The organism is Variovorax nivicola (genome assembly GCF_051216475.1).
In the GTDB taxonomy this organism is placed as follows: domain Bacteria; phylum Pseudomonadota; class Gammaproteobacteria; order Burkholderiales; family Burkholderiaceae_C; genus Variovorax.
On sequence record NZ_JBPJZK010000007.1, the window covers coordinates 169997 to 334012 of the forward strand.

General features: G+C 66.5%; 157 protein-coding genes and 1 tRNA gene (1 of these 158 running past the window's edge). 96 read left to right on the top strand and 62 right to left on the bottom strand.

What is annotated here, in order from left to right:
* Nucleotides 1-669 carry the end of a TonB-dependent receptor domain-containing protein gene (locus ACSFBF_RS26060; protein WP_435472104.1) on the top strand. The gene continues 1470 nt to the left of window position 1, outside the view, so 669 of the gene's 2139 nt are visible here — the last part of the coding sequence; the start codon falls outside the window, past its left edge; its stop codon occupies nucleotides 667-669.
* 21 nt (nucleotides 670-690) lie between these two features.
* Here ACSFBF_RS26060 and metK read toward each other — a convergent pair whose 3' ends face one another.
* The gene (gene metK, locus ACSFBF_RS26065; RefSeq protein WP_435472106.1) at nucleotides 691-1875 is read right to left on the bottom strand and encodes a methionine adenosyltransferase; all 1185 of its coding nucleotides are present in this window, start codon (nucleotides 1873-1875) and stop codon (nucleotides 691-693) included.
* A 214-nt stretch (nucleotides 1876-2089) separates the two neighbouring features.
* Here metK and ACSFBF_RS26070 point away from each other — a divergent pair, with 214 nt between their 5' ends.
* Together ACSFBF_RS26070 and ACSFBF_RS26075 are read left to right on the top strand one after the other, a co-directional pair.
* The gene (locus tag ACSFBF_RS26070) at nucleotides 2090-2980 is read left to right on the top strand and encodes a lysophospholipid acyltransferase family protein (RefSeq protein ID WP_435472108.1); all 891 of its coding nucleotides are present in this window, start codon (nucleotides 2090-2092) and stop codon (nucleotides 2978-2980) included.
* The gene (locus ACSFBF_RS26075) at nucleotides 2977-3861 is read left to right on the top strand and encodes an LpxL/LpxP family acyltransferase (protein ID WP_435472110.1); all 885 of its coding nucleotides are present in this window, start codon (nucleotides 2977-2979) and stop codon (nucleotides 3859-3861) included. The genes ACSFBF_RS26070 and ACSFBF_RS26075 overlap by 4 nt, the downstream gene beginning before the upstream one ends.
* On the opposite strand, the gene ACSFBF_RS26080 is transcribed toward ACSFBF_RS26075, so the two are convergent.
* Together ACSFBF_RS26080 and yihA are read right to left on the bottom strand one after the other, a co-directional pair.
* Nucleotides 3855-4769, bottom strand: coding sequence for an alpha/beta fold hydrolase (locus ACSFBF_RS26080; RefSeq protein ID WP_435472112.1), 915 nt, complete (start codon nucleotides 4767-4769; stop codon nucleotides 3855-3857). The genes ACSFBF_RS26075 and ACSFBF_RS26080 overlap by 7 nt on opposite strands.
* Nucleotides 4770-4854: 85 nt before the next feature.
* The gene (gene yihA / locus ACSFBF_RS26085) at nucleotides 4855-5604 is read right to left on the bottom strand and encodes a ribosome biogenesis GTP-binding protein YihA/YsxC (RefSeq protein WP_435472114.1); all 750 of its coding nucleotides are present in this window, start codon (nucleotides 5602-5604) and stop codon (nucleotides 4855-4857) included.
* A 72-nt stretch (nucleotides 5605-5676) separates the two neighbouring features.
* Between yihA and ACSFBF_RS26090 the strand changes: the two genes are divergently transcribed.
* From ACSFBF_RS26090 to ACSFBF_RS26110, 5 genes are all read left to right on the top strand, one after another.
* Nucleotides 5677-6357: a c-type cytochrome gene (locus ACSFBF_RS26090; protein ID WP_435472116.1), complete on the top strand. Its 681-nt coding sequence runs from the start codon at nucleotides 5677-5679 to the stop codon at nucleotides 6355-6357.
* Nucleotides 6358-6476: 119 nt separating this feature from the next.
* On the top strand, nucleotides 6477-8657 hold the full coding sequence (locus tag ACSFBF_RS26095) for a cytochrome c biogenesis protein ResB (protein ID WP_435472118.1): 2181 nt from the start codon (nucleotides 6477-6479) through the stop codon (nucleotides 8655-8657).
* Entirely contained in the window at nucleotides 8654-9970 is a 1317-nt protein-coding gene (gene ccsB, locus ACSFBF_RS26100; RefSeq protein ID WP_435472120.1) for a c-type cytochrome biogenesis protein CcsB, read from the top strand. The genes ACSFBF_RS26095 and ccsB overlap by 4 nt, the downstream gene beginning before the upstream one ends.
* Before the next feature lie 116 nt (nucleotides 9971-10086).
* The gene (gene msrP, locus ACSFBF_RS26105) at nucleotides 10087-11115 is read left to right on the top strand and encodes a protein-methionine-sulfoxide reductase catalytic subunit MsrP (RefSeq protein ID WP_435472122.1); all 1029 of its coding nucleotides are present in this window, start codon (nucleotides 10087-10089) and stop codon (nucleotides 11113-11115) included.
* A 28-nt stretch (nucleotides 11116-11143) separates the two neighbouring features.
* The gene (locus tag ACSFBF_RS26110; protein WP_435472124.1) at nucleotides 11144-11809 is read left to right on the top strand and encodes a protein-methionine-sulfoxide reductase heme-binding subunit MsrQ; all 666 of its coding nucleotides are present in this window, start codon (nucleotides 11144-11146) and stop codon (nucleotides 11807-11809) included.
* Nucleotides 11810-11819: 10 nt separating this feature from the next.
* Here the strand turns inward: ACSFBF_RS26110 and lysA are convergent, their stop codons facing one another.
* Both lysA and lptM read right to left on the bottom strand, forming a co-directional pair.
* Complete coding sequence (gene lysA / locus ACSFBF_RS26115; protein WP_435472373.1) at nucleotides 11820-13094, bottom strand: diaminopimelate decarboxylase; 1275 nt, start codon at nucleotides 13092-13094, stop codon at nucleotides 11820-11822.
* An 8-nt stretch (nucleotides 13095-13102) separates the two neighbouring features.
* On the bottom strand, nucleotides 13103-13366 hold the full coding sequence (lptM, locus tag ACSFBF_RS26120) for an LPS translocon maturation chaperone LptM (RefSeq protein ID WP_435459015.1): 264 nt from the start codon (nucleotides 13364-13366) through the stop codon (nucleotides 13103-13105).
* A 36-nt stretch (nucleotides 13367-13402) separates the two neighbouring features.
* Here lptM and cyaY point away from each other — a divergent pair, with 36 nt between their 5' ends.
* Nucleotides 13403-13735 (top strand): iron donor protein CyaY, encoded by a 333-nt coding sequence (cyaY, locus tag ACSFBF_RS26125; protein WP_435472126.1) that lies wholly within the window; start codon nucleotides 13403-13405, stop codon nucleotides 13733-13735.
* Nucleotides 13736-13751: 16 nt separating this feature from the next.
* Here the strand turns inward: cyaY and ACSFBF_RS26130 are convergent, their stop codons facing one another.
* On the bottom strand, nucleotides 13752-16160 hold the full coding sequence (locus ACSFBF_RS26130) for a penicillin-binding protein 1A (RefSeq protein WP_435472128.1): 2409 nt from the start codon (nucleotides 16158-16160) through the stop codon (nucleotides 13752-13754).
* 239 nt (nucleotides 16161-16399) lie between these two features.
* Here ACSFBF_RS26130 and ACSFBF_RS26135 point away from each other — a divergent pair, with 239 nt between their 5' ends.
* The 33 genes from ACSFBF_RS26135 to ACSFBF_RS26295 all read left to right on the top strand — a co-directional run bounded on the left by ACSFBF_RS26135 (nucleotide 16400) and on the right by ACSFBF_RS26295 (nucleotide 49231).
* The gene (locus ACSFBF_RS26135) at nucleotides 16400-17479 is read left to right on the top strand and encodes a pilus assembly protein PilM (RefSeq protein ID WP_435472375.1); all 1080 of its coding nucleotides are present in this window, start codon (nucleotides 16400-16402) and stop codon (nucleotides 17477-17479) included.
* Entirely contained in the window at nucleotides 17476-18096 is a 621-nt protein-coding gene (locus ACSFBF_RS26140; protein ID WP_258350982.1) for a PilN domain-containing protein, read from the top strand. The genes ACSFBF_RS26135 and ACSFBF_RS26140 overlap by 4 nt, the downstream gene beginning before the upstream one ends.
* A 6-nt stretch (nucleotides 18097-18102) precedes the next feature.
* On the top strand, nucleotides 18103-18780 hold the full coding sequence (locus tag ACSFBF_RS26145; protein ID WP_435472130.1) for a type IV pilus inner membrane component PilO: 678 nt from the start codon (nucleotides 18103-18105) through the stop codon (nucleotides 18778-18780).
* On the top strand, nucleotides 18777-19316 hold the full coding sequence (locus ACSFBF_RS26150) for a pilus assembly protein PilP (RefSeq protein WP_435472132.1): 540 nt from the start codon (nucleotides 18777-18779) through the stop codon (nucleotides 19314-19316). The genes ACSFBF_RS26145 and ACSFBF_RS26150 overlap by 4 nt, the downstream gene beginning before the upstream one ends.
* Nucleotides 19313-21460 carry a type IV pilus secretin PilQ gene (locus ACSFBF_RS26155; RefSeq protein ID WP_435472134.1) on the top strand — a complete coding sequence of 716 codons (2148 nt, stop codon included), beginning with the start codon at nucleotides 19313-19315 and terminating at the stop codon, nucleotides 21458-21460. Before ACSFBF_RS26150 ends, ACSFBF_RS26155 begins: the two co-directional genes overlap by 4 nt.
* Before the next feature lie 23 nt (nucleotides 21461-21483).
* Nucleotides 21484-22032 carry a shikimate kinase gene (locus ACSFBF_RS26160; protein ID WP_435472136.1) on the top strand — a complete coding sequence of 183 codons (549 nt, stop codon included), beginning with the start codon at nucleotides 21484-21486 and terminating at the stop codon, nucleotides 22030-22032.
* 35 nt (nucleotides 22033-22067) lie between these two features.
* The gene (gene aroB, locus ACSFBF_RS26165) at nucleotides 22068-23177 is read left to right on the top strand and encodes a 3-dehydroquinate synthase (protein ID WP_435472138.1); all 1110 of its coding nucleotides are present in this window, start codon (nucleotides 22068-22070) and stop codon (nucleotides 23175-23177) included.
* Entirely contained in the window at nucleotides 23174-24304 is a 1131-nt protein-coding gene (locus ACSFBF_RS26170; RefSeq protein WP_435472377.1) for a deoxyguanosinetriphosphate triphosphohydrolase, read from the top strand. Before aroB ends, ACSFBF_RS26170 begins: the two co-directional genes overlap by 4 nt.
* Nucleotides 24301-25560 carry an MFS transporter gene (locus ACSFBF_RS26175; protein WP_435472140.1) on the top strand — a complete coding sequence of 420 codons (1260 nt, stop codon included), beginning with the start codon at nucleotides 24301-24303 and terminating at the stop codon, nucleotides 25558-25560. Before ACSFBF_RS26170 ends, ACSFBF_RS26175 begins: the two co-directional genes overlap by 4 nt.
* Nucleotides 25557-26132, top strand: a complete 576-nt coding sequence (locus ACSFBF_RS26180) for a DUF1415 domain-containing protein (protein WP_435472142.1) — start codon at nucleotides 25557-25559, stop codon at nucleotides 26130-26132. Before ACSFBF_RS26175 ends, ACSFBF_RS26180 begins: the two co-directional genes overlap by 4 nt.
* Nucleotides 26129-27022, top strand: coding sequence for a class I SAM-dependent methyltransferase (locus tag ACSFBF_RS26185; RefSeq protein ID WP_435472144.1), 894 nt, complete (start codon nucleotides 26129-26131; stop codon nucleotides 27020-27022). The genes ACSFBF_RS26180 and ACSFBF_RS26185 overlap by 4 nt, the downstream gene beginning before the upstream one ends.
* Before the next feature lie 32 nt (nucleotides 27023-27054).
* Nucleotides 27055-27750 carry a transposase gene (locus tag ACSFBF_RS26190; RefSeq protein WP_435472146.1) on the top strand — a complete coding sequence of 232 codons (696 nt, stop codon included), beginning with the start codon at nucleotides 27055-27057 and terminating at the stop codon, nucleotides 27748-27750.
* Nucleotides 27751-27936: 186 nt separating this feature from the next.
* Entirely contained in the window at nucleotides 27937-32691 is a 4755-nt protein-coding gene (locus ACSFBF_RS26195) for a glutamate synthase-related protein (protein WP_435472148.1), read from the top strand.
* 34 nt (nucleotides 32692-32725) lie between these two features.
* Nucleotides 32726-34204, top strand: a complete 1479-nt coding sequence (locus ACSFBF_RS26200) for a glutamate synthase subunit beta (protein WP_435472150.1) — start codon at nucleotides 32726-32728, stop codon at nucleotides 34202-34204.
* Between the two features lie 100 nt (nucleotides 34205-34304).
* Nucleotides 34305-35135: an ABC transporter ATP-binding protein gene (locus ACSFBF_RS26205; protein WP_435472152.1), complete on the top strand. Its 831-nt coding sequence runs from the start codon at nucleotides 34305-34307 to the stop codon at nucleotides 35133-35135.
* Nucleotides 35132-35914 (top strand): lipid asymmetry maintenance ABC transporter permease subunit MlaE, encoded by a 783-nt coding sequence (mlaE, locus tag ACSFBF_RS26210; protein WP_093048571.1) that lies wholly within the window; start codon nucleotides 35132-35134, stop codon nucleotides 35912-35914. The genes ACSFBF_RS26205 and mlaE overlap by 4 nt, the downstream gene beginning before the upstream one ends.
* Nucleotides 35915-35954: 40 nt before the next feature.
* Nucleotides 35955-36443, top strand: coding sequence for an outer membrane lipid asymmetry maintenance protein MlaD (gene mlaD, locus ACSFBF_RS26215; protein WP_093048574.1), 489 nt, complete (start codon nucleotides 35955-35957; stop codon nucleotides 36441-36443).
* Between the two features lie 26 nt (nucleotides 36444-36469).
* Nucleotides 36470-37204: an MlaA family lipoprotein gene (locus ACSFBF_RS26220; protein WP_435472154.1), complete on the top strand. Its 735-nt coding sequence runs from the start codon at nucleotides 36470-36472 to the stop codon at nucleotides 37202-37204.
* Between the two features lie 154 nt (nucleotides 37205-37358).
* Nucleotides 37359-38015, top strand: a complete 657-nt coding sequence (locus ACSFBF_RS26225; protein ID WP_435472156.1) for an MlaC/ttg2D family ABC transporter substrate-binding protein — start codon at nucleotides 37359-37361, stop codon at nucleotides 38013-38015.
* A gap of 13 nt (nucleotides 38016-38028) precedes the next feature.
* Nucleotides 38029-38304 (top strand): STAS domain-containing protein, encoded by a 276-nt coding sequence (locus ACSFBF_RS26230; protein WP_093048583.1) that lies wholly within the window; start codon nucleotides 38029-38031, stop codon nucleotides 38302-38304.
* A gap of 33 nt (nucleotides 38305-38337) precedes the next feature.
* A complete protein-coding gene (locus tag ACSFBF_RS26235) occupies nucleotides 38338-39285 on the top strand; it encodes an ABC transporter ATP-binding protein (RefSeq protein ID WP_093048586.1) in 948 nt (315 codons plus the stop codon).
* Nucleotides 39286-39290: 5 nt separating this feature from the next.
* A complete protein-coding gene (locus ACSFBF_RS26240) occupies nucleotides 39291-40046 on the top strand; it encodes an ABC transporter permease (protein ID WP_435472379.1) in 756 nt (251 codons plus the stop codon).
* Between the two features lie 22 nt (nucleotides 40047-40068).
* Nucleotides 40069-40311, top strand: a complete 243-nt coding sequence (locus tag ACSFBF_RS26245; RefSeq protein ID WP_093048598.1) for a BolA family protein — start codon at nucleotides 40069-40071, stop codon at nucleotides 40309-40311.
* 41 nt (nucleotides 40312-40352) lie between these two features.
* Nucleotides 40353-41645, top strand: a complete 1293-nt coding sequence (gene murA / locus ACSFBF_RS26250; protein WP_435472158.1) for a UDP-N-acetylglucosamine 1-carboxyvinyltransferase — start codon at nucleotides 40353-40355, stop codon at nucleotides 41643-41645.
* Nucleotides 41642-42283, top strand: coding sequence for an ATP phosphoribosyltransferase (gene hisG / locus ACSFBF_RS26255; RefSeq protein ID WP_125947516.1), 642 nt, complete (start codon nucleotides 41642-41644; stop codon nucleotides 42281-42283). Before murA ends, hisG begins: the two co-directional genes overlap by 4 nt.
* Nucleotides 42284-42309: 26 nt before the next feature.
* On the top strand, nucleotides 42310-43632 hold the full coding sequence (gene hisD / locus ACSFBF_RS26260; protein WP_435472161.1) for a histidinol dehydrogenase: 1323 nt from the start codon (nucleotides 42310-42312) through the stop codon (nucleotides 43630-43632).
* Nucleotides 43633-43667: 35 nt separating this feature from the next.
* Entirely contained in the window at nucleotides 43668-44498 is an 831-nt protein-coding gene (locus ACSFBF_RS26265) for a hypothetical protein (protein WP_435472163.1), read from the top strand.
* A gap of 5 nt (nucleotides 44499-44503) precedes the next feature.
* Complete coding sequence (locus tag ACSFBF_RS26270; RefSeq protein WP_435472165.1) at nucleotides 44504-44851, top strand: hypothetical protein; 348 nt, start codon at nucleotides 44504-44506, stop codon at nucleotides 44849-44851.
* Complete coding sequence (hisC, locus tag ACSFBF_RS26275) at nucleotides 44848-45942, top strand: histidinol-phosphate transaminase (protein ID WP_435472167.1); 1095 nt, start codon at nucleotides 44848-44850, stop codon at nucleotides 45940-45942. Before ACSFBF_RS26270 ends, hisC begins: the two co-directional genes overlap by 4 nt.
* Nucleotides 45939-46556, top strand: coding sequence for an imidazoleglycerol-phosphate dehydratase HisB (gene hisB, locus ACSFBF_RS26280; protein ID WP_093048619.1), 618 nt, complete (start codon nucleotides 45939-45941; stop codon nucleotides 46554-46556). Before hisC ends, hisB begins: the two co-directional genes overlap by 4 nt.
* A gap of 19 nt (nucleotides 46557-46575) precedes the next feature.
* Nucleotides 46576-47232, top strand: coding sequence for an imidazole glycerol phosphate synthase subunit HisH (gene hisH / locus ACSFBF_RS26285; protein ID WP_435472169.1), 657 nt, complete (start codon nucleotides 46576-46578; stop codon nucleotides 47230-47232).
* Between the two features lie 63 nt (nucleotides 47233-47295).
* The gene (gene hisA, locus ACSFBF_RS26290) at nucleotides 47296-48039 is read left to right on the top strand and encodes a 1-(5-phosphoribosyl)-5-[(5-phosphoribosylamino)methylideneamino]imidazole-4-carboxamide isomerase (RefSeq protein ID WP_435472171.1); all 744 of its coding nucleotides are present in this window, start codon (nucleotides 47296-47298) and stop codon (nucleotides 48037-48039) included.
* Nucleotides 48040-48058: 19 nt separating this feature from the next.
* Entirely contained in the window at nucleotides 48059-49231 is a 1173-nt protein-coding gene (locus ACSFBF_RS26295) for an AAA family ATPase (RefSeq protein WP_435472173.1), read from the top strand.
* A 15-nt stretch (nucleotides 49232-49246) separates the two neighbouring features.
* On the opposite strand, the gene ACSFBF_RS26300 is transcribed toward ACSFBF_RS26295, so the two are convergent.
* On the bottom strand, nucleotides 49247-50161 hold the full coding sequence (locus ACSFBF_RS26300) for an amino acid ABC transporter substrate-binding protein (protein ID WP_435472381.1): 915 nt from the start codon (nucleotides 50159-50161) through the stop codon (nucleotides 49247-49249).
* Nucleotides 50162-50172: 11 nt separating this feature from the next.
* Nucleotides 50173-51477 (bottom strand): dicarboxylate/amino acid:cation symporter, encoded by a 1305-nt coding sequence (locus ACSFBF_RS26305; RefSeq protein ID WP_093075860.1) that lies wholly within the window; start codon nucleotides 51475-51477, stop codon nucleotides 50173-50175.
* Between the two features lie 167 nt (nucleotides 51478-51644).
* On the opposite strand from ACSFBF_RS26305, the gene ACSFBF_RS26310 reads away from it, so the two are divergent.
* From ACSFBF_RS26310 to tatC, 9 genes are all read left to right on the top strand, one after another.
* On the top strand, nucleotides 51645-52478 hold the full coding sequence (locus tag ACSFBF_RS26310; RefSeq protein WP_435472175.1) for a D-hexose-6-phosphate mutarotase: 834 nt from the start codon (nucleotides 51645-51647) through the stop codon (nucleotides 52476-52478).
* A gap of 22 nt (nucleotides 52479-52500) precedes the next feature.
* Entirely contained in the window at nucleotides 52501-53286 is a 786-nt protein-coding gene (hisF, locus tag ACSFBF_RS26315; RefSeq protein WP_093048640.1) for an imidazole glycerol phosphate synthase subunit HisF, read from the top strand.
* A 42-nt stretch (nucleotides 53287-53328) separates the two neighbouring features.
* Nucleotides 53329-53718 carry a phosphoribosyl-AMP cyclohydrolase gene (gene hisI, locus ACSFBF_RS26320; RefSeq protein WP_013539725.1) on the top strand — a complete coding sequence of 130 codons (390 nt, stop codon included), beginning with the start codon at nucleotides 53329-53331 and terminating at the stop codon, nucleotides 53716-53718.
* Entirely contained in the window at nucleotides 53715-54125 is a 411-nt protein-coding gene (locus tag ACSFBF_RS26325) for a phosphoribosyl-ATP diphosphatase (RefSeq protein ID WP_093075857.1), read from the top strand. The genes hisI and ACSFBF_RS26325 overlap by 4 nt, the downstream gene beginning before the upstream one ends.
* Nucleotides 54122-54490 carry a DUF4870 family protein gene (locus ACSFBF_RS26330; protein ID WP_435472178.1) on the top strand — a complete coding sequence of 123 codons (369 nt, stop codon included), beginning with the start codon at nucleotides 54122-54124 and terminating at the stop codon, nucleotides 54488-54490. Before ACSFBF_RS26325 ends, ACSFBF_RS26330 begins: the two co-directional genes overlap by 4 nt.
* A gap of 12 nt (nucleotides 54491-54502) precedes the next feature.
* Nucleotides 54503-54862 carry a histidine triad nucleotide-binding protein gene (locus ACSFBF_RS26335; RefSeq protein WP_435472180.1) on the top strand — a complete coding sequence of 120 codons (360 nt, stop codon included), beginning with the start codon at nucleotides 54503-54505 and terminating at the stop codon, nucleotides 54860-54862.
* A gap of 65 nt (nucleotides 54863-54927) precedes the next feature.
* Nucleotides 54928-55176 carry a Sec-independent protein translocase subunit TatA gene (tatA, locus tag ACSFBF_RS26340; protein WP_258350952.1) on the top strand — a complete coding sequence of 83 codons (249 nt, stop codon included), beginning with the start codon at nucleotides 54928-54930 and terminating at the stop codon, nucleotides 55174-55176.
* A gap of 13 nt (nucleotides 55177-55189) precedes the next feature.
* Nucleotides 55190-55657, top strand: coding sequence for a Sec-independent protein translocase protein TatB (gene tatB, locus ACSFBF_RS26345; RefSeq protein WP_007835284.1), 468 nt, complete (start codon nucleotides 55190-55192; stop codon nucleotides 55655-55657).
* A 66-nt stretch (nucleotides 55658-55723) separates the two neighbouring features.
* Nucleotides 55724-56533, top strand: a complete 810-nt coding sequence (gene tatC / locus ACSFBF_RS26350; protein WP_435472182.1) for a twin-arginine translocase subunit TatC — start codon at nucleotides 55724-55726, stop codon at nucleotides 56531-56533.
* 20 nt (nucleotides 56534-56553) lie between these two features.
* On the opposite strand, the gene ACSFBF_RS26355 is transcribed toward tatC, so the two are convergent.
* Complete coding sequence (locus ACSFBF_RS26355; RefSeq protein ID WP_435472184.1) at nucleotides 56554-57717, bottom strand: trypsin-like peptidase domain-containing protein; 1164 nt, start codon at nucleotides 57715-57717, stop codon at nucleotides 56554-56556.
* 296 nt (nucleotides 57718-58013) lie between these two features.
* Here ACSFBF_RS26355 and ACSFBF_RS26360 point away from each other — a divergent pair, with 296 nt between their 5' ends.
* Genes ACSFBF_RS26360 through pdxA form a run of 3 tightly spaced genes read left to right on the top strand, consistent with a single transcriptional unit; the run spans nucleotide 58014 to nucleotide 61173 of the window.
* Entirely contained in the window at nucleotides 58014-59366 is a 1353-nt protein-coding gene (locus tag ACSFBF_RS26360) for an MFS transporter (RefSeq protein WP_435472186.1), read from the top strand.
* Complete coding sequence (locus ACSFBF_RS26365; protein WP_435472188.1) at nucleotides 59363-60136, top strand: Nif3-like dinuclear metal center hexameric protein; 774 nt, start codon at nucleotides 59363-59365, stop codon at nucleotides 60134-60136. Before ACSFBF_RS26360 ends, ACSFBF_RS26365 begins: the two co-directional genes overlap by 4 nt.
* A complete protein-coding gene (pdxA, locus tag ACSFBF_RS26370; protein ID WP_435472190.1) occupies nucleotides 60133-61173 on the top strand; it encodes a 4-hydroxythreonine-4-phosphate dehydrogenase PdxA in 1041 nt (346 codons plus the stop codon). Before ACSFBF_RS26365 ends, pdxA begins: the two co-directional genes overlap by 4 nt.
* Here the strand turns inward: pdxA and mscL are convergent, their stop codons facing one another.
* From mscL to ACSFBF_RS26385, 3 genes are all read right to left on the bottom strand, one after another.
* The gene (gene mscL / locus ACSFBF_RS26375; RefSeq protein WP_435472192.1) at nucleotides 61174-61605 is read right to left on the bottom strand and encodes a large conductance mechanosensitive channel protein MscL; all 432 of its coding nucleotides are present in this window, start codon (nucleotides 61603-61605) and stop codon (nucleotides 61174-61176) included.
* Between the two features lie 59 nt (nucleotides 61606-61664).
* Nucleotides 61665-64154 carry a tetratricopeptide repeat protein gene (locus ACSFBF_RS26380; RefSeq protein WP_435472194.1) on the bottom strand — a complete coding sequence of 830 codons (2490 nt, stop codon included), beginning with the start codon at nucleotides 64152-64154 and terminating at the stop codon, nucleotides 61665-61667.
* Between the two features lie 159 nt (nucleotides 64155-64313).
* A complete protein-coding gene (locus ACSFBF_RS26385; protein WP_435472196.1) occupies nucleotides 64314-66521 on the bottom strand; it encodes a YadA-like family protein in 2208 nt (735 codons plus the stop codon).
* Nucleotides 66522-67251: 730 nt separating this feature from the next.
* On the opposite strand from ACSFBF_RS26385, the gene ACSFBF_RS26390 reads away from it, so the two are divergent.
* From ACSFBF_RS26390 to ACSFBF_RS26420, 7 genes are all read left to right on the top strand, one after another.
* Entirely contained in the window at nucleotides 67252-68031 is a 780-nt protein-coding gene (locus ACSFBF_RS26390; RefSeq protein WP_435472198.1) for a LuxR C-terminal-related transcriptional regulator, read from the top strand.
* 168 nt (nucleotides 68032-68199) lie between these two features.
* Nucleotides 68200-68817: a ubiquinol-cytochrome c reductase iron-sulfur subunit gene (gene petA, locus ACSFBF_RS26395; RefSeq protein WP_435472200.1), complete on the top strand. Its 618-nt coding sequence runs from the start codon at nucleotides 68200-68202 to the stop codon at nucleotides 68815-68817.
* Between the two features lie 14 nt (nucleotides 68818-68831).
* Entirely contained in the window at nucleotides 68832-70268 is a 1437-nt protein-coding gene (locus ACSFBF_RS26400; RefSeq protein WP_435472202.1) for a cytochrome b, read from the top strand.
* A gap of 34 nt (nucleotides 70269-70302) precedes the next feature.
* The gene (locus ACSFBF_RS26405; protein ID WP_093048682.1) at nucleotides 70303-71076 is read left to right on the top strand and encodes a cytochrome c1; all 774 of its coding nucleotides are present in this window, start codon (nucleotides 70303-70305) and stop codon (nucleotides 71074-71076) included.
* A gap of 96 nt (nucleotides 71077-71172) precedes the next feature.
* Nucleotides 71173-71784 (top strand): glutathione S-transferase N-terminal domain-containing protein, encoded by a 612-nt coding sequence (locus ACSFBF_RS26410; protein ID WP_007835362.1) that lies wholly within the window; start codon nucleotides 71173-71175, stop codon nucleotides 71782-71784.
* A 41-nt stretch (nucleotides 71785-71825) separates the two neighbouring features.
* Nucleotides 71826-72401 carry a ClpXP protease specificity-enhancing factor gene (locus ACSFBF_RS26415; RefSeq protein WP_435472205.1) on the top strand — a complete coding sequence of 192 codons (576 nt, stop codon included), beginning with the start codon at nucleotides 71826-71828 and terminating at the stop codon, nucleotides 72399-72401.
* A gap of 65 nt (nucleotides 72402-72466) precedes the next feature.
* Nucleotides 72467-72542 (top strand) — tRNA-Thr (locus ACSFBF_RS26420).
* Nucleotides 72543-72583: 41 nt separating this feature from the next.
* On the opposite strand, the gene ACSFBF_RS26425 is transcribed toward ACSFBF_RS26420, so the two are convergent.
* From ACSFBF_RS26425 to ACSFBF_RS26465, 9 genes are all read right to left on the bottom strand, one after another.
* Entirely contained in the window at nucleotides 72584-74737 is a 2154-nt protein-coding gene (locus ACSFBF_RS26425; protein ID WP_435472207.1) for an SWIM zinc finger family protein, read from the bottom strand.
* Nucleotides 74734-75858, bottom strand: a complete 1125-nt coding sequence (locus ACSFBF_RS26430) for a VWA domain-containing protein (RefSeq protein ID WP_435472209.1) — start codon at nucleotides 75856-75858, stop codon at nucleotides 74734-74736. Before ACSFBF_RS26430 ends, ACSFBF_RS26425 begins: the two co-directional genes overlap by 4 nt.
* Complete coding sequence (locus tag ACSFBF_RS26435; protein ID WP_435472211.1) at nucleotides 75855-78308, bottom strand: DUF5682 family protein; 2454 nt, start codon at nucleotides 78306-78308, stop codon at nucleotides 75855-75857. Before ACSFBF_RS26435 ends, ACSFBF_RS26430 begins: the two co-directional genes overlap by 4 nt.
* A gap of 10 nt (nucleotides 78309-78318) precedes the next feature.
* Complete coding sequence (locus ACSFBF_RS26440; RefSeq protein ID WP_435472213.1) at nucleotides 78319-79455, bottom strand: ATP-binding protein; 1137 nt, start codon at nucleotides 79453-79455, stop codon at nucleotides 78319-78321.
* 17 nt (nucleotides 79456-79472) lie between these two features.
* Nucleotides 79473-79892: a hypothetical protein gene (locus ACSFBF_RS26445; protein WP_435472215.1), complete on the bottom strand. Its 420-nt coding sequence runs from the start codon at nucleotides 79890-79892 to the stop codon at nucleotides 79473-79475.
* Nucleotides 79889-84067, bottom strand: a complete 4179-nt coding sequence (locus ACSFBF_RS26450) for a DUF4132 domain-containing protein (protein ID WP_435472217.1) — start codon at nucleotides 84065-84067, stop codon at nucleotides 79889-79891. The genes ACSFBF_RS26445 and ACSFBF_RS26450 overlap by 4 nt, the downstream gene beginning before the upstream one ends.
* Nucleotides 84068-84178: 111 nt before the next feature.
* Nucleotides 84179-85336, bottom strand: coding sequence for a GGDEF domain-containing protein (locus ACSFBF_RS26455; protein ID WP_435472219.1), 1158 nt, complete (start codon nucleotides 85334-85336; stop codon nucleotides 84179-84181).
* Nucleotides 85337-85344: 8 nt separating this feature from the next.
* Nucleotides 85345-87066 (bottom strand): single-stranded-DNA-specific exonuclease RecJ, encoded by a 1722-nt coding sequence (recJ, locus tag ACSFBF_RS26460; RefSeq protein WP_435472221.1) that lies wholly within the window; start codon nucleotides 87064-87066, stop codon nucleotides 85345-85347.
* A complete protein-coding gene (locus tag ACSFBF_RS26465) occupies nucleotides 87063-88025 on the bottom strand; it encodes a hypothetical protein (RefSeq protein WP_435472223.1) in 963 nt (320 codons plus the stop codon). Before ACSFBF_RS26465 ends, recJ begins: the two co-directional genes overlap by 4 nt.
* Nucleotides 88026-88080: 55 nt before the next feature.
* Here ACSFBF_RS26465 and ACSFBF_RS26470 point away from each other — a divergent pair, with 55 nt between their 5' ends.
* Both ACSFBF_RS26470 and lolD read left to right on the top strand, forming a co-directional pair.
* Entirely contained in the window at nucleotides 88081-89337 is a 1257-nt protein-coding gene (locus ACSFBF_RS26470) for a lipoprotein-releasing ABC transporter permease subunit (RefSeq protein WP_435472225.1), read from the top strand.
* Complete coding sequence (gene lolD, locus ACSFBF_RS26475; RefSeq protein ID WP_435472227.1) at nucleotides 89330-90007, top strand: lipoprotein-releasing ABC transporter ATP-binding protein LolD; 678 nt, start codon at nucleotides 89330-89332, stop codon at nucleotides 90005-90007. Before ACSFBF_RS26470 ends, lolD begins: the two co-directional genes overlap by 8 nt.
* Here lolD and ACSFBF_RS26480 read toward each other — a convergent pair.
* Nucleotides 90004-90771, bottom strand: a complete 768-nt coding sequence (locus ACSFBF_RS26480) for a sigma-70 family RNA polymerase sigma factor (RefSeq protein WP_435472229.1) — start codon at nucleotides 90769-90771, stop codon at nucleotides 90004-90006. The two genes, lolD and ACSFBF_RS26480, sit on opposite strands and share 4 nt — an antisense overlap.
* An 81-nt stretch (nucleotides 90772-90852) precedes the next feature.
* On the opposite strand from ACSFBF_RS26480, the gene ACSFBF_RS26485 reads away from it, so the two are divergent.
* Nucleotides 90853-91467 carry an ATP-dependent Clp protease proteolytic subunit gene (locus ACSFBF_RS26485; RefSeq protein ID WP_435472231.1) on the top strand — a complete coding sequence of 205 codons (615 nt, stop codon included), beginning with the start codon at nucleotides 90853-90855 and terminating at the stop codon, nucleotides 91465-91467.
* Here ACSFBF_RS26485 and ACSFBF_RS26490 read toward each other — a convergent pair whose 3' ends face one another.
* Nucleotides 91468-91857, bottom strand: coding sequence for a RidA family protein (locus tag ACSFBF_RS26490; RefSeq protein ID WP_093048728.1), 390 nt, complete (start codon nucleotides 91855-91857; stop codon nucleotides 91468-91470). It lies immediately after the preceding gene.
* A 190-nt stretch (nucleotides 91858-92047) separates the two neighbouring features.
* Between ACSFBF_RS26490 and ACSFBF_RS26495 the strand changes: the two genes are divergently transcribed.
* Genes ACSFBF_RS26495 through ACSFBF_RS26535 form a run of 9 tightly spaced genes read left to right on the top strand, consistent with a single transcriptional unit; the run spans nucleotide 92048 to nucleotide 102424 of the window.
* Nucleotides 92048-93622: an ABC transporter substrate-binding protein gene (locus tag ACSFBF_RS26495; RefSeq protein WP_435472233.1), complete on the top strand. Its 1575-nt coding sequence runs from the start codon at nucleotides 92048-92050 to the stop codon at nucleotides 93620-93622.
* Between the two features lie 21 nt (nucleotides 93623-93643).
* On the top strand, nucleotides 93644-94915 hold the full coding sequence (locus ACSFBF_RS26500; RefSeq protein ID WP_435472235.1) for a lactonase family protein: 1272 nt from the start codon (nucleotides 93644-93646) through the stop codon (nucleotides 94913-94915).
* An 11-nt stretch (nucleotides 94916-94926) separates the two neighbouring features.
* On the top strand, nucleotides 94927-95868 hold the full coding sequence (locus tag ACSFBF_RS26505) for an ABC transporter permease (protein ID WP_435472383.1): 942 nt from the start codon (nucleotides 94927-94929) through the stop codon (nucleotides 95866-95868).
* Between the two features lie 3 nt (nucleotides 95869-95871).
* A complete protein-coding gene (locus ACSFBF_RS26510) occupies nucleotides 95872-96711 on the top strand; it encodes an ABC transporter permease (RefSeq protein WP_093048736.1) in 840 nt (279 codons plus the stop codon).
* Entirely contained in the window at nucleotides 96711-97748 is a 1038-nt protein-coding gene (locus tag ACSFBF_RS26515; protein WP_435472238.1) for an ABC transporter ATP-binding protein, read from the top strand. The genes ACSFBF_RS26510 and ACSFBF_RS26515 overlap by 1 nt, the downstream gene beginning before the upstream one ends.
* Nucleotides 97745-98728: an ABC transporter ATP-binding protein gene (locus tag ACSFBF_RS26520; RefSeq protein WP_435472240.1), complete on the top strand. Its 984-nt coding sequence runs from the start codon at nucleotides 97745-97747 to the stop codon at nucleotides 98726-98728. The genes ACSFBF_RS26515 and ACSFBF_RS26520 overlap by 4 nt, the downstream gene beginning before the upstream one ends.
* Nucleotides 98729-98731: 3 nt before the next feature.
* On the top strand, nucleotides 98732-100027 hold the full coding sequence (locus ACSFBF_RS26525; protein WP_435472242.1) for an amino acid deaminase: 1296 nt from the start codon (nucleotides 98732-98734) through the stop codon (nucleotides 100025-100027).
* A gap of 10 nt (nucleotides 100028-100037) precedes the next feature.
* Complete coding sequence (locus ACSFBF_RS26530; protein WP_435472244.1) at nucleotides 100038-100952, top strand: MurR/RpiR family transcriptional regulator; 915 nt, start codon at nucleotides 100038-100040, stop codon at nucleotides 100950-100952.
* Entirely contained in the window at nucleotides 100949-102424 is a 1476-nt protein-coding gene (locus tag ACSFBF_RS26535) for an N-acyl-D-amino-acid deacylase family protein (RefSeq protein ID WP_435472246.1), read from the top strand. Before ACSFBF_RS26530 ends, ACSFBF_RS26535 begins: the two co-directional genes overlap by 4 nt.
* Here ACSFBF_RS26535 and ACSFBF_RS26540 read toward each other — a convergent pair whose 3' ends face one another.
* Nucleotides 102425-103657: a lactonase family protein gene (locus ACSFBF_RS26540; RefSeq protein WP_435472248.1), complete on the bottom strand. Its 1233-nt coding sequence runs from the start codon at nucleotides 103655-103657 to the stop codon at nucleotides 102425-102427. It abuts the gene before it with no gap.
* A gap of 305 nt (nucleotides 103658-103962) precedes the next feature.
* Nucleotides 103963-105492, bottom strand: coding sequence for an FAD-binding oxidoreductase (locus ACSFBF_RS26545; RefSeq protein ID WP_435472250.1), 1530 nt, complete (start codon nucleotides 105490-105492; stop codon nucleotides 103963-103965).
* Between the two features lie 321 nt (nucleotides 105493-105813).
* On the opposite strand from ACSFBF_RS26545, the gene ACSFBF_RS26550 reads away from it, so the two are divergent.
* Nucleotides 105814-105999 (top strand): hypothetical protein, encoded by a 186-nt coding sequence (locus tag ACSFBF_RS26550; protein ID WP_435472252.1) that lies wholly within the window; start codon nucleotides 105814-105816, stop codon nucleotides 105997-105999.
* A gap of 73 nt (nucleotides 106000-106072) precedes the next feature.
* Nucleotides 106073-106495, top strand: a complete 423-nt coding sequence (locus ACSFBF_RS26555; RefSeq protein WP_435472254.1) for a styrene oxide isomerase — start codon at nucleotides 106073-106075, stop codon at nucleotides 106493-106495.
* Nucleotides 106496-106525: 30 nt separating this feature from the next.
* Here the strand turns inward: ACSFBF_RS26555 and ACSFBF_RS26560 are convergent, their stop codons facing one another.
* Nucleotides 106526-107452, bottom strand: coding sequence for a LysR family transcriptional regulator (locus ACSFBF_RS26560; RefSeq protein ID WP_435472256.1), 927 nt, complete (start codon nucleotides 107450-107452; stop codon nucleotides 106526-106528).
* Between the two features lie 129 nt (nucleotides 107453-107581).
* Between ACSFBF_RS26560 and ACSFBF_RS26565 the strand changes: the two genes are divergently transcribed.
* The 6 genes from ACSFBF_RS26565 (at nucleotide 107582) to ACSFBF_RS26590 (ending at nucleotide 114471) form a co-directional block, all read left to right on the top strand.
* Nucleotides 107582-108478 carry a transporter substrate-binding domain-containing protein gene (locus ACSFBF_RS26565; protein WP_435472258.1) on the top strand — a complete coding sequence of 299 codons (897 nt, stop codon included), beginning with the start codon at nucleotides 107582-107584 and terminating at the stop codon, nucleotides 108476-108478.
* A 3-nt stretch (nucleotides 108479-108481) separates the two neighbouring features.
* Nucleotides 108482-109783 (top strand): aminotransferase class V-fold PLP-dependent enzyme, encoded by a 1302-nt coding sequence (locus tag ACSFBF_RS26570; RefSeq protein WP_435472260.1) that lies wholly within the window; start codon nucleotides 108482-108484, stop codon nucleotides 109781-109783.
* Nucleotides 109784-109848: 65 nt separating this feature from the next.
* On the top strand, nucleotides 109849-110973 hold the full coding sequence (locus tag ACSFBF_RS26575; protein ID WP_435472262.1) for a hypothetical protein: 1125 nt from the start codon (nucleotides 109849-109851) through the stop codon (nucleotides 110971-110973).
* A 32-nt stretch (nucleotides 110974-111005) separates the two neighbouring features.
* A complete protein-coding gene (locus tag ACSFBF_RS26580; RefSeq protein WP_435472264.1) occupies nucleotides 111006-112256 on the top strand; it encodes a toxic anion resistance protein in 1251 nt (416 codons plus the stop codon).
* Nucleotides 112253-113842 (top strand): vWA domain-containing protein, encoded by a 1590-nt coding sequence (locus ACSFBF_RS26585; RefSeq protein WP_435472266.1) that lies wholly within the window; start codon nucleotides 112253-112255, stop codon nucleotides 113840-113842. The genes ACSFBF_RS26580 and ACSFBF_RS26585 overlap by 4 nt, the downstream gene beginning before the upstream one ends.
* A complete protein-coding gene (locus ACSFBF_RS26590; RefSeq protein ID WP_435472268.1) occupies nucleotides 113842-114471 on the top strand; it encodes a hypothetical protein in 630 nt (209 codons plus the stop codon). The genes ACSFBF_RS26585 and ACSFBF_RS26590 overlap by 1 nt, the downstream gene beginning before the upstream one ends.
* Nucleotides 114472-114481: 10 nt before the next feature.
* Here ACSFBF_RS26590 and ACSFBF_RS26595 read toward each other — a convergent pair whose 3' ends face one another.
* The 6 genes from ACSFBF_RS26595 to ACSFBF_RS26620 are packed head-to-tail and all read right to left on the bottom strand — an operon-like array spanning nucleotide 114482 to nucleotide 120443.
* The gene (locus ACSFBF_RS26595) at nucleotides 114482-115933 is read right to left on the bottom strand and encodes an aldehyde dehydrogenase (RefSeq protein WP_435472270.1); all 1452 of its coding nucleotides are present in this window, start codon (nucleotides 115931-115933) and stop codon (nucleotides 114482-114484) included.
* Between the two features lie 34 nt (nucleotides 115934-115967).
* Nucleotides 115968-116678, bottom strand: coding sequence for an ABC transporter ATP-binding protein (locus ACSFBF_RS26600; RefSeq protein WP_435472272.1), 711 nt, complete (start codon nucleotides 116676-116678; stop codon nucleotides 115968-115970).
* Nucleotides 116675-117430: an ABC transporter ATP-binding protein gene (locus tag ACSFBF_RS26605; protein WP_435472274.1), complete on the bottom strand. Its 756-nt coding sequence runs from the start codon at nucleotides 117428-117430 to the stop codon at nucleotides 116675-116677. Before ACSFBF_RS26605 ends, ACSFBF_RS26600 begins: the two co-directional genes overlap by 4 nt.
* Nucleotides 117423-118361, bottom strand: a complete 939-nt coding sequence (locus ACSFBF_RS26610; RefSeq protein WP_435472276.1) for a branched-chain amino acid ABC transporter permease — start codon at nucleotides 118359-118361, stop codon at nucleotides 117423-117425. Before ACSFBF_RS26610 ends, ACSFBF_RS26605 begins: the two co-directional genes overlap by 8 nt.
* A complete protein-coding gene (locus ACSFBF_RS26615; protein ID WP_435472278.1) occupies nucleotides 118358-119236 on the bottom strand; it encodes a branched-chain amino acid ABC transporter permease in 879 nt (292 codons plus the stop codon). Before ACSFBF_RS26615 ends, ACSFBF_RS26610 begins: the two co-directional genes overlap by 4 nt.
* A gap of 4 nt (nucleotides 119237-119240) precedes the next feature.
* Nucleotides 119241-120443, bottom strand: coding sequence for an amino acid ABC transporter substrate-binding protein (locus tag ACSFBF_RS26620; protein WP_435472280.1), 1203 nt, complete (start codon nucleotides 120441-120443; stop codon nucleotides 119241-119243).
* Nucleotides 120444-120658: 215 nt separating this feature from the next.
* Between ACSFBF_RS26620 and ACSFBF_RS26625 the strand changes: the two genes are divergently transcribed.
* Nucleotides 120659-121615: an AraC-like ligand-binding domain-containing protein gene (locus tag ACSFBF_RS26625; RefSeq protein WP_435472282.1), complete on the top strand. Its 957-nt coding sequence runs from the start codon at nucleotides 120659-120661 to the stop codon at nucleotides 121613-121615.
* Here the strand turns inward: ACSFBF_RS26625 and ACSFBF_RS26630 are convergent.
* Nucleotides 121590-123257 (bottom strand): SulP family inorganic anion transporter, encoded by a 1668-nt coding sequence (locus ACSFBF_RS26630; protein WP_435472284.1) that lies wholly within the window; start codon nucleotides 123255-123257, stop codon nucleotides 121590-121592. The two genes, ACSFBF_RS26625 and ACSFBF_RS26630, sit on opposite strands and share 26 nt — an antisense overlap.
* A 131-nt stretch (nucleotides 123258-123388) precedes the next feature.
* On the opposite strand from ACSFBF_RS26630, the gene ACSFBF_RS26635 reads away from it, so the two are divergent.
* Entirely contained in the window at nucleotides 123389-124009 is a 621-nt protein-coding gene (locus tag ACSFBF_RS26635; RefSeq protein ID WP_435472286.1) for a DUF4337 domain-containing protein, read from the top strand.
* Here the strand turns inward: ACSFBF_RS26635 and ACSFBF_RS26640 are convergent.
* Both ACSFBF_RS26640 and ACSFBF_RS26645 read right to left on the bottom strand, forming a co-directional pair.
* On the bottom strand, nucleotides 124006-124320 hold the full coding sequence (locus tag ACSFBF_RS26640) for a hypothetical protein (RefSeq protein WP_435472288.1): 315 nt from the start codon (nucleotides 124318-124320) through the stop codon (nucleotides 124006-124008). The two genes, ACSFBF_RS26635 and ACSFBF_RS26640, sit on opposite strands and share 4 nt — an antisense overlap.
* Before the next feature lie 335 nt (nucleotides 124321-124655).
* Nucleotides 124656-126314 carry an aminotransferase-like domain-containing protein gene (locus ACSFBF_RS26645; RefSeq protein ID WP_435472290.1) on the bottom strand — a complete coding sequence of 553 codons (1659 nt, stop codon included), beginning with the start codon at nucleotides 126312-126314 and terminating at the stop codon, nucleotides 124656-124658.
* Between ACSFBF_RS26645 and ACSFBF_RS26650 the strand changes: the two genes are divergently transcribed.
* From ACSFBF_RS26650 to ACSFBF_RS26660, 3 genes are read left to right on the top strand one after another with little or no spacing between them, the layout of a single operon-like run.
* Nucleotides 126257-127456, top strand: coding sequence for a pyridoxal phosphate-dependent aminotransferase (locus ACSFBF_RS26650; protein WP_435472292.1), 1200 nt, complete (start codon nucleotides 126257-126259; stop codon nucleotides 127454-127456). The two genes, ACSFBF_RS26645 and ACSFBF_RS26650, sit on opposite strands and share 58 nt — an antisense overlap.
* Nucleotides 127457-127502: 46 nt before the next feature.
* Nucleotides 127503-128225: a transporter substrate-binding domain-containing protein gene (locus tag ACSFBF_RS26655; RefSeq protein WP_435472294.1), complete on the top strand. Its 723-nt coding sequence runs from the start codon at nucleotides 127503-127505 to the stop codon at nucleotides 128223-128225.
* Between the two features lie 11 nt (nucleotides 128226-128236).
* Nucleotides 128237-129106 (top strand): PhzF family phenazine biosynthesis protein, encoded by an 870-nt coding sequence (locus ACSFBF_RS26660; protein WP_435472296.1) that lies wholly within the window; start codon nucleotides 128237-128239, stop codon nucleotides 129104-129106.
* Nucleotides 129107-129113: 7 nt separating this feature from the next.
* On the opposite strand, the gene ACSFBF_RS26665 is transcribed toward ACSFBF_RS26660, so the two are convergent.
* Both ACSFBF_RS26665 and ACSFBF_RS26670 read right to left on the bottom strand, forming a co-directional pair.
* On the bottom strand, nucleotides 129114-129686 hold the full coding sequence (locus ACSFBF_RS26665; protein ID WP_435472298.1) for a DUF6985 domain-containing protein: 573 nt from the start codon (nucleotides 129684-129686) through the stop codon (nucleotides 129114-129116).
* A complete protein-coding gene (locus ACSFBF_RS26670) occupies nucleotides 129683-130138 on the bottom strand; it encodes a hypothetical protein (protein WP_435472300.1) in 456 nt (151 codons plus the stop codon). The genes ACSFBF_RS26665 and ACSFBF_RS26670 overlap by 4 nt, the downstream gene beginning before the upstream one ends.
* A 185-nt stretch (nucleotides 130139-130323) precedes the next feature.
* On the opposite strand from ACSFBF_RS26670, the gene ACSFBF_RS26675 reads away from it, so the two are divergent.
* A complete protein-coding gene (locus ACSFBF_RS26675; RefSeq protein WP_435472302.1) occupies nucleotides 130324-130932 on the top strand; it encodes a flavin reductase family protein in 609 nt (202 codons plus the stop codon).
* Between the two features lie 7 nt (nucleotides 130933-130939).
* On the opposite strand, the gene ACSFBF_RS26680 is transcribed toward ACSFBF_RS26675, so the two are convergent.
* From ACSFBF_RS26680 to ACSFBF_RS26780, 21 genes are all read right to left on the bottom strand, one after another.
* Nucleotides 130940-131743: a CPBP family intramembrane glutamic endopeptidase gene (locus ACSFBF_RS26680; RefSeq protein WP_435472304.1), complete on the bottom strand. Its 804-nt coding sequence runs from the start codon at nucleotides 131741-131743 to the stop codon at nucleotides 130940-130942.
* A 49-nt stretch (nucleotides 131744-131792) separates the two neighbouring features.
* Nucleotides 131793-132620, bottom strand: a complete 828-nt coding sequence (locus ACSFBF_RS26685; protein WP_435472306.1) for a ChbG/HpnK family deacetylase — start codon at nucleotides 132618-132620, stop codon at nucleotides 131793-131795.
* Entirely contained in the window at nucleotides 132613-134193 is a 1581-nt protein-coding gene (locus ACSFBF_RS26690; RefSeq protein WP_435472308.1) for an ArnT family glycosyltransferase, read from the bottom strand. The genes ACSFBF_RS26685 and ACSFBF_RS26690 overlap by 8 nt, the downstream gene beginning before the upstream one ends.
* Nucleotides 134190-135242, bottom strand: a complete 1053-nt coding sequence (locus tag ACSFBF_RS26695) for a glycosyltransferase family 2 protein (RefSeq protein WP_435472310.1) — start codon at nucleotides 135240-135242, stop codon at nucleotides 134190-134192. Before ACSFBF_RS26695 ends, ACSFBF_RS26690 begins: the two co-directional genes overlap by 4 nt.
* Nucleotides 135239-135835 carry a phosphatase PAP2 family protein gene (locus ACSFBF_RS26700; RefSeq protein WP_435472312.1) on the bottom strand — a complete coding sequence of 199 codons (597 nt, stop codon included), beginning with the start codon at nucleotides 135833-135835 and terminating at the stop codon, nucleotides 135239-135241. Before ACSFBF_RS26700 ends, ACSFBF_RS26695 begins: the two co-directional genes overlap by 4 nt.
* Nucleotides 135836-135994: 159 nt before the next feature.
* Nucleotides 135995-136444 carry a hypothetical protein gene (locus tag ACSFBF_RS26705; protein ID WP_435472314.1) on the bottom strand — a complete coding sequence of 150 codons (450 nt, stop codon included), beginning with the start codon at nucleotides 136442-136444 and terminating at the stop codon, nucleotides 135995-135997.
* 89 nt (nucleotides 136445-136533) lie between these two features.
* Nucleotides 136534-137094, bottom strand: coding sequence for a methyltransferase family protein (locus tag ACSFBF_RS26710; protein WP_435472316.1), 561 nt, complete (start codon nucleotides 137092-137094; stop codon nucleotides 136534-136536).
* Between the two features lie 29 nt (nucleotides 137095-137123).
* Nucleotides 137124-137882, bottom strand: coding sequence for an SDR family NAD(P)-dependent oxidoreductase (locus tag ACSFBF_RS26715; protein WP_435472318.1), 759 nt, complete (start codon nucleotides 137880-137882; stop codon nucleotides 137124-137126).
* Complete coding sequence (gene paaZ, locus ACSFBF_RS26720) at nucleotides 137882-139954, bottom strand: phenylacetic acid degradation bifunctional protein PaaZ (RefSeq protein WP_435472320.1); 2073 nt, start codon at nucleotides 139952-139954, stop codon at nucleotides 137882-137884. The genes ACSFBF_RS26715 and paaZ overlap by 1 nt, the downstream gene beginning before the upstream one ends.
* 42 nt (nucleotides 139955-139996) lie before the next feature.
* A complete protein-coding gene (locus ACSFBF_RS26725) occupies nucleotides 139997-140728 on the bottom strand; it encodes an ABC transporter ATP-binding protein (RefSeq protein WP_435458943.1) in 732 nt (243 codons plus the stop codon).
* Nucleotides 140725-142641: a branched-chain amino acid ABC transporter ATP-binding protein/permease gene (locus ACSFBF_RS26730; protein WP_435472322.1), complete on the bottom strand. Its 1917-nt coding sequence runs from the start codon at nucleotides 142639-142641 to the stop codon at nucleotides 140725-140727. The genes ACSFBF_RS26725 and ACSFBF_RS26730 overlap by 4 nt, the downstream gene beginning before the upstream one ends.
* Nucleotides 142638-143666 (bottom strand): branched-chain amino acid ABC transporter permease, encoded by a 1029-nt coding sequence (locus ACSFBF_RS26735; protein WP_435472324.1) that lies wholly within the window; start codon nucleotides 143664-143666, stop codon nucleotides 142638-142640. The genes ACSFBF_RS26730 and ACSFBF_RS26735 overlap by 4 nt, the downstream gene beginning before the upstream one ends.
* A gap of 69 nt (nucleotides 143667-143735) precedes the next feature.
* Nucleotides 143736-144884, bottom strand: coding sequence for an ABC transporter substrate-binding protein (locus tag ACSFBF_RS26740; protein ID WP_435472326.1), 1149 nt, complete (start codon nucleotides 144882-144884; stop codon nucleotides 143736-143738).
* Nucleotides 144885-144921: 37 nt separating this feature from the next.
* Entirely contained in the window at nucleotides 144922-146007 is a 1086-nt protein-coding gene (gene paaE, locus ACSFBF_RS26745; RefSeq protein ID WP_435472328.1) for a 1,2-phenylacetyl-CoA epoxidase subunit PaaE, read from the bottom strand.
* A 16-nt stretch (nucleotides 146008-146023) separates the two neighbouring features.
* Nucleotides 146024-146542, bottom strand: a complete 519-nt coding sequence (gene paaD / locus ACSFBF_RS26750; RefSeq protein WP_435472330.1) for a 1,2-phenylacetyl-CoA epoxidase subunit PaaD — start codon at nucleotides 146540-146542, stop codon at nucleotides 146024-146026.
* A gap of 14 nt (nucleotides 146543-146556) precedes the next feature.
* Nucleotides 146557-147336, bottom strand: a complete 780-nt coding sequence (gene paaC / locus ACSFBF_RS26755) for a 1,2-phenylacetyl-CoA epoxidase subunit PaaC (protein ID WP_435472332.1) — start codon at nucleotides 147334-147336, stop codon at nucleotides 146557-146559.
* A 14-nt stretch (nucleotides 147337-147350) separates the two neighbouring features.
* On the bottom strand, nucleotides 147351-147659 hold the full coding sequence (gene paaB / locus ACSFBF_RS26760; RefSeq protein ID WP_435472334.1) for a 1,2-phenylacetyl-CoA epoxidase subunit PaaB: 309 nt from the start codon (nucleotides 147657-147659) through the stop codon (nucleotides 147351-147353).
* A complete protein-coding gene (paaA, locus tag ACSFBF_RS26765; protein WP_435472336.1) occupies nucleotides 147656-148666 on the bottom strand; it encodes a 1,2-phenylacetyl-CoA epoxidase subunit PaaA in 1011 nt (336 codons plus the stop codon). The genes paaB and paaA overlap by 4 nt, the downstream gene beginning before the upstream one ends.
* Nucleotides 148667-148700: 34 nt before the next feature.
* Nucleotides 148701-150011: a phenylacetate--CoA ligase PaaK gene (paaK, locus tag ACSFBF_RS26770; RefSeq protein ID WP_435472338.1), complete on the bottom strand. Its 1311-nt coding sequence runs from the start codon at nucleotides 150009-150011 to the stop codon at nucleotides 148701-148703.
* A 13-nt stretch (nucleotides 150012-150024) separates the two neighbouring features.
* Nucleotides 150025-150480 carry a hydroxyphenylacetyl-CoA thioesterase PaaI gene (gene paaI / locus ACSFBF_RS26775; RefSeq protein WP_435472340.1) on the bottom strand — a complete coding sequence of 152 codons (456 nt, stop codon included), beginning with the start codon at nucleotides 150478-150480 and terminating at the stop codon, nucleotides 150025-150027.
* Nucleotides 150481-150483: 3 nt separating this feature from the next.
* Entirely contained in the window at nucleotides 150484-151287 is an 804-nt protein-coding gene (locus tag ACSFBF_RS26780; RefSeq protein ID WP_435472342.1) for an enoyl-CoA hydratase-related protein, read from the bottom strand.
* Nucleotides 151288-151438: 151 nt separating this feature from the next.
* On the opposite strand from ACSFBF_RS26780, the gene ACSFBF_RS26785 reads away from it, so the two are divergent.
* The gene (locus ACSFBF_RS26785; protein ID WP_435472344.1) at nucleotides 151439-152041 is read left to right on the top strand and encodes a phenylacetic acid degradation protein PaaY; all 603 of its coding nucleotides are present in this window, start codon (nucleotides 151439-151441) and stop codon (nucleotides 152039-152041) included.
* Between the two features lie 73 nt (nucleotides 152042-152114).
* Nucleotides 152115-152759 carry a TetR/AcrR family transcriptional regulator gene (locus ACSFBF_RS26790; RefSeq protein WP_097199909.1) on the top strand — a complete coding sequence of 215 codons (645 nt, stop codon included), beginning with the start codon at nucleotides 152115-152117 and terminating at the stop codon, nucleotides 152757-152759.
* Here ACSFBF_RS26790 and ACSFBF_RS26795 read toward each other — a convergent pair.
* The 4 genes from ACSFBF_RS26795 to ACSFBF_RS26810 are packed head-to-tail and all read right to left on the bottom strand — an operon-like array spanning nucleotide 152743 to nucleotide 156803.
* Entirely contained in the window at nucleotides 152743-153780 is a 1038-nt protein-coding gene (locus tag ACSFBF_RS26795) for a VWA domain-containing protein (RefSeq protein WP_435472346.1), read from the bottom strand. The genes ACSFBF_RS26790 and ACSFBF_RS26795 overlap by 17 nt on opposite strands.
* The gene (locus tag ACSFBF_RS26800; protein ID WP_435472348.1) at nucleotides 153777-154769 is read right to left on the bottom strand and encodes a DUF58 domain-containing protein; all 993 of its coding nucleotides are present in this window, start codon (nucleotides 154767-154769) and stop codon (nucleotides 153777-153779) included. Before ACSFBF_RS26800 ends, ACSFBF_RS26795 begins: the two co-directional genes overlap by 4 nt.
* Nucleotides 154750-155766 carry an AAA family ATPase gene (locus ACSFBF_RS26805; protein ID WP_435472350.1) on the bottom strand — a complete coding sequence of 339 codons (1017 nt, stop codon included), beginning with the start codon at nucleotides 155764-155766 and terminating at the stop codon, nucleotides 154750-154752. Before ACSFBF_RS26805 ends, ACSFBF_RS26800 begins: the two co-directional genes overlap by 20 nt.
* Before the next feature lie 26 nt (nucleotides 155767-155792).
* Nucleotides 155793-156803: a S1C family serine protease gene (locus ACSFBF_RS26810; protein ID WP_435472352.1), complete on the bottom strand. Its 1011-nt coding sequence runs from the start codon at nucleotides 156801-156803 to the stop codon at nucleotides 155793-155795.
* A gap of 88 nt (nucleotides 156804-156891) precedes the next feature.
* On the opposite strand from ACSFBF_RS26810, the gene ACSFBF_RS26815 reads away from it, so the two are divergent.
* From ACSFBF_RS26815 to ACSFBF_RS26845, 7 genes are all read left to right on the top strand, one after another.
* Complete coding sequence (locus tag ACSFBF_RS26815; protein ID WP_435472354.1) at nucleotides 156892-157752, top strand: TatD family hydrolase; 861 nt, start codon at nucleotides 156892-156894, stop codon at nucleotides 157750-157752.
* Between the two features lie 129 nt (nucleotides 157753-157881).
* On the top strand, nucleotides 157882-158289 hold the full coding sequence (locus tag ACSFBF_RS26820) for a hypothetical protein (protein WP_435472356.1): 408 nt from the start codon (nucleotides 157882-157884) through the stop codon (nucleotides 158287-158289).
* 100 nt (nucleotides 158290-158389) lie between these two features.
* The gene (locus tag ACSFBF_RS26825) at nucleotides 158390-158920 is read left to right on the top strand and encodes a DNA-deoxyinosine glycosylase (protein ID WP_093048874.1); all 531 of its coding nucleotides are present in this window, start codon (nucleotides 158390-158392) and stop codon (nucleotides 158918-158920) included.
* Nucleotides 158921-158928: 8 nt separating this feature from the next.
* The gene (locus ACSFBF_RS26830) at nucleotides 158929-159714 is read left to right on the top strand and encodes a class I SAM-dependent methyltransferase (RefSeq protein WP_435472358.1); all 786 of its coding nucleotides are present in this window, start codon (nucleotides 158929-158931) and stop codon (nucleotides 159712-159714) included.
* On the top strand, nucleotides 159711-161507 hold the full coding sequence (gene tfpB, locus ACSFBF_RS26835; protein WP_435472360.1) for a type IV pilus assembly ATPase TfpB: 1797 nt from the start codon (nucleotides 159711-159713) through the stop codon (nucleotides 161505-161507). The genes ACSFBF_RS26830 and tfpB overlap by 4 nt, the downstream gene beginning before the upstream one ends.
* 136 nt (nucleotides 161508-161643) lie before the next feature.
* Nucleotides 161644-162132, top strand: coding sequence for a tripartite tricarboxylate transporter TctB family protein (locus tag ACSFBF_RS26840; RefSeq protein ID WP_435472362.1), 489 nt, complete (start codon nucleotides 161644-161646; stop codon nucleotides 162130-162132).
* A 19-nt stretch (nucleotides 162133-162151) separates the two neighbouring features.
* Nucleotides 162152-163663, top strand: coding sequence for a tripartite tricarboxylate transporter permease (locus ACSFBF_RS26845; RefSeq protein WP_093048886.1), 1512 nt, complete (start codon nucleotides 162152-162154; stop codon nucleotides 163661-163663).
* Nucleotides 163664-164016 lie beyond the last annotated feature (353 nt).

Genomic DNA, 164016 nt, shown 5'->3' on the forward strand with positions numbered 1-164016 from the left:
GGTGCGAGCGGGCTCAACTTCGCGCTGCGGCCTTCGGTGAACGACAGCATCGAGGTCGGCGCCAAGGCGCGGCTTGCCGGCGGCCTGCTGACGGCGGCGCTGTTCCAGACCCGCACGCGCGACGAGATCGTCACGGACACCAACGTCGGCGGGCGCGCCACCTTCCAGAACGCGGGGCGCACGAAGCGCAACGGCTTCGAGCTGGGCTGGCAGCACGAGACCGCGAATCACTGGCGCACGCAACTGGCCTACACGTGGCTGGATGCGACGTACCGCGATGCCTTCTGTTCGCCGTCTCCGTGTGCGACTGCGAACACCGTGGCGGCGGGCAATCGCATTCCGGGTATTGCACGGCAATCGCTGTTTGCATCGCTGGGGTGGGTGCCGCCCGAGGGCTGGCGCGCTGGCGTCGAGATGCGCGCGCTGGGCCGCATGCAGGCCAACGACGTCAACACCGCGAGCGCGCCGGGCTATGCCGTCGCGGCGGTGTATGCGGGCTACTTGAAGAAATGGGAGCGTTGGGAGTTCAACGCCTTCGCGCGTGTCGACAACCTGTTCGACCGGCGCTACGTGGGCTCGGTCATCGTCAACGAGGGCAATGCGCGCTATTACGAGCCCGCGCCGGGCCGTAACTGGACGGTGGGCTTGAGCGGCGCTTACCGCTTCTGACGACCCACCGTCTTTTCTTGCTTACTTGAGGCCGGCAGCCGCGCGCAGGGTGGGCGCCAGCGTCGTCGCTTCCCAGGTGAACTCCGGCTCTTCGCGGCCGAAGTGGCCGTAGGCGGCGGTCTTCTGGTAGATCGGGCGCAGCAGGTCGAGCATCTGGATGATGCCCTTCGGACGCAGGTCGAAGTGCTCGCGCACGAGTTCGGCGATCTTGTCGTCGGGGATCACGCCGGTGCCTTCGGTGTAGACCGTGATGTTCATCGGCTCGGCCACGCCGATCGCGTAGGCCACCTGGATCTGGCACTGGCGCGCAATGCCGGCGGCCACGATGTTCTTGGCCACGTAGCGCGCGGCGTAGGCAGCCGAGCGGTCGACCTTCGACGGGTCCTTGCCGGAGAACGCGCCACCGCCGTGCGGGCAGGCGCCGCCGTAGGTGTCGACGATGATCTTGCGGCCGGTGAGGCCGCAGTCGCCCTGCGGGCCGCCGATGACGAAACGGCCGGTCGGGTTGATCAGGTAGCGCGTGTCTTTGAGCCACTCCTTGGGCAGCACGGGCTTGATGATCTCCTCGATGATGGCTTCGTTGAACGAGGCCTTCATCTTGGTCGAGGTTTCGCTCTGGTCGGGGCTGTGCTGGGTGGAGAGCACCACGGTGTCGATGCTGTGCGGCTTGCCGTCAACGTAGCGCATCGTGACCTGGCTCTTGGCGTCGGGGCGCAGGAAGGGCAGACGGCCGTCCTTGCGCAGCTGGGCCTGGCGCTCGACGAGGCGGTGCGCGTAGTAGATGGGCGCGGGCATCAGCTCGGGCGTTTCGTCGCAGGCGTAGCCGAACATCAGGCCCTGGTCGCCGGCACCGGTGTTCAGGTGGTCGTCGCTCGCGTGATCCACGCCCTGGGCGATGTCGTTGGACTGCTTGTCGTAGCAGACCATCACGGCGCAACCCTTGTAGTCGATGCCGTACTCGGTGTTGTCGTAGCCGATGCGCTTGATGGTGTCGCGCGCGACCTGGATGTAGTCGACGTGCGCGTTGGTCGTGATTTCGCCGGCTAGCACGACCAGGCCGGTGTTGGTCAGCGTCTCGGCGGCCACGCGGCTGCGGGGGTCCTGCTCGAAGATCGCGTCCAGGATGGCATCCGAGATCTGGTCGGCTACCTTGTCGGGGTGGCCTTCGGAGACGGATTCGGAAGTGAAGAGGAAATCGTTCGCCATTTGTTCAAACTCCTTGAAGTGGTTGGCGCGTTGCCAACTCTGCGGAGCCCTGGCGAACGCTTTAGCAGATGCCGATGAATCGGCCGGGGCACAATCGCTTCGCGCTTGTGTTTGTCGCCCTGCAAGTTGTTCCGTAACTCGGCGACAATTTGCATTCTATTCGAGCCGCGCAATACCATGCGCGCGCGTCCGTTTTTTGACCCCCCCGTTTTCAATGATCACCCTGTTCCGCCTGCTTGCCCGCGTGCCGATGCCGTTGATGCATCGACTCGGCGCCATGCTGGGCTGGCTGGTCTGGTGGAGCGCGCCGGACTACCGCCGCCGCTTCAAGGCCAACGCCGAGAGCGCGGGCTTCGCCCCCGACCAGTACCGTCCCGCCATTGCCGCCGCCGGCAAGATGGCTTCCGAGCTGCCCTGGCTCTGGCTGCGCCCGCAGGGCCAGACCGTGCTGCACCGCGTGGTGCGCTGGGAGGGTGTCGAGGCCTTCGAGACGGCCATGCAGGCCAAGAAGGGCGTGATCCTGGTGGCGCCGCACCTCGGTAGCTGGGAGATGTGCGGCCAGGCCATCGGCGAGCGCTTTCTTGCGGCCTACGGGCCGATCACGGCGCTGTTTCGCCCCGCGCGCAAGAAATGGATGGCCGACCTGATCGCCGCCGGCTCGCGCGACCGGCCCGGCCTGCAGACGCTGCCCACCAACAACAGCGGCGTGCGCGGCCTGATCCGCACGCTGCGCGGCGGGGGCTACACCGGCATCCTGCCCGACCAGGTGCCGCCGCTGGGGCAGGGCGTGTGGGCCCCGTTTCTGGGGCGCCCGGCGTACACCATGACCCTGCTTCCCCGCCTTGCGCAACAGACCGGCGCGGCCTGCTTCCTCAGCGTGTGCGAGCGCCTGCCGAACGGCGCGGGCTACGTGATCCGCTTCGAACCCATCGTCGGCACGGCGCTGACCGACCCGTCGGCCTCCATCGAGGACGCGTCGGCCGCCATGAACGACGCCATCGGCCGGCTGATCCACGGCCTGCCGGGCCAGTACGTGTGGGACTACGCCCGCTACAAGGAGCCGCGCGCCGAGCGCGTGGCCGCCACTGCCGGGGAGGCGGCATGAGCCTCGGTTCCCGACTCGGCATCGGCTTCATGCGCGTGATTGCGCCGCTGCCGTTGCCGCTCGTGCGCGGCTTCGGCGCGTTTCTCGGCCGCATCCTTCATACCGTCGCCGTACCGCGGCGGCGCGTGGTCGACACCAATCTGGCGGTGTGTTTCCCCGAGAAATCGGAGGCCGAGCGCCGCGCCATCGCGCGCCAGACCTTCGTCTACGTGGCGCAGTCCTGGCTGGACCGCAGCTGGCTCTGGCATGCGCCCGAGAAGGTGGTGGCGAGCCGGCTCAAGGTGGTTGGGGCCGCTTCGGAGATCCGCGAGATCGCCGACGGCGACGAGCCGATGATCCTGTTCGCGCCGCATTTCTACGGCCTCGACGCCGCGGCCACCGCCCTGACCATGCACACAGCGCGCCCCTCGGCCACCATCTACACGACCCAGCGCGACCCGATGGTCGACGCCTGGATTCGCGAAGGCCGCACCCGCTTCGGCGACGTGGCGGCGCTCAACCGGGTGGACGGCATCAAGCCGGTGCTGCAGGGCCTGCGCAAGGGCGGCCTGCTGTACCTGCTGCCCGACATGGACTTCGGGCGCGACCAGACCATCTTCGTGCCGTTCTATGGCGTGCAGGCAGCCACCGTGCCCTCGCTGTCGCGATTCGCGCGGCTGGGCAAGGCCAAGGTGGTGCCGGTGGTGTCGAAGCTCACGCCCGGGGGCTATGAGATCGAGATCTTGCCGACCTGGCAGAACTTTCCGACCGACGACGTCGAGGCCGACACGACGCTCATGAACACGCGGCTGCAGGGTTACATCGACACGATGCCTGCCCAGTACTACTGGGTGCATCGACGGTTCAAGACCCGCCCGGAGGGCGAGGCTCCTATTTACTGAGCGCGCTGCAGGAAGCCTTCGATCTCGCGGGCGACCAGTTGTGGTTGCTCGTGCACGATCCAGTGGGTCGCGTTCGGCACCTTCTTCACCTCGAGCTTCGGCACGTAGTCTTCCAGCCCTTCGAGCAGGCCGGGCAGCAGCGCCGCGTCGTCGAGTGCCCAGAACACGAAGGTCGGCACATCCACCGTGAGCCGTTCGCGTGGCAGCACGGGAATGCTGTCGATGGTCTGGCCCGGCAGCGGCGGCTTCATCGGTGTCACGCGATAGAGGTTGCAGGCGCCCGTGAGGCCCGCGCCCCAGACCTCGCGGTACTTCTGCTTCACTTCTTCGGTGAGCCAGCCGAAGCCGTCGGGGCCGGCCTTCATCAGCAGGAAGAAGGGCCACATGCGCTTGAAGTCGTCGGCCGCGAGCAGCGCCTCGGCATCGGGGCGCGCGAGGAAGTTCATGTAGGCGCTCGCTTGCTGCTGTTCCGGGCTGTTGCGCAGTTCGCGGGTGAAGGTGCCCGGGTGCGGCGAATTGATGATGACCAGCTTGCCGACCTGCTGCGGGAATGCGTTGGCATAGCCCCAGGCAAAGGCGCCGCCCCAGTCGTGGGCCACCAGCGCTGCCATGGTGCCGTCGGCGCTTTCGGTCGCGACGAGCTGCTGGATGTCCTGGATCAGCAGGTGGGCCTTGTAGGCTGCCACTTCCGTCGGCGCGCTCGACTTTTCGAAGCCGCGCAGGTTGGGCGCCACGCAGCGGTAGCCGCCGTGGGCGGGGTCCGCGAAGTAGTCGAGCAGTTCGTCCCAGATGAACGCGGCCTCGGGGAAGCCGTGGAGGAACACCATCAGCGGCTGGCCCGGCTTGCCGACGGCGCGGCAGCTCAGGGTGGTGCCGTTGGGCAGGCTGCGTTGGAAGGTCTCGATCATGCTTCTTGTCTCCTTGGGTTGACTGTCGCTATTGTTTTGATAGTGAACTGCGCAGATGGGACGGTCGGTACAGCCTGTTTTTTGATCAGGCCTCTTCTGGCTCAGCCGGCGGCTCCGGCGGCGTTGCCGGTGCGGCAGCCCCATCCGGATGCACCCAGCGCCACAGCAGTTCGGCTGCTTCGCCAACGCCCTGCTTCTTCAAAGCCGAGAACAGTTTCACCTCGCCGCCGCCGGCGTTCAGTCGCGTAATGGACAGCACCTTGGCGGCTTCGCTGCGCGTGAGCTTGTCGGATTTGGTCAGCAGCACGAGGAACTTGAGGCCCTGTTCCACGCGCGGGCGGATCACGTCGAGCAGGATCTCGTCGAGTTCGGTCAGGCCGTGGCGCGGATCGCACATGAGCACCACGCCGCGCAGGCTTTCGCGCGTCATCAGGTAGTTGCCCATCACGCGCTGCCAGCGCAGCTTGGCTTCGCGCGGCACGGCCGCATAGCCGTAGCCGGGCAGGTCGGCCAGCACTGCGTCGTCGACCTTCTGCTTGCCTATGCCGAACAGGTTGATGTGCTGCGTGCGGCCCGGCGTCTTGGAGGCGAAGGCCAGGCGTGTCTGTTGCGTGAGGGTGTTGATGGCGGTCGACTTGCCTGCGTTGGAGCGGCCGACGAAGGCAATCTCGGGCAGGTCGACAGGGGGCAGATGCTCCAGCTGGGGGGCGCTGGTGAGGAAGTGGGCGGTGTGCAACCAGCCGAGCGCAACGCGCTCGCGTTCAGCGACCTGGGGGTCCGCGGCGGGGGCCGCGCGGGGAGGATAGGCAGCGGGCTTGGCGCGCGGGGAGGGCATCTACGGACTTTCGAAACAAGACCCACATTGTAGAATCGTGAGGTTTTGCGCCATAAATTCGAAGCCCCCGATATGAAGTTGTTTGCCAATATTCTGCTTGCAGCCCTCGTGGGCATCGCAGCCAGCGCGAGTTTTGCAGCCGATGAACACGCGGCTGCTCCGGCCGCGGCGCCTGCAAAACCGGCCAAGCCGGACCCCGCCAAGGGGGACACGCTGTTCAATGCGAGCACTCCAACGGTCCAGAGTTGCGCCTCGTGCCACAACGCCGACGGCAACTCGACCATCGCGGCCAATCCCAAGCTGGCGCAACAGCACCCCGAATACATCCTCAAGCAGCTGGAAGACTTCAAGTCCGGCAAGCGCAAGAACAGCGTCATGAGCCCCATGGCCTCGAACCTCAGCGACCAGGACATGCGCGACATCGCCTGGTTCGTGGCCTCGAAGAAGGTCAAGACCGGCTTCTCGAAGAGCAAGGACACCGTGGCCCTGGGCGAGAAGATCTACCGCGGCGGTATCGGTGAGCGCTCCATCCCCGCCTGCGCCGGCTGCCACAGCCCCAACGGCGCCGGCTTGCCCGCTCAATACCCGCGCCTGGGCGGCCAGAACGCCGACTACACCGTGGCCCAGCTCAAGGCCTTCCGCGGCGACGGCACCCCCGTGCGCACCAACAGCGGCCCCATGACCGGCGTTGCTGCCAAGCTCAACGACCGCGAAATTGCCGCCGTGGCGGACTACATCGCCGGCTTGCGCTGATGTCGATGCGCTCCAGAGCGTGAACTAACCGCCGACAACAACCCCAAACAAAGGGCGGGCCGATCCAGCAGGATGGCCCGCCTTTTTGCTTTTTTCCCTTCTTCCCTTACCTTCGCCCGATGTCCGTCTCCACCCATGGCCTTCGCGTTCATCGCGGCCCGCAGATGCTTCGCGCTGCGGTGGAGCTGTTTTCGTCGATGCGCTTCGCGATCGCGCTGCTCACCATCATCTGCATTGCGTCGATCATCGGCACCGTGCTCAAGCAGCACGAACCGATCAACAACTACATCAACCAGTTCGGGCCGTTCTGGGCCGAGCTGTTCCGCGCAGCGCGGCTCGACTCCATTTACAGCGCCTGGTGGTTCCTGCTGATCCTGCTGTTCCTCGTGATCAGCACCACGCTGTGCATCGCGCGCAACACGCCGCGCATTTTGGTCGACCTCAAGACCTTCAAGGAAGACATCCGTGCGCAGAGCCTGAAGGCGTTTGGCCAGCGCGCGGAAAATCGGCTCGGCGAAACGCCCGAAGCAGCGGCCAACCGCATCGGGCAACTGCTGGTGAGCGGCGGCTGGAAGGTCAAGCTGCAACAGCGCGAGGCCGTCGACGGCAGCCGGCCGACTTCCGCGGGCTGGATGGTCGCAGCGCGCGCCGGCGGCGCCCACAAGCTCGGCTACATCGCGGCCCACAGCGCGATCGTGCTGGTGTGCATCGGCGGCCTGCTCGACGGCGACCTCGTGGTGCGTGCGCAGACCTGGTTCAACGGCAAGAGCGTGTTCACCGGCGGTGGCATGATCGCCGACGTGGCGCCGGAGCACCGACTGTCCGCCAGCAACCCGACCTTCCGCGGCAACATCCTCGTGCCCGAAGGCGGGCAGGGCAGCGTGGCCATCCTGAACCAGTCCGATGGCGTGCTGCTGCAGGAACTGCCGTTCTCCATCGAGCTGAAGAAGTTCATCGTCGACTACTACTCGACCGGCATGCCCAAGCTCTTTGCGAGCGAGGTGGTGCTGCACGACCGCGAGACAGGCGAGCAGGTGCCCGCGCGCATCGAGGTCAACCACCCGGCCAGCTACAAGGGCGTGGAGATCTACCAGTCGAGCTTCGACGACGGCGGCTCCAAGGTGAAGCTCAAGGCAGTGCCGATGGCCGCCGCTGCCAAGTCCTTCGAGGTGGAAGGCATCATCGGTGGCCCGAGCACCGAGATCACCAACGGCAAGGACAAGCTCACGCTCGAGTATGCAGCGCTGCGCGTGATCAACGTCGAGAACTTCGCCGACGCCGGTGCCATGAGCAGCGGCGCCGATGTGCGCAAGGTCGACCTGCGCCACGACATCGAATCGCGCCTGGGCGCCGCCAACAAGACCAACAAGCCGAAGGTGCTGCGCAACATCGGCCCGAGCATCGGCTACAAGCTGCGCGACGCTGCCGGCCAGGCGCGCGAGTACCAGAACTACATGGTGCCGGTCGACACCGGCGACGGCCAGCCGGTGTTCCTGCTCGGCATGCGCGAGAAGCCCGAAGACCCGTTCCGATACCTGCGCGTGCCGGCCGACGAGCAGGGTTCCATGGACGGTTTCGTGCGCATGCGCGCCGCACTCGGCGACGCCGACACCCGCGCGCGTGCCATCGAGCGCTACATCGCCAAGGCCTCCGACCCCAAGCGCCCCGAAATGGCCGAGCAGCTGCGCGTGTCGGCCGCGCGCGCGCTGGCGCTGTTCGCAGGCAGCGAGCGCGCCAAGGCCGACGCCGCCACGGTGGGTGGCTGGCAGGCGATTGCCGAGTTCATGGAAGTCAACGTGCCCGAGGCCGAGCGCGAGCGCGCCGGCGGCGTGCTGGTGCGCATCCTGAACGACGTGCTGTTCGAAGTGCTCAACCTGAGCCGCGAAGGCGCCGGCCTGGCCGCGCTGCCGAACGACGAGAAGTCGCAGGCCTACCTGACGCAGGCCGTGCTGGCCATCAGCGACGCACACTTCTACCCGGCCCCGGTCGCGATGATGATGACCGACTTCACCCAGGTGCAGGCCAGCGTGTTCCAGGTGGCGCGCGCCCCTGGCAAGAACGTCGTCTATCTGGGCTGTCTGTTGCTGATCATCGGGATTTTTGCCATGCTGTACGTGCGTGAGCGGCGCCTCTGGGTGTGGCTGACGCCCGATGGCAACGGGACCGACGGCGACAAATTGGAGACAGCCGCCACGATGGCGTTCTCGGTCAATCGCAAGACCATGGACAGCGACCGCGAATTCGAGCATCTCAAGCACAAGCTGCTCGCCCTGAACAAGACAGAACCCGAGACACCATGAACACCACGACCCTCACGCTCAATGAAAGCTGGCTCTCGCGCCGCAACCTGTTCGACTGGGTGTTCGCGGCGCTGGTGCTGGCCGGCGGCTTGTTCGCCTTCGCGCGCTATGCGGAGTCGATGGACTACTACGAGAAGCCGATCCTCGCCGCCGCGGTGATAGCGATGATCTCCATCGGCTGGTTCTGGCGGCCGCTGCGCGTGCTGGCCATCGTGGTGGCCGCGGCGTCGCTGCTGGCCATTGCGTCGTACCAGGGCGACCTGGCGCGTGCCGACACGGTGTTCTGGCTCAAGTACTTTTTGTCGAGCCAATCGGCCATCCTCTGGATGAGCGTGTTGTTCTTCATGGGCACTCTGTTCTACTGGCTCGGCTTCTTCGGCGGCAAGCAGTCGGACACCTTCGATGCGATCGGCTCACGCCTGACCTGGGCGGCCGTGACGATGGCGCTGATTGGCACCATGGTGCGCTGGTACGAAAGCCACCTGCTCGGCCCGGACATCGGCCACATTCCGGTCAGCAACCTGTACGAAGTGTTCGTGCTGTTCTGCTGGCTGACGGCCGCGTTCTACCTCTACTTCGAAGAGCGCTACAACACACGCGCGCTCGGCGCCTTCGTGATGCTGGTCGTCAGCGCGGCGGTGGGCTTCCTGCTCTGGTACACGATCGTGCGCGAGGCGCATGAAATCCAGCCGCTGGTGCCTGCGCTGCAGAGCTGGTGGATGAAGCTGCACGTGCCGGCCAACTTCATCGGCTATGGCACTTTCGCGTTGTCGGCCATGGTCGCCTTCGCGTATCTCATCAAGGAGCAGGCCAACGAGACGCGCTGGTACAAGCTCACGCCGATCTGGCTGCTGGGCGTGGCGCTGTGCTTCGTGCCGGTGGCGTTCCGCCAGCGCGTGCAGGAAGCTGGCGGCAGCTATTGGGTGGTCTATGCGGGCATCTCGGCGCTGATTGCGGCGGGCATCCTGCTGGGGCGCAAGCGCATCGCGGCGCGCCTGCCGGCCAACGACGTGCTCGACGACGTCATGTACAAGTCGATCACCGTCGGCTTCGCCTTCTTCACCATCGCCACCGTGCTCGGAGCCCTGTGGGCCGCCGATGCCTGGGGCGGCTACTGGAGCTGGGACCCGAAGGAAACCTGGGCGCTGATCGTCTGGCTCAACTACGCGGCCTGGCTGCACATGCGGCTCGTGAAGGGCCTGCGCGGCACCGTGGCAGCGTGGTGGGCGCTGGGCGGGCTGGCGGTCACCACTTTTGCCTTTCTCGGCGTGAACATGTTCCTGAGCGGACTGCACAGCTACGGCACGCTGTAGACGCAGGCTTGCGGTCTTTCGCGAAGAATTGAAACCGCGCGCCTCGATGGCGCGTAACCAAATCAGGGTTGCTCACGAACTACCCTGAGCACAACGATTCACGCGAAAGGCCTGTCATGTCGTTCCATTCCCGCCCGATCCGTCGCAACAGCAGCAGCCAAGGCGACAACGGCTTCACCCACCCGCTGTCGAGCGAGATCACGCCGCGCGCCGCCTACGAAAGCCGGCGCGACCTGCTGAAGCTCATGGCCGGCGGCGTAGCGGGGGCGGCGCTGGCCGGTTTTGCCGCGCGCGAAGCCTGGGCACAGGCCGATCGCCCCAACAAGCTCGCGCCGCTGCCGGGAGCCAAGTCGGCGGTGCCAGGCGCCATGTCGATGGAAAAGCTCACCGACTACAAGGACGCGTCGACCTACAACAACTACTACGAGTTCGGCACCGACAAGGCCGATCCGGCCAAGAACGCCGGCACGCTGAAGACGCGGCCGTGGACCGTGGAGGTCGAAGGGCTGGTCAAGAAGCCGGGCAAGTACGGCATTGAAGACCTGCTCAAGCTCAGCGCCCAGGAAGAGCGCATCTACCGCCTGCGCTGTGTCGAAGGCTGGTCGATGGTCATTCCGTGGGTTGGCTATTCGCTGGCCGAGCTGATCAAGAAGGTCGAGCCGCAGGGCAATGCCAAGTTCGTCGAGTTCGTGACGCTGGCCGACCCCAAGACCATGCCCTTCGTGGGCTCGCGCGTGCTCGACTGGCCCTATACCGAAGGCCTGCGCATGGACGAGGCGATGCACCCGCTCACGCTGCTTGCCTTCGGCATGTACGGCGAGGTGCTGCCCAACCAGAACGGCGCGCCGGTGCGCCTGGTGGTGCCGTGGAAGTATGGCTTCAAGTCGGCCAAGTCCATCGTGAAGATCCGCTTCGTCGAGAAGGAGCCGAGCACTGCCTGGAACAAGGCCGCGGCCAACGAATACGGCTTCTATTCGAACGTGAACCCCAACGTCGACCATCCGCGCTGGAGCCAGGCCACCGAGCGCCGCATCGGCGACGGCGGCGGCCTGTTCGCCAAGCGGCGCAAGACGGAGATGTTCAACGGCTACGAAGCCCAGGTCGGCCAGCTCTATGCGGGCATGGACCTGAAGAAGAACTACTGAGCCTGCTTCTGCACACGGCCATCGCTCCATGAACAAGCTGCTCATGCATCCGGCGACCAAGCCGGTCATCTTCCTGCTGTGCCTGCTGCCGTTCGCGCGGCTGACGTACGGTGCGTTCACGGACGGGCTCGGCGCCAACCCCGCCGAGTTCCTGATTCGCGCCACGGGCGACTGGACGCTGCGCTTCATCTGCATCGTGCTGGCGGTAACGCCGCTGCGCGTGATCAGCAAATGGAACGCGCTGGCGCGCTACCGCCGCATGCTGGGCCTGTTCGCGTATTTCTACGTGGTGCTGCACCTGCTGTGCTACAGCTGGTTCGACATGGGCTTCGAGTGGGTCGACATCGCCAAGGACATCGCGAAGCGGCCGTTCATCCTGGTGGGCTTCTCGGCCTTCGTGCTGCTGACGCCGCTGGCGGCCACGTCGTTCAATCGCGCGATCAAGGCGATGGGCGCGAAGCGCTGGCAGATGCTGCACAAGCTGGTCTACGTGATCTCGGGTCTGGGCCTGCTGCACTTCTTCTGGATGCGCGCTGGCAAGAACAACTTCGCCGAAGTGTTCATCTACGTTGCGATCATCGGGGTGCTGCTTGCGTGGCGCGTGTGGAATTTTGCGAGCAAGCGCAAGGCGAAGCCGGCAGCAGGGGCAACAGGCGCGGTGCGCAACAGCGAGAAGCCGCTGCGCACCAACTGACGGACGGCAATCAGCCGTCGATCTCGCTGCGCAGCTGGTCTTCCATCGTCTCGCGACGGCGGATCAGCTTGGCGCCGGCGCCGCTCACCAGCACCTCGGCAGCGCGGCCGCGCGTGTTGTAGTTGCTGGACATGCTCATGCAGTACGCACCCGCCGAGAGCACGGCCAGCAGGTCGCCCGCCACCACGTTGAGTGCGCGGTCGCGGCCGATCCAGTCGCCGCTTTCACAAACAGGGCCGACCACGTCGTAGGTCGGTGCGTCGCCGGCGCGCGTGCGAACCGGCACGATGCGCTGGAAGGCCTGGTACATCGCGGGGCGCGGCAAGTCGTTCATGGCCGCGTCGACGATGCAGAAGTTCTTGTCTTCGCCCGGCTTGGTGTAGAGCACCTCGGTCACGCACACGCCGGCATTGCCAACCAGCGAGCGGCCGGGCTCGATCACCAGCTTGCGCTGGCCGAAGCCGCGCGCGTCGAGCTTGGCGAGCAGCTGCTGCCACAGTGCATCGGCCTTGGGCGGCACTTCGCCGTTGTAGTCGATGCCCAAGCCGCCGCCGAAGTCCAGGTGGTAGACCGGCACGCCGGCCGCTTCGATGGCCTCGACCAGATCGAGCACGCGATCGCAGGCGTCGAGGTAGGGCGAGGCTTCGGTGATCTGCGAGCCGATGTGGCAGTCGATACCGACCACTTCCAGGCCCGGTAGCCTTGCAGCATGCCGGTAGGCTTCGACCGCGCGATCGTGCGCGATGCCGAACTTGTTGCCCTTGAGGCCGGTGGAGATGTACGGATGCGTCTTGGGGTCGACGTTCGGATTGATGCGAATGCTGATGGGCGCGCGCTTGCCTTCGGCCACCGCCACTTCGTTGAGCACGTCGAGCTCGGCTTCGCTCTCGATGTTGAAGCAGGCGATGCCGGCGGCGAGCGCCTCGCGCATTTCCGCGCGGGTCTTGCCGACGCCCGAGAAGATGATCTTCTTCGGATCTGCGCCGACGGCCAGCACGCGAGCCAGTTCGCCGCCGGAGACGATGTCGAAGCCGCAGCCGGCTTCCGCGAACACGCGCAGTACGCCGAGCGACGAGTTGGCCTTCATTGCGTAGCAGATGAGGGCGTCACGGCCTTCGAAGCCGCGCTGGTACGCGGCAAGGGCGTCCAGCATCCACTGCTTCGAGTAGACGAAAAGAGGGGTGCCGTGCTCGCGGGCCAGCGCGTCGAGCGCAACGCCTTCGACGTGCAGCGCGCCGTCGCGTTCCGCGATGTGCGGCTGGCCGGGCAGAACGGGGGATGTGATACCGGAGCTCACTTGCGCGGTTCCGTGCTGTTGCTGGCCGGTGCGCTGGCAGCGGCGGCCGGCGCACTGGCGGCAGCCGCTGGTGCGGGCGCCGCCTCGCTGGAGGACGATGATCGCAAGCTTTCGGGCGTCATCAGCTGCGGCAACGTGGCTCGTCCGGCAGCGGCAGGATCGGTCGGCAGGTACAGCGCACCGCGCTGTCCGCAAGCAACCAGACCGGCGGCGCCTGCGACGAGGCAGACCATGAGCGCAGCGCGGGCGCGGGTGCTCACTAGAATTTGGCGAACGTTCAACATAGCGAAATTGTAATGACCGACACCGAGTACATGGACCGCGCCGAAGTCGCGCTCGCCGCCATCGAGCAGGGCTGCGACCGCATCAACGATGCGACTGACGCCGATATCGACAACCAGAGGGTGGGCGGGATGATCACGATTTCATTCCGCAACGGCAGTCAGTTGATCGTGAATCTGCAAAAGCCCCTGCAGGAAATCTGGCTTGCCGCGCGCTCTGGCGGCTACCACTATCGGCACAACGGCCAAGTCTGGGTCGATACCAAGACCGGGGAAGAATTCTTCGGCAACCTGTCGCGCGAAGCGACCCAGCAGGCGGGCCAGCCGCTGGCATTCGCGGCCGCCTGAGTTTTCGTCTCCGTCGTCAGTTGCGGAAAAGATCGAGGATGCGGTTGCGCTCCTCGGGCGGGGCCGGCGGGCTCACCGGGGCGCCGGTCAGAGCTTCCGCTGGCGCCGCAGGCGTGGACTCCACGCCCAGGCTTGCCACGCCGCGTCCCGGCGCGTAGTCGTCGTAGTACCACTCGCCGCCGACGCTCACGATGCCTGAAGGCGGGTTGGCCGACAGCTCGGTCACCGGCACACCCTTGATGGCGGTTTCCATGTAGGTGATCCAGATCGGCAGGCTCAGGCCGCCGCCGGTTTCGCGGTCGCCCAGGTTGCGCGGTGTGTCGTAGCCGATCCAGGAGATGGCTGTCATGGTCGGCTGGAAGCCGGCGAACCAGGCATCGAGCGAGTCGTTGGTGGTGCCGGTCTTGCCGTAGAGGTCGGGCCGCTTGAGCATGGCCTGCGCCTTGGCAGCGGTGCCGGCGCGGGCCACGGAATTCAGCAGCGTGTCCATGATGAAGGCGTTGCGCTGGGGAATGGCGCGCAGCGACTCGTTGAGCAGCGGCGGTTGCTTGTCGACCAGCACCTTGTCCTTGTGGTCGGTGATGCGGGTCACGAGGTACGGATTGACGCGGTAGCCGCCGTTGGCGAACACCGAGTAGCCCACTGCCATCTGCATCGGCGTGACCGAGCCCGCGCCGAGCGCCATCGGCAGATAGGCCGGGTGCTTGTCCTTGTCGAAGCCGAAGTTGGTGATCCACTCCTGCGCGTAGCGCGTGCCGATGGACTGCAGGATGCGGATCGACACAAGGTTCTTCGACTTCATCAGCGCGGTGCGCATCGACATCGGACCGTCGTAGCCGCCGCCGTAGTTCTTGGGCTCCCAGGGCTGGCCGCCGGTGGTGCCGGCATCGAAGAAGAGCGGGCCGTCGTTGATGACGGTGGCAGGGGTGAAGCCCTTTTCGAGCGCCGCGGAGTAGATGAAAGGCTTGAAGCTTGAGCCCGGCTGGCGCCAGGCCTGCGTCACGTGGTTGAACTTGTTCTTGCCGAAATCGAAGCCGCCGACCAGCGCCTTGATGGCGCCATCGCGCGGATCCATGGCGACGAAGGCGCCTTCCACCTCGGGCAGTTGCGTGATTTCCCAGGTGTTCTTGAGGGTCTTCACCACACGGATGACTGCGCCGCGGCGGATCTTGATGTTGGGTGGAGCCTTGTCGGAGAGGCCGGACTGCGCGGGCTTGAGGCCGTCGCCGGTGATCTGTACAGGGTCGCCGTTGCCGCGCACGGCGTCGATCTGCTTGGGCGTGGCCTTGAGCACGACCGCCGCCATCACGTCACCGTTGTCGGGGTGGTCGCTGAGCGCGTCGTCGACTGCTTCGTCGAGTTCCTTGGCGTCGTTCGGCAGATCGACGAACTTCTCGGGGCCGCGATAGATCTGGCGGCGCTCGTAGTCCATGATGCCCTTGCGCAGCGCCTTGTAGGCAGCCGCCTGGTCGGCCGCGACCAGCGAGGTGTAGACCTTCAGGCCGCGCGTATAGGTGCTGTCGCCGTACTGGGCGTACATCAGCTGGCGCACGGTTTCCGCGACGTACTCTGCATGCAGGCGGTTCGGGTCGGCGGCATCGCGCAGATGCAGTTCTTCCTTCTTGGCTTCGGAGGCCTGTTCGGCGGTGATGAAGCCGGCTTCCTGCATGCGGTCGATCACATAGAACTGGCGGCCGCGCGCACGCTGCGGGTTGTTGACCGGGTTGTTCGCGCCCGGCGCCTTCGGCAGGCCGGCCAGCATGGCGGCCTGTGCGATCGTGAGTTCTTGCAGCGGCTTGCCGAAATATGCCTCGGAGGCGGCGGCGAAGCCGTAGGCGCGGTTGCCGAGATAGATCTGGTTCAGGTAGATCTCGAAGATCTGATCCTTGGTGAGCAGGTGCTCCAGCTTGAAGGTCAGCAGCACCTCGTAGATCTTGCGGGTGAGCGTCTTCTCCGAGCTCAGGTAGACGTTGCGCGCCACCTGCATCGTGATGGTCGACGCGCCTTGGCTCTTCACGCGGTTCATGTTGGCCAGACCCGCGCGCACCATGCCCTTGTAGTCGACGCCGCCGTGGTCGTAGAAGCGTGCATCTTCGGCCGCGAGCACAGCGTCTTTCACGACCTTGGGAATGGCCGAAATCGGGGTGAGATTGCGGCGTTCTTCGCCGAATTCGCCGATCAGGATGCCTTCAGCCGAAAACACCCGCAGCGGCAGCTTGGGCCGGTAGTCAGAGAGTTCGCTGATGTCCGGCAGGTTCGGATACGCGACGGCAAGAGCCACCGCCACCACGCAAAGCACCGCCAGCACACCGGCCGCGGCAATGCCGAACCCCCAGAAGAAAAAGCGCAAAAGCCATTTCAGCCAGGTCGGGCGCTTGGAGGAAGGGGTCTTGGCTGGCCCTTTGGGGCTTGAAGTTTCTTGCATGAGGGGCCGGAGAGTCACCGGACATTATAAAAAGCCGTCCCCTTTTCACGATCCGATCTTTGCTGCCCTTGCATCGCCCTAATTCAAAAGTTACAAAATGCGGATTTGACGTCAGGTTTTGACAACGCTTCAGGGTTTTGCCCCCCGGAGCTGCTTGGTTGCCGCTACGCCTGCTGCTAGCATGCAACCGAACGCACATTTTTCTATTGGTTACAAATACAGGGGGAGAGGGACCTAACTTGGCTGCTCTTGGATCATTGTTTCGTCGTCAGAACGCTCCCCTGCTTGGGCTGGATGTCAGTTCGTCCAGCGTCAAGCTGGTTGAGCTCGGCCGTGAGGCCAGCGGCAAGCTGGTTCTGGAACGCTGTGCCATCGAGCCCCTGGAACGTGGCTGGATCACTGACGGCAACGTCGAGAAGTTCGACGAGGTGGCGGAAGCCGTCCGGCGCGTTGTCCGCAAGAGCGGCACGCGCACCCGCAATGTGGCGCTTGCACTGCCGCCATCGGCCGTGATCACCAAGAAGATCATTCTTCCGGGCGGCATGAGCGAGCAGGAGCTCGAGATTCAAGTCGAGTCCGAAGCCAACCAGTACATCCCGTTCTCGCTGGACGAAGTCAGTCTCGACTTCTGCGTTACGGGGCCGAGCGCCTCGTCCGCCGGCGACGTGGAGGTACTGATTGCCGCGTCCCGCAAGGAAAAGGTCCAGGATCGCGAAGGTCTGGCGGAAGCCGCCGGCCTGAAGGCGATGATCCTCGATGTCGAGTCTTATGCGTCGCGCTTGGCAACCGCTCGCCTGATCGAGCAACTGCCTGGCAAGGGCGTGGATTCGATCGTGGCGCTCTTCGAAGTGGGCGCCTTCACCACCAGCATGCAGGTGCTGCGCAATCAGGAAGTGCTGTATGACCGCGACCAGGCATTCGGCGGCGCCCAGCTTACGCAACTGATCGTGCGCCAGTACGGTTTTTCCGCCGAAGAAGCCGAAGCCAAGAAGCGCAGCGGCGACTTGCCCGACGACTACGGCTCCGGCGTGCTCAAGCCTTTCGTGGAAAGCATCGCGCAGGAAATCGCGCGTGCGCTCCAGTTCTTCTTCACGAGCACGCCGCACAACCGTGTCGACTACGTGTTGCTTGCGGGTGGATCGGCGTCGCTGCCGGGCCTGACCAACGCCGTGACGCGACAGACCTCGTTCGCCTGCTCGCTCCTGAACCCCTTTGACGGTATGGACTTCAGCTCGAACATCCGCGAGAAGAAGGTTCGCCGCGAGGCGCCGTCCTATCTGACCTCTTGCGGGTTGGCCATGCGGAGGTTCCTGCAGTGATCCTCATCAATCTGCTTCCGCACCGCGAAGCTGCACGCAAGCGGCGGCGCGAGGCTTTCTTTGGCACCTTGGGCGCCGCAGCGGTGCTCGGTCTTCTGATTGCTGGCCTGGGCTATCTCTGGTTCGAGGCCCAGATCGCAGGGCAGCGATCGAAGAACAGCTTCCTCTCGGCCGAGATCAAGAAGCTCGAAGTCGAGATCAAGGAAATCTCGACGTTGCAGGAAGAAATCGCGGCGCTGCGCGCACGCCAGCAGGCTGTCGAAGACCTGCAGGGCGACCGCAACCTGCCTGTGCACCTGCTCAACGAACTGGTCCGGCAACTGCCTGACGGCGTCTACCTGACCAGCATGAAGCAGGACAACCAGACGGTCACGCTGCAAGGCATGGCCCAGTCGAACGAGCGTGTCTCGGAACTGCTGCGCAATCTGGGCAACAACAGCCCCTGGCTCGTGAAGCCGGAGCTGGTCGAAATCACTTCGGCAAACGTGAACCTGAATCCGCGCGACCAGCGCCGTGTTGCGAACTTCACGATGCGCATTGGCCTGAAACGCCCCACCGATGCTCAAAAGGCCGCCGCCGAAAAGGCCCTGGCCGCAACGGCGCAATCCAAGGGGTAACCGATCATGGCAAGCAATCGCCCCTCCCAAAAAATAGATGTCGGCGCTGCGCTGCAGCGTTTCGGCGAACAGTTCCGCGGGCTCAACCCGAACGATCCGTCGATGTGGCCGCCGGTGCCGCGGTATGCACTCTGCCTGGCAGTCACCGCGCTGGTACTGGTTGCCTTGTGGTTCGTCTGGCTGACCAATTCGAACGACGAACTCGAAGGCGAGCGTTCCAAGGAAGTCGCGCTCAAGGCCGATTACCAGAAAAAGGTGGCTCAGGCGGCTAACCTCGAACTGCTGAAGAAGCAGCGCGAACAGGTCCAGCAGTACGTGACCCTGCTCGAGAAGCAGTTGCCCAGCAAGGCTGAAATGGACGCTCTGCTGTCGGACATCAACCAGGCAGGCCTTGGCCGCAGCCTTCAGTTCGAGCTGTTCCGTCCGGGACAGGTGTCGGTCAAGGACTACTACGCCGAGCTTCCGATCGCTGTTCGCGTGACCGGGCGGTACCACGACATGGGTGCCTTCGCAGCCGACGTCGCCGGCCTCTCGCGCATCGTGACGCTGAACAACATCACCGTCACCCCGCAAAAGGACAAGGACGTGCTGACGATGGATGCCACCGCGCGCACCTTCCGCTACCTCGATGATGACGAGCGGGCTGCGCAGAAGCGCGCCGCGGCGCCGAAGGCGAAGAAATGAAGATCGCCGCCAAAGCACTGTGGCTGACGCTGGCCGCGCTGGGGCTGAGCGCCTGCGATTCGGGCCAGGACGACTTGCAACTCTGGATGGCCGAACAGCGCGCCCAGGTGAAGCCCTCGGTGCCGCCCATTTCGGAGCCCAAGAAGTTCACGCCGCAGGCCTACACCGAAGCCTCGTCGTTCGAGCCTTTCAACATCCTGAAGCTGACGCAGGCGCTGCGCCGCGACTCGAACCAGCCGAGCACGTCCGAGTTGATCGCGCCCGAACTGGCGCGCCGCAAGGAGGCGCTCGAAGCCTTCCCGCTCGACTCGATGGCGATGGTCGGCAGCATGAACCGCAACGGCCAGCCAGTGGCGCTGGTCCGTGTCGACAAGCTGCTCTACAAGGTGCGCGTCGGCGAATACCTGGGACTCAACTACGGGCGCATTACCCGTATCAACGAAACCGAAGTCGCCTTGCGTGAAATCGTGCAAGACGCCGCCGGTGAATGGATCGAACGCGTCGCGACGCTGCAGCTGCAAGAGAGTGCGAAATGAACCAAAACAAATCAACGATGGCACAGTGGCTGCGCGCTGCCGGCCTGGGTCTGCTGGCCTTCGGTGCATTGGCCGTGGCCCATGCGCAAAACGCCATCGAGGCCGTGACCAGCTCGACCCAGTCCGGCGCGGAAGTGATCCGCATCGACCTTGCGCAGCCGCTCACCGCGGTGCCCGCCGGGTTTGCCGTGCAAACGCCGGCTCGCATTGCACTCGATTTTCCGGGTGTCACGAACGCCATCGGCCGCTCCGCCATCGAAGTGAACCAGGGCAACCTGCGCTCGGTGAATGTGGTTCAGGCCGGTGAACGCAGCCGGGTGGTGCTGAACCTGAAGCAGGCGACTGCGTACAAGGCCGAGATCCAGGGCAAATCGCTGCTGGTCATTCTCGAGCCGGTGGCCGGTTCGGCGCTTGTCACATCTGCCGCCACGACTTTCGCTGAAAACCGCAACCGGGACATGCTGCCGTTGCGCGACGTCGATTTCCGCCTCGGTGCCGACAGCACAGGTCGCGTCATCGTCGATCTTCCGAACAACCAGGTTGGTGTCGACGTCAAGCAGCAGGGCAAGAACCTCGTCGTGGAGTTCACCAAGTCGACGCTGCCCGAGGGCCTGCGCCGTCGCCTCGATGTGGCCGACTTCGGAACGCCGGTCCAGCTGATCACCTCGCAGCAATCGGGCGACCGCGTCCGCATGACGATCGAGGCCAAGGGCGACTGGGAGCACAGCGCCTACCAGAGCGAGAACCAGTTCGTGGTTGAAGTCCGCGCCCGCAAGGTCGATCCGACCAAGCTGACGCAAGGCGTCGGCTACAACGGCGAGAAGCTGTCGCTCAACTTCCAGAACATTGAAATTCGTTCGCTGTTGCAGGTGATTGCCGACTTCACGAACTTCAACATCGTGACCTCGGACTCGGTGACTGGCGCACTGACGTTGCGGCTGAAGGATGTACCCTGGGACCAAGCTCTCGACATCATCATGCAGGCGAAGAACCTGGGCATGCGCAAGAACGGCAGCGTGCTGTGGATCGCGCCCAAGGATGAAATCAACGCCAAGGAAAAGCTCGAGTTCGAGGCTAAGGCCACGATCGAGAACCTGGAGCCGCTGCGCACCCAGTCGTTCCAGCTCAACTACACCAAGGCGATTGCCATTGCGCAGGGTTTGACGGGCACGGGTGCTTCATCGGGCGGCGGCGGCGGCGGTACGACGACACGTATCCTGAGCCCCCGCGGCAGCGTCATCGCCGAGTCGCGCACCAATCAGCTCTTCGTGTCGGACATCCCGTCGCGCCTGGCCCAGGTGACCGAGCTGATCCAGAAGCTGGACATTCCGGTTCGCCAAGTGCTGATCGAAGCCCGGATCGTCGAAGCGTCCGACACCTTCGGCAAGTCGCTCGGTGTGCGCTTGGGCGGCGGTATCTCCGGTGAGCGTTTTGCATCGTCCGCCGGCAATCGGGCCTACGGCAACGTCGGCGTAATGCCCATCGTCACGGCGGGCGCCAGTGGCGCTGCCAGCACGGCCACCAGCACCTTTACCAATTCCAACTTCATCAACCTCCCGGCAGGCGATGCAGGCGGCACCGGCAACGCGGCAGGCACTTTTGCGATCTCGCTCTTCAATTCGAGCTTCTCGCGCATGCTGAACCTCGAAATCTCGGCGCTCGAAGCTGACGGCAAGGGCAAGCTGGTGTCCAGCCCCCGAGTCATCACGGCCGACCAGACCAAGGCGCTGATCGAGCAGGGTGAAGAAATCCCGTACCAGCAGGCCACGTCCAGCGGCGCCACCTCGATCTCGTTCCGCAAGGCGGTGCTCAAGCTCGAGGTCACGCCGCAGATCACGCCGGAAGGCAACATCATCCTGACGCTGGATGTGAGCAAGGACGCCCGGGGCGTGAATACCTCGGCGGGTCCGGCGATCAACACCAAGCACGTGCAGACCGAGGTGCTGGTGGAGAACGGCGGCACGGTCGTCATCGGTGGTATCTTCGAGCTCACCGAAACCAATGACGAATCGCGCGTGCCGGTGCTGGGTGAAGTGCCCTACCTGGGGGCACTGTTCCGCAAGCGCGAACGCGTTGCCAACAAGACTGAAATGCTCGTCTTTATCACCCCGAAGATGATTACCGACCGCAACGCCGCGCGCTGACGCGCGGGCGTAGCAGCCACCGCGTGGCGGTCGCACTCGTCGGCTTGCCCGGCGCCGGAAAATCCGCAGTGGGCCGGCGTCTGGGGATGCGGCTGGATCTTGCATTCATCGACACCGATCACGTAATCGAGCAGCGCATAGGCTGCTCGATCCGCGATTACTTCGAGCGCGAAGGCGAGGTGGCCTTCCGGGACCTCGAACAAACCGTGATCGCCGACCTGGCGGCCAACGCCCAGGGCGTTCTGGCGACCGGAGGCGGCGCGGTGCTGCGGGAGGCCAACCGCACCCAGTTGCGCGATCACTTCCACGTGATCTACCTGCGCTCTTCTCCCGAAGACCTGTTCCGACGCTTGCGACACGACGTCAAGCGACCCCTGCTGCAGGTGGCCGACCCGCTGGGTCGGCTGCGCGAGTTGCACGATGCGCGCGATCCGTTCTATCGGGAAACCGCCCACGACGTGGTCGATACAGGTCGCCCGTCGATTGCCATGCTGGTGAACATTATCGTGATGCAGCTGGAGCTGGCGGGCGTCGTCGAGCCGGGCGCCCACCCTGAAGAGCCCCCCGCCTGAGCCTGCCTGGGCCGCAGCGCCTAAACTCGCTGCCCATGTCCCTGTCCGTACTTTCCGCCTCGCCAGAACGCGTCGACATCCAGCTCGGCGACCGCAGCTACCCGATCCTGATCGGTGCCGGCCTGCTGGACGACCCCCGGAGCTTTGCCGTCACGCCCGCCGCGGCCACGGCCCTGATCGTCAGCAACACCACGGTGGCGCCGCTTTACGCCAAGGCACTGCAGGCCGCCCTGGCGGGCCGGTTCCGCACGGTTCACCTGCTCGAGCTGCCCGACGGCGAGGTGCACAAGAATCTGCAGACCCTGAACCTGATCTTCGACGACCTGCTGGGCCACGGAAGCGACCGCAAGACCGTGCTGTTCGCCCTGGGCGGCGGCGTGGTGGGCGACATGACCGGCTTCGCCGCCGCCAGCTACATGCGCGGCGTGCCTTTCGTGCAGGTACCGACCACGCTGTTGGCGCAGGTCGATTCCTCGGTCGGCGGCAAGACGGCCATCAATCACCCGCTCGGCAAGAACATGATCGGCGCGTTCTACCAGCCGCAGCTCGTCGTGTGCGATCTGTCCACGCTGCAGACGCTGCCTCCGCGCGAACTGAGCGCTGGCCTGGCCGAAGTCATCAAGTACGGCCCGATCCACGACATGGCATTTTTCGACTGGATCGAGGCGAACATCGACGTCCTCGTTGCAAGAGACCCGGCCGCACTGGCTTACGCCGTCAAGCGCAGCTGCGAGATCAAGGCGCTGGTGGTCGGCCAGGACGAGCGCGAAACCGGCCTGCGCGCGATCCTCAATTTCGGCCACACCTTCGGCCACGCGATCGAATCGGGCCTCGGCTATGGCGAATGGCTGCACGGCGAGGCCGTCGGCTGCGGCATGGTCATGGCGGCGCACCTGTCGCAGCGGCTCGGCGGCGTCGATGTTGCATTCGTCGAGCGGCTCACGCGCCTGATTGAGCGTGCCGGCTTGCCGATCGTCGGCCCTGCGCTGGGCGCCGAACGCTATCTGGAGCTGATGCGCGTCGACAAGAAATCGGAAGCCGGCGAGATCCGCTTCGTGGTGATCGACCGGCCCGGCTCCGCCGTGGTTCGCAGCGCGCCCGACGCGCTGGTGCGCGAAGTGCTCGCGCAGTGCTGCGCGGGATGAGCCTCGCGGCCTATGCCTGCCAGCCCGCGCAGTCGCGCGGCCGTCGGCATGCCGAGCCGCCCGCGCCCACGCGCGATGCCTTCCAGCGCGACCGTGACCGCATCGTGCATTCCACGGCTTTTCGCCGGCTGGTCTACAAGACTCAGGTGTTCCTGAACCACGAGGGCGACCTGTTTCGCACCCGGCTCACGCACTCGCTGGAAGTCGCCCAACTGGGCCGTTCGATTGCCCGGGCCCTGCGCATCAACGAAGACCTGGTCGAGGCGATTGCCCTGGCGCACGACCTGGGCCACACACCCTTCGGCCATGCGGGCCAGGACGCGCTCAACGACTGCATGGCCGGGCACGGCGGCTTCGAACACAACCTGCAGAGCCTGCGCGTGGTCGATGCGCTGGAGCATCGTTATCCGCAGTACGACGGCCTGAATCTCAGCTTCGAGACTCGCGAGGGCATCCTCAAGCATTGCTCGCGCGCGAATGCCGAGCGTCTGGAGGCGGCCGAGCCCAATGGCGTGGCCCGGCGCTTTCTCGACCGCACACAGCCGGGGCTGGAAGCACAGCTGTGCAACCTCGCCGATGCCATCGCCTACAACGCCCACGACATCGACGACGGCGTGCGCTCGGGGCTTATCAGCGTCGAGCAGCTGTCCGAGGTCGAGCTGTTCGAACGCTACCGCCGTGAGGCGCTCGCCGAACATCCGCAGTTGCAGGGCCGCCGTGTGCTCTACGAAACAATCCGGCGCATGCTGAGCGCGCAGGTCTACGACGTGATCGACGCGACGCGCGCGGCGCTCGAAGTCCTTGCGCCAGCCGATGCCGACGCGGTGCGCAAGGCCCCGCCCGTTGTCGCGTTCAGCGGCACCATGCAGGCCCAATCGGAAGACCTGAAGCGCTTTCTCTTCCACAACCTTTACCGGCATCCGCAGGTCACGCAGACCACCGATCAGGCGCGCAACGTGGTGCGGGAGTTGTTCGAGGCCTATCTGGAGCGCAGCGCCGAAATGCCAACGTCCTTCGCCGAGCGCGGCGACAGGCACCGAGCCGTGGCCGACTACATCGCCGGCATGACCGACCGTTTCGCCGTGCGCGAGCACGAGCGGCTCACCGGCCGCCGGGGGATCGCGTGAGTTCCGTCGCAGCACGTCCACGCGTTCCCGCCGCCGCCTTCGCCGTCTTGTTGGGCGGCGTCAGCGGGGCCTTGCATCTGGGCAAGTTGCCGCCCGCAGTGCCGGCGCTGCAGGCATCGCTCGGCATCGGCCTGGTCGAGGCGGGATTCCTGTTGTCGCTTGTGCAGGTTGCGAGCATGACGCTGGGGCTGCTGGTTGGGCTTGCGGCCGACACCATCGGCCTGCGCCGCAGCATGCTGACGGGGCTGATCGTCCTGACGGTCGCGAGCCTGCTGGGTGGCCTGGTCGGCACCGGCGCAGACGGTGGCGCGCACGCCGTGCAATGGCTGCTTCTGCTGCGCGGCATCGAAGGCATCGGCTTCCTGCTGGCGGTCATGCCGGGACCGGGGTTGATTCGCGCCTTGACCCCGCCGGGCGCGGACAAGGCGGCGCTGGGCCTCTGGGGCGCCTACATGCCGCTCGGCGTGGCCCTTGCGCTGCTGCTCGGGCCCGCCCTGATCGCCTGGGGAGGTTGGACGGGCTGGTGGTGGGCGCTGTCGCTCGTTTCGGCCGGCGCGGCGCTCTGGCTGTGGACGGTTGTGCCTGCTGATCGAACCCGCCAAGCAGTGGCAGGTCAGCCCAGCGAGGGCTGGTCGTCGCGCCTGCGCGCCACTGTCGGCGCACGCGCGCCCTGGCTGATCGCGCTTACTTTCGCCGTGTACTCGTCGCAGTGGATGGCCGTGATCGGCTTCCTGCCCGCCATCTATGCCGGCGCGGGCGTGCCGGCTGGCTGGAACGCGGTGCTCACCGCGCTCGCGGCCGCCATGAACATCGTCGGCAATATCGCCGGCGGGCGCTGGCTGCAACGCGGCGTGGCGCCCGAGCGCTTGCTGCAACTCGGTTTCCTGACGATGGCGCTGGGTGGCGTGGCCGCCTTCGCGCAAACAGGGCAGGGCGCCGACGCCCTGGGTCTGCCGCCCGCGCTGCGCTACATCGCCGTCTGCGCGTTCTCGCTGGGCGGCGGTATGGTGCCGGCCACGCTGTTCCTGCTGGGGGTGCGGCTGGCGCCCGGACCCACCACCGTGTCGACGACCGTCGGCCTCATGCAGCAGGCGTCCTCGCTCGGCCAGTTTCTGGCTCCGCCCGCAGTGGCGTGGCTTGCCCATCGCGTCGGCGGCTGGCATTGGACCTGGACGGCCACGCTGGCCTGTTCGCTGGTCGGCATGGCGATCGCGCGGCGACTGGGGCGGATTCGCCCTGCGGCGGAGATGGCATGACCCATCCGACGACAATTGCAGCCTCCCAGGCCGAAGCCGACACGCGGCGCTGGCTTGAGCGCGCAGTGATCGGCCTCAACCTGTGCCCCTTCGCAAAGGCCGTGCATGTGAAGGCGCAGATCCACTACGCCGTGTACGAGCCCGCCGAAGAGGCCGACCTGATGGACGCGCTGCTTGCCGAAGCCAAAGACCTCGCGGCGCTCGACGCCGCCGTGCGCGACACCACACTTCTGATTGCACCGAACACCTTGGCCGACTTCCTGGACTTCAACGACTTCACGGCGCGTGCCGAACGCCGGCTTGCGCGCGCCGGTTTCGACGGCGTGTTCCAGCTGGCGAGCTTTCATCCGCAGTTCCAGTTCGCCGGCACCGAAGCCGACGACATCGGCAACGCCACCAACCGCGCGCCTTACCCCACGCTGCATCTGCTGCGCGAGGACAGCGTGAGCCGCGCGGTCGAGGCGTTCCCCGAGGCCGAGGCCATCTTCGAGCGCAACATCGACACGCTCGAGGCGCTGGGGTCCGATGGCTGGGCGGCGCTCGACGTCGGCCCCGGGAGTGCCAGGCCATGAACACGAAAGCCGCATCGAAACCGGTGACTAAGACGAACAAGGCCGCCAAGGCCGACGCGGAGCTGGCCGAAGCCCTGCGCCCTGGCCAGTCCGTCGAGTTGCTCAAGGAACTGCACATCCTCACCCGCGAGGGCCGGCTCAACCAGGACTCGCGGCGCAAGCTCAAGCAGGTCTACCACCTGTTCCAGTTCATCGAGCAACTGCTGCGCGAGTTGCCGGAAGAGGGCGCAGGCGCCACGCTGGCCGACCATGGCGCGGGCAAGTCGTACCTCGGCTTCATCATCTACGACCTGTTCTTCCGGGCGCGGCAGGGCAGCAGCGGGCATGTCTACGGCATCGAGACGCGCGGCGAACTGGTCGAGCGTTCGCGCGCGCTGGCGCGGCGGCTGGGCTTCGACCGCATGTCGTTCCTGAATCTCACCGTGGCCGAATCGGCGCAGGCGAGCGAACTGCCGGAGCAGATCGACGTGGTCACTGCGCTGCACGCCTGCGACACCGCCACCGATGACGCCATCGCCTTCGGACTGGCCAAGAAGGCGCGCTGCATGGTGCTCGTGCCCTGCTGCCAGGCCGAAGTGGCGGCCTGCCTGCGCGAAACCAAGGCGCTGGCGCTCTCGCGTACACCGCTGGCAGAGCTGTGGCGCCATCCGCTGCATACGCGCGAAATCGGCAGTCAGCTCACCAACGTGCTGCGCTGCCTGTATCTCGAAGCCAACGGTTACAGCGTCACGGTGACCGAACTGGTCGGCTGGGAGCACAGCATGAAGAACGAACTGATCCTGGCGCGCTACACCGGGCAGCGCAAAGCGAGTGCGGCGACTCGGCTGCGCGAGCTGCTGGCGCAGTTCGGGCTCGACACGCTGGGCGACACGCGCTTCCGTCTCGCCTGAACGCCGGCGCGCAACTCGCGTCCGCATACCCCATGGCCCGCCTTCCCCGCCTCACGCTGGCCGACATGCCGCACCACGTGATCCAGCGCGGCAACAACCGTCAGCCGATCTTCGTGGACCGCGCAGACCACGAGAAGCTGCTCGCGCTGCTGGCCGAGAACGCCACGCGCTTCGGCATCGCGCTGCACGCCTATGTGCTGATGGACAACCACTTCCACCTGCTGGCCACGCCCAACAGCACCACCGGCCTGCCCCAGTTCATGCAGTCGGTGGGCCGCAGCTACGTGCGCTATTTCAACGATCGCCATGGCCGCAGCGGCACGCTGTGGGAGGGGCGCTACCGGTCGACGCTGATCCAGACCGACCGCTACCTGCTGACATGCATGGCCTACATCGACCTCAACCCAGTGCGGGCGGGCATGGTGGCCGATGCGCGCGACTTTCCGTGGTCCAGCCACGGCCACTACGCCGGCCTGCGGCACGACCGGCTGCTGACGCCGCATCCGCTGTATTGGGAGCTCGGCAACACGCCGTTCGCGCGGGAGGCCGCGTATGTCGAGTTGGTGCGCGCAGGGGTACGCGCCGCTGACCAGAGCGCGCTGACCGAGGCCACCTTGCGGGGCTGGGCTGCAGGCGACGACGATTTTCTCGATGACCTGCAGAAGTCCACCGACCGCCGCGTGGTCAAAGCCAAGGCCGGCCGGCCGCCCTCGAACAGTTCATCCTGAACTGAAAAGCGGCGCCAATTCATCGCACCGGTTGGCCTTTGTGCTCCTGTTTTTGATATGTCCCCAATTTAATTCCGATAAGAAAACTCAACATTTAATAAGAATCTGACCCCTATTAAAGTGTTTGGCATTCTTTGTGCATCGCAATATGCTCCCTTTCCCTGCGAAAACTGAAGGAGCGCGCCCATGACGACGGCTGCCGAGATTCAACATCTCCAAGAACACGGTCTGTATTCCGGTGCCGACGAGCACGACGCCTGCGGCGTTGGCTTCGTTGCACACATCAAGGGCGAAAAGAGCCATGCCATCGTGCTGCAGGGCTTGAAGATCCTCGAAAACCTCGACCATCGCGGCGCAGTGGGCGCTGACAAGCTGATGGGCGACGGCGCTGGCATCCTGATCCAGCTGCCCGACCACCTGTACCGCGAGGAAATGGCCAAGCAGGGCGTCACGCTGCCCCCGCCGGGCGAATACGGCGTCGGCATGATCTTCCTGCCGAAGGAACACGCCTCGCGCGAAGCCTGCGAACAAGAGATGGAACGCGCCATCAAGGCCGAAGGCCAGGTGCTGCTCGGCTGGCGCGACGTGCCGGTCAACCGCGACATGCCCATGTCGCCCACCGTGCGCGAAAAAGAACCGCTGCTGCGCCAGGTCTTCATCGGCCGCGGCAACGACGTGATCGTGCAGGACGCGCTGGAACGCAAGCTCTACGTGATCCGCAAGACCGCCAGCGCCAACATCCAGCGCCTGAAGCTCAAGCACAGCAAGGAATACTACGTTCCCAGCATGTCGAGCCGCACGGTGGTCTACAAGGGCCTGCTGCTGGCCGATCAGGTCGGCACCTACTACCTCGACCTGCAGGACAAGCGCTGCGTCTCGGCCCTGGGCCTGGTGCACCAGCGCTTCTCGACCAACACCTTCCCCGAGTGGCCACTGGCCCACCCGTACCGCTACGTTGCCCACAACGGCGAAATCAACACGGTCAAGGGCAACTACAACTGGATGAAGGCGCGCGAAGGCGTGATGTCGTCGCCGGTTCTGGGCGCTGACCTGCAAAAGCTCTACCCCATCAGCTTCGCCGGCCAGTCCGACACCGCCACCTTCGACAACTGCCTCGAGCTGCTGACGATGGCCGGCTACCCCATCAGCCAGGCCGTGATGATGATGATTCCCGAGCCTTGGGAACAGCACGCCACCATGGACCCGCGCCGCCGCGCGTTCTATGAATACCACGCCGCCATGCTCGAGCCGTGGGACGGCCCGGCCTCCATCGTGTTCACCGACGGCCGCCAGATCGGTGCCACGCTCGACCGCAACGGCCTGCGCCCCTCGCGCTACTGCGTGACCGACGACGACCTGGTCATCATGGCGTCGGAATCGGGCGTGCTGCCCGTGCCCGAGCAGAAGATCGTGCGTAAGTGGCGCCTGCAGCCCGGCAAGATGTTCCTCATCGACCTGGAGCAGGGCCGCCTGATCGACGACGAGGAGGTCAAGTCCAACCTCGCCAACAGCAAGCCCTACAAGCAGTGGATCGAGAACCTGCGCATCAAGCTCGACAGCGTCAAGGCCGAGCCGGTCTCCGCTCCGCTTTCGCAAGTCGCGCTGCTCGATCGCCAGCAGGCCTTCGGCTACACCCAGGAAGACATCAAGTTCCTGATGAGCCCGATGGCCCAGGCCGGCGAAGAGGGCATCGGCTCCATGGGCAACGACAGCCCGTTGGCCGTGCTCTCCAGCAAGAACAAGCCGCTGTACAACTACTTCAAGCAGCTGTTCGCGCAGGTGACGAATCCGCCGATCGACCCGATCCGCGAAGCCATCGTGATGTCGCTGGTGTCCTTCATCGGCCCCAAGCCCAACCTGCTGGACATCAACCAGGTCAACCCGCCGATGCGGCTCGAAGTGAGCCAGCCGATCCTCGACTTCGCCGACATGGCGAAGCTGCGCGACATCGGCAAGTACACGCAGGGCAAGTTCAAGAGCTACGCGCTCGACATCACCTATCCGCTCGCCTGGGGCGACGAAGGCGTCGAAGCCAAGCTGGCCTCGCTGTGCGCCGAAGCGGTGGACGCCATCAAGGGCGGCCACAACATCCTGATCATCAGCGACCGCGGCGTGAGCCCGACGCAGGTGGCCATTCCGGCTGTGCTGGCCCTGTCGGCCGTGCACCAGTACCTCGTGCGCGAAGGCCTGCGCACCACGGCCGGCCTGGTGGTCGAGACCGGCTCGGCCCGCGAAGTGCATCACTTCGGCGTGCTGGCGGGCTACGGCGCGGAAGCCGTGCACCCCTACCTCGCCATGGAAACGCTGGCGGCCATGCACGCCGACCTGCCGGGCGACCTGAGCGCCGACAAGGCGGTCTACAACTACGTCAAGGCTATCGGCAAGGGTCTGTCGAAGATCATGTCGAAGATGGGTGTCAGCACCTACATGAGCTATTGCGGCGCGCAGCTGTTCGAAGCCATCGGCCTGAACAGCGAGACGGTGAACAAGTACTTCACCGGCACCGCCAGCCGCGTGGAAGGCATCGGCGTCTTCGAGATCGCCGAGGAAGCCATCCGCATGCACAAGGCCGCTTTCGGCGACGACCCGGTGCTCTCCAACATGCTCGACGCCGGCGGTGAATACGCCTGGCGCACGCGCGGCGAAGAGCACATGTGGACGCCCGACGCCATCGCCAAGCTGCAGCACAGCACGCGCTCCAACAACTGGAACACGTACAAGGAATACGCGCAGCTCATCAACGACCAGAACCGCCGCCACCTCACGCTGCGCGGCCTGTTCGAGTTCAAGATCGATCCGGCCAAGGCCATTCCGGTGGACGAAGTCGAATCCGCCGCCGATATCGTCAAGCGCTTCGCCACCGGCGCGATGTCGCTCGGCTCGATCAGCACCGAGGCGCACTCCACGCTCGCCATTGCCATGAACCGCATCGGCGGCAAGAGCAACACCGGCGAAGGCGGCGAAGACCCGGCGCGCTACCGCAACGAGCTCAAGGGCATCCCGATCAAGCTGGGCGACACGCTCAAGAGCGTGATCGGTGCCGAGAACGTCGAGGTCGACCTGCCGCTGAAGGACGGCGACTCGCTGCGTTCGCGCATCAAGCAGGTTGCGTCGGGCCGCTTCGGTGTCACTGCCGAGTACCTGCATTCGGCCGACCAGATCCAGATCAAGATGGCGCAGGGCGCCAAGCCGGGCGAGGGCGGCCAGCTGCCGGGCGGCAAGGTCACCGAGTACATCGGCAAGCAGCGCTACGCCGTGCCGGGCGTGGGCCTGATCTCGCCGCCGCCGCACCACGACATCTACTCGATCGAAGACTTGGCCCAGCTCATTCACGACCTGAAGAACACCGCGCCGCATGCCAGCATCAGCGTCAAGCTGGTGAGCGAGATCGGCGTCGGCACCATCGCGGCCGGCGTGGCCAAGTGCAAGAGCGACCACGTCGTGATTGCCGGCCATGACGGCGGCACGGGCGCCTCGCCCTGGTCGTCGATCAAGCATGCGGGCAGCCCGTGGGAAATCGGCCTGGCCGAAACGCAGCAGACGCTGGTGCTCAACCGCCTGCGCAGCCGCATCCGCGTGCAGGCCGACGGCCAGATGAAGACCGGCCGCGACGTCGCCATCGGCGCGCTGCTGGGCGCCGACGAGTTCGGCTTTGCGACCGCACCGCTGGTGGTCGAGGGCTGCATCATGATGCGCAAGTGCCACCTGAACACCTGCCCGGTGGGCGTGGCCACGCAAGACCCGGTGCTGCGCAAGAAGTTCTCGGGCAAGCCCGAGCACGTCGTCAACTACTTCTTCTTCGTTGCGGAAGAAGTGCGCCAGATCATGGCCCAGCTCGGCATCCGCAAGTTCGACGACCTGATCGGCCGCGCTGACCTGCTCGACATGCGCAAGGGCATCGAGCACTGGAAGGCATCGGGCCTCGACTTCAGCCGCCTGTTCGCGCTGCCGAACGTGCCGGCCGACGTGCCGCGCTTCCATGTCGAGAACCAGGACCACGGCCTGGACAAGGCGCTGGACGTGAAGCTCATCGAGAAGTCGCGTCCCGCCATCGACAAGGGCGAGAAGGTGCAGTTCATCGAGGTGGCGCGCAACGTCAACCGCTCGGTGGGCGCAATGCTCTCGGGCGCGCTGACCAAGGTGCATCCGCAGGGCCTGCCCGACGACTCGATCCGCATCCAGCTCGAAGGCACGGGCGGCCAGTCGTTCGGCGCTTTCCTGGCACGCGGCATCACGCTGTACCTGATCGGCGACGCCAACGACTACACCGGCAAGGGCCTTTCGGGCGGCCGCGTGGTGGTGCGCCCGAGCCTCGACTTCCGCGGCGAAGCGGTGCGCAACACCATCGTCGGCAACACCGCGCTGTATGGCGCGACCACCGGCGAGGCCTACCTGTGCGGCGTGGCCGGCGAGCGCTTTGCGGTGCGCCTGTCGGGCGCCACGGCGGTCATCGAAGGCACCGGCGACCACGGTTGCGAATACATGACCGGCGGCACGGTGGCCGTGCTCGGCAAGACGGGCCGCAACTTCGCGGCCGGCATGAGCGGCGGCGTCGCTTTCGTCTACGACGAAGACGGCCAGTTCGCCACGCGCTGCAACCTCTCGATGGTGTCTCTCGACAAGGTGCTGACCTCGGCCGAGCAGACCGCCAGCGTGCATCGCAAGATCTGGCACGGCGGCCTCACCGACGAAGCGCAGCTGAAGAAGCTGCTCGAAGAGCATCACCGCTGGACCGGCAGCAAGCGCGCACGCGAGCTGCTCGACAACTGGGCCGTGTCGCGCACGAAGTTCGTGAAGGTGTTCCCGAACGAATACAAGCGCGCGCTGGCCGAGCTGCACGACCGCAAGGTCGAGCTCACCAGCAGCGGCAACAACGCGCACATCGGCCTCGAGCCGCACGCGCTGGCTCCCGCACCGCAAACGGCCCCGGCTTCGGTCTGAGCGCTCACGAGTACAGAGAACAAAGGAAAGCACGATGGGAAAGATCACCGGCTTCATGGAGCATGAGCGTGTCGAAGAGGGCTACAAGCCCATCGAAGAGCGCGTCAAGCACTACAAGGAATTCGTCGTCGGCCTGGACACCGAACAGGCCAAGGTGCAGGGCGCGCGCTGCATGGACTGCGGCACGCCGTTCTGCAACAGCGGCTGCCCGGTCAACAACATCATTCCGGACTTCAACGACCTCGTGTACCGCAACGACTGGCAGAACGCCTTCGCGGTGCTCGACTCGACCAACAACTTCCCCGAGTTCACCGGCCGCATCTGCCCCGCGCCCTGCGAGGCAGCCTGCGTGCTCAACGTGAACGACGACGCGGTCGGCATCAAGTCGCTGGAGCACGCGATCATCGACCGCGCCTGGGACGAAGGCTGGGTGGCGCCGCGCGTCGCCAAGCACAAGACCGGCAAGAAGGTGGCGGTGGTGGGTTCGGGCCCGGCCGGCATGGCGGCTGCGCAGCAACTCGCGCGCGCCGGTCATGACGTGACGCTGTTCGAGAAGAACGACCGCGTCGGCGGCCTGCTGCGCTACGGCATCCCCGACTTCAAGATGGAGAAGTCGCACATCGACCGCCGCGTCGAGCAGATGAAGGCCGAGGGCGTGACCTTCCGTACCGGCGTGATGGTCGGCGCCGCGAAGGACCCGCTGGGCAAGGGCTCCAAGGTCACGAATCTGGCCAAGGAAACCGTCACGCCCGAGCAACTGCAGAAAGAGTTTGACGCCGTGCTGCTCACGGGCGGCGCCGAACAGTCGCGCGACCTGCCGGTGCCCGGCCGCGACCTTGACGGCATTCATTTCGCAATGGAGTTCCTGCCGCAGCAGAACCGCATCAACGCGGGCGACAAGGTCAAGGGCCAACTGCGTGCCGACGGCAAGCACGTGATCGTCATTGGCGGTGGCGACACCGGTTCCGACTGCGTGGGCACCAGCAACCGTCATGGCGCGGTCAGCGTCACGCAGTTCGAGCTGATGCCGCAGCCGCCCGAGGAAGAAAACCGCCCGCTGACCTGGCCGTACTGGCCGATCAAGCTGCGCACCAGCTCCAGCCATGAAGAGGGCTGCGAGCGCGAGTTCGCGATTTCCACCAAGGAATTCATCGGCGAAAAGGGCAAGGTCACCGGCCTGAAGACTGTTCGCGTCGAATGGAAGGACGGCAAGATGCAGGAAGTGGCCGGCAGCGAGCAGATCCTCAAGGCCGACCTGGTGCTGCTCGCGATGGGCTTCATCAGCCCCGTGGCCACCGTGCTCGACGCCTTCGGCGTGGAGAAGGATGCCCGCGGCAACGCCAAGGCCACGGTCGACTTCATCGGCGGCTATGTCACCAACATTCCGAAGGTTTTTGCCGCCGGCGACATCCGCCGCGGACAGTCGCTGGTGGTGTGGGCCATTCGTGAAGGCCGACAGGCCGCGCGTTCGGTGGATGAGTTCCTGATGGGGTTCAGCGACCTGCCGCGCTGAATTTTGTTTCAATTTCGCGGGGCCGGCCACGGCCCCGTTATCATCCGCGTCAAACCGCATGCCGGGATGCTTGAAAAAGCGCCCCGGCTTTTTTATTGAGATGGACCCAGCCGCACCACTGCCACATCCCTTCGTAGAGTTCCGCGACGTCACGTTCGGCTATGGCGCACGCGCCATCCTCGACGGCGTTTCGTTCTCCGTGCCGCGAGGCAAGGTAACGGCTCTGATGGGGGCATCGGGCGGTGGCAAGACCACCGTGCTGCGCTTGATCGGCGGGCAGCAGAAGGCCCAGCGCGGCGAGGTGCTCTTCGACGGCCACGATGTCGGCAAGTTCGATGCAACCGCGCTCTACGCAGCGCGGCGCCGCATGGGCATGCTGTTCCAGTTCGGCGCGCTGTTCACCGACATGACTGTGTTCGACAACGTGGCGTTTCCGCTGCGCGAGCACACACAATTGTCCGAGGCGCTGGTGCGCGACGTGGTGCTCATGAAGCTCGATGCCGTCGGCCTGCGCGGTGCGCGCGACCTGATGCCCAGCGAGGTGTCGGGCGGCATGGCGCGGCGCGTGGCGCTGGCGCGCGCCATTGCGCTCGACCCCGACCTCGTGATGTACGACGAACCTTTCGCCGGGCTCGACCCGATCTCGCTCGGCACCGCCGCGCGCCTGATCCGCCAGCTCAACGACACGCTCGGGCTCACCGGCATCATCGTGTCGCACGATCTCGAAGAAACCTTCCGTATCGCCGACCACGTGATCATCCTGGCCAACGGCGGCATCGCCGCACAGGGCACGCCCGACGAAGTGCGCCACAGCGCCGATCCGCTGGTTCATCAGTTCGTCAATGCACTGCCCGACGGGCCGGTGCGTTTCCACTACCCCGGCGTCAGCATCGAGGACGACTTCGGCAATGTCGAAGGAGGGCGCTCATGAGCTGGTGGAAGCCTGCCGACGTCGGCTTCGGCGTGCGCCGCCATCTGGCCAACCTGGGCTATGGCGCGAAGCTGTTCATGCGCCTGGTCGGCCCGGGCGCGCAGATCATGCGTCGCTTCGGGCTGGTGCGTGACCAGATCCATTTTTTGGGCAACTACTCGCTCGCGATCATCGGCGTGTCGGGGTTGTTCGTGGGCTTCGTGCTCGGGCTGCAGATGTATTACGCGCTGCAGCGCTACGGCTCTTCCGAAGCGCTCGGCCTGCTGGTCACGCTGAGCCTGGTGCGCGAACTCGGGCCTGTGGTGGCCGCCTTGTTGTTCACCGGGCGCGCAGGCACGTCGCTCACTGCGGAGATCGGTCTCATGAAGGCCGACGAGCAACTGAGCGCCATGGAGATGATGGCGGTCGACCCGGTGCAGCGCATCCTCGCGCCACGTTTCTGGGCGGGCGTCATCACCATGCCGCTGCTGGCGGCGGTGTTCAGCGCGGTCGGCATCATGGGCGGCTACGTGGTGGGCGTGCTGATGCTGGGCGTGGACCCGGGTGCGTTCTGGGGCCAGATGCAGGGCGGCGTCGATGTGTGGCGCGACGTCGGCAACGGCGTCATCAAGAGCATCGTCTTCGGCTTCACCGTGACCTTCATCGCGCTGCTGCAGGGCTACGAAGCCCAGCCCACGCCCGAAGGCGTGTCGCGCGCGACCACGCGCACGGTGGTGTCGGCATCGCTGGCGGTGCTGGGGCTGGACTTCCTCCTGACCGCCATGATGTTCAGTATCTAAAGAGGCTCGGCCTCCATCGTTCTAGACAGAGAGTCAAACCATGCAACGTTCCAACAACGACATCTGGGTCGGCCTGTTCGTCCTGATCGGCGCGGCGGCGCTGCTGTTTCTCGCGCTGCAGTCGGCCAATCTGCTGAGCCTGAATTTCCAGAAGACCTATTCGGTGACCGCTCGCTTCGACAACATTGGCGGACTCAAGCCGCAAACCGCTGTGAAGAGCGCGGGGGTCGTGGTCGGCCGTGTGGAGTCCATCTCCTTCAACGACAAGTCCTTTCAGGCCGACGTCACGCTGGCTTTGCAAAACCGCTACAGTTTTCCCAAGGACAGCTCGCTCAAGATCCTGACCAGTGGCCTGCTCGGCGAGCAGTACATCGGGATCGAGGCGGGCGCCGAAGACAAGAACTTGCAGGCCGGCGACACCATCACCTCGACCCAATCGGCCGTGGTGCTGGAAAACCTGATCAGCCAGTTCCTGTACAGCAAGGCGGCCGAAGGCAATTCGACGCCTGGAACAGCCAACAAGAAATGAAAACACGATCTTTTTTGTCTTTCGCTATGAATAACGTAGCAATTCGCGCCCGTTGGGTGGGCGCCGCAGCCTTTCTTGCACTGATGGCCGGTTGCGCCACCGGACCCAACGCCAATCCGGCCGACCCCCTCGAGCCGTTCAACCGCGGGGTCTCGCGCTTCAACGACACTGTTGACGACGCAGTGCTCGTTCCCGTGGCCACGGCCTACCAGAAGGCGCTGCCTTCGATGGTGCGCACCGGCGTGAACAACTTCTTCGGCAACATCGGCGATGTCTGGAGCCTGGCCAACAACGTGGCCCAGCTCAAGCTGCAGAACAGCGCCGAGACCTTCATGCGCCTGAACGTCAATACCTTCTTCGGGCTTGGCGGCCTGCTGGACGTTGCGACCGAGGCCGGCATTCCCCGCCACGAGGAAGACTTCGGCCAGACCCTGGGCTACTGGGGCGTAGGCCCGGGCCCCTACGTCGTGCTGCCGCTGCTGGGCTCCTCGACGCTGCGCGACACCGCGGCCAAGCCGGTTGACATGTACGGCGACCCGCTGGGCTATGTGGAAGACATCCCCTGGCGCAATTCGCTGACGGTGCTGCGCATCGTCGACACACGCTCGCAATACCTGCGCGCGAGCCGCCTGCTCGGCGATGCGGCGCTCGACAAGTATTCGTTTACGCGCGATGCGTTCCTGCAGCGCCGCCGCAGCCAGGTCTATGACGGCAATCCGCCGGACGATGGCGGTGGTAGCGACGGTGGCGGCGATAAGTAAGCCGCAAGAGGAGGGGGCTGCTTGCATCCGGTTGCAAGGCTTCACCTCCCGGACAGGAACCCGGTCGGCCCCAGGGGGCTCGAATCCGTTCCTGTCTCAGCATCCGGTTTTTCCGGATGCCTGCAGATTTTCAAACTTGAATGAGGGACCCTTCATGAACAACAAGACCTTGCAACGTCGCGATCTCGGCCGCCTGGTGCTGGCCGGTGCCCTGCTGTTCGGTGCGGCTGTCGCCTTCGTCCAGCCCGCCCGTGCCGCCGACGAAGCGCCCGACGCGCTCGTCAAGCGCCTCTCGACCGACGTGCTCGAAACGATCAAGGCCGACTCATCCATCAAGTCGGGCGACGTCAACAAGATCATGCTGCTGGTCGACAGCAAGATCATGCCCAACGTCAACTTCCAGCGCATGACGGCCTCAGCTGTCGGCCCGGCCTGGCGCACTGCAACGCCCGAACAGCAAAAACGCCTGCAGGACGAGTTCAAGGCCCTGCTGGTGCGCACTTATGCCGGCGCGCTCGACCAGGTGACCGACCAGACCGTCGTCATCCGCCCGTTCCGCGGCTCGCCCGACGACAAGGACGTGCTGGTGCGCACCGAGGTCCAGGGCCGTGGTGATCCGGTCCAGCTCGACTACCGCCTCGAAAAGACCCCCGGCCAGGGCGCCGGCTGGAAGGTCTACAACCTGAATGTGCTGGGCGTGTGGCTGGTCGATACCTACCGCACCCAGTTCGCGCAGGAAATCAACAAGAGCGGCATCGACGGCCTGATCGCCGCGCTGGCCGCGCGCAACAAGGGCAACAGCAAGGGCTGACCGGGCGCGCGCGATGCTGGTCCTGCCCACCCGACTCACCCACGACGAGGCCCCCGCCTGCATGCGTATGCTGCAGCAGGGGCTGAAAGGCCAGGCCGACTCGTCGTCGACCGTGGTCGACGCAACCGCGCTGGCCCAGTTCGATTCTTCGGCTCTGGCCGTGCTGCTCGAATGCCGGCGCGAGTCGAGCGCGCTGGGCCGCGGCTTCTCCGTCAAGGGCCTGTCGCCTCGCTTGCGCGAACTCGCGGCGCTGTATGGCATTGCGGGCCTTTTGCCCGCCGCGCCCTGAAAAAGTAACGGCCCCTTAAAATCGCGGGCTCCCATGCCCGCGATTTCATTTCAATCGGTCTCCAAGACCTATCCCCCCTCCAGACAGCAAAAAGCCCAGGGCAAGCCAGGGCTCAAGGCTGTCGACGAGGTCAGCTTCCAGATCGAACCGGGCGAATTCTTCGGCCTGCTCGGCCCGAACGGCGCGGGCAAGACCACGCTGATCAGCATGCTCGCGGGCCTGTCGCGGCCCACGGCCGGCGCCATCAGCGTCCATGGCTTCGACGTGCAGCGCGACTTTGCGCAGGCGCGCCGCCAGCTCGGCATCGTGCCGCAGGAGCTGGTGTTCGACCCCTTCTTCAACGTGCGCGAATCGCTGCGCATCCAGTCGGGCTACTTCGGCATCAAGAACAACGAGGCCTGGATCGACGAGCTGCTGCAAAGCCTGGGCCTCGCCGACAAGGCCACAGCCAACATGCGCCAGCTCTCGGGCGGCATGAAGCGCCGGGTGCTGGTGGCGCAGGCACTGGTGCACAAGCCGCCGGTGATCGTGCTCGACGAGCCCACGGCCGGCGTCGACGTCGAACTGCGCCAGACGCTCTGGCAGTTCGTCGCCCGGCTCAACAAACAGGGCAGCACCGTGCTGCTCACCACCCACTACCTCGAAGAGGCCGAGGCGCTGTGCAGCCGCATCGCGATGCTCAAGCAGGGCCGCGTGATCGCGCTTGACCGCACCAGCGAGCTGCTGAAATCGGCCGCGAGCAACGTGCTGCGCTTCAAGACCGACGCCATGCTGCCCTGGGCCATTGCCCAGCACGCGCGCATCACCGGGCGCATCGTGCAGCTGCCGGCGCAGAACGCCCATGAAGTCGAACAACTGCTGGCCGCGATCCGCGAAGCCGGCGTCGCGGTGGAAGACGTGGAAATGCGCAAGGCCGACCTGGAAGACGTGTTCATCGACCTGATGGCAGGTGAGCAGACCCCGCTGGAGGTGGCGCGATGATGGCCGTGACCGGTTGGCGCGCACTGCTCTACAAGGAAACGCTGCGCTTCTGGAAGGTCGGCTTCCAGACCGTGGGCGCGCCGGTGCTCACCGCGCTGCTGTACCTGATGGTGTTCGGCCACGTGCTCGAAGACCACGTGAAGGTCTACGGCACAGTCGGCTACACGGCCTTCCTGGTGCCCGGCCTCGTGATGATGAGCGTGCTGCAGAACGCCTTTGCCAACAGCTCGTCGTCGATCATCCAGAGCAAGATCATGGGCAACCTGGTCTTCGTGCTGCTCACGCCGCTGTCGCACTGGGGCTGGTTCTTCGCTTACGTGGGCTCGTCGATCATCCGCGGGCTGGCCGTAGGGCTCGGCGTGTTCGTCGTGACGGTGCTGTTCGCGCAGCCGAGTTTCGTCGCGCCGGTCTGGATCCTGGTGTTTGCGCTGCTGGGCTCGGCCATGCTGGGCACGCTGGGCCTCATCGCCGGTCTCTGGGCCGAGAAGTTCGACCAGATGGCGGTGTTCCAGAACTTCCTGATCATGCCCATGACCTTCCTGTCGGGCGTGTTCTATTCGATCGGCTCGCTGCCGCCGTTCTGGCAGAGCGTGAGCCACCTGAACCCGTTCTTCTACATGATCGATGGCTTTCGCTACGGCTTCTTCGGCGTGAGCGACGCCTCGCCTTGGCTCAGCCTGGGCATCGTCGGCACCGCCTGGCTGGTGGTGAGCGCGATTGCCGTCCATCTCCTGCGCATCGGCTACAAAATCCGGGGCTGAACAAAGCCTCTTCCCACACCCCATGACCGCCGAACAACTCCAGGCCCTGATCCAGTCCCATCTCCCGTGCGAGCACATCACGCTCGAGGGCGATGGCCGACATTGGTACGCCACCATCGTCTCGGCCGAATTCGAGGGCAAGCGCTCGATCCAGCGCCATCAGCGGGTCTACGCCACCCTCGGTGCGAAAATGCACACCGACGAGGTGCACGCGCTTTCGATGAAGACCTACACGCCGGCCGAATGGGCGGCAGTGGAAAAATAACTCCCGGCCCCTCGTGGCCTCCTGACTTCGCTGGAACTTCGATGGACAAACTTCTGATTCGCGGCGGGCGAGAGCTCCGCGGCGAAGTACTCATTTCCGGCGCCAAGAACGCCGCGCTGCCCGAGCTGTGCGCGGCGCTGCTGACCGACCAGCCCGTGACGCTGCACAACGTGCCGCGCCTGCAGGACGTGTCGACCATGCTCAAGCTGGTGCGCAACATGGGCGTGACGGCCGAGCGGGACGACAACGGCACCGTCCGCCTGAATGCCGGCGACCTCGGCAACCCCGAGGCGCCCTACGAGCTGGTCAAGACCATGCGCGCCTCCGTGCTGGCCCTGGGCCCGCTGCTGGCGCGCTTCGGCCATGCCAGGGTGTCGCTGCCCGGCGGCTGCGCCATCGGCTCGCGGCCGGTCGACCAGCACATCAAGGGCCTGCAGGCCATGGGCGCAGAGATCGTGGTCGAGCACGGCTACATGGTCGCGCGCCTGCCTGCCGGCCGCACCCGCCTGAAGGGCGCGCGCATCCTGACCGACATGGTCACCGTCACCGGCACCGAGAACTTCCTCATGGCAGCCGCGCTGGCCGAGGGCGAAACGCTGCTCGAAAACGCCGCGCAGGAGCCCGAGATCGTCGATCTGGCCGAAATGCTGATCCGCATGGGCGCGAAGATCGAAGGCCACGGCACCAGCCACATCCGCATCCAGGGCGTCGAGAAGCTGCACGGCTGCGAACACGCCGTGGTGGCCGACCGCATCGAGGCCGGCACCTTCCTGTGCGCCGTCGCGGCCACGGGCGGCGAGGCCTTCCTGCGTCACGCGCGCGGCGACCACCTCGACGCCGTGATCGACAAGTTGCGCGACGCGGGCTGCACCGTCGCCTCCGAGAAGGACGGCGTGCGCATCAGTTCGAAGGGGCCCGCCTACGAGCACCTGAAGGCGCAGAGCTTCAGCACCACCGAGTACCCGGGCTTCCCGACCGACATGCAGGCCCAGTTCATGGCCCTGAACGTGATCGCGCGTGGCGCCTCGATGGTCACCGAGACCATCTTCGAGAACCGTTTCATGCACGTGAACGAGATGGTGCGCTTGGGCGCACGCATCCACGTCGAGGGCAAGGTGGCGATGGTCGAGGGCGTGCAGCAGCTCTCGGGCGCCACCGTGATGGCCACCGACCTGCGCGCCTCGGCCAGCCTGGTCATCGCCGGCCTCGTGGCCGAGGGCGAGACGCTGGTCGATCGCATCTACCACCTCGACCGTGGCTACGACCGCATGGAGTCGAAGCTGCGCGGCCTTGGCGCCGACATCGAACGACTGACCGGAGCTGCCGCCGCATGATCACCTTGGCTCTTTCCAAAGGCCGCATCTTCGAAGAGACGATGCCCCTGCTGGCCGCCGCCGGCATCGAGGTCACCGAAGACCCCGAGAAGTCGCGCAAGCTGATTCTCGAAACAACCCGCCCCGACGTGCGCGTGGTGCTGGTGCGTGCCTCCGACGTGCCCACCTACGTGCAGTACGGCGGCGCCGACCTCGGCGTGACGGGCCTCGACGTGCTGCTCGAGCACGGCAACCAGGGCCTGTACCAGCCGCTCGATCTGCGTATTGCGGCCTGCCGCCTCAGCGTGGCCGTGCGCGCCGACTACGACTACGCCTCGGCCGTCAAGCAGGGCTCGCGCCTGCGCGTGGCGACCAAGTACGTGGGCCTTGCGCGCGACTTCTTCGCCAGCAAGGGCGTGCACGTCGACCTGATCAAGCTCTACGGCAGCATGGAGCTGGCGCCGCTCACGGGCCTGGCCGACGCCATCGTCGACCTGGTCTCGACCGGCAACACGCTCAAGGCCAACCACCTCGTCGAGGTCGAACGCATCATGGACATCAGCGCGCGCCTCGTGGTGAACCAGGCCGCGCTCAAGCTCAAGCGCGAGCCTATCCGCCGCATCGTCGACGCGTTTGCGTCAGCCATTCCTTCCGCCTGAATCCCAACCACCCACGCACCACGCACATGACTCTGAAAGCAGCCCCCGCCCGTCTGTCCACGACTTCAGCCAGCTTCGACGCTGAATTCAAGGCGCGGCTGCATTGGTCCGCGGACGACGACGCGGCCATCGAGAAGGTGGTGGCGGACATCCTCGCCGACGTGCAGAAGCGCGGTGATGAGGCGGTGCTCGAATACACGAATCGCTTCGACAAGCTCGACGCGAAGACGCTGCCGGAACTCGAGCTGACGCAGGCCGAGCTCAAGGCCGCCTTCGAGGCGCTGCCGGCCGCTCAGCGCGACGCGCTCGAAGCCGCTGCGCGCCGAGTGCGCAGCTATCACGAGGCCCAGAAGAAGGCCAGCGGCGAAAGCTGGAGCTACCGCGATGCCGACGGCACGCTGCTCGGCCAGAAGGTCACGCCGCTGGACCGCGTCGGCATCTACGTGCCGGGCGGCAAGGCCGCCTATCCGTCGAGCGTGCTGATGAACGCGATTCCGGCGCACGTGGCGGGCGTGGGCGAAATCATCATGGTGGTGCCGACGCCGAAGGGTGAAAAGAACCAGCTCGTGCTCGCCGCCGCCTACGTGGCCGGCGTGACGCGCGGCTTCACCATCGGCGGCGCCCAGGCTGTGGCCGCGCTGGCCTATGGCACCGCCACCATCCCCGCCGTCGACAAGATCACCGGCCCCGGCAACGCCTACGTGGCAGCCGCCAAGCGCCGCGTGTTCGGCACCGTGGGCATCGACATGATCGCCGGCCCGAGCGAAATTTTGGTGCTGGCCGACGGCACCACGCCGCCCGAGTGGGTGGCCATGGACTTGTTCAGCCAGGCCGAGCACGACGAGCTGGCCCAGAGCATCCTGCTGTGCCCCGACGCCGCCTACATCGACCGCGTGCAGGCCGAGATCGATCGCCTGCTGCCCGCCATGCCGCGCGCAGAAATCATCGCCGCCTCGCTCAACGGCCGCGGCGCGCTGATCCACACCAAGAGCATGGAAGAGGCCTGCGAGATCAGCAATCGCATCGCCCCCGAGCATCTGGAAGTCAGCAGCAGCGAACCGAACCGCTGGGAGCCGCTGCTGCGCCACGCCGGCGCGATCTTCCTCGGTGCCTTCACCAGCGAAAGCCTGGGCGACTACTGCGCCGGCCCGAACCACGTGCTGCCCACCAGCGGCACGGCGCGCTTCTCCAGCCCGCTGGGCGTGTACGACTTCCAGAAGCGCTCCAGCCTGATCGAGGTCAGCGAGGCCGGCGCCCAGGTGCTGGGCCCGATCGCCGTGACGCTGGCCGAGGGCGAGGGCCTGCAGGCGCACGCCGAAGCCGCCCGCATGCGGCTGCGTAAGATCTGAGCTCAAACAACCGGTCACCGGGAGGAGCAAGCAAGATGATCGATCGTCTCCGTCTTTCGCGTCTTTTTCGATTCGCCACGGGCCTCGTCGCGGGCGCCGCGCTGCTGGCCGCCTGCAGCCAGATGCCGCAGGCACCGCGTCAGTCTGTCGCCGTCAGCGCCACGCCCAGTGCCGCTCCGGCAGCGCCCGCGCCGCAACTCGGCACGCAGTGGGGCGAGGGCCTCGAGTCGAAGACCCGCACGGTCGTCGCCAAGCGCCTGTCCGACCAGCCGGACGACGTGGCCTCGCTGGGCTACAACGAAGCATCCGCCGTGCGCCGTGCCGTCGGTGGCAATCCTGAGAGCCGCTTGAGCCTGATGCTGGCCGACGGCGACATCGAATGGTCGGTGCTCGGCGAAGACAGCCGCCCGCTGCCGCTGCAGCGCGCCCGCCGAGGCAGTGGTGGCGAAGACATGTTCCGCCTTGCCGGCGTGCAGGGCTCGCGCTACACGCTGCGCTTTCGCAATCTCAGCGAGCGCAGCTACGAGGTGATCGCCACGGTCGACGGCCTCGACGTGCTCAACGGCAAGCCCGGCAGCCTGCGCAACGGCGGCTACGTGCTGCGTCCGCTGCAGGCGCTGACCATCGAAGGCTTCCGCAAGAGCGAGAACGAGGTCGCGGCCTTCCGATTTTCCGCGCCCAGCCGTGCCTACGCAGCGAACACCGAAGCTGGCGACGTGCGCAACATCGGCGTGATCGGCGCTGCGCTGTTCGAACTCGAGGAGCGCGACGCACCGCGCCGCCAGCGCCGCGACGCAGCTCCGGTGCAGCCAAGCGCCTTCCCGGCCGACGGCACCTACGCGCCGCCGCCGCGCTACCGCCAGTGATGCCGATGAAGCGTGCCGCCTTCCTGCTGCTCGCGCTGGCGGCCGCCACCGGCGCGCAGGCCATGAGCATCCGCGAACTGCGCACGCTCGAAGCCGGCGAGAAAGACGGCAAGGCCTACGCCAGCTATTACCTGGTCGGTGTGCTCGAAGGCCTGCGCGAAGGCGTCGAATCGTCGCAGCGCAACGGGCAGAAGCCCGTGTTCTGCGTCGAGGGCCGCCGCCTCGAACCCTCCATGGCGCGTTCGCTCTACCAGACCGAGTTGACCCGCAACGCCGACAGTTACGAAGCCGACATGCCAGTGCAACTGGTCATGGCCGGCGCCCTGAAAAACAGCTACCGCTGCACCCGATGACCGCTGCTCCCGAATCCATCCGCCCGCCGCTCGAACGCATCCGCAACGACGTGCGGTCCATGCATGCCTACGCGGTGCAGGACGCGCGCGGCTTCGTCAAGCTCGACGCCATGGAAAACCCCTTCGGCCTGCCGCCCGCGCTGCAGGCCGAACTCGGCGCGCGCCTGGGCGCGCTGGCGCTCAACCGCTACCCGGGCGAGCGCGGCGCCGACCTGCAGCGCGCGCTGGCCGCGCACGCGCAGATGCCCGAGGGCTTCAGGCTGATGCTGGGCAACGGCTCGGACGAGTTGATCTCCCTACTGGCCATTGCCTGCGACCTGCCCGGCGCCACCGTGCTGGCGCCCGTGCCCGGCTTCGTCATGTACGCCATGAGCGCGAAGCTGCAGGGCCTGAAGTTCGTCGGCGTGCCGCTCACGGCCGACTTCGAGCTCGACGAGGCCGCCATGCTGGCCGCCATTGCGAGCGAGAAGCCCGCCATCGTCTACCTCGCGTACCCGAACAACCCGACGGCCAACCTCTGGGACGACGCCGTCGTCGAGAAGATCGTCGAAGCCCAGGGCGCGCAGGGCGGCCTGGTGGTGATCGACGAGGCCTACCAGCCCTTCGCCGCCCGCAGCTACATCGACCGGCTGGCGAAGCACGGCCACGTGCTGCTGATGCGCACGCTCAGCAAGTTCGGCCTGGCCGGCATCCGCCTGGGCTATCTCATGGGCCCGGCCGCGCTGGTCGCCGAGATCGACAAGGTGCGCCCGCCCTACAACATCAGCGTGCTCAACTGCGAGTGCGCGCTGTTCGCGCTGGAGCACGCCGAGGTGTTCGAGGCGCAGGCCCGGCAGATCCGCGAGGAGCGCGAGCGCCTGATGATGGGGCTCGGCCGCCTGCCCGGCGTGAAGACCTGGCCCAGCGACGCCAACATGATCCTGCTGCGCGTGCCCGATGCCGCCAAGACCTTCGAGGGTATGAAGGCACACGGGGTTCTGGTCAAGAACGTTTCTAAAATGCACGAACTGCTCGCAAACTGCCTGCGCCTCACCGTCGGAACGGCCGACGAGAATGCGCGGATGCTCGCGGCACTCGAAGCCTCACTATGACCACCCCCACCAACCCGGGCAGCGCCGATCGCACAGCGACGGTCACCCGCAACACTGCCGAGACGAAGATCACCGTCAGCGTCAACCTCGACGGCACCGGCAAGGCCAAGCTTGCTACCGGTATCGGCTTCTTCGACCACATGCTCGACCAGATCGCCCGCCATGGGCTGATCGACCTCGACATTGACTGCCAGGGCGACCTGCACATCGACGGCCACCACACGGTGGAAGACGTCGGCATCACGCTGGGCCAGGCCGTGGCCAAGGCCATCGGCGACAAGAAGGGCATCCGCCGCTACGGCCACGCATACGTGCCGCTCGACGAGGCGCTGAGCCGCGTGGTCATCGACTTCTCGGGCCGTCCCGGCCTCGTGATGCACGTGCCGTTCACCAGCGGGATGATCGGCACCTTCGACAGCCAGCTCACCTACGAGTTCTTCCAGGGCTTCGTGAACCACGCCTTCGTCACGCTGCACATCGACAACCTCAAGGGCGTCAATGCGCACCACCAGTGCGAGACGGTGTTCAAGGCCTTCGCGCGCGCCATGCGCGGCGCGCTCGAACTCGACCCGCGTTCCGTCGGCGTCATTCCCTCGACGAAGGGCTCGCTCTGAACGCGTTCGTCCATCAGCTATGAAATCTGTAGCAAATACCGTTGCCGTGGTCGACTACGGCATGGGCAACCTGCACTCCGTGTCGCAGGCCGTGCGCCATGCGGCCGACCAGGTCGGCGTGGAGGTGTTCGTCACCTCCGACCCCGACGTGGTCCGCAAGGCGACCCGCGTGGTGTTGCCGGGGCAGGGCGCCATGCCCGACTGCATGCGCGAGCTGCGCGACTCCGGCCTGCAGGAGTCCGTGCTCGAAGCCGCGGCGAGCAAGCCGCTGTTCGGCGTGTGCGTGGGCATGCAGATGATGCTGTCGCGCAGCGACGAGGGCCCGACCGACGGCCTGGGCCTCATTCCGGGCGAGGTCGTCAAGTTCGACCTGGTTGGCCGCCTGCAGCCCGACGGCAGCCGCTTCAAGGTGCCGCAGATGGGCTGGAACCAGGTGCGCCAGGCCCAGCCGCACGCAGTGTGGGCAGGTGTGCCCGACCAGAGCTACTTCTACTTCGTGCACAGCTTCTATGCCCGCCCGGCCGACCCCAAACACAGTGTGGGTGAAGCGGAATATGGCGCGAGCTTTACCGCAGCCATCGCACGCGATAACATTTTTGCCACCCAGTTCCACCCGGAGAAGAGTGCGGACCACGGGCTGCAGCTCTATCGCAACTTCCTCCACTGGAATCCCTGAACCTATTTTTCCGACCGGGCCGAACCTCTCACAGCCCGGATTCCGCACACTCGCGTCACTTCCATGCTCCTCATTCCCGCCATTGATCTCAAAGACGGCCACTGCGTTCGCCTCAAGCAGGGCGACATGGACCAGTCCACCATCTTCAGCGAAGACCCCGCTGCCATGGCCCGCAAGTGGGTCGAGGCCGGCGCGCGCCGGCTGCACCTGGTCGATCTGAATGGCGCCTTCGCCGGCAAGCCGCAGAACCACGCGGCCATCAAGGCGATCCTGAAAGAGGTGGGCGACGACATTCCGGTGCAGCTCGGCGGCGGTATCCGCGACCTCGACACCATCGAGCGCTACATCGACGACGGCCTGCGCTACGTGATCATCGGCACCGCCGCGGTCAAGAACCCCGGGTTCCTGAAGGACGCTTGCAGCGCCTTCGGCGGCCACATCATCGTGGGCCTGGACGCCAAGGACGGCAAGGTCGCCACCGACGGCTGGAGCAAGCTCACGGGCCACGAGGTGGCCGACCTGGGCAAGAAGTTCGAAGACTACGGCGTCGAGTCGATCATCTACACCGACATCGGCCGCGACGGCATGCTCTCGGGCATCAACATCGAAGCCACCGTCAAGCTCGCGCAGGCGCTGACCATTCCGGTGATCGCCTCGGGCGGCCTGTCGAACATGGCGGACATCGAAAAACTCTGCGCGGTCGAGTCCGACGGCGTCGAGGGCGTGATCTGCGGCCGCGCCATCTATTCGGGCGACCTCGACTTCGCCGCCGCGCAGGCCCGCGCGGACGAACTGGCCGGCGCCTGACGCCTTAACTGCGCAGCGCGTGCTTTCCGCGCTCGCCATCGCCAATTACCGTTCGCTGCGGCAGCTGACCGTGCCGCTGGGCCGGCTCACGGTCGTGACCGGGGCCAACGGCAGCGGCAAGTCGAGCGTGTACCGGGCGATGCGGTTGCTGGCCGACATTGCCAATGGCGGCGTGATCCGCTCGCTGGTGCGCGAGGGCGGGCTTTCATCGACTTTGTGGGCCGGGCCTGAGCGCTTCTCGGCGGCCATGCTGCGGGGCGACGTGCCGGTGCAGGGCACTACGCGCAGCGAGCCGGTTGCTCTGAAGCTGGGGTTCGCTGGTGCCGAGGCGGAAGATTTCGGCTACGCCATCGACATCGGTCTGCCGCCGCCCATTCCATCGACGGCCTTTTCGAGCGACCCACAGATCAAGCACGAGGCCATCTGGAGCGGCCCGCTGCTGCGCCCCTCGACGCACCTGGTCGACCGCAAGGGCGCCGCGCTGCGCCTGCGGGAAGGCAAGGGCTGGCAGGCCATCGGCCGCCCGATTCCGGCCTTCGCCAGCATGATGACGGAGCACGCCGACCCGCGCGATGCACCCGAGATGCTTACGCTGCGCGAGCAGATGCGCTCCTGGCGCTTCTACGACCACTTCCGCTCGGACGCCGATGCGCCCGCTCGCCAGCCTCAACTGGGCACCTGCACGCCTGTGCTGGCCAACGACGGCGCTGACCTGGCCGCGGCGCTGCAGACCATCCGCGAGATCGGCGACGGCGAAGCGCTCGACCGTGCGGTGGACGACGCCTTTCCCGGCGCAAGCATCGAAGTCCAGGTGACGGGCGACCGCTTCGAGACGCTGATGCACCAGCACGGCCTCCTGCGGCCGCTTACAGCCGCCGAACTGTCCGACGGCACCCTGCGCTACCTGTTGTGGATCGCGGCGCTGCTCACGCCCCGTCCGCCCGCGCTGCTGGTGCTCAACGAGCCGGAGACCAGCCTGCACCCCGATCTGCTGCCCGCGCTCGGTCGCCTCATCGCGCAGGCCGCGCGGCAGTCGCAGGTGATCGTGGTGTCGCACGCCGCCCGGCTGATCGCCGCGCTCGAAGACAGCGATGAAATGCAGTCCGTGGTGCTGGAGAAGAGGTTCGGCGAGACGCGCATCGCCAACCTCGACATGAGCGAAATACCGCGCTGGGAGTGGCCAGCGCGGTAGCAGCCGAATGAAGGCTTACTCGGCCTTCACCGACATCGTCTGGATGATCGTCTCCAGCTGCGCACTCATCGGCAGGTTGATGCTTTCCCCCGACGGCAGCTTGCGCAGGAACCAGCGCTTGTACTGCCGTTCGATCTCGCCGTCCTCCGCCAGCACCTGGAAGGTGTCGACGACCACCTTGTTCAGCTGCGAGTCGCCCTTGCGGTACATGATCCCGTAGGGGTCGTAGGAGAGGAAATCGCCGACCACCTCGTAGTCGGCCTTGGCGGCGTCCTGCGCGATCAGGCCGTAGAGCAGCACGTCGTCGGTGGCGAAGGCGTCGGCCTGGCCGCTCTTCACCAGCCCGAACGATTCGGCATGGTCGCGCGTCACCTGCAGGTTGATGTTCAGCTTGAACTTCTCCGACAGGTCGCGCAGCGTCTTCTCGTTGGTTGTGCCGGCCGTGACGGCCACCTTCCTGCCCGCGAGGTCGCGGAACGACTTGATCGGCGAGCCCTTCTTCACCAGCACCTTGGTGCCCGAGACGAACATCGTGGGCGAGAAGCTCACGCGCTTCTGGCGTTCGAGGTTGTTGGTGGTGGAGCCGCATTCCAGGTCGACCTTGCCGCTCGCGACCGCGTCGATGCGCGAGTCCGACGTGACGGGCACCCACTTGATCGTGAGGCTCTTGTTCACCGCGTCCTCGATGGCCGTCACCAGCGCGCGGCACAGCTCGATCGAATAGCCGATCGGCTCCTTGCGCGCATTGAGGTACGAGAACGGCACCGACGACTCGCGGTAGCCGATGGTGATGGCGCCGGTTTCGCGGGCCTTGGCGAGCGTGCCGGTGAGTTCCTGAGCCCGTGCCGGCCCTGCCGGCATGGCTGCAAGTACCACCGCTGCCAGCAACGCGGCGAAAGCGGATGGCAGTGTGGTGCCGATGCGCTTCATGGTGCTGTGGCTCACGCGTGCGCCGGGTGGGCGAGGGTGGCGCTGGCTTCCTCGTCGAGCGCCTTGGCGTTGACCTCGGCATCGCTCTCGGACATCAGCTCGCCCTCCCACTTGGCAACCACCGCGGTGGCGATGGAGTTGCCCACCGCGTTGGTGGCCGAGCGGCCCATGTCGAGGAAGGTGTCCACGCCCAGGATCAGCAGCAGGCCGGCCTCGGGAATGTCGAAGTGGTTCAGCGTGGCGGCAATCACCACCAGCGAGGCGCGCGGCACGCCGGCCATGCCTTTGGAGGTGAGCATCAGGATCAGCAGCATGGTGATCTGCGTGCTGATCGGCATGTGGATGTTGTAGGCCTGCGCGATGAAGAGCACGGCGAAGGTGCAGTACATCATCGAGCCGTCGAGGTTGAACGAGTAGCCCATCGGCATCACGAAGCTGGAGATCTTGCGCTTCACGCCAAAACGGTCGAGTGCCTGCAGGATCTTCGGGTAAGCCGCTTCCGAACTGGCAGTGGCAAACGACAGCAGGAAGGCTTCCTTGATGAGCACCAGCAGCTTGAACACGCGCGGCCCGAGGAACAGAAAGCCCGCCAGCACCAGCACGCTCCACAGCACGAACAGGCCCAGGTAGAAGTCGCCCATGAACACCGCAAACTTCAGCAGGATGCCCAAGCCGTTGACGGCCACCGTGGCGGCCATGGCGGCCAGCACAGCGAGCGGCGCGAGCTTCATGACGTAGCCGGTGATCTTGAGCATGGCGTGCGACAGCTCCTCGATGGCGGCGACCAGCGTCTTGGCCTTGTCGCCCAGCGAGGCGAGCGCCACGCCGAAGAACATCGAGAACACCACGATCTGCAGGATCTCGTTGTTCGCCATGGCCTCGACGAAGGACTTCGGCACCGTGTGGCTCACGAAGTCTTTCAGCGTGAATTTCGAGGTGGCCAGGTTGGCCGAGGCGCCGATGTCGGGCAGCGGCAGGCCCAGGTTCTCGCCGGGCTTGAGCAGGTTGGCCATGACCAGGCCGATGACCAGCGAGATCAGCGAGGCGGTAAGAAACCAGCCGATGGCCTTGCCGAACACGCGGCCGACCGACTTGGCGTCGCCCATGTGCGCGATGCCCACCACCAGCGTGGAGAACACCAGCGGGCCGATCAGCATCTTGATCAGGCGCAGGAACACGTCCGAGATGATGGAGACGTAGTCTGCGATTTCTTTCGCGGCTTTCTTGTCCGGAAAGCTGGAGAAGATCATGTAGCCCAGGATGATGCCGAGCACCATCGCAATCAGGATCCAGGCGGCCATCGGCAGCTTCTTCATGCGTATCCCCTTGTCGTGTGAGAGTAGTTTTTTCGAGTGCACGGGACCGACTTGCACGTTGTCCCTCGATGCAAGCGATCACAGGGTATCCAAGAAGGCCCCGGGCACGCAATGGCCCTTGATGCCAATTCCGTGCCACGGTGCGGGTGCTGCCTACAATTCTCGCCATGGAAATCACCCCGATCGAGTTTCGCGGCCAGCCCGCATTGCGTGCCAACGGCGTGGATGGAAGCACCCTCACGGTGGCCTTGCACGGTGCGCAAGTGCTCTCGTGGACCGCGGCTGACGGGGTGGAAAGGCTCTACCTGAGCCCTTCGGCGGTGTTCGACGGGCACACGGCCATCCGCGGCGGCGTGCCCATTTGCTGCCCCCAATTCAACCAGCGCGGCATGTTGCCCAAGCATGGATTCATGCGCAATTTGCCTTGGATGCACGAGGTGTCGGACACGCCCGAAACGCTGAGGCTGACGCTTCGCGACGCCGAAGCCACCCGAAAGCTCTGGCCGCACGCTTTTGAGGCGCAGCTGGAAGCCACTTTGTCCGGCGGCCAGTTACGCACGACGCTCACGCTGGTCAATGTCGACCGCGCGCCCTGGACCTTTGCCGCCGCGCTGCACACCTACCTGCGTGTCGACGACATCGCCAATGTGCGGCTAGAGGGCCTGCAGGGCGCCAACCGCTGGGATTCGCTGCGCGACGACCGCTGGGTGGAAACCGCGGCGGCGTTGCATTTTGATGCAGAGTTCGACAGCGTCTATGCCGCGCCCGCCCAGCCACTGCGGCTGGTTCAGCCGGGCGGCAAGCTCGAGATCTCCCAAAGCGCGAACTGCAGCGAAACCGTGGTCTGGAACCCCGGCGCGGTGCTCGGTGCGAAACTCGCCGACATGCCTGCTGATGGCTTTCGCCACATGCTCTGCGTGGAGGCCGCCCGCATCGACGAGCCCGTGCTGCTGATGCCCGGCGCCCAATGGCAGGGCTGGCAACAGCTCCGCGTTCTCTGATTTCCTACCGGTTGTTCATCTCATGCTCGCCAAACGCATCATTCCCTGTCTCGACGTCACCGGCGGCCGCGTCGTCAAGGGCGTCAACTTCCTTGAACTGCGCGATGCCGGCGACCCGGTCGAGATCGCCGCGCGCTACAACGCGCAGGGCGCCGACGAACTGACCTTTCTCGACATCACCGCCACCAGCGACGGCCGCGACCTGATCCTGCCGATCATCGAGGCGGTGGCCTCGCAGATCTTCATTCCGCTGACCGTGGGCGGCGGCGTGCGCACCGTGGCTGACGTGCGCCGGCTGCTCAACGCCGGAGCCGACAAGACCAGCTTCAACTCGGCCGCCATCGCCGATCCGCAGGTGATCAGCGACGCCGCGCAGAAGTACGGCTCGCAATGCATCGTGGTCGCCATCGACGCCAAGCGCCGCAGCCCCGAAGAAGCCGCCACCCGCGGCGCGGGCTGGGACGTGTACAGCCATGGCGGGCGCAAGAACACCGGCCTCGACGCCGTCGAATGGGCGACCGAGATGGCACGCCGCGGCGCCGGCGAGATCCTGCTGACCAGCATGGACCGAGACGGCACCAAGAGCGGCTTCGACCTGGAACTGACCCGCGCGGTGAGCAACGCCGTCAGCGTGCCGGTGATCGCCTCGGGCGGCGTGGGCAGCCTCGACGACCTGGCCGACGGCATCCAGACCGGCGGCGCCGACGCGGTGCTGGCGGCCAGCATCTTCCACTACGGCGAACACACGGTGGGCGAGGCCAAGGCCCGCATGGCCGCGCGCGGCATTCCTGTGCGGATCGACGCTTGAACCGTGTCCAAAGGGTCTTTTCCTATCCCCGACAATACTTCCATGAATTGGCTCGATGAAGTGAAGTGGGACGCGAACGGCCTGGTGCCGGTCATCGCGCAGGAACAGGGCAGCAACGACGTGCTGATGTTCGCCTGGATGAACCGCGAGGCGCTCGAAAAGACCGCCGAGCTGGGCCGCGCGGTGTATTTCAGCCGCTCGCGCAACAAGTTGTGGTTCAAGGGCGAGGAATCGGGCCACGTGCAGACCGTGCACGAGATCCGCCTGGACTGCGACAACGACGTGGTGCTGCTCAAGGTCACCCAGCTTGGCCACGAGCCCGGCATCGCCTGCCACACCGGGCGCCACAGCTGCTTCTTCAGCAAGTATGAAAAGGGCCAGTGGACGGTGGTCGAACCCGTCTTGAAAGACCCGGAGTCGATCTACAAATGACGGCCACAGTGAACAGCAACAGCACCTCCGACGCCCTCGCACGCCTGGCCGCGGTGATCGAAAGCCGCCTGCCCGCGCGCGGCGGCGACCCTGAGAAGAGCTACGTCGCGCGCCTGCTGCACAAGGGCCCGGACGCTTTCCTCAAGAAAATCGGCGAGGAAGCCACCGAAGTCGTGATGGCCGCCAAGGACGCCGACCACGGCGGCGACCGCTCGAAAATAGTGAACGAAGTGGCAGACCTGTGGTTCCACACCATGGTGGCGCTGGCGCATTACGGTTTTTCCCCCTCCGACGTCACCGCGGAACTCGAGCGCCGGGAGGGCACCAGCGGCATCGAGGAAAAGGCGCTGCGCAAGGTGCAGCAACGCGGCATCGAGGAGCAGCAGAAAGGCCAGGCCTCCGAATGAACGAAATCACCGCGATCGACGACATCTCCGGCAAGACGCCCGAGCAGCTGGAAAGCCTGCGCCAGATCACGCTGGCGGTCTACATCCTCTATGCGCTTTCGTGGTTCACGGGCGGCCTCACGGGAATCGTGGGCATCGTGCTCAACTACCTCAAGCGCGAGGATACGGAGGGCACGCTCTATCAAAGTCACTTCACCTGGCAGATTCGCACCTTCTGGTGGGGCCTGGTCTGGTCCATCCTGGGATTCATCACCCTCTGGATACTGATCGGCTTCCCCATCCTCTTTGTCACTGCCGTGTGGATGATCTACCGGCTGGTCAAAGGCTGGCTGAACTGGAGCGAACGCAAGCCCATGGCTGTCTAACGAACAACCTCCATGTCACACGATCCCAACTGCATCTTCTGCAAAATCATCGAGGGCAAGATTCCCTCGCGCAAGGTCTACGAAGACGAAGACCTGTTCGGCTTTCACGACATCGCGCCCTGGGCGCCGGTGCATTTCATGCTGGTGCCCAAAAAGCACATCGCCTCGATGGCCCAGCTGACGCCCGACGACGAGGCGCTGATGGGCAAGATCATGCTCCTGGCGCCCAAGCTGGCGCTGGAGCAGGGCTGCAGGCCCTATCCGGACGGCGGCTACCGGGTCGTGGTCAATACCGGCACCGAGGGTGGGCAGGAGGTTCATCATCTCCATGTCCATGTCATGGGCGGTCCCAGGCCGTGGCTTCGCGGCTGAGCGGCATTAAGCCAAACTGTCACATTCCGCCCGACTAAAATCGGACACATTCTTAGGAGTTCTCCATGGGTTCTTTTTCCATCTGGCACTGGCTGATCGTGCTGCTCGTAGTGGTCATGATCTTCGGCACCAAGAAGCTGCGGAACATGGGTTCGGATCTTGGCGGCGCCGTCAAGGGCTTCAAGGACGGCATGAAGGACGGCGGCTCGTCCGACGCTGCCGCCGCTTCGTCGGCCCCCGCGCAGCAAGTGACCGGCCAGCCGGCCAACAGCGACAAGCCGACGATCGACGTCGAAGCGCGTCAGAAGTCCTGAGCGCGGACCGCACGTGCTCGACCTCGGCATTGAGAAGCTGGCGCTGATCGGCGTCGTGGCGCTGATCGTCATCGGCCCGGAAAAGCTGCCGCGCGTGGCCCGCACCGTCGGCACCCTGCTCGGCAAGGCGCAGCGCTATGTGAACGACGTCAAGGCCGAAGTCAACCGCTCGATGGAGCTCGACGAGCTCCGCAAGATGAAGACCACGGTCGAGGATGCGGCGCGCGACGTCGAGCACAGCATCCACACCGGCGCGAGCGAATTCGAGAAGCAGTTCAGCGGTTCGGGCGAAACCCTCTCGGCGCTGGCCGAACCCGAGCCCTCGCCGCCCGAATACAAGCACCCCCGCAAGAACTGGCGCCTGAAACAGGGCGCCACGCCACAGTGGTACAAGGCGCGCAACGGCGTGCGCACCAAGGCGCTGTCGGGCGCGGCGCGCGTTGCGCGCTTCCGCCCGCACACGATCAACAAGATCAACTAGCGCATCCACAACACCGCGTTCTGCGCGCGCCGCACGCCGGCCGACGTCACGCTATCTTCTTTTCCAATGGCCGATTCCGACAACAAGAACAAAGACAAAGAAGACGAGCTGGCGGGCACCGAACAGCCGTTCGTGGCGCACCTGGTCGAGCTTCGCGACCGCCTGCTCTATTGCGTCTACGGCCTCGTGGTCGCGGGCATCCTGCTGGCCATCTGGCCCGGTCCGGGCGGCTTGATCGACCTGATCGCGATGCCGATCAAGGCGCACATGCCGCACGACGCGAAGCTGATCGCCATTGGCGTGTTCTCGCCGTTCTTCGTGCCGCTCAAGGTTTTGATGATGGCGGCCGTGCTGCTGGCGCTGCCCTGGCTCATGTACCAGGCGTGGATGTTCATTGCGCCGGGGCTCTACAGCCATGAAAAGAAATTCGCGCTGCCGCTGATCTTCTTCGGCAGCCTGCTGGCCTATGCGGGCATCGCGTTCGTGCAGCTCTTCGTGCTGGACAAGATGTTCAGCTTCATCCAGCGCTTCGCACCGTCCGCGGTGCAGGCAACGCCCGACATTTCATCGTACGTCGAGGCGATCCTGTCGCTCTACATCGCCTTCGGCGTGGCCTTCCAGGTGCCGATCGTCGTGATGCTGCTGGTGCGCTTCGAGATGGTGACCATCGAGAAGCTGAAGTCCTTCCGCGGCTACTTCATCGTGGTGGCGTTCGTCGTTGCCGCTGTGCTCACGCCGCCCGACGTGGTGTCGCAGCTGGCGCTGGCGATACCGATGTGCCTGCTGTACGAGGTGGGCATCATCGGTGCCAGGTACTTCGCCAGTTCCGGCAAGAAGCCCGAGGAAGAGGAAAGCGCAGACTCTGCGCAGTCCTGATCGACCGACCTGACAGCCTGCTATTCGGGCTGACTCGGCGGTACCTTCCGGACCGGGCTCTTCGGGCGCAGGCCCGGCGTCACGTCCAGCTCCATCTTGTCGCTGCCGCGCTGCAGCGCGAACCGCGAGGTGCTGCCGGGCTTCAGGCCGGCCACCGCGGTCAGCAGCGCCTGCACGTTGTCCGTCTTCTTCTCGCCCACCGAGGTGATCACGTCACCCGGGCGGATGCCGGCCTTGGCGGCCGGGCCGTTCTGCAGCACGCCGGTGATGATCACGCCCGCATCCGCCTTCACGCCGAAGGTCTCGGCGAGTTCGGGCGACAGGTCGCTCGGTTCCACGCCGATCCAGCCGCGGCGCACCTGGCCTTCCTTCACGATTCCTTCGAGCACGATCTTGGCCATCGACACCGGAATGGCGAAGCCAATGCCCATGCTGCCGCCCGAGCGCGAGTAGATCGCGGTGTTGATGCCCTGCAGGTTGCCGTTGACGTCGATCAGCGCGCCGCCCGAGTTGCCGGGGTTGATGGCCGCGTCGGTCTGGATGAAGTTCTCGAAGTTGTTGATGCCGAGCTGGTTGCGGCCCAGTGCCGAGACGATGCCGCTGGTCACGGTCTGGCCCACGCCGAAGGGGTTGCCGATGGCCAGCACCTGGTCGCCCACCTGCAGCGCGTCGGAGTCGCCCAGAACGATCACCGGCAGCTTGTCGAGCTCGATCTTCAGCACGGCCAGGTCGGTGTCGGGGTCGGTGCCGATCACCTTGCCGCGCGCATGGCGGCTGTCGTTGAGCGTTACCTCGATCTCGTCGGCGCCCTCGACCACGTGGTTGTTGGTGAGGATGTAGCCGTCGGGGCTCACGATCACGCCGCTGCCCAGGCCCACCTGGGGCTGGTCGTCCTGGTCGCCGAAGAAGAAGCGGAACCATGGGTCGTTGCTGCGCGGGTGGCGCTGCGCAGCCTTGCTGGTGTTGATGCTCACCACCGCCGGGGAGGCCTTCTTGGCCGGCACGCTCAGGCTGCCGGGTGACGTCACGCCCGGGTTGCCGGCCGGCGCCTCGACGATCGAGACCACACCGCCCAGCGAGGTCGCACGCTTGTTGATCCACTCGGGCTTGAGCGTCGCGACGACGAAGTAGGCCGCCAGCAGGACGGTCACGGCTTGGGCAAAGAGCAGCCAGGTGCGTTTCATGAAAGATTGGTGAAAAAGACGTTGGAAGGCCGCAGTGCAGCGCAGCAATGCTGTCAATTGTCCCTCAACCGCCTGGTGCAGAAACCGCTCGCAGAGGTCGAGATTAAGACTTCCTGCGTACGTAAAGCCGGGTTAACACCTAGCATTGCAGGTCGGACCCATCCGGCCCGTGCTTTTTCCGGCCTCCCGCGCTGCCCACCCGGTGGAAGCGGCCAGGCATTTCGCCAGCGCGCCATTTTTCCGTTTTCTCACCCGGTCTCACGGGCTGGCGCGCGATCACGATCTCCCTGCCAGCCATGACTTCAGAAGCAACCTTCCCGGACGGCGCGCAGCCGGCGCCGGCACGCACGCTCGACTCGAGCGACTACAAGACCCTCGGCCTGTCCGCCCTCGGCGGCACGCTGGAGTTCTACGACTTCGTCATCTACGTGTTTTTCGCCACCGTGCTGGGGGCGCTGTTCTTTCCGGTCGACATGCCCGACTGGCTGCGGCAGCTGCAGACCTTCGGCATCTTCGCGGCCGGCTACCTTGCGCGCCCGGTGGGCGGCATCGTCATCGCGCATTTCGGCGACATCTTCGGCCGCAAGCGCATGTTCACGCTGTCGATCTTCCTGATGGCGGCGCCCACGCTGGTGATTGGCCTGCTGCCGACCTACGCGAGCATCGGCGTCGCGGCGCCCCTGCTGCTGCTGGCGATGCGCGTGCTGCAGGGCGCGGCCATCGGCGGCGAGATGCCCGGCGCCTGGGTGTTCGTGGGCGAGCACGTGCCGGCAAAGCGCTACGGCTTCGGCATTGGCATGCTGACCTCGGGCATCACCGGCGGCATCCTGCTGGGCTCGCTGATCGCGGTGGCCATCAACCGCCACTATTCGCCCGAGCAGGTGAGCGACTTCGCCTGGCGCATTCCCTTCATCCTGGGCGGCGTGTTCGGGCTGGTGTCGGTGTACCTGCGCCGCTTCCTGCACGAGACACCGGTGTTCAAGGAGCTGGCCGGCCGCCGCAGCGTGGCGCGCGAGATGCCGCTGCGCACCGTGCTACGCGAGCACCGCCTGGCCTGTGTGTATGTCGCGTTGCTGACCTGGGTGCTGTCTGCCGCCATCGTGGTCGTTGTGCTGTACACGCCCACCTACCTGCAGAAGGTGCACCACATTCCCGCTACGCTGGCACTCGAAGCCAACGCCCTCGCCACGCTGACCCTGACGCTGGGCTGCATGCTGACCGGCTGGGCCAGCGACCGCATCGGCACGCGCGCCGTGATGCTTGTCGGCTGGGGCGGCCTGTTCGTCACGGCCTACCTGTTCTACAGCGGGCTGCCCGGCACGCCGGCCACGCTGTTCTGGCACTACGGGCTGGTGGGCCTGTTCGTGGGCACCATCGCCACCGTGCCGATCGCAGGCGTGCGCGCCTTCCCGGCGCCGGTGCGCTTCACCGGGCTTTCGTTTGCCTACAACATGTCGTACGCGGTCTTCGGCGGGCTCACGCCAGTGATCCTGACGCTCTGGCTGCAGCGCGACACGATGGCGCCGGCGCATTACGTCGCGGTGCTGGCCGGGCTGGGCTTCCTGCTGGCGTTTCTGCCCCTGGCCGCGCGCGGCCATGCGATGCGCGATGGCGCAGCCCCCGCAGGCGGCGCGACAATGGCGCGATGAGCACCACCCGCCACGAACTGCTCCACGCATTCGACCTGCTGCTGGCCCCCGGGCGCTTCAAGGACTACGGACCCAACGGCCTGCAGGTCGAAGGGCGCACCGTGGTCCGCAAGATCGTCTCGGGCGTGACCGCCAGCCGCGCGCTGATCGAGGCCGCGATCCAAGCCGAGGCCGATGCCATCTTCGTTCACCACGGCCTGTTCTGGCGCGGCCAGGACGGCTGCGTCACCGGCTGGATGAAGCAGCGCCTGAGCCTGCTGCTGGGCGACGACGTCAACCTGTTCGCCTACCACCTGCCGCTTGATGCACATCCTGAGCTCGGCAACAACGCGCAGCTTGGGCTGAAGCTGGGGCTCGTGGCCCACGCCGGCTCGACCGGGCGCTTCGGCGAGCAGGAGTTGGGTTTCCTCGGCACGCCGGAAAACGGCGAGAGCTTCGCCAACGCCAAGGCGCTTGCCACGCATGTCGAAAGCGTTCTGAAAAGGCCGGTCACGCTCGTCGACACGGCGCATCGCGCTATCAAAAACGTAGCTTGGTGTACGGGCGGTGCACAAGGCTACTTCGAGGCCGCCATCGCAGCCGGCGCCGACGCCTTCATTACCGGCGAAATCTCGGAGCCCCAAGCCCATTACGCACGCGAGATGGGTGTGGCCTTTCTGGCCTGCGGGCACCACGCCACCGAACGCTACGGCGCGCCGGCGGTGGCCGGGCATGTGGCGGCGCAGCTCGGGCTGAAGCACGAGTTCATTGACATCGACAACCCGGCATGAGCGGTGCCATAGCCATCACGTTGGGCGATCCCGCGGGCATCGGGCCGGAGATCATCGCCAAGGCGTTTCGTGATGCACCTGATGCGACCCGCGGTGCCTTCGTAGCTGGCGACGTGGGCACGATGCGCCAAGCCTCGCAGGCCCTGGCCGGGCCGGGTCAGCCGGCTTGGCCGGTGCTCGAGATCGAATCCGTCGCCGAAGCCGCAACCGTACCGCCGGGCTGCATCCCCGTGCTGCAGGTGATCGCGCCGCCATCGCACATCGAAACGGGCCGCATCAGCGCCGAAGCCGGCCGCGTGGCGGGCGAATGCGTGATCTGGGCCGCGCGGGCCGCGCTGCGCGGCGAGATCGGCGCCATCGTGACCGCGCCGCTGCACAAGGAGGCGCTGTCGGCCGCCGGCTTCCCGTACCCCGGCCACACCGAGCTGCTGCAGGCCGAGGCGGCCGCGCATCTGGGCCGTACGGTGGCCGACGTGCCAGTGCGCATGATGCTGGCCAACGACGAACTGCGCACCGTGCTCGTCAGCATCCACATGTCGCTGCGCAACGCCATCGAGGCGGTGCGTTTCGATGGCGTGCTCGAAACCCTGCGCATCACGCACCGCGCGCTGACGCATGCGCTGGGCCGCGTGCCGCGCATCGGCGTGGCGGGCCTCAACCCGCATGCGGGCGAGGGCGGCCTGTTCGGTTCGGAAGAGCGCGAGATCATCGCGCCGGCCATCGAGGCTGCGCGCGCCGAAGGCATCGACGCCAGCGGGCCTTATGCACCCGACACGGTCTTCATGCGTGCGCGCGCCAAGCACGGCGTGCCGTCCAGCGGCGAGTTCGACGTGGTGGTTGCGATGTACCACGACCAGGGCCTGATCCCGGTCAAGTACTTGGGCGTGGAGAAGGGCGTGAACGTGACGCTGGGCTTGCCGCTGGTGCGGACCAGCCCCGATCACGGCACCGCGTTCGACATCGCGGGAACGGGGCTGGCCGATGCGTCGAGCCTCGTCGAGGCGCTGCGCATGGCCCGGGTGCTGAAGGGCGCTTGATCAGGGGCGCTTGAGGCTGTCGCGGATTTCGCGCAGCAGCACCACGTCTTCGGGTGTCTCGGGGGCCGCGGCCGGTGCGGGTTCTTCGTTGCGCTTCAGGCGATTGATCTGCTTGACCATGATGAAGATGATGAAGGCCAGGATCACGAAGTTGACCGCGATGGTGATGAAGTTGCCATACGCCAGCACCGGAACGCCGGCCTTCTTCAGGTCTGCCAGCGTGTTCGCCACGCCGGCGGGCGCCGTGCCCAGCACCACATAGAGGTTGGAGAAGTCGAGCCTGCCGAACACCACGCCGACCAGCGGCATGATGATGTCGGCCACGAGCGAGTCGACGATCTTGCCGAACGCTGCGCCGATGATCACGCCGACCGCGAGGTCGATGACATTGCCCTTGACGGCAAATTCCTTGAATTCACTGAGGATGCTCATGATTCAAAAGGCTGCTGGAGCTCTGCTGTTGAAGGAAAGTCGAGTATGCCCGCGATTGCTCACTTCTCCAGCGAGCGTGGCGCAACATCGACATGCGCGGCCGGCAACCCTTCACGACTGCGCGCGGCAATTTGCCTGAAGCCGTCCTCGAGATGGCGCACGAAGCGCGGCGTGTCGAAGTAGCCGCGGCGCGCGTCCTTGGCCGCCACGAGCTGTGCACGCAGTGCGGCCAACTTCTCCGGATGCGTTGCGTAGTGGATGGCCTTCTGCACGTACTCGTCGTGGTTCGTAGCCACCAGCTCTGGCAGCCCGATGGCGCCGAGCAGGCTGCCCGCCATGCGCGACACCATCGTCGTGCCCGTGAGCGCCAGCAGCGGCACGCCCGACCAGAGCACGTCGTTCGCGGTGGCGCCGCTGCTGTAGGGGAAGGTGTCGATGAACAGGTCGGCCAGGCCGATGCGCGCCAGATGCTGGTCGACCGGCATGCGCGGCGACACGATCAGGCGCTCGGCCGGCAGGCCCGCCTTGTCCCAATGCGCGCGCAGGTTGTGCTCGAAGCCGTTCGGGCCCTGAGCCAGCCACAGCACCGAGTTCGGAATGCCCTGCACGATGCGCACCCACGCCTCGAAGGTCTCGGGCTGGATCTTGAACGACTGCGAGAAGTTGCACAGCACGAAGGCGTCTTCGGGCAGGCCGTGCTCGGCGCGCGTGGCCTTGTGCGGATTGACCGGGCGCTTCGTGTCGATCACCTGGAAGGTCTCGGGCAGGCGCAGCAGCTTCTCGGTGTAGCAGTCTTCCGTGCCCGGCGGCGAGAGGAAGTTGTCGGACACCAGGTAATCGTAGTTAGGCGTGCCGCTGGTGCCCATGTAGCCCAGCCACATGAGCTGCGCCGGCGCCGCGTGGTAGGCCATGACCTGCGGCTTGGCGCCGCGCGTGTCGCCTGAGAGGTCGATCAGGATGTCGATCTCGTCCTCGCGGATGCGCTCGGCCATCTGCTGGATCGACTGGCCGTGCATGTCGACGAAGTGCTCGGCCGACGCGGCGATGCGCGCCCGCGCCGGGTGCCCGTCGTCCGGACCGTAGGAGTAGACGAAGATTTCGAAATCTTTCCGGTCATGCTGGCCGTACAGCTCGGCCGTCAGGTGCGCGACCGGGTGGTTGCGGAAGTCGAACGAGTAGTAGCCCACGCGAATGCGCGGCGCCGTGCGGCGCGCGCCGGCATCGGCAAAGGGCCTGATGCCGGTGTTCCGGTCGGCCAGCGTGGCGGAGCGCTGGGTCCAGTTCATCAGCCGGCGCGCATCGTCGTAGTTCGACATCAGGATGAACGACGACACGGTCTGGTCGTTGTTCGGGTTGTCCAGCAGCGCCGCGATCCTGGCGCGCAGTTCGGGCACACCGTTCCAGTCGGCGATGTGCGCTTTTTCGCCCAGCATCCAAACCATGGCGGGCATGAAGTCGGGGTCGTCGCGCAGGCACTGCTCGAACTCCGCGATGGCCGCCTCCGACTGGCCTGCCATCACATAGGTCACGCCCAGGTTGCATCGAGCGAGCACTTGGTGCGGATGCACTTCGAGCGCCTTCTTGAGCACTTCGATGGCGGTGTCGAAATGGCCGAGGCGGAAGTTCACCGTGCCCAGGTTGTTCAGCAGCAGCTCGTGCTCGGGCAGGCTCTCGAGCGCGAGCTTGTAGAGCTCGGCCGATTCCGCGAAGCGCATCGACGCGCCCTCGAGCGCGCCGCACACGCCGTACAGCGCGGCCACGCCTTCGGGGTCGGACAGTGCCTTGTGGCGCTCCTCGGCCGGCCAGTTGCGCATGGCGCGCTGCATGGGCGCGATGGCCTCCTCGGTGCGGCCGCAGCTCTGCAGCGCCCTGGAGAGCATGAAGGCGGCCTCGCAATCCTGCTGGTCGGCTGCAGCCCGCTCGTACGAGTCGAGCGCGGCAGCCCAGTCTTTCTGGTGAGCGCGGATCTTGCCGATGTTCTTGTGCGCGGCCGCATAGCCCGAGTCGAGCGCGAGCGCCTGGCGGAACTGCACGATTGCTTCGTCGAAGCGGTCCTGCTCCATGTCGATTGCGCCGGCGTTGTTCCATGCCGCGGGCGCCTGCGGGGCGAGCCGCGTGGCTTCGGCCGCGGCCTCGCGGGCCTGGCGGAACTTCTTCTGCTGGCGGTACACCGCCGACAGGTTCACGTAGGCCTCGGGGTAGTTCGGCAGCGCCTTGATTGCGCGGCGAAGGTCTTGCTGCGCTTCGGCCGGCAGGCCCATGTGCATGAAGATCGTCGCGCGGGTGTTGAAGTAGAAGTGGTGCGGCGATCGCGCGATTGCGCGGTTCACGTAGTTCAGCGCCAGCTTTGGCCGTCCTTGCCGGTACAGCGCTTCGCCCGTCAGGTGCAGCGCGTCGGCATGCTCCGGAAAGCGCGACAGCAGGGCTTCGTAGACCTGGATGGCCTCGGCGAAACGGCCCACCCGGTGCAGCACCAGTCCCTGTTCCAGAAGGCTGCCGGCATCTGCTGCCGATGTGGAGGGTGCGGGGGCGAGAGAAGGTGAGTTCATGAAGCCGTGTGATGGACGGGTCAGAAGGTCGGCCGCTGGAGGAAATGCCGGCCTCCATACAAGTGAAAAAAGGCCGGCAACCCAGTATAGGGGCCGGCCTTTCGTTTCATCAGCGGGCGTTCCCGCAGCGCAGGGGCGCCGCGGGCACACCAGGCCGGATTACCAGGACCAGGAGGCGCCGATGCCGCCGCCGACCTTGCCGCTGCTGCCGCTGCCGATGTTCACCTTGATCTGCGCGCCTTCGCCGATGCGGAAGCTGGCCGCCGCAGCGAGGGCCGAGCGGCCGTCGTACGAGCCCACACCCACGCCGATGCCGAAGCTCTTGCCCGCTTCGAGTGCCGGCACCGAGGCTGCAGCCAGGGCGATGGCCGCACCGGTGCTGCTGGTCTTGCGCATGTCCTGCACTTCATTGCGGACCTGATTCAACTGCGACATGTTCGCGGCGTCTGTCGGCAGGACGCCGGGAGCCACGTTTTGCACGCGGCCGTTGGCGACCACGCCGTTGCCCGCCGTGATGGTGCCGCCCGCCGTCACGTTGCCGGTGACGTTGACCGTGCCCGCGTTCAGCGTCGTGACGTTGCCGGTCACGGCGTTGATCGTGGTGATGTTGCCGGTCTGCGTGTTCAGCACCGTGATGTTGCCGTTGGCCGCCGTGACCGTCTGGAAGTTGCCGGTGGTGGCGTTCACCGTGCTTGCATTCACCGTCGTGGCGCTCACCGTGTTGGCGGTCAGCGCGTTGATGGTGGCGCTGGCTGCCGACAGGTTCGTGGTGCTGACGTTGGTTGCGCTCAACGTGTTGATCGTGCCGCGGCTGGCCGACAGGTTGGTCGTGCTGACGTTGGTCGCGCTCAGCGTGTTGATGGTGCCGGCGTTGGCTGTCAGGTTCGTGGTGCTGACGTTGGTGGCGCTCAGCGTGTTGATCGTGCCGGCGTTGGCCGTCAGGTTCGTCGTGCTGACGTTGGTGGCGCTCAGCGTGTTGATGGTGCCGGCGTTGGCTGTCAGGTTCGTGGTGCTGACGTTGGTGGCGCTCAGCGTGTTGATCGTGCCGTTGTTGGCCGTCAGGTCCGTCGTGCTGACGTTGGTGGCGCTCAGCGTGTTGATGGTGCCGTTATTGGCCGTCAGGTTCGTGGTGCTGACATTGGTCGCGCTCAACGTGTTGATCGTGCCGTTGTTGGCGGTCAGGTCCGTCGTGCTGACATTGGTCGCGCTCAACGTATTGATCGTGCCGTTGTTGGCCGTCAGGTCCGTCGTGCTGACGTTGGTGGCGCTCAGCGTGTTGATCGTGCCGCTATTGGCCGTCAGGTCCGTCGTGCTGACATTGGTCGCGCTCAGCGTGTTGATGGTGCCGTTGTTGGCCGTCAGGTCCGTCGTGCTGACATTGGTTGCGCTCAGCGTGTTGATGGTGCCGTTGTTGGCGGTCAGGTCCGTCGTGCTGACGTTGGTTGCGCTCAGCGTGTTGATCGTGCCGTTGCTGGCCGTCAAGTCCGTCGTGCTGACGTTGGTAGCGCTCAGCGTGTTGATCGTGCCGTTGCTGGCGGTCAGGTCCGTCGTGCTGACGTTGGTGGCGCTCAGCGTATTGATGGTGCCGTTGCTGGCCGACAGGGTCGACGTCGTGATACTGGTGGCGTTGAGCGCGTTGATCGTGCCCGCGGTGGCCGACAGATTGGTCGTCGTGGTGTTCGTTGCACTGACGGTTCCCGCAGTGAGCGTGGCGGTACTGATGCTGGTGGACGTGAGGTTCGTGATCGATCCCGTCGCCGCGGTCAGCACGTTGGCGCCGAGGTTGCCGGTGAAGGTCCCGTTGGTCGCCTGGACGCCATTGGCCGTCACGGTGCCGGTGATGTTGGCGTTGCCGGCCGTCAAGGAGGCGATGTTGGCACCGGCTGCAGTCAGGTTGCCGGTGACGTTGACGCCGCCGGCCGTCAGATTGGTCGTCGAGACATTCGTCGCGCCCACGCTGCCGGTGGTGATCGTGCCGGTGCTGATGCTGGTGGAGGTCAGGTTGGTGATCGTGCCAGTGCCGGCCGTGACGGTCGTGGCACTGACGTTGCCTGCAGACACGGTGCCGGCAGTCAGAGTGGCCGTGCTGATGCTGGTGGACGTCAGATTGGTAGCAGTTGCCGATGTCGCGCTGAGGCTGGTGGTGGTCACGCCACCGGCACTGACGGTGCCCGAGGTGATGCTGGTCGCGCTCAGCGTGTTGATTGTTCCGCGCGATGCGGTCACGTTGACCGTGCTGAGAGTGTTGGTGCTGATGCCGCCATTGGTTGCGACCAGTGCGTTGTTGTTGTTGCCGTTGTTCTGCAAGCCGCCGACATTGCCGGCATTGACTTCCTGTCCGCCGATCGTGACCTGCGCGTTTGCCATCGGCAGAGTCATCACATAACCGGCGCCCACTAGCACCGAAGCGAGAAGGCGACCGACGCCCGGACGGCGAACGATGAAAGAGCGAACAGTAGAGCGCTTGGGTGTAGTCATTTGGACTTTTTTCCTTGAAGAATCAGTTGCCATTTCTGGTCTTCCAGGCGCCCTCGTCGCGTGGAAGCAGGGTTGGGTTTCATTGCGTTACCCAATGCAACTGATGCTAGGAATCGAGGTCTTCGCTGAACATCGCCGAGATCCGTAGTTTTTGATCCATGCGAGCTGCTTAAAGCGTCGTCGATAAATTGACGTGGCCTCGGCAAAGCCAATGCCCATGCGGCTTCGCAGACATCGTGCAAATCGCGCAGTGACGTTTCGATACGCGATCGAGGGCGCGTTTCGTGTGGCGCGGTGCTACGTAACACACGCAGTAACCCGCACGTAACAACGGCGGAAAAACGGCCTTTTCAAGGCCTCCTCAAGCCCTCGTTTTTCGGGGCGTTCGAGGCAATTTCTTCAATGAAATCAAAGTACTACACGCGCTGGCGCGCCGTGCGCCCCGGTGTTCCTCCGCGCGGGCATCGTTCCTGCGGTATCTGAAACGAAAGTCAACATTTCGTCGCTACCTGCGGGGTAGCCACAGAGCCAGAGGACGTCGCGTGATCAATTTTTTCTTGGGCATTGAAAACGCATGCAGCACCGGCGAAGTCCGCTGCGTGCCGGCAGGAGAGCGGTCATGGAAATGAACATGCAATACGCCGCCGTCGCGCGGCATGTGCCATCGGCCGCGCAGCTGTATGGCGGTGTCTTTCACGCAGCGTTGATCGTCGCGGAAGACTCCATCGCCGCCGACCGCATGCGGCGCATCCTTGCCGAACTCGCACCGCATCGCCGCGTGGTGATCGCGTCGAGCCGGGCCGAGGCGCTCAACCTGCTGGCGGCATTGCCCTATGACCTCGTGCTGGTCGACATGCGGCTGCCGGGCAACGACGGCGCCGCGCTGCTTCATCATGTGCGCCAGGCCTATCCGCGCATCGAGAGCATCGGCATGTCGGCAACCGACGACCAGGAACTCGTGAACGCAGCAATCGCTGCCGGCGCCATCGGCTATCTGCTGACCGAAGCCGACGACGCCGAGCTTGCCTATCTGCTGCGCTCGATCGAGCGCGGCGGCTCGCCGATGGACTCGCGCATCGCGCGACGCATCCTTGGTTCGATTGCCGCCTACGCGAAGGCGCGCACGATCGAACCCATCCGCGTCCAGACCCCGGCGCCGTCGTCGTCGTCGTCGGAGCAGGCTTCTTCCGCCAAGTTGCCGCAGGGCCTGCTGTCGCCACGGGAACTCAAGGTGCTGCGCCTCATCGCACAGGGCTGGAGCAACCGGCAGATCGCGGAAGCGGTCTACCTGTCGGTCAACACCATCGAGTTTCATGCGAAGAGCATCTATCGCAAGCTCGCCGTCAAGTCGCGGACCCAGGCGGTCCACGAGGCGATGCAGCACGGTCTTCTGAACTGAAGTCCCCGCGGCGACAGCCCTTGTCGCCCCCGGCGGGCGCCCCGCGAATGCGGCGCGCCTTGCCGTCGTTCGCCGGCCACGCGCATGGCGGCCATTGAATATCCCTTGAGCGCCCCGCTACAATCGCGGGTTGACTCCTGCTCCAGCGAAGAAGACAAGAGGATCCCCATGAGTGACATGACCTCCGGCTCGCCCCGGATCGACACCAGCAAGCGGACGTGGTTGATTGCATCCAGCTGCGCCGGCGTGGCGGGTGGCGTGGCCACCGCCATTCCCTTTGTGAGCACTTTCCAGCCTTCCGAGAAGGCCAAGGCCGCGGGCGCCGCGGTCGAGGTCGATATCTCGGGCCTCAAGGTCGGCGAGAAAATCACCGTCGAATGGCGCGGCAAGCCGGTCTGGATCCTCAAGCGCACCCCCGCGCAGATCGCCGAACTTCCCAAGCTGGACGGCCAGCTGGCCGACCCCCTTTCCAAGCGTCACCCCGACGAATTCACCCCCAAGTACGCGCAGAACGAGCACCGCTCGATCAAGCCCGACGTGCTGGTCGTGGTCGGCATCTGCACCCACCTGGGCTGCTCGCCGACTGACCGCTTCCAGGCCGGTCCGCAGCCTTCGCTGCCGAACGACTGGGAAGGCGGCTTCCTCTGCCCTTGCCACGGTTCCACTTTCGACCTGGCTGGCCGAGTCTTCAAGAACAAGCCCGCGCCCGACAACCTGCCGGTGCCGCCGCACATGTACCTGTCGGACACCAAGCTCCTGATCGGTGAAGACTCCAAGAAGGCCTGAGGCGGAAGAAGAACATGGCTGAATTCCACGAGATTCCCCCCAACGCTCCTGCCAGCGAGAAACTGCTGAACTGGGTCGACAACCGCTTCCCGCTCAGCAAGCTCTGGAACGACCAGTGGGGCAAGTACTACGCGCCGAAGAACTTCAACTTCTGGTACATCTTCGGCTCGCTGGCAATGCTGGTGCTGGTGATCCAGATCGTCACCGGCATCTTCCTCGTCATGCACTACAAGCCCGACGCGAACCAGGCGTTCGCATCGGTCGAGTACATCATGCGCGACGTGCCGTGGGGCTGGCTCATTCGCTACATCCACTCGACGGGCGCCTCGGCGTTCTTCATCGTGGTGTATCTGCACATGTTCCGCGGCCTCATGTACGGCAGCTACCGCAAGCCGCGCGAGCTGATCTGGGTGTTCGGCTGCGCGATCTTCCTGTGCCTGATGGCCGAAGCCTTCATGGGCTACCTGCTTCCCTGGGGCCAGATGTCCTACTGGGGCGCCCAGGTCATCGTGAACCTGTTCGCCGCCATTCCGTTCGTCGGCCCCGACCTGGCCCTGCTGATCCGCGGCGACTACGTGGTGAGCGACGCCACGCTGAACCGCTTCTTCAGCTTCCACGTGATCGCCGTGCCGCTGGTGCTGCTCGGCCTGGTGGTGGCCCACCTGATCGCGCTGCACGAAGTGGGTTCGAACAACCCCGACGGCATCGAGATCAAGGCCAAGCGCGGTCCCGACGGCCATCCGCTGGACGGCATTCCGTCGCATCCGTACTACACGGTGCACGACATCTTCGGCGTGGTGGTGTTCCTCACGATCTTCTCGGCGGTGATCTTCTTCGCCCCTGAAGCCGGCGGGTACTTCCTTGAATACAACAACTTCATTCCGGCCGATTCGCTGAAGACGCCGAACCACATCGCTCCGGTCTGGTACTTCACGCCGTTCTATTCGATGCTGCGCGCGACCACCGACGACATGGTCAACGTGTTCGCGCTCATCGTTGCCGCGGCCGCTATCTGGAACCTCGTCAAGGGCAAGTCGGGCATGGGCCTGAAGATTGCCGGCGTCGTCGTGGCGGCTGTCGTGATCTTCCTGCTCAAGAACTTCGACGCCAAGTTCTGGGGCGTGGTCATCATGGGCGGCTCGGTCATCATCCTGTTCTTCCTGCCGTGGCTCGACCACAGCGAAGTCAAGTCGATCCGCTACCGTCCGGGCTGGCACAAGTATGTGTACGGCGTGTTCGTGTTCTTCTTCCTGATCCTGGGCTACCTGGGCATCCAGGCGCCCGGCGTCTGGGGCAACCTGGTCATCGGCTCTTTTGCCCTCGACATCGCGCAGACCATTTCGCAGATCGGCACGCTCTTCTACTTCGGCTTCTTCCTGCTGATGCCGTGGTGGAGCCGCAAGGGCGAGTTCAAGACCGTGCCCGAGCGCGTGGTCTTCGCCGCTCATTGAGAACCAGAAGCGCAAGAGAGCTGAGAGAAACACGATGAAGAAAAGCATTTCCGGCTGGCTCGCGGTCCTGGGTCTCGCACTGGGCCTGACCTTTTCCGCGGCGGCATCGGCCGAGTCCGAAGGCATCGCGTGGGACAAGGCGCCCAACAAGACGACCGACGTGGCCGCCTTGCAGAACGGTGCCAAGCTGTTCGTCAACTACTGCCTGAACTGCCACTCGGCCGCCTTCATGCGCTACAACCGCCTGCAGGACATCGGCATCACCGAGCAGCAGATCAAGGACAACCTTCTGTTCGCGACCGACAAGGTCGGCGAAACCATGAAGGCCAACATCGATGCGCGTCAGGCCAAGGAGTGGTTCGGCACCACGCCGCCCGACCTGACGCTGGTCGCCCGCTCGCGCGCCGGCCACGGCGGCACCGGCGCCGACTATCTCTATACGTACCTTCGCACCTACTACCGCGACGACACCAAGGCCACCGGCTGGAACAACCTCGTGTTCCCGAGCGTCGCCATGCCGAACCCCCTGTGGGAACTGCAAGGCGAACGCCGCCCGGTCTACACCAAGGTCGAACAGCACGGCCACGAAACCGAAGTGTTCAAGGGCTGGGAGCAAGTCACTCCCGGCACCCTGACGCCCGTGCAGTACGACAATGCGGTCGGCGACCTGGTGAGTTACCTGCAATGGATGGCCGAACCGGCACAGAACACCCGCATCCGCATCGGCGTGTGGGTGCTGCTGTTCCTGGCCATGTCGGTGGTATTCGTGTGGCGACTGAACGCCTCGTACTGGAAAGACGTCAAGTAGTTCCGTCCACGCCGACCGGATACCCTTGGGCATCCGGTCCCACAGAGTGGGTTGCCAACGCGACCCACTCTTTTTGATTTTTAGGAGTCTCTCGCCATGATGGTCTTGTATTCAGGAACGACCTGCCCCTTTTCCCACCGCTGCCGCTTCGTGTTGTTCGAAAAGGGCATGGACTTCGAGATCCGCGACGTCGATCTCTACAACAAGCCCGAAGACATCAGCGTGATGAACCCGTACGGCCAGGTGCCGATCCTGGTCGAGCGCGACCTGATCCTGTACGAGTCGAACATCATCAACGAGTACATCGACGAGCGCTTCCCGCATCCCCAGCTGATGCCCGGCGACCCGGTCGACCGCGCCCGCGTGCGCCTGTTCCTGCTCAACTTCGAGAAGGAACTCTTCGTGCACGTCTCGACGCTCGAGAACCGCACCACCAAGGGCAACGAAAAGGCGCTGGAAAAGGCCCGCTCGCACATCCGCGACCGCCTCACGCAGCTGGCACCCGTGTTCCTCAAGAACAAGTACATGCTGGGCGACAACTTCTCGATGCTCGACGTGGCCATCGCGCCGCTGCTGTGGCGCCTGGACTACTACGGCATCGACCTCAGCAAGAACGCGGCACCGCTCTTGAAGTACGCCGAGCGCATCTTCTCGCGCCCGGCCTACATCGAGGCACTCACGCCTTCTGAAAAGGTCATGCGAAAGTAAGTAAGCTGCGTGCCTGCTTCCACCGTTTTCCGTCGTTTTTCATGATCAACGCGCTCGAGTCGTCTTCCACCCGCCCGTACCTCATCCGGGCGCTGTACGAATGGTGTACCGACAACGGGTTCACGCCCTATGTCGCGGTGCAGGTCGACGACACCGTCCAGGTGCCGCGCGAGTACGTGAAGAACGGCGAGATCGTGCTCAACATCAGCTTCGACGCGACCAGCTCGCTCAAGCTCGGCAACGACTTCATCGAGTTCAAGGCCCGTTTTGCGGGTACGGCACGTGAAATCAGCGTGCCGGTTGGGCGCGTGATTGCCATCTACGCACGCGAAAACGGACAGGGCATGGCGTTTCCCGCGCCGGCACCGTCGGTTCCCGCGGAGCACGACGGAAGCGATGGCCCGGTCTCCGCGCCTTCGCCCCAAGGCCCGGCCCGCATGCCGCTGCGTGACGCCTCGCGCGGCACCGAAGGCGATGCCGGCAAGATCGTTCACCTGGTGACGGGCGAAGACGGCGACGAAACGGTCGACGCCAGCTCGCCCACCGATCCGGTCGACGAGCCGCCGCGCCCTCCGGCCAGTGGCGGCGCCAGGCCGTCGCTCAAGCGCGTCAAGTAGCGGCAGGAGCGAGCGAGTGGCCGGCCACGCCGGCCGGCGCTACTAGAATCACGCACTGGAATTTTGCCGCTTTAGCTCAATTGGTAGAGCACCCGCCTTGTAAGCGGAAGGTCGTCAGTTCGATTCCGACAAGCGGCACCAAGCAAAGAACCCCTGAGTCCTGAACCGGCTCAGGGGTTTTTTCATGCCGAAGCCGATTGCGCCACGCCCTGCATCAGCAAGCCCAGCATTGCCAGCTGCGCCACCAGCGCCGGCCGTTGCGCCGAGCGCAGGTTCTCGAGCACGGCCTCCAGCAGCGTTGCGCCTCGCCCCAGCCCGGCCTGTTTCAACCGCAGCACCTGCGCTTGCGCCTTCGACATTGCGCCACCGCCCTGATGGCGCAGGCCTTGTCGCAGCCACAGCGCCAGCAGTTCCAGCGTGTCGCCGGCCAGCGCGTTCAGTGCGGGTACGTCCTCGGCGTCGCTTTCCAGATCCAGCGGCTTCGGTGCGACCGCTTCGACCTGCAGCACCACCGCGCGTTGCGCCGTCAGCAGGCTCAGCGGCTGCATGACCGCTTGGCTGCCTTGCAGATGCACCGTGCCCGCCACGGCGCGCAGCGCGCCGTATTCGCCGGCAAGCGTGCGGGCCAGCGCATCGACGGCGCCAGGTGTGGCCGCACGATGCGGCAACGCCAGATGCAGCTGCGCATCTTCGGCCTTGGCTTCGTTCGCCTCGTCCGCCGCCGCCTGTCCAAGCCGCGCATGCAGCACCTGCGCCGCCGCGTCCCAGTGACAAGACGCCACCTCCATGCGTTCGAGCGCCACCACATGCAGCTGCCCAGACGCACCAGCCGATGCGCCATTCGCTGCCTGCCGCGGCCGGACGAAATCGGGCTGCGCTTCTTTCAGATGTGCCACCAGCCCCGCCACGCTGTCCTGCCGCAGCGGCGCGACCAGGTCGTCCCACGATTTCGGCGACAGCGGCAGCACGCCGGTCTGCCGCGCACCCGCCGTGATGTCGACCAGCCCGTTGGCACGCCGCGTCGCGGTCTTGGTAATGACCTGTCCGCTCGCCAGTTGCCGCAGCGGAAAGCCCGCGACACGTCGGTTCAGCAGGTTGGGCGCCGCACCGCCGGCTGCGGCGTCGGCCTCGCGCGACCACTGGCGCTCCAGCACGGTCACGTTCTGCGTGTCGGGGTCGGCAAAGAGAATGTTCGCGCCCTCGGCCGTCTCGTCGGACCAGAGCTCCGCGCCGAGCGACACCAGTCGCAGATGATCGAGCGCGACCTCGCCCTTCACGCCGATGCCTAGGATCTGGCTGGCCGGCAACGCGGGCCGTGCAGAGCCATCCCGCGGCCGCCCGGCATGCGCCGCCGCCTGCAGCCGCGCCCACAGCTCGGTCAGCACGCGCACCAGCCGCAGCGGCTCGAATCGGCTGCTGCGCGCCTGCTGGGCCTGCAGCAGTTGCCAGAGTTCGTCGAGCGCGTCATCGATCCAGTTCCAGCCCAGCGCGCGCGTCTGGCTGCGCACGGCCTCGAAGCGGGCGGCCAGCGCCATCAGTGGCTGGCTGGAACCGTCGAGCCAGAGCGACAGCAGCAGGGCGTCGATCTGCGTGCGCAGGGCAAGCGCGGCTTCGTCCTGCATGGCTGAGGGCTGCGGCGCGGGTTCCGCCGTGTCCACGCCCACCAATGCGGATGGCTGCACCTCGACCATCACCTCCGCCGAACCCGGCGCCAGCGAGCCGGCCTGCCGGAATGCCCACACCGCGATCACCACGTGCGCGCAGCCGCTGCCTTGCTTGCAATCGCAGCGCGCATGAACCAGCGAGCTGCGCGAGAAGAAGCGCACGCTGCACATCGGCAGCCGCGCCACGGGCGGCGCGCTGGCGCTACGCCAGGCCTGCACGCCGACCACCGGGCGCGCGGCGGCGAGCTTGTCCGCCTGTTCGAGCGCGGATGGTGCGAGGCTCGCGGCCAGCGCGGCATCGTCGAACTGCGCGGGGTTCCATGCACCGTCTGGCTCTGTCGATGCCTCTTCGGCCGTCGCCGGCGCATCGGCTTTTTCCGATGCAGCCTGCGCCTGGTAAGCCAGCACCAGCATCACCCGATGCCGGCACATGCCGCTCGCCGGGCAACTGCACTGCGCATCGCGCAGCGTGCGCCCCGGTGGCAGGCTGGTGCGCACGCCGTCGTCGAACTGCGCCTGCACCACGCCGTCGGCACCGGTCTCCATCCGCGGCAGCAAGCCCGCTGCCACGTCCTTCTGCGCGCGCTTCACGAAGCCCGCGTTGGCCAGCGCCGTCAGCGCCTCTGGCGTCAGCTCCAGCAGGTCGGCGCGCCATGCCGTAGCACCGCTCATCCCTGCACCTTCTCGGCCAGCCAGCCGGCCAGTTGGCCCGGCGTCATCGCGCCGATCTGCGCGCCTTCGCGCACCAGCCGGGCCGCCATCTCGCGGTCGTAGTTGGGCTCGGCCTTCGAATCGAGCGCGGCCAGCCCCAGCACCTTTGCGCCGGACTCGACCAGCGCCTTCACGCGGCGCACCAGTTCGTGCTCGCTGCCGCCTTCGTAGAAGTCGCTCACCAGCACCACGATGCTCTTCGAGGGATTGGCGACGAGCGACTGCGCGTAGGCCACTGCCTTGGCGATGTCGGTGCCGCCGCCCAGCTGCACCTTCATCAGCAGCTCGACCGGGTCCGACACGTCGGCGGTCAGGTCGACCACCGCGGTGTCGAAGGCCACGAGCCGCGTGCGCATGCCGGGCAGCTGCCACAGGCAGGCGGCCATCACCGCGCTGTGGATCACCGAGTCGACCATCGAGCCGCTCTGGTCGATCAGCAAAATGATGTCCCACGGCTCCGCATGCCGCTTGGTGCGGCTGATGAACACCGGCCGCTCCACGTAGAGCTTGCGGCGCTCCGGGTCGTAGCGGTGCAGGTTGGCTGCCAGCGTCTGCTTGAAGTCGAAGTTGCGCGCCACCTTCATGCGCGAGCGGCGGCGCCGGTCGCGGCTGCCGCTGAAGGCCTGGCGCACTTCGGTGGCGAGCTTTTCCATGATGCGCCGCACCACCTCGGCCACCAGCTTGCGCGCGGCCGCCAGCACCTGCGGGTTCATCAGGTGCTTGGTGTGCAGCACTGCGCGCAGCAGTGATTCCGAAGGCTCGATGCGCTCCAGCACTTCGAGGTTGGTCACCACCTCGTCGATGCCGTAGCGCTCGACCGCGTCCTGTTCCAGCCGCTCGATCACTTCCTTCGGAAAGAGCGTGTGGATGGCGTTGATCCAGTCCGGCGTGCTCAGCGCCGACGGGCCAAGGCCCGCGCTGCGTTCGCCGCGGGTCGCGCGGTCGCCGTCTCGGCCGTAGAGCCAGTCGAGCGCTGCATCGGCGGCCTGTGCTTCGGCGCTCAGGCTGCCGCAGGCCGATTCGGCCGGGTCGCCCAGCAGCAGGCGCCAGCGCTGCAGCGGATCGGGAATGTCGAGGCTCATGGGCGATGGTTTCCCTCGGTGTCTTCGAGTGTCACGCCCCAGGCCGCGAGGCGCGCGAGCACGGCGTCTTCCACGCGGCGTGCTTCGGCCAGCTGCTCGGGCGCGGCCTCGCCGACGCGATGGGCCGTGAGCGCGCGGCGCGACAGGTGCGTGGCGTCGTGCAGCGCCAGCACCTGGTCGGCCAGCAGCCCGCGCTCCTGCGGCGGTAGCCAGGCGAAGGCGGCGCGCAGGCTGGGCATGGCGCGCACGAAGTCGGCGTTGTCCAGCGCCTGCACGGTGCGGTCCATACCGGCGACGAAAGCGGGCTCGGACGACAGCGTTTCGCGCGCCAGTGCCAGCAGCCCGGTGAGCGCGTCGCCGAGCACCGGGGCGGGCAGGGAGTGCAGCAGCTGCATGGCTTCGCTCACACCGTGATCGCTGTGCGTTTGAGCATCGGCAATCCGGCCGGCCAGGCTCAGCGTTGCGCCGAGCGCCGCGCCGCGGCTCACGGGTGCGGCGCTGGTGTCGGCGGCCTTGCGCTGCCACACGGCGAGCGCGCGGGCCGGCTCCACGTCGAGCAGCGATGGCGCGTGTGCATCGTGCGCGTTGTCCTGTGCATGGGCCAGCACGTCGGCCACGATCCGGCGCAGCGCGAGGTGGCCTTCGAGATGCGCCTGCATATCGGCCGGCGAGATGGCGGCGGGCGGCTCAAGCAGCCACAGCGCGCGGTCGAAGCCCGACTCGATCACCACGCGCAGCACCGGCGCATCGGCCATGCCCAGCATCTGGCCGTGGCGCAGCAGCGTGTGCAGCACCGACAGCGCAGGGCCCAGCGCCTCGAAGCGCGGCTCGCTGGCAATCGCGCCGCGCAACTCGCGCAGCAGCGCATCGCTGAGCGCCGACAGCCCTGCCCACGCGGCCTGGTTAAGGCCATCGGCCAGCGGGCCGATGTGGCCGTGGGCCTGGCGCAGATCGTCTTCGAGCCGGGCGCGCGCCGCGTCGTGCAGGCTCGCGCCCCAGGCGCCGGCCTCGATCAGCGCGGCCTGCTGCTCCAGCGGCTCGCTCAGCGACCACAGCTCGGTGCGCTCGCCCGACATCGCGAGCTTCGGCCCTTGCGTGCGGCGCACGCCGGGCAGCCGCAGGATCGACAACCGGTGCAGCACGCGGCTCTTCGCGCGGTCGGCGTCGAGCAGCAGATCGAGCTTGAGCTGGCCGCGCAGCACGATGCCATGCGCCGCGAGTTCGGCCTGCACGGCGGCTACCAGCGGCGGCTGCGGCGTGCCGGGCGCGAGGCGGCCGACGGTGTCGCCGGCCAGCACGTCCATCGCCTGTACCAGCACAGGGTCGGTACCGGGGCGGATCGCGCCGCGATAAGTCCAGGGCAGGGGCGCGTCGAGCGCGTCCTTCACCAGTGCGCCAGCCAGCGCGTCGAGCCAGTCGGAGCGCAGCGGCTTCTCGTGACCGCGCAGCCGAGCAAGGCCTTGCGCGCGCAGGTGCACGGCCATCAGGTCGGCGGTGGAGGCGGGCAGTTTCTTCTCGCGCAGGCGCTGCATCACGTACTGCAGCGCGCGATGTGCGGCGCCTTCAGGGCCGTGGTCCCAGACCCACTGGTAGTAGGCCGGGGAGGGCATGCCCGAGGCGTAGCCCGCGAAGGCATCGAGACGCTTGAAGGTGTAGGGCACGAGGTAGGAGCCGAAGCGCAGCGTGACCTCCGGCTCGGGCGTCCCGGGCGCTTCTTTTTCTTCTTCATCGCCGGAGGATTCGAGCGAAGGCTGCGGCGTGGCGGGCAGCTCGGCGGGCAGGCCCTGCCACAACCGCGCGAGAGCGGGCGCGTGATAACCGCCGCACACCACCAGCGCCTGCGCCCGGCCTGGTTCGCCCGGCTGCGCCATCGCCCAGGCGATCCAGCGCGCCATCATGGTCTCGCGCGCCTGGTTGCCTTGCGAGCCGCGGTCTTCGCCGCGCAGGTTGTCGAAGTAGGTCGAGAGGCGCTGCGCCAGCTCGGCCGCGTCGCAGCCGTCCTCGAACAGGTGATCCCACAGCGCATCGCGGCCCTGCACCGAGAGCTTTTCAGTCAGCGCGCGCTCGTAGGCTTCGGCGCGCTCCTCGTGCTCATGGTCGGCCACGTCGGCATAACGGTTCTCCATGCGCGAGAAGGCGTCGTGCCAGGCCGGTAGATCGATGAAGCGCACGGCGGCGCCGACCTCGCGCGCCACCTGCAGCGCCTGCCACTCGGGCGAATGTTCGGCAAAGGGCGACCACGAACCGCGATGCGTCTGGTCACCCGAGAGATAGCTGTAGATCGCCACCGGCAACTGGTGCGGCAGGTACAGCTCGTCGAGGCGTTCGTTGAAATCGGCCGGGCCTTCGATCAGCACGTACGCGGGGCGCAGCGTGCGGATGCGCTCGGCCACCAGCCGCGCGCAGGCCGGGCTGTGGTGGCGCACGCCGACGATGTGGGGTTGCTGCATCGACGCGTGTTCAGGGCAGACGGTGGCGTGCTTCGTAGTAGGCGCGCCAGTGGGCGCCATTGCGCTTGGCCGCCTTCTGCTCGAAGTAGCGCCGCAGCTTCGCGCGGTCGTCCGCGTTGTCCTTCACCACCGTGCCGGCGATGCAGTCGACCAGGTCTGCCGGCGAGCCTTCGCGCTGTTCGAGGAACCAGGCGCGCACGCCGACCGCATGCGCCACGTTCACGGCTTCGGCGGTGGACATCACGGCGGTGAGCCGGTCCATCGCCGCGTCGCCGCCTGCGTTGCCGTTGTCGCCTTTGGTTGGCGCGCCGCGCAGGTCGCGGAAGGTCGACACCAGCAACTCAAGCACAGGCGCGGGCACCGTCTTTGGAATGCCGCTCTGCGCGAGCAGCCGCGTCGACGACTCCTGCACCAGCGCCAGTTCGCGGTCGAAGTCGAGAATGGGAAACACCGTCTCGAAGTCGAAGCGCCGCTTCAGCGCCGCGCTCATCTCGTTCACGCCGCGGTCGCGTGTGTTGGCGGTGGCGATGATGTTGAAGCCCTCTCGCGCGTAGAGCATGCCGTGCTCGCCCGACAGCTCGGGCACCGCCATCACGCGGTCCGACAGCATGCCGAGCAGGCAGTCTTGCACCTCCAGCGGCGCGCGCGTGATTTCCTCGAAGCGCACCACCTGGCCCTTCTGCATGCCCAGGAACAGCGGAGCCGGCACCATCGCGCGCGGGCTCGGGCCTTCGTTGATGAGCAGCGCGTAGTTCCAGCCGTACTTGATCTGGTCTTCGGTGATCGACGCGCCGCCCTGGATGGTGAGCGTCGAAATGCCCGAGATGGCAGTGGCCAGCAGCTCCGACAGCATCGACTTCGCCGTGCCCGGCTCGCCCACCAGCATCAGCCCGCGTCCGGTGGCCAGCGTGACGAGCATGCGTTCGATGCTGGCCACGGGCGCGACGATTTTCGGTGCGATGTCGAGCGCCGCGTCGCCGAGGATGAACGAGCGCGCGGCCTTCAGGCCCAGCACCCAGCCGGGAGGGCGCGGGTCTTTGTCCTGCGCCTGCAGGCGCGCAAGCTGTGCGGCGTACAGGATCTCGGCTGGCGGGCGCTGAAGGTTCGGTGCGCCGGTGTCTGGGGATGACTTGCTGGAAGTGGCCATGATGGGTGCGGGTGAAGCTAGAGGATCCTGTAGTGACCGGGCTTGCCGGTCTCGATCGTGATGTCCGTGGTGTCTTGAGAATAGGTGTGAGTGGATCGCAGCCGGATCCGGCCGCCCTGGAACGCCTCGCCCCGGTCGTCCAGCCTGAGCACGGCCATGCCGTTCGACAGTTCCTTCACGAGCACCCGAGCCGTTCGCCGTGGCGCGCCGCGCTCGCCGATGGCCAGCCATTCGATCCAGAGGCGCGAGTGCACGTGCTCGAAGCCCTCGTCGGCAATCACGACGCGGAGCACGCCGCCGCCTTTCGGCGAGAGCCACTCGCCGCCGGTCGCCACCGTACGCACCCGTGCCGGCACCTCGGGCGCCGTGCCCTGGGCTGCGGCCGCTGTCACTGCCAGAGCGAGCCCCGTGGCCAGCATCCAGGGGCGCAGCCTCATGCCCTGAGGCCTTCCATGTCGCGGATGAGTTCGCTGGCGGAAATCGGATCGAGCTGGTGCAGCGCCTCGGCATCGCGCATGTCGCCCCAGCCCGAGGGCTTGCCCACCTGCACCTGGCCCAGCGTCTGCTCGGGGTATTCGTCCACCATGCCGACGATGATGCCGGGGTCCAGGCTCAGCTCGATCACGCGGTCTGTGCCCAGCGGCTTGCTGAAGTACCAGATGCAGCCGCCGTCCTGCGCCTGGCCGCGGCGCCAGCCCTTGTTGGCCAGCCCCAGCACGCGACCCGTGGGCACCTTGGCGTCTTTCCAGCGTTCCAGCTTCAGGCTCTTTTTCTCTTCGTCGGTCAGCGTGTAGATGTCGCGGCCGATCTGCGCGAAGGGCTGCAGCAGTTCGTAGTCGGCAAACACCTGGCCGAAGGCCGCGGCGTCGGCGGCCGGCAGCTCCAGTGCATGCGGCACGCCGATGCGGATGTTTTCTCCCTGAACTGTTTCTGGCAACTCGAACGGATCGTCTTCCGCCGTGGTGTAGCTGCCGTCTTCCGCCACGCGAAAGCAGGCCTGCAGCGTGCCGCCGTAGCTGGCACTGCCTTCCACCGCGTACACGCCCCAGATCAGCCGCTGCACGATGTGGCGCACCAGCGGGTGCTCGACCAGGAACATGCGGAACACCTCGGGCGTCCAGCGGCGGCGCGCGCACATTGCCACTTCGAGGCGCAGCAGCTGCTGGCTGGCGATGGTGCGCACGTCTTTCTTCAGCAGCTTGAAGCGTTCGACCGCCTCCTTGCTCAGTTCGGCGTCGTCGGTCTTCTTGGGCTTTGGCAGGTCGGGCAGGCGCGCGCCGTCGACGCCGTCGGCGCCGTCAACACTGGCTTCGCGCACGTAGGGCTTGAGCGTCTCGTCGAAGCCGACCTTGAAGGCGCGCGGGCCGAAGTCGAGCCGCATCGTGCCCTGCTCGTCGAGGCCGAGGTCGGGCGCGAGCCGGTCTTCGAGCTCTTCCGTACTGAGGCCGCGTGCTTCGGCAATGGCGTCGATCTTCTCGCGCGCCTTGTCCTGCAGGCCCTTGAACTTGACCTTCTGCGCAATGCCGTTGAGCAGCATCAGCGCAACGTCGCTGCCGATGGTGGCGAGCACGTCGAGCCCGGTCACGGCGCGCGCATGCGCGGCCTCGCCGGGCCAGGCGCGGATGAAGGGCGTGAGCTTGCGCGCGGTGTCGTCGTTGCCGAAGAAGCCGAGCGCGGTGAGCGCCCAGCCTTCCTTGCTGGGGCCGCCGGCTTCGAGCCAGGCGGTGAAAGCGTCCCACGCGAACTCGGCGAGTGAGTCGGCGTCGCAAGCCTCCTTGGCCACGGCGATGCCGCCGTAGATTTCCTCGTTGGTCGGAAAGGTCAGCATCTGGCCGAGGTTGTCGAGCGTGTCGTTGGGCAGGGCCTTGCCATTCTTCAGCGTGGGCCGGCGCCAGCCGCGCGGCTGCCAGAACTCGGGCAGCTTCGCGCGCTTGGTGGGGAAGCGGTCGAGCGGGCTTTCGTCGAGCACGGCGCGCAGCGCTTCCACCACTTCGGGCTTGTTGTAGCGGCCGGCCACTTCGAGCAGCAACGCCTCGTGGCCGTTGGCCTGCAGCAGGCGCAGCGCCGAACCCGCGCAGTCGCGTGCTTCGCCGGCCCTGCCGAGTGCGGGCGCAATCAAGCCGGCGGCGGCGTGTTCCGGGTATTTCAGCAGCCATTCGCGGCCTTCGGCGCGCAGCGTCTTGAGCTTGGCAAAGGCGCGCGCGGCCGGTATGGCCAACTCGGCAGCGCCGTAGTTCAGGGCGTACGAGAGGTTGTCGGTGGGCTTGGAGCGCACCATGGCCACCAGCCCCGGCAGCACGGCGAGGCCGTGCGTGGCCAGCATCATGCCGATGCTGTCGCTCTCGGTTTCGCCCGCGATCGCATTCCAGAACGGCACGCCGACGGCGGCTGGCAGCAGCGTCGCAAAGCTCGGATAGAAGGTGAACCAGTAGTAGCGCGCCTTCTTGCGTTCGGCCACCATGGCGCGCCAGTTGGAAATCAGGCCCTCGGCATCGCCGGCCTTGATGGCGGCGGCCGCGGCCTTGCCCAGCGGACCGATGGCCTCCCCCTTTTTCTCATCGAAACCCAGCTCGTTGAGCAGCGCCTCGGTGTGCTTGCGTGCGGCGTCATGGCGGCCGGTCTGCCACGAGTTCAGGCGCAGCGCCTTCTCGCGCTCGCCTTCGCCCCATTGCTCCACCGGTGCCAGTGCCAGCGGCTCCAGCACGAGCGCGCCTGCGGCCTTCTTCTGCACCTTGGCGAGCCATGGCGGCGCGGCCAGCACGCCGGGCAGCTCGCTTGCGTCGGCCACCTCGGTGGGGCCGGCCAGCAGCGCCAGCTGCCGGTCGATCACCGCCTGCGCGCCGGCGTCGAGCCAGGGCCGCAAGGCCGGCAGGGCCGAGCCATGCGCGCGCAGCAGGCGCGTGAGGCTGGGCGTGACGAGGTTGGCGTCTTTTCCGCCCGCCGCGACCAGCCGCGACAGCGCGGGAATGGCCGCCATCGGCCAGCGGTCGACGGCCAGCGCGAGCCGCGCCAGCGCGCCCTTCGAATTGCTCGCCACGCGGGCCAGCGCCTGCACGGCTTCGGGCGTGCCGATGCACGCCAGCGCATCGCCCGCATCGTCGGTGGCGGCGCCGCGCTCCAGCACCGCAACCGCGTCAAGGCCGCGCTCCTGCACCAGCGTGCTCGTCATGGGGCCGCTGCCCCAGAAGCCGGTCGAATAGCTCAGGCGGACCTTCGCGGCCAGCACGATGGCGTCGGGGTCGGTGGCTGTCAGCAGCAGCCAGTGCATGGTTTCGGGCGTGTTCTTGTCGGCCGCGAGCGTGTGCACGAGCGTGTTCGAGATTTCGGGCGCATCGGGCAGCAGCATCGCCAGCGCGGGCTGGCGGCTCGGGTGCACCCTGGGCAGTCCGGCTTCGATGCGGTCGCGGCAGTCCTGCCAGACCTCGGGGGCGGCCAGCGCCAGGTGCGCGCGCAGCGCCTGCTCGCCTTCGCCCAGCGGGCCGTAGTAGCTGCTGCCTGTCTGGCGGGTGACGGTGGCGCTGAAACTGCTCTGGTGCTTCTTCGTCGCGCGGTCGTAGGCGGTCTGCACTTCGATCTGCTGCGCGGCCAGCGCCATGTCGATGGTGTCCGGCAATCCGTATTGCTTGACGAGGTAGTTCACCAGCACGGTGCCCGTCTCGTTCACGTTGTAGTGGCCGCCGGTGCCCAGCGCGAGCGCCAGCAGCACGGTGTCGGCCTCAACATCGGCCGTGGGGTTGGGCTGCGTGCTGCGGTCGATCATGCGTTGCGTGGCCGCCTGCAGGGCCGCATCGGTGCCGGTCATGTTGACGTTGAGCTCGAGCTTGCGGCGCACCGGCAGCCAGGCCGCGGCCACGCTCACCACTTCTTCGAAGGGCTTCGGCGGAAAACGGCGCGAAGGGAAGGTCTCGCGCTGCATGTCGGGCGAGAGCCGTATGGGCGTGCCGGCGGCGAGCCAGGGGGGCGTGTCGGCGCTCGCGGGCAGGTCGGCACTGGTCACGGGGAAGGCGGTGTGCGATGCGGACGGCCCCGCGGCGCCCAGTGCCTTCGCAATGGCCTGGGCGTCCTTGGCCGGCGTGCAGCTGGTGCCCCAGCCTGACAGCAGGCCCTCGTTCTTGAGCCGCTTGAAGGCGAGCGCCGCGCCTTGCTCGCTCACGCCGTGCTGGCGCTTGAGCGTGCCGGCCGATAGCGTGTCGCTGGAGGTCAACGTGCCGGCTTCGATCTGCGCGCGCACGGTTTCGAACACGCGGTCGGCCTGGCTGTCGATGCCTTCGGCGGGGGCTGCATCGGCGGCGGTGGTGCTGACGGGGACGGCCGTCGGTGTGGGTGCCTTCTCTGCTGGCTCCGCCGTCTCGGCCTTCTCCGCCTTCGGCTTCGCCTCGGTCTTTCCGATAGCCGCACCGGCGGCCACGCCCACTTCGGCATAGCCCTTGCCGGACTTCTCGGCCACCAGCTTGGTCAGAGCTGCTGCGGCCTTGGTGGCGTCGTCGAACGACTTGGTCTGGCCCTGGCCCGCGGTGCCGATGCGGCCCCAGCGGATGTTGAGCTCGGCGTCTGCCTGCTCGATTTCCCAGAATTTGCTGGCGGTTCCTTCGATGAGTTCAAAGCGGCGCATGGAAAAAACATCCTCCTGTGAGTTCGCCGCAGAGGATAAAGGGCCGGCATGAAAGCTTGGCCTGTCTTCGGCGAGAAGATTTCGCCTCGTGCAGCAGCAATTACGAAGAAATCATTCACGTGCCGCTGCGCCGCCCGCATGTTCCCCCGCAAAGGCATAGGCCGGCCCCATGCGCTGCCGCTTGCAATGCTGAAGCGCGCGACCGGCCGATTCGAGCAGGCCGGCCAGCGTGCTGCCGTCGGCGGGGTGGCAGGCAATGCCCATGCTGAGCTCGCCGCCCGCGAGCAGCCGGCCTTCGTAGGCGACCGGCCTGGCGCCCGCGGTCTCGATGCGTATGGCCATCTCCGCGAGCTTTTGCCGTGGCGGGCTGCCGACCAGAAGAATCGCGAACTCGTCGCTGCCGAGCCGGGCCACCATGTCGTCGGCGCGCACCTGCTCGCGCAGGCGCTGGGCGATGGCGGTCAGCACCGCGTCGCCACCCGCGCGGCCATGTCGCTCGTTCACGGCCTTGAAGCCGTTCAGGTCGATCAGCATCAGCGAGAAAGGCCGGCCGTCGCGCAGCCATTCCTCGCCGCGGTTCTCGAAACCGGCACGGCTGGCGGCGCCGGTGAGAGCGTCGGTGCCCGAGTCTTCCGCTTTCCGCTGCGTGCGCGCCTCGCCACCGCCATCGCCCCGCAGGCGCATACCGAGCGCGAAGATGAAGACGACCAGTTCGGCGATCACTGCGGCCTGCACCAGATTCGGCTGGGGCGGCGCCCATGCCGGCCCGATCCAGGCCGACATCCGCGCAATCGAGAGGCCGCCGAGCAGCAGTGCCGCGCCGGCCAGGAACAGCGCTGCCGGCCAGGGCTGGCGGCGCAGCACCTTCACAGCGCCCGCCGCGAGGATCACGGTGGAAGCCACCGCCAGCGCCTGCACCATGCGCAGCGTCCACAGGCGCTGCGTCTCGAGGGCGGCATAGAGCGTGGCGATCGCGAAGATGACCAGGGTTGCTTGTGCGATGCGGTCGAGCCGGGGCGCGAAATCTTCCAGCCGCAGCAATTGCCGCACGAACTGCAGCCGGCAGGCCGTCCACAACACCAGCGCCGCCGCGGGCCATTGTGCGAATTGCGCGGAAGGCGCGAGGCTGTTCAACCCGGCGAAGGCGGCCAGTGCGCACGCGCAGCTCAACGCGTACCAGCCGTGGACCTTCGTGCCGAACGCCAGCAGCAGCACCAGGCCGCACACCGTCAGGCCGGCCAGCAGGCCGTAGCTCACGCCGTCGAACATCGGGCCCCTTAAAACTCCGCGCCTTCGACCAGGAAGCGCAGCCTGCGCACGCCCTGCCATTCATCGGCATCGAGCCGGAACGCCAGCTTGACCTTCGGCGGCAGCGGCTCGGTGTGGCTGAACCAGATCGCATCGATGGGCTGGCCCTGGTGCCTGAGCTTGAGCGACAGGTGCTTCTCGCCCACCAGCCGCTGCGAGACCACTTCCACCTCTTCGCTGAAGGTGGGCGGCGCAAAGCCCTGGCCCCACACCTCGCGGTGCAGCGTGTCGACGAGGTCGATGCGCATGTACTCGCGCGCTATCGGCCCGTCGGTCTCGATCTGCCGCGTGAGCTCGGCCTCGGCCAGCCATTCGCCGGCCACCTGCGCGAAGCCTTTTTCGAAAGTCTCGAAGTGCTCGCGCGCGACCGTGCAGCCGGCTGCCATCGCATGGCCGCCGAAGCGCAGCAGCACGCCCGGGTGGCGCTTGGCCACGAGGTCGAGCGCGTCGCGCAGATGAAAGCCGGGAATCGAGCGGCCCGAGCCCTTCAGCTCCTGCTCCTTGCCCGGCGCGCCGCTCGCGGCGAAGACGAAAGTCGGGCGGTGAAAGCGGTCCTTGATGCGCGAGGCCACGATGCCCACCACGCCTTCGTGAAAGCCCGCGTCGAACACGCTGATGGCCGGTGGCGGGGCTTCGATGCCTTCGCCATCGGTGGCGAACAGCGATTCGGCCAGCAGCAGCGCCTGGTCGCGCATGCCGCCCTCGATGTCGCGTCGCTCGCGGTTGATGCCGTCGAGCATGCGCGCGAGTTCCTCGGCGCGGCCTGCGTCGTCGGTCAGCAGGCATTCGATGCCCAGCGTCATGTCGGCCAGCCGGCCAGCGGCGTTGATGCGCGGGCCGAGGGCAAAGCCGAAGTCGAATGTGGTGGCTGCCGATGCATTGCGGCCAGCGGCCTTGAACAGTGCGGCCACGCCGGCGGGCATCGTGCCGGCACGGATGCGGCGCAGGCCTTGCGCCACAAGGCGGCGGTTGTTGGCGTCGAGCTTCACCACGTCGGCCACGGTGCCGAGCGCCACAAGCGGCAGCAGCACATCGAGCTTGGGCTGCGTGGCCGTGTCGAACACGCCGCGCTTGCGCAACTCGGAGCGCAACGCGAGCAGCACATAGAACATCACGCCGACACCGGCGATGCTCTTGCTCTCGAACTCGCAGCCGGGCTGGTTGGGGTTGACCAGCACGTCGGCCGAGGGCAGCTCGGGGCCGGGCAGGTGGTGGTCGGTCACCAGCACCTGCAGGCCGCGCACCTTGGCGGCGGCCACGCCTTCGACGCTGGCGATGCCGTTGTCGACGGTGATCAGCATGTCGGCGCCGCTGTCGGCCACGCGCTCGGCAATGGGCGGCGTGAGGCCGTAGCCGTCGACCACGCGATCGGGCACAAGGTAGCTCACGTGCTTTGCGCCCAGCAGGCGCAGGCCGCGCACGCCGACCGCGCAGGCGGTGGCGCCGTCGCAGTCGTAGTCGGCAACGATGCACAGGCGCTTGTCCTGGGCGATGGCGTCGGCCAGCAGCGCCGCGGCCTCGTGCGTGCCGCGCAGCGTGTCGGGGAGCAGCAGGCGTGCGAGGCCGTCGTCGAGTTCTTCCTTGGCGCGCACGCCGCGGGCGGCGAAGAGCCTTGCCAGCAGCGGATGCACGCCGGCCTGCTCCAGCGCCCAGACGGTGCGCGGGGGGATTTCCCTGGCGATGATCTTCATAGCGCCTCCAGCACGGTGGTCGCCCGCTTGCGGTCGAACAGGCTTCTGGCCCAGCCGGCCAGGCCGCGCGGCTGCACGGTGTAGCGCTGGGCGGCACGGTCGCCGCACAGCGTGAGCGACACGGCGTCGCCGCGCGTGTAGTCGGCGAGCAGCGCGGCGACGGGGCCTGCGTCGAGCTCTTGCCAGGCGGCGGCCCATGCCATGCCGTCGTCGCGCAGGGCGGCGATGCGGAGGGCGTCGCTTACTGTCGGTGCCGAGGCAGGTGCGGCTTCTTTATTCAGCGCGCCGGTGCCGCTGAGCCAGAACGAATTGATGGGTGGCACGCCGCGCGCGGCGCGGTCGTCGTTCACGCGCTGCGTGTACAGCAGCATCTGCATTTCGTTCTGCAGCCGGCGCAACGGCCGAGCTGCATCGGCCAGCGGCGACCACTGCGAGATCGGGTAGCCCACGGCGCGGTCGATGGAGGCGGTGGCCAGCCCGTCGAAGATGCGCGCGCGCGCCAGCCATCGGCCGGGCACGGGGGAGGGGTGCAGCACGATGCCGTCTTCCTCGAAGAAGGGGCGCGCGGCTTCCAGCAGGGCGGTCGATTCGTCGGCGTCGATCTCGATGGCGGCGGGGTCGCCCAGCACCACGTCGTCGATGCCGACCTGCCAGTTGCACAGCATGACGACGCCCCAGCCTTCGGTGTCGCCGGGCGTGGCGATGCCCAGTCGCCGCGCGTCGAGCGCGCCCCAGGGGATGCAGCCGTCGGCGGCCGTGATGCCCAGCGCCCGTGCCAGCGCGCGTTCATGCGGAGGCGAGCGCGTGCTTTCGTCCTGCGTGTCGGTGTCCGCGAGGGTGAGGCGCTGCAGCAGGTTTTCGAGATTGGGGAGCCGAAGCGTCGGCAGCGCCGCGCGGCATGCCGGGGAACCGCGGCCGGCAAAGGGGATCAACAAGTGACGTGGGAGGGTTTCGGCCATCTCCCTATTGTCCGGGAAGCCCTGAGGTCATCCGGAATGCCACAATTCCGCCCCTATGCGACTTCCTTATGAACTGCAGCTCGGCTGGCGCTACACGCGCGCAGGCCGGGCGACGCGGCGCAACGGCTTCATCTCCTTCATCTCCGGTGTCTCGATGCTCGGCATCGCGCTGGGCGTGGCGGCGCTGATCATTGTGCTCAGTGTGATGAACGGCTTCCAGAAGGAGGTGCGCGACCGCATGCTCGGCGTGGTGTCGCACATCGAGATCTTCTCGCGCGACGGGCAGGCGCTGCAGAGCCTCGACCAGATCATGGCCGCGGCGCGCAAGAACCCCGAGGTGATCGGCGCGGCGCCCTTCATCAACACGCAGGCGCTTATTGCGCGCGGTGAGGACATGAAGGGCACGATCGTGCGCGGCATCGATCCCAAGCTCGAGCCCGAAGTCACCGACACCAACGGCATCGCCGCCGGGGGCACCTTCGACAAGCTGGTGCCGGGGCAGTTCGGCATCGTGCTCGGCGCCGAGCTGGCGCGTTCGCTCTTCGTGCAGCCGGGCGACCAGGTCACGCTGGTGGCGCCGGGCGGGCAGGTCACGCCGGCCGGCGTGGTGCCGCGCCTGAAGCAGTTCACCGTGGTCGGCACCTTCGATTCGGGCCACTACGAATACGACTCGGCGCTCGCCATGGTCCACGAGCAGGATGCGGCCAAGGTGTTCCGCCTCGAAGGGCCGACCGGCATCCGCCTGAAGCTCAAGGACTTGAACGAGGCGCGCGACGTGGCCGACCAACTGGCCGTGACCCTGCCGGGCGAGTTCCTCATCCGCGACTGGACGCGCCAGAACAAGACATGGTTCGCGGCCGTGCAGGTCGAGAAACGCATGATGTTCATCATCCTCACGCTGATCGTGGCGGTGGCGGCCTTCAACCTCGTCTCCACGCTGGTGATGACTGTGACCGACAAGCGCGCCGACATCGCCATCCTGCGCACGCTCGGCAGCTCGCCGCGCAGCATCATGGGCATCTTCGTGGTGCAGGGCGCAATGGTGGGCGTGATCGGCACCGTGGCCGGGCTGCTGCTGGGGCTGGGCATCGCCTACAACATCGACGTGATCGTGCCCTTCCTGGAGCAGCTGTTCCACGCGAGCTTCCTGCCGAAAGACATTTACCTGATCAGCAAGATGCCGAGCGATCCGCAGCGCAGCGACATCATGCCGATTGCGATCATTTCCCTCGTGCTGGCCTTTCTGGCCACGCTGTATCCGAGCTGGCGCGCCAGCCGCGTGAACCCGGCTGAGGCCTTGCGCTATGAGTGAAGTTGTTCTGAAGGCCCGTGGACTCACCAAGCGCTTCCACGAGGGCCGGCTCGACCTGACCGTGCTGCACGGCGTGGACCTCGACGTGCATGCCGGCGAAACGCTGGCCATCGTCGGTGCCTCGGGCTCCGGCAAGAGCACGCTGCTACACCTGATGGGCGGGCTCGACGAGCCCACGGCGGGCAAGGTCGAGCTGCTGGGCAAGGACATCGCACATGCCAATGCGGCGGAGCAGGGGCGGCTGCGCAACCAGCACCTGGGCTTCGTCTACCAGTTCCATCACCTGCTGCCCGAGTTCAGCGCGCTCGACAACGTGGCGATGCCGCTGAAGATCCGGCGCGTGGAGCCTCACGCGGCCGCGCAGTCGGCCACGAAGATCCTCGAGAGCGTGGGGCTGGGCCAGCGCCTGCACCACCGGCCGGCCGAACTGTCGGGCGGCGAGCGCCAGCGCGTGGCGATCGCGCGCGCACTGGTCACGAAACCGGCCTGCGTGCTGGCCGACGAGCCCACGGGCAACCTCGACCGCAGCACGGCGGATACGGTGTTCGAGCTGATGCTCGAACTTGCGCACCGGCATGGCACTGCCTTCGTGATGGTCACGCATGACCAGGATCTGGCGAAGCGGTGTGACCGGGTGCTGCAGTTGGTGGCGGGGCGGCTGGCGGGCTAACCGGCCAGGGGCTCGACAGCTTCTTCCTGCTGCCGCACATCCAGCGGCAGTACGCACAGCACCTTTCCGCCAAGCGTCAGCACCAGGCCGAGCCGGCCGCCGATCTGCGTCACCTGGCAGACCACTCGCGGTGCACCTGACCTTGGGGCCATCGCAACCGACACCGCGAACGCACGTGTCGGCGGCTGCCGCAGCATCGCAAACAGCGTTCGTGCATCGCAGTCGCTCAGCGCCTGTCGATACACATGGAAGGCCGCCTCCGAGTGGCTTTCTGTTCCGTCCTTGTCCTGTCGAAGACGCAGCAATGCCCGATGCAACTGCTGCCGGCAAGCCGCTTCGGTCTTGCCGCTGGCCTGCGCTATTTCCTTGAAGCTGGCTTCGAAGACTTCGCGCAGCAGCACCGCGGCGCCGTCTGAGGGCGACAGCCTGGCGGCAATCAGGCGCAGCGCCTGTTCGATGGACTCGGCCTGCGCCGCATCGGCTTCCGCCGACGGTGCCTCGGGCGCAAGCCCTTCGGCATCCCGCAGCCACCGCTGCATCCAGCCATCCCGCCGCAGCTTGTCGATAGCGAGGTTCTGCATCACCGTCGTCAGCCAGGCCTGCACCGAATCGGGCTCGGGCCTGCCTCCAGCTTCGAGTGCGCGCAGATAAGTTTCCTGCACCACGTCCTCGGCATCCACCGGGCCACCCAGCATGCGCGCCGCCGCGCGAACCAGCCGGCTTCGCAGTGCCGGGAATTGCGAGAGATAGCGTTCATCGAGCATCGCCGCAGCTTGCCATAGCGCGCAATGTCACGAAACTGTGGGCTTGTTCGTCAAGACAGTTCAACCACAGGAGCTTTCTCCATGCAGCCCATGTTTTCAATGGAATCCGAAGACGACACCAAGCCCGCCGCCACCGCTGAGCCGCGCAACTCCTACCTGGAGGAAAAGGCGTTCAAGTCGCGCACGCTGCTGATCTTCGGGACCATCAGCGATTCGGTGGCCGCCGACGTGACGCGCCGGCTCATCGCACTCGACGCCGACAGCCCCGACAAGCCCATCGACATCCTCGTGAGTTCGCCGGGTGGGCACCTGGAGTCGGGCGACGCCATTCACGACATCGTGCGTTTCATCAGCGCGCCGGTGAACATGATCGGCACCGGCTGGGTCGGCAGTGCGGCCACGCATCTGTTCCTGGCGGCGCCGCGCGAGCGCCGCGTGTGCCTGCCGAACACGCGCTTCCTGATCCACCAGCCCAGCGGCGGCGCGGGCGGGCAGGCGACCGATATCGCCATCCAGGCGCAGGAAATCATCAAGGCCCGCCAGCGCATCGCGCACGAGATCGCGCGCGAGACCGGCAAGCCCATCGACGTGGTGCTGGCCGACATCGAGCGTGACCGCTGGCTCTCGGCCACGGAGGCCGTTGAATATGGATTGGTCTCGCGCATCATCCAGCGCAAGACCGAGCTGAGCGCCTGATCAGGCCTTGGGTTTGTAGGCGACGACGTCGATCTCTACCTTCGCGTCGACCATCAGCCGCGCCTCGGTCGTCGAGCGCGCCGGCTTGTTTTCACCGAAGTAGCTCATGTAGATGCGGTTGAAGGCACCAAAGTCGCGCGCGTCCTGCAGCCACACGGTGCTCTTGCACACGTCGTCGAGCGTGGCACCGGCCAGCGCGAGCACGGTCTTGAGGTTTTCCATCACCTGGCGCGTTTGCGCCTCAATGCCGCCCACCACGATCTCGCCGTCCTTGTTGGCGGGCACCTGGCCCGACACATAGACGAAGTCGCCGGCGCGCACGGCCGGGGAGAAGGGGCGAACCTGGCGGTCGGAGGCAAGGGGCGGGGCGCCGAGGTATTCGAGAGGCATGGGAGGGCTCCTGAGGTTGAAGTGAACGATGGAAGGGGATTTGCGAGTATCCATCCAATCTGAAAATCTATTTCAGAAAAACCCTCTATCAAGGGTTAACACGGATGATTTGGCATGAATACTGCTTCAAAGTCCGGGCCGAAGAGAAATTTTCTTTCACAAACTCGCCCGCCCCATGAAGGAGTTCCCCATGCCCCACGTCGGTCTTGTCCAGCGCCTGCCCATGCTGTCGAAGCGCAGCCTGCTGGGCGCCTCCCTGCTCGCGATGCTGTGCGCCGCGCTGCCCTACCAGAGCGCCCAGGCCCAGGGCCCGCGCAACTTCGCCACGCTGGCGATGGTGGCCGAGCCGCAGACGCTCGACCCGATGGCCTCGACCGCCGACCTGGTCGGAACCATCATGCAGCACGTGTACGAGACGCTCTACACCTTCGACGCCAAGTGGAACGTGGTGCCGATGCTGGCCGAAGGCATGCCGAAGATCTCCGCCGACGGCAAGACCTACGCCATCACCCTGCGCAAGGGCGTGATGCTGCACAACGGCCGCGAACTTACGGCTGACGACGTGGTTGCCAGCCTGCAGCGCTGGATGGAACAGTCGCCGCGCGGCAAGGCCGTGGGCAAGGAAATCGACAGCCTCAAGGCCAAGGGCCCGCTGGCGGTCGAGGTGGTGCTGAAGGAGCCTTATGCACCGCTGCTCTCGCAGCTCGCGCTGCCCAGCGGCATGGCCGCGATCATGGCCAAGGACTCCATCGCCTCGCCGCTGAAAGACTTCGTCGGCACCGGCCCCTACAAGTTCAAGGAGCGCCGCCCCGACCAGTTCGTGCTGCTCACGCGCTTCGACAAGTACGCGGCGCGCAAGGAGCCCGCGAGCGGCTACGGCGGCAAGCGCGAAGCGGCCATCGAAGAGCTGCGCTTCGTGCCCGTGCCCAACGCCAGCACGCGCGTCGAAGGCGCGCTGGCCGGCCAGTACGACTTTGCCGACCTGCTGCCGGTCGAAGCCCTGCCGCGCCTGGAGAAGTCCGGCGGCAAGACCGTGCCGATCATGACGCCCTCGTTCGGCTTCCCGTACCTCGTGCTCAACACCAAGGAAGGCGTGGCTGCCAGCCAGCCGGTGCGCCAGGCGATCCAGACCGCGCTGGGTGAAGGCGAAATGCTCGCGGCCGGCTTCGGCGACACGCGCTTCTTCGTGGCCGAGGGCAACCACTTCCCCAAGGGCTCGCCGTTCTATTCGACGGCCGGCGCCGACCAGTACAACCAGCGCAACGCCGCCAAGGCCAAGGAGGCCGCGGCCAAGGCCGGCTACAAGGGCGAGCCGATCCGCGTGCTCACCAGCCGCCAGTACGACTTTCACTACAACATGGCGCTGCTGATGGCCGAGCAGCTCAAGCGCGCCGGCTTCAAGGTCGACCTCAACGTGGTCGACTGGGCCACGCTGGTGCAGCGCCGCAACGACGCCAAGCTGTGGGACATCTACGTCACGCATTCGGGGCAGTTCCCCGAGCCGATGCTCTCGCCGCCGCAACTCGGCGACGGCGCGCCCGGCTGGTGGGATTCGCCCGCGAAGAAGTCGGCGCTGCAGGCTTTCAACGTCGAGAGCGACCCTGCCAAGCGCGGCGCACTGTGGGGCAAGGTGCAGCAGGTCGTGTATGACGAAGTGCCGTACATCAACGTCGGCAAATTCAACGGCCTCTCGGCCAAGAGCCCGGCGCTGGACAACTACACGCCCGCGACCTGGCCGTTCTTCTGGAACGCGAAGATCAAGTAAGAAGACGCCGGGAACACAGCCATGCCATCGCGTCGCCAACTTCTGCAAGCCAGCGCACTGGCCTCCGGCCTCGGAGCCCTTGGCCTGACGGCCTCCACCGTTCAAGCGGCCACCTCTGGCCCGGTCTACGCCTACGTCGGCACCTATAGCGACGGCGGCAAGCCGTGGCGTGGCGGGCGCGGGCTGGGCGTGCACCAGTTCGTGCTCGACAGCGCCACCGGTGCGCTTAAGCCCATCCCCGGCGCGCCCCCGGCCGTGACCAGCGCCGGAGAGGGCGCGAAGCTGCGCAACCCCGCGTCGCTCGCGCGCCACCCGAAGCTGCCGATGCTCTATGCGGCCAACGAGTTCGAGGCCGGCTCGGTCTCGGCTTTTCGTATCGGTACAGGCATCGGCGCGGACGGCGCGCTGTCGTTCGTCTCCGAGACGGCCTGCGGCGGCAAGGACCCGGCCTACATCAGCGTGCACCCCGACGGCCGCTTTCTCTTCACGGCCAACTACGCGAGCGGCGACGTCAGCGTGCTCGCGCTGCGCGCCGACGGCACGCCCGATGCCGGCACCCCTGCGGTCGTCTACAAGGACATCGAGGCCTGTGGCGCATCCACGCCCTGCAAGCCCGGCGCCGACGTGGTGCCCGCGGCCGCGCGCTCGCACGAAGGCTTCGCCACCAGCGACCACGATGGCCCGCACGCGCACATGGTGCACGCCGACCCGAAGGGCAACTTCGTGCTGGTGGCTGATCTCGGGCTTGATCGCGTCATCTCCTACCGCTTCGACCGCATCACCGGCGTGCTGAGCCAGCCGAGTACGGTGGCCGTGTCGGAAAGCTCGGGCGCCCGGCACTTCGTGTTCCACCCGAACGGCAAGTGGCTCTACCTGGTGAACGAAGAGGCATCGACCATCGCATTCATGCGCTACGACAACGCCACCGGCGTGCTGACGCTCGTGAGCGAAACCTCAGCGCTGCCCAAGGGCTTCAAGGGCACCAGCTACGCATCGGGCATCCGCATGCTGCCGGGCGGTCAGCACTTCGTGTCGCTCAACCGGCTGCACGATTCGATTTCGCTCTTCAGGATCGACGCACGCACTGGTGCGCCCACGCTGGTACGCGAGGAATGGTCGCGCGGCAACTACCCGCGCAGCTGCACACTCGACCCGAGCGGCAGGTTCCTCTACGTGTGCCACAACAAGCAGGGCGACAACGTGACGGTCTTCCGCGTGAAGGGCGGCGACATCCAGTTCACCGGCCAGTACGTCGCAGTGGGCAGCGCGGCGGCCATCGAGTTCTCTGCGTGATGAAGAAATCGCTGTTCCGCTACATCGCCTCCCGAGCAGCAGGCATGCTCGTCGTGCTCGCCATCGTGGCTGTGCTCGTCTTCGTGCTCACGCGCGCGGCTTCGGGCGACCCTGTCTCGGTGCTGCTGGGCGACCAGGCCACCGCGGCCGACATCGCGCGCGTGCAGAAGGAGTACGGCCTCGACAAGCCGCTGCCCGTGCAGTTCGGCTACTGGCTGCGTGAGGTGCTGCAGGGCAACCTCGGCACTTCCATCTTCCTGCAGCGCCCCGTGACGCAGGCGCTGTGGGAGCGCTCCGAGCCCACCACGTTGCTCGCGCTGATGGCCGTGGCCATCGCGGCGCTGATCGGCGTGCCCTGCGGCATCGTCTCCGCCGTGTTCCGTGGCCGCGCGGTCGACCAGTTGTTCACTGGCGTTGCGATGCTGGGTGCGAGCATTCCGAGCTTCTGGCTCGGCATCGTGCTGATCCAGATCCTTGCCGTGTCCTTCGGCTGGTTCCCGGTGTCGGGCTATGGCGCGCCCGATGCGGCGCTGGCCGAGCGGCTGCATTCGCTGGTGCTGCCGGCGACTGTGTTGGGCCTGCTGAACTCCGCGCTCATCATCCGTTTCACGCGCGCCTCGATGCTCGACGTGCTCGGCGAAGACTATGTGCGCACCGCACGCTCCAAGGGCCTGAGCGAAAGCACGGTGGTGCTCAAGCACGCGCTGCGCAATGCGCTGGTGCCCATCGTCACGGTGATCGGCCTCACGGTCGCGCTGATGATCGGCGGCGCCGTCATCACTGAAACCGTGTTCGGCCTGCCCGGCGTGGGCAACCTCGTGGTCAGTGCCGTGCTGCGGCGCGACTACCCCGTCATTCAAGGTGCACTGCTCGTGATCGCCGCGATCTATGTGCTCATCAATTTCTCGATCGACCTGCTGTATGCCGTGGTCGATCCGCGCGTGAAGGTCTGAGCGATGCGTATGCCCCGAATGCTCCGTCAGCTGATGCATCGCCGCATCGTGATGGTTTCCGCCCTGGTGCTGCTCGTGATTGCGGTGCTCGCGATCGGCGCGCCGCTGTTCGCCTCCATCGATCCCAACGACACGGCCGTGCTGGAGCGCCTGAAGGCGCCGAGCGCCGAGCACCTGCTCGGCACCGACGAACTGGGCCGCGACCTGTATTCGCGCATCGTGCACGGCGCGCGCTACTCGCTGGCCATCGCGGCGCTCACCGCGCTGGGCGCGGTCATCGCCGGCACGGTGCTGGGCCTGATGGCCGGCTTCTTCCGCCGGCTCGACGCGCCGCTGATGCGCGTGGTCGACGCGATGATGTCCTTTCCCGACATCCTGCTGGCCATCGCGCTGGTGGCCATCCTCGGGCCGTCGCTGATGAACACCGTGCTCGCGCTGGTGCTGGTCTACACGCCGCGCGTGGCGCGGGTGGTGCGGGCCTCGACGCTGGTGGTGCGCGAGCTGTTGTTCGTCGAAGCCGTGCGCGCGCTGGGCGTGCGCACCTCGCGCATCCTGTGGCGGCACATCTTGCCGAACCTGATGTCGCCGATCCTCGTGCAGGTGTCGTTCATCTTCGCGTACGCGATCCTGGCGGAGGCGGGTCTCTCGTTTCTCGGCGTCGGCGTGCCGCCCGAGATCCCGACCTGGGGCACCATGGTCGCGGGCAGCCAGCAGTACGCGCATCAGGCCTTCTGGGTGGTGCTGTTCCCGGGGCTTGCGATCATCTTCACGGCGCTGTCGCTGCAACTGCTGGGCGACGGTGTGCGCGACCTGCTCGACCCGAAGCTCAAGAAGACATCGTGATGAACAACGCCAACAACGCCCCGCGTCTCACGGTCAACAACCTGAGCACCAGCTTTCCCACCGAAGACGGCCTTGTGCGTTCGGTGGCCGACGTGAGCTTTTCCATACAGCCCGGCAAGACGACCGCGCTGGTCGGCGAGTCGGGCTCGGGCAAGTCGGTCACCAGCCTCACGCTGATGCGCCTGCTGCCCAAGACTGCGAATGCGCAGGTCAGCGGCAGCGCCTCTTTCGTGACGCGCGAAGGCAAGACGCTCGACCTGCTGCAGATCGGCGAACGCGAGATGCGCTCGCTGCGCGGCAACCAGCTGTCGATGATCTTCCAGGAGCCGATGACCAGCCTGAACCCGGTGTTCACCATCGGCGAGCAGATCGCGGAGAGCGTGCGCCTGCACAAGGGCCTCGACCGCAAGGCGGCCCTGGCCCATGCACTGCGCATGCTCGAACTGGTCGAGATCCCGGCCGCCGCGCAGCGCATTCACGAGTACCCGCACCAGCTCTCGGGCGGCATGCGCCAGCGCGTGATGATCGCGCTGGCCATGGCCTGCGACCCGACGCTGCTGATAGCCGACGAGCCCACCACCGCGCTCGACGTGACCATCCAGGCGCAGATCCTCGAACTCATGCGCCGGCTGCAGGCCGAGACGGGCATGAGCATCCTCTTCATCACGCACAACCTCGGCGTGGTTGCGCACCATGCGGACGACGTGGTGGTGCTGTATGCGGGCCGCGTGGTCGAAAGCGCTCCCGTGCGACCGCTGTTCGCGCAGCCCGAGCATCCGTACACGCAGGGTCTGCTGGCCTGCCTGCCGGGCAAGGCGAGGCTGCCCGGCCAACCCAAGCCCAAGCGACTGTTCGCCATTCGCGGCCAAGTGTCGAGCCCGCTGGCGCCGCCGCCGGGCTGCGCCTTCGAGCCGCGCTGCGACCTTGCGCTGCCCGAGTGCAGCGCCGCGATGCCGCCGCTGATCGAAACGCACCACGGTCGCCAGGCCCGCTGCGTTCGCGTGCAGCCGGCGCAACCACTTGTGAGGGTCGCATGACCGCTGTTTCTTCTTCTCCCCTCATCGAAGTCCGCGGACTCAAGAAATACTTCGGCAGCAGCGACCGCCCGGTGCGCGCGGTCGACGACGTGTCGTTCGCGATCCAGCCCGGCGAAACGCTGGGCCTGGTCGGCGAATCGGGCTCGGGCAAGAGCACCATCGGCCGCACTGTGCTGCGCCTGCTCGAACGCACCAGCGGCCAGGTGTTCTACCGTGGCGACGACATCGGCACGCTGTCGGGCGAGCGCATGCGCAAGCTGCGCAGCAAGCTGCAGATCATCTTCCAGGACCCGTACGCCAGCCTGAACCCGAAGATGCGCATCAGCGCGATCCTCGGCGAGGCGCTGTCCACGCACGGCCTGCACAAGGGCGCGGCGGCGCGCGACAAGCGCATTGCCGAGCTGCTCGAAACCGTGGGCCTGCGCGCCGAGCATGCGAGCCGCTTTCCGCACGAGTTCTCGGGCGGGCAGCGACAGCGCATCGGCGTGGCGCGTGCGCTGGCCGTGGAGCCCGAATTCATCGTGGCCGACGAGCCGCTGTCGGCGCTCGACGTGTCCATTCAATCGCAGGTCATCAACCTGCTGGCCGACCTGCGCGAGCGGCTGGGCCTGACGATGCTCTTTATCTCGCACGACCTCGACGTGGTCGAGTACCTGTGCGACCGCGTGGTGGTGCTGTACCTGGGCAAGGTGATGGAAGTCGCCACCACCGAGGAGCTGTTCGCGCGGCCCTCGCACCCCTACACGCAGGCGCTGCTGGCCGCGAGCCCGAAGCCCGACCCCGAGGTGGCGACCGAGCGCATTGCGCTGAAGGGCGACATTCCCAGTCCTATCTCGCCACCCTCGGGCTGCGTGTTTCGCACGCGCTGCCCGCATGCCATCGAAGCCTGCGCGCAGACCGTGCCGCCGCTTGAAGAAATTTCGGCAGGACACTACAGCGCCTGCATCCGCAAAGAACTGCTATCCAACATTGCCGCATAGACCATGACTGCCGCCAACGATTTCAACGACCCGCTGCTGGGCAGCAACTTCAAGGGCTACCCGCGCACCCAGGCGCCGCGCCGCCGCAGCGAGATCGGTTCCGCCGGATGGAACGTGCTCGCCGGTGACCTGCCGCTGCCGCTGGCCGTGCTCAAGCGCGAAGCGCTCGAACACAACCTCGCGTGGATGCAGTCGCGCGTGCGCGAATGGGGCATCGACCTTGCGCCGCACGGCAAGACCACCATGTCGCCGCAGCTCTTCCAGCGCCAGCTCGACGCCGGTGCCTGGGGCCTGACCTTTGCCACCGTCACTCAGCTGGCGGTGGGTGTGGCGGCCGGCGCGCGCCGCACGGTCATCGCCAACCAGGTGGTGAGCGATGAAGACCTCGCGGGCATCCAGATGCTGCTGAGCGAGCATGTCGACCTGCGCGTCGTGTTCCTGGTCGATTCGCTGGCGCAGCTTGCGCTGATCGAAGACTGGTCGAAGCGCCATCCCGCGAGCGTGCCCTTCGAGGTGATGATCGAGATCGGCGTCGACGGCGCCCGCACCGGCTGCCGCACGCACGAGCAAGCCGTGGCGCTGGCCACGCGGCTGCGCGCGAGCGATGCGGTCAAGCTCGTGGGCATCGAGTGCTATGAAGGGCAGGGCGCCACCGGCCAGAGCGAACCCGACGCGGCCTATGCAAAGACACTGATGGACCGCGTGGAAGCCGTGGCGCGCCATTGCGACACAGAGAAGCTTTTCGAGACCGACGAGGTGCTGGTGTCCGCCGGCGGCTCGGCCATCTTCGACCTCGTGGCCGGCAGGCTCAAGCCCGCGCTCGGCGCGCCGGTGCGCGGCCTGCTGCGCTCGGGCTGCTACGTCACGCACGACCATGGCTTCTACAAGCGCATGGTGAGCGCGGTGGACGAGCGCCTGGGCTGCGGCTGTGGCGAGAGCTTGGTGCCGGCGATGGAGGTCTGGGCCACGGTGCAATCGCGGCCGGAGCCGGGCCTGGCGATCCTCGCGGTCGGCAAGCGCGACATTTCCTTCGATCTCTCGCTGCCCGTGCCCATCGCACGCGCGGCGCGTGGCGTGCTGCAGCCGCAGGCCGTGCCTGCGGGCTGGAAGATCACTGCGCTCAACGACCAGCACGCCTACCTGCGCTGGGATGCGAACGAGGAAGCCGAAGCGCCCAAGGTCGGCGACCGTGTCGGCCTCGGCATCTCGCACCCCTGCACGACCTTCGACAAGTGGCACTGGATGCCCGTGGTCGAGAACGACTACCGCGTGAGCGACGCTGTCGCCATGCACTTCTGAGCACGCTGCGATGACACCCTCCCTGCTTCAGAAAATCGCGCAGATCCGCAGCGACGCCCCGGCGACGCGGCGCGCGATTCTCGACCTGATCCTCGAAGACCCCGACCGCGTGCTCGAAGAAAGCTTCGAGCAGTTGGCCGAGCGCTCGCGCAGCTCGGTGCCGACCATCATGCGCACCTGCCGCGACCTCGGCTTTGCCGGCCTGCGCGAGTTCAAGCTCGCGCTTGCGCAGGAACTGGCGCTCGGTGGCTCGCCGCTGCACCGCCGCGTGAACATCGAGGACGCGGCCGACGAAGTGGTCGGCAAGATCGCGCGCAGCGCTGCGGCCTCGGTTTCGGGCGTGCGCGGCCAGCTCGACATGCAGGTGCTCGATGGCGCCGTGGCGGCCATCGCGGCGGCGCCGCACGTGGACCTGTACGGCGCGGGCGCCACATCATGGTTCATGGCCAACGACCTGCAGGCGCGGCTCTTCAGGCTGGGCCTCTCGGCCAACGCCTGGGCCGACTACCACCTGCAGCAGGTGGCCGGTGCGGCGCAGCGCCCGGGCGGCGTGGTCATCGCCATCTCGCACGTGGGCGGCATGCCTTCATTGCTCGACGCGGTGGACATCGCGCGCGGGCAGGGCGCCAAGGTGGTCGCGCTGACGCGGCCCGGCACGGCGCTCGCGGCCAAGGCCGACTTTCTGCTTGGCCTGTCGGTGCCCGACGACGCGGTGATGCACGTGGGCATCGACGCCTACCTGACACACCTCACGGCCATTGAAATTCTCACCGTGCTCGTGGCCCAGCGCCGCGGCGAGCCCGCAGTGCAGCGCCTTCAGCGCGCACGCGAGGCCTTCCAGCGCCACGGCATCGACGCCACCACGCACCCGCTGCAAAGCTGGGACGGCGGCGGCATCAACAGCAACAAGGGAACCGGATCGTGAGTGCGACGACAGGCAAAGCCATCCTGCTCGAAGCGGGCCTCGTGGTCGACGGCTCGGGTGGCCCTTCGTGGCCCGGCGACGTGCTGCTGCAGGGCGACCGCATCGTCGCGCTCGGCGAAGGCCTGCGCGAGCGACTGCCCGATGGCCTCGCGCTGGCCGACGTCGAAGTCGTCGACTGCCGCGCCAAGGTCATCGCTCCCGGCTTCATCGACGCGCACACGCATGACGACGCCATCGTGCTGCGCGACCCGCTGTGCCTGCCCAAGGTGTCGCAGGGCATCACCACGGTGGTGACAGGCAACTGCGGCATCTCGCTCGCGCCGTACCGCACGCCGCAGTCGCTGCCACCACTCACGCTGCTGGGCGCCGATTCGTTCAAGCACGCGACCATGGCGGAATACCGCGCGGCGGTCGATGCGACGCAACCCGCGCTCAACGTGGCAGCGCTGGTCGGCCACACCACGCTGCGCTTTGCGACCATGGAAGCGCTGGACCGCCCCGCCAGCGCCGACGAGCTGGCGCGCATGGAAGCGCTGCTCGACAGCTGCATGGCCGACGGTGCGCACGGCATGTCGTCGGGCCTGTTCTACGAAGAAGCCTTTGCGGCGCCCGCCGAAGAAGTGACGGCGCTGGCGCGCGTCGTGGCCCGCCACGGCGGTGTGTACGCCACGCACCTGCGCAGCGAGATGCAGCAGATCATCGAGGCGCTGCACGAGGCTGGCGACTCGGCCTTCAACGCGGGCGTGCCGCTCGTCATCTCGCATCACAAGTGCGCTGGTCCTGCCAACTGGGGCCGCACCAAAGAGACGCTGCCGCTGATCGAATCACTGGCGCAGCGCCAGAAGATCGCGATGGACGTGTACCCCTATGTGGCTGGCTCGACCGTGCTGCGCGAGGATCTTGTCGATGGCGTGATCGACGTGCTGCTCACGTGGTCCGATCCGCATCCGGAGATGACGGGGCGCCTGGTCTCCGACATCGCGCGCGAATGGGGCGTCACCGAGCAGGAGGCCTGCTTGCGCCTGAAGCCCGGCGGCGCCTGCTACTTCCAGATGCAGGAGGAAGACGTGGAGCGCGTTATCGCGCACCCGCTCACCATGATCGGCAGCGATGGCCTGCCGCATGACCGTCATCCGCATCCGCGCCTGTGGGGGGCCTTCCCTCGCGTGTTTGCGCGCTACTGGCGCCAGCGCCGCCTGTTCACCCTGGAGCAGGCCGTGCACAAGATGACCGGCATGACCGCGCGCAACCTGCGCATCGCCGATCGTGGCCTGCTGCGTGCCGGCAACATGGCGGACGTGGTGGTGTTCGACCCCGAGACCATCGCCGACACCGCGACCTACGACCAGCCGCATGGCGTGAGCCTGGGTGTGGAGCGCGTGTTCGTGAACGGCGTGCTGGCCTATCGCGGCGGCGAGGCCGAAGCACGGGTGCTGGCGCGCGCGGGCCGGATGCTCACGCGCGGGAGCTAGCTAGGCGAACACCAGGCAGGCCGGTGTCGGCACTTGTGCCACCTGCACCGGCTGGTCCAGCTTGCCGCTTGCGGGGTCTATGCGCAGACGCAGGATGGCGTCTCCTTTCTGGCTGAGCGCGTAGAGGTGGCTGCCTCCGGGCGCCATGGCCAGCGCGCGCGGGAAGCGCAGGCCTTCGCTCCAGTGCTGCAGCGGTGTCAGCGTGCCGCTGGTCGCGTCGATGCGGAACGCTGCAATGCTGTCGGCCAGCGGGTGTTCCGACTTCAGCCGGCGGTTGCTCGCGTAGAGAAACTGCCCCGAGGGATGCATCACCAGCGCTGCCGAGTTTTTCTGGCCGGTGAAGTCTTGCGGCACTGTCGAGATCCGCTGACGTTGTCCGTCTATCAGGCCGCTGGCCGCGTCGTAGCCGAAGCAGGCGACCGTGGCGTCGAGTTCGTTCACCAGGTACAGGAAGCGTTGCGACGGATGCAGCGCCAGGTGGCGCGGGCCGCTTCCGGGCTGCGTGGCCGTGCGGCCGACCAGTGCCAGCTTGCCGTCGGCGAGCGCGAAGACGTTGATGCGATCGCTGCCGAGGTCGGTGGCGAGCACGCGCCGGCCCGAGGCGTCGAACTGCACCATGTGCGGGTGTGGTGACTCCTGTCGTTCGGCGTCGGGGCCGGAGCCGGTTTCCTTTTCAATGCTCGAGACTTTGCTGAGCTTGCCGTCTGCACTGATCGGCAGCACGTTGTAGGCACCGCCGCCATACAGCGCCACGACCAGGGCGCGGCCATCCGGCGACACGGCCAAGTGCGCCGGGATCACTCCCGACAGTGACAGCGGCTGGCGGTTGATCAGCGTCAGGCGGCCACTGCGCTCATCGATGGCATAGGCTTCGGCAGTTCCGGTGGGCAGGCCTTGGTAGGTGTCGATTTCGTTGATCGCGTACAGGAACCGCTGGCTGGGGTGCACCGCGAGAAACGAAGGGTTCGCGCTTGGAACAGCTTGCACTTGCGTCCAGCCACCGTCGTTGATGGCGAGCACATAGATGCCCTTCGATGCCGGTCCGCCGGCTGTCCCACCCGGGGCGTCGCTGGTGTAGGTGCCGACATAAGCGAAGCGCGGCGCTGGTGTGCTTCGACTGGTGGCTGCGTTCGGAGTTTGGGCATTGGCAGGCAGCCATGGCGTCAGGGCGCCAAGGGCGGAGGTGCCGCCGATCCATTGCATGACTGTGCGGCGTTGGGGGCGATGTGTCATGGGATTCCTCTCGTGATTGGACTCAGTGGCTTCTGTTCGGGGTGCGTGCGAATGACACCGGGTACTCCCCTCCGCGAATGTCCCCCGCCTTCGGCTCCTCCTTTATTTCGCTGCGGGGAGCACCCGATGCCATTCGCACATGGACGCAGCGCTTGTGCCGGCCGATCGACCGCTGCGTCCATCGATCACGTCGATGGTGTGCTCTGCGCAGCGAAATAAAGGAGGAGGCCGCAGGCCGGGGGACATTCGCGGAGCAGAGCACGCCGTCGGCGTGAGCGTGCCCTGAACAAGAGCGAGGGCTCATCTCAAGGCCGTACAGACATTGCATGGTGAAAGATGTTGTTCGGGTCATACCGACGCTTCACCTTCCGCAGGAAGTCATACAGCCCCTGGTCGCCGTAGTAGAGCTGCGACCAGAAAGGGTAGGCCAGCATGTCGCTGTCCGGGTAGTTGATGTAGCAGCCCTCGTAGCGCTCGCCGGGGTAGGGCGTGCCGGCGTAACGCTCGGGTACGTCGGGCGTGCCGTACACGTCGCGGTAGAAATCGCCGATCCAGCGCAGATGGCCGGCATCGTCCTTCGCATCGCGCCAGTAGGTCTGGTATTGCAGCTTCATGATCGAAGCGCGTTGCGGAACCGCCGTGTCGTTGATGCGCTCGGGCTTGTTGACGGCGCCGCCGTACGAGTCCACCTGCACCAGCGACTGACTGAGATCGACGCCCGGCATCACGCGGGTCAGGTGCGTGTAGATGCGCTGCGCTTCGCGGGCGCTGAAGTTCTGCTTCATGTAGGCCGACTTGTATTTGCCTCGCTGGTTGTCACCAGAGCCATTGAGGTACTGGGTGGCCGTGAGCCAGTCGTAGCGCGTCACCGTGTGCGGCTTGGAGCACAGGAGCTGCCCCGCGTCGCGCTGCGGTGCCGGACCCACACCCGGCACACGGCCCTTGGCCGGCACTGGCGCGCAGGCGCGAAAGCGGTCCAGGAATTCGTTGAGCACCGTCAGGTCGTTGCAGGTGCCGTCGGGGTTGCAGAACTGCGTCAGCATCACGATCTGGCCCGACGAGCGATGCGTGAGCTTGAGCAGAGAGAACATGCCCCAGGTGTCGGGCGACTTGCCGCGCGTTGCCCAGTATTCGCCGTAGGTGGAGAGCAGGGCGGCGAAGCGCTCGGGCGTCATGGTGGCCCAGTCGAATGCGACCACCGCCAGCGCGACCTCGCGCGGCGCTGGCGGCAGGGTGTCGAACACATAGCTGGTGATCGCGCCGAAATTGCCGCCGCCCGCGCCGCGGCAGGCGCGGAACAGGTCGGGCTCGCGGCGCGCATCCACGGTGCGCGGCACCACCTTGCCGCGGGAGTCCACCGTGAGGATGTCCACCGCGGAGAGCCAATCGACCGTCAACCCCTGCAGGCGCGACAGCAGGCCGTAGCCACCGCCGCAAATGTGCCCGCCCGCGCCGACCGAGTAACAGGAGCCGCCGGGCAGCGTGACGTTGCTGCGCTTGTACAGGTCGAGGTATTCGTTCCAGTTCTGCGTGCCGGGGCCGACACGGTAGCGCCCGTCGCCGCTGGCGGGGCTTGCCTTGTTGAGCAGGCTCAGGTCGAGGATTGCGCCGTCGGGGTTGTTGGAGACGAAGTCTTCATAACAATGCCCACCGCTGCGCAACGTGGGCCGAAGGCCCGCATCGACGATGCGCTGCAGGGCGGCGGCGGCATCGCCGGCGTTCTCCGCTAGCTCGATGCGCGAAGCCGCGTCTGACTCCGTTGCAGGCCATCGCAGGTTGAAACCCTTTTTCAGGGTGTTGTAGCGAGCATCCTGGCGTGTCACGGTGATGGTCATGGGCACTTTCTGATGGACGTCTTGCGACGGTGAACGGGAAGCAGGGAGCACCTAAAGTGAAAGACTTTTTCTTAATCCCCTTGAATTGACGAAAATATCGCGCTACGCCGCCTATATTGACGTCAATTATTGGATTGATTGAAAGATATTTTCATAAGGACAACCCCGAATCGGCGGCCCTGAAAGTCAGCGGTCGCGGCATTGGCACTGCGCCGTATCCAGTTGGATATGACCCCACGACCCCTAAAGTTCTAACGCTCCCGGCAAAAATCGGTCAAACTGACGCACTTACCGGCCGTCGAATTCCGACTTGGAGCAAAGATGGACAAGGACGCTGAAGGCCTTGGCGCCGACTTCGAGCTGTGGCAGCAGCTCACTGACGACTACGAAGCAGCATTGGGCGCACTGGCCCGGGGCGAGCCGGGCGCGCGTGAGCGGGTGCTTCGGTTGTCGCTGGCGCTGCAGCAATTGCATCCGGACCTGTCCCCCGTCGAGCACAACGACTGAGGCGTTCCCCGCAGAGGCGCCACACAAGTTCGGCCCGGTAGGATGTGGCTCCCATCGCCACACCACCGCATCCATGCACCCCGCCGCGCGTCACCTCGTCTTCCATGGCGCCATCGTTCTCCTGTTCGGACTGCTGCTGGGCGCACCCTATGCGAAGGCGATCAAGCGTGAAGCCGCCGCTCACATCGTCAACTCGTGGCGTGTCGCACATCTGAGCCTGCCCATCGGTGCGACGCTGATGCTCGCGACGGCGGCCGTGCTGCCCTGGCTCACCGTTCCTGCATGGATGCTCTGGCTCATCGCCGTGGCGCTGATCGTGTCGGCCTACGGGTTCTGCGTGTCGACACCGCTGGCGGCGATCTCGGGGCAGCGTGGGCTGTCTTCCGAAGGCACGGCAGGGTGGGGGAGGCTGGTCTATCTCGGCAACATGGTCGGCGCCGTGGCGTCGATCGTCGCTGCAGTGGCATTGCTGATCGCCGCCTTTCTTACGCTCTGACGGCAACGAGGCAGGCGCTCTCGCCTGCGATCAATCACGCACCGACTCCTCATCCGCCTGCGCCTGGAACATGCGCGTGAAGTCGCAGCATTCCTGCGCCAGCATCACGATGGAAGAGGTGAGCGCGCTGCGGTGCTCACCTTTGTGCATGGCCACGTAGCGCACCACGGGCAAGGCCGGCGTCACGTCGATCACCGCGAGCATTCCCGCCGCCACCAGCGGCTGCAGGCACTCGCGCGGCAGGTAGCTCACGCCCAGCCCCGACACCGTGAGCCCCGTCAGCGCCACCAGGTTGCTCACCACGATCACGTTGGCGGGCTGCACGCCTTGTTCTTTCATCCATGCGTCGTAGGCGCGGCCCGTGCCCGAGTTGTTGCCCTGCACCAGCATGCGGTGGCGCGCCAACTCGTGCAGCCGCACGGTGGTGCCACCCGCCGGCACCACGCCGGGCTTGCACATCCACGCGCTCTTCACCTGGCCGATGACCTTGTGCGGCAGGCGCGAGTCGGCAAAGGTGTCTGGCACGATGACCAGGTCGAGCTCGTCGGCCAGCAGCTTGTCGCGCAGCTGCAGGCTGTCGTCCACGTCGGGCTCGAGGATCACCTTGGGGTAGTGCTGCTGGATGAGGCCCACCAGCCGCGGCAGCCAGGTCATGGCAGTCAGCTCGGTCACGCCAACGCGGATGCGGCGCTCCACCACGCCCGGCTTGCCGAACTGCTCGACGGCGGCGTCGCGCTGCTCCAGCAGTTTGCGGGCGAGCACGAACATCTCCTCGCCCTTCTCGGTGAGCCGCGCGGTGCGCTGGCTACGGTCGAACAGCTCGGTGTCGAACAGCTGCTCAAGTTCGTGCACCCGCTTGGAGATGGCCGACTGCGATGTGTTGAGCTGGTTGGCTGCCTGCGCGAAGCCGCCGAGCCGGGCGATCCAGTACAGGGCTTCGAGTTGCTTGAAGGTCATCACGGGGATCTGTCTCCAAAGAAACGCTTTTCTTCATGTGATTCGATCACAAAAAATCGCTTTTGGAAATTTGTCCAGAGGCCGAAGATTCGCCCGATCCACCGTCATCGACTCTTCAAGGAACCCGCCATGGACTTCAAGAAACTGCCCCTCGCGCTCGGAATCGCCCTTGCCTTCACCTGCGGCGCCGCCAGCGCCCAGGACGGCGGCACGCTGCAGAAGATCAAGGAGAGCGGCACGATCCAGATCGGCGCGCGCGACAGCCAGATCCCGTTCTCGTACAAGCTCAGCGCCGACAGCGCGCCCATCGGCTTCACCAACGACATCTGCCTGAAGATCGTCGACGCGGTGAAGGCAAAGCTGGGCCTGGCCAAGATCGAGGTGCGCTACACCATGCTCAACTCGACCAACCGCATTCCGCTGCTGCAGAACGGCACCGTCGACCTCGACTGCGCCACCACCACCAACACCACGCAGCGCCAGCAGCAGGTCGACTTCGCGCCCAGCCACTTCGTCACCAACATCACCGCCGCCGTGAAGAAGGCCTCGGGCATCAATGCACTGGGCGACCTCAACGGCAAGAACGTGGCCACCGTCTCGGGCAGCACCTCGATCCAGCTGCTGCGCGGCGCGCGCAAGAGCGGCACCATCGAAGTGAACGAGATCGCCGGCAAGGACACCTCCGACGGCTTCCTGCTGCTGTCCACCGGTCGCGCCGACGCCTATGTGCTCGACGACGTGCAGCTTGCCGGCATGATCGCCAGCGCGACCAACCCGGGCGACTACAAGATCCTGAAGGAGTCGCTGCGCCAGGAGCCCTACGGAATCATGCTGCGCAAGGACGACCCGCAGTTCAAGGCGTTGGTCGACGAAACCGTCAACGGGCTGATGAAGTCGGGCGCCATCGAGCAGCTCTACACCAAGTGGTTCCTCTCGCCGATCCCGCCGAAGAACGCGAACCTCAACTTCCCGATGACGGACGCGGTGCGCGAGATCTACAAGAACCCCAACAACAAGGGCGTCTGAGCGATGACTCTCCAGCTTCCCAACCTCGAGCACGGCCAGACCTTTTCCGACGCGCTCATGCGCGAGGTGAAAGCGCGCTTCCTGCAGGTCGATCATGACCACCACGGCCGCGAGCGCCTGTACTTCGACAACGCCGGCGGCTCGTTCCGCCTCAAGGCCGCGGTCGAGCGCTTCGCGCAGGTCGATGCCATCCCCGACAACGCCGAGCGCATCCACGCCACGGCCGTCGAGCTACAGAACATCCAGGCCAAGGGCAGCGCCGACCTGCGCACCATCCTCAACGCCACGGGCGGCAGCGTGTACGCCTCGCTCACTGCCTCGGGCGCCATGTTCGACATGGTGCGCGCCATCGCCGAGAACGTGCCGGGCACGAACATGGTCACCACCGTGCTCGAACACCCGTCGGCCTTCGACGCGATGAGCCTCTACGCCCAGCGTCTCGGCCGCGAGCTGCGCGTGGCGCAGAGCAACCCCGTCACCGGCGGCGTCGATGTGGACGAAGTCGTGCGGCTGGTCGACAAGAACACCTGCCTGCTCAACGTGATCTACGCGTCGAACATCTCGGGCGCCAAGCTCGACATGGCCGAGATCGTGCGCCGCGCGCGCGAGATCAAGCCCGACCTGTACATCCTGGTAGACGCCGTGCAGCACGCACCGCACGGCCTCATCGACCTGCAGAAGACGCCGGTGGACGGCATCAACCTTGCGCCCTACAAGTTCTTCGGCTGCCGGGGTTCGGGGCTGTCGTGGGTGTCCGACCGTGCGGCCGTGCTGCCGCACCACAAGTTGGCGGGCAAGAAGCCCGACTATTGGGACCTGGGCAGCGCCGCGCCGTGGCAGTTCGCGGTGCTCACGGAAATCGTCGACTACGTGTGCTGGCTGGGCGGTCACTTCACCGACGCCGCCGACCGCCGCGCATTGTTCGTCGCGGGCATCACGCACATCGAACTGCACGAGCGCGCGCTGCTGGCGCTGCTGCTCGACGGCAACGCAAACGCCACCGGCATGCGGGAGATGAAGGGCGTCAACGTCTTCCTCGACCACGAAGACCTGACCAAGCGCGACCTGATCCTGGGTATCGGCTTCGACCGCATCGACTGCACGCAGGCGGTGGTTGAGTACGGCAAGCGCGGCGTGACGGTCTACGAGCGCGTGGCGACCAGCATCTATTCGAAGCGCATGCTCGAATCCTTCGGGCTCGCGGGCACCGTGCGGGTGTCACCGCTGCATTGCAATTCCGTCGCTGACATCGAGAAATTCCTGCGTATCACCCAGGACATCGCGGCTGACATCGGATTGTCATAAACCGTCATATTCGGTAGTTAGTATGTTTCTCTACCCCCGTTCACAGGGGGAGAGGAGCATGAGATTTGGAAATTCGCAAGCTGATCGCACCAGCGCTGGCCGTCGTCCTGCTGGCCGCGGTCGGGTCCGGCGTCTGGTATTCGAACACCCGCCTGCACGATGAATCGGCCACCGCCGCCGCAGCGCGCATCGAGCAGCAGAAACAGGTCACGCTGCGCGGCCTGATTGGCTCAGAAAAAGAAACCTTTTTTGCCGACCCGCGCGTGCAGAAGGCACTGGCGGCGCAGGGCATCACCGTTACCGTAGAGAAGGCCGGCTCGCGCGCCATTGCCAGCCGCTACGACGCCAGCAAGTTCGACTTCGGCTTTCCCTCGGGCGCGCCCGCGGCGGCGCAGCTCAAGACGCTGGCCAAGGCACCGAACGTCTTCAACCCGTTCTACACGCCCATCGTGCTGGCCAGCTGGCGGCCGATTGCAGAGATCCTCGTGGCTAACGGCATCGCGCAGAAGCAGGGCGACTTCTACTACGTGGTCGACCTGCCGGGCCTGATGGCCATGATCGAGAAGGGCACGCGCTGGAAGGAGCTCAAGGCCAGCAGCGCGTTTTCCACCAGCAAGTCGCTGCTCATCAACTCGACCGACGTTCGCACCTCCAACTCGGCGGCGATGTACCTCGCGCTCGCAAGCTACCTCGCCAACAGCCAGCAGATCGTGCAGAGCCAGGAAGACGTGGACCGCGTCATGCCGGTGGTCGCGCCGCTGTTCCTGCGTCAGGGCTTCCAGGAGCAGTCGTCGGCCGGGCCGTTCGAAGACTACCTGGCGCTCGGCATGGGCAAGGCGCCGCTGCTGGTGGCCTACGAGTCGCAAATGATCGAGTTCTGGCTCAAGAACCCCGACCGCCTCAAGAGCGACATGGTGCTGCTCTACCCCAAGCCCACCGTCTATTCAAAGCACGTGCTGGTGCCCTACACGCCCGGCGGTGTGCGCCTGGGCGCGGCGCTGGAGAACGACCCGGCCCTGCGCGAGCTCGCGCACGAATACGGCTACCGCACTGGCGGCGACACCAAGGGCCCCGAGACCTGGGCCGCGCGCGGCGTGAAGGTGCCCGACGTGCTGGTCGACGTGATCGACCCGCCGAGCTTCGAGTGGCTCGAACGGATGACCACGGGCATCGAAGCCCGCTTCAAGTGAACGACCGAACAAATGAACCAAGGAATGCATTCATGAACGCGCCTGTCACCGCAACCACCACCGCAACGGCCCCCGCGCCCATCGACCTGCAACCGCCGCAGGCCTTCACGCTCGAGCCGCCCGCTGCCGTCGCGCCGGTGCCGGTCGAGTCGGCCAGCGGCAAGGTGCGCCTGAAGGCCGAGGACGTGGCCGAACTCGACGCGCAGGTGGCGCGCTTCATCGACGACATCACCGCGCACGACAGCCAGCACCCGCAGTTCAAGGAAGCGGTGGAGCGCATCCATTCGATGGGCAACAAGGACATCGAGGCCTCGGCGTCGGTGTCCAACCGCATGCTCGACCGGCCCGTGGGTTCGCTGCGCAACGGGCTGTTCGACAAGGGTGCGCAGATTGGCCAGTCGCTGATCGACCTGCGCCACCAGGTGGAAGACCTCGACCCCTCGAAGCAGGGCGACCTGTTCTCGGCGCGCAAGCTGCTTGGCATCATTCCGCTGGGCAACAAGCTGCTGGCGTACTTCGAGCGCTACCAGTCGTCGCAGACGCATCTGAACGCCATCATCGAATCGCTCAAGCGCGGCAAGGACGAGCTGCTGCGCGACAACACCGCCATCGAGCAGGAAAAGGTCAACCTCTGGACGCTGATGGAGCGGCTCGAGAAATACGTGCACATCGGCAAGGCCCTCGATGGCCAGCTCGACGCCAAGGCCCGCGCGCTGGAAGTCACCGACCCCGAGAAGGCCCGCGTGATCCGCGAGGAAATGCTGTTCTATTCGCGCCAGAAGGTCACCGACCTGCTCACGCAGCTCGCGGTGAACATCCAGGGCTACCTCGCGCTGGACATGATCCGCAAGAACAACCTGGAACTGATGAAGGGCGTTGACCGCGCCACCACCACCACCGTGGCCGCGCTGCGCACCGCCGTGATCGTGGCGCAGGCGCTGTCCAACCAGAAGCTGGTGCTCGACCAGATCAGCGCGCTCAACGCCACCACCGGCAACCTCATCGCCAGCACCAGCGAGATGCTGCGCGACCAGAGCAGCGCTATCCACCAGCAGGCGGCCTCCAGCACCATCGAGATCGCCAAGCTGCAGCAGGCCTTTGCCAACATCTACCAGACCATGGACACGATCGCCGACTTCAAGAGCAAGGCGCTCGACTCCATGCAGACCACGGTGGACACGCTGACGAATGAAGTCGCGAAGAGCCGCACTTACCTCGACCGCGTGCGCCGCCAGGAAACGACCGAGGCGCTGCAGTCGCCGCGCGGCGAGGTCGCGCTGTGAGCCTGTTGTCCCGGCTGCTAGCTCTGGCTCTGGTGATGGGCCTTGCGGCCTGTGGCAAGGAAGAGCCACCGCAGGCCGCGAGTGCCGCGCCGGCCGTGGCAGCCACCACGGCCTTCACCATCCTCGCGGGCTCGGAGCTCAAAGACCTCGAAGCCCCCATCGTCGCCGCTGCAAAGGCAGCCGGCGTTGACGTGAAGCTCTCGTACGCGGGCACGCTCGATATCGTCGAGCGCATCAACGCCGGCGAGAGCTTCGACGCCATCCTGCCGCCCAACGGCGCCTACCCCGCGCTCGCGCTGCAGACCAAGCCGCTGGCGCGCGACAAGCTCTTCTATTCGCGCATCGCGCTCGGCGTGAAAAGCGCCAAGGCCGCGCAGCTCGGCTGGAACAAGAAGCCGCCGGGCTGGGCCGAAATCGCGAAGGCCGCAGGCGCCGGGCAGCTGCGCTACGGCATGACCAACGCCACCAGCTCCAACACCGGCATGAGCGCGCTGTTCGCGGTGGCCTCCGCGCTCGCGGGCAAGACCGAAGACCTGACCGCGCAAGACGTGGACGAGAAAACGCTGAAGGCCTTTCTCTCTGGCCAGAAGCTCACCGCCGGCAGCTCGGGCTGGCTGGCCGAGGCCTACATCAAGGACCCGTCCGCCATCGACGCGATGGTGAACTACGAAGCGGTGATCCTGCGCGCCAACGAGAAGCTGCCCACGGCCGACCAGCTCACGCTGATCTACCCGCGCGACGGCATGATCTCGGCCGACTACCCGCTGATGCTGCTCAACGCCGACAAGCGCGAGGCCTACACCCAGCTCGTGGCCACGCTGAAGGCCGCGCCGTTCCAGCGCGATGCGCTCTCGGCCGCGTTCCTGCGCCCCGCCAACCCCGAGGTTGCCGCCGCCAGCGCACTGCCCACCGCCGCCGTGGCCGAGCTGGGCTTTCCCAACCGGCTGGACGTGATCGACGCGGTGCTCGGCACCTACCAGTCGAAATGGCGCAAGCCCGCCACCTCGATCTTTGTGCTCGACCTCAGCGGCTCGATGGCGGGCAAGCGCCTGGTGTCGATGCGCGAGGCGCTCAAGCTGCTCTCGGGCGCCGAGACCAGCGCCATGGCCACCACCGCGAGCGCCCGCTACAGCGCCTTCCAGAGCCGCGAGCGCGTGGTGCTGATCACCTTCTCCACCGAGGTGCAGGAGCCCGTGTGGGTGCGCTTCGACGCCGACCGGATCGACGCGGCCCGCGCCACGCTGCGCCAGCAGGCCGACGCGATGACGGCCAACGGCGGCACGGCCATCTACTCGGCCCTCGCCGCCGCCGAAGAAGTGGCGCGCAAGGAGCAGCAGCGTGAGCCCGATCGCTTCGTGAGCATCGTGCTGCTGACCGATGGCGAGAACAACGCGGGCCTGAAGCCGCATGAGTTTCGCGACCGCTACGCGGCGGGTGGTTTGCCCGCGCGCATCTTCCCCATCCTCTTCGGCGAAGCCAACGTGAGCGAGATGCAGCAGATCGCGCAGCTCTCCGGCGGCCGCGAGTTCGACGGCCGCAAGCTGCAGCTGGGGCAGGTGTTCAAGGAAATCCGGGGCTACCAGTGATGCCGGAGCGCTCGCTCAAACTGCGCGCGCTGCTGTTTCTGTACGGCAACGGCAACATCCTGGGCTGCGCGCTGGCGCTGCTGGGGCCGGCGCTGCTGTTCGCCGGCGTCATCGACAGCGGGTGGCTGCTGATCACCGCCGGCCTGTACGTGGCCGGCTGGCTGCTGGGCCGCAGGGCGCCCGAACTCGAACGCCGCATCGAGGACAGCCTCAGCGTCGAGCAGACGCTGGAGCGCCTCGACCGCGTGGTCGCGCAGGCACAGCCGCACCTCACCGAAGACATGCGCAAGAGCCTCGACAACGTGCGCGGCTCGGTGGGCGAGGTGCTGCCGCGCCTCGTCGGTACGGGCTCGCATGGCGACGACCTGTTCACCGTGCGCGAGACCGTGCTGCGCTACCTGCCCGAAACGCTCGCCAACTATGTCGCGCTGCCGCCGGCCTTCCGCATCACGCATGCGGTGAAAGACGGCAAGACGGCGCGCCAGCTGCTCGGCGAGCAGCTGGGCCTGCTCGATGCCAAGCTGCGCGAGATCGTCGCCAACGTGGCGTCGAGCGATGCCGCCGCGCTGGTGGCGAACGGGCAGTTCTTAGAAAAGAAGTTCCGCCAGCCCGACTTTCTGGCGAGCTGAATAAAGCCGCTCAGAACGGGTAGTGGCGCGGCGTCGTCTGCACCGTGATCCAGCGCAGTTCCGTGAAGGCCTCCACGCCGGCCCGGCCGCCGAAGCGCCCGTAGCCCGAGGCCTTGACGCCGCCGAAGGGCATCTGCGCCTCGTCGTGCACCGTGGGGCCGTTGACGTGGCAGATGCCTGATTCGATGCGCTGCGCCACGTTCCATGCACGCGCCACGTCGCGGCCGAACACGGCCGATGAAAGGCCGAACTCGTTGTCGTTGGCAATGGCCACGGCTTCTTCCACGCCGCTGACGCGCACAACCGCCTTCACCGGCGCGAAGGATTCCTCGCGGTAGATCTCCATCGCAGGCGTCACATGGTCGAGCACGGTGGCGGGCATCAGCGTGTTCTGGGCCTTGCCGCCGCACACCAGCTTCGCGCCCTTGGCCAGCGCATCGTCGATGAGCGCGTTGCAGCGCTTCACCGTGCTCATGTCGACCACCGAGCCCAGCACCACGGGGCCTTCGCGCGGATCACCGAGCGGCAGGGCCTGCGCACGGGCCGCGAACTTCGCGACGAATTCGTCGGCCACCGCGTTGTCGACCACGATGCGCTCGGTCGACATGCAGATCTGCCCCGAGTTGGCGAACGAGCCGAAGATGGCCGCGTTCACGGCCGCGTCGATGTCGGCGTCGTCCAGCACCACGAAGGGCGCCTTGCCGCCGAGTTCGAGCACGGCGGGCTTCAGGTATTTGGCGCAGGTCTGCGCGATGAGCCGGCCCACGCGCGTCGAGCCCGTGAAGTTGACGCGCCGCACGGCCGGGTGCGCCACCATCGCCTCGACCACCGCGCCGGCATCGGCGGGCGCATTGGTCACGAAATTGACGACGCCCTTGGGCAGACCGGCTTCACTCAGCGCTTCGATGATCAGCGCGTGCGTCTCGGGGCACAGCTCCGAGCCCTTCAGCACCACGGTATTGCCGCAGGCCAGCGGTGTCGCGATGGCGCGGGTGGCGAGGATCACCGGTGCATTCCACGGCGCGATGCCGATCACGACGCCGGCTGCCTGCCGCACGCCCATTGCCAGGCTGCCGGGCACGTCGGACGGAATCACCTCGCCCGCGATCTGCGTGGTGAGCGAGGCTGCTTCGGTGAGGATGCCGGCCGCGAGATGCACGTTGAAGCCGGCCCATAGCGCCGAAGCGCCGGTCTCACGCGCCATCGCCTGAACGAAGGCGTCGGCACGCGCTTCGAGCGCATGCGCGGCCTTCAGCAGCAACGCACGGCGTTCGTTGGGTCCGGTTGTCGACCACGCGGCGAAGGCGCGGTGCGCGGCCTCGACGGCGGCAACCGCATCGGCCGGCGTAGCGGCCGGCGCGCGCGTGGCGATGCCGCCGTCCAGAGGGTTGCGGCGCTCGAAGATTGCGCCGCCGGTGGCAGCGCGGCGTTCGCCGTCGATGAGCATGGAGATATCGGTCATGGGTGTCCTTTGCAAAAAGAGGGGGAAGGGTTGTTCAGGCGACGCCCAGGTAGGCCTGGCGCACCGCGTCGGAATGCAGCAGCGCCTGCGCCTCGCCCGAGGCCACGACGCGGCCGCGTTCGAGCACATGGCCGCGGTCGGCGGCCTGCAGAGCCTTGCGCACGTTCTGCTCGACCATCAGCACGGTCACGCCCTGCGAGGCGATGCGACGGACGATGGCCAGCAGCTCGTCGACCATGCGCGGCGCGAGGCCCAGAGAGGGCTCGTCGAGCATCAGCAGGCGCGGTCCGCTCATCATGGCGCGCGCCACCGCGACCATCTGCTGCTCGCCGCCGCTCATGGTGCCGGCGAGCTGCGTGGCGCGTTCCTTCAGGCGCGGAAAGTCGTCGAAGGCGCGCGCGAGGCGTTCGGCGCGCAGCCGCGCCGGAATGAGCCAGCCGCCGAGTTCCAGGTTCTCGGTGACGGTCATTTGCGGGAAGAGTTGACGGCCCTCCGCCACCAGCGCAAGACCACGCCGCACGCAGGCCGTGGCATCGGCCGAAGGCAGTGCCGCGTCGTCGAGCAGCACGTCGCCGGTTCGCGGCAGCAGGCCGGCCAGCGCCTTCAGCAGCGTGGTCTTGCCCGCGCCATTGGGGCCGAGCACGACGGTGATGCCGGGCTGTATGTCGAGGCTCATGCCTTGAATGACCTGGAAGCCGTGATAGCCGGCCGACAGCCCGCGCACGCTCATGTGGCTGTTGTTCATGCCGTCGCCTCCATCTCGTCGCCGAGATAGGCTTCGACCACCTCCGCATTGCGCACCACCTCGGCCGGTGTGCCGTCGGCGATCTTGCGGCCCTGGTGCAGCACCAGCACGCGCTCGACGTACTTCAGCAGCGTGGTGACCGCATGCTCGATCCACACGACCGTGAGCCCATGCTCGTCGCGCAACCGGCGGATGCGCCGCGCCATCGCGTCGACCTCGGCTTCTGTGAGGCCAGCCGCCACCTCGTCGAGCAGCAGCACGCGCGGCCGCGTGCCGAGCGCCATGCCGATTTCGAGCAGCCGTTGCTGCGACGGCGTCACGTCGGCGGCGATGTTCTGCGCCAGGCCGCCCAGGCCCAGCATGTCGAGAATCTCGCCTGTGCTGCCCAGCCCCGCGATGGGCGCGCGATGCCGCCCCGCGAACTGCATGCCGAAGCGCACGTTGTCTTCGAGCGTCATGTCGGCCATCACGCGCGGCGTCTGGAAGGTGCGCGCGATGCCGTGGGCTGCGTAGAGGTGCGGCCCGCGCCGCGTCAGATCGATTCCGTTCTCGACCAGCAGCGTGCCGGATGTCGGCATGACCACGCCCGAGATCGCGTTGAAGAAGGTCGTCTTGCCCGCGCCGTTCGGCCCGATGATTCCGACGATCTCTCCCGCATGCAGCGTGGCGCTGACCGCATCGACAGCGGTGAGGCCGCCGAAGCGCACCGTGAGTTCGCGCGCTTCGAGCAGGAGCTGCCTGCTGCTACTCATGGCCATGCCTCCGCAGCACAGCCGCCTTGCGTTGCCACAGCGACGCGAGGCCGTTGGGCAGGTACATCACGCACAGGATCAGCAGCAGCCCGAGCACCATCATGTAGCCGTAGGGCAGCTGCAGGCGCAGCGTTTCCGACAGCAGGCTGAACACGATGGCCGCGGCCACCGGCCCGCCGATGCTGGCCGCGCCGCCGATCATCGCGATCAGCACCGTCTGGAAGCCGATGAAGGGGCTGAACACTGCGGGCGGGTCGATGTAGGTCCAGCGCACCGCCATGGCCGCGCCGACCGCGCCGGCGAAGGCCGCGGTGAGCGCAAAGCCCATCACCTTCACGCGCCGTGTGTCCACGCCCAGCGTCTGCGCTCGCTGCTCGTCCGCACCGATGCCAGACAGTGCGAGCCCGAAGCGGCTGCGCTTGACCAGCAGCGCCGTGGCAATCGCCGCACCCGCAATCGCCAGCACCGTGAGGTACACAGTCTCGTTCGACGGCACCACGGTCAGCACGCGCCCCACCGTGCCCGACACCTGCTTCTCGACGAAGGTCACGGCATGGCGGATAAGTTCGGTCATGCCGAAGGTCAGCACCGCGAAGTAGGTGCCGCGCAGGTGCAGCACGGCCGCGCCCATCAGCACCGCGACCGCGCTTGCAATGGCCGCGCCGCTGAGGATGACCAGCGGCCATGGCAGCACGTCGAGCAGCGTCGCGCTCGCATACGCGCCGAGCCCGAAGAAGGCCGAAGTGGCGAGCGACAGGTAGCGCGTGGCGCCGCAGAACAGCGACCAGCTGGTGGCCAGCGCGATGTACATCAGGCAGCCGAGCGCCACCGAGGCCACGAACTCCGACGCGACCCACGGCACGCCGGCCGCCAGCGCGAGGCCGATGCACAGCACCCACCACGGCTTGTTTCGGGAAAGAGAAAGAATCATTTTCTGGAGAACAGTCCGTTGGGCCGCCAGATCAGCACGCCGATGAACACGGCATACGACAGCAGCATCTTGAGCGAGGGGCTCGTGAAGTACATGCCCAGCGCTTCCACCACACCCAGCAGCAGGCCGCCGACAAGGCTGCCCGCGATGCTGCCGAAGCCGCCGAGGGTGATGACGATCAGCGCCGTCACCGTGTAGGGCTCGCCCATCGAGGGAGAGATTTCATAAGTCATCGACAGCAGCCCGCCCGCCACGCCCGACAGGCCCAGGCCGATGCCGAACATCAGCGGATGCAGCCGCTTCGTGTTGATGCCCACGAGCTGCGCGCCGGTGGGCGACTGCATCAGCGCGCGCACCGCCTTGCCCAGCAGCGTGAGCTTGAGCAGCGCGATGAGCACCAGGCTCAGCGCGAGCGCCACGCCGAACAGCACCAGCTTGTTGGCGGTGAAGCGCATCTCGCCCAGCTGCACTGGGTCGGCCAGGTAGTCGTAGCCGCGCAGGTCGCCGCCCCACACCAGCAGGGCGGTGTTCTGCACCAGGAACATCAGGCCGAAGCCCACCATCAGGCTGCGCGCCTCGAACACGTCGACGTTCGGCGCGCGCGCTGCCACCTGCCGGAAGCACAGCCAGTGCACCGCCATGCCCAGCGCCATCAGCAGCACGAAGGCCACCGGCATGAACAGCAGCGGCGATATGCCCCAGGTGCTGTGCGCCCACCACGTCGCGAAGGCGCCCAGCATCAGGAACTCGCCGTGCGAGATGTTCATGATGCGCATCAGCCCGTACTGCAGGTTCAGCCCGATAGCCACCAGCGCGTAGATGCCGCCCGTGATCAGTCCGCCGGCGAGGAGTTCGGCCCATCCAGAGAAAGACACGTGCTTACTTCCAGGCCGGCTTCGGCATCAGTTGTGCGGTGGCGCGGTCTTTGGGCCACACGACCTCGAACTCGCCGCCCTGCCATTGCGACACAGTGCCCGGAATGGACGCGTTCTCGCTGCCCTCGAAGCGGATCGGCCCGAGGATGGTCTTGAACTCGTTCTTCGCGATCTGCTCGCGCAGCGCCTTGCGGTCTAGGCCCACCTTCTCCACGGCCTGTTGCAGTATCTGCAGGCCTGCCCATGCGTGGCCGCTGGCCCAGCGGTCGGGCTCCTTGCCGAACTTTTTCGTGTGCGCGTCGAAGTACGCCTTGGCCTCGGGGCTGGTCTTGCTGTTCCACGAGCCCATGCCGATCACGCCTTCGGTGTTGGCCGCCATCACGTTCTTGTAGAGCTGGAAGGCCGTGCCCACCGAGGCGTAGAAGAACTTCGGGTTGAAGCCCACCTCGCGCGCCTGCCGGCTCGCAAGGATGGTGTCCGGTGGGTAGGTGATGCCGATGAAGGCGTCGGGGTTCAGGTCTTTCATGGCGCGCAGCACCGGCGCCAGGTCTTTCACGCCCAGCGGGTAGCTCTTGCGGTCGAGCACCTGGATGCTGGTTTTCTTCAGTGCGTTGTTCAGCGCCGCGAAGTTCTCCAGCCCGAACAGGTCGTCCATGTAGACGATGGAGATGGTCTTCACTCCATTGGCCACCAGCATGTCGACCAGCGCACCCATCATCTTGTCGGGCTGCTGCAGCAGCGAGAAGAAGAAGGGCAGGCGCATGTCGATCAGCTTGCGCGACAGGGCAGTTGGTGCCAGCAGCGGATATCCGAAGCGATTGGCTAGAGGGGCCACCGCGAAGTTGGCGCCCGAACCCCAGGGCGGCAGCACCAGGTCGACCTTGTCGCTGCCCATGAGTTTTTCGAAAGTGCGCACGCAGGTCTCGGTTTCGCTGCGGTCGTCGTAGCCGATCAGCTCGATGGGGCGCTTCGCACCCTTCACCGAGAGCCCGCCCGCCGCGTTGACCTGCTCGGCCCACAGCAGGTAGTTGGGTTCCTGGCTCACCTGCGCGCCGGCGGCCCACGGGCCGGTGCGCGCGATGGCATAGCCGATCTTCACGGGGCCGCCCGGACTGTTTTGTGCGAACAGCTGCGGCGCGACGGCGGCGGCGCCCAGGGCGGTGGCGGTGCCCTGAATCCAGCGGCGGCGATTGGGATGTTGGTGCATGGAAGTCTCCTGCCGGGCGTCGATATGCGCCCGCTGCCCGGAATCGTAGAAACGCACGCCTTCGGACGCTGTGCCCGCCGTGCACAAAGCACTTGACGCAGCGTGCACGCGCCTAGTGGTTAACCCGCAAAGCCGGGGGCCTTGCATGCGCTTCACAATGCGCAGCAATCCGGCCTTGCCTTGCACTCTTTCGTTTTCGCCCTTCACCGCACGAGATGACCGCGTCCCTGCTTCTGTCCACCGACGAGATTCCGCCCAAGGAGCGCGGGCCGCTGTGGTGCGAGTGGGTATGGCGCCACTTCGGCGGCCTGGGCTCCGACCTCTACGACGACAGCGAATTCGACGGCCACCTCGCGGCCTCGCATGCGGGTGACGTGATCCTCACGCGGCTTGAAGCCAACCGGCACCGTGTGCTGAGGACGACGCAGATGGCGCGCCTGAGCGAAGCGCCTTACCTGAAGATCGTCGCGCCCTGGCAGGGCTCGGCCGAGGTTACGCAGCGCGGCCGAGCCGCCGCCGTGCGCTCGGGCGGATGGACGCTCTACGACACCACCGCCGACTACACCGTGGCCAACCCCGAGCGCAGCGACCACCTGATCGTGATGCTGCCGAAAGACCAGATCGCATCGCCCGCGCTGCCGCTCAACGACCTGGTGGCGCGCCGCATCGGCGGCGGCAGCGGCATCTCGCGCGTGGCGCTGGAGACCATGCGCAGCACGTACCTCGAACTGCCCTTCATGAGCGAGGCAGCGGCGCGCGGTGCGGGCGAACTGCTGATACAGCTGGTGCGCCTTTCGTTGATGGAACTGGCGGGCCAGGAAACGCCGCAAACGCAGCGCGAGGCCCTGAAAGACCGCATCCGCCGCCACGTTGCGCAGAACCTGCAAGACCCGGCCCTGTCGATAGACAGCATGGCGCTGGCCCTGCGCTGCAGCAAGCGCCTGCTGCACAGCGCCTTCGCCGACGACGACGAAACGCTGAACGGCTACATCCAGCACCAGAGGCTGGCTGCGAGCATCCGCGAACTGCTGGACCCGGCGAACGCGGCAAGGTCGATCACCGACATCGCGCTGGCCTCGGGCTTCGGCAACCTCTCGCACTTCAGCCGCGTGTTCCGCGAGCACACGGGCGGCAGCCCGAGCGAATTCAGGCGGCAGGCGGCGTTGCGCTAGCCTGCGGCACCGCGTCGTCCACGCTCCAGGGCGCATACACCTCGGCATGCAGGTCGGGTGAATTTACCTTGGCCAGCAGGTCGCGCACATCGTCCTTCACGCGTGCCAGCGACAGGCGCGCGCCGCGCACGCGAACGTAGGCCGCGAAGTCGCACAGCGCCTCGATGCTGGTCGCGTCGAGGTCCGGCGACTCCTCCAGGCTCAGCACCATGCGCTGCAAGCCGGGCGTCGCGTCGATGCGCGCGCGGATCGATGCGAACACCGCATCCGCATTGCCGAAGAACAACGGCACATCGGGCCGCGCGATCAGCACGCCCGGCGGCACCACGGCCTCGGGGTGGCGTGCGGTGTCGACAAAGTCGTGGCTCTGGCCCAGCCGACCAAGCCAGCTCACGGTGGTGCGCGAGAAGCCGCGCAGCAGCAACAGCAGGCTCACGCCAATGGCGGCCAGCAGCCCGTTGAGCACGCCCAGCAGCAGCACCGCGGCAATCGCCACCAGCGCCACCAGCCGGTCGCGCCGCCACTGGAAGTACGGCCGCAGCGCCGCCGGGCTCAGCGTGTGGCTCACCGCGTGGATCACGATGGCTGCCAGCAGCGGCTCGGGCGTGTGCGCGATCCACGGCAGCAGCGTGAGCACCGCCACCAGCACCACCAGCCCCGCCACGATGCCCGCCGCACGAGTCTTCGCACCGGCCGATTCGTTGGCCGACGTGGCCGAATAGCCCGCGCCCACCGGCATGCCCTGGAACAGCGCCGACAGCAGGTTTGCGCCACCGAGTGCCAGCAGGTCGCGGTTGGCTGAAACGTTGTCGCCATGGCGCATAGCGAAGGTGCGGATAGAGCCGTACGACTCGGCATAGAGAATCAGCGCCATCGCGAAGGCCAGCCCGCCGAGGTTCTGCCACTGCGCGCGGTCGAGCTGCGGCACGGTCGGGTGCGAGAAGTCGAGCGAGATCGGCCCCACCGCTGCCACGCCCCAGGCATGGCACAGGCCATTCACGTCGAGCACGATGCCGGCCACGATCACCAGCAGGGCAGCCGGCACCGCACGCCAGCGTGCCAGGCCGCGCAGCAGCACGAGCGCCACCAGCGCCATCGCCGCTCCCGCGAGGTTCCAGTGCCGCCAGTCGGCCACCAGCCCCGCGGCGAGCCGGAAGAAATCGCTGTGCGCCGGCTGCACCGCAAGCACCTTGGGCAACTGCTTGACCACGATGGTCAGCGCCAGCCCCAGCGCGAAGCCGCGCAGCACCGGCTTGGCGATCAGGCTCGACACCGCACCGAGCCGGGCGATGCCCGCAATGACGAAGAACACCCCGGCCAGCAGCACGATGCCCGCGCCCAACGCAAGCCGCGTGACCGCATCCACACCCGTCACCGACATCGTGGCCGCGAACAGCACCGCTGCGGAAGACGAAGTGGCAGAGACGATGGCGAAGCGGCTGCTGCCGAAGAGGCCGTACACCAGCAGGCCTGCGAACAGCGCAATCACGCCGGCCTGCGGCGGCAGCCCTGCAATGCCCGAATAGGCCACGGCCTCGGGCAGCAGCAGGCCCGCGATGGAAACCCCCGCCACGACGTCGGCGAGGCCAGGGCGGCGGGGGGCTTGCGGGGGCGTCGGCATCGGGGGAGTTTCTGCAGTCATGGGCAAGTTTGTTGTTGTCGCTTCATGCTGGCAATGGGTAGCGGACCGGAACCTGACGGCGCAGGGAGATAGCGGCGCGAGACCGGGCATACTCGCGCGCGCCCTAAAAACCATATTTCAGCAAGGATCCCATGTCAGGACACGGCTTTCACGTGCACGGCCCGCACGACCACGAACTGGAACACGCTGCAACAGGCAGCCATGGCGGTGGCCATGACGACGCCGCAGCAGCGCATTCCGGCGGCATGAGCATGACGAGCAAGATCGCGGTGTGCACCGCCGTGATCGCCACCGTCGGCGCGATCTTCTCGTACATGGGCGGGGCCACGCAGGCCAACGCCGGCCTCTACAAGAACAACGCCGCGATCAAGAAGACCGAGGCGTCGAATCAGTGGAATTACTTCCAGTCGAAGAGCACCAAGCAGGCGCTCGCCGAGTTCGCGCGGGACACCGCGACCGACGACGGGCGCAGGCAGGGCTGGCAGGTCAAGGTGGCGCGCTACGAGCAGGAGAAGACGGAGATCCAGACCGAGGCGAAGAAGCTGGAGGCGGAGGCGAGCCGGTGGGATGCGCAGTCTGATGAGCAGATGCATCAGCACCATCGGTGGGCTCAGGCGACTACTGTGCTGCAGGTTTCGATTGCGTTGGCTGCTATTGCGTTGTTGACGAAGAAGAAGTGGCTTGAGCGGGCGATGTTTGGTGTGGCGGTGGCGGGGCTTGTGGTGGGTGGGTTGGCTGCGTTTCACATCTAGCGCACACGGCCTTCGCTCAAGGCGACACGCAACGACTGCATCGTGGTGTCGGCCGCTTCGACCCGCCGCTGCAGTTCCTCATTGACCACCCGCACCAATGCGCCGAGTTCGGTGCGGGTCGGATAAATCTCTTCGGTATCGTTCACCCCCTGTGGAACGATGAGCTTTTCGAGACCGACGTACGCACGCTGTACCTCGTGAAGACTGTCGATGTCATCGCATGCTTGCAGCACAAGCGATTCAACGCTGGCAGCTTCAGAAGATTCGGGAAGTGAGTGAACGTGCGCGGACGCGCGAGCGGATGCAGCCATGAATGGCCTCCAAGTGATTGCGGTTTGCTGAAACCGACGCACTCAACGCCAATTGAGGGCGGCAGCTCGACGGGTTGGCGTACCGGGCAATCACTTGCGTGAAACCGGCAGGGCGCGAGCCCTCCCGTCGAGCCGCCAAAACTGGAGGCACGAACGACAAAGCCGCAGACCCTGCGGGGAAACTGCGGCTTGCGTCGCAGTGATTGCACGGGACGCCAATCCCGATCACGCCTGTTTTTGACGTGACGGGCGCAGTATAGCCATGCAGATCGGGCCTACGCGGGTCAGGCGCATCCGACCCGCGCATGTGCGATATGCGCACGACCAACCATCGCTCACCGATCGAGCAGCGCCCGCGCAAGCCGCCCCAACCGCCGTACCCCTGCATCGATCCGCTCCGTCCACGCATGCCCGGCGCTCAGCCGCAGGCAATTGCGAAATCGCCGGCTCGCAGAGAACACATCGCCCGGCGCAAAGCAGATGCCATGTTCGAGCGCTTCCTCGAACAGCGCGCGCGAATCGAATTGCTTTGGAAGCTCAAGCCAGAGCATGAAGCCGCCAGCGGGCCGGCTCACTTTTGTCTCAGCCGGAAAACTGGCTTCTATCGCACGGACCATGCGCGTGAGGTTTTCCTCGAGGATGCGCCGAACCCGGCGCAGATGAATGTCATAGGCGTTGCTCGCCAGAAACTCCGCGACCGCGAGTTGCGGCAAGACAGGACTGCAAAGACTGAACGCGAGCTTGCGCGCCATCACCTGCTGCGAATAGGCGCCCGGCACGATCCAGCCGACCCGGTATCCCGGCGCAAGACTCTTCGAGAAGGAGCTGCAGTAGATGACCTTGTTGGCGCCCTGAGCCAACGCGATGAAGGGCTTGGGCCGGTCGCGGCCGAAGTGGATGTCGCCGTAGACGTCGTCTTCGATCAAGGGGATGGAGTGCTCCGACAACAGCGCGAGCAGCGATCGCTTGTCTGCCTCAGCCATCGCGGACCCCAATGGATTGTTGAAGCTCGACGAAAGCACGCAGGCCGTCACCGGCTCTTTTCCGAGCAGGCGCGCGAGTGCCGCGATGTCGACGCCACGAGCTGGGTCCGTCGGCAGTTCCAGTGCCTTCAGGCCCAGAACTTCGAGGGTGTGCAGCAGCCCGAAGTAGGTGGGTGATTCGACGGCAATCGTGTCGCCCGGCTTGGCCACGGCGCCTAGTGCGAGCGTCAGCGCCTCGGTGCAACCGCTGGTGATGAGCACGTCGTCCGGAGAGAGTGCATGCCCGATGCGCATCGACCGCTTCGCGATCTCGCGGCGCAGGCTGGGCTCGCCACGCGGCGGGCTGTAGACGTTGTGGCGCGCGCCGTGCTGGCGCGCCATGCGTGCGAGCGTGAAGTCGAGCCGTTGCGACTGCAGCAGGCCCGCATCGGGCACAGCGCACCCGAGCGGAACGAGCGACATGTTCGAGGCGTGCTCGAGCAAGGTTGCGACAACACCGCTGATCGAAACGGTCGATGCCCTTGCGCGAGGCCGGGAAGTGGAAGGCAAAGCGAATGCCGCATGGCGTGCATTCGAGACGTAGAAGCCCGACTGCGGTCTCGCTACAAGAATCCCCTGGTCCTCGAGCATGCGGTATGCCTGCAGTGCAGTCGCAATGCTGATTCGATGTTGCTCGCTGATGGCGCGCACGGACGGAACGCGCATCCCCGGGGAAAGCGCGCCGTTGTCGATCATGTCGACGATGAGGTCGGCCAGCTGTTCGTATCGGTAAGGGGCGTGCACGTCCATGGTTGCGCTCATCGTGAAGACGAATGCGATTGTCGATTGCATGGATGCGCTTTGCCAAGCGAACTGTGCTGGTCGAAAAAGCACAAAACTGTGGCTGTTGCGGTTGCCTCCTGCTCGATACGATTCGTTCGTTCCAGTATTGAAAACGGAATCGAGGCGAAAGAATGACAGCTGTTCAAGAGAGTCTTGCCGATGGCCGGCGAGCCAACCTGCGAGAGGCAACTCCTTCGGTGTGGCGTGGAAGGTTTCCCTACAACGAGATCATTTCTCTTCTCGATGTGAACCGTCCGTTCAACCTGGCGGAAAGCACGTCGCAGGACCTGAGCCTCGGCGAGTTGCTGGACCTCCCCGGCCTGGAAAACATTCGCGACCTGAAGCTTGGCTACGGCACGTCTGCCGGTGCGCTCGCTCTGCGCCAGGAGATCGCGGATGCCTGCAAGGTTCCGGCAGAGCACGTCATCACGACGCAAGGCACGGCGCTGGGGCTGTTCCTGCTGGCATTCGAGGTCTGCCGTTCCGGCGACGAGGCGGTGCTGGCGACACCATGCTTTCCGCCCAGCCGCGACTGTCTCCTGGGAGCCGGCGTGACTGTGCGTGAGGTGAAGCTTTCGTTCGAGAGTGGCTACCGGTTGGATCTGGACCGGATCGAGGCGAATCTGACACTGAAGACAAAGCTGGTGAGCATCGCTTCTCCCCAGAACCCGAGCGGTGTTCGAACTTCTCGCGCCGATGTAGAGAAGCTCCTCGGATCGATGGAGCGCCTGTCTCCGGATGCGCTTCTCTTCATCGACGAGACCTATCGCGAGGCCACTTACGGAGATGACGCGGCGGCCGAGAGCTTCGCAAGCCTCGATCCGCGCATCGTTACCGGTGCGTCTGTTTCGAAGGCGCTCGGCGCACCGGGGCTGCGGACTGGTTGGCTCACGGTTGCGGACGCGGAGCTCAGGTCACGGCTCACGATCGCGAAGATGAACACCGTGATCTCCGGATCGGTTCTCGATGAAACGCTCGCCGCGGCGTTGTTGCGCCACAGGGAGCGCGTGCTCGTGCCGCGACGCCGGCTTCTTGCCGACGCCCTGCAGGAGCTGTCGAATTGGTGCCAGGGTGAGCACAAGCGCATCGAGTGGATAAGGCCGGAGGGCGGTGCGTTGTGCTGCCTCAGGCTGCGCGCCGATGCGTTCGACGATGCCGCCGTCTCGCGCTTCTGGAGCCTGCTGCCTCAGCACGATTTGCAGCTTGCGTCGGGCAAGTGGTTTGGTGAAAGCGACAGAGTGTTCCGGTTGGGGTTCGGGTATCTGCCTCCCGCACGTCTGGGGGCAGCGTTGGCTGCTCTTTCGTCAAGCCTCGACGCCGCTGCGGCGTGATTGGCAGAAGACCCGTGTGTTTCCCTTCCAGAAAGTCGAGCAAAGCATGAAAGTACGAATCGCATACATCGAAGAGCCGCCTTTCTACTGGACAGGCCCGGACCAGGTCGCAACTGGAGCAGACATCGAACTGGCCGATGCAGTGCTTCGGGCCATCGGAGTTTCGAGCATCGAGCACCATCTCACCTCCTTCGGAGAACTCTTGCCCGGTGTGCAGGAAGGGCGCTGGGATATGAACGTGCCGATCTTCGTGACACCCGAACGCGCCAGGCAGGTCACGTTCGGCGAGCCGGTCTGGGCAATCGGCGACGGGTTCCTGGTTCCGCACGGAAATCCGAAGGCGCTGACGGGCTACAAGGCAATTGCGTCAAGCAGCGATGCTCGCTTGGGTGCCGTCGTCAGCACCGTGCAGATCGATTCGGCAAAGTCTTCGGGAGTCGCTGAGGATCGGATCGTGACGTTCAAAGATCAGCCTGCTGCAATTGCCGCGCTGCTGACGGGAAAGATCGACGCATACGTGAGCACCACGGTCGGCAGTCGCGCTCTTGCAGCGACCCACAAGGACCTGGAGATGGTTGCGAATGAAAACAACGCAGGCGGACGACTCCCTGTCGGGGCCTTCTCGTTCAACAAGAACAACCTGGAACTCGTGCAGGCGGTAAACAAGCAACTCCGGGCTTATCTGGGCACGGCCGACCATCGAACCCGGATGGCGAAGTACGGTATCGAGGCGACAGAAATCGATGGTGTAGTTGCGAGCGAGAGCTAGGAAGCCGAATCATGAAAAGATCCTACAGAGTGGTCGATGTCTTCACCTCCAGGCCTTTCCTGGGCAACCCGGTTGCAGTGGTCCTAGACGCCGAGGGCCTCGATACCGGCGAGATGCAGGCCATAGCCGGCTGGACCAATCTGTCGGAGACAACCTTCGTGCTTCCGCCCTCGTCGGGGGAGGCTGACTATCGATTGCGGATATTCACTCCACGTAGCGAGCTTCCCTTTGCCGGTCATCCGACGCTAGGCAGCGCTCACGCGGTCCTCGAGGCTGGACGTGTCGTGCCGCGCAGTAGTGGGCGGTTGATTCAGGAATGCAGCATCGGCCTTGTCGAGCTGACTGTTGCGCAAACGGGCGACGACCGCCGGCTGAGCTTTGCGCTGCCACCGGCAAGGTTGAACGCCTTGGGCACGGCAGATCTGGCAGAGCTGGAGTCGATTCTCGGAAGCAAGTTGAAGATTGAACCGGCCATCCTGAATGTGGGGCCCGTCTGGCTCATCGCACACATGGAGGATGCGAGCAGCGTCATCGGCCTGCATCCGGATCTTGCGAAGCTGGCCGGCCTCGAGCGCCGCCTGGGCGTCACGGGTTTGACAGTGTTCGGACCGCATCAGTCCGGAGATGCCGCAATAGAGGTTCGCACCTTTGCTCCTTCGTGCGGCGTGGCAGAAGACCCCGTGTGCGGAAGCGGCAACGGCAGCGTGGCCGCGTTCCTGTGGGCGCGAGGTCTGTTGCCCGCCGATGGAAAAGACTACCTCGCGACCCAGGGGCGCTGTGTCGGTCGGGATGGACGCATCGAAGTGAATGTGGATGCAGGCGGGCGCATTCGCATCGGTGGTTCCTGCGTCACATGCGTCGAGGGCTCGATAGCAGGCTAGAACCCATTCAATGGTCCGGCGCCATCAATTTCTCGTCGCGGAACTCGGCAATGAACCCGTGCTCCCCATCCCAGGGGCATTTGCACAGCAGGTGAAATTCCCGGGGGCCGTCTCGCTGCGGGCCGATCTGCAGTTCCCACTGATGGCACTGCTGCAGCAACGGCTCGGGGGAATCGACCGGTTTGAAGTTGTCGTGCCCGTAGTCGGTCCATTCGATGCACTCGCGGTAGTGCTCGAGAACGCCCAGTGCCACTTGCGGCTCGATCGCGGCAAGCTCGCGCACGAAGGCCTCGTATGCGTCGACCTGACCTTCGGACAGATCGCCTTCTTCGTGGGTGCCCTCCAGCACCTTGGCCCAGTCGGCGGAAGAGACTCGAACGGTGATGGCGTCCGGCTGGCCGAAAAGCGCCAATCTGTTCGCCAGCTCCCATGTCTGCGCGACAGGGAGCGGCCTTAGCCGAATTCCATATTGCGCGTACCACTGTGGATGGATCTCCGTGGCGTACACGCACTTGAGCTGGCCGAGCACCGGGTGCACGAACTCTCTCTTGCCGGTAGATACCTTGGCCCGGGTGTTCATGCAACCCACCAGTTCAGCACGAGAAAAGGCGACGGCTCGCCGGGCAGATGGAACAGGATGTCGCCCCGGCCGCTCAGCGGACCCGCCCTGCTCGCCAGGTAGCGGACCGTGACATGGGGCTGGGGCTGTGGTGGGTTGCCCGACAGGATGGACGCCTCGCCTTGCTCGATGAACTCGGCAATCAGGTGGTGCGCGTCGGCATCGACCGGTTGTGGCAGTAGCAGCGCTGCAGCGCGTTGGCCGTCGATGCATGCGATGCGCTCCGCCTCGGTGCTCCAGGAAGCGGCAGCGAACCTGGCAAGCCGCTCCAGTTGATCTTGCGGAAGTAGCACGGTCGCTTGCCCGACCGGGATGGCGATGTGCGGCCGAGGCAGCGAAAGCGGCAGCGCGATCAGGCGTGCTTCGTCGATGTCTTCACCGGCAGGGGGACGGGCGATTTCTGTGGATGGCATCGCTGCGCGTTGTCAGGGAAAGGCAAAAATCCTACATCACCTCGTTGGGCGATCAGAGGCGGGTTCGGGCAATCCGATGCATGACGGGTACGATTTCGGCGTGATCGATGTCGATGCGCAGCGCATCCGCACGGTTGTTGCCCGCAGTCTGTCCGCGAATGAACCCTAACCTGAGTGCCCCGTCCATGACCGCCCATCACCGCCAGCCCGTTGCACTGAACAAGGCCTACCGCCTGCTGAACCATGGCCCCACCGTGCTCGTGAGCGCCGCGTATGGCGGCCAGCGCAACATCATGGCCGCGGCCTGGGCCATGCCGCTCGACTTCGATCCGCCCAAGGTGGCGGTGGTGCTCGACAAGAGCACCTGGACGCGCGTGCTGCTCGAAGGCGCCGGCACCTTCGCGCTGCAGGTGCCCGTGCGTGCGCAGCTCGACCTGACCGAGGCGCTGGGCAACAGCTCTGGCCGCGAGATCGTGGAGAAGTCGGGGCGGGACAAGTTCGCGGCCTACGGCCTTGAAACTTTCGCGGGTACAGCCACCGATGCGCCGCTACTCGAAGGCTGCGCCGCCTGGCTCGAATGTCGGCTGCTGCCCGAGCCCTCGATCCAGCAGCGCTACGACCTGTTTCTTGGCGAGGTGATCGCTGCGCAGGCCGATTCGCGCGTGTTCGCCAACGGTCGCTGGAATTTCACCGGGCACGACGAGTTGCGCACGCTGCACCACGTGGCGGGTGGGCACTTCATCGTCGATGGCGATGCAGTCGATGCACAGCCACTGGCGCCGCAGTCTCGCTAGAAGAATTTCAGGCCGAAGTGCCCCGCGCCGCGCGCGGCACCAGCATCGCCCGCAAGGCCAGCGTGCCGCACACGGCTGCTGCCAGCGCCAGCAGCACGGCCCACATCAGGCGCGAGGGCGACGCAGCGTCGAGCCATTCGGCCAGCAGCAAGGTGGTGATGTTGTAGGCGGCGTGCAGCGCAATGCACGGAATGAGCGAGCGCGTGCGCTCGTAGAGCCACGCGAGCACGGTGCCCATTACGAAGCCGACCACGAATTGGTAGATGTTCATGTGCGCCGCACCGAAGAACAGCGCCGACATGAAAATCGCCTGCCACCGCGGATAGCGCTGCAGGAAGCCGCGCAGCACGATGCCGCGGAACAGCATCTCCTCCAGCAGCGGCGCCAGCACGCACACCGCGAGCACGGCGGCGATGCTGCCGTCGGCCATGCGGCTGAACATCGATTCTTCCCAGGCCGACAGCGGGACAACGCGCATCAGCAGGTTGAGCGCGGAGGTAATCGTCAGCAGCAGCGCGGGCACCAGCAGCAGCACGGGCGGCACCACGAGCATGAGCACTGCCCCGGCGGAAGCCGGCGACTGGTGGAACAGCTCGCGGTACATGAGCTTCTGGAAATGCATCACCACCGCGAACACGCAGCCGTTGCCCAGCACGGCTGCGAGTACACCGATCTGCATGGTGTTGAGCTCCAACCATCCGTTGGCGTCGCGCAGCGCTGCGCCAATGACGAACTCGCAGAGGAAGAGCGCCACGAACAGGAGGGCGGCTTGCGCTGCCGAGGGGAAGGCGGCGCTTTTCGGGGAAGGCATGGGGCGGGGCGCGGAGGGAGGGTGGCGCGGATGTTACGCGACCGGCTTGTCAGCCTTGCCGCAGGAGTCGCGAGAGCGGCGCGAGCGCTATCACGCTGCTGCCGTCTTGCGCCGCCAGCACCAGTCCGCGCAGCAATGCGTACTCGCGCAACCGGGCAGCGCCGTGCGGGTCGCCCGGCTCGATGCCGGCGGAGGGGTGGCACATGAGTACGTCGCCGGTATTGCACGCCGAGATCCATTCGGACAGGCGGTGCTCGTGCTGCTGCATGTCGCCCGAAAAATCGTAGACGCCCAGCAGGTGGCTGCTCATGGGAATGCCGCGCCGCGCGGCCAGCGTGGCCAGTTGCGCGCCACCCAGCGCGTGGACGACCTGGGCCTTCAACCGGTCGGGGCCCTGGCGCAAGCCCGGTGCTGTGCTGCGGATCCAGGGCGGCGACGCGGCATAGCGCCGCGCGACTTCCTCCACCAGCAGATCGCGCACGACCGGAAACTGGTGCACATGCCGGTGCCCGTCGATGAAGGCGGGCGCGCGGCCCATGGCGTCCTCGAAGCGTGTCAGCTGGTCGCGGATGTCGGCCTGCAGCCCCGGTGCGAACACCGTGCGCGTGTAGGTCCGCGCGAGCAGCCCCGAGAGCCCGGGCTCGGTGCCACCGGTACGCGCGGGCCTCGTGAGGTCCAGATGCAGGCCGGCATCGAACCGCGCCGGGTCGATGCGCCGCAGCATCCTCGTTCCGGTCAACCAGGCATCGCGTCGCACCATACAGCTGGTCGCGGAGATCTTGCCGTGCTCGGCCAGGTCGAACACGGCGGAGTTGATGCCCGCGCTCATGCCGAAGTCGTCCGCGCAGATGCAGAGGTAGCGCACGGCCTCACTCATCGCCATTCGTTCCAGAGATCGGGGCGGGCGTGGCTTCCAGGCAATGCGGGTCGCTCGTGGCGCTGCCCGCGAAACGCCACGCAGCGACGCCATCGTTCACCGCCACCAGCTGCGTGCGAAAGAGCCAGGGGTGCGCGAGCTGCGCCGTGTTCGAGCCGACGAGCCACGTGGTGCGTGGCACGCACAGCGTGGCCGCGAGCTGGGTGTGGTCGATCAGCGTGCGCGCGGCGCGTTCCGGCTCGAAGCGGCCGGCGTCGAAGATCTCCTTGCGCCAGTTGTCGCGGGTGTCCAGTGCTGCGGCCTTCCAGTCGTCCGACACCAGCACCGGCTCGCGCAGGTGCCAGTAGAAGGGAACGTCGTAGTAGTAGCTGTCGAGCATCAGCACCTGGTCGCCGGGCGCCACCGCCTGCCCGGCCGGCAGCCGCAGCCGTGTGCCCGGTGGCGATGAAAGGATCGAAATGGCAACCACGCAGGCGATGCACACGGCGGCGGCCCCCAGCGCCATTGCGCGTACCTTGGGCAACAGCGTCTCCGGCACGCGGCCCGCGAGCACGCGCTGCGCGATCAGGTACGCCAGCGGCGGCAGGGCAGGCAGCACGTAGCCGACGAGCTTGGAGCGCGGCAGCGAGAAGAACACCACGATGACTGCGAGCCAGATCCACATCAGCCAGTCGACATCGCTGAGCCGGGGGCGCGCGGTGCCGTCTTTGCCCCGAGGCACGAACACCCACGCGAACCATGGCAGCGTGAAGCCTGCGAGCACCGGCAGGTAGAACCAGAAGCCATGCTCGTTGTTGAAGCCCGATGAAGCAAAGCGCCGGAAGTGCTGCGTAATGACGAAGTAGTCGAAGAACTCCGGGTACTTCATCTGCATGGCGACGAACCACGGGCCGGCCACTACCAGAACGATTGCCCAGCCGGGCAGCCACAGCGCGAGCCGCAGTGTTGCGAGCCTGCGCGTTGCCGCGCACCAGATCGCGATCACCATGGCGGGTAGCACGAGGCCGATCAGCCCCTTGGCCAGCAACCCGGCCGCGGCGAACAGGTAGGCGCCGGCGAGCAGCGCCCGCCACGGCTCCTCGCGCTCCTTCGCCATTGCGGCGCCGGCCGCCAGCAGCACCGTGGCAGAGATGCAGCCGGCCACCAGCATGTCGAGGTTCGCGAACTGCGCGCCCAGGAAGAAGAAGGGCGTGGTCACCAGCACCACGGTCGACAGCAGCGCCTGCGGCACCGTCGTCCATCGGCGCAGGAAGAAGAACAGCGAAGCCGCCGCCGCGCCACCGCCAAGGACAGACGGCAGCCGCGCCGCCCATTCCACCGGCCCCGTCACCGACATCGCGGCGGCGCCGATCCAGTAGAACAGCGGCGGCTTGTGGAAGAAGGGCAGTCCGTCGAGCCGCGGCACCAGCCAGTCGCCGGAGTGCAGCATCGCGAGCGCGACGCCGCCGTAGCGGCCCTCGTCGGGCGCCATCAGCGGACGGAGCCAGGCCGTGGCCAGCAGCCACGCGAAGAGCGCGGCAATGAGCCACAGCGGCCGGGGCGCGGTCCGCCATGCAGAGTCGAGTCGCTTCATGGCTTGCCGGTCTCGATTCCCGCGCCGCGCTCTTCGCGCACCACATACAGCGGACGGCCCTTGACCTCCTCGTAGATGCGCGCGATGTATTCGCCCACGATGCCGGTAGAGATCATCTGAATGCCGATGAAGAACATCAGGCTCACGACGATGGTGGTCCAGCCCGAGACGGCATTGCCGAACAGGAGGAAATCGATCCCCACGAAGGCGCCATAGCCGAAGGCCGGCAACGCCAGCAGCAGGCCCACCACGCTGACCATGCGCAGCGGCCAGGTGGTGAAGGCGGTGAGCCCGTCGATGGCCAGGCGCACCAGCCTGCGCATATTGAAGGTGCTGCGACCCTCCGCGCGCGGTGCGGGCGTGTAAGGCAGCGCCACCGCGCGAAAACCCACCCAGGCGTAAAGGCCCTTCATGAAGCGGCTGCGCTCGGGCAGGCTCATGAGCGCATCGACCACCTTGCGGTCCATCAGGCGGAAGTCGCCCGCATCCTTGGGCACGGCGAAGCGGTCCGACGAATTGACGAGGCTGTAGAAAAGCCGGCTGCCGATCTGCTTGAAGCGGCTCTCGTCGCTGCGCTTCTCGCGCACCGCGTACACCACCTCTGCGCCGGCCACCCACTGCGCGATCATCGTGTGGATGAGTTGGGGCGAGTGCTGCAGGTCGCCGTCGAGCAGCACCACCGCATCGCCCGTGGCCGCGGCGAGGCCAGCAGTGAGCGCGGCCTCCTTGCCGAAGTTGCGCGACAGCGAGATGCACCGAAAGCCCGACAGCTCGCACCACGCCTCGGCCACCGCGGCGGTGTCGTCGGTGCTGCCGTCGTCCACCACGATGATTTCCCAGCGCATGTGCGTGGCCCAGAGGATGTCTTCGAGCAGCGGCAGCAGGTGCCGCAGGTTGGCCGCCTCGTTGAAGCAGGGAATCACGCAGGAGATGCTGCGTGCTCCGGCCGGCGGTGCGAGCGGCGTGGCCGTGCGCGGTGCGGGCGCCTCGGCTTGCGGCAGCCTGGCCGGTGCGCGCGAATGCCTGCTGGCGTTGGTCGGGGAGATCATGGATGCCTCCAGAAAGAAGCGGCCGCTGTCTTGTCGTCGCGCGTGCGGCCAGCGTGCGACGCCGGAAAAGAAATGAACCGGTGCGCGAGCCATTGCGCTGCGGCGAGCAGCCCCGCGATCGCGATCGCGAGCAGCAGGCCGGCGACGATGTCGAGCGGAAAATGAACGCCCACGTACACGCGCGCCCACCCGGTGACGGCTGCCAGCACCAGCAGAGGCACGCCCAGCCTGCGCAAGCTGGGGCGCAGCAGGAAGGCCAGCGCCACCATGAACATCACCGTCGCGTGCGTGCTGGGCAGCGAGCCGCGGCCCGCGTGCTCGATGTACGACGGCGCCAGCCCCAGCATGAAGGGCCGCGGCGCGTTGAGCGACAGCGCAATCGCGTGCGAGGCCATCGAGGCGAAGCCCGCGAGCGCTGCCACGATGCAAAGGTAGGCCCGGTCGGCGCGATGCCGCCACAGCGCCACAACGAGCACGCCCGCGCACAGCCAGCTGCCCCAGAGCGCGAAGGCTGATGCAACCGATAGCACCCACGGCGTCGGCTGGCTGCCGGCCGTGAGCCATTGAAAGAGTGTGAGGTTCAGCGCGTTCATGGCGCCACCTTCGGCAAGCTGAAGAAAACAATAGGCGTGCGACAGCACCCGGTGCGACGCGCGCACCAGAAAAAACCGGACATGGTCAAACCTTTGGACGAGGACGAGAGAGCCCACCGCATGAAGCAGCGAACAGCCGGACGCGCGAGGCGTCGTGTCTCAGATCCCGGAAGGTGGTGCAGCAGTGGGCGGCAGAAGCCGCCAGGGTTGCGAGAGGGGCGGAGCGCCGCCGTGCGGCGGCACGTGCTCGGGCGCTTCGCGCACGATGGGCACCACCAGCCGTGCGACAGCTACCGCCAGCGGCAGCAGTGCCAGCACCATCGCCATCAGCGTGCTCAGCCCGAGCTTGAAGGCATCGGGGTGATCGATGCTCGCCGGCGCCTGGGTGAACACCGTCGTCTCGCGGTCGGACGGATGATCCGCGCGATCGTCGGCTTCGAACTGCGTGGTTTCGCTGAGGTTGCGCAAACGCAGCATCGGCTCGTCTTCCAGCCCGTCGCAGCGGAAATGCACCGCGATGAAGGGCTGCAGAAAGATCAGCAGGATGCCCGCGACGCACCACGCCTTGTAGTGCGATTCAGCGAGACGGCGGACGCGTGCGAGCAGCATGCGCGGATGTTAGGAGCGCCGTGTGAACAGAACCTGATCGGGCGGGTCAGCATCCCGCAAGGTTGCGGATGACGGGCGTGTGAACAGCCCTAGAGCACAAACGGAATGAACCGCCGTGTGCCGCGCATATAGGCGCGGTAGTCATCACCGAAATGCGCGATGCACTCCTGTTCGTCGCGCAGCGCCGTCAGAAACAGCAGCACCGTGGCCGCGAGCACCAGCGCCAGCGTGAGCCAGGTGAACTGCTTGAGGAAGGCACCCCAGGCCAGCAGCATCAGTGCCGTGTACATCGGATGGCGGATGTAGCGGAAGGCGCCGGTGCTGACGATGGCCGAGGTTTTTTCAAAGCCGTACAGCGCGGGATCGTCGCTGCGCGCCTCGGTCGGCTTGCCCTGCGCCTTGAGCAGCCGCACTGCGTGGATCGGCAGCCAGATCGACAGCACGAAGAAGAGCGACGAGACGATCTGCTTCGGCGAGAACGGATCGTCATGCCACATGGGCAGGTTGACGACGATCAGCACCAGCATGCATTCCCATGCGAAGAAGCGGTAGAAACCGTGCGAGCCGGGCTGGCTCAGCGGGCCGCGCGACACGTACAGCAGCGCGGCCGTGCCGGCGACGAAAAGGAAGATCTGGATCCAGAAGAGCATGGCGGGCGAATTTACACGGCCCGCGGGCTTCAGCCCGAGATGGAAAACCCGCCGTCGACGGGAATGGCCGTGCCCGTCACGTAGTCCGACGCGGGGCTCGCGAGGAATACGGCGGTGCCGGCGATGTCGGCCGGCTGGCCCCAGCGGCCGGCTGCGGCGCGTGCCTTCACTCGTTCGTACAGGCCCGGAATCTGGTTTCGCGCGCCGTCGGTCAACTCGGTCTCGAACCAGCCCGGCAGGATCGCGTTGACCTGGATGTTGTCGGCCGCCCATGAAAGCGCCGTCGACTTGGTGAGCTGCACGATGCCGGCCTTGCTCGCGGCATAGGCCGGCGCATAGGGTGCGCCGAAGATCGACATCATCGAGCCGATGTTGATGATCTTGCCGCCGCCCGCGGCCTTCAGGTGCGGGTGCGCGGCGCGGCTGCACAGGAAGGCGCTGGTGAGGTTGGTGTTCATCACCTTGTGCCACTCGTCCAGCGAGAGCTGGTCGACCGGCTTGCGCACGGTGGTGCCGGCGTTGTTGACGAGGATGTCGAGCCGGCCGCAGCGCGCGGCGGCATCGTCGAACAGCTTTTGCACCGAGGCTTCGTCGCTCACGTCGGCTTCGAGCGCGAAGCTGTCGCTGCCCAGCGCCTTCAGCGCTTCGACGGCAGCCGCCGACTTCTGCGCGTTGCGCGCGGCGACGATGACGCGCGCGCCGGCCTTGGCAAGGCCCTGCGCCATGCCGAGGCCGATGCCCCCGTTGCCGCCCGTGACGAGCGCGACTTTGCCAGTGAGATCGAACATCAGGTGGAGGCTGGAGTGGAGGTGGTTTCGGGTTTCTTGGAAACGAGCGTCAGGATATCGTAGCTGGCGACCAGCTCGCCGTCCTGGTTCGTCACCTCCACGTCCCACGCCACCACGCCCTGGCCCTGGCCGCTCGCGTCCTTCTTGTTGCGGTCGATCTTGCGTTTGCAGGTCAGGCGCGCCTGGATGGTGTCGCCGATGCCCACGGGCTTGGTGAAGCGCAGTGTGTCGAGGCCGTAGTTGGCAAGCACCGGGCCCGGCGATGGCGACACGAAGAGGCCAGCCGCGGCCGACAGCACGAAGTACCCGTGCGCAATGCGCTTGCCGAAGGGCGACTGCTTCGCCGCCACTTCGTCGAAGTGCATGTAGAAGTAGTCGCCCGAGATGCCGCCGAAGGCCACGATGTCGGCCTCGCCAACGGTGCGGCGGTGCGTGAGCAGCGAGTCGCCGATGCGCAGGTCTTCGAAGTAGCGGCGGAAGGGATGCACATCGCTCTCGCGCACGGCCGCGCCGCGCACGTGCTCGCCGGTGATGGCGGCCAGCATGGTGGGCGAGCCCTGCACGGCGGCGCGTTGCAGGTAGTGCTTCACGGCGCGCAGGCCGCCGAGCTCTTCGCCGCCGCCCGCGCGGCCTGGGCCGCCGTGCTTGAGCTGCGGCAGCGGCGAGCCGTGGCCGGTCGATTCGGCAGCGGCCTCGCGGTCGAGCACCAGCAGGCGGCCGTGCCATGCGGCAGCGACCGGAATAGCCTTGGCAGCGATGGCCGGGTCGCGCGTGACCAGCGTGCCCACCAGGCTGCCACGGCCGCGCGCGGCCAGTGCCAGCGCCTCGTCGATGCCGTCATAGGGCATCAGCGTGCTGACGGGACCGAAGGCCTCTACGTCGTGCGCTGCATCGTGTTCGAGCGGCTTGCGGCTCAGCAGCAGCGTGGGTGCGAAGAACGCACCCTCGCTCACGCCGTCGCCGACTGGCGAGAAGCCGTCACGCTCGCCGTACACCAGCTCCGCGCCCTTCAGCAGCGTGGCCACGCGTTCGGCCACGTCGGCCTGCTGGTCGCGCGAGGCGAGGGCGCCCATGCGAACTTCTTCGCGCGACGGATCGCCGACCACAGTCTTCGCGAGCCGTGCGCGCAGGCGTTCGGCCACCGCGTCGAGGTGCTGTCGCGGCACGATCGCGCGGCGGATGGCCGTGCACTTCTGGCCGGCCTTGGTGGTCATCTCGCGCGCCACTTCCTTCACGAAGAGATCGAACTCCTCGTCGTCGGGCGTCACGTCGGGCGCGAGGATCGCGCAGTTCAGCGAATCGGCCTCGGCGTTGAACGGGATCGACTGGCGCACGATGTTCGGGTGCACGCGCAGCTTGGCGGCGGTGTCGGCCGAGCCGGTGAAGGTGACCACGTCGGGGCCTTCGAGCCGGTCGAGCAGGTCGCCCGTGCTGCCGATAACGAGCTGCAGGCTGCCCGCGGGCAGGATGCCCGACTGCACGATGAGGCGCATCAGCGCTTCGGTCAGGTAGCTGGTGGCCGTGGCTGGCTTGCCAATGCAGGGCATGCCCGCGAGGAAGCTGGGCGCGAACTTCTCGAGCAAGCCCCAGATGGGGAAGTTGAACGCGTCGATGTGCACCGCCACGCCGCCGCGCGGCACCAGGATGTGCGTGCCCGCGAAGCCGCCCTTCTTGCCCAGCGGGAAGGCCGGGCCTTCGTGCACGAGATTGCCCGAGGGCAGCTCGTTGGTGCCGATGCTGGCGTAAGCGCTCAGCGTGCCCGCGCCGCCTTCGATGTCGATCCAGCTGTCGGCGCGCGTCGCGCCCGTGTGGGCCGAGACGGCGTAGAGCGTTTCCTTGTTCGCGGCCAGGTACTTGGCCAGCGCCTTCAGGCGTTCGGCGCGCTGCTGGAAGTCGAGCGCCATCAGCGCGGGAATGCCGGTGCGGCGCGCGTAGGCCAATGCTTCTGCGAAGTCGATGGATTCGGCGTGCGTGCTTGCCACGGGCTGGCCATTGACGGCGCTGCGCAGTTGCTGCGCGGCCTGCTGGCCGATCCAGCGGCCGGCGATGTAGCTTTGGAGGGTGTTGGTCATGGTGCGTGTCCTTTGGTCAATGGCGCCGGGTCGAAGACTGGATCAGTCCTTCTTGCCGATGCCCAGGTAGGTGTCGATGATTCGTTGGTCGTGCAGCAGGTCGCGCGCCTTGCCCTCGAGCGCCACGGCGCCCATTTCGAGCACGTAGGCGCGGTCGGCCACCTGCAGCGCGGCGCGGGCGTTCTGCTCCACCAGCAGCACCGAAACGCCGTGGCTGCGCAGTTGCGACACCACGCGCAGCACTTCGCGCACCACCAGCGGGGCAAGGCCGAGCGAAGGTTCGTCGAGCATCAGCAGGCGCGGCCGCGCCATCAGCGCGCGGCCGATGGCCAGCATCTGGCGTTCGCCGCCCGAGAGCGTCGACGCCATCTGCGGACGGCGCTCGCGCAGGCGCGGGAAGATCTCGAAGATCTCGTCCATGCGCGCGCGCTGGTCGCGCTTGCCCTTGCGCCACTGGTAGAAGCCGCCGAGCAGCAGGTTGTCTTCGACCGACATCTCGCCGAACAGCTCGCGCCGCTCGGGCACCAGCGCCACGCCGCGCGCCACCATCGTCTCGACGCCGGGGCGCGCGATGCGCTCGCCGCTCAGCATCAATTGGCCGGTGGACTGCAGCAGGCCCATGGCCGCGCACAGCAGCGTGGTCTTGCCGGCGCCGTTGGGGCCGATCACGGTGACGATCTCGCCTTCGTTCACCTGAAGGCGCACGCTGTGCACCGCTTCCACGGTGCGGTAGGCAACGCAAAAGTCCTCGAGTTGAAGCAGGGGGTGGCTCATCGTGCGTCTTCCAGCAGTTCGTCGTCGGCGCCGCCGAGGTAGGCCTCCAGCACGCGCGGGTTGGCCTGCACTTCGGCGGGCGTGCCGGTTGCGATGACGGTGCCGAATTCGAGCACCGTGATGCGGTCGGCGAGGTTCATCACGAACTCCATGTCGTGTTCAACCACGAGGATGCCCAGGCCCTCGGCGCGCAGCTGGCTCAGCAGTACAGAGAGGGCGCGCTTTTCAAGATGTCGTAGGCCGGCCGCGGGTTCGTCGAGCAGCAGCACCGAAGGCTGGCCGGCGAGTGCGCGGGCGATTTCGACCACGCGCTGCTGTCCCAAAGAAAGCGATGCGGCGGGCGTATCGGCATGTGGGCCGAGGCCGCAGCGTTCGATCTGGCGGCGGGCTTCGGCCATCAGCGCTGCTTCTTCGGCGCGGTCCAGCCGCAGCATTGCCGCGAGCCAGCCGCGCTTGGCACGCAGGTGGGCGCCGAGCGCGACGTTCTCGACCACGCTGCGCTGGCCCAGCAGGCGCACGTGCTGGAAGGTGCGGCCGAGGCCCAGTGCGGCGAAGGCGCGCGAAGGCTTCGTTGCCATCGGCTGGCCTGCGAGCTTCACCTCGCCCGAGGTGGGATCGTCCACGCCCGAGATCATGTTGAAGAAGGTGCTCTTGCCCGCGCCATTCGGTCCGATCAGCGCATGGATCTCGCCGGCATTCAGCGTCATCGAGATCGCGTTGTTGGCGACGAGGCCGCCGAAACGCTTGCTCACGTCGCTGGCCTGCAGCAACAGTTCGCCGCTGGCAGGCAGGGTGCGCTGCGCGAGCTGCACGGTGGGCGCCTTGGCGGTCGCTGCTGCTGCGGTGGCTTTCTTGCCCGCCGCGTCATCGCGCACCCAGCGGCGCACGATGCGCGCCAGCGTGGGCCACAGGCCATCGGAGAAGCGTTGCAGCACGAACAGCATCAGCAGCCCGAACACGATCACTTCGAAGTTGCCGCTGCTGCCAAGCAGCGCGGGCAGGATGTCCTGCAGCTTTTCCTTCAGCAGCGTGATCAGCGTTGCGCCCAGTACAGCGCCCCACAGATGGCCCGCGCCACCGACCACCGCCATGAACAGCAGCTCGATGCCGATGTTCAGGTTGAAAGGCGTCGGGTTCACGAAGCGCTGCAGGTGCGCGTAGAGCCAGCCCGACACCGCCGCGAGCAGCGCGGCCAGCACGAAGAGCTTGATGCGATGGCGCGCCGTGTCCACACCCATCGACTCGGCCATGAGCCGCCCGCCCTTGAGCGCGCGGATGGCGCGGCCTTCGCGCGAATCGAGCAGGTTGTGCAGCGCCCACAGCGCGAGCAGCAGCACCGCCCAGATCACCACGCCCAGCATGCGCGGCGTGGCCAGCGACACGCCGGCCACCACCAGCGGCGGCACGCCGGTGATGCCGGTCTGCCCGCCCAGGAAGTCCATGTTGCCCAGCAGGTAGTACAGGCTCAGGCCCCAGGCGATGGTGCACAGCGGCAGGTAGTGGCCTTGCAGCTTGAGCGTGACCGAACCCAGCGCCCAGGCCAGCGCGAAGGTGAACACCAGCCCCAGCAGCAGGCCGACCCATGGCAGCAAGGCCGGGCTGACCGCGCCGCCCAGCCACGCGGCGGCGGTGGGCGAGGTGCAGATCCACGCGGTGGCATACGCGCCCATGCCCACGAAGGCGGCTTGGCCGAAAGAGGTCATGCCGCCCACGCCGGTCAGCATGACCAGCCCGGCCGCGACCAGCGCATACAGGCCGATGTTGCTGAGCACCGAGACGGTGAACTCGGGCAAAAAGCCCCAGGCCAGCGCCAGCAGCACCACGCACACCAGCGTGAGCTGGCGCGGCGTGACCAGCGGCTTGCCTTCGGGCTGTGCGGTCGCGGCGAGGTTGTTCGAAGAAGACGTGCTCATTCTTCGTCCTCCACATGATGGCTGTTGAGCGAGCGCCACCACAGCACGGGAATGATCAGGGTGAAGACCAGCACTTCCTTGAACGGGCTGGCCCAGAAAGAGGCGAACGATTCGAGCTGGCCGACCAGCAGCGCGCCGGCCAGCGCCAGCGGGTAGCTCGCGAGCCCGCCGACGATGGCGGCGACGAAGCCTTTGAGGCCGATCAGGAAGCCGGTGTCGTAGTACACCGTGGTGATCGGCGCAATCAGCAGGCCCGAGATGGCGCCGATGAGCGCCGCGAGCGCAAAGCTCAGGTCGCCCGACAGTTCGGTCGGAATGCCTGAGAGCCTTGCGCCCACGCGGTTGATGGCGGTGGCGCGCAGCGCCTTGCCGACCATCGAGCGGCCGAAGAACAGGAACATGGCGATCACCAGCAGCAGCGTGACGCCCACGACCACCAGCGATTGCCCGCTGACCTGAACACCGCCGATGTCGAAGCGCGCATCCGAGAACGCCGTGGTGCGCGAACCCTCGGCGCCGAAGAACAGCAGGCCCAGGCCGACCAGCACGCCGTGCAGCGCGACCGAGACGATCAGCAGCATCAGCACGTTGGCGTCCGCCAGCGGCCGGTAGGCCAGGCGATAGAGCAGAGGGCCGAGCGGCATGATGAGCACCAGCGTGGTGAGCGTCTGGCCCGTCATCGACGTGGGCTTGAGCAGCAGCACCAGCGCGGCGGCAGCCACCGGCAGCACCACGCACCACGCGAGCGCGGAGGCCCAGTCGACCACCGCGCCGCGCTTCCAGCGCCAGAACTCCACCAGCAGCACCGCAACCGCCAGCACCAGCAGAAGCCACAGCGTGGCCGGCACGCGGCCGGCCTGCAGCATCGCCATGGAGAGCGCCCCGAAGGCGACGAACTCGCCCTGGGGAATGAAGATGACGCGCGTGACTGAAAACACCAGCACCAGCGCGAGCGCCATCAAACCGTAGACGGCACCGTTGACGATGCCGTCCTGCCCCAGCAAAAGGGCGATCTGCAGATCCATACGAAAACTTTCGATCGGGCTCGGCCCGCTTCTCAACAAGTCAGGTCAGGCCGGATCGGCCGGGCGATATCAGGGCTGGTATTTCCAGGTGCCGTTTTCGATCTTCACCATGACGCGGGCGCGTTGGTCGAGGCCCAGGTGGTCCTTCTCAGTCATGTTGAAAACGCCATGCGCGCCCGACACGTCCTTGGTCTGTTCCAGCGCATCGCGCAGCGCGGCGCGGAACTCTGGCGTGCCTGGCTGAGCCTTCTTGAGCGCGACCGGCACGGCCGAGCTCATCAGCAGGCCGGCGTCCCAGGCGTGCGCGCCGAAGGTCGAGACCGTGCCCTTGCCGTAGGCGGCTTCGTAGGCAGTCACATAGGTCATGGCCGACTTCTTCAGCGGGTTGCTGGCGGGCAACTGCTCAGCCACCAGCACCGGGCCGGCCGGCAGGAAGGTGCCTTCCACGTCCTTGCCGCCAACGCGCAGGAAGTCGGCGTTTGCCACGCCGTGCGTCTGGTACATCTTGCCGGTGTAGCCGCGCTCCTTGAGTGCCTTCTGCGGCAGCGCGGCTGGCGTGCCCGCACCCGCGACCAGCACGGCATCGGCCTTGGAGGCCATCATCTTCAGCACCTGGCCCGTGACCGAGGTGTCGGTGCGCGCAAAACGTTCGTTGGAAACCACCGTGATCTTCTTCAGCGCGGCGGCCTTGGAGAATTCTTCAGACCAGCCTTCGCCATAAGCATCGGCAAAGCCGATGAAGGCGACGGTCTTCACGCCGTTGGAAGCCATGTGCTCGGCAATGGCGAGCGACATCATGATGTCGTTCTGCGGCGTCTTGAACACCCAGCGCTTCTTGGCATCGACGGGCTCGACGATGCGGGCCGAGGCAGCCACCGAGATCATCGGCACCTTGGCCTCGCTGACCACATCGATCATGGCGAGCGAGGTGGGCGTGGTGGAAGAGCCCAGCACGATGTCGACCTTGTTCTCGGTGATGAGCTTGCGCGTGTTGGCCACGGCCGCCGTGGTGTCCGACGCGTCGTCCAGCACGATGTAGTTGATCTTCTGGCCCCCGATGGTCTTGGGCATCAGCGAGATGGTGTTCTTCTCGGGGATGCCGAGCGAGGCGGCAGGGCCGGTGGCCGAGACCGTCACGCCGACAGTGACGTCGGCCCACGACGCGGCGGCGGTGGCGCACAGCGCGGCAATCAGCAGGGGCTTGAAGAAGAATTTCATTTGGGCTTGTCTCCGGGTTGAAAAAAACGTTGAAGTGCTAGCGCTCGTCGAATGACAGCGTTACTCGTTCGGTCAGGGGGTGGGCCTGGCAGGTCAGGATGAATCCCGCGGCTACTTCATTCTTGTCGAGCGCGAAGTTTCTTTCCATGCGGACTTCCCCGTCAACGCACTTGGCGCGGCAGGTGCCGCACACGCCCGAGGTGCACGAGAAGGGCACTTCGAGCCCCGCCGCCGATGCCGCATCGAGGATGCTGGGCTGCCCTTCGGTGTAGGTGATCTCGCGCTGCAGGCCGTCGCGCACGATGACGATGCGCGCCTGCTTGGCGTCTCCAGGCTGCGCCTCGTGCACCACTGCACCAACCTGGGTGGCCGAGGGCAGGGCGACGCCGAAGCGTTCGATGTGAATGCGGTCTTCGGGCACGCCCGCCGCCAGCAGCGCGGCTTCGGCTTCGTCGTTCATCTGGAACGGGCCGCACACGTACACGTGGTCGATCTTCGCGGCCGGCACCACGCTCTTGAGAAACTCGCCGATTTTCTCGCGATTCATCACGCCGAAGCCCAGCGGCGAATCGGTGTGCTCGTCGGAGAACACATGCTGCAGCACGAGGCGCGTCATGTAGCGGTTCTTCAGGTCCTCGATTTCTTCCTTGAACATCGTGGACTGAAGCTGCCGGTTGCCGTAGATCAGCGTGAAGCGGCTCGCGGGCTCGCGCGCCAGCACCGTCTTCATGATCGACAGGATGGGCGTGATGCCGCTGCCGCCCGCAATGCCCACGTGGTGGCGCGCCGAGGCCGGCTCGATGGGCACGAAGAAGCGGCCCTGCGGCGCCATTACCTGCAGGGTGTCGCCGGGCTGCAGGCTGGCGTTGATCCAGTTGGAGAACACGCCGCCGCGCACCTTGCGCACGCCGACGCGCAGCTCGCCGTCGTCGAGGCCGGCGCAGATCGAATAGGAACGGCGCAGGTCCTGGCCGTCGATGTCGTGGCGCAGGGTGAGGTACTGGCCCTGCGTGAAGCCGAAGACTTGCTGCAGGTCGCCGGGCACTTCGAACGAGACGATGACGGCCTCGGCCGTATCGGGCTCGATGGCCTTCACGCGCAAGGGGTGGAAGAGGGTGCTCATCGCTTGGGGCGCTTTTTTAGATTGGCTTGAAATGTTCGAAAGGCTCGCGGCAGGCCATGCAGCGATAGAGCGCCTTGCAGGCGGTCGAGCCGAAGGCCGAGAGGCGTTCGGTACGCTCGCTCGCGCAGCGCGGGCAGGCGATGCGTTCGCCTGCGATGCGGCCGAAGAGCTTGATCGGCATCGCGGTGTTGGCCGCGACTTCGGGTGTGAGGTGGGCCGGCGGCGCAATGCCGTAGGCCTTGAGCTTGGCGCGGCCTTCGTCGCTGATCCAGTCGCTGCTCCAGGCGGGGGCGCGGCGCAGGGTGGCGCGGGCGTGGCCGAGGCCGGCTTGCTCGATTGCGGCCAGCACGTCGTGCTCGATGGCTTCGGTCGCGGGGCAGCCGGAGTAGGTTGGCGTGAGCACGATCTCCAGGCCGTCGTCGTGTTCGATCACGTCGCGGACGATGCCGAGGTCGCAGACCGACACGGCCGGCACCTCGGGGTCGAGCACGGTGTGCAGCACGGCCCACGCGGCATCGACGCGCGACGCTGCCATAAGGTCGGCCGTGGTCACCACACGCCCCCGGGGTAGCTGCGCTGCAGGTGCTGCATCTCCGCGAGGATGTAGCCCATGTGCTCGCTGTGCACGCCGCGCTTGCCGTTGCTGCGGAAGGCGGCTTCCTTCGGCACGGCGAGGCCGGCTGCGTCGAGCACCTGCTGCATCTCGCCGAGCCAAGGGTCGCGCAACTCGCTCCACGCCGGGCCGAGGCCGCTGGCACTGGCTTCGGCATCGACCGCATCGCCTTCGAACAGCTCGGGCATGTAGAGCCACAGCTGCTTCAGGGCCTTTTCGGTACGGCTGCGCGACTCGTCGGTGCCGTCGCCCAGTCGCACGACCCAGTCGCCTGAGTGCTGCTGGTGGTAGCGCGCTTCCTTCACGGCCTTGCCGGCGATGGCGGCCACTTCGGCGTCGTTCGATGCGGCGAGGCGCTGCCACAGCAGCTTGAGCAGCGTCGAGACCATCGTGTTGCGCACCACGGCAAAGGCGAAGTCGCCGCGCGGAAGTTCGGCGATGGTGAGGTTGAAGTAGTCGCGCTCGTCGCGCAGGTAGGCCAGCTGGTCTTCGTCGTGCTCGCGGCCGGCGCCTTCGAGCTTGCCGGCGTGCGTGAGCAGCGCGCGCGCCTGACCGACGAGGTCGAGTGCGATGTTGGCCATCGCGATGTCTTCCTCCAGCGCGGGCGCGTGGCCGCACCACTCGCCCAGGCGCTGCGCGAGCACGAGGCAGGTGTCGCCGATGCGCAGCAGGTACTGCACGGCGGGCGTGCGGTTCAGTTCGATCGATGCTTGCATGACGTGCCGCTCGCTCACATGTGATCCACGGACTTGGGCAGCGCGTAGAAGGTCGGGTGGCGGTACACCTTGTCTTCAGCCGGGTCGAAGAACATGTCCTTGTCGCCCGGGTCGCTGGCCACGATCTGTTCGGAGCGCACCACCCAGATGCTGCTGCCTTCCTGGCGGCGCGTGTACACGTCGCGCGCCATCTGGATGGCCATCTTCGAATCGGCCGCGTGCAGGCTGCCGCAGTGCTTGTGGTCGAGGCCGGCCTTGCTGCGCACGAACACTTCCCACAGGGGCCACTCTTGTTTGCTGTCTTGGGTATTTGGGGTGCTCATGCGGCCTCCTTCATCGGTTGTCTATTGGCGTGGGCCATCGCGGCTTCGCGCACCCATGCGCCGTCTTCCCAGGCGTCGACGCGCGCCTGCAGGCGTTCGCGGTTGCAGGGGCCGTCGCCGCCGATCACGCGCCAGAACTCGCTCCAGTCGATGGCGCCGAAGTCATGCGCCTGGCGTTCTTCGTTCCACTTGAGGTCGGGGTCGGGCAGGGTCACGCCGAGGATGGCGGCCTGCTCGACGGCGGCGTCGATGAACTTCTGGCGCAGCTCGTCGTTGCTGAAGCGCTTGATGCCCCAGCGCATCGATTGCGCGCTGTTGGGCGACTGGTCGTCCGGCGGGCCGAACATCATGATCGACGGCCACCACCAGCGGTTGACCGCGTCTTGCACCATCGCCTTCTGTGCTTCGGTGCCGTGGGTCATCATGGTGAGCAGGGCTTCGTAGCCCTGGCGCTGGTGGAAGCTCTCCTCGCGGCAGATGCGGATCATGGCGCGCGCATACGGCGCGTACGAGCAGCGGCAGATCGGCACCTGGTTCATGATGGCCGCGCCATCGACCAGCCAGCCGATGGTGCCCATGTCGGCCCAGGTCAGCGTGGGGTAGTTGAAGATCGAGCTGTACTTGGCCTTGCCGCTGTGCAGCGCGTCGAACATCTGGTCGCGCGAGGTGCCCAGCGTCTCGGCGGCGGCATACAGGTAGAGGCCGTGGCCGCCTTCGTCCTGCACCTTGGCCAGCAGGATGGCCTTGCGCTTGAGCGTGGGCGCGCGGCTGATCCAGTTGCCCTCGGGCAGCATGCCGACGATTTCGGAGTGCGCGTGCTGGCTGATCTGGCGCACCAGCGTCTTGCGGTAGTGCTCGGGCATCCAGTCTTTTGCCTCGATGAAGTCGCCGGCATCGATGTGCGCGTCGAAGCGCTCTTCGAGCCGCATTTCCTCTGCGGAGCGCACGGCCTTCTGCTTGCCGTCGCCTGCGTCCTTGCCCATGGTGTCCATTGCCTGGGTGTACATGTGCGTGTCCTTTCGGTGGGGTGTGAGGGGTGGTTCAGCGCGGGCGCGTGTCGATCACGCGGCGTGCCTTGCCGGTTTGCGTGCGTTCCATCTCGTTGGGCGCGTGAACCACCACGCGCGTGGAAATACCGATGAGCGTCTTCACGCGGTGCTGCACCCACTCGCCGATGGCGGCGCGGTCCGCCGAGGCCGCGTCGGCGGGGTTGAGCTCGCAGTGCACCTCGACCTGGTCGAGCTTGTCGGCGCGGCTCACGTGCACCTGGTAGAGGCCTGACAGCGCCTTGTGCGCGAGCACGATTTCTTCGACCTGCGTGGGGAAGACGTTGACGCCGCGGATGATCATCATGTCGTCGCTGCGCCCGACGATCTTGCCCATGCGGCGGAACGAACGCGAGGTGGGCGCCAGCAGGCGCGTGAGGTCGCGCGTGCGGTAGCGCACGATGGGCATGGCCTCCTTGCTCAGCGAGGTGAAGACCAGTTCGCCTTCTTCGCCGTCGGCCTTCAGCTCGCCGGTCTCGGGGTCGATGATCTCGGGGTAGAAGTGGTCTTCCCAGATGACGGGGCCGTCCTTGCTCTCGACGCATTCGCTGGCCACGCCGGGGCCCATCACTTCGCTCAGGCCGTAGATGTCCACCGCGTCGATGCCGGCCTTGGCCTCGATGTCGCGGCGCATGGCTTCGGTCCACGGCTCGGCGCCGAAGATGCCGACCTTCAGCGAGCTGTCTTTGGCGTCGAGGCCCTGGCGCTCGAACTGCTCGATGATCACCTGCATGTAGCTGGGCGTGACCATGATGATGTTCGGCTTGAAGTCCTGGATGATCTGCACCTGCTTCTCGGTCTGCCCGCCCGACATCGGGATGACGGTGCAGCCCGCGCGCTCGGCGCCGTAGTGCGCGCCGAGGCCGCCGGTGAAGAGGCCGTAGCCGTACGACACGTGCACCATGTCGCCGGGCCGCCCGCCCGCCGCGCGGATGGAACGCGCCACGAGGTTGGCCCAGGTGTCGATGTCTTTCAGCGTGTAGCCGACCACCGTCGGCTTGCCGGTGGTGCCCGACGACGCATGGATGCGCGCGACGTTTTCGCGCGGCACGGCGAACATGCCGAAGGGGTAGTTGTCGCGCAGGTCGCTCTTCACCGTGAACGGGAACTTCGACAGGTCGGCGAGCGACTTCAGGTCGTCGGGGTGCACGCCCTTGGCGTCGAAGGCCTTGCGGTAGTGCGGCACGTTGTCGTAGGCGCGCTGCAGTGTGGTGCGCAGTCGGGTGAGCTGCAGCGCGGCGATCTCGTCACGGCTGGCGGTTTCGATGGGGTCCAGGTCGCCGGGGGCGGGGCGTTTCACGGTCATGTCTGTTGTCTCCTCAGGCGGCAGCGGCGTTCGGGACGGCGGGGCGGCCCTTGGCTGTGTAAGAACGGCCGCGGAACATCGCGATGCGCTCGCCGTGCTGGTTGGTGATTTCGGTGTCGTACAGGCCGGTGCGCCCGGCCTTGGACACCTCGTGGCAGCGCGCGGTGAGCAGGTCGCCCTCGCGCGCCGGGGCGATGAAGTCAATGGAAAAACCCGAGGCCACGGTCAGCTCGTTGTACGAGTTGCAGGCAAAGGCGAAGGTCGAATCGGCCAGCGTGGCCATGAAGCCGCCGTGGCAGATGGCGTGGCCGTTGAGCATGTCGGCGCGCACGCGCATCTCGATGCTGGCCTGGCCGGGGCCGACCTCGACGATGCGCATGCCCAGGCCCTTGCTGGCGTTGTCGTTCTCGAACATGCCGTCGCGGACGTACTCGGCCGTCTGCTGGGGTGTGCGGGTGGTGTCGGTCATGGCTCAGCGATCCTTGAACACGGGCGCGCGCTTGGCGCGGAAGGCTTCGACGCCTTCGCGGTAGTCGTCGGCGTTGCCCATGTCGCGCTGGAGGCGGGCTTCTTCGGCGAGTGCCGTGCCGAGGTCCATGTCCTGCGCGGCGGCCATGGCCTGGCGCGTGGCGACGAGGGCGCGGGTCGGCATGCCGGCCAGCTTCAGTGCGAGCGCTGCCGTGGTTTCAGTCAGCGCCGCGTCGTCCACGCACTGCCAGATCAGGCCGATGCGCGCTGCTTCTTCTGCTGGCAGCTTGTCGCCCAGCAGCGCGATGCCAAGCGCGCGAGCCGAACCCACGAGGCGCGGCAGCAGCCAGGTGCCGCCGGTGTCGGGCACGAGGCCGATCTTGGTGAAAGCCTGGATGAAGCTGGCCGAACGGGCCGCCACCACGAGGTCGCAGCACAGCGCGAGGTTGGCGCCCGCTCCGGCGGCCACGCCGTTGACGGCTGCGATCACCGGCACCGGCATCGAGCGCAGGCGCGCGACCAGCGGGGCGTAGTACGTGGAGATGACATGGCCCAGGTCCTTGGGCGCGGCGCCGGGCGTCGGGTCGGGGGCGACCGAAGGGTCGGCCAGGTCCTGCCCTGCGCAGAAGGCGCGGCCTGCGCCCGTGAGCACCACGCAGCGCACGCTTTCGTCTTGAGCCGCCAGCTCCAGCGCCGCCATGAGTTCGGCGTGCAGCTGCGTCGTGAAGCTGTTGAGCGCCGCGGGGCGGTTGAGGCTCAACGTGCGCACGGCGCCGGCGTTGCCGGTGAGTACCAAAGGCTCAGTCATCGCGTGTCTCTTTCATCCTTTGTGGGAGCGGATCGGAGTGCAAACACTATTGACCGACCGTTCGGTTGATTTTAGTATCCAGCTTGCTACCGGCACAAGCGGGAGCTATTCAGGGCAAACCCTGAGTCCCGCGAAAAATAAAGGAGACCGAATGCCCAGCTATTCCATCGACGGCGTGATTCCGGTCGTCGACCCGAGCGCGTACGTGCACCCCACGGCGGTGCTGATCGGCGACGTGATCGTCGGCCCGAACTGTTATGTAGGCCCCTGCGCCAGCCTGCGCGGCGACTTCGGCCGCATCGTGCTGGAGGAGGGCTCGAATGTGCAGGACCACTGCTGCGTGCACGGCTTTCCCGGCAACGACACGGTGATAGAGGTCAACGGCCACATCGGCCACGGCGCGATCCTGCACAGCTGTATCGTGCGGCGCGACGCGCTGGTGGGCATGAACGCGGTGGTGATGGACGAGGCCGAGATCGGCGAAAAAGCCATCGTCGCGGCCTGCGCCTTTGTGCCGGCCGGCATGAAGGTGCCGGCGCGCTCGCTGGTCGCGGGCATTCCGGCCAAGGTGAAGCGCGAGCTGAGCGAGGACGAGATCGCCTGGAAGCTCGAAGGCACGCAGACCTACCAGGAGCTCACGGTGCGCAGCCTCGCGAGCCTGCATGAAGTGGCGCCGCTCGCGCAGGTCGAGGCAGGCCGCCCGCGCCTGCCGGCCACCGAGGTGCGTTCGCTCATTGCCACCAAGCGGGGCTGACCCGATCCCCCGATCCGCGCTTCGTGCAAGATCGCGCGTTGTCCCCAACAGTCCAACCCAGGAAACCGACCCGATGCCGCGTGGAAGATCCGCCACTTACGACGATCAGCGTGAACTGATCCTCGCGCAGGCCGCCCAGCTGTTCGCGCGCAGCGGCTATCCCGCCACCTCGATGAACCAGGTGGCCGAGGCCTGTGGTCTCTCGAAGGCCACGCTCTATCACTACTACAAGGACAAGAGCAGCCTGCTGATCAGCATCGCCGAGACGCACGTCTCCAAGCTCGCGGCACTGGTGGCCGAGGAAGAGGCCTCGACGCACACCGACGAACAGCGCCTGCGCCGCTTCATCTACCGCATCGTCGAGGAATACGCCGGCGCGCAGGACGCGCACCGCGTGCTGACCGACGACGTGCGCTTTCTCGCGGAAGCCGACCGCGAACGCGTGCTCGACAAGGAGCGCGAGGTGGTCGCGGGCTTTGCGCGCGCCGTGTCGGCGCTGCGCCCCGGCGCGCCCAGCGACGATCTCGCCAAGCCGCTGACCATGCTGCTGTTCGGCATGATCAACTGGATGTTCACCTGGATGAAGCCCGGCGGCCGGCTCGACCACGCGGCCATTGCGCCGATCGTGGCCGATCTGTTCCTGGGGGGCATCGGGGCGGTGAAGACGCCCGATGCGCCGGCGGCCAAACCGCGAAGGCCTGCTAAAGAATCCGGTTGAACCAGAGCAGCGACAGCCCCGCCGACAGCAGCGTCAGCACCGCCGCGCACATTGCGAACAGCGCCGAGATTTCGGTTTCTTTTTTCTCCACGGTGAGCTTGGAGCTGAGCGTCTCATAGACCTTCTTCAGGTCGTTCGCGGTGCCGGCGTAGAAGTACTCGGCGTTCGTCTTGTTGGCGATGGCCTTGAGGGTGTCTTCGTCGAGCCGCACTCGCATCGACCAGCCTTCGAAGCCGATGGTTTCGCCATCGACCGTGCCCACGCCCACCGTGTAGATGCGCACGCCGCGGTCGGCCGCGGCCTTGGCCGCGTCGAGCGGGTCGACGCCTGTGGTGCGCTGGCCGTCGGTCAGCATGATGATCGCGGCCGAGGTGAACGAGCCGGGCGCCACGGGCGTGAAGTCCTTGAGCTTCTTCTCGTTCTGGTCGATGGCCGCGCCACGCTGGCGGCTCGGTGCGCTGAACTGCTCGACGTCGATGCCCGCGTCGGGGAACAGCGTGGCCAGCGATACCACGATGGCATTGCCAGTGGCGGTGGCGCGCTGCAGCTGGAAGCTGTCGATGGCGGTCACCAGGTCTTCGTGGTTGGTGGTGGGCAGCTGCGCCACCTGCGCGCTGCCCGCGAAGGCGACGATGCCCACCTTCACGCTGCGCGGCAAATCCTTGATGAAGCTCTTGGCCGCCTCCTGCGCGGCCACGAGCCGGTTGGGCAGAACGTCGGCCGCGCGCATGCTGCCCGACACGTCCATCGCGAGGATGATGGTCTGCTGGTTCGACGGCAGCACCACAACGGCCATCGGCCGCGCGGCGGCCACCAGCATCGCGGCCATGGCCAGCAGGAACAGCATGGGCGGAATGTGCCGCCGGATGCTCTGCCCGGTGCCCATGGCTTCGCGCACGATCGACAGGCTGGCATAGCGCACCGCCAGCTTCTTCTTGCGCCGCAGCAGCCAGAGGTAGAGCAGGATCAGCAGCGGCAGGGCCGCCAGCAGCCAGAGGAATTGAGGCCAGAGAAAAGTCATGCTGCCACCGCCTTCATGCCAGCTGGGCCGCCGATGCGCGTGCGGCGCTTGCGCATATCGGCGAAACGGACGATGGCTTCCACCAGGTCGTCCTGGGTCGAGAGTTCGAGCGCATCGACGCCGGCCCTGGCCAGCGCTTCGCGCAGGGCGGTTTCACGTTCGGACGCCAGGCGCGCGAAGCGCTTGCGAAAGCCCGCGTCGTGGGTGTCGACCCACAGCTGCTCGCCGGTCTCGGCATCGCGCAGCGGCACCAGGCCGAGGTCGGGCAACTCGAGTTCGAGCGGGTCGAACAGGCGCACGGCGATCACCTCGTGGCGCTGCACCAGTTGGCCCAATGGGCGCTCCCAACCGGGCTCGCTCAGGAAGTCGGACACCACGAACACGGTGGAGCGGCGCGGCATCAGCGTGGCGGCCGACTTGAGCAGGTCGTCCAGGCGCGTCATGCCTTTCTGCGTGGGGGCAGTCTCGGCCTTGCCGGCGCGCTTTTCCATCGCATGCAGCAGGTGCAGCACGTGGCGCCGGCCGGTGCGTGGCGGAATCACCGCTTCGAGGTCGCGGCCGTAGACCAGCGCGCCAACCCGGTTGCCGTGCCGTGTGAGCAGCCGCGCCAGCACGCCGACGAAGCCTGCTGAAATCTCGCGCTTGGCCTTCAGGCCCGAGCCGAAATCGACCGAGCGGCTCAGGTCGAGCACGAACCACGCGGCCATTTCGCGGTCTTCGGTGAACACGCGAACGTGCGGGGTCTGCAGCCGGGCAGTGACGTTCCAGTCGATGTGGCGCACATCGTCGTGGTGCTGGTACTCGCGCAGGTCGGCCAGGTCGAGCCCGGTGCCGCGCATCAGCGTGCGGTAGTCGCCCTGCAACAGGCCGTCGAGGCGGCGGATCACGGTCCATTCGAGCCGGCGCAGCGCGCGTTCGGCCCCACCGGCTTCTGCGGCGAGCCGTTCGTCGTTTGCGGCCGCGGGGGCCTTACGCCACCAGCTTTTCATGTTCGAGCGGTTTCGGTGGAGCGGGGACTGCACGCATGATCTTCTCGACCAGTCCGTCGGGCGTCAGGCCTTCGGACAAGCCTTCGTATGAAAGCGTCACGCGGTGGCGCAGCACGTCGGGCACCAGCGCCGTCATGTCTTCCGGCAGCGCATAGCTGCGGCCGCGCAGCAGCGCCAGGGCGCGCGCGCCTTCGGTCAGGCTGATGCTGGCGCGCGGGCTGGCGCCGAAGGTGATGAAGCGGCGCAGGTCTTTCAGGCCGTGCTTCTCGGGCGTGCGCGTGGCCGACACCAGCTTCACGGCGTATTGAATGAGCGAGGGGTCGACATACACGCGCCGCGCCTCGGCCTGCAGCGCCGCGAGCTGATCGGTGGTGGCGACCGGCGTGGCGTTGACGGGCGGGCCGATCACGCGCTGGACGATGACGAATTCTTCCTCGTCGCTCGGGTAGTCGACCAGCACCTTCATCATGAAGCGGTCGACCTGCGCCTCGGGCAGCGGGTAGGTGCCTTCGGTCTCGATGGGGTTCTGCGTGGCCATCACGAGGAAGGGGCGCGGCACCTTGTGCGTTTCGCCGGCGATGGTGACTTGGCGCTCCTGCATCACTTCGAGCAGCGCGCTCTGCACCTTGGCCGGTGCGCGGTTGATTTCGTCGGCCAGCAGCAGGTTGGCGAACACCGGGCCCAGCGAGGTGCTGAACTCGCCCGTCTTCTGGTTGTAGATGCGCGTGCCCACGAGGTCGGCGGGCACCAGGTCGGGCGTGAACTGGATGCGCTTGAACTGGCCGCGCACGGTGTCGGCCAGCGTCTTGATGGTGAGCGTCTTCGCAAGGCCCGGCACGCCTTCGACCAGCAGGTGCCCGCCCGCGAGCATGGCGACCATCACGCGCTCCAGAAAGCGGTCCTGGGCCACGACCACGCGCTTCACCTCGTAGAGGATCTGCTCCATCAGTTCGGCGGTGCCGGCGGGCGTGGGGTTGGCGGTCTCTGCTGTGCTCATGCGAAGGACTTTCGAAGAAGGAACGGTCAGAACGGTGGCGAACCCGCAGCGGACGCGGCGTTCTCGATGGGCACCGCGAAGCCGATGCCGATGAAGGTGCGCTGCTGCGTCGGGTTGAGGATGGCGGTGACGATGCCGAGCACCTCGCCGTCCATGTTGATCAGCGGCCCGCCCGAGTTGCCGGGGTTGGCTGCCGCGTCGAACTGGATCAGGTTGCCCAGCTCCTGCTTGCCCTCGGGCGAGCGGAACGAGCGCTTCAGGCCCGACACCACGCCAGCCGACACAGACGGCCCGATGCCGAAAGGAAAGCCCACGGCCGCCACCTGGTCACCGGGGCGCAGGTCGGCGGTCGAGCGCATGGTGGCGGGGATCAGGTCGTCGGGAATCTTTTGCGCCTGCAGCACCGCGAGGTCGTTCTCGGGCTGCACGCCGGTGATGGTGGCGATGGCTTCCAGCCCGTCGTAGAAGGTGACCTTGATCTTGTCGGCGCCGGCGACCACATGCAGGTTGGTGAGGATCACGCCCTTGTCGACGATCACCACGCCCGTGCCCACGCCGCGCTCGACCTCGCCCGGCGCCTCGCCGTCGTTGGGGGCTTCGGGCGGCTTGCCCTTGGCAAGGTTGCGTCCGCGCTTCTGGGTCTTGGCTTCGGGCGTGTGCTTTTCTTCGCCGTAGCTCACCACCCGCACCACCGAGGGCCGGATGATGTCGGCCGCCTTGGCCGCGGGTGAGGGCAGGGTGTTGGTCTGCAGCGTGCGCAGCACGGCTGCGTCGATGTCTTTTTGCGTGAGGGCCTTGGCGCCCGGGCGCGGCATCCACAGCGCGGCGCCGGTGATCAGCGCGGCCGACAACATGATGAGCAAGGCGAAGCTGCGGCGGCCGGGTTGCCAGCCGGGCTTCTTGACGGGAGCGGCCTGCAGGGCCTGACCCCCGCCGGCGTTTTCGGCCGATGCTGGCGCATCCGCCCGTTCGGCCGCCTCGTCTGCGGCCGGTGGCAGCGTGCGGGGCGAACGGCTGTAGAAAGCGGGCCTGCGCATCGGAGCACCTCCGGCTAAAAAATCGCGTGAAGGAGTTCACAGTAGCACGCTTTCCGCGCCTGCGCATCCCGTCAGGCATCATCGTGCGATGGCTACCTTCGTCGATACCCACTGCCATCTGGATGCGCCCGAATTCGGTGCGGAGATGCCGGCCCTGCGCGCCCGCGCCGCCGGGCAGGGGGTGGCGATGTGCGTGATCCCGGCGGTGGCCGTCTTTAATTTCGCCACTGTGCGCGAACTGGCCCATGCGCAGGGCGATGCCTACGCGCTGGGAATCCACCCGTTGTGCACTGGTGAGGCGAAGGACGAAGACCTCGAAACCCTCGATGCCGAGTTGACCGCGCGGCGCGGCGACCCGCGGCTCGTGGCGGTCGGCGAGATCGGGCTCGACTACTTCGTCGAAGGGCTCGACGGCCCGAAGCAGGAGCGCTTTTTTCACACTCAGTTGCAACTGGCACGCAGGCATAGGTTACCCGTGCTCATTCACGTGCGGCGCTCGGTCGACAAGGTGCTCAAGCACCTGCGGCAGACGGCAGGCGGCAAGCCGTGGCAGGGCATTGCCCATGCCTTCAACGGCAGCGAGCAGCAGGCCCATGCGTGCATCGATCTTGGCCTGAAGCTGGGCTTCGGCGGCGCGGTGACCTTCGAGCGGGCTCTGCAGCTGCGGCGGCTGGCCACCACGCTGCCGATCGAATCGATCGTGATGGAGACCGATGCGCCCGACATCCAGCCGCACTGGCTGTACCGCACGCAGGCCCAGCGCGACGCCGGCGAACCGCAGGGCCGCAACGAGCCGGCCGAACTACCGCGCATCGCCGAAGTGGTGGCCGGCCTGCGGGGCATCGGCATCGAGGAGCTGGCCGCGGCCACCACCCGGAACGCGCTCGAAACGCTGCCGCGTCTCGAAAACCTCATGGCCTTGTCGGAACGCCCGCCGCACCCCGCGTAGGCCAATGCCCCGATCTGCCCGGATGCGTGCAGATGCCGTGGATTTGCTGTCATCCTTGAACTTCACCAGTTCGTTGCTGGTTCAGTGGCAAGTCAGTCACTCAAAACTTCATCCAACAAGGAGCTTTACATGACCACTTCTTTCATTCGCACCGTGCCCGTCGTCCTCGCGCTGGCGCTCGCCTCCATCGGCGTGTCGGCCGTGGCCCAGACCACCGCGCCTGCTGCCACCGCCCCGGCCCCGGCCGAGCCCTCCACCACTGAAAAGGTGAAGGAAGCCGGCAAGGACGCCGTCGACGCCACCAAGCGCACCACCAAGAAGGCCGTCGCCGCCACCGAAAAGGGCACCAAGAAGGCCTGGAGCGCCACCAAGAGCACGACCAAGAAGGCCACCACCGCCACCAAGAAGGCAGCCACCAAGACCGGTGAAGTCGTCGAAGGCGCTGGCCACAAGACGGCCGACGGCATGCGCAGCACCGGCAAGGCCATCGGCGAGAAGATCCCCGGCACGGCCGAGAACGAAGCAGCCAAGAAGTAAGAGCTGACAAGCCGGCTTCGGCCTTCGCGAAAGAACCCGCTTCGGCGGGTTTTTTCATGGGCCGCGCAAGTGCGTGAGGGACGGTGGCACGATGCCGGCCATGAATCCACCCGCCGCATCCGATGCCGCCAGCTCCATGCTCACGGGGTTGGCGCCTATCGTCTCGCCTGCAACGGCCGTGCTCATCCTCGGCAGCTTCCCGGGCGTCAAGTCGCTCGAGCGGCAGCAGTACTATGCACACCCCCAAAACCAGTTCTGGAAGATCTTGCAAGCCGTCTGGCCCGAAGTCCCTTTGCCGTCGGGCGTAGACAGCTACGCGCAGCGCTGCCGCTGGCTGCTCGACCGCGGCCTGGGCGTGTGGGACGTGTACGCGTCTTGCGAGCGCGAGGGCAGCCTCGACTCGGCCATCCGCGCGCCCGTGGCGAACGACATCGCCGGGCTGCATCTGCCGAAGCTCGCGGCCATCGCGCACAACGGCGGCGAGAGCTTCAAGCACGCACGCCACACACGCACCCTCGGCGTGCCGGTCTACCAGCTGCCTTCCACCAGTCCCGCCAATGCGTCGTGGAGCTTCGAGCGCAAGCTCGCGGCATGGCGCGAGGTGCTGGCCACCCACAAACTAGTCGTCTGACGGCATCGATGGCATCGAGCAAAACTTCAATATCTCTCCCCGAAGTCAATTTTTCCGACTGGGGCGACATCCGCTACCTGCACCTGGGCACCGAATGGGTCCAGGGTTCGATGAAGCTCGACGCGCCCTTCGAGATCGAACTCGAATACGTGCAGCGCATGATGGCCTGGCTGCTTTTTGCAGACGGCAAGACCGTCGCCAGCCGCCATGCGATGCAACTCGGCCTGGGCGCGGCCACGCTCACCAAGTTCAGCCGCAAGATCCTGCGCATGCGCACCACCGCCATCGAGCTCAATCCGCAGGTCGTGTCGGCCTGCCGCGGCTGGTTCAAGCTGCCGCCTGACGACCCCAAGCTGCGCGTGGTGATCGCCGACGCGGCCGCCGAGATCCGCAAGCCCGAATGGCACGGCACGGTCGATGCCTTGCAGGTCGACCTGTACGACCACGAGGCCGCCGCGCCCGTGCTCGACAGCGAAGACTTCTACGCCGACTGCCGCGCGCTGCTCACCGAAGACGGCTGCATGACGGTCAACCTCTTCGGCCGCTCGTCGAGCTACGAGCGCAGCCTTGAAAAGATCGCCGGCGCATTCGGTGCCGACGCCGTCTGGGCCTTCAAGCCGACGCGCGAAGGCAACACGGTGGTGCTCGCGCAGCGCACGCCGAGCCGTCCGAAGCGCGAGGCGCTTGCCGAGCGCGCCCAAACGATCCAGACTCGCTGGGGCTTGCCCGCGCCGAAATGGTTGCGGGTTTTCAAGCCCCTGAATATTTCAATCACTCGACCTGCCGGCTCATGAGCGCTGTTCCCACTGTTTCTGCTCCCGCCCCTTTGGCCGCCCGCCACGAAGGCCCGCTCGAATTGCGGCGCCTGATCGAGTGGCTCGCCGCTGATGGCGTGATTTCCCCGGTCGAAGCCAAGCGCACCATCGCGCGCTGCGCGCAGGCCGAAAGCCGGCAGGCGCCGCTGGTGCGGCTGGCCAACGTGGCCATGACGCGGGAGAGCGACAACAAGCCGCTCGACCTCGAAATGCTCACGCAATGGCTCGCGGGCCGCGCCGGGCTCACGTACCTGCGAATCGACCCGCTCAAGGTCGACGTGGGCAAGGTGGCCGACACCATGAGCGCCGCCTACGCCGAGCGCCACAAGGTGCTGCCGGTGCAGGTGCTGCCCAACGAGGTGGTGGTGGCCACGGCAGAGCCCTTTCTCACCGACTGGATCGCCGAGGTCGAGCGGCAGGCGCGCCGCTCGGTGCGCCGCGTGGTCGCCAACCCGGCCGACATCCAGCGCTACACGGCCGAGTTCTTCGCGCTCGCGAAGTCGGTGCGGGCCGCGCAGAAGGCCGGCGGCAACACCGGCGGCGCGAGCTTCGAGCAGCTGGTGGAGCTCGGCAAGAGCAACAAGCAGCTCGACGCCAACGACCAGAGCGTGGTGCAGGTGGTCGACTGGCTGTGGCAATACGCCTTCGACCAGCGCGCGAGCGACATCCACCTGGAGCCGCGCCGCGAGCAGGGCGTGATCCGCTTTCGCATCGACGGCATCCTGCATCCGGCCTACCAGATGCCGATGGGCGTGATGAACGCGATGGTCGCGCGCATCAAGCTGCTGGGCCGCATGGACGTGGTGGAAAAGCGCCGCCCGCTCGACGGCCGCATCAAGACCCGCAACATGCGCGGCGACGAAGTCGAAATGCGCCTGTCGACCCTGCCGACCGCCTTCGGCGAGAAGATGGTGATGCGGATCTTCGACCCCGACACAGCGGTGAAAGACCTCGACGCGCTGGGCTTCGCGCAGCACGACGCGCAGCGCTGGGAGCAGCTGGTCACGCGGCCCAACGGCATCATCCTCGTGACCGGGCCCACGGGCTCGGGCAAGACCACCACGCTGTATTCCACCCTGAAGCGCGTGGCGACCGAAGAGGTCAACGTGAGCACGGTGGAAGACCCGATCGAAATGATCGAGCCGTCGTTCAACCAGACGCAGGTGCAGCCGCAGCTCGACTTTGGGTTTACCGAAGGCCTGCGCGCGCTGATGCGGCAGGACCCGGACATCATCATGGTCGGCGAAATCCGCGACCTCGCCACCGCCGAGATGGCGGTGCAGGCCGCGCTCACCGGCCACCTGGTTTTCAGCACGCTGCACACCAACGACGCGCCGAGCGCCATCACGCGGCTGATGGAGCTGGGCGTGCCTTCGTACCTCATCAACGCGGTGATGCTGGGCGTGCTCGCGCAGCGGCTGGTGCGCACGCTGTGCCCCAACTGCAAGCAGCCCGACGACACCGTCACCCGCGAGAAGCTGGAGACCATCGTCAAGCCGTGGCAGATCACGGGTTCGGTGCGCGCCTACAAGCCGGTGGGTTGCGTCGATTGCCGCATGACCGGGTACATGGGCCGCATGGGGCTGTACGAACTGCTGAGCATCAGCGAGGCGTTCAAGGCGCAGGTCACGAAGGAGCCCAACCTGGGCGGGCTGCGCAGGCAGGCCGTGATCGATGGCATGCGGCCGCTGCGGCTGGCCGGCGCGCTGCGCGTGGCCGAAGGCGTGACGACCATCGAAGAGGTGCTGAGCGCCACGCCGCCGCTGGAATAATCCGGCAGTTCGACACTCGCAAGGCTGCTGAAGCCTTTCGGGTTATCCCTAGGCCTTTGGTTAGTGGAATCCACATCGGCCTGACCGGAAGCTGACTCGACAATCCCGCATCGAAATTTGTTCGAGGAGACTGTTCGTGAAGATCAAGAGTCAGAAAGACTTTTTCTCGGGTCTGATGTTCACGGTGGTGGGTGTGGCGTTCGCATGGGGCGCCACCACCTACACCGTGGGCACCGGGGCCCGCATGGGTCCGGGTTATTTCCCGTTGATGCTCGGCATCCTGATGGCCCTCATCGGCCTCGGGATCATGTTCAGCGGGCTCACCGTTGAAACCACCGACGGCGAAAAGATCGGCAAGTGGGCCTGGAAGCAGGTGGTGTTCATCCTGGGCGCCAACCTCGCATTCGGCGTCCTGCTCGGCGGCCTGCCCAGCCTCGGCGTTCCCGCCATGGGCATGATCATCGCCATCTACGCGCTGGTGATCATCGGCAGCCTTGCGGGCCATGAGTTCAAGCTGCCCAGCGTGCTGGTTCTGGCCACTGTGCTGGCCGTCGGCAGCTATGTCGCGTTCATCTGGGCGCTGAAGCTCCAGATCCAGGTCTGGCCGACCTTCATCACCGGCTGAGAAGAAAGCTGCTCACATCATGGAATTGGTTGAACACCTCTCGATGGGTTTTGGCGTTGCCTTTACCTTCACCAACCTGCTGTACTGCCTGGTCGGCTGCATTCTGGGCACGCTGATCGGTGTGCTCCCGGGCATCGGCCCGGTCGCGACCATCGCGATGCTGCTGCCGGCCACGTACGCGCTGCCGCCCGTGTCGGCGCTGATCATGTTGGCCGGTATCTACTACGGCGCGCAGTACGGCGGCTCCACCACTGCGATTCTGGTCAACCTGCCGGGCGAATCCTCGTCGGTGGTGACTGTGATCGACGGCTACCAGATGGCGCGCAAGGGAAGGGCCGGACCGGCACTCGCCGCCGCCGGCCTGGGTTCGTTCTTCGCTGGTTGCGTGGGCACGCTGATCCTGGCCGCCTTCGCGCCGCCGCTGACCGAGCTGGCCTTCAAGTTCGGCCCTGCCGAATACTTCTCGCTGATGATCCTGGGCCTGATCGGCGCCGTGGTGCTGGCCTCGGGCTCGCTGCTCAAGGCCATCGCGATGATCGTGCTGGGCCTGCTGATGGGTCTGGTCGGCACCGACGTCAACTCGGGTGTCGCTCGCTATAGCTTCGACATCCCGGAACTGACCGACGGCATCGGCTTCGTGGCCATCGCCATGGGCGTGTTCGGCTACGGCGAAATCATTGCCAACCTCTCGCGTCCGGACGACGAGCGTGAAGTGTTCACCGCCAAGGTCTCGGGCCTGTTCCCGACCAAGGAAGACTTCAAGCGCATGGTTCCCGCGGTGCTTCGCGGCACGGCACTGGGCGCAGCTCTTGGCATCTTGCCCGGCGGCGGCGCGCTGCTGGCGGCTTTTGCGGCTTACACGATCGAGAAGAAGACCAAGCTGAAGCCGGGCGAAGTGCCCTTCGGCAAGGGCAACATTCGCGGCGTGGCGGCTCCCGAGTCGGCCAACAACGCCGGCGCGCAAACTTCCTTCATTCCGCTGCTGACGCTGGGCATTCCGCCCAACGCGGTGATGGCGCTGATGGTGGGCGCAATGACGATCCACAACATCCAGCCCGGCCCGCAGGTGATGACCAGCAACCCCGAGCTGTTCTGGGGCCTGATCGCCTCGATGTGGATCGGCAACGCGATGCTGATCATTCTGAATCTGCCGCTGATCGGCATGTGGATCAAGCTGCTGTCGGTGCCGTACAAGTACCTGTTCCCGGCGATCGTGCTGTTCTGCGCGATCGGCGTGTACTCGACCAACAACAACACCTTCGACATCTGGATGGTGGGCATCTTCGGTCTGGTGGGCTACACCTTCTTCAAGCTGGGTTGCGAGCCTGCGCCGTTGCTGCTGGGCTTCATCCTGGGGCCGATGATGGAAGAGAACCTGCGCCGCTCGCTGCTGCTGTCGCGTGGCGACTGGAGCGTGTTTGTCACGCGTCCGATCTCGGCGAGCCTGCTGGCTGCGGCTGCACTGCTGCTGATCATCGTGCTGTTGCCGGCTGTGAAGTCGAAGCGCGAAGAGGCCTTTGTCGAAGATTGACGACGGTTTTTCGCTCTCTTTAAAGCGGCGCCTTCGGGCGCCGTTTTTCATTTGTGCTGAGTGTTCGGGGTGCGTGCGAATGACACCGGGTACTCCCCTCCGCGAATGTCCCCCGGCCTTCGGCCTCCTCCTTTATTTCGCTGCGGGGAGCACCCGATGCCATTCGCACATGGGCGCTGCCGTTGTGCCGGCCGATCAACCGCTGCGCTGAACGATCACGTCGATGGGGTGCCTTGCGCAGCGAAATAAAGACACCGTTGTGCCTGTCAAGCACCGGCCGTCTTGAGGTAGTTCGCGTCGAAGGGTTTTCGAGACCTCAGGACGCCGTAGGCGATGGCCAGAAGCTTGTGCAT

Excerpts from the sequence above, each read along its gene's own strand:
- ACSFBF_RS26820 (WP_435472356.1), top strand. The coding sequence starts at position 157,882 with ATGACCACTTCTTTCATTCGCACCGTGCCCGTCGTCCTCGCGCTGGCG.
- ACSFBF_RS26630 (WP_435472284.1), bottom strand. The coding sequence starts at position 123,257 with ATGACTGCAGAAACTCCCCCGATGCCGACGCCCCCGCAAGCCCCCCGC.
- ACSFBF_RS26220 (WP_435472154.1), top strand. The coding sequence starts at position 36,470 with ATGAATAACGTAGCAATTCGCGCCCGTTGGGTGGGCGCCGCAGCCTTT.
- hisC (WP_435472167.1), top strand. The coding sequence starts at position 44,848 with ATGACCGCTGCTCCCGAATCCATCCGCCCGCCGCTCGAACGCATCCGC.
- ccsB (WP_435472120.1), top strand. The coding sequence starts at position 8,654 with ATGAACACCACGACCCTCACGCTCAATGAAAGCTGGCTCTCGCGCCGC.
- lolD (WP_435472227.1), top strand. The coding sequence starts at position 89,330 with ATGAGTGAAGTTGTTCTGAAGGCCCGTGGACTCACCAAGCGCTTCCAC.
- ACSFBF_RS26245 (WP_093048598.1), top strand. The coding sequence starts at position 40,069 with ATGACCGCCGAACAACTCCAGGCCCTGATCCAGTCCCATCTCCCGTGC.
- paaB (WP_435472334.1), bottom strand. The coding sequence starts at position 147,659 with ATGAGCACCCCAAATACCCAAGACAGCAAACAAGAGTGGCCCCTGTGG.
- ACSFBF_RS26740 (WP_435472326.1), bottom strand. The coding sequence starts at position 144,884 with ATGAAATTCTTCTTCAAGCCCCTGCTGATTGCCGCGCTGTGCGCCACC.
- ACSFBF_RS26415 (WP_435472205.1), top strand. The coding sequence starts at position 71,826 with ATGATCAACGCGCTCGAGTCGTCTTCCACCCGCCCGTACCTCATCCGG.
- ACSFBF_RS26440 (WP_435472213.1), bottom strand. The coding sequence starts at position 79,455 with ATGGCCACTTCCAGCAAGTCATCCCCAGACACCGGCGCACCGAACCTT.
- ACSFBF_RS26625 (WP_435472282.1), top strand. The coding sequence starts at position 120,659 with ATGACCGCGTCCCTGCTTCTGTCCACCGACGAGATTCCGCCCAAGGAG.
- ACSFBF_RS26510 (WP_093048736.1), top strand. The coding sequence starts at position 95,872 with ATGCGTATGCCCCGAATGCTCCGTCAGCTGATGCATCGCCGCATCGTG.
- ACSFBF_RS26225 (WP_435472156.1), top strand. The coding sequence starts at position 37,359 with ATGAACAACAAGACCTTGCAACGTCGCGATCTCGGCCGCCTGGTGCTG.
- ACSFBF_RS26540 (WP_435472248.1), bottom strand. The coding sequence starts at position 103,657 with ATGACACATCGCCCCCAACGCCGCACAGTCATGCAATGGATCGGCGGC.
- ACSFBF_RS26550 (WP_435472252.1), top strand. The coding sequence starts at position 105,814 with ATGGACAAGGACGCTGAAGGCCTTGGCGCCGACTTCGAGCTGTGGCAG.
- ACSFBF_RS26205 (WP_435472152.1), top strand. The coding sequence starts at position 34,305 with ATGGACCCAGCCGCACCACTGCCACATCCCTTCGTAGAGTTCCGCGAC.
- ACSFBF_RS26335 (WP_435472180.1), top strand. The coding sequence starts at position 54,503 with ATGTCACACGATCCCAACTGCATCTTCTGCAAAATCATCGAGGGCAAG.
- mscL (WP_435472192.1), bottom strand. The coding sequence starts at position 61,605 with ATGAGCATCCTCAGTGAATTCAAGGAATTTGCCGTCAAGGGCAATGTC.
- ACSFBF_RS26405 (WP_093048682.1), top strand. The coding sequence starts at position 70,303 with ATGAAGAAAAGCATTTCCGGCTGGCTCGCGGTCCTGGGTCTCGCACTG.
- ACSFBF_RS26715 (WP_435472318.1), bottom strand. The coding sequence starts at position 137,882 with ATGTTCGATCTCACTGGCAAAGTCGCGCTCGTCACGGGCGGCAACGGG.
- ACSFBF_RS26450 (WP_435472217.1), bottom strand. The coding sequence starts at position 84,067 with ATGCGCCGCTTTGAACTCATCGAAGGAACCGCCAGCAAATTCTGGGAA.
- ACSFBF_RS26095 (WP_435472118.1), top strand. The coding sequence starts at position 6,477 with ATGTCCGTCTCCACCCATGGCCTTCGCGTTCATCGCGGCCCGCAGATG.
- ACSFBF_RS26195 (WP_435472148.1), top strand. The coding sequence starts at position 27,937 with ATGACGACGGCTGCCGAGATTCAACATCTCCAAGAACACGGTCTGTAT.
- ACSFBF_RS26455 (WP_435472219.1), bottom strand. The coding sequence starts at position 85,336 with ATGTTCGACGGCGTGAGCTACGGCCTGCTGGCCGGCCTGACGGTGTGC.
- mlaD (WP_093048574.1), top strand. The coding sequence starts at position 35,955 with ATGCAACGTTCCAACAACGACATCTGGGTCGGCCTGTTCGTCCTGATC.
- ACSFBF_RS26445 (WP_435472215.1), bottom strand. The coding sequence starts at position 79,892 with ATGAGGCTGCGCCCCTGGATGCTGGCCACGGGGCTCGCTCTGGCAGTG.
- ACSFBF_RS26500 (WP_435472235.1), top strand. The coding sequence starts at position 93,644 with ATGCCATCGCGTCGCCAACTTCTGCAAGCCAGCGCACTGGCCTCCGGC.
- hisB (WP_093048619.1), top strand. The coding sequence starts at position 45,939 with ATGACCACCCCCACCAACCCGGGCAGCGCCGATCGCACAGCGACGGTC.
- ACSFBF_RS26425 (WP_435472207.1), bottom strand. The coding sequence starts at position 74,737 with ATGAGCGGTGCTACGGCATGGCGCGCCGACCTGCTGGAGCTGACGCCA.
- ACSFBF_RS26480 (WP_435472229.1), bottom strand. The coding sequence starts at position 90,771 with ATGCTCGATGAACGCTATCTCTCGCAATTCCCGGCACTGCGAAGCCGG.
- ACSFBF_RS26180 (WP_435472142.1), top strand. The coding sequence starts at position 25,557 with ATGACCCATCCGACGACAATTGCAGCCTCCCAGGCCGAAGCCGACACG.
- tatC (WP_435472182.1), top strand. The coding sequence starts at position 55,724 with ATGGCCGATTCCGACAACAAGAACAAAGACAAAGAAGACGAGCTGGCG.
- tatA (WP_258350952.1), top strand. The coding sequence starts at position 54,928 with ATGGGTTCTTTTTCCATCTGGCACTGGCTGATCGTGCTGCTCGTAGTG.
- ACSFBF_RS26330 (WP_435472178.1), top strand. The coding sequence starts at position 54,122 with ATGAACGAAATCACCGCGATCGACGACATCTCCGGCAAGACGCCCGAG.
- recJ (WP_435472221.1), bottom strand. The coding sequence starts at position 87,066 with ATGAAGATCATCGCCAGGGAAATCCCCCCGCGCACCGTCTGGGCGCTG.
- paaA (WP_435472336.1), bottom strand. The coding sequence starts at position 148,666 with ATGTACACCCAGGCAATGGACACCATGGGCAAGGACGCAGGCGACGGC.
- paaE (WP_435472328.1), bottom strand. The coding sequence starts at position 146,007 with ATGAGCACCCTCTTCCACCCCTTGCGCGTGAAGGCCATCGAGCCCGAT.
- ACSFBF_RS26520 (WP_435472240.1), top strand. The coding sequence starts at position 97,745 with ATGACCGCTGTTTCTTCTTCTCCCCTCATCGAAGTCCGCGGACTCAAG.
- ACSFBF_RS26515 (WP_435472238.1), top strand. The coding sequence starts at position 96,711 with ATGAACAACGCCAACAACGCCCCGCGTCTCACGGTCAACAACCTGAGC.
- yihA (WP_435472114.1), bottom strand. The coding sequence starts at position 5,604 with ATGCCCTCCCCGCGCGCCAAGCCCGCTGCCTATCCTCCCCGCGCGGCC.
- ACSFBF_RS26780 (WP_435472342.1), bottom strand. The coding sequence starts at position 151,287 with ATGACTGAGCCTTTGGTACTCACCGGCAACGCCGGCGCCGTGCGCACG.
- tfpB (WP_435472360.1), top strand. The coding sequence starts at position 159,711 with ATGAGCGCTGTTCCCACTGTTTCTGCTCCCGCCCCTTTGGCCGCCCGC.
- ACSFBF_RS26130 (WP_435472128.1), bottom strand. The coding sequence starts at position 16,160 with ATGCAAGAAACTTCAAGCCCCAAAGGGCCAGCCAAGACCCCTTCCTCC.
- ACSFBF_RS26490 (WP_093048728.1), bottom strand. The coding sequence starts at position 91,857 with ATGCCTCTCGAATACCTCGGCGCCCCGCCCCTTGCCTCCGACCGCCAG.
- ACSFBF_RS26385 (WP_435472196.1), bottom strand. The coding sequence starts at position 66,521 with ATGGCAAACGCGCAGGTCACGATCGGCGGACAGGAAGTCAATGCCGGC.
- paaK (WP_435472338.1), bottom strand. The coding sequence starts at position 150,011 with ATGACCGTGAAACGCCCCGCCCCCGGCGACCTGGACCCCATCGAAACC.
- ACSFBF_RS26155 (WP_435472134.1), top strand. The coding sequence starts at position 19,313 with ATGAACCAAAACAAATCAACGATGGCACAGTGGCTGCGCGCTGCCGGC.
- ACSFBF_RS26080 (WP_435472112.1), bottom strand. The coding sequence starts at position 4,769 with ATGATCGAGACCTTCCAACGCAGCCTGCCCAACGGCACCACCCTGAGC.
- ACSFBF_RS26590 (WP_435472268.1), top strand. The coding sequence starts at position 113,842 with ATGCCGGAGCGCTCGCTCAAACTGCGCGCGCTGCTGTTTCTGTACGGC.
- ACSFBF_RS26580 (WP_435472264.1), top strand. The coding sequence starts at position 111,006 with ATGAACGCGCCTGTCACCGCAACCACCACCGCAACGGCCCCCGCGCCC.
- msrP (WP_435472122.1), top strand. The coding sequence starts at position 10,087 with ATGTCGTTCCATTCCCGCCCGATCCGTCGCAACAGCAGCAGCCAAGGC.
- ACSFBF_RS26600 (WP_435472272.1), bottom strand. The coding sequence starts at position 116,678 with ATGAACAACAGCCACATGAGCGTGCGCGGGCTGTCGGCCGGCTATCAC.
- ACSFBF_RS26485 (WP_435472231.1), top strand. The coding sequence starts at position 90,853 with ATGCAGCCCATGTTTTCAATGGAATCCGAAGACGACACCAAGCCCGCC.
- ACSFBF_RS26355 (WP_435472184.1), bottom strand. The coding sequence starts at position 57,717 with ATGAAACGCACCTGGCTGCTCTTTGCCCAAGCCGTGACCGTCCTGCTG.
- murA (WP_435472158.1), top strand. The coding sequence starts at position 40,353 with ATGGACAAACTTCTGATTCGCGGCGGGCGAGAGCTCCGCGGCGAAGTA.
- pdxA (WP_435472190.1), top strand. The coding sequence starts at position 60,133 with ATGAGCGGTGCCATAGCCATCACGTTGGGCGATCCCGCGGGCATCGGG.
- ACSFBF_RS26270 (WP_435472165.1), top strand. The coding sequence starts at position 44,504 with ATGAAGCGTGCCGCCTTCCTGCTGCTCGCGCTGGCGGCCGCCACCGGC.
- ACSFBF_RS26545 (WP_435472250.1), bottom strand. The coding sequence starts at position 105,492 with ATGACCATCACCGTGACACGCCAGGATGCTCGCTACAACACCCTGAAA.
- ACSFBF_RS26310 (WP_435472175.1), top strand. The coding sequence starts at position 51,645 with ATGGAAATCACCCCGATCGAGTTTCGCGGCCAGCCCGCATTGCGTGCC.
- ACSFBF_RS26605 (WP_435472274.1), bottom strand. The coding sequence starts at position 117,430 with ATGAGTAGCAGCAGGCAGCTCCTGCTCGAAGCGCGCGAACTCACGGTG.
- ACSFBF_RS26170 (WP_435472377.1), top strand. The coding sequence starts at position 23,174 with ATGAGCCTCGCGGCCTATGCCTGCCAGCCCGCGCAGTCGCGCGGCCGT.
- metK (WP_435472106.1), bottom strand. The coding sequence starts at position 1,875 with ATGGCGAACGATTTCCTCTTCACTTCCGAATCCGTCTCCGAAGGCCAC.
- ACSFBF_RS26560 (WP_435472256.1), bottom strand. The coding sequence starts at position 107,452 with ATGACCTTCAAGCAACTCGAAGCCCTGTACTGGATCGCCCGGCTCGGC.
- ACSFBF_RS26200 (WP_435472150.1), top strand. The coding sequence starts at position 32,726 with ATGGGAAAGATCACCGGCTTCATGGAGCATGAGCGTGTCGAAGAGGGC.
- ACSFBF_RS26810 (WP_435472352.1), bottom strand. The coding sequence starts at position 156,803 with ATGCGCAGGCCCGCTTTCTACAGCCGTTCGCCCCGCACGCTGCCACCG.
- ACSFBF_RS26110 (WP_435472124.1), top strand. The coding sequence starts at position 11,144 with ATGAACAAGCTGCTCATGCATCCGGCGACCAAGCCGGTCATCTTCCTG.
- ACSFBF_RS26565 (WP_435472258.1), top strand. The coding sequence starts at position 107,582 with ATGGACTTCAAGAAACTGCCCCTCGCGCTCGGAATCGCCCTTGCCTTC.
- ACSFBF_RS26305 (WP_093075860.1), bottom strand. The coding sequence starts at position 51,477 with ATGAAGAAGCTGCCGATGGCCGCCTGGATCCTGATTGCGATGGTGCTC.
- ACSFBF_RS26410 (WP_007835362.1), top strand. The coding sequence starts at position 71,173 with ATGATGGTCTTGTATTCAGGAACGACCTGCCCCTTTTCCCACCGCTGC.
- ACSFBF_RS26650 (WP_435472292.1), top strand. The coding sequence starts at position 126,257 with ATGACAGCTGTTCAAGAGAGTCTTGCCGATGGCCGGCGAGCCAACCTG.
- ACSFBF_RS26825 (WP_093048874.1), top strand. The coding sequence starts at position 158,390 with ATGAATCCACCCGCCGCATCCGATGCCGCCAGCTCCATGCTCACGGGG.
- ACSFBF_RS26555 (WP_435472254.1), top strand. The coding sequence starts at position 106,073 with ATGCACCCCGCCGCGCGTCACCTCGTCTTCCATGGCGCCATCGTTCTC.
- ACSFBF_RS26620 (WP_435472280.1), bottom strand. The coding sequence starts at position 120,443 with ATGCACCAACATCCCAATCGCCGCCGCTGGATTCAGGGCACCGCCACC.
- ACSFBF_RS26790 (WP_097199909.1), top strand. The coding sequence starts at position 152,115 with ATGCCGCGTGGAAGATCCGCCACTTACGACGATCAGCGTGAACTGATC.
- ACSFBF_RS26325 (WP_093075857.1), top strand. The coding sequence starts at position 53,715 with ATGACGGCCACAGTGAACAGCAACAGCACCTCCGACGCCCTCGCACGC.
- ACSFBF_RS26805 (WP_435472350.1), bottom strand. The coding sequence starts at position 155,766 with ATGAGCACAGCAGAGACCGCCAACCCCACGCCCGCCGGCACCGCCGAA.
- ACSFBF_RS26360 (WP_435472186.1), top strand. The coding sequence starts at position 58,014 with ATGACTTCAGAAGCAACCTTCCCGGACGGCGCGCAGCCGGCGCCGGCA.
- ACSFBF_RS26430 (WP_435472209.1), bottom strand. The coding sequence starts at position 75,858 with ATGAGCCTCGACATTCCCGATCCGCTGCAGCGCTGGCGCCTGCTGCTG.
- ACSFBF_RS26685 (WP_435472306.1), bottom strand. The coding sequence starts at position 132,620 with ATGAGTGAGGCCGTGCGCTACCTCTGCATCTGCGCGGACGACTTCGGC.
- ACSFBF_RS26265 (WP_435472163.1), top strand. The coding sequence starts at position 43,668 with ATGATCGATCGTCTCCGTCTTTCGCGTCTTTTTCGATTCGCCACGGGC.
- ACSFBF_RS26735 (WP_435472324.1), bottom strand. The coding sequence starts at position 143,666 with ATGGATCTGCAGATCGCCCTTTTGCTGGGGCAGGACGGCATCGTCAAC.
- ACSFBF_RS26815 (WP_435472354.1), top strand. The coding sequence starts at position 156,892 with ATGGCTACCTTCGTCGATACCCACTGCCATCTGGATGCGCCCGAATTC.
- ACSFBF_RS26570 (WP_435472260.1), top strand. The coding sequence starts at position 108,482 with ATGACTCTCCAGCTTCCCAACCTCGAGCACGGCCAGACCTTTTCCGAC.
- ACSFBF_RS26725 (WP_435458943.1), bottom strand. The coding sequence starts at position 140,728 with ATGAGCCACCCCCTGCTTCAACTCGAGGACTTTTGCGTTGCCTACCGC.
- ACSFBF_RS26680 (WP_435472304.1), bottom strand. The coding sequence starts at position 131,743 with ATGCCTTCCCCGAAAAGCGCCGCCTTCCCCTCGGCAGCGCAAGCCGCC.
- ACSFBF_RS26705 (WP_435472314.1), bottom strand. The coding sequence starts at position 136,444 with ATGCTGCTCGCACGCGTCCGCCGTCTCGCTGAATCGCACTACAAGGCG.
- hisF (WP_093048640.1), top strand. The coding sequence starts at position 52,501 with ATGCTCGCCAAACGCATCATTCCCTGTCTCGACGTCACCGGCGGCCGC.
- hisI (WP_013539725.1), top strand. The coding sequence starts at position 53,329 with ATGAATTGGCTCGATGAAGTGAAGTGGGACGCGAACGGCCTGGTGCCG.
- ACSFBF_RS26595 (WP_435472270.1), bottom strand. The coding sequence starts at position 115,933 with ATGACCGATATCTCCATGCTCATCGACGGCGAACGCCGCGCTGCCACC.
- ACSFBF_RS26690 (WP_435472308.1), bottom strand. The coding sequence starts at position 134,193 with ATGAAGCGACTCGACTCTGCATGGCGGACCGCGCCCCGGCCGCTGTGG.
- ACSFBF_RS26380 (WP_435472194.1), bottom strand. The coding sequence starts at position 64,154 with ATGAACTCACCTTCTCTCGCCCCCGCACCCTCCACATCGGCAGCAGAT.
- ACSFBF_RS26795 (WP_435472346.1), bottom strand. The coding sequence starts at position 153,780 with ATGACTTTTCTCTGGCCTCAATTCCTCTGGCTGCTGGCGGCCCTGCCG.
- cyaY (WP_435472126.1), top strand. The coding sequence starts at position 13,403 with ATGACCGACACCGAGTACATGGACCGCGCCGAAGTCGCGCTCGCCGCC.
- aroB (WP_435472138.1), top strand. The coding sequence starts at position 22,068 with ATGTCCCTGTCCGTACTTTCCGCCTCGCCAGAACGCGTCGACATCCAG.
- ACSFBF_RS26800 (WP_435472348.1), bottom strand. The coding sequence starts at position 154,769 with ATGAAAAGCTGGTGGCGTAAGGCCCCCGCGGCCGCAAACGACGAACGG.
- ACSFBF_RS26830 (WP_435472358.1), top strand. The coding sequence starts at position 158,929 with ATGGCATCGAGCAAAACTTCAATATCTCTCCCCGAAGTCAATTTTTCC.
- ACSFBF_RS26090 (WP_435472116.1), top strand. The coding sequence starts at position 5,677 with ATGAAGTTGTTTGCCAATATTCTGCTTGCAGCCCTCGTGGGCATCGCA.
- ACSFBF_RS26300 (WP_435472381.1), bottom strand. The coding sequence starts at position 50,161 with ATGAAGCGCATCGGCACCACACTGCCATCCGCTTTCGCCGCGTTGCTG.
- ACSFBF_RS26635 (WP_435472286.1), top strand. The coding sequence starts at position 123,389 with ATGTCAGGACACGGCTTTCACGTGCACGGCCCGCACGACCACGAACTG.
- ACSFBF_RS26530 (WP_435472244.1), top strand. The coding sequence starts at position 100,038 with ATGACACCCTCCCTGCTTCAGAAAATCGCGCAGATCCGCAGCGACGCC.
- ACSFBF_RS26670 (WP_435472300.1), bottom strand. The coding sequence starts at position 130,138 with ATGCCATCCACAGAAATCGCCCGTCCCCCTGCCGGTGAAGACATCGAC.
- paaC (WP_435472332.1), bottom strand. The coding sequence starts at position 147,336 with ATGCAAGCATCGATCGAACTGAACCGCACGCCCGCCGTGCAGTACCTG.
- paaI (WP_435472340.1), bottom strand. The coding sequence starts at position 150,480 with ATGACCGACACCACCCGCACACCCCAGCAGACGGCCGAGTACGTCCGC.
- ACSFBF_RS26075 (WP_435472110.1), top strand. The coding sequence starts at position 2,977 with ATGAGCCTCGGTTCCCGACTCGGCATCGGCTTCATGCGCGTGATTGCG.
- ACSFBF_RS26465 (WP_435472223.1), bottom strand. The coding sequence starts at position 88,025 with ATGGCCGAAACCCTCCCACGTCACTTGTTGATCCCCTTTGCCGGCCGC.
- ACSFBF_RS26495 (WP_435472233.1), top strand. The coding sequence starts at position 92,048 with ATGCCCCACGTCGGTCTTGTCCAGCGCCTGCCCATGCTGTCGAAGCGC.
- ACSFBF_RS26675 (WP_435472302.1), top strand. The coding sequence starts at position 130,324 with ATGACCGCCCATCACCGCCAGCCCGTTGCACTGAACAAGGCCTACCGC.
- ACSFBF_RS26365 (WP_435472188.1), top strand. The coding sequence starts at position 59,363 with ATGAGCACCACCCGCCACGAACTGCTCCACGCATTCGACCTGCTGCTG.
- ACSFBF_RS26435 (WP_435472211.1), bottom strand. The coding sequence starts at position 78,308 with ATGCAGCAACCCCACATCGTCGGCGTGCGCCACCACAGCCCGGCCTGC.
- ACSFBF_RS26150 (WP_435472132.1), top strand. The coding sequence starts at position 18,777 with ATGAAGATCGCCGCCAAAGCACTGTGGCTGACGCTGGCCGCGCTGGGG.
- ACSFBF_RS26665 (WP_435472298.1), bottom strand. The coding sequence starts at position 129,686 with ATGAACACCCGGGCCAAGGTATCTACCGGCAAGAGAGAGTTCGTGCAC.
- paaZ (WP_435472320.1), bottom strand. The coding sequence starts at position 139,954 with ATGACCAACACCCTCCAAAGCTACATCGCCGGCCGCTGGATCGGCCAG.
- mlaE (WP_093048571.1), top strand. The coding sequence starts at position 35,132 with ATGAGCTGGTGGAAGCCTGCCGACGTCGGCTTCGGCGTGCGCCGCCAT.
- ACSFBF_RS26145 (WP_435472130.1), top strand. The coding sequence starts at position 18,103 with ATGGCAAGCAATCGCCCCTCCCAAAAAATAGATGTCGGCGCTGCGCTG.
- petA (WP_435472200.1), top strand. The coding sequence starts at position 68,200 with ATGAGTGACATGACCTCCGGCTCGCCCCGGATCGACACCAGCAAGCGG.
- ACSFBF_RS26730 (WP_435472322.1), bottom strand. The coding sequence starts at position 142,641 with ATGAGCACGTCTTCTTCGAACAACCTCGCCGCGACCGCACAGCCCGAA.
- hisA (WP_435472171.1), top strand. The coding sequence starts at position 47,296 with ATGCTCCTCATTCCCGCCATTGATCTCAAAGACGGCCACTGCGTTCGC.
- paaD (WP_435472330.1), bottom strand. The coding sequence starts at position 146,542 with ATGGCAGCGTCGCGCGTCGATGCCGCGTGGGCCGTGCTGCACACCGTG.
- ACSFBF_RS26190 (WP_435472146.1), top strand. The coding sequence starts at position 27,055 with ATGGCCCGCCTTCCCCGCCTCACGCTGGCCGACATGCCGCACCACGTG.
- hisH (WP_435472169.1), top strand. The coding sequence starts at position 46,576 with ATGAAATCTGTAGCAAATACCGTTGCCGTGGTCGACTACGGCATGGGC.
- ACSFBF_RS26610 (WP_435472276.1), bottom strand. The coding sequence starts at position 118,361 with ATGATTCTTTCTCTTTCCCGAAACAAGCCGTGGTGGGTGCTGTGCATC.
- ACSFBF_RS26185 (WP_435472144.1), top strand. The coding sequence starts at position 26,129 with ATGAACACGAAAGCCGCATCGAAACCGGTGACTAAGACGAACAAGGCC.
- ACSFBF_RS26700 (WP_435472312.1), bottom strand. The coding sequence starts at position 135,835 with ATGAACGCGCTGAACCTCACACTCTTTCAATGGCTCACGGCCGGCAGC.
- ACSFBF_RS26660 (WP_435472296.1), top strand. The coding sequence starts at position 128,237 with ATGAAAAGATCCTACAGAGTGGTCGATGTCTTCACCTCCAGGCCTTTC.
- ACSFBF_RS26525 (WP_435472242.1), top strand. The coding sequence starts at position 98,732 with ATGACTGCCGCCAACGATTTCAACGACCCGCTGCTGGGCAGCAACTTC.
- ACSFBF_RS26470 (WP_435472225.1), top strand. The coding sequence starts at position 88,081 with ATGCGACTTCCTTATGAACTGCAGCTCGGCTGGCGCTACACGCGCGCA.
- ACSFBF_RS26845 (WP_093048886.1), top strand. The coding sequence starts at position 162,152 with ATGGAATTGGTTGAACACCTCTCGATGGGTTTTGGCGTTGCCTTTACC.
- ACSFBF_RS26785 (WP_435472344.1), top strand. The coding sequence starts at position 151,439 with ATGCCCAGCTATTCCATCGACGGCGTGATTCCGGTCGTCGACCCGAGC.
- ACSFBF_RS26695 (WP_435472310.1), bottom strand. The coding sequence starts at position 135,242 with ATGATCTCCCCGACCAACGCCAGCAGGCATTCGCGCGCACCGGCCAGG.
- ACSFBF_RS26235 (WP_093048586.1), top strand. The coding sequence starts at position 38,338 with ATGCCCGCGATTTCATTTCAATCGGTCTCCAAGACCTATCCCCCCTCC.
- ACSFBF_RS26230 (WP_093048583.1), top strand. The coding sequence starts at position 38,029 with ATGCTGGTCCTGCCCACCCGACTCACCCACGACGAGGCCCCCGCCTGC.
- ACSFBF_RS26710 (WP_435472316.1), bottom strand. The coding sequence starts at position 137,094 with ATGCTCTTCTGGATCCAGATCTTCCTTTTCGTCGCCGGCACGGCCGCG.
- ACSFBF_RS26400 (WP_435472202.1), top strand. The coding sequence starts at position 68,832 with ATGGCTGAATTCCACGAGATTCCCCCCAACGCTCCTGCCAGCGAGAAA.
- ACSFBF_RS26070 (WP_435472108.1), top strand. The coding sequence starts at position 2,090 with ATGATCACCCTGTTCCGCCTGCTTGCCCGCGTGCCGATGCCGTTGATG.
- ACSFBF_RS26640 (WP_435472288.1), bottom strand. The coding sequence starts at position 124,320 with ATGGCTGCATCCGCTCGCGCGTCCGCGCACGTTCACTCACTTCCCGAA.
- hisG (WP_125947516.1), top strand. The coding sequence starts at position 41,642 with ATGATCACCTTGGCTCTTTCCAAAGGCCGCATCTTCGAAGAGACGATG.
- ACSFBF_RS26390 (WP_435472198.1), top strand. The coding sequence starts at position 67,252 with ATGGAAATGAACATGCAATACGCCGCCGTCGCGCGGCATGTGCCATCG.
- ACSFBF_RS26655 (WP_435472294.1), top strand. The coding sequence starts at position 127,503 with ATGAAAGTACGAATCGCATACATCGAAGAGCCGCCTTTCTACTGGACA.
- hisD (WP_435472161.1), top strand. The coding sequence starts at position 42,310 with ATGACTCTGAAAGCAGCCCCCGCCCGTCTGTCCACGACTTCAGCCAGC.